Raw genomic sequence first — 191,043 nt, 5'->3', positions numbered from 1 at the left:
TTCGAGGGCGACGGGATCGACGCCGCGGGTGACGACGAGGTAGTCACGCATGACGATGCCGTGCCGGTTCTCCTCGGCGGTCCACCGGCCGACCCAGGTACCCCAGGCACCGTCCTGGGAGAAGTTCTCGGCGATCTCCCGGTGGTACGACGGCAGGTTGTCCTCGGTGAGCAGGTTGGTGATCATCGCGGCCTGTGCGACGTCGGAGAGCTTGGACTGCTCCGGGTCGTAGTCCTGGCCGCCGAGTGCGGCGAAGTTGCGACCTTCGTCCCACGGCACGTAGTCGTGAGGGTGCCACTCGCGAGCCATCGAGATGTGACGGTTCACATTGTCCTCGGCAGTGGGCACCAGCTCTTGCAGAAGCTCGAGCTGTGTCAGATCCCTCGCCATTAGATCGCCTCCATAGATTGCGTACGACCGGTCCAGCTTACGGCACCGTAGGTTCGGTGTGAACCTCGTCGCGGCTGTTCACTTGCTGTTCCGGCGGTCGTGATGTTCGGTGTCGATCGGCGCGAAGTCTCCCCGGAGCGTCGATCTTGCGACCGGCCTTCGCGAGTGCACGACCGCTGCAGTTCCCCCAACACGTCGTTCGGTCTCGGCCGATCGTTACGCCCGAGTGTACGTTCCGGACAGGTGTGAGCACTGTTACTCGGACGGTGTGTGGTGCCCCCAGTAGGACTCGAACCTACGACCTGCGGATTAAAAGGCCCACGATTCACACCCTCCGACCGAGCGTCCTGCATGAGCTGAGGCCGACCGGATGAGCGCACGACGACAGTCATGCCAAACCGCCGACTACCCTGTCCGTTTTGGTGTAGATGTGACAGATGAGCACTAACGCGACTATTGATGAGTGGGAAATTTTCCAGCACGGCCAGCGTCGATCGGAGCTGACGTCGAGTGAACGCATCCGAGTGCTGCGCCAATTCGAGCGGGAGGCGAAGCTGGACCCGGCATTCGCGCAGCCGATCGACATCCTGCGCTGGTACGCCTCGCACCCCGAATGGAAACGCAGCACCCACTACACCTACAACTCGTACATGGCCAGCTGGTTCAAATGGCTTCAGATGCAAGACATTCGAGTCGACAACCCGATGTTGAAAATAGGGACGATCCGGCAGCCGAAGCGCAAACCCCGACCCGTGGCCGACACACACCTGATGACACTGTTGAAGACGAACATGCACCACCGCACGCGCGTGATGATCCTGCTCGCCACGCTGGCAGGCCTCCGCTGCATCGAGATCGCAGAATTCCGCGGTGAAAGCATCGACCTCGAACGCGGCCGCATGCTCATCCTGGGCAAGGGCGGCGACGAGAAATGGGTACCGCTGCACCCGATCCTGGCCACCACTGCCGAGACCATGCCGCAACGGGGCTGGTGGTTCCCGTCGAACAAGACACGACCGGGGCAGCACGTGACCCGAAAGTCAGTGTCACAGTGCATCGGTGACGTGTTCCGGCGCGCCAACGTGCCAGGCTCCGCTCACCCCCTGCGGCACTGGTACGCGACGACGCTGCTGGAGGACGGGGCCGATGTGCGCGTCGTGCAAGAGCTGATGCGTCACGGCTCGATCACGTCGACGCAGGGCTACACCGGCGTCAGCGACATACGCATGCGGGCCGCAATCGACAAGCTGGACTTGTTCCGTGCTGTCGCCTGATATGTCCGGTGTGCTATGAATCACGCATGGTTCTCCTGTTGCTGGTGGCGCTCGTGATCGGCGGTATCTACCTGTTCCGGCGCGACCATCCCGTCGAACAGGGACCGGTCAACATCGCCCTCAAGCGCATGATCTGGGGTCTGTTGGCAATCGCCGTTGTGCTGACTCTCCTTACCGGAGACTAAGCCAACGTGAGGAACGTGCCGCTCGCGATGACGGTGCGGCCACCGGTGAGGCCGGCGACGTAACCCTCGACCGTGATCAGTCGATCAACGCCGGCAGCGGGGATGGTGATCGTCGCTGTCGGTGCCGTGCCGCCCGCTGGTGCCGTGCCCATCACCACGCCGGCCGCAAGCACTCGGCACGAGTTGACGGCATTGCTACCGCCGTAGGTCACCTGGACCACTGCCGTCGCTGTGACGCCGGCGGGCAGCACGAGCCCGTCGCTCACGACCACCGATCCGCTGCGAGCCGTCCACCCGGTGAGCTGAGTCCAGGTCGACGCCGGCAGGGTTGGGTTGCCGGACTTGTCCATGCCGGCACCCGCGTACGCCTGCCACACGAGATCACTACCAATGTGTATGCGGGACACGGGATCTGCGCCAATATAGACGGAGCTGACTGCGGCGTCCCCGATGTTGAGTGGCATCAGCCGACGATGAAGTAGGCGGTGGTGGCATCCTTCGACCCGAGCGCGGCGTACGCGGCGGCGGTCATCTTGCGGACGGTCGCGATGCCGGCACCGTTCTGCACACCACCAGCGGGGCCGGCGACACCCTGGTCACCCTTCGGGCCTTGGACACCCTGGTCACCCTTCGGGCCTTGGATACCCTGGTCACCCTTCGGGCCCTGCACGGTCGACGCAGCACCCTGGGGGCCTTGCGGACCCTGCGGACCTTGCAGGCCGCGCGGACCCACCTGATAGGGGCGGTCGTTCCACGCGGCAACGCCGTTGCCGACCTTGAGGAAGCCCGTGTCGGTCTCGCAGCCGAGTTCGCCGGCAGCGAGCACCGGGTTCTGTGCTGTCCACTCCGCTGCTGTGGCGCGGAGCTGCTGAATGCGTTTGCGGTCGGCCATCAGAGCGTTCCTCCATCGAGTAGGTGGGTAACAGTTTCGTTGGGGTGACCGCCGTCGACCAGACCTTTCGACGGGGCGAAGATCGTGCCGGCGTCGGTGTCACCGAGTGCGATGAGCGGCACCGGAGTATCGGGTAGCCAATAGACCTGCGAGCCGGTCACATCGAACCGGAGCTCCACCGTCCACGAGCCCGGTTTGATCGTGTGACTGATGCGCCGGATGCGCTGCATGTACGGGACACCGAGCCGGCGCACCACGATCGCATCGAGGACGTCGAGCTTCGACACGAGCGCCCGTTCGGCCGCTGTCACGATGGGCAGGGTGATCGACCGGGGGCCGGTCTTCTCGACGCTGTACTGATCGAGAATTGCCGCTGCCCATGCTGCGAAGTTCGAGCCATAGTTGCCGGCCTCAAGATCGGCCCAGGCACCGGAGCCACGCACCACGGGAAACGTGCGCGACGACAGGCCCAGGGCTTCGATCGACGCACCGCGACGGTACTCAGCGGTCTGAGTGCGGCCGGCGATGAAGTCGAGCTTGGCAGGCGGGTCGTCAGTGCCGACATACCGGTCTGTGAAGTCCTCCGAGTCGAGCAGGTTCTCCGTGACGCGGACAGCGTTCACGAGATCCTTTGTGTCCGAGCCGAACTCCGCATTGATCGAGTACGACATGTGACCTTCGCGGGGTTCATCGGACACGTCGAGCGCCACGGTGGCCGGCAGTGCGGACAGCACCTCGAGCCGATCCTCACGGGTGATCCGCAGGAACCCTTTGCGGGCGTTGCGGGCCATCACGAGCGAGGTGAGATACGTCAGCTTCTCGTCGGCGTACGACGGGTAGGCACCGCCCCACGGGGGCAGCGGTCGGGGAGGGCCGGACACGTCGACGCCATCGACGCTGACGGGGATGCCGAGCCGGTTGAGCGCCGGCACGTACTTCGCGAATGTGTCGAACGCTGCAGGGCAGGGCTCGCCGAGGCGGGCATGGCTGTCGTGCACGCCGATCTCGACCTGCGGCACCCGACCGATGCCGGGGACGATGCGGCGTGACCGGACGCGGCCGGCGGCGATGACCGTCAACCCGACGCCATCGGGGTCCAGTGCGATGATCCGGACCCGTTTGCCTACAGTGACTTTCGGGTCGACAGTGGCTGATGCGAACTTGATTCGCTGCACGCCGAGGTCGGCCTCGATCTTCTCCGTTTTCACCTCCACCACGTCATCGGTGATCGTCTCGTAGGTGTAGCGGTAGATCCGGTTCTGCTCCTGCGTGCGTGTCTGCCATGTTGCGGCCGGCGGTTGTGGCACCGGTGCCGCCGGGGTCACAACCAGCCTGAGAGGATTGGCTGTGGAGAACGTGAAGTAGTTCCACGTGTAGTCACCGAAATACAGAAAGCCCTTCTCCTTAACCCTGTATGGCACCGAGATCGGTTCATTGGTCGTGTTGGCGCGCAGCGAAACCGTCAGGTGGACTTCGCTCACGCCGGCGGGAACGGCCACAGGTGACACCACGGGCAAGGTGTGGACGGTCTGCTGCATTCCGGTGCCGAAGATTGAGACAGTCTGAAAAGTACTGGCGTACTGGAGAAGTGGCGTCGATACCTGATCGACGGTGCCGTATTCGTCCTCGGTGCGGCTGATACCGTACAGCGTGCACACGACCGATAGGTTCGTCTGATTGTCGTTCGAGTCGATCGGGTGCGTCAGGCCTGAGCGCCGGATCGCGAACTGGCCGGCGAAGTTCACGAGATCACCGGGGGAAACTGGTGTGGGCATCCGCGTTTGCACCACGACCGGGCCGATGTTGATCTCGGTCATCTTCGAGACAGTGGACTTCACGGTGCCAACGGAGACGTTCTTAACGGTGCGAGCAGATCCCGACCCGTCGTACTCCACCCTAAGATCGACCGATGTGTCGACCGACGCCTGCGAGATCGGAGCATCCTTGCGTGGGCTTGCGAATATGCCGGTCCCCACGATCGGACCAGTGACGGGCTTAAGCTCCGAATCCTCCTGACGTGCAAGGAGGTTCAGCATTGCTACACCACCGGGTACATAGTTCGCTGGTGTGATGCCGTCCTCGGTCCAGACCAGTTCGCGTGCCGTCTCGACCTGAACGGCCACCATCGTGGCATCGGTGAATTTAGACACTGATGGTCTCCGATCCACCGACTGCGGACGCGTACGCGCCGAGCACGTCGCGAACCTCGCGGCCGATCACCACCGGGTCTGCCATCAGGCCGGCCTCGACCGTGACGTACACCTGCTGCTGTACACCGACGCCGCCACTGAGCCCGATGTTCGGCACCAGATCCTCATCGAACCTCTTCGTCACCGCCTGCGCCAGCGACGATGCCTCGGTGATCAGCTCCCGGCGCTGACTGCCGAGCCCGTCGATGAAGCCACGGACCATCGCTTGCCCGTGCGGGATGAGCATGATGCGGTCGGCCGCAATTCCCTTGCGGCCCTTGTAGACACCCTTGTTCGCGGCAGCCACAGCGCCCAGTTCGGCCGCAGCGGCAGCGACCGCGCCGGCCTGCGATCGGAGGCCGGCCGCGAAGCTGGCGCCCGCAGCGGAGCCCTGAGCGGACAGGTTCACCGACACGCTGGATGCGGCTGCAGCCATCGACGCGGCAGCGGACGCGACAGCGCCGGCGGAGCCGGCGAGGCCCGACGCGAACGAGTTGCCGGCCGCTGCACCCTGCGCTGACAGATTGACCTTGGCGCTACCGGTATCCACCTGCACGCTTACCGGCACCGGGGCAGGCGGTGGGATGTTGATCACGGGCAGCGAGACGTTGAACGTGATCGGCACGGGCGGCGGTGGGGTCAGTTCGAGCGTCGGCTGTGTCACGTCGAACGTGATCGGCACCGGGGCCGGCGGGGGGACGGCGATTGCCGCGCCCTCGACTGCCTCGACCTCGACCTGCACGGGTGGAGGTGGTGTCACCTCGGGGGCGGGGATCGGCTCGGACGGGGTGACCTCGGGGGCCGGCACGATCGGGGCCTCGATCGTCGGCGGCGTGATGTTCTCCAGTGCACCACTGATGGCCGACGTGTCGGGCGGTGTCACCGGTGGTGCCGGTATCGCGCCGGGTGGTGCGATGTTCTCGAACGCGCCGGCGATGACCGACGTGTCCGGTGGTGTCACCTCGGGGGCCGGCACCTTCGGTATCGGCAGGTTCTCGAACGCGGTGGACAGTGGCGTGGTGTCGGGCGGCTCGACTGCCGGGGCTGGAATGCTGTCGGGCATCTTCTCTTCGAAGTCGCCCAACCAGGACGCGTGGTCGTTGAGCCACCTGTTCGGGTCCCAGCCGTCGCCGAAGATCTTCTCGCCCAGGTTGAGGCTTTCGGCTTTCTCCCCGATCCCAGTGAGAAAGTCGCCGACTCCACTGCCGAATTCGCCTATGGCCGTTGCTGCTTCGGTGAATTTGGTGATGTCGCCCGTGATGCCCTCGAGGAAGCCCGTGACCGATTCGCCGTCGATGCTGCCCACCAGGTCACCGAACGCGTTGGACATGTCGGCAATGCCGTCGATGGTGCCGGAGAAGTCGGCGCTGCCCATCTCATCGAAGAACGAGCCGATGCCGCTCGTGAATCCATCAAGTGCGCCGGAATCGAGGAACCCCATCACGTTCTCGAATCCATTGGCCATCGACACAATTGAGTCACCAGCGCCGTCGATGATGTCGGGGATAGCGCCGAAGACTCGCTGTGCGCCGGCGACGACGGCGGGGTCTCCGAGCTTCTCGGTGAAGTTGCCGAACGCCTGAATGTACGACGGAATGTTCGAGATCAGGTTCTCGATGTGCGGCTCTGCGGCACCGAACGCCTTCTCCATCGCGGGGCCGACTTCGTTCGCGATGGCGGGCATCTCACCGGACAACTCGTTGACGAGACGGGCAGCGCCGGCGGTCACAACATCGAGGCTCGGTCGGATCGAATGGAATGCTGCGCCAACGGAAGTCGCTAGATCGACAAGCGGCTGTTCGACCGGTTGCGAGATCTCCTTCATTGTGTTGACGACGTCGTCTTTCATGACGGTGAAGCTGTCTTGTACCTTCTCCGACGTTGCTGCTGCGACGATGGGAATCGCGGCGAAAGCGCCGCCGACGCCAACCGACAGCGCGCCGGCGGCAGCGGTGACCGCACCGAGGCCGGCAGCGGTCGCGAACACACCAGCGCCGGCGGCACCGGAGATCAGGGGCGCAATTGCGGTGGTGAGACCCGCAAGCAGTGGGGCCGCCGATGCCGCTGAGCCACCCATCCTCGCGATACCGGATGCGGCGCTACCGCCGGCGTTGGTGCCGAGCCGGATCGTGTCGTCGTTCAGCGCGAGCAAGGCGACACGGAACGCTGCGAGTTCTGCTGCGGCACCGGCGGTGTCGACGTCGAGATTGATCGTTACCGATCGGGGCACGGCTGCGAGGAATGCTGCGAGTTCGGCTGCGGCAGTGCCGGTGTCGAGATCGAGGTTGATTCGTGCGTTGGCGTTGCCGAGGGTGGACGCGGCGAGGGCGGCGCGGAACCCTGCGAGATCCGAGTCGATGTCGATATTGATCGAGCGGTCACGGAGGCCGGCCAGTTCGGCACGGAGGATGTTGAGCTCGGTACGGTCGACGTCGACCGTGACCTTTACGCGGGTGTTGCGGAGCGCGTCCATCTTGCCGCGCAGTGCTGCGAGCTTCGCGTCGTTGACGTTCACGTCGACCGTCACGTCGCCGTCGCGCAGTGCGGCGAGTTTGGCTTTCAGGACGTTGAGTGCACCGTCGTCCACGTCGACCGTGACGGTTGCTTTCGAGTCGCGCAGGGAGGCGATCGCAGCCTTGGTGCGCTCGATCGCCTGGAGCAGATCACGCTCGTGACCGTTGATGTAGATGTCGACGGAATTACTCATCGTCTTCGCCTCTCGGTGTCAGTCCCAGCACTGCCGGCGCGACGGGTGGTGTGCCGCCTCGGTCGAGTAGGCGTTCGATCAGCAGGACGATGTAGGCGCGAGCTGCCAGCTTCCATGCGTACAAGCTGGTGTTCTCGTCTTCGAGCGTCTTGTTGCGGGTGGTGAGGGTGACGACGTTGCCGCTCTCGACCTTGTTCCACAGGGAGGCGACGGTGCCGACGCCGCCTAGTCCTGCGCCGATCGCGGCGATGATGATCAGGGTGGCTTCGCTCACCTATGTCACCCCGAGAGCTGACCACAGCCTCGCTGCTGCGTAGTTGATCACGGCTATCCCAACGGCTATGACGCCCACAAGGATTGGGGACGGTGGTACGGAGCGGATCGGTGCCAGGATCAGGCACAGTCCGTAGAACGCCCATGCCGCGACGACGAGTGCGTGGGTGACGACGACGCCGCGTCGGATCACGGCCGCGTAGCCGAGCACGGCACCGGTGAAGGCGAACAGGAACGGCCACACCGGGAAGAAATGTTCGATGACAACCACGATCGATTCCTGCCCGGGCGGCAGTGGGCGGCGCACGAGCGCATCGGGTCCGGTGTAGAGCGCACCGACGATCACGGACAGGCCGGCGACGACGAGCGAGAGCATCCGAGCGGCCGCGACGACGGCCCGCTCGTTCATCAGCGGCCGATCTTGCGTGCGCCGAATGCGAGGACGGCCATGATGCCGGCCACCACTGCGCCGCTGCCGAGCCCTTTCCAGTCGGTGAGGTCGAACAGCTCGAAGTCGTCGCCGCCGATGGTCTCGGCCGCGTACGCCAGCACTGCCGACAGTGGCAGTGCGATGCCTGCCTGTATGGCTGTGCGGGCCGCTGCGGTCTTCGCGGGCACAGTCGCGGCCGGTGGAGGGATGCGCACCTCATCGAGCGGCACGTTGTGGTTGAGAGCCCTCGCGATGATCGGTGTCAGCTGGACGAACCGGGCTTCGATCTCGGGGCCCATAACGCGCATGATCTCGTTGCGAACCTGATCGAGCGGACCCTGTGGTGCGGTCATGACTTCTCTTCCATGAGCTGTGCCTCGGTGGGCAGTTCGGTACGGAGCAGGTAGCTCGCTGCTGCGGTGGTGCCGGCGACGACGCCGATCACCACCGCAGTGGCGAGGGTGTGGAGCGCCCTCACAGTCCGAGCCGCTTCCACGTAGCGGGGCCGACGATGCCGTCCACCTCGAGGCCGGCACGGCGCTGAAATTCGAGCACCACCTGGAGCGTGGCAGGCCCGAACTCGCCGTCGACCGTGAGCCTGGAGTACGCCGGGTAGTCGCGATTGAGACGAGCCTGGACCTTTCGGACTTCCTCGCCGACGGAGCCGAGCTGGATGAATGGGACGCCGCCGGACGATGGGATGGGCGGGGGCGGTGCACCGTTGGTGTCTTCTGTGATCGGCCCCGGTATGTGCCAGAAGTCGTGGAAGATCCGGTCGTTCCACGCGCGGGCGTAGTACTTCGTGCCACCGCGAATAACGCTGCCGTAGATGACACCACCCGGCATTCCGCGGCTCTCGAAGTTGACCAGTCGGCCACCGCCGTAGTTGATCGTGCACGCGACGTGACTGTTTGCGCCGCCACCGCCGTGCATGAATCCGAGACGGAGAACGGCGTCGTCGGGGCCTCGACCCCTGATTGTGCCGAGCGGGCCGGCCTGGCCACGGGGAGTCAGTCGCCACGTCTCCGTCGAGCCGTAGCGGCGTGCGGGCGATTGGCCTTGCAGGATGGCGGCTGCTGCGGCCACGGCCCACGAGCAATCGCCGGAAGGACCGCCGGCCGGCCCGTCACCGTCACCGCCGTATTCGTATGCAAGGCCGTTCTTGCGGACTCCGAATGCGTCGAGCTGGTTGAGCCGCGATCGTAGGATTGCCATCATTTCCTCTTCGCTCGTTTGTTGGCGATCTCGATGAATGCGTTTCGTTCGAGCAGGGTCAGCTCCTCGAACACTGTGGGCGACTGGCCCGTCAGCATGCAGAACTCGGCCAGCCGGCGGGCCTGGGTCTGAGCTAGCTTGCGGGCTTGCCTTTTGGGTCCGAGTCCTCCTCGTCCACACCGGCTTTCACGCGGGCATCGTGGTAGCTGGTGTCATCGAGGTAGTCGTTCCACCCGTCGACCTCGGCCTTGCCCCACTTCTTGAGCTGGTCCCGCGACAGGGTGTCGACGTAGCCCACAGCGAAGATGAGCTGAACGTTGTCGGCCTTGGCAATCTCGTTACCGGCGCACTGCTGCACGCGCTTGAGTGCCGTTCCGGTGAGGGAATGCAGCTTGTCTTGGAAACCGTTGGTATCCGTCTTGGCGCTCATAGTCCTGCGTCTCTCTTTCGTTGGATGACTTCGCGTTTCACTCGGAGAACTGCGAAGGGGGTGACCCGTTCTAGGGTGATGAACATGAAGGGATAGGGCGCTTGTGGATCCCAGCGGGTGCCGGCGTGGTTCATGGCGACGTAGATGCCACCGCCGTGCGACTTCCGGCTAGCGCCGCCGGCTTTCGCGTAGGCCCGCATGTTGGAGCCCTTGGCGCGGATCGACTTCTTTGTGCGTCCGGAGTAGACCGGGGCGAGGACGTTCGCGATGGTGAACGTCCTCGCTGCGATCTGGTCGAACGCCGGCTTGAGCTGTCGAACCGTCTTGTAGAAGACCGTGAGCTTTTCGAGCAGGGGGCGTTTGCCCTCGATCGACAGCTCGATCTTCATGGTGGCCACGAGCTATTCGACGATGCGCTCGGGAACGCCGTCGATCGGCCACTCGACCTCGAACTCGTGCTCCTCGTCGGCCTCGCCACCAAATCCGGGCTTGCTGGCAATGGTGCAGGTACCGGCAAAGTGAGGCTTCTCGGCGGTGGGCACTTCGTTGCCGTAGGGGCGTGCGATGAAATCGACCGTCTCGCCGGCGTTGAGCCAGATGTACGTCCAGAACGAGCTGGACTGGAAGTCCTGAAAGCCGGTGCCGCGAATGAACCACGCCTTGGTGTCGCCCTCCTTCATGCGGGCGAACGTCTTGAACGCGATGTCCTCCCCGTCGTCGGGCTCGCAGCGGAAGGCCTTGAGGTCGGTGTTGTACTCGGTGCCCTCGATCAGGATCGAGAGATCCTTACCCTTGGTGCCTTTGAACGGAGCCATTGCGGTCACTCTTCTTTCATGTCGATAGCGATCGACGCTGCGATTTCAGCGCCGAGATACTGCGGCTTGCCCTCTTCGGGATCGGTAATCTTCGGGGTCTCGACCTCGATACCGATCATGTAGGGCCGGAGGGCGATCAGTGCCCGAGCGGTCATGTCGTTCAATGCATCTCGTGTCACCGATGCGCTGCCCCTGCCGGCGACGATCTGGATCAGCCAGTTCGTCAGGAACGGCTTGCCGAGGCTGACACCGGGTACGTCGGTCTCGATCGACGGGAGAGCGGGGCAGACGACGACGACGGGCGGGGCCGGGTCTTTCACCTCCCAGCCGACAACCTTGGGGATGCCGGCAGCGATGAGGGTGTCGATGATCGTGGTCTGCGTCTGTGTGAGGTCCATCAGAACGCCGGCACGTATCTGCGGACCTGACGGATGATCACGTGCATCGGGTCGCGGGAGGATCGAGTCTGTCGTGCGTTGCCGAACGGGTCGATGCTGGTGCTCGGTCCGTTCGAGGCGTCGAACATCTCAGCGGCCACGAGCAGGTACCACCGTTTACGGGTGGCCGGCGGGATGGGTTTGACCGGCTTCGCGCAGAAGTCGTCGATCGTCTCGATGGCGATGTCGAGATCGTCTTTCAGCTTGCCGTCCTCGGACGCATCGGCTTTGACGAACTCGCGGAACTCTTCGACGGTGGGGTAGACCACCGTCGAAGAGTCCTGCTCGGGCGCTGTCACGACTACGGCTCCACCGGGAACGTGATAGCCGTCATGCCCTTCGGCTGCTCGGAGTAGATGCCCTGGTAGCCGTACACCGAGAAGTCCTTGGTCAGGTTGATGATGTTCTCGTCCTGGAGGGAGAACGGTGCGCCGGCGCTTTCCATCGACGTGATGGCTTCTCGCGAGGTGACTCGGAATGTGCCGGGCGGCAGGCGGTCTCCGACGACGCCGGGGAGGCCGGCCATCGTGAAGCCGATCTCGACGTCGTCGGTCTGGCTGACGTTGGCGCTGCCCCAGGTGTTCTGGCCGTCGCCGTTGACGTTGAAGATCGGTCGGCCGGTGGCGTCTTCGAGCAGTGCGATGTCCTTGTACACGTCGAAGCTGCACACGATGAGGTCGGCGCGCAGTCCCTTCGCGTTCTGGATGATCGAGTGCTTGGCGTCCAGGACGACGGAGATCCACTCGGCGGCGGTGGCCGGCTTCGCCTGCACGACGATGTTGTTGATGCCCTCGTTGCCGCCCTTGGGCAGCGCGAGCATGAACGCCTGAACGTAGTTCTCGTACGCCTCGGCGTACTGGATGCCCATCCACCGCAGGCCGGTGTCGAGGATCGGCACCTTGGCTCGCTCGATCGCCTGCCGGCTGAAACTGGTGTAGCCGCCGACCGTGCGGACGACGCCGCTGCCGGTGCCCAGCTTGATCTCGAGGTAGCCGAGATCGTCGCCTTCGACGGCCTGTACGCCGATTGCGCCGCTCTCGGAGATCACCTTGGCGTACTCGAAGCTGGTGCCGTCCGGTGGCAGCGATTCACGGGAGAACATCGTGGAGATCGGCCGGCTGCGGTTGGTGAGCCGGAGCTGCTTCTCCAGCCACGCCGGACGCTCGACGCCGTCTGCCATGACCTGGCCCTCGTAGGCTCGGGTCTCGATGCGCAGCGACTCCAGCTCGTCGTTGACGGCGCGGATCTCGGTGACGGCGTCCATGTCGCCGGCGAGCATCGCCTTGAGCAGTTCGCCGCCGGTGCGAACCTTGAACTCGCGCCGGCCGCGTGTCTGGGTGCCGCCACCATCTTCGAGTACTCCGAGCCGGCGTTCCATCGTGGTGTTGTCCGCGCGGAGCTGGATCACCTCGGGGTCGTCCTTGAGGGCAGCTTTGACGGCGCGTGCAAGCTCTTCGGGGTCCATACGTGATTCCTGTTCTGTGTCAGCGTTTCTCACGCTTTCGATGACCGCGCCCTTGTAGGCGGGCTTTTCTGTGATGGACACTTCGCCGAGTGTCGCTGCGGTGCGGACGAGCACGCCGTCGCGCGTCTCGTGGGTGCCGGGGAGGAAACCCACCGAGAAGTATTTGAGGACGCCGTCACGGGCGAGTTCGAGCACTTCGTCACCGCGTTCGGTGTTGGCGATGCGGCACTCGACGTAGTAGCCCTCGGGGCGGTTCTTGCCGGAGATGACGGTGCCGATCGGGAGGTCACCGCGTGTTTTCCAGCTGTGGTTGGCGTGCACCGAGACGGCCGGCGCGTCGTCCTCGAACACGCCCAGGGCGAATGATTCGCGGTAGCTTCCGTTCTTGGTGCGGATCTCGGCCGTCTGACCGTAGGGCACGGCGATACCGGAGATGATGCGCGTCTGTTCGTCCACGGAGTTGACCGGTGCGCTGCGGATCTCGATCTCGGTATCCGTGGCGGCTGTGCGGGTTTCGATGTTGTCGGTCATCGCATCCTCTTGTTCAGTCGGAACCAGCGTCGTATCTGGTCGGGTGTCCATTCGGGTCGCTCGTCGCTGACGGCTCGTTCGAGGCAGACGGCGAGGCCGGGGTCGATGATGTGGAACTGAGCGCCGGCGCGGCGGTAGTCGGCCAGCATCGACGGCCGTGGGTCGGTGTCGATGATCCACGCGTTTTCGACGCGGCCCATGAGGATCTGCGAGATGGCTGCGTGTCGAGCGGCTTGCACCACGCGGCGTAGCGGGCCGGGTGCGTCGTGGTGAGCGGTGGACCCGAATGCTTTTGCGAGCCGGTCGAAGTCGACTATGGCGTCGCCGTCTGCTGCGTTCGCTGCCACGAACGTGGACTTGCCACCACAGGGTGGTCCGGTGACGACGTGGATCATGCCTCGATCTCCTTCGGCTGATCGACCCGCTCGGACGGGATCACCTTCGGTGGTGCCGGCTTCTCGTCGCCGTGGGGGAGCGGGTCCAGTCCGTCTCGGGCGCGCAGCTCGTTAATGGTGCGGGTGCCGTTCTGAACGTTGGCGGTGTCGACCTCGGAGCGTGTCTTGCTGTCCATGCGCAGCAGGCCGGACTCGTCCAGCTCGACCTTGTTACCGCGGGGGATGACCTCGGTGAGCCCGCTCTCAACAGCGTTCATGTACTTCGCCAGGGTGGTGGTGAGGTACTGCAGAGTGGACTGTTCGAGGTTTTGGTAGGTCCGAGATTCGGTGCCACCAGGAACGAGCAGGTCGAAAGCCGGTGTGCCGCAGATGCGTACGATCTTGCGGTCGATGGCGTCCTGCACCTCGAGCATCTGCGCATCGGCGGGCTTGAGCTGAATCGACTCGTAACTCAGGCCGGCAGCCATGACGACGGCCTGCCCTCGGTGCGAGCGCAGAAAGTCGTTCCACCGGACCTGGAGTTCGTCCTGCTCGATGTTCGACAAGTGCTGGTCTGTGGTGAGGATGCCGGACGGGACCACAGCGGAGTCGAACCATTCGCGCTGAAACTCGGCCAGCGTGAGCGCGGCGCGCAGCTCGGTCCGTGCGAGCTGGCGCGGGCCGATACCTCGTGCCTCGCCGGTGATGGCGGTGTGCTTTTTGTGGACGATGCGGCCGCGTGGAACCTCACGGCCCAAGTGCCCATAGCGTGTTCGACCCCACGTACCATCGGGCAGCCGCTCGCGCACGATGGTCATCTCACGCGGCGAGATCGGAATCAGGTTGACTGTCTGCGGATCTCCGACGCGCTTCCAGATGTATTCGCCGTGCAGGAACAGATCGTTGACCGTCGACTGCACGAACTCTTCCCAGTCCATGTCGAGGTTCGGCTTGTTCACGATCGACGGGAATGCGCGATCGTCGAACGGGATCAGTCGCTTACGGGCATCGCGGACAGTGGCCGTCATCGAAGACATCATCGTGTTGGTCTGGTCCATCGACCGGGAGAACGCCGAGACCTTGAGGGCTTCCTCCCACGTGACGCCGAGATCCATACGGGGAGGGGGCATTACGGCCGGTAGCGGGGAGTCACCGCCAGCCGAGCCAACCGACCCGCTGCGTGTCTCCACGTCGTTGCCGAAGCCGAAGAACCTGCCGATTGCGTTCATTGCTGGGGAACGCTAATCCCATCCGTGTGATTCTCATGCGGTGGTTTTCGAAAAGATTCTCAGCTGCGACACGAACGGCTGCTGCTGCTCGGCCATGAAAACGCCCATGACCGTGGCATACATCGCATCGATATCGCCGAGAGATTTGTTCATGTCGATCAGCACACCTTGGCCCACGTTCACGGTCACGGTCTTCGTCAGCTGAGTCACGAGCGCTTTCTGGCCGGCGTGCTTGGCGCGGCCATCCTTGATCATCGAGTGCACCGCCGATGTGGCGTTCGCGATGTTCCCTCGGGTCATGTACTCGGCCGGCAGGTGGTGCGTCTTGTCGAGCGCCAGGATCGTCGGCTTCATCGTCTCGGCGTCGGTCACGAACTTCTCCACCCGCACCGTGCGACTCAGCTGCACAAGCTTTTTCAGCAACAACTCGTCGTTGCCGTACGTAATCGTGCCGATGAGCTGGGTGTACACAACGCCGTCGTATTTGGTCGAGGCGACGATCGAGACGTAGTTCCACGTGCGCCGTGATCGGGCGAACGAGATGATGAGCGGTTGCTTGCGGGCCGGTGCAGGCATGGGTCCGTACTCGGCGGCCAGCCATGCCGGGACGGGCATCCAAATGCTTTCGACGGAGACGAACTCGTTGCGGCGGTAGCGTCGGTACGACGACTCCAGCCGGTTCTTTCCCTGGCGCACTTCGTCTTCGAGATCGAGACGGCCCGATGCAATCGCCGGGTTCGCCTGCACGAGGGCCTGCGGATCGTAGAGTTCGAGGTTCGGATCTGCCTCCCACAGGAAGAATCCGAACCTCGGATCGTGGCCCTCCTCCTTCGCAGCAGCGGCGCGGCCGATACGGTAGAGCAACTTCAGCAGCTTCGAGTTGTCGTCGCCGGCTGTGGTGAAGCCGGCCACAAGGGCCTTCGGCTGGGCCGACGCGCCCAGGGTGAGCGCGTCCCACGCCTCGGGCTTGAGCAGGTGCAGCTCATCGAGCAGCATCAGACAGCCGGAGAAGCCCTGCAACCCGTCGCCGTCGCCGGCCGCTTTCACAACGTACGTCGCCGGTTTCTTCAGGTTCCGCGACTTGATACCGCTACGGTCGGTGGTCTTGAACCGACGTTTGAGCAGCGGCACGTTGTCGACGCAGTAGCGGACCTTCGCGTAGAGGTTCTTCGCCTGGTCCACGACGGCCGCGATCGAGATCACCTCGGGTGCACGGGGCACCATCAGGATGAGTCCGTAGAGCGCCATGACGGCACCGAGCACGGTCTTGCCGTTCTGCCGGCCCATCGAGACGACGACCTGCTTGTAGACCAGCTGGCCGCGCAGCTTCTCGACCGGATAATCCTCAGGGTACTTCTGCAGGATCTCGCGAATGAGCCACTTCTGCCACATGTCCAGGCGCAGCTCGTCGCCCGCTGCGAACCGAAAGACTTTCTCCGAGAGCCGAATCAGCTTGTCGGCCTCGGTGTAGTCTGGGTTCTCGATCGGCTGCGTGTAGACGCGAGGCAACCACGGAGGGGCTTCGTCCATCAGATATTGGCGATCTCATCATCGAAACCATCGTCGTCCGACAGCTCCTCGACCGGTTTACGCTTCAGCAGTTCAGAGAACAGCATCCGAAATTCCATCGTGAGGCCCGCCGGCAGCGCGGTATTGCCCTTCACTTTCACATCCAGGAGCCGTGCAATGTGGAACAACGACGCCAGGTACGGGGCCTCCGAATCGCTCACCCACTCGTTCACAGACAGGAACGTCTCAAGCGATCCCTCATACGATTCGTTCGTCACGAAACCCACAACGACCTCCATCCGGCCATGCATAAAATCCGACGAGCATGCATCCACCATCCATACCGCAATGCATAATCATGCATTGTTTTCGTCCCACTCCCTGGAACTAGACCTCTGGCAGCCCTGGGGGGTGTAAGAGCGGGAAGCCCCTCGGTGTCAACCGTCCCCGTTGCAAAAACCGGGGACCGGTTGCCACCACCGACCATGCATGACTGTGGATGATTATGCATGCATGAGTATGCACTGCGATGCATTGACTTGTCGACTACGTCAATGCATCCTTGACACGTGAAGCGACCAATGGACACAGCCGAATACATCGCCTTCGTACGCCGCATCGTGAGGGCAGCAGGGCGCAGAGCAGGCACCGACATAGAGTCACTGCCACACCTGATCGCACTGCGCTCAGAGCTGGACGGACAGATCACCGAAGCAGTGACAGCAGTACGCACTGATGGGTACAGCTGGGCCGACATAGCCAAGCGCACAGGCGGCACACGGCAAGCAGCACAGCAGCGTTGGGGATAGCTCATGCTGTGATCCCTGCACCGAAGAACTCGGGATCGAACCACGTCTTACGCCCATCGGCCTCCACCTTGCCGCCCTTACTGCGGTTGCACGGCAGACACAGCAGTTGCAGGTTGTCCAGCTCGTGCACCTTCACGATGTGCCACGGCACCACGTGGTCGATCTCGCAGCGGTCATCGCTACCGCACTTACGACACACATAGCCGTCACGCGCACGCACCGCCTTAGCCATGTCGTCCGGTATCGGAGGACGCCTATCGCTTGCCATACAGAGCCACCTCGATCAGAAGCTTCCGCGCTTCGTGAGTGTTCTTGTTGTCATGGTCAGGAGGGATGGGCACACCGGCCCACACCATGCCGAGAGCGTGATGCTGCAACGCACGCTGAGCGCAACGAGACAGGACAGGGCAACCAGCACACAACTGCTCAGCAGCCACCCGCTTCGTACGCCACTGCCCGCCAGCCACATTCGCATACTCGTACTCATCAGCACGCCCTCGGCACAGGCTCATTGCTCAGGCTCGACAGCGGCCGGCTCTTCGATGATCTCCGGCTCGGTGTAGCCCCACGACATCGAACCCATCACGTTGCCCTCGGCATCATCGACCTGGACCACGATCATCTTCCGCTCAGCGTCATAAGACACCGACGCAAACCGACCCGGCAGGCCATCGAGCGGCACCAACTGGCCCGCCATCAGAGCGCCGCCCATTCATTTGTGAAGTCGGTATGCGGCCCGCTGTGTTGGACACTGAGCCTGCACCGTGCCGGCATGTCCCAGTACGTATCGCCGTCCGGTATGAACTCCGACCCGCACCGCTCGAAGTCACTGTCAAAGAACTGGGTCGACACGTCCGACGTCGTAGGCTCACCATCCCCGTCGGACATGCGGGTGTCCATCAGCGCCTCGGCTGCCTCTTCGAGCGACTTACGCGCCGCCACAATCGAACCGAGCGCCGCCGTCACCGCCCACCGATGCGGGTCGGTCTCGGTCAGTCGAGACAGCAGGTGTTGGCCGGCACCCTCCAGCACAGTGACGGGGCCGACCAGATCGGCCACTTGATACGTCGCCGCCTGCAACAGCGCGGACATGTCGTTGTCCATCAGAACAGCACTCCTTCAGGTTGATTCGGTTCCGGGTACGACCGCCGAACATGGTCGGACCCGCACAAAGTGAGGCCACGGGCGTAACGCACCGCAGCGGCCAGATACAGCTCAGCCTCGGGAAGGTGGACCACCTCGCACGTGCTGAGCGGAGTGCAATACATGCCGGCCAGCAGCACCACGTCACGGTTGTGAGCGGCCGTCATCACCACATACGCAGCCGCCGCCGGCCGCTCGCCAAGGTCGATCGACAAGGCGAAGTCATATGCCTCACAAAACTTCTCCACCGCACGATGAATCGAGGGCGATCGACTGAACAGCTTCACTGGCAAGCGGGCCGGAGACGACATCAGCTCACGCCCTCGGAGGCCAGGACCACTCGCCGGCCGATGTGCCCTCGACAGCCGAGACGGTGTACTGCCCGCCGCGCGGAGGGAACACCGCCAGCTCCACCCATCCACTCTGAGGGTGGACGAACGTGACCAGTGCTGCGTGCTCCTCGAACTCGTTCAGGTGTGGCGGCAGGCCGGAGTAGCGAGCTTGCGTGGGGTGCGGGTGGTAGTGGACTACTCGTCCGATCGTGGGTTTCATTTCAATCTCCTTGTGGTTGTTCGGCTCTCAGCGTTGCGCTGAGAGCCGTTGTGACGCTTCGTAGAGGGAGCGGAGGGAGTTGGGAGGGCAGGGCGTACCCCGTACCGCAAAGGCACGGGATCACCCGATCTCGGTTCCTTCGCGTCGGTCGCGTCGGTCGTCGGTCGGTTGGTATGAACGCAAGCGCGGGAATTACTCGGCTTGCCGGGACTGGGATACTTCGAGTGCCTGATACACCAGCAACGGTGTTCCTGCCCGAGTCCGCCTTAACCAGGTCAGACACTCGAATCGGGATGGGTGCAGTGGCCCCTCTAACGGGCGACGACTACGCGGGCTAGGCGCATCACCCGTACGTGAAAGATCCACGGGCGCAGGGACAACGAGCAAGATTCAGTCAGGGCGGCACATCATCACCACCCTCATCGAACAGAGTCGGCGGCACAGCGTCACGCTCAGCGCGCGCCCGATCCTCCTGACACTCGGCACAGATCTTGTCGACCGGCACCCACGCATTCGGATGGAACGGGCGCGCACACTCAGCGCAGTGCTCACGCTGAGCGTGAGGGTCGATCGGCCGGCCGCGCCGCCACCGCACCTGCGAGGCATCGACACGGCCCGGTACCGGTTTCCACGGACCACGCACAAGATCGCCCATCACGAGCTCGACTTACCGAACTCGCGGGGCGATAGCTTGCGGATCTCATAGACGTTGATCTCGCTCTCACCGAGCACCCACGCCTCCGACTGCGCTTCCTCAGCAGCCTCACGGGTCTCGTAGACGACACCGATCCAATCGAGAGAAACCCGCCCGACCACATGCTCTTCCCCAAGCACGTAGCCGAGCGGGTGGTTCGCATCGCTCACAGGAACTCGTCCTCGTGAACGACGACAGCGTGATCGGCGTCATCGCGATTCGCCACCACTGTGATGGCCTCAAGCAATGAGCCGACAAGATGAAAGTCAGTGCCGAACTCGGGGAAGCCCATCAGCTTGTAGCCCCACCGATCCGGCGTCATCGGATACCACCGAAAGCGCGAGCAGAGTCGACCTTGCGCAGCGGCACCAGATGCGGGCCACGGATAGCGAGCACGACCGGCATGTCCTCACAGCCAAGCCACCAGTACTCAACGTCGATACCGCGATCCATCGCGATCGAGTACTCACACGTGCGCACGTCCTGACGGCTCGCAAGGCACTGCTTCGAGTGCAGGATGTACACGCGCTGCTCGTCGGACACAGCGCGCCCGATGTGATCACGATGAGCACGGGCAGCGCCGACGATCTTCTCGATGTCCTCGGCCGGCACGACCTCGCTCATCCCTGACCACCCGCCAGCACGTAGCAAGCCCCCAGCGCCAACAGGACGCACGCAAAGCCACACGACGGCACCAACCACCAGAAGAACAGCTTGCGGATCAACTCACGCAACTGCGCACCGGTAGGCCACTGCGGCCGGGCGGTCGGCGTCACGTACCGGCCGGCCATCACTTCGCCGCCGACTTCATGGATTCGACCTCGTCGCGGTCGAGAAGGTACGCACCGGTCTTGCCCGGGAGCTTCTGGTGAACCGAGAGTCGGCCGCTCTTGGCCCAACGTTGCACGGTTGACGGGGTGAACCCCAGCATTTCTGCTGCCTCAGTCACCGAGCACAATGCGGGAATTACAGCGTTGTCAGACTGCATGCGGAACAGAATGCGGTAAATACAGCTTTAAGTCAACACAGCGTGCCGACTTGTCTCCGTTGCGGTAACTACCGCATAGGCATTAGAGTGACGCCATGAGCGGTAAATCCAGCGGTGATCACCTGAATAACACCGGCCCCATAAGGGGCGGCGGCAAAGGCGGTACGTCACGCGCGAAGAAGCGGTGGAACGAGCGCAAGGGTGACCAGCAAATAGGTCGGGACGAGCTGTTCCGTCAGCAGACTGGTCGCATACCGAAGGCCAAGCGATACCGAGTTGAGGGGGAGAAGTGACTACAAGCATTCAGGGGTTGACGGCCGGCGTGGTGCCGGTGCTGTCGGACGCGCAGCGGCTGGCGATTGCGCGGGGCTTCGTATCGCTGACGCAGGGCGAGCTGGCCGACCGGCTCGGTGTGACAATCAGCACAGTTCAGCGTGCGGAGACAGGGCTGACGAAGGTGCGCCGCACGACATTGATGGCATGGTCCCTGGCCACGGGCGTAAACCTGCACTGGCTTGAGACCGGTCACGCACCTGAGCTCACGAGCGGTGGGTCATGTGCCGTTTGCGACGCTGAAGACGACGGTGGTGCCCCCAGTAGGACTCGAACCTACGACCTGCGGATTAAAAGTCCGTAGCTCTACCAACTGAGCTATAGGGGCGCGGCTCGAAAGTGTAATGGGCCGCGTAGCGCCAACGGGCAGTACCCCCGGCAGTGGGTTCCGACGGGTCAGCGCCCGAAGCTGCTGCATCCGCTCGGCACCGGAATGCCTGCCAGCCGGTCGTCGATCCAGGCGTACGCGCCGGGAATGCCGCTGAGGGCGACGATCAGGTGTTCGCCGAGATATTCCTCGAGTCTGACGTTCGCACCCTGGGCGCACCACTCGTCGTAGAGGGTCTCGGCTCCCTGTCGAGGAATCCAGAACTCCTGCTTGCCCTGATAGATCATGGTGGGGATGGTGGGCGCGAGGTCGCCGCCGAGACGTGTCGCGGCGATGATGCTCTCGGCGATCTCGGTGCGATCGACATTCGGAACGTTCGAGAGCGCCTGTGCCGGGATCGGAGCCACCACGCCACCGGGGGCGAGCAGACCGACGCACATGTCCTTGGCGATCGTGGCCAGACGCAGTCCGTCGGCGTTCATCAGCGAGAACATCTCGGGGTATTCCCGTGCCACCCCGAGCGCCGCCGACAGGAAGAGCGTCGATGCGGCCGTGCCGTTCATCGACGTCAGCAGAATCCGGTAATCGGTCGGTGGACCACCGAACGCCGCGCCCACCAGATTCACATCGGGCGCGTACGTGGGGGCCAATTGTGCCGCCCATCCTGTGGCGATCGCCCCACCCGAGTACCCCGTCATGGCGATGGGAGAAGACGCAGGCACGCCGAGCTCGGGCAGTCGAACCATGGCTCGGAGGGCGTCGAGCACCGCGTGTGCGGCCATGCGTCCGGCGGCGTAGGCCTGCCGTGGCCCCTCGTGATCGGTGACGACGACGGCGTAGTTCTTGGCCAGAAACGCCTGAACGGCCGGTATCTCTCGGGCGAGGCCGCGAGGAAGCAGCCACGACGGCGCACAGGTGTTGCCGAGTGAATTGATGGCCATGTTGTATGCCACGACGGGTCGGCTCCCGGCTCCGGTCCACGGTGCTACCGGCACGATCACGGTGGTGGCCGCAGCGACGGGACGGTCCTTGGAGTCGTTGGTGCGGAACAGGATCTGAGTCGAGGTGACCGGCGTGAACAACGGTCCGACGGTCACCTGTCTGGTTGCGAGTACGGTCCCGGGAGGTTGTTGTTCGTAGCCTGCAGGGGGATCGAACCAGGGCTCACCCAGTGGGGTGGGTAGATAGAGAGCCGGGTCGGCGACGGGGGCCACGAAGTTACCAAGGGGGTCTGCAGATGCCATGCCGGTCGTCGACAGAGCGAGTACGACCACCGCGAACGACGTTGTGATGGAACGAAATACGCGAATCGACACCTTCATGGCATGCACTCGTTTCCGATCGGCCGAACTACTCCATGTGGTGCATGTCACAGTAATTCAGTACAGGTGCGAGTTCGGTGCGAGTCCGGGAACGTGTCGAAAACGTTACCGACCGGTCTTTCTCATATCGATTACCGGGCAATGGATTTGACCGAGGGCGGACAGCGGTTTCGGCGTATTCGATTGCCGATCACTAGTTTTGAAATGCTAACGAGCAACGCGAATCAGTTCTGGTCCGAGATCCGTTACCGTGGAATGTAATTCGGTTTTCAACCGAAAGTGCGTGTGTGCTCCAAGCGACGTGAACGATGCGTCGATCGTTCGTTTCACGGAACTCGGCTGTACCTCGGTCGCTGCCGATGGCGAATCGGTCGAGTCGCGAGTCGGCACGCGGTCGGTGAGGGGGGTCGGTCCGAAGAAGGTCGCGTCGGCGACAGCGGTGGACCGAGTGGAAAGCGGCTCGAGTGCGCACCCCCTGCAGCGCACTCGAGCCGCGCAGATCATACCATCCGGCTTGTTTCGGACGCCTAACCGATTTTTCCGACGGATGTGTGTGGCGAAGCGAACCGTAGGTGAGTCGACTCACGTGTCGTTCGGGTGAAGTACTCTCTATATGTACTACCTGCGGATACGCAGGGCGCTTGGGGCTCGGAGGCACGGAATAAATGGCACAACAAGAGCGCGCACGGCGGACCCGGGCTGCCATCGTGGAGGCGGCGGCGGCGGAATTCGCCAAGCGTGGATACGCAGCGGCATCCGTCAACACCATCTTGGAGGGCTCCAACGCCACCAAGGGTGCGATGTATTTCCATTTCCAGTCGAAGGAAGATCTGGCCCGAGCCGTGCTCGCGGCCGGTCTGGATCGGTACGTCGCCATTACGGAGAAGTGGGCCGACACCACCGCACACCCGTTCTACGTCATCCGCGGGATCGTGGACGACATCGCGCAGAACTTCCAGAACGACGTGATCGTGCGCGCCGAGTTCCGGTTGATAGTCGAGCCGGAGTTCTACGCGGAGGTGCACTCCGGGGGCGGTCGCGTCTGGGGAGCTCAAGGCCACAAGCAAGCCGAGCGCGCTCTCGCGATGGGCGACCTCAAGCCGGAGTTCGACGCAGCCAAGTTCGTGCGGGTGCTTGCCGCGTCGATGGCCGGTCAGCGGTACATGTCGGATCTGGTTGCCGACAACGCAGATCTGCGCGAGCGGTTCGAGGAATCCGTCGAGGTCGTACTGCTCGCCATGGCGTCCGAGCGTTGGCTCGCCGAGTTCAAACTGCACGGGTGGGAGCACTACGGCGAAAACTGCGCGAAAACCACCTCTGACCTGCCGGTTTGAGATTTACAGCGAAAGTGTCCTAAGCTATCCCAGCTCCCAACGGAACGCCGTTGAGGGTAACGTCGAAGCAGTTCGGCGGGCCCCCTTCGTCTAGCGGCCTAGGACGCCGCCCTTTCAAGGCGGTAGCGCGGGTTCGAATCCCGTAGGGGGTACGTAGGAAGAGATCGGATTGACAATCCGGTCGGCAGTACAGCATTCTTCGTCTCGCTTCCCGCGTGATGCGGATTTGCAGTTCGGAGAGTTGGTGCGCTAGAAATAGCGCGGCAACAACAGCAAGGCCCTGTGGCGCAGTTGGTTAGCGCGCCGCCCTGTCACGGCGGAGGTCGCGGGTTCGAGTCCCGTCAGGGTCGCAACATCGGTACGAAGGTACCGACATTGCGATGGCATTGTTTCACCGGTGCCGCCCGGCCAGGTAGCTCAGTTGGTACGAGCGTCCGCCTGAAAAGCGGAAGGTCGCCGGTTCGATCCCGGCCCTGGCCACCACGGTGTTGGATCGACAAGCACGATGAAAGCCCCTTCCGGTCGTCCGGCAGGGGCTTTTTCGTTCCCAGGAGTTATTGTCGACGCGTGGACGTGATCGATCGAGCGCAGGAGGATCTGGCGCGCGGAGACAGTATCGCCGCTCGAGATCGGCTGCTCGGCGCACTGATCCGGAACCCGACGTCGCCCGGCATCCTCGAATTGCTCGCGTACACGTATCTGGTACTCGGCGATCGTGCGGCGGCCGGAGCCGTCTGGTTCCTCACCGACAAGTCCGACGACGATCCGACGGCGTCCGCAGCGTTCGCCGCCCTGGAGAAGCAGTACCGGTCGCCTCTGATGATGGCGCGGGCACTGCCCATCCACGCGCCCTCCGATTGGTATCCCACCCGCGCTCGGATACGGCTGGAGCGGCTGGGAGCTGCGATCGAAGCCAACGGTCAGCACTGGGTGCCGCCACGAGACGTCGTGTATTTCGACGAGGACGGGCTGAACTCGGACGACTTCTACGGCCGGGACGGCGATCAGGACGACTCGGAGTACGACCGCGCAGGGTCGAGTTACCGAACGGTGCGGCAGCGGGCGATCGCGGCGACCATCGTCATCGCGATCGCTGCCACCTCGGCATCGGTGGTGCTGGCACTCGTCTTCGGGTGACGCCGGTTCACGGACGAAGCGTGCGGCACCGCGCGTAGAGTCGCGAAAGAATTTCCGCCGACGATCGAGGGTGACGAGTTTCCATGGGCACAGCGAACGGTGCAGCGTCACCGGCTCCGCGAGACGACAACTATGCCGTCAACCTCGAGCAGGCGAGGGTGTTCGCGAGAGGGCTGGCCGAACATATCGAGACGTGCTCGGCGTCCATCGAACTGGCGCAGTCCAAGGCATTTCGAGCTCGCGCGGATCGCGCCGAATCACGGGCCCGAGCGTTCGAGTCCGAAGCGTCGACGCTCCGAACCGAGCTCTACGAGATGTACCGACACATCGACGCGATGACGGCACGCTTTCCGGAGCTGCGCAGCGACCCATCCGTTCGCGGCTAGCTCTCCGGAGCGCTCGTTCGATCAGAGGGCAGCGGAATCGGTGACCAGGCCGAAGTGCGTCGCTGCGCCTCGACGGCCGAGTGCCGATCCCCAGACCTCGTACACCGCGTCGGTGGCGGAGGATCGCTCGATGTCGCGGCCCTCCGCGACGGTGATGAGCGTGCGAGAGAGCTCGAACAGACTGACCCGGTGATGTCTCGCGGTCGTGAACAGCTCGTCGATGGCGTCGGCAACGGATCCACCGTGGATCCCGATGAGCACTCCGGTTGCGATGTCCACGTGAGTGCGGGACGCAGGCGATTCGGGCAGTCTGTCGGTCATCTTTTTCCTCGAGATGGTGTGTGGTCGGTGCGGATGACCCAAGTGGATCCTGGCGTCGAGCGGCTTCACTGTCTCACACGGACATGACATTTCATACCGTCGGTTTCGCCCGCACGTGCATCCGCTCGCCCTGGGGTCCGAACAGGCTCAAGAGCTCCACCGGTCGGTTTCCGACGGCACCGAACCAGTGTGGCACGCGAGTGTCGAATTCGGCTGCCTCGCCTGCCTTCATCGTCAGATCGTGCTCGCCGAGAATCAGCCGCAGGGTGCCGTCGAGGACGTACAACCACTCGTACCCCTCGTGTGTCCGCGGACGCGGCTCCGAGCCCTCCGGGCGGACCAGGAGCTTGTACGCCTGAAGACCGCCGGGACGCAGCGTCAGCGGCAGGATGGTCACGTGTTCGCGAACGGTCGCCGTGGTGCGCACCCGAGGGTCCGCCACGGGCGGCGCGGTCACCAGATCGTCGAGTTTCATCTGATGGGCACGAGCGATGGGCCACAGCAATTCGAGGCTGGGCTTGCGGTCACCGGACTCGAGTCGCGACAGTGTGCTGATCGAAATTCCCGTGGTGTCCGACAGCGATGCCAGGGTGGTGTTCTTCTCCATCCTGATGCGCTTGAGGCGGGGACCGAGGCCCGCGATGACCTCGTCCAGGCCGGTGTTCGAATCTTCCATGACACCATTGCAGGTTCGGCAACGAGGTTTGTCAACCCAGGAAACATCGAGGAGCGAAAACGGCCCGCGAAAACGGCCCGCGGGCGACGGCAGGCGGCACATACTCGATCGATGACCGGTCGTCCGGGGACCACGTACCGCAGTGGCATGATCCGCGATGCCTACGGAAGCAGTGCATCCGAGGCGTTCATGGTCGTCGCCATCGCGACCATTCTGATCACAAGGGCTTACCTGGAGTTGACCGACTATCCCCAGGTCGGGGGCAAATCGTTGCACATCGCTCACGCCCTGTACGGCGGCGCGGCGATGATGCTCGCGTTGCTGATCGGGTGGATGTTCATCGGGTTCGGCGTTCGAGTGTTCACGGTGGTGCTCGGCGGAATCGGATTCGGGCTCTTTCTCGACGAAGTCGGCAAATTCGTCACCAAGGACAACGACTACTTCTACGGTCCCTCGTCGGAGATCATGTACGTCCTGGTGGTGCTGCTGTTGGTGTTCAGCAGGATCGTTCGGGAGTTCCGCCGGCCCTCGGTCGACGAATCGCTTGCCAACGCGGCTGCGATCGCAGCCGACGGCGTCGCGCACGGCCTACCCGAGCATCGACGCGACTGGGCGCTACGCATGGTCGCGCGGGCCGAGGCCGAGGGTGCCGACGCGGACACCGTGGCCGGGATCCGACTGTTGCTCGGCCGCGCTCGACAGTCGACGTCGCGGACCCACTCGCTGAAAAATGTCGTTCCCCGGCTGATTCCCGCGTTCTTCACCAGCGCCCGGTGGATTCCCGTCGTCGGGTGGGGGTTGGTTCTGCTCTCCGGGGCGGGGGTGGTGTTCGGGATCGTCGAGCTCGTCATCGGGGACCTGCACATCGATCGACGCGACCTGACGATCGACGTCGACAGAATGGGAATCGCGAGCGGGATCCTGTTCGTCAGTGCCTGCCTCACCTTCGTCACGGCGCTGCCTGCGATGCTGTGCTTACGTGCTCGAGGACCGCTCTGGCCGCTGCGAACCCTCCGGGTGTCCGCGTTGATCTTCACTCTTCTCAACGCCCTCGTGGACTTCGCTCAGGAGGGTTTCGCCGCGCTGGGGAATGTGGCGGTGGGACTGTTCGCGCTCGCGGTCATCTCGCATCGAATCACCGTCCGTACCGCCGAGCTCACGTCGGAAGCTGCTGCGATTCAGGCGGATCGAGACTCCGATTGCTCTCGAACCGTCGAATCAGGCCGCTGAGCGGATCGACGAATTCGATCGAACGCGCCAGCAAGCGAAGCGGATCTGAGTAGTCGTCGTCGGCGACCTCACGGAACGAGGGATAGAAATTGTCGCCGACGATCGGAATGCCCAACGAGCACAGATGAACTCGAAGTTGGTGCGTCTTTCCGGTTCGCGGACGCAATCGGTACAGGCCGTGGGCTCCGAACGTGTCGACGAGCTCGACGAGTGTTTCCGCGTTGGGCTCGCCCGGTACCTCTCGGGCCTGAAGAACGCCGCGCTCCTTGATGATTCGGCTGCGTACCGTCAGCGGGAAGTCGATGTCCCGGGAGCGTGGGGCAATCGCCTCGTACTGCTTGGTGATGGTGCGTTGAGCGAACAACTCCTGGTACGGCCGGCGGGCCTGCTGTCGCACGGTGAACACCAGAACCCCTGCGGTGAGCCTGTCCAGACGGTGCGCCGGGCTGAGCTCGGGCAGGTCGAATCGGCGGCGGAGCAGAACGAGGGCCGAGCGAGCGATGTATGCGCCGCGCGGAGTGGTGGCCAGAAAATGCGGCTTGTCGACGACGAGCAAGTTCTCGTCGCGATGGAGGACGTCGAGTGAGAACGGAACCGTCGGCTCCACCGGCGGGTCGCGGTAGAGGTAGATGTCCGCCCGCGGTATCGCGACGGTCGTCGAATCGACGGGTACGCCCGCTGCGTCGACGATCTCGCCGCCCGCAACTTTCTCGGTCAGTCGGGCGGCGTCCTGCGGGAACCGGGCGCGCAGGTACTCGAGCACCGTCGCTCCGGTCGCGACCTCCGGCATCCGCACCCGAGTGGGATCGAGTCCGTCGCGCAACGGGAGGGGAGCGGCGGGCATGCACCGACTGTAATCGGTCCGGGCATGGAAACACCCCGGCCGGAAATTCCGGCCGGGGTGTGGTCTGCGGTGACACCGTTCGGGGTCGACCTAGATGGTGACAACCATCTTGCCGGTGTTCTCGCCCTTCATCAGGCCGATGAACGCCGAGGGGGCGTTGTTCAGACCGTCGACGACCGTCTCGTCGAATTCGACTGCGCCGCTGCCCAGCCACTCGGTCATATTCGAGCGGAACTCTTCGGTCACGTGCGCGTAGGAGCCGACGATGAAGCCCTTGAGCGTCAGTTCCTTGCCGATGGCGAGCGCAAGGTTGCGCGGTGCCGGGGTCGGTTCGGTCGAGTTGTATTGAGCGATGGCCCCGCACATGGCGATTCGGCCGAACTTGTTCATCGAACCGATGGCGGCTTCGAGGTGCTCGCCGCCGACGTTGTCGAAGTACACGTCGATGCCGTCCGGTGCTGCCTGTCGCAACTGCTCGGCAACCGGGCCGTCGTGGTAATCGAACGCCGCGTCGAAGCCGAGCTCGAGCAGGCGAGCCACCTTGGCGGGGGAGCCGGCACTGCCGATGACCCGAGATGCACCGAGCGCCTTGGCGATCTGTCCGACGAGCGATCCGACTGCGCCTGCAGCGCCGGAGACGAAGACGACGTCGCCCTCCGCGAACGAAGCGACTTCGGTGAGGCCTGCGTACGCCGTGGTGCCGGTCATTCCGAGCGCGCTGACGTATGCGGACGCCTTCGCGGCCGAGAGATCGACCTTGCTTGCGCCCTTGGCGGGGACGACGGCGACATCGCGCCAGCCCTTACCGTGCAGAACGGCGTCGCCTACAGCGAAACCCTCGGCCTTGGATTCGATGATCTCGCCGACGGCACCGCCGTCGAGTGGGGCGTCGAGCTGGAACGGCGGGACGTACGACTTCACATCGTTCATCCGGCCACGCATGTACGGATCGACCGACATCACGATGTTGCGGACGAGGATCTGCCCGTCGGCGAGTTCGGGAAGGTCGACGACCTCCGCGCGAAAGTTGTCTTCCGTCGGCCAGCCTTCTGGGCGGGACGCGAGGTGAATTTCGTGTGCCTTCAAGGGATTTCCTCTACTCGTCTTCGGTGACTGTGACGGTGACGTCGATGTTGCCGCGGGTGGCGTTGGAGTACGGGCACACCTGGTGGGCCTTGTCGGCCAGAGCCTGGGCGTTCTCGCGGCTCAAATTGGGCAGGGTCACCTCGAGGGTGACGGCGAGCTGGAAGCCGCCCGCGTCGTTGGGGCCGATGTCGACACGAGCGCCGACGGCCGAATCGGTGACGTCGGCCTTGTCCTGACGAGCGACCATCTGCAGTGCGGAGTGGAAGCATGCGGCGTAGCCGGCGGCGAAGAGCTGCTCGGGGTTGGTGCCGTTGCCGCTGCCGCCCATGGCCTCCGGGATGGCGAGGTCGAGATCGAGCCGTCCGTCGGAAGTGCGGGCGTGGCCGTTTCGGCCTTCACCGGTGGCCAGTGCCTCGGCGGTGTAGATCGTCTTCATGATGCTCCTTCTGTCGTGCCGGAATCGGTGTGATGCAGAGCGCTCGTCAATGCGTCGAGCGACTCCTTGAGTTTGACGAGATCGTCGACGTTCATACCGGTCTTCTCGGCCAGCTTTCGTGGAATGTCGAGTGCCTTTGCGCGCATGGCACTTCCGGTCTCGGTGAGGTGGATCTCGACCCGACGTTCGTCGGTGCTCAGGCGTCGGCGCTCGATGAAACCGAGGCCTTCGAGGCGCTTGAGCATCGGCGACAGCGTGCCGGTGTCGAGATCGAGTTCGGCGCAGATGTCCTTGACGCCGCGCCCGTCCCGTTCCCACAGCACCAGCAGTACGAGGTACTGCGGATACGTGACGCCGAGCTCGTCGAGCATCGGGCGATACACCGCGGTGGTAGCCCGCGATGCGGAGTACAGCGCGAAGCACACCTGACGGTCGAGTGCGAGTTCGTTGGTCACGTCAAGAACAGTAGTGCACGGTTAAGTTGTGCGCAACCTACCTGTTCGATGTGCATGGAACTTCGTAGTGGGCTACGAAGTTCCATGCACATGGGGGTCAGCTCTGCAGGGCGCTCTTCAGGCCGTCGAGCACGATCGTTGCCGCCGTCGGGCCGGCATTGAGGTACCACGGGTCGTCGTCGACGCGCACGATGTGGTTCTCGGTTGCCGCGCTCATTCCGGTCCAGAGCGGGTTGGTGGTGTACGACGCGGCGCTGGAATCGGCTCCGGCGTCCTGGCTCGATACGAACACCCAGTCCGCGTTCGCGAGCTGAATTTCCTCCTCGCTGAAGTCCTGCGAGGTCTTGTCGAACTGCTGGCTGTCCGGGCGCGCCAGACCGGCGTCCCAGGCGATGTAACCGGCGAACGACGGGATGCCGAACACTCGCGCTCGATCGGCGGTGAAGCGGACGAACGAGACCGTGGGCGCGCCGGTGTCGGCAAACGAATCGCCCAGTGCCGCAGCGTCGGAGGTGAAGGTGTCGATGAAGGTCTGCGCCTGCTCGGTTCGGCCCAACGCGTCGGCGAGAAGGAGGAAGTCCTGCTTCCAGTTCACTCCGGTGCCCTCCGTGAGCACGGTCGGCGCGATGGTCGACAGCGTCGGGTAGATGTCCTCGGATCCGGTCTTGTTCGCCAGGATGAGGTCGGGTTCGATGGCTGCGATGGCCTCGATGTCGACCTCCTGTCGGTTGCCGACGTCGACGAACTGCGACATGCGATCCGCGTACTGCGGGAACGAGAAGCTGATGTAGTCCGGGACCAGTGCGGCGCCGTCCCCGTAGGCGACTCCGGTGGGTACGACGCCCAGGGTGAGAGCTGCGTCGAGCTGGCCGGTGGCGATCACGACGATCTTCTTCGGTTCGGCGGGGATCTCGGTCGAGCCGCCGAAGTGGCCGACCGTGCGGGGGAACACGCCGTCCGCGGCACCGGAACCCATGCCGTCGGGGATGCCGGTCGGGCCGGGGGCGTCGGTGGCCGCATCGGCTGTGACCGACGTCGACGCGGTGGAGGGAGTGGCCGTCTGCTCGGCGGTGCCGCCGCAGGCGACAGTGGTCAGCGCGGTGACCGCGGCGATCGTGGTGGCCAGGAGTAGACGTTTCACTTCGTTCTCTTTCACAGATCGGGCGTAGGCAGGTAAGCCTAGCCTGTACCTGGCGAACGAGGTGAGCGGAACTTCGTAGCAGGGGTCGAAGTTCCGCTCACCTGGGTCAGCGCAGCGCGGCCGCCGCCTGCACCATGTTTCTCAGCGACCGCTCGACCTCCGCCACGCCGCGGGTCTTGAGTCCACAGTCGGGGTTGACCCAGAGTCGTTCGGCAGGAACTGCTTTCAATGCCGCCCGCAGCGATTCGGTGATCTCGTCGACGCTCGGCACCCGCGGTGAATGGATGTCGTACACGCCGGGGCCGACACCGAGGTCGAATCCGATCGAGTTCAGGTCGTCGAGTACTTCCATGTGCGAGCGGGCCGCCTCGATCGACGTCACGTCGGCGTCGAGGTCGGCGATCGCGTCGATAATCTCACCGAACTCCGAGTAGCACAGATGCGTGTGAATCTGCGTGTGGTCGGACACGCCGGATGTCGAGATCTTGAACGATCGCACGGCCCAGTCCAGGTACGCCGCTGTGTCTTTCGAGCGCAGGGGGAGGAGCTCACGAAGGGCAGGTTCGTCCACCTGGACGATTCGAATACCCGCTGCCTCCAGATCGATCGTCTCGTCGCGAATCGCCAGGGCGATCTGGGCTGCGGATTCGGCCAACGGTAGGTCGTCTCGGACGAACGACCACGCCAGAATCGTCACCGGGCCGGTCAACATGCCTTTGACCGGCTTGTCGGTGAGCGACTGCGCGTACTCGGACCAGTGCACGGTCATCGGTTTCGGGCGCGAGACGTCGCCGTACAGAATCGGCGGCCGAACGCACCGAGATCCGTACGACTGGACCCAGCCGTTCGACGTGGCCGCGAAGCCACTGAGCTGCTCGGCGAAGTACTGCACCATGTCGTTTCGCTCGGGCTCGCCGTGGACCAGCACATCGAGGCCGATCTTCTCCTGCAGTGCAACGACATCGGCGATCTCGGATTGCATCCGGGATACGTATTCGGCGTCGTCGATCTCACCGGTGCGCAGGGCTGCCCGAGCGAGTCGAATCTGCGTGGTCTGCGGATACGAACCGATGGTGGTCGTCGGCAACGACGGCAAGTCCAGTCGCGCAGCCTGAGCCCGGCAGCGTTCCTCGGCCGGGGTGCGGTCGACGGAGATTCCCGCGTCGAGACGTGCCCGAACGGCCGCGTCGTGCAGACGAGGGTCGGTGCGACGAGTCTCGAGCGCGGCTCGGGCCTGCTCGAGCTCGGACGACACCGATTCGGTGCCCTCTCGCAGCGCCCTCGCGAGGACGGCCACCTCGGCAACCTTCTCGGTACCGAAGGCCAGCCAGGATCGGAGCGGATCGACGATGTCGGTCTCTCCGTCGAGGGTGTACGGAACGTGCAGCAGCGAACACGAACTCGACACCGCGAGCGTGCCGGCACTACCCAACAGGCTCGCCAACGTTGCCAGCGCCTTGTCGAGATCCGTCCGCCAGATGTTGCGCCCGTCAACGACGCCCGCGACTATGTGCTTGCTCGCGAGCGCAGGTATCACGGCAACGTGCTCGACGGTGCCCGGCACCGTCAGATCGATCGACAATCCCTCGATACCGGTCGACGCGAGCACGGGCAGTACCGCACCGAGGTCACCGAAGTACGACGCCAGCAGTATGGCAGGCCTCGTCGACACTGCGCTCAGGTAGTCGTAAGCCTTCTTCGCACAGTCGATCTCGTGCTGCGTGCGGTCGGCCACGAGCGCAGGTTCGTCGAGCTGGACCCACTTCGCCCCGGCATCGGCGAGGTGTGTCAGCAGCTCCGCGTACAGCGGCAGAATCTCGTCGAGGCGGTCCAGTAGCGGGGCGCTGCTGCCGACTGCCTTCGACAGCAACAGGAACGTCACCGGTCCCAGGACGACCGGTCGAGCCGGGACATCGAGCGCGCGAGCTTCTTCGAGCTCGGCGAGCACCTTCTCGGGATGCAGTGAAAAGGTTGTCGCCGGGGAGATTTCGGGCACGAGGTAGTGGTAGTTGGTGTCGAACCACTTGGTCATCTCCAGTGGTGCGACGGTCTCGTTGCCTCGGGCGGCGGCGAAACAGCGGTCCAGCTCGCTGTCGATGCTCCGAACCCGCTCGGGTAGTGCGCCGAGCATGACCGCGGTGTCGAGCACGTGGTCGTAGTACGAAAAGGTGTTCACCGGAACGGAATCGAGTCCGGCAGCGACGAGTTCTCGCCAGGTGTTCTCGCGCAATGTTCGCGCGACGGATTCGAGTGCGGCTGCGTCGAGCGTTCCGGCCCAGTAGGATTCGACGGCTTTCTTCAGTTCTCGGTTCGGTCCGATACGGGCGGAACCGAGCACGGTGGCGGTGAATTCGATACTCACGGTAGTTCTCCAGGTGACTGCTGCATCGATGGCGCACCGCCTTCTCGGGCGCGCGAATCCCGGAGAGCCCCACGAGCAGCCGTACCAGGGTTACGCGCCCATTCCACGAGGCGGTGAACCGCTGCGCACGGCGTGCACAGCACAGACGGCAGGTATTCGGACTCGCGGGCACGTGGACGAACAGTCCACTCCTACTGGCCGTCGCTTCCCGAAGAGGCCTCTTCAGTGCTGTTGACGGCGGTCGTTCCTGCATACCGCTGCGGGACAGTCCCGGATTCTCACCGGGTTCCCTCTCACGACGCGCCGTACCGCACGCATCGCTTCGGCGCCGTGGTGAACTTCGGGGCTCCTCATGACCACCTGGCGAACCGACTGCAGGGACGAGCATAGATGCATCGACGAGGCGTCTGCTACGGTGCTCTCATGCAGCGCACGTATTTCTGGTTTAGCAGGCCGGCCCCGGGTGGGTCAGCCAGCGACGCCATGCGCTGAACTTCCACCCCACGAGCCGGATACAGACCGGCTCGAAGTGCGTGTGGAGCATGAGGAGCCGGCCTGGGAACAGGAACGCCCTCTCATGACACTCTCTCTCGACACCCCACCTCTCGACGATCAGCGGACCATCAGCATCAGTCCGTTGATCGCTCCGTCGGTGCTGCGCCGCGAGCATGCCGTCGACGACGCGATCTCGGCCACGGTCCGTACCGGCCGCGCCGGCGTGGTCGACGTGCAGGACGGCCGCGACGATCGGCTGATCGTCGTCGTCGGCCCGTGCTCGGTGCACGACACCGCCGCTGCTCTCGACTACGCCCGACGCCTCGCCGCCAAGGCATCCGAACTGGGCGATCGCCTGCACATCGTCATGCGCGTCTACTTCGAGAAGCCGCGAACGACGCTGGGCTGGAAGGGTTTGATCAACGATCCGCACCTCGACGGCAGCTTCGACATCAACGCCGGTCTGCGAGTAGGACGCCAACTGCTGCTCGACATTTCCGCGCTCGGTCTGCCGGTCGGGTGCGAGTTCCTCGACCCGATCACCCCGCAGTACATCGCAGACCTGGTCAGCTACGGCGCAATCGGTGCGCGAACGGCGGCCAGCCAGGTGCACCGGCAGCTGTGCAGCGCGTTGTCGATGCCGGTGGGGATCAAGAACTCCACCGAGGGGGACATCCAGGTTGCGGTCGACGGCACCCGCGCTGCCGCCGCGAGCCACGTCTTCCCCGGCACCGATCTCGACGGTCAGGCGGCTCTCATTCGCACCGTCGGGAACCCGGACTGCCACGTGATCCTGCGCGGCGGTGTCGACGGGCCGAACTACGACGCCGAATCGGTCGCCGATACCGTTGCGCGACTGCGTAAGTCGGGTCTGCCGGAGCGGGTGGTCATCGACGCCAGCCACGGCAACAGTCGTAAGGACCACAACAAGCAGGTCGACGTGGTCACCGACGTGGCCGCTCGGGTGGCGGCAGGCGAACACGGCATCGTCGGACTGATGCTGGAGAGCTTCCTGGTCGCGGGCCGTCAGGATCTCGAACTCGGCCACCGGGACGAGCTGGTGTACGGGCAGTCGATCACCGACGCCTGCCTCGATTGGGACACGACGGCAACGCAGTTGGACACGTTGGCCGCAGCGGTGGAGGAGCGTCGGAACTCGATCACCGCTCGCTGACGAACCCGGCCCGTCAGCGAACCCCGCGCGGTCGGAACTGCACGCTGATGCGTGGGCCGATCGCGCGGGTCGACTTGGGAATCGCATGCTCCCAGGTGCGTTGGCACGAGCCGCCCATCACCACCAGGTCCCCGTGGGCCAGCGTGAACTTCAGCGACGTTCCGCCGCCACGCGGTCGAAGCATGAGTTGCCTTGTGGCACCCAGCGATACGATCGCGACCATGGTGTCCTCGGTGGCGCTGCGGCCGATGTTGTCGCCGTGCCAGGCGACGCTGTCGGATCCGTCGCGGTAGTAGCACAGTCCGGCGGTGGCGAACGATTCACCGAGTTCGGTGCGGTAGTGATCGTCGAGCGCATCGCGTGCGTCGTACAGGGCTGCGTCGGGCCACCGTTCGCGCTCGGCGTAGAACCGAACCAGACGCGGCACGTCGACCACGCGGTCGTACATCTGCCTACGTTCGGCTCGCCAATCGACGGCGTCCACCAGCGAATCGAACAGGTGGGAACCGGCCAACCAGCCCGGTCGAACGTCCACCCACGCCCCGAGCGTGAGTTCGCGGCGGGTGACGGACTGCAGCGATCCGACGCCACCGTCGTCGTCACCGAACAGGGAGCCTTGCATCGCGAGCGACATGGATCGACTGTATCGAACAGGTGTTCCCATTGCCAGTGAGTGGCGGTATCGTGCCCGCATGGGATACGGACTTCAGGTTGTGGTCGACAGCTCGAACCCCCATGCGCTGGCGAAGTGGTGGGCGCAGACACTGGGCTGGCAGGTCGAACCCAGCAACGAGAGTTTCATCCGTGAGATGGTGGCCGCGGGCTACGCCCGCGAAGAGGACACGACCGTCTTCGAGGGCGTTCTGGTGTGGCGGGCGGGCGCCGGCATCTCGGATCCCGAGTCGCCCGGCAGTCCGCGGGTGTTGTTCCAATCGGTGCCCGAACCGAAAACGGTGAAGAATCGGTTGCACCTCGACATTCGCGTCGGCGACGAGCGCGAGACGGTGGTCACGCAACTGCGGGCCCGGGGTGCATCGGTACTGCATCGAGGACACCAAGGCCTCAGTGTCTGGATCACCATGACCGATCCGGAGGGCAACGAGTTCTGCGTCAGTTGAGCCGGTAGGCACCGGGAGTCTGGCCGGTCCATCGCTTGAAGGCCCGGCGGAAGGCACTGGGCTCGGAGAACCCCAGGCGGGTCGAGATGTCGTCGACGCTGTCGCCGCGACTGAGCCCGGAGATCGCCGCATCGCGTAGTACTTCTTCGCGCAGTTGGTTGATGGAGGTGCCCTCCTGCCGAAGAATTCGTCGCAGGTGCGGTGGGCTGATGTTGAGCATCGCCGCGATCTCCTCGGTTCCCGGTGCTCCACCTTTGAAACCGGTTTCCAGGGCGCGGCGGACCTGGCTCGACGCCGTGCTGTCGTAATCTCGAGACGAGAACAGTAGATTGGGCGACTCCGCGAGATAGTCCGCCAGCGTCGCCTCGGTCTGCACGATCGGTGCCCGCATCACTGCGCTGTCGAATTCCAGTGTGGCCAGATCGGTTCCGAACTCCACATGAGTGCCGAAGATGGCGTCGTACATCTTTCCCGCTTCGGGTCCCGGCAGCGGGTAGGGCAGTTGGACCGACAGAAGTTTGACCCGGTTGCCGATGAGCCACGCCGCGAATCGGTGCAGCAGAATCAACAGGAAGTCGGTCAGCAGTCGCTCGGCGAGTTCGTTTCCCTCCGGGCTCAGGTGGGTGGTGGGGGTGACGTGCACGGTCAACACCGTGGATTCCTCGGTTCGGTCCATCGTCATGGGACGCACCGGAATCAGCACCCGCATGGTCTCGGACATCCGAACCAGTGCAGCCCACAGGTTCTCGGTGTGTATCAGCGTCTGGCACACGACGCGAAAGCTGCCGCGTCGTACCGGAACTGCGGCGAGGCCGAACAGTTCGTCGCCGGTCATCGCCCAGACCGCCTGGGTGAACGCGGTGACCTGCCGGGTGGTCAGGCGCTCCGCAGGATTGTCGAGGATGGTGGAACCGATGCCGGCCATCGACAGCGGGTAGGTCAGGTCCACCCCGCTCTTCGTTGCGAGGTCGACGGCCTGCCTGACGAAGTACGCCGGGATCGTCGGTTGCGCAGTCACAACTTTCGTAGCCTCTCGGCTGCGTCGGCGAGAACCTCGTCCTGCTTGCAGAAAGCGAAGCGCACCAATGATTTCCACGGACCCGGCTCGTCGACGAACGCGGTCACCGGAACCGCCGCCACGCCGACCAGGTCCGGGAGGGCACGGCAGAATTCGTAGGCGTCCCCGCGCCCGATCGCCGCGATGTCGGCACAGACGAAATACGTTCCCGCGCTGTACTTCACATCCGCTCCTGCGGCGGTGAGCGCGGCCGAGAGAGTGTCCCGCTTGCGTTGCAGGCCGTCGCGCATCGTGGCTATCCAGGCCTGTTCGTGCTCGAGCGCGTAGGCCACGGCCGGTTGGAAGGGAGTACCGCCGACGAAGCTCATGAACTGTTTGGCGGCGCGGACGGCGTCGATCAGTTCGGCAGGCCCCAACGCCCAGCCTGTCTTCCACCCGGTGGCGTTGAAGGTCTTGGCGGCGCTCGACACGGTGACGGTTCGCTCGAACATCCCGGGCAGTGTCGCGATCGGCGTGTGTACGCGGCCGTCGAAGACGAGATGCTCGTAGACCTCGTCGGTGAGGACCAGCAGATCGTGTGCCACCGCGATCTCGGCGATGCGGATCATGGTGTCGCGGTCGAAGACCGTGCCGGTGGGATTGTGCGGGGAATTTACGATCAGCATGCGCGTGCGAGGCCCGATGGCGCGTTGGAGGGCGTCGGTGTCGACGGTCCACCCGTTGCCGTCGGCGACCAGCGACACGGCGGTCCGGGTGGCACCGGCGAGAGCGATGGCGGCGGCATAGGAGTCGTAGAACGGCTCGATCAGCAGGACGTCGTCGCCCGGCTCGATCAGACCGAGGAGGGACGCTGAGATCGCCTCGGTGGCACCGACGGTGACGAGTATCTGCGAATCGGGGTCGCAGCGCAGACCGAATCGCGCCGACCGGTCCTCGGCGATGGCAGCGCGCAGCACCGGCATGCCAGGGCCGGGGGAGTACTGGTTGAGGCCACTGGCGATGGCCTGGCGCGCGGCTTCGAGCATGGCGGGTGGGCCGTCGGTGTCGGGGAAGCCCTGCCCGAGGTTGACGGCATTCTTCCGGACGGCGAGCGCGGTCATCTCGGCGAAGATCGTCGATGCGAACGGGCGCAACCGTGCCACTGTGCGCGAGGGGAACGACTCGGACATTCCTGCAGCGTAGTTCACAGACGGCAGCCGGTCGTTCGCCCTGCGTCTGTACTGTGCCTGTCATGCGATTCGGATTGTTCGTGCCACAGGGGTGGCGTCTCGATCTCGTCGGTATCGACCCTGCCCGGCAGTGGAGTGCGATGCGCGACCACGCGCTCGCCGCCGAGGCCGGTCCGTGGGAATCTCTGTGGGTCTACGACCACTTCCATACCGTTCCCACCGCGACCGACGAGGCCACGCACGAGGCCTGGTCGCTGATGTCCGCGTTGGCCGCGTCCACCTCGCGGATCAGGCTCGGGCAGATGTGCACGGCGATGGCGTACCGCAACCCGGCCTACCTGGCCAAAGTTGCTGCCACCGTGGACATCGTGTCGGGCGGCCGCGTCGAGATGGGCATCGGCGGCGGCTGGCACGAGCACGAGTTCCGAGCCTACGGCTACGGATTTCCCTCTGCCGGAGAACGATTGGGCAGGCTCGACGAGGGCGTGCAGATCTTCAAGCAGGCATGGACGGCCGGCGAGGTGTTCCTCGACGGAAAGTACTACGAGATCGACGGTGCCGTGGTGCGACCCCTGCCGTTGCAGGAGGGCGGCATCCCGCTGTGGATCGCGGGTGGCGGCGAGAAGGTCACCCTGAAGATCGCCGCGAAGTACGCCAACTACACCAACTTCGACGGAACCCCCACCGGTTTCGCTGCCAAATCCGCTCTGTTGCGTGAACATTGTGCAACCGTGGGTACCGATTTCGAAGCGATCGTCCGCTCGGCGAACTACAACGTCGCCATCGGTGCAACCGAGGCCGAGGTGGAAGACCGACTGCGCGCGCTCGAAAGCCGCCTGACCGAGTACGTGGGTGCCGAGAAGGCGCACAGTGCCCTCGACGCGTACCGCGGGATGCCCGCAGTGGGAACTCCTGAGCAGATCGTCGAGAATCTGACAGCGCTGCAGGAACAAGGGATGACGTACGGCATCTTCTACTTCCCCGAAGCGGCGTACGACCGGTCCGGTATCGAACTCTTCGAGCGCGAGGTGATCCCCGCCCTGGCCTAGGCCGGGGATGCGGTTCGGGTCAGCGCAGGTCGTCGGGAAGATCCGCAGGATCGATGAGCAACTGTTGGTTCTTGGCGGTGCGGACCTTCTCCGACAGGCCGATGTTGGCGTGCAGCAACGCCCACTCGCCCTCGGTGATCTCCTCGACTGCGCGCGCGATGACCCCCGGATCGGTGGTTCCCCATGCGATGGGCATTGCCGTGGCCAACTGCCACGTTCGCCCACCGGTGTTGCGGCCACGGTCCGCGAGAACCGACACCGCAGGCACCTGAGCGCCCCGCTCGACGGCGTGGCCGGGAAGCGTGCGCACGACGCGGGTGATCAACACGTAGTGCGGCTCGTCCACCTCCGGCTTCGCGATGTCGATCAGAGCCAGCAGTATCGCTCCACTCGGTAGCTTCTCGGCCACCATCGCCGGCACCAGATCGCCTGCAGCATATTGCGATTCGATGGAACCCATCTTTCGGGGTGCCCACAGCATCACCCAGAGCGAGGTGGCCGCACCGATCAGGAACACTGCGCCGAGGATGTACGACCACGGAGCGGCGATCCAGATGAACCAGGCCCCGAGCGCGATGAGGAACACGGCGGTCAGCGCTGCGGAGGAACGCAGCCGACGAAGCTCGGTGAACGTCTCGTTGACCGACTTCGCGTGGGCTACGTCTACAGGGAACTCGAACTTGCGCACAGAGGTATTCCTAGCACGGCCCCGAGTGGACCCGACGTCTCAGATCGCCGGACCGAGCAGATCGTCCGCGTCGGTGATGCGGTAGGCGTAGCCCTGTTCGGCGAGGAAACGCTGACGGTGGGCTGCGTACTCGGCGTCGAGGGTGTCGCGGGAGACCACCGAGTAGAAATGCGCCTGACCGCCGTCGTGCTTCGGCCGGAGCAGCCGGCCGAGGCGCTGCGCCTCTTCCTGCCTGGAGCCGAACGTTCCCGAAACCTGAACTGCCACAGAGGCTTCCGGAAGGTCAATCGAGAAGTTCGCCACCTTGCTCACCACGAGCGTCTGGATCTCGCCCTTGCGGAACGCGTCGAACAGCACCTCACGCTCCTTGTTCTTGGTCGAGCCCTGAATGACCGGAGCGTTCAGCGCTTCACCGAGCTCGTTCAACTGATCGAGATACGCGCCGATGACCAACGTCGGAGCGTCCTGATGTTTGGCGAGGATCGACTTCACGACGGCGATCTTGGTGTGCGCCGTCGAGCACAGCTTGTAGCGCTCCTCGGGCTCGGCGACGGCATAGGACATGCGCTCGGCATCGGTGAGGGTGACGCGAACCTCGATGCACTCGGCAGGCGCGATCCAGCCCTGTGCCTCGATGTCCTTCCACGGAGCGTCGTACCGCTTGGGTCCGATCAGCGAGAAGACGTCGCCCTCGCGGCCGTCCTCGCGGACGAGGGTCGCGGTGAGGCCGAGGCGTCGACGGGACTGCAGATCGGCCGTCATGCGGAACACCGGCGCGGGGAGCAGGTGCACCTCGTCGTAGATCACCAATCCCCAGTCGCGGGAATCGAAGAGCTCCAGGTGCTTGTACTCACCCTTGGTGCGACGTGTGATCACCTGATACGTGGCGATTGTCACAGGGCGAATCTCCTTGCGCTCTCCCGAATACTCACCGATCTCGTCCTCGGTGAGCGAGGTGCGTGCGATGAGTTCGCGCTTCCACTGCCGACCGGCGACGGTGTTGGTGACCAGAATCAGCGTGGTCGCCTTCGCTCGGGCCATCGCAGCTGCGCCGACCATCGTCTTGCCGGCACCACAGGGCAGTACCACCACTCCCGAGCCACCGGCCCAGAACGAATCGGCCGCCATCTCCTGGTAGTCGCGCAGCGTCCAGTTGCCGCCCTCGGTGTCGAGCTCGATGGGGTGAGCTTCGCCGTCGACATAGCCGGCGAGGTCCTCGGCAGGCCAACCGATCTTGAGCAGCATCTGCTTGACGTGGCCGCGTTCGGACGGATGCACGATCACCGTGTCCTCGTCGACCATCGCGCCGAGCATGGGTGCAATCTTCTTGTGCCGCATCACCTCTGTGAGCACGGCGCGGTCCAGACTGATCAGGACCAGACCGTGTATCGGGCTCTTGACCAACTGCAACCGGCCGTAGCGCGCCATGGTGTCGACGATGTCGACCAGCAGCGGTTGCGGCACCGCGTAACGCGAGAAGTTCACCAGCGCATCGACCACCTGCTCGGCGTCGTGGCCCGCGGCACGGGCGTTCCACAGGGCCAGCGGGGTGATGCGATAGGTGTGCACGTGCTCGGGGGCACGTTCGAGCTCCGCGAACGGTGCGATGGCCGCCCGCGCTGCGCCCGCGAGTTCGTGATCGACCTCGAGCAACAGCGTTTTGTCGGACTGGACGATCAGCGGGCCGTCGGTCACGGTTCCTCCTAGAGACATCTGCTGCGCCCGAAAGAGCGCAACTTCTCCATTGTCCACAGGTAGGGGCGCGCGTGCACGTGAGCCCGGTCTACTCGACCAGTGCGACCGAGGTGATGCGATGCAGGGTGAAGCGTCGAACCCCACCGGTTGCGGGGTCGAACGCGTCGAGTTGGCCGCCGCCGATGCTGATCGGATCGACGATGCGATGGGTGGCCACGCCCTGGGCGTCGACGTAGCCGATGCTCACGCTCCGTTTGACCTTCGCCGCGGTCTGCAGCAGCGTCATCGTCGCGGTGCTGCTGGCCCGAGATCCGTCAGCGCGCACCACCGCGCCGCCGTTGCCTGCCGCCCTGTCGGCTGCGCGCATTCCACGCACCAACGAACCCAGCTGTTCCTCGGTCGGGACGGCCGGAGTGCGGAACGTCTGGCGCGGCCGCCTGGCCGATACCCTCGACCCGCGGGCACGCAGATCGACGATGGTGCCGGACGAGTCCTCGCCCGCAGGCGCGAATCCCGCTCCGGCCAGGACCGTGAGCACCTCGGCGAGCGGGGCCTGTGAGATCGCGACGGTCGGAGCCAGTGCCCTCAGGGCCAGGGATTCGGCTGCCGGCGACGCCATCACCTCGGCCAGCAGGGCCGGGTCCTCGCATCGAACGAACGACGCGGCGACGCCCGCTCGTAGGCGGCCGTGCCGACGAGCCACATCGTCGATCAGGTAGGTCAGGGCCTGGGGTACCGGCGTTCGCGAGTGGGTGGCGAACAACGAGTGCAGTTCGGAGGCGGTCAGTCCGACGTCGAGGGCGCGGCGCAGGCTGGTGTCGCTGATCCGGTACATCGTGGCTGCGCCCGCGGACTCCACGTCGGCGACCAGTTCGATTCGATCCTGTAGTTCGGGCTCGAGGGGTCCGGGTGCCACCAGGGTGAGGTCGGCCTGCACCAGGACGTAGTCGATGGGCTCGGGAAGCGTCGCACGCATGTCGGCCTCGGCGTTGCCGTCGTGCAGCAGGGAGCGTCCCGGGGTCGAGATCGCCCCGCGGGCGACGATGCCGAGAGCCGTTGCTTCGGCGAGAACATGTCCGACGGGGGTGACGCCGAAGCGTCCCGACCACCGGGGTCGACGCCACGCCAGGGTGCGGGCGAGATCGGCGGGCTGTGCTGCGTGTCCGCTGCCGAGTTCGGCGAGCAACTCGAGAATCATCCGTCGATCCCGGGGTGCGGCCGGGGATCGGACTTCGTCGGACAGGGCGGCGATGGGCTTGTCGTTGGGGTCACGCATCCCGATGACCCACGGTGCCCGTGGCACTTCGAGCCAGGCGGAGGCGAGGGTGTGCCAGCGGGCAGCGGGGGCCGCGGTGAGCCACGCGTCGACGGCGGGTGTGGGTGCCCAGTAGTCGTCGCCGTTGTCGGACGCAGGCACCGGGTCCGGTGTTCCGCTCGAGATGAGATGGGCGGCGGCCAGTAACTCGACGAGGATGCTCACTCGATCGTCGTCGAGGCCGGTGGCCTTGGTGATCTTGCGGAGCTCGCGCACTCCGAGGCCGCCGGCCTTGAGGGCGGGTGCAGGCGAGGCCGACAACGCCTCGATCACGGCCACGCAGTGTCGGTTCAGCTCCAGTGCCTCTCCCGCGGCGGCGGCGTCGACATCGGTGAGCGAATAGGTGCTGGTGGCGAGCTTGGGTTCGGCGAGCGAGCGTGGGTCGGACATCGGTTCGCCGCGCAGAATCTGCCCGACCTGGACGGGAAGCTCGACGGTTTGCTCGTCCAACCAGATCAGTAGGCCTGCGGCGAGCAGCTTCTGGACGGGTCGATCGGGCGGTGTGCCCGGTGCGGCGTCTCGGGTGCGGCCGGTCGGGGACGATCTGGCGAGGGTGTCGAGAAGGCTGCGTTCGCCGTCGCCGAGCTCGGCCAGAGCCGCGGTGATGTGTGATTCGGTGAGGTTGTCGACCGGGTCGAGTGCGCGGCCGATGCGCCACGGCACCGCGTCCGCCGCGGTGGCGCTGATTCGGAAGCCGGCTGCATCGCCCCACACCAGCAGGCGTTCGCGCAGCTGGGTCAGTGCCCTGTCCACGCTCTTGGCCGGTGCGCGTTTGGCGACCACTGCCAGCAGCGCGGCGCGAGTGACGGGTCGTTCGTACGCTTCCTCGATGGCGAGGATCTCGAGGATCGTCAGGGCCAGGGTGTCGAGGGTGTCCGCGGTGTGCAGGATCGATCGGCGCTGCTCGGCCCGTCCGGCCAGCACGGCCAGGGATGCGGGCGGCGGCGCGGTCAGATCCGGACGCAGCGACATGGCCTTGATCAGCTCGGCGTCGCTGCGAGCTGCGATCCATTGCGGCAGATCAGGAGGCGTGTCGGTGTGTCGGTGCGCAGTCGTGTCGGTCATCGTCTATCAGATTAGAGACCTGGGCTGGTGCTCGCCGCAGGGCAGGTGTCAAAATGGGCCCATGGTGAACAAGTCGAAGAAGCCCTATGTCGATCCAGGCTGGCCGGACACCGCTCGCGGTGACCACGCGGTGACCGAACTCTCGTCCGCTCGATCGGGTGGCCTGTCACCCTTCGGCGAGGACACCGAGTTCCCGCTGCCCGTCGAAGACCTGCCCTACGCCCACCCGGTGACCGTGGTCAATCGCTGATTGCGGACCTCGAACACGAAAAAGCCCCCGACGATCGTCGGGGGCTTTTCTCGTACGAGCTCGAACTGCCGTGCAGCCTACTGGGGCAGGAATGCCTTGTTGGCCTGGTAGAAGTTCACGATCTGCGGATCGAGCTGGATGCCCTGAGCCGCGTTCTGCACGAACGCTGCGATCTGCGGATCGTTGGTGATGTTCTGGACGGCGGTGACGATGCCTTCGACGACCTCGGCCGAGCTGTCCACGGCCGGGATGGACGTCAGGTCGGGGAGAGCGGGAACCTCCGGTGCCTTCGGGGTGACCGGAACGCTGCGCTCGGTGGGCGCGCTGTTCAGGCCGAGGCTCGAGGAGCAGGACGGCCATGCGCCCCAGCCCTGCGAGTCGAGGACCTTCTCCGCCACTGCGATCTGCTCTTCGCGGCTGGCCTGGTTGGCCGTGGCCGCGTACTGCTGGCCGCCGTGTGCGTTCCAGGTGCTGGGGGAGAACTGCAGCCCGCCCTGGAAGCCGTTGCCGGTGTTGATGCCCCAGTTGCCGCCGGCTTCACACTGTGCCAGGCGGTCCCAGTCGGAATCCGGTGCCGCGTTGGCGGTGCCGGTGAAGGCGATGCTCGCGGTGCCCATGATGGCTCCGGTGACTGCGACCTTCGCGACGGTCTTGCCAGTGGTGCTCGGCTTGCGATGACGTCCGCTCATACGAGTTGAAATCCTCTCCACACGCGCCTGCGAGGTCAGCTGTCGGGTTCGGGCTGAGAGGTAGCCCGGCCTTTTCGCTCACTCCTCGGAGTGAGCAATTGGGCTTAACCCCAAGGGAAGTCGGGGCGGCTTCGTGAGCCGCTACAACTTCCCGGTTGTCCGTGGAGGACGTGGGTCCCCCGTCCTCGTCCCCTGGGTGATCGTCGAGGGTGTTCCGGTTCCCGCGGGACGAGGTTTGGCGCTGCGGGTCGGAATTCGGCCGAACTTTCCGGCCGCTGCTGACCGTACTGAAATTCCCGCCTTACGTCACTATTTGGTAACTGTCGATTTCGGGGCGTCGTCGAGAGCGTATTTCGTACCTGTTTCGGGTCTCTCGAGTCGGCCCAGCTAGTGGACGTGCCGGGCATTGAACCCCTGTCCGTTGCCTGTCCGTTACCCGAGCGTGATGTGATGGAAGTCACATCGGCGTCGCCTCGTTCGAGAGGTCACCGAACGGCAACGATGTCCTTGCCGAGGGGCATGAGGGATACGGGAATCATCTTGAGGTTCGCGATCGCCAACGGGATGCCGATGATGGTGATCGCCATCGCGAGCGCAGTGAGTACGTGAGTCAGGGCCAGCCACCAACCGGCCAGAATCAGCCAGAGCACGTTCCCGATGAGCGCGCCCGATCCGGACCCCGGCTTGTCGACGATCGTCGACCCGAACGGCCACAGCGCGTAGACGCCGATGCGGAACGACGCGATCCCGAACGGAATCGTAACGATGAGGATGCACAGCAGCAGTCCGGCGAGGAAGTAGCCGAGCGCCAGCCACAGGCCGCCGAAGACCAGCCAGATGATGTTCAGAATCAATCGCATGGTCAGCGTGCCCGTCGTCCGGATGCCAGCGCGTACACCAGGGCCAGCAGGAAGCCGGTCGGCGCGGAGAACATGGCCGTCAGATACAGCCCCAGTGGGGGCTTGGCGTCGGAGAAGATCGGAAACATCAGGATCGCGACGATGGCGACGAGGCCGATCGCGAACAGGGTCAGCGCGATGCGCAGCAGGGCGGTGCTGCTCTTACGGGTCGTTGTGTCCACGTACCCCACGGTAGTGCGAAGCGGGGCGCTGTGAGGAGCACGGTGCGGGAACAACTCGAATGCTCTATCCGGGCTCACCGCGCTAGACTGAAGTATTCGCGTCCTACGTTCTCGTGGGGCGCGAAACTTGTGCGGGCCGACCATCGGTCCCACGACCAACGCAATTAACGACAGCAACAGATGAACGGGTGAGCTCAGTGCCGACCGGCAAGGTGAAGTGGTACGACGTCGACAAGGGATTCGGATTCCTCTCGCAGGAGGAAGGCGAGGACGTCTACGTGCGTTCCTCGGCGCTGCCCGAGGGCGTCGAAGGCCTCAAAGCCGGCCAGCGGGTCGAGTTCGGGATGGCCGCGGGCCGCCGCGGACCGCAGGCACTGAGCCTGAAGGTCCTCGAGCCCGCACCGTCGGTGCGTCAGAACACCGGCAGCACCCGCCGCGAACCCGTCGAGCGCAAGCACACTCCCGACGAACTGCACGGGATGGTCGAGGACATGATCACGCTGCTCGAAGCGACCGTGCAGCCCGAGCTCCGCAAGGGCAAGTACCCGGACCGCAAGATCGCGCAGCGCATCTCCGAGGTGGTCCGGGCCGTCGCCCGCGAGCTGGACAGCTGATCCCGGGGAGGAACTACGGGCGCGTGCCGATCGACCAAATGGCGTGGCTGACGAAGCCCTCCTGATTGGTGTCGGTGTCGATGATGCCGGTGGGCAGACGAATTTCGATACCCAGCAGGGTCCGGTCGCTGTCGTCCGTGGTGGGCACCGTGACGCTGAGCCTGGTTCCGGGTTCGTTGAACTCGCTGTCCTCGACGACGTTCCCGCTGTCGTCGCCGTAGACCCGGGCCAGCACCCACGGTGCCGAGTAGACGGCCTCGGGGAGTGAGAGCTGCACCGTTGGGGCCTTGCCGACCTCGATTTCGGTCGTCTCGCCGACATTGGTGCACAGCGGGTCGGTGACGGCGCAGTACAGGTACGGCTCCACCTCGACGGCCCGGCCGTTGGCGTAGGCGGAGACGGTCGGTTCCTTCTCCGGTGCGTTCCCGATCAACAGTGCGAGGACCGCGACGAACGCGGCGGCGACGACGAACAGACCAGCGACGGTCAGGGCGGCGATCTTCTTGGTACGGGGAGCGAGATTCACTTGGTCACGTTTTCGCCGAAGGAACCGTCGGACACTTCTTGTTCGACGTGGTCGGGGCGGTTGCCGCCGAAGCCGGGCAGAAGCGATCTGCCGCGGTAGGTGAGGAATGTCTGCACGAGTCCGATCGTAAGCAACACCGAGACCACCGTGAAACCGAGCCAGTACTCGGTGGGGAGCAGGACGCCGAGCGTGCCGCCGAGGACCCAGCACAGCTGCATGACGGTTTCCGAACGGCCGAATCCCGACGCGATCGATTCCGGCGGCAGGTCGGCCTGCAGCGATGCGTCGAGGGAGACCTTGGCGAGTGCGCTGGCGCTCGACGCGACGAGCGCGGCCACCGCCGCGGTCAGCAGGCTGTCGGTGATGGCAGCGACCACGGCCACCACGGTCACGGCGATGGTGCATCGCAGGACGACCAGGGACGGCCGACCGAGCTTGATCCTGGCACCGAGCGCGTTGCCCGAGAAGTTGCCGAGACCGGCGGCGGCCCCGACGAGTCCGAGCATCGCAGCCTGCTGAAGCGGCTCGTGTTCGGTACGGGACTTGGCGACGAACGCGATGTAGAGCGTGAGGAACCCGGTGAGAACCCGGATGGTGCCGTTGCCCCACAGACCGACGATGACCGCGCGGCCGAGGGGCTGTCTGCGGTTCTTGGTGCTGCTCGACGTCGGCGGGGCCGAGACCGTGCGGCGGAGGTTCTCGGTCGGGGCACCGCTTCCGGCGTAATCGCGGCCACCGTGCTGATCGGCGTGGTAGCTCAGGGTCGCGGGCACTTCGCCCTCGGTGATCTCGACCCAGGACGGGATGCGCATGCTCAGATACGCGCCGAGCACGGTGATCGCGGCGACGAACCACAGGGCTCCCGGTGAACCTGCGACGAACGCGATGCCGCCGGCGAGCGCGCCGGCAGCGATGGTGCCACCGAGCAGACCGAACACCGTCAGACGGGAGTTGACGCGAACGAGGTCGATCTCCGGCGGCAGTACTCGCGGCGTCACCGCGCTCTTGAGCACCGCAAAGGACTTGCTCAGGACGAGCATGCCGAGCGCGGCCGGATACAACACCCAGCTGTCGAAGTTGAACACCAGCACCACCGCCAACACGGTGCGCAATCCGAACGAGGTGGCCAGCGCGATGCGACGGCCGTGCTGCAATCGGTCGAGCAGTGGCCCGATGAGCGGCGCGATCAGCGCGAACGGTGCGATGGTGATGACGAGATACAGCGCGACCTTGGTCTTGTCCTCACCGGTGGCAGCCGAGAAGAAGAGCGTGTTGGCCAATGCGATGGCCAGGGCGGCGTCCGAAGCGAAGTTCGCCATGGTGGCGTAGGTGAGCGCGGTCAGACCGGACTTGTCGGCACCGTCCGCCTTCGCGGCTCGCTGGAAGGACGCGATGCCCTTGCCGGTCAGCTCGCGGCCGCGCATGGCGGCGACGCGGGTGACGGTCAGCTTCTTGGGCATCGGCGGCGGCTTGCGTGCGCCGGCCCTGCCACGCGCGGCAGTGATCTGCTCGGTCCGCGGCGGGTGCAACGGCGGCAACGGCTGACGCCGACTCGGTACATGGGTGGACGTCAGGGGAACAGCGGGTGGGTAGTTCGCCAGACCGGGGTGCTCGGTGGGGTCGGGAGCGGAGCCTGCGGAGTGACCGGTGGGGTCGGGAGCGGAGCCTGCGGAGTGACCGGTGGGGTCGGGAGCGCCGTTGCGCTCGGGGTCGTCCGCACCCGGTGGGGTGTGGGGGAGACGTGGATCGGTCACGGGTCAATTCTGTCCTACCGGCGCGGTATCGGTGAATCGCACCTCGAAGATCTTGGGCCAGTATTTGCCGGTCACGAGGAACCGGTCGGTGCCGGGGATCTGTGCGATGCCGTTGAACACGTCGGCACCGCCTCGTTCGGTGGCCGACATCGAATTCCACAGTGGGGTGCCGTCGATCACGGCGGTCACCGTGCCGGTCGCGGGATCGATGCGCATGATGTCGAATGTCTGCCACACGTTGGCGTACACCGATCCGTCGTCGGCGCATTCGAGTTCGTTCAGTCGCTCGACCGGATTGCCGTCGAGCGTGACGTTCACGGTGGACTCGACGTCGAACGACGTGGGATCGCGGAAGGTGAGGGTGGACGAGCCGTCGCTCATCACGAGGCGGTCGTCCGCTGTCTGCGTGCACAGCCCCCAGCCCTCGCCGTCGTAGTTCACCCGGCGTCGCTCGGCCAGAGTGTTCGGGTCTCGGGCGATCGCGACGCCGTCCTGCCAGGTGATCTGCCACAGGGTGTCGCCATCGACGGTGATGCCTTCGCCGAACAGGTCGGCCGGCAGGTCCACGCGATCGAGTTCGGTCATGGTCTCGAGCGAGGTCCGCCTGACGAACGAGGAGCCTTCCAGTCCGGTGCCCTCGTAGAGGACGTCGCCGTCGACCTCGAAGCCCTGGGTGAATGCGTCGTCGCCGCGGTCGTATTCGCGCACGATCTCTGTCGTCAGGGCCGGAACCGAGTCGGAGGTCACCGGGGCCGGCTGCGTCGACGACGAGCAGGCGGACACAGCCAGCAGCGAGGTGACTATGGCGGCGTAGGTGCGAGCGCTGGCGGTCATTGCACCCATGATGGCAGCCCGAACTGGGCGTCACCGAGTCGATGCGGCAAACTGAATGTGTGAGTTTCGTATCTTCTCCAGAGCTCGATTCCATCCGCCCCGTCTTGGCCGATGCCGTGGACCTCGCGCGGCAGGCTCTGCTCGACCTGGGAGAGGGCGGTGTCGGGGAGTACCTCGGGGTCACCGCCGAGGACGCCAGTGCGGCCACTCACCGGTTCGCCAGCGATCTCGAGGGGTACCGAGGATGGCAGTGGGCCGTCGTGGTCGCCGCCCCGGAGGACGCGGACCACGCCACGATCAGTGAGCTTGTTCTGCTTCCTGGCCCTGATGCTCTCGTGGCTCCGTCCTGGGTGCCGTGGGACGAGCGCATCCGTCCCGGCGACCTGGGACCGGGCGATCTGCTCTCTCCGCGTCAGAACGATCCGCGGCTCGTGCCGGGGTACATGGCATCCGGTGACCCTGCGATCGACGAGGTGGCAGGCGAGATCGGTCTGGGCCGAACACAGGTCACCAGCCTCGAGGGACGCCTCGACGCTGCCCAGCGGTGGCACGACGGTGATTACGGTCCCGATACCGAGATGGCCAAGGCCGCGCCGTCGACCTGCGGGCTCTGCGGCTTCTATCTCCCCATCGCCGGCTCTCTGTCGGCCGCATTCGGGGTGTGCGGCAACGAATTCGCCGCCGACGGACGCGTGGTGCACGCCGAGTACGGCTGCGGTGCGCACTCCGACACCGAACTTCCCACCGGGGCCGGATCGCCACAATTCGAGCCGTACGACGACGCAGCACTCGACGTCATCGCAACGCCGGTTCCCCCGGTGAAGCCGGCCGACAGCGTCGAGACAGCCGACAGCGTCGAGACCGCCGACAGCGTCGAGACAGCCGACAGCGTCGAGACAGCCGACACTGTCGAGACAACTGAATCGGCCGATACGGTCGAGACGACCGACACCGTCGAGACGACGGGAGTCACCGAGGCTGCCCCGGCAGAGTCCGCGGCTGCCGATCTCGTTGCGACCGACGAGGCCGACACAGTGGCCGATGATGCCGCGACCAACACCGATCACGCTGCGCAGGAAGAGGATTCGGCATCTCCGAGCTGATCGATCCGTTCGATACCGGGTCGTTGCGGGAGTCTGTTCTCGCGGCGTGGGGCTCGTCGCCCACCCGGCTTCGGGAGGATTCGGCGTCCGAGTCCGATCTGGTGCGCGGGGGCTACCGCGACCGGCTGTTGACCGAGCTCGCGCAGAACGCAGCGGATGCTGCCCGACGCGCTGGTGTCCCGGGTCGCATGGCGGTGTGGACCGATGACGCCGGTGCCGTCCATGTGGCCAACACCGGTGCTGCGCTGGATGTTTCGGGTGTGCACGCGTTGACCGCCTTGAGGGCGTCGGGCAAGACTGCTGCGGATTCGGGCGTCGGACAGTTCGGGGTCGGGTTCACCGCCGTGCGGTCGGTGTCCGACGAGATCGAGGTGCGATCCCGCAACGGCGGCGTGATGTTCAGCGCGCATCGCACGCTCGAGGCGCTGCGTGAGCGAGACATGCGTGCACCCGACACCGGCGTGCCGGTGCTACGGCTCGCGTGGCCGGTCGCAGTCCCGCCCACCGATGGGTTCGACACCGAGATCGTGCTGACGGTGCGAGCCGACGCGGCAGCGAATCTTTTCGCCGCGGGCTTCGCGGACGAGGCGGTCGACCTACTGCTCGAACTGGAGGCGCTGAACTCCATCGAGATCGATGGTGTCGTGATCGACTGCGTCAGAACGACACTCGATGACAGCAGCGCCGAGATCACGATCGGATCGCGAACCTGGCGGCAGTTCGTCACCCCGGCGGCGCGCTGGCTCGCTCCGGTCGTCGACGGTGTGCCCGTTCCCTCGCCGCCCGACGTCTTGCGTGCGCCGACTCGCTCGGACGAGCTGATGTCGTTGCCCGCGTTGGTCATTGCCGATGTGCCGATGCAGCCCGATCGGCGGCGCGTGTTGCCGGGTGTCTCGTTCGACGCGGTAGCGCACGGGTACCCGGACTTCGTGGCCTCGCTGCCTGCCGGGTCGAGGGCGTCGTTCGTACCCGAAGTCGGATTCGCGCGCAGTGAGGTCGACGGCGCACTGCGTGAACTGATCTTCCGTCGATTGTCCAGTGCGCCATGGCTTCCCGGTGCCGACGGACGTGACCTCGTGCCCGAGCAGGCGAACGTCATCGCGGACGCCACCGAGGAACTCGTCTCGGCGCTGGTCGACGTCGTACCGAATCCGGTCGACGCGTCGCTGTCGGGTGCGCGGCATGCATCGGCGCTGTCGGCGGTGGGTGTGCACCGGATCGGGTTGGCGAGGCTGGCGGAGATGGTCGGTGGGCTCGATCGCGAGCCGAGTTGGTGGCGGCGAGTGTACGACGCCTTGACCCCGCTCGTGGTCGACGGCGTGGCTGCGGAAGAGCTTGCCGCGCTGCCAGTTCCGCTCGCAGACGGTCGTACGGTGACCGGCCCGCGCACGACGGTGATCGGCTCCGATGCCTCTGCCGCGGTCACCTGGGTCCGGCTGGTGCATCCGGACGCGGCGAGTTCGCTGCTCACACGCCTGGGTGCTCGGGAGGCGACTGCGACCGAACTGCTCAGCGACCCGGCACTCGAAGCGGCTCTGGACGATCTCGACTGGGACGAGAGCGAGGAGGTCGACCGGCTGGTCGATGCCGTGCTCGCGCTGGCGGGAGAGGCGGGTGAGCTACCGAGTTGGCTGGGTGGCCTGCCCCTCGCGGACGACGAGGGCGAATTGCGCAGCGCCGACGAATTGTTGCTTCCCGGAGCGCCGTTGGCGGATCTGCTGGTTCAGGACTCGCCGTTCGGTGTTCTCGCGTCCGCGGTGGTGGACAAGTTCGGTGAGCGTGCGCTGCGTGCAGTGGGGGTCGGGTGGGGATTCTCGGTGGTGCGTGACGAGCTGCCGACCGGGCCTGATCACGATCTCGACGACGAGGCGGCGTGGTGGTCGAGTCTGTCCGATGAGCCGGAGACACTTCTCGCGGTCCGGGATCTCGACCTCGTTCGATCTGACGCATGGACCGAGGCCCTGACGGTGCTACTCGACGATCCCGGTACCTGTGCGGCACTGGTCGATCGTGAGGGCTACACCGCGTGGTGGCTCAGGCGTCATGCACGACTGCACGATTCGCGTCCGATCGAGTTCCGAGCGCCATCGGACGAGACGTTCGCCGGGTTGCTCGATCCGCTGGATCATCCGCGTGCCGACGAACTGCAGGCGGTGCTCAGTGCGTCGAACTGCGAGAACGCCGATACTGCCCGCGTGCTGCTGGCGGCGCTGTCGGATTCGCAGCGCAACCCGACTCCCGCGGTGATCGCGCGAACCCACACGCTCATCGCCACCGCTGTTGCAGAGCAACGCATCGAGGTCTCGGACATCGATCCACCGGATCGCGTCCGCACGCTCGGCGGCACAGTCGTGGACGCATCGGATGCGCTGGTGATCGACGCTCCGTGGCTGGCGAGCGTGGTACCGCCGGAGGTCGCCGTGCTCTCGGACATGGCAACCGCTGCGGCACTGGCCGATGTTCTGGACGTCGGGCAGGCGTCGGAGGCGATCGGCGGAGAAGTGATCGGCGTAGGACGCGTCAGCTCGTGGGATCGTGAACCGGGAGCCGTGTTGGCCTGTGCCGTAATGGGATTGCCGCTGCCGTCAGGAGGGGTGGTGGTCCATCACGAGCTGGTGGTTCGGCTGTCCGGTGACGTGAGCGGAGATCGAGAAGTCCCGTGGTGGGTGACTGCCGACGGAACGGTCCACTGCACGCAGAGTTGGGAGCGACCTCGTGGGGCTTGACGGTGTGATCCTGGACTGGATGGTCGAGCATCGAGTCGGTTGGGTCACGACGATGTTCTGGATCATCACCACGGTGGGCAACACGGTGTCGATGTTTCTGCTGTCCGCGGTGATCGTGGGTGCGTTGCTTCGCGTCGGACGCAGATCGGATGCCGTTGTCGTCGCGGGCTCGATGCTGACCGGGTGGGGTCTGATGAATGCGCTCAAATTCGCGTTCGCGCGGGAGCGTCCACCGATTCCGGAGCGGCTGGTGGACATTGCGAGCCATTCGTTTCCGTCGGGCCACGCGATGGTGTCGATGGTGCTTGCCACGGTGGCGATCGCGGTGATGCTGCGATCGCCTGCTCCGTGGCTGCATCGGCCGGCCCTGCTCGTACTACCTGTGGTCGCGTCCCTGCTGATCGGGTTCTCTCGGATCTACCTGGGTGCGCACTGGACCACGGACGTGCTGGCCGGCTGGGTGTTCGGTGCCCTGTGGGGGCTGGGGTCGATCTATGCCGTCAGGCTGATCAGCGCGAGAAATCGGAGCGCTGGGCGATGACGAGCAGCTCGTCGCGCATGGCCGGGCTGGAGACAGCGTTGGCGCGTGCGTAGAGGGCGCGGAGCGAGCGGACGTGGTTGCGGCGGTTGCGGTACTGAGAGACGAGCTTCATGGCCTGGCTTTCGTGGATCTAGTGGTTATCTGAACTGACATAACCCATGGTCCACGTTAACTTTGTGTTACTCAACCGGCTGACGGGTTAGTTTGCCCACGTCAGGGGCGGTGCGGTGACCGGGCTAACGTGATCCTGATCTCAATCGAGGCCTCGTTGGGCGGTTTTGCTTCCGCGACGTGACGCCGCTCTCTGCGCGAGGAAGATTCCGAACCCTACTGCACCCACGGCGATACCGGACCAACACGTCGCCAGTGCGTCGTCGGTGCGCTCTCCGGTGGCGGTGAACACCACCAGCGCGACGATCCAGCCGAGTATGCCGATCGTCAACACCGGCACCGGATCGGTGAGGCTGCGCGGAATCTGGGGGAGGTCGGCCACGAAATCACGCTACGCCACTGCGTTGGTCTCGGTTGCGTCGCTGCAGTTACCCAACTGCTTCGGTGTGCTTTATCGTTCGCTCATGCAATTGTCGTCGCGGCTACTCGACAACTACTTCAAGATCACCGAACGCGGCTCGACGGTCGGATCCGAGGTTCGAGGTGGCGTGGTCACGTTCGTGGCCATGGCGTACATCGTCGTCCTCAATCCGCTGATCCTGGGCAGCTTCTCCGCCGACGACGCAGCGGCCAAGACGGACGTACTCGGCAACATTCTGCCGGTCGCCCAGGTCGCCGCCGTCACGGCGCTCGTGGCCGGATTCATGAGCATCGCCTTCGGCATCATCGCCAATTACCCCTTCGGCATCGCAGCGGGCCTCGGCATCAACACCCTGCTCGCGGTGACCATCGCGCCGCAGGTGACGTGGCCCGAGGCGATGGGGCTCGTCGTCATCGACGGCATCATCATCGTGCTGCTGGCCGTCACCGGGTTCCGCACCGCGGTGTTCAACGCGATCCCGCCGGAGCTGAAGGCGGCGATCGCCGCCGGTATCGGCGCGTTCATCGCGTTCATCGGATTGGTCGACTCGGGCTTCGTGCGTCGCATCCCCGACGCCGCAGGCACGACGGTTCCCGTCGGGCTCGGTATCGACGGGTCCATCGCGTCGTGGCCGACGGTGATCTTCGTGTTCGGGCTGCTGCTGATGGGTGTGCTCGTGGTGCGCAAGGTACGCGGCGGACTGCTGATCGGCATCGTCGTCACGACGATCTTCGCGGCGATCGTCGAGGCCGTCACCGATGTGGGGCCCTCCAACGGCGTCGACCCCAAGGGGTGGAATCTGTCGGTGCCGCAGTTGCCGAGCCAGTTGGTGCAGTCTCCCGATCTGTCGCTGGTCGGCAACGTCGATCTCTTCGGAGCGTTCACGCGCATCGGCGTGCTCGCCGCGAGCCTGCTGGTCTTCACGCTGGTGCTCGCGAATTTCTTCGATGCGATGGGCACGATGACCGGCTTGGGCAAGGAAGCGAAGCTGGACAAGGACGGGACCCTGCCGAACATCGGAAAGGCACTGGTCGTCGAGGGAGCAGGAGCGATCGTGGGAGGCGGTGCTTCGGCGTCGTCGAACACGGTGTTCGTGGAATCGGCGTCCGGAATCGCCGAGGGGGCGCGTACCGGACTGGCCAACGTCGTCACCGGATTGCTCTTCCTGCTGGCCATGTTCTTCACCCCGCTCACGGCCGTGGTTCCGATCGAGGCGGCTGCGCCTGCGCTGGTCGTGGTGGGTGCACTGATGATCGGGCAGGTTCTCGACATCGACTTCCGCCGCTTCGATTACGCACTGCCCGCCTTCCTGACCATCGTGGTGATGCCCTTCACGTACTCCATCGCCAACGGGATCGGCGTCGGTTTCATCACCTGGGTCGTACTTGCGGTCGGTTCCGGTCGCGCGAAGTCGGTTCATCCCCTGTTGTGGATCGTCGCGTTGCTGTTCGTCGCATATTTCGCCGTCGGACCCATCACCGAGGCGGTTACATGACGCATGGTCGGTACCAGGGCGTATTCTCTGCGCTGTGACGTCGGGAAATGGTGTGAAGGACAATCGGAAATTGGCAAGCGACCTGTCGCTTGCGGTGGTGAGGCTGACTCGCCACCTTCGGGGTAGGCGAGTGGACTCGCAAGTCTCGCTCACTCAGCTGTCGGCTCTGGCCACGCTGAGTCGGGAGGGCGATATGACGCCGGGTGCACTGGCCGCGCGGGAGAAGGTCCAGCCGCCGTCGATGACACGGGTGATCGCATCGTTGGCCGAACTGGGCCTGGTGGCGCGCACCCCACATCCCACCGACGGGCGGCAGGTGATCGTCTCGCTCTCACCGGCCGGTCGAGAACTGATCGCCGACGAGGCCAGTGCCCGCGAAGCATGGATGACGGCGCAGCTCGCAGGCCTCGGTCCCGAGCAACTCGACACACTCCGTGACGCGGTAGCGATCATCGGGGCCCTCGTCAGCGACTCCGAGTAGTTACCTAGGTTTATTATTTGAACGGTGGCCCCTGCTTCCCGTACCCCCGGCTCGACGATGTTCGCTGCTCTGAAGACCCACAACTACCGATTGTGGGCGTCGGGGCAGATCGTCTCGTTGGTCGGCACGTGGATGCAGAGGGTCGCCCAGGACTGGCTCGTTCTGACGCTGTCCGGCGGAAACGGCTTCGCTGTCGGCATCGTCATGGCCCTGCAGTTCGGACCGACGCTGTTCCTCTCGGTCTGGGGTGGGGTCCTGGCAGACCGCTACGACAAGCGCAAGCTGCTGATGATCACCCAGGTCTTCGCCGCGGTCTGCGGTCTGGTGCTCGGCGTCCTCGACGTCGGGGGGATGGTCGAACTCTGGCACGTCTACGTCATCGCATTCGTCCTCGGCTGCTCGTCGGCGATCGATGCTCCGGTACGGCAATCGTTCACCATCGAGATGGTCGGCAAAGAGACCCTCGCCAATGCGATCGCGTTGAACTCGATGACCTTCAACATGGCGCGCATCGTCGGCCCTGCCGTGTCCGGAGTACTGATCACCCTCGTCGGCACCGGCTGGGTGTTTCTCATCAACGCCGTGTCGTTCGCGGCGGTCTTCGGCGCCCTCGTGGCGATGAACGTCGGTCAGCTCTTCCGCGTCGAACCCGCCCCACGCGCCAAAGGGCAGGTGCGAGAGGGCTTTCGATACGTCTGGGGACGCGGTGACCTACGAGTACTGCTGGCCACGGTCTTCATGGTCTCGACGTTCGGCCTCAACTTTCCGCTGAGTCTGTCGGTGTTGGCGCGCAACACGTTCGGTAGCGGGGCAGACGCCTACGGTCTGCTCTCGACAACCCTGGCCGTGGGCACATTGGCCGGCGCGACCCTGGCGGCGCGGCGGGCGAGCGCGCCGCGCCTGCGGCTGTTCATCGGTGCCGTCATCGCATTCGGAGCCTTCGAGCTGATCGTCGGATTGATGCCCAACTACCTGCTTGTCGCACTTCTGCTGGTACCCACCGGTGCCCTGACGTTGACGTTCACGACGTCGGCGATGAACATTCTGCAGATGTCGGTGCCGTCCGACATGCGCGGACGCGTGATGGGCATCTACATGCTGTGCTTCCTGGGTGGAACTCCGCTCGGCAGCCCGGTGCTCGGCTGGCTCGCCGACGTCCTCGATCCACGCGCACCACTGGTGTTCGGCGGCGTCATCTCACTGGCGACGGGGCTGTTCGCGGCCGTGTATCTACTGCGGCACAACAATTTGCGGATCACCGTGGTGCCGCCCGCAGACGGTCACCGGCTGCCCACCCTCGACACCGTGGCCGCCACCGCGAAGGTGTGAGGCGTTCAGATCCAGCCGTGGCGTCGGGCGAGAGCGCAGGCCTCGTGCCGGTTCGCTGCACCCAGTTTCGCAGCCGCGGCAGACAGGTAGTTGCGAGTGGTGCCGGGCGAAAGATGGGCGCGGCGTGCGATCTCCGCGATCGACGCGCCGTCGGCGGCGAACTCGAGCACATCGGCCTCGCGCGGTGTCAGCGGCGAGTCTCCGGCCCCGATGGCTTCCGCGGCCAGCGTCGGGTCGACGTAGCGCCCGCCGCCGTGCACGGTGCGCACCACCTCGGCCAGAGTGGCGGCCGAGGTGGTCTTGGGGAGGAACCCGCGCACGCCTGCTTCGAGCGCCTTCTTGAGGTAGCCCGGCCGGCCGTGGCTGGTGACGATGATCGACGCGCAGGCGGGCAACGTCTCGGCGATCTTCTGGGCCGTCTCGATGCCGTCGATTCCGCCCATCTGCAGGTCCAGCACGGCCACATCGGGGGAGAGCGAGGCTGCGGCGGTCAGCGCCTTCTCCCCGGAGTCGGCCTGCCCGACGATCTCGATGTCGTCCTCGAGATCGAGCATGGTCGCCAGTGCAGCACGGATGAGATTCTCGTCGTCGGCCAAGAGAACTCGGATCATGGTGTGGTCCTTGCGTTCTGGGGCGAGGTCGGCAACGCCGCAGTGAGGGTGAATTCGTCGGTGGTCTGCTCGGTGTGCAGGGTACCGTCGACGGCGACCAGCCGTTCTCGCAGTCCGCTCAGGCCCGTGCCGTCGTCGCGGCCGGTCGATGGCTGCGGATGATCGTTGATCAGTCGAATACTGTTGTCGGTCAGCTCGATCCGGCAATAGGTGGCTTCGGAGTGACGCAGAATGTTCGTCACACCCTCACGGACCACCCACGCGGCGGCCTCGGCCGCGCGCTCGTCGAGCATCGAGGTTTCACCGACGAGCTCGGTGGCGATGCCCGCGGCGGACAGCAGGGATCGAGCGCCGTCGAGTTCCGAGGCCACATCGATCGATCGATAGCCGCGAACCAGCTTTCGGGCGTCGGCCATGGATTCCTGGGCCAGAATGCGAACCTCGTCCATCTGGGCCGCAGCTCGATCGTCACCTCGACGCGCCAGTGCCGCGGCGAGTTCGCTCTTGACCGCGATGGCCGAGAGTGCGCGGCCGACGACGTCGTGCAGATCTCGCGAGAATCGCAGACGCTCCTCGGCAACGGAGAGCGCGGCAGCAGCGTCGCGGGTGGCATCGAGTTCGGTGACGATACGCAGCAGCCACGCCGACAGTTGGACGGTGAAGGCCATGAAGGCGATGAGGAGACCGAGCACCAGTGTTTCCACTGCCGGCGTGCCGAGAGCTGCTGCAAGTCCAGCAGCGGCCACGGCCGCCGCCAGGCACCACCGCAACGGGATCAGCGTTGCGACCGCAGTGGTGACGAGTACGACGGCCCACAATGCATTGTTCGTGGCCCCGCCGGCAACCAGCACCACGGCGGCGACTGCCATGATCGCCAAGGGAATTCGTGGGCTCGCCGTCGACGGGCCGCCGAGCGCGGGGGTGCGCTGAACGACCACGAAGGTCGCTGCGGCACAAACTGCCACGGCCGCCATCGACAGGTAGTCATCGAACTGCAGTGACGTCAGCATCGCAGCGGCGGCCACACCGACGGTGATCAGCAGAAACGACTGGCGGGTGTAGACGCGCACCTTGTCCACTGCACTGCTGTCGTTCCAGCCGTGCAGTGGATTGAGGTACTGGTGCAACTTCATGATCTCCAGCCTTGCAGACGGTGCGGCGAAAGGGGCGATCTAGGACCGCGGTTCCCAACGGAAGTGCGTGCGGGCGATCAGCAGGCTGCCGACGATCCAGGCGAGCATCACCAGCAGCGGCATTCCGGCTTCGGTGAAGGTGGCAGCGAAGCCGATGGGCGCGTCGCCAGGCGTGGTGGTGCCGAACCAGCCGAGGTTCAGCAGGTCCGAGACCGCAGCCATCGGGGTCAGCTCGATGACCCTGCTGAACGAATCCGGGAGGGCGTCGCGCAGCAGTGAGGAGCCGGCCATGGCCACCAGGATCACCGGCAAGCTGGTGATCTGCGCGGCCTCTGCATTGCGGGTGAACGCCGAGGTGATCAGTGCCAGGGCAGCGAACAGTGCAGCACCGCCGAACAGTGCGGCCACGACCAGCAGTGCATTGGCGGGGACGGGTCCGCCGAAGGCCAGTACCACTGCACCGACGATAAGGCCGAGGACGACGGTGAGGATCAGCGAGGGTATCGCCGGTCCGACCAGAATCTGAACGTCCGAGCTCTCTCCGGTGCGAAGTCGCTTGAGTACCAACTCGTCTCGACGCGTGGCGTAGACCGAGAGCATGTTGTAGTACACCATGAACACGAGCAGGAACAGTGCGAAGATCTCGAGTGCAGCTCCGACGCCTGCATCGGTCAATCCGTCATCGCCGCGGCTGCCGACGATCAGCAATGCGACCGGGAAGATCAACGGCATGACGATTGCGTTGAACAGCAGTACTCGGTTGCGTCCGAGCAGCGTGAACTCTGCTCGTGACAGGGCGGTCATCGTGCTCATGCGCTCATCACCTCGTTGTTCTGGATAGCGGAATTGTCGAATTCGTCTGCGATGGAGAGGAATACGGTTTCGAGAGACGCCGCTCGGGCGTCGAGACCGTGCAGGGTCACTCCGTTGTCTCGCGCCCACAGCAGCAGATCGGTCAAGGTCTCCTGTACCGAGGACGTCTGGATCGAGATGGTGTCACCCGAGACGTCGATCGACGTACCGGGCAAAGTCGGCAGTGCCGTACCGGGGGCCTGCAGTTCGATCTTCGCCGGATGGTCGGCGACCACCTCGTCCACCGTTCCGCTACGAACGACCTTGCCGCGGTGCATGATCGCGAGTCGATCGCACAGCGACTCGGCCTCGTCCAGGTAGTGCGTCGTCAACATGATCGTCACGCCGGAATTCTTCAGCTCCTGGATCAGACGCCACGTGTTGCGGCGAGATTCGGGATCGAGTCCAGTGGTCGGTTCGTCGAGGAACAGCACTCTCGGGCGGCTGATGATGGCGCACGCCAGATCCAACCTGCGCTGCTCGCCGCCCGAGAGAAACTTCACCCGGGTGTCGGCCCGGTCGGCCAGGTCGACGCGCCCCAGCACCTCTGCCGTCGGCAGTGGATTGCTGCACGTGCCTGCCCACATCCGCAGGCTTTCCGCGGTGGTCAGATCCTGGGGCAGGCCGCCCTTCTGCAGCATGATGCCGAGAGACGGTCGAACCTTGCGGCGATCGGATACCGGATCCATTCCCATGATCCGCACCGTGCCCTCGCTCGGCCGTGAAAGTCCCTGAATCACTTCGAGAGTGGAGGTCTTGCCGGCACCGTTGGTGCCCAGCAAGCCGAACAGCTCACCCTCCGCGATCTTCAGATCGAGCGCCTTCACGGCCTCGAAAGCGGTTTTGCCCGAACCGTAGCGGCGAGTCATGCCGCTGACTTCGATGATGGTCATGATTGCTTCTCCCAGTTGCGGAGTCCGATGACGAACCGCACGCCCATGAAGGCGACGATGACGCCGAGTGCGACGAATGCCGGAAGGGACGTGCCGACGATCGCGAACAACACGGCGACGATCGCGAGACTGATGACGATGACGACGATCTCACGCGCCATCGTCGGAGCCGGCCCGAGCTCCATGAGATCGGTGAACAGGTTTCCCTCGTCTGGTTGCTTCATGACTACGAGTCTGCTGCGCCCGAACCACCGAAAACAGTGCGGCGCATCATGACCTGAAGTGACACCGTCATGGTCCGGCCATGACAAAAGTCATGAGCGCGCTTGTGGGCGACGGCGGTTCTGTCGCTCGAACGGCGAGCGGTAGGGCCGCGGGCCGGGTACCTTCGGCTCGTGAATCGCACCGAGTCGGCGAGCCCCGGCCGTCGTACGCAGATCCGCGTCATTCTGGCCGGTTCGGTGCCGAACCTGGTGCAGTGGTTCAACCTGTACCTCTACGCGACGTTCGCACCGTACTTTCGGACCGAGTTCTTCGATCCGGCCTCGACGAATTCGCTCGTGTACGTCTACGGACTGTTCGCACTGACCTTCGTCGTACGCCCACTCGGCTCGTGGTTGTTCGGCAGGCTCGCGGACGTGCGGGGCCGGCAGTTCGCGCTCGTCGCGGCGGTCGCGCTGATGTCGGCCGGATCTGTTGCCCTTGCGGTCACTCCGACGGTCCACGACATCGGTGTCTGGGCGGCGGTGATCCTCGCGGTCGTGAGCATCGTGCAGGGCATCGCAACCGGTGGCGAGTACGCGGCGGCGACGGTGTTGCTCTCCGAATCGGGCACGCGCGGACACCGGGGATTCTTCGCCTCGTTCCAGGCCGCGACCATCGTCGGCGGTCTCGTGCTCGCGCAAGCCTGTCTGCTCGTGCTCCTCGCGGGTACGGATCGCGCGGCAATTTCCGAATGGGGCTTTCGTCTCGCGTTCGCCGCGGGCGGCGCGGCGGGCCTGGCGTCGCTGTGGTGGGCGCGTGGGCTCGATCGCGAGCCCCGTGCACCGGGAGCGCCGCGGGCGGACCGAGACGCCACGATGGGGGCGCTCTTTCGCGATCACCGGCGTCCGCTCGTCTGGGTGTTCTTGCTGACCGCGGGAGGGAGTGCGGCGTTCTACACCTACACGGTCACCGTTCCCTCGATCGTTCGCGAGACGTTCTTCGCCGCGGACGGTGCCAGGGGCGAGCTCACCGCGACCGGCCTCGTGCTCGCGGCCTTCGTGGTGTTGATGGTGCTGCAGCCGGTCGGCGGCGCACTGAGCGACCGCATCGGGAGAAAGCCTCTTCTCGTCACGTTCGGGGCACTGGGCATACCGGCCACCGGCGCACTGGTGCTGGCCACCGACCGGCTGACGTCTCCGCCTGCGGTGTTCGTCATCCTGGTGAGCGCATTCGCCGTTCTCACCTGTTATCTGTCGGTGAACGGCATCGCCAAGGCCGAAGTGTTCCCCGCTCACATTCGTGCCCTCGGCGTCGGCTTCGGGTATGCCGTGGCGAACTCCCTGTTCGGGGGGACGGCACCGTTGATCTACCACGCCACCAGCGGCCGTGGCAGCACCGACTTCGTCGTCTACACGACGGTGCTGCTCTCGGTGACGCTCTGCGCAGCCCTGTGGATGCGGGGTGGCTCGGCCACCGCGCTCGATGCGTCGACCGGTCCTAGAAACCCCAGCCCATGACGGCCGGGCGCGCAGTTCCGAACGTCAGGTCGAGTGCGTGCAGCGACGCGTCGTTGCGGGCGGTGAGGCGGTTGGCCGCGGCGAACAAGCGGGCCCGATGGGTGCCGAAGTAGATGCTGGCGAGCACGTCGATGTCGAGTTCGATGTCCGGTTCCGATTCCACCCGGGTGCAGGTGGCGCGGCCGTCGGTCACGGTCAGCGAGTAGGTGCCGCCCGCATCGAGGAAGGGATCTCGCACAGCAATGATCAGCGAGGTGTCGAGCGCGTAGGTGCGTGCCTCCAAAGCTGCCTCGACGTGCATGATGCGGCCCCACAGAGCGTCGTGGTGAGCCGTGAACTTCGGTAGCCGATTGTTGGTCAGCAGGAACGGCAGCGCTTCGTCCCGTGCCTGCCGTACCTCGATGGTGTCGACCAGGTCCACGCCGACGAGGATCTGCCACAGCGCGGCGTACGCGTCGTCGGTCACCGCGATGAATTCCTCCACCACCACTCGGCTCGGGTTGCGGCCGCGTCGGTAGGCGACGTATCCGTCGGGGTGAACGACGAAGAACAGTGCCGTCAGTCCGCCGCGCCGGTTCTCGCGGTCGGCGAAGAACCGCTCCCAGCGGATCGGCGGCTTGGGCTGCGCGCCAGCGGTCTGCTGCTGCCAGCGGTGGTAGATGTCGGGGAGCAGTTCGGTGGCCTCGGCCGATTCGATCAGCCGGACGCCGGTGGCCGGGGGAGCGTCCTTGCGGAACTGCGCGAATCGACGATCGATCGAGACGCTGATCTCCTCGGTCACCGGCCCGTAGCCGAAGCGTCCGTAGATCGTCGCCTCGCTGGCCGTGAGCAGCGAGAGCGGTGCGCCCGCGTCGTTCAGGGCGCGGTGCTGCTGGGTGAACATCGATCGCAGGATGCCGCGTCGACGATGCGTCGGCGCGACCGAGACCCAGGAGACTCCGGACGCCTCGACCTGCGCACCACCGGGAACGGTGACCGACATCGGGAAGTGCATGGCCACACCCACCGGGGTCTCGCCGTCCCAGGCCAGGTACACGTGCTCGGACTGGGTCAGGATCTGTGTCTCGGCCAGGTCCTCGGCGTTCTGGTGCTCGCCGAACGCGTGGGCGTCGAGCAGCGCGACGGCATCCCAGTCGTCGTCGGTGGCGGTGCGGATGGTGATCGATTCGTCGGTAGTCATCGGACTTTACTTTTCCATACAGGAGTGGAGCCCGCGGAACGACCCGAAAAATCTGCCGTACGGAAGCAGGCCTTCGCCGAGGGAGTCTCGAAATCGGCCGGGTGACAAGATGAGCACGTGGTGCATGTACTCGACATCGACGACCCCTCGGACCCGCGACTGGACGATTTTCGCGATCTCAACTCGTCGGATCGGCGACCCGACCTGCCCGAGGGCAAGGGTCTGGTGATCGCCGAGGGTGTGTTGGTGGCGCAGCGGCTGCTGACCTCGCGGTTTCCGATGATCAGCCTGCTGGGCGTGGATCGACGGCTCGACGCCTTGCGCGACGATCTCGTCGATTCGGACGTTCCGTTCTACCGGACGTCCGCGGAGGTGATGGCCGAGGTCGTCGGCTTCCACCTCAATCGTGGTGTGTTGGCCGCGGCGAACAGGCCGCCGGCACTCGATCTCGACGAGGTGTTGGACGGTGCCAGGACGGTGGCGATTCTCGAGGGCGTCAACGATCACGAGAATCTCGGGTCGATGTTCCGCAACGCGGCGGGCCTCGGGGTCGATGCCGTTCTGTTCGGGGCCGCATGTGCTGATCCGCTCTATCGTCGTTCGGTGCGAGTGTCGATGGGACATGTGCTGCGGGTGCCGTTCGCCAAGGTGCCCGAGTGGCCCCGTGGCCTCGATCGTGTTCGCGCGCACGGGTTTCAGCTGATCTCGTTGACGCCCAACCCGGCGGCGGTGTCGTTGGCGACGGCGATGACGGGGGAGAAGGTTGCCCTGCTGCTGGGTGCCGAGGGGCCGGGTCTGACCGAACATGCCATGCGAGCAACGGACATTCGCGCGCGGATTCCGATGGCCCCTGGCACCGATTCGCTGAACGTGGCGACGGCCGCGGCGATGGGGTTCTACGAACGCGTGCGCCTGACGTGAACGACCACGACCCGAGCGTCCGCTGGACCGGAGTCCCGATCGCCGTCATCTCGGCGGCGCTGGTGGGTGTGGCACTGACGACGTTCGGTCTGGAGCTGGCCAGAATTCATCCACTGCTCGCACTCGGTCTGAACATCATCGTCGTCGCGGGTGCAGCTCCGACGGTCATGCGGTGGCTCGCGATACCGGTGTGGCGCTGGGCGGTGTACGGAGCCGGTATCGGTTCCATCCTCAGCTTCGTGGCACTGGCGGCGCTGGCGTTCTGACGTTCGCGGGCACCCAGGACGGCCCTGCCGCATCTACTTGCGCGAGAACCAACGCTTCTTCGGACGCGGTGCCTGTTCGTCGGGGGCGTCGGGCATCGGTTCCTGTGCGCCACGGCCGTTCGCACTCCGGTTCGGTGGCGGCGGCTCCTGTCCGGGAACGTACATCGTGAAGCCGCAGACCGGCAGGGTGTCGGGATCGAATTCGTCCGCGTGCGGCGCGCCGGTGTAGCGGAATCCGAGCCACTCGGCGTTGGCCGCCTCGGCGAATTCCTGTGGGTGGAACGGCAGCGATTGTGGATCCGGCATCACTCCGGGCGGATAGATCAGCGGATGCTCACCGGCCCAGAACGAGCGCTCCCACACCAGTGGCAGGCCCGCGTCCTCGTAGATGTACACCGGGGTGGCGCTGAACGATCGGCGGAATTCACCGCGCTCCCAGTACGCGAACGCACCCCAGGCGTGCTGGGGATCCGAGGCGACGAGGTAGGTGTGTTCGGACGCCAGAGGGCGGGTGAAGGATTCGGGAAGCGTCGACGGTGTCGGCACCGACAGGTTCGATCCGCAGACCACGGTGACGCCGGGGTAGCAACCGATGAAGACGTGATCGTCGTCCACGCCTGCCGATGTCGATATCGGACCCTGTCCGAGGGGCACTGCCGTCAGGTGGGGGTACAGACGTCCGACGAGTGCGCTCGCAGCATTCCAGTCCGAGGTGGTGGCTTCTCGAAGTACCGAAATGGGATCCGGTGCGTCCACGTACCAGATCGTTGATGCTTTGGCCCCCACTACCGGCACCTCTCTCTCCGTAAGCTCCGTCGAAAGCCTACGGTGTGAGCGTCGGCAATCTGTCACCGAGCGGCAAATCGGCCATCGAAGAGATCAGTTGTGCCCGCTGCTGCGAACGCCGAGCAGCACGTCCTCCCACGACGGCATGGCCGGCTTGCCGCGCTTGTCCTTGCCGCCGGTGTGACCGGCGGCAGGCTTGGGTGCGGGCCTCGGCTCCCTGGCCACCGGTTCGCGTGGCTGCTCGGGCTCGGGAGTCGGCGCATCGTCCACCTCGACCTCGATGGTCTCGGCGTCGAGTTCGCTGTCGGCGGTGGTGCCGTAGTACTCGTCGAAGCTCTGCTGCGAGGCCTGATCGTCATCCTCGGCGGACGTCAGTGCGCGCACCGGTGCGAGGCCGCGCAGTTGGCGTCCGAAGTCGGGATCGATCAGTTCGTGGGCGGTGTCGTCGAGCGGCGCGATGGTGCCGCCGTGGCCGTCGGGCAGGAACTGCCAGTGCGCCTTGTTGGTGGTGCGGCCCGCCTGCCACTTCAGCTGTGCGACCCACTTGTTGTCCTCGTCGCGCCAGGCGTCCCACTCCGCGTCGTCGAGGTTGTGCCCGCGAGCACGGAAGGCGAGGGTGACGATCTCGAGCAGGGTCTGCACGGCCGGGCCGTCGTGGCGCAGCGGATGACCGGCCTGGGCCATCGACGCGGCCTGCGAACGTTCGAGCAGCACCGGGTGAGCGAACACCTCGACGCGACTGATGGCCATTCCGGAGTCGGCGGCAACCTGTTCGATGGTCGCTCCGCTGCGGATGCGGGCCTGAATTTCTTTCGGCCGAAGCAAGCTGTCCATTTCGATCTCAATCTGTCCTAGTCGAGCGATGTCACCGCGTGAGGCCGCGCGGAGCTTGTCGTCGGCTGGAAGCCGGAATCTGTCGCCGGTCTTGGGATCTGCGCACACGACGAACTTTCCGTCGGCCTCGAGACCCACCACACGTAAGTCTCGCACCTTGACCTCCTCATCGCGCCGGCTCGCGATACCGTCGAGTTCGAGCCTAGTTCACCTGCCGTATTCGGCGGGTGTTCGACACGCATCGCTTCTGCCGACGATCGTTTCCCTGTCAGAGGGTAGACAGCTGCGGGCTCGGCTGCACCCATTCGGTCGATCTTGCGTCGATTGCTTTGTGCGACAACGCCGATGCGTCCCTGCGCAGGTAGAGGGCACCCAAGCCGAAACCGATGGTCAGGGCAATCGCGTGCCCGACGGCGGTGAAGGACGGATCCGACACTCCACTGATCGTGACGACGCCGATCCACAGTGCGGCCCAGCCGACACGCCACGGCATCGGCAGGTACCGGATCATCGACCCTGCGACCGCTGCTGCCGCGTAGCTGACACCGACGTCGACGGCCATCGCCAGCGAGTCCGCGAGCCAGTCGTTGTGAATACCGATGAGCAGGCCGACTGCCACCAGAGCAGTGGCACCGACATGTCCGGCGCCGAAGGTGAGAAGGAAGCGTCGCCAGCCGGAGACCCATTCGGCGACGGCGAACAGCACGGCGACCGCGGCCAACCACAGCCAGTTCACCCGACCCTCGGTGAGAAAAACGCTCGTGACGATAGTGGCGAGGTGACCGTCGGTCAGATTGTGCAGGTTGGTACTCGCCGCATGCAGCACGTGCCAGCGATCGTGCGGCCCGATCTGGCCGAGCGCTACCGTGCCTGCCACCGTGAGGGTGCAGTAGACCAGTGTCACGCGGATCCGCAGCGCGACGGTGAGGAGCCTGAGCATACGAGCGCTCCCTCCGAGGTCGTTACGCTTGCTTACTTGATAGCAAGTGTAGGCCTCGAAGGGAGCGCCGGAGCTGTGAGCTTGCTGGGAATGGTCGTTCCGCAGGCTCCACTCCTGCCCTGGGAATGGTCGTTCCGCAGGCTCCACTCCTGCCCTGGGAATGGTCGTTCCGCAGGCTCCACTCCTGCCCTGGGAATGGTCGTTGCGCAGGCTCCACTCCTGCCCTGCCAACTAGCTCAGCGTGGACACGACCCAGTCGATGCTCTTGGTCAGTGCGGTGATGTCGTCCGGCTCGATGGCCGGGAACATACCGACACGCAACTGGTTGCGGCCGAGCTTGCGGTACGGCTCGGTGTCGACGACGCCGTTGGCGCGCAGGATCTTCGCAACCTGGGCTGCGTCGACCTTCTCGTCGAAGTCGATGGTGCCGACGACCTGGCTGCGGTGATCCGGGTTCGTGACGAACGGCGTTGCGAATTCGCTGTTCTCGGCCCAGTCGTACAGGCGTGAGGACGAATCGGCGGTGCGCTTGGTGGCCCAGTCGAGGCCGCCCTGCGAATTGAGCCATTCGATCTGATCGGCGAAGAGCAACAGTGTCGCCACGGCCGGGGTGTTGTACGTCTGGTTCTTGCTGCTGTTGTCGACGGCGATCGGCAGTGACAGGAAGTCCGGGACCCACCGATCCGTGGCGGCGATCTCGCTGACGCGCTCGAGCGCGGCGGGGCTCATCAGCGCGACCCACAGGCCACCGTCGGCGGCGAAGCACTTCTGCGGAGCGAAGTAGTAGACGTCCGAGTCGGCCACGTTGACCGGGAGACCGCCTGCGCCGGAGGTGGCGTCGATCGCGATGAGGGCGTTCTCGGAGCCGGCCGGACGGCTGACCGGAATGGCCACGCCCGTCGAGGTCTCGTTGTGCGCCCAGCCGATCAGGTCGACGGACGGGTCGGAGGTGGGCTCGGGCGCGCTGCCCGGCTCTGCTTTGACGACGATCGGATCACCGATGAACGGGTTGTTCTTGGCCACCGAGGCGAACTTCGAGCTGAACTCGCCGTTGGTCAGGTGCAGCGACTTCTCGCGAATCAGGCCGAATGCAGCAGCGTCCCAGAATGCGGTGGTGCCGCCGTTGCCGAGCACGACCTCGTAGCCCTCGGGGAGGGAGAACAGATCCTTCAAACCACTGCGCACACGTCCGACGACGTCCTTGACGGGCTTCTGGCGATGGCTGGTGCCGAACACGGAAGCGCCGACATCGACCAGGGATTGCAGCTGCTCGGGGCGAACCTTGGACGGGCCACAGCCGAAGCGTCCGTCGGCGGGCAGGAGATCGGCGGGAATGATCGGCAATTCGGCCATGGAGTAGCGCGTCCTAGCGTCGATGGAATATGGCCCTTACAGGGTAGTCGGGTGCCATACCAGCTTCGACTACCGGATCAGGTCCCAGCCTTCGACGGACTCGGGTGACCGCGGTTCGGGGCCGGTGTAGAGGGCAGCGGGTCGGACGAGCTTGCCCAGGCGCTTCTGCTCCAGGATGTGCGCGCACCAGCCCGCGGTACGTCCACAGGTGAACATGGCGGGCATCATGTGCGCCGGTACCTCGGCGAAGTCGAGGATCACCGCGGCCCAGAATTCGACGTTGGTTTCGATGGCTCGATCGGGGCGGCGTTCGCGCAGTTCGGTCAGCGCCGCCTGCTCGAGTGCTGCGGCGACCTCGTAGCGCGGTGCGTTCAGTCTCTTCGCCGTGGCGCGCAGTACACGGGCGCGTGGGTCCTCGGCGCGGTAGACGCGGTGCCCGAAGCCCATGAGCTTCTCTTTGCGGTCCAGGATTCCGGTGATCAGAGCGCGTGCGTCGCCGGTCTTCTCGACCTCTTCGATCATCGGCAGGACGCGGGCGGGTGCGCCGCCGTGCAGCGGTCCGGACATCGCACCGATGGCACCGGACAGGCAGGCGGCGACGTCTGCCCCGGTGGAGGCGATGACGCGTGCGGTGAACGTCGAGGCGTTCATGCCGTGCTCTGCAGCCGAGACCCAGTATGCGTCGATGGCGGCGACGTGAGCGGGATCCGGTTCGCCCTTCCACCGGACCATGAATCGCTCGGTGACGGTTGCGGCCTGATCGATGCGGGTCTGCGGAACTGCGGGCTGGTAGATACCGCGAGCGGACTGGGCGACGTAGGACAGGGCCATCACCGACGCGCGGGCGAGGTTGTCGCGAGCGGTGGAGTCGTCGATGTCGAGTATCGGCTGGTATCCCCAGATCGGAGCGAGCATCGCCAGACCCGCCTGGACGTCGACACGGACGTCGCCGGTGTGGATCGGCAGCGGGAAGGGTTCGGCCGGCGGGAGTCCTCGTCCGAACTCACCGTCGACGAGCAGGGCCCAGACATCACCGAACGTTACGTTCTGTGCGACGAGTTCCTCGATGTCGACGCCGCGGTAGCGCAATGCGCCGCCGTCCTTGTCGGGCTCGGCGATGTCGGAGGTGAACGCGACGACACCTTCGAGACCGGGGACGAAATCCTCGGGAACTCGTTGAACAGCCATGGCCTGTGGACTCCCTCGTCGCAACTGCACCCGGCTCTGCGCCGCATCCGGGCGTACTTCGTCAGAACCATAGCCGGGATCGACGCGGGAGTAGCGTCTGGGCTTGTGTCTGCAGATGAACAGCGCCTGGCGAACATGCGGGTGGACTACGGAGAGCCCGAGGACCTGGACGTCGATGCTCTGGCGGGCGGGTGGTGTTCGCTGGCGCAGCAGTGGTTGTCCGACGCAATAGCCGCGAATCTGCCCGAGCCCAACGCCATCGTGTTGGGGACGGTCGACGAGTCGGGTAGACCCGCCACCCGCACCGTGTTGTGCAAGGACTTCGACGCGTCCGGTGTGGTCTTCTACACCAACTACGACTCGGACAAGGGCCGTGCGCTCACCGCGACGCCGTATGCGTCGATCACGTTCCCGTGGATCGGAATTGCCCGCCAACTCACCGTCCGCGGCCCGGTGGTCAAGGTCGATGCCGAGACCACCGAGGCGTATTGGCGCACGCGGCCCCGGGGCTCCCAGCTGGGGGCATGGGCGTCCGAGCAGTCGCGACCGGTCGGCTCGCGGGAGGATCTGGCTGCGCGACTGTCCGAGGTCACCGCGACGTTCGACGGAATCGACGTGCCGGTTCCGCCGAACTGGGGCGGTTTTCGCGTCGAGCCGGAGACGGTCGAGTTCTGGCAGGGCCGAACGAGCCGCATGCACAACCGAATTCGCCTGACGGTGGCAAGCGGTGTGATCGAGCGTCTGCAGCCGTGAGCCGATTGCGCGGCATTCTTGCCGATACGACTCCGCTGAAGACTCCGTCCTACAAGCGGTTGTGGCTCGCGAACATCGTCACCGTCATCGGTGCCCAACTGTCCATTGTTGCTGTGCCGCAACAGGTTTTCCAGATCACACTGAGCTCGGCCTACGTGGGCCTCACCGGTGTGTTCGCGTTGGTGCCGCTCATCGTCTTCGGCCTGTGGGGTGGGGCGTTGGCCGACGTGATGGACCGCCGCACCCTCTTGATGATCACCACCTGCGGCCTGATCGGTACGTCGGCGCTCTTCTGGTTGCAAGCGTTTCTCGACCTGAACAACGTGTGGATCATCCTGGTGCTGTTGGCCGTTCAGCAGGCATTTTTCGCGGTGAACCAGCCGACGCGCAGCGCGATTCTCCCGCGGATCCTGCCTGCCGAGCAGTTGCCGGCCGCGAATTCGCTGAACATGACGGTGATGAACTTCGGTGCCATCGCCGGACCGCTCAGCGCAGGCATCCTCATCTACTACATCGGACTCGAGACCCTCTATCTGATCGACACCGTCGCACTGTTCGCCACCCTGTGGGCGGTGATCCGGCTGCCGGGGATTCCGCCGGCGAAGTCGGGGCAGCGCGCCGGATTGCGTTCGGTGTTCGACGGTTTCGCCTACCTCGCGACGCAGAAGGTGCTGCTGGCCTCGTTCGTCGTCGACATCATCGCGATGGTGTTCGGTATGCCCCGCGCGCTGTTCCCGCAGATCGCGCACGAGAGCTTCGGCGATCCCGCGTCGGGCGGTCCGGTGCTCGGCATGCTGTTCGCCGCGATGTCCGCGGGCGCGGTGGTGGGAGGCGTGTTCTCCGGCTGGTTGCCCCGAGTACGCAGGCAGGGGCTGGCGGTGCTCATCTGCATCGTCGTGTGGGGCGCGGCGATGATCGGCTTCGGTCTGGCCGTCGGCGCGGCCACCGACGGGGCCACCACTGTCGCCCTGTGGTTCGCGTTGGCGTTCCTGGCCCTCGGCGGTGGAGCCGACATGATCTCGGCGGCGTTCCGCAGCACGATGCTCCAACAGGTCGCGACCGACGAGATGCGCGGTCGACTGCAGGGTGTGTTCATCGTCGTCGTCGCGGGAGGTCCGCGCATCGGCGACGTACTGCACGGCGCAGCGGCCGCATCCGTCGGTACGGCGGCTGCTGCTGCAGGCGGCGGGGTTCTTGTCGTCATCGGCGTCTCGATCGCCGCGCTGGCTCTTCCTGCATTCATTCGGTATCGCGTGGGTGCGGTGGTGAAGAATGTCTCTCATGGCTGACGCGCAGACGTACTCGTTGACGAGCGGCAAGTATCGGGCAGACATCGCTGCCGTCGGAGCGGGCCTTCGGGCGCTCGAATACGACGGCGCAGCGCTCACCGAGACGTGGGAGGCGGGCTCGAAGCCGCCGTTGTCGGCGGGGCTGGTGTTGGCCCCGTGGCCCAATCGGACGGCCGATGGGACGTTCACCTTCGAAGGCGTCGAGCATCGGATGGAGATCTCCGAGCCGGCTCGCAACAACGCCAGTCACGGGTTCGTTCGACGCGTGGCGTGGACTCTCGTGGAGCACACCGACTCTCGCGTCGAGCAGAGCGTGGACATCGGAACGCATCAGGGTTGGCCGTTCTCGATCACGGTGACCGTGGTGCACGAGCTGTCGGCGGACGGTCTCACCGTCACCGCGTCGGCGAAGAACACCGGTGACTCGCCCGCGCCGTACGGGATGGGCTTTCACACCTTCGTCCGGGTGGGGGACGTGCCGCTCGACGAGTGCACCCTCGAGCTGTCCGCGGGAACCCGGCTGCCGCTCGATCCGGTACGCAATCTGCCCGTGGGCAACTCGGTGCCGACGGCCGATACCGAGTACGACTTCCGGCAGCCGAGAGCCCTGGAGGGCGTGCAGCTGGACACTCCGTTCAGCGCCTCGTTGCCCGAGGCCGACGGCCGAGCGAACCACGTACTGCGCGGCCCGGACGGCACTGCGACGGTGTTGTGGACCGACAGCAGCTTCGGATGGGTGCAGGTGTTCACTGCCGATCCCGCCAACGATCAGGCATATCCCGAGCGCGGCCGGGCGTTGGCGATCGAGCCGATGACGTGCCCGCCCGATGCGCTGAACTCCGAAATCGATCTGATCGTGCTCGATCCGGGACGAACCTGGTCCGGCACCTGGGGAATGAGGTACGAGAAGTGACCATTCTGGTGTGCGGCGAGGCGTTGGTCGATCTGGTCCCGGTGCACGAGGGGCCGCTGCTCTCGCCGAAACTCGGCGGCGGGCCGTTCAACGTCGCCGTCGCGATCGGTCGACTGGGTTCGCCCGTCGCGTATCTCTCGCGGATCTCCCGCGACCCGTTCGGCGAGCAGATCCTGGCGAGTCTGCGCGACGCGGGTGTGGACACCACGTGGGTGCAGCGCGGCGACGAGCCGACGACCTTGGCGATGACCACCCTCGCCGACGACGGCAGTGCCGAGTATTCGTTCTACGCCGACGGCACCGCCGATCGTCTCGTTGCCGATCCCGGCGATCTGCCCGACGAGATCAGCGTGCTCTCGTTCGGCACGTTGTCACTGCTCTACGAACCCGGGGCGTCGATGTACGCGGGCCTGCTGCACCGCGCCAGGGCGGCGGGCAAGCTCACGATGCTCGACCCCAACATCCGGCCTGCCGCGATCGACAGCACCAGCGGAGACATCACCGCCGACGGGTTCCGCGACCGTTTCCGTTCGTGGTTGCCCAGCATCGACATCCTCAAGGTCTCCGAGGACGACTCGCATTGGTTGGGGCTCGGAACCCAGGGCACGACGGTGGACGACTGGCTCGCGTCGGGTGTCACCGCAGTGGTCATGACCCGCGGCGGCAACGGAATCTCGGTCTTCACCGCAGCCGAGGAGACGTCGGGTACAGGAATTGTCACAGCCGAGGAGATCTCGGTACCGGGAGTTGCGGTCGACGTCGTCGACACCATCGGCGCAGGTGACACCGTGCACGGGGCTCTGCTCAGCTTTCTGGAGAAGGAGAGCATTATCACATCGAACGCGGTGAAAGAGATGAGCAAGCAAGATTGGCGGGAAGCGCTCGATTTCGCCGCGAAAGCAGCGGCAATCACGGTTTCTCGACCCGGTGCCGACCCTCCGTGGGCGTCCGAGGCGTCGAGAGACTAGTTTCACTATCGACGTTAGAACTGTCCGCTTCAAGTACGTGTCCGTTACACGAGTTCGAGAGGGACCATTCGTGCCCGCTGAGAATGATGCCAAAGCCACCCTCACCTATCCCGGTGGCGAATACTCCATGTCGATTGCCGAGGCCTCCGAAGGCAACAACGGCATCGAGCTGGGAAAGTTGCTGGCCACCACCGGCTACACGACGTTGGACGGCGGGTTCGTCAACACCGCGTCGACCAAGTCGGCCATCACCTACATCGACGGTGACGCAGGCATCCTGCGCTACCGCGGATACCCGATCGAACAGCTTGCGGGCAAGTCTTCGTTCATCGAGGTCAGCTACCTGCTGATCTACGGGGAGCTGCCGTCCGAGGCTCAGCTCGAGAAGTTCACCGACAAGATCCGTCGGCACACTCTGCTGCACGAGGACCTCAAGCGGTTCTTCGACGGGTTTCCGCGCAACGCTCACCCGATGCCGGTGCTGTCGAGTGCCGTCAACGCGCTGTCGGCGTACTACCAGGACTCGCTCGACCCCAACGACCCGGAGCAGGTCGAGCTGTCGACCATCCGTCTGCTGGCCAAGTTGCCGACCATCGCGGCGTACGCCTACAAGAAGTCCGTCGGTCAGCCGTTCCTGTACCCGGACAACTCGAAGAGCCTGGTCGAGAACTTCCTGCGTCTGACGTTCGGCTTCCCGGCCGAGCCGTACGAGGTGGATCCCGAGATCGTCAAGGCACTCGACATGCTGCTCATCCTGCATGCCGACCACGAGCAGAACTGCTCCACCTCGACGGTGCGTCTCGTCGGATCCTCGCAGGCCAACCTGTTCACCTCGATCTCCGGCGGCATCAACGCGCTCTGGGGCCCGCTGCACGGCGGAGCCAACCAGGCCGTGCTCGAGATGCTGGACAAGATCAAGGCCGAGGGCGGCGACGCCACCGACTTCCTGCGTCGGGTCAAGAACAAGGAAGACGGCGTCAAGCTCATGGGCTTCGGGCACCGCGTGTACAAGAACTTCGATCCGCGCGCGACGCTGGTCAAGGAAACTGCGCACACGATCCTCGGCAAGCTCGGCAACGGCGACGAACTGCTCGAGATCGCTCTCAAGCTCGAGGAGACCGCGCTGACCGACGACTACTTCGTCGAGCGCAAGCTCTACCCCAACGTCGACTTCTACACCGGCCTGATCTACCGCGCGATGGGCTTCCCGCCGCGCATGTTCACGGTGTTGTTCGCGATGGGCCGTCTCCCGGGCTGGATCGCGCACTGGCGCGAGCAGAACGAGGACACGACCGGCAAGATCGGCCGTCCGCGCCAGATCTACACCGGCTACACCGAGCGCGACTACCAGGACGTCGGCTCCCGCTAGCTCCCGCTGTACAACGACGCCGCCGGCTCCCCTCGGGAGCCGGCGGCGTCGTCGTTGGTCCTGCCGAGTTCGCGGTTCTGCAGCCAAAATGGCTAGTTCCTCGATATAACTGCGAACTCGAAGTTAGGGACGAGATTCGGCGGATTTTCATCCCTGACTTCGAGTTCGCGGGCCCGTCAGGCGTCGAAGTGCTTGCGGTTCTCCAACACCGGCAGAGTCTTGCGCACGGCGTCGACCAGTCCTGTGTCGATGTCGATGGTCAGCATGCCCGGTGTCGCGTCGAGCTGACCGAGAATCTCGCCGGTGGGGGAGCAGACGATGCTGTGTCCCACGCCCAACGGCGCATTACCCTCGGCGGCAGCGGGTTCGGCTTGGTCGCAGGCTGCGATGAAGGTGGTCGAGTCCAACGCGCGTGCGCGAGCGAGCAGGGTCCATTGCTCGACCTTGCCGTCACCCGATCCCCACGACGCGGGAACCACGACGACCTCTGCTCCGAGGTCGCCGAGTTTCTGGAACAGCGAGGGGAATCGGATGTCGTAGCAGGTCGCGAAGCCCACTCGAACTCCGGCGATGTCCACCACGAGCGGGTCCGAACCCGGTGCGACGGTGTCGGATTCGGCGAATCCGAATGCGTCGAACAGGTGGATCTTGTCGTAGCTCGCGTCGATGCCGGGCCCGGTGACGAGCAGGGTGTTCGTCACCCTGTCGTCCGGGGCTGGAGTGAACATTCCGGCCACGACGGTGATGCCGGCGTCGGAGGCGATGGAGCGCACGGCGTTCGCCCACTCGCCGTCGAGAGGCTCCGCGATTTTCCTGATGGGTCCGCCGAAGCATCGCATGGTCGCCTCCGGAAACACCACGAGGTCCGAACCGGCGTGTGCGGCGGCACGGGCGTGGGTGGCGACGAGTTCGAGGTTTTCGGTGGGGTGTTCGCCACTGGTGATCTGGGCCAGGCTGATGCGGATAGTCGAGCTCACGGTCTGACTCCTGGTTTCGTCGGGGGAAGACAGGTATACATATCGTATGCAACCACTGTCGGGGAGGGACAAGGCATATCTGTTCGTACGCGATCAGGTGTTGTCGTCACCGGCGGCCACCGGCACGTTTCTCAACGAACAGGAGCTCGCGACGCGTATCGGAGTGTCGCGGACGCCGGTGCGTGAGGCGCTGCTGATGTTGCAGTCCGAGGGACTGGTCGAGATGGTGCCCAAGCGCGGCGCGCATGTGCCGGCCATGTCCGGACGGCAGATCGCCGAACTGATGGATCTGCGCGGCGTTCTCGAACGGCATGCGGCCACTCGTGCGCTGCGCGCCGGGGACGCTCCGATCGCGGCGATGCAGCATGCGCTCGAACAGCAGGAATTGCTGATGAACTCCGACAGCGCCGATGCGCCGAAGGAGTTCATCGACTGGGACGGCACCTTCCATCAGAGTTTGATCGATTCGGCGGGCAGCGATCTCCTCTCCCGCACCTACGCGGGTCTGCGTGCTCGGCAGCTGCGGGTCGGTCTGAGCGCTCTGTTCACCGCGGCCAACCGGCAGCACCGCGTGTGCGCCGAGCACCAGGCCATCATCGACGCACTGAGTGTCGGCGACGAGGGCCTGGTGCACGGGAAGATCGACGCTCACCTCGAGGTCACACTTCAGACTCTGCTGCGCGCGTAGCCTTTTCGTGTTCCTGATTCAGTAGCACGTAGTGCTCGTCCTCGGTGGGGTCGGGGTTGCGTCCCAGTGCCAGGCCGACCAGTGTCACCGCGCCGACGATGACGATGTATCCGGCGATCGGTACCCAACTGTCGGTCTTGTCGAGCAGGTACACGAAGATCAGCGGTGCCATCGCTCCACCGAACACTCCGGCGATCGTGTACGCCAACGAGCTGCCGGTCGAGCGGAGTCGAACGCTGAATTGCTCGGTGACGAAGGCGGCCTGCGGTCCGTACATGAACGAGTGGAACGCCAGGCCGACGACGACGCCGAGGATCAGCAGCGGTAGGGATCCACCGCCGATGACGAGGAAGAAGATTGCGCTCCAGGCAACGCCGCCCACGGCCGCGACGCCGTAGACCAGGCGTCGGTTGATGCGGTCGGAGACCGCTCCGGCCAGCGGGATCAAGCCGAGTTGGCAGGCCGATCCGACCAGAATTGCCGTCAACACCTCGCTGCGCTCGAAGCCCAGTTTCTGAGTTCCGTAGGTGATCGAGAAGACCGTGAACAGTGCGTAGATGACGTCGGGTGCGACGCGGGACATGATGCCTGCCACCAGTGGTCGCAGTTCCGTCTTGAACACTTCGCTGATCGGGGCTTCCGAGCGATCGCCGCTCTCCTGAAGTGCTTTGAACACCGGGGTGTCCTCGAGCTTCAAGCGGATCCACAGACCGAAACCGACGAGAACGGCCGAGAACAGGAATGCAACACGCCAGCCCCAGGACTCGAACTGCTGGTCGGTGAGCGACAGAGTCAGGATTGCCAGTGCGCCGTTGGCGAGCAGGTTGCCCGCCGGTGGTCCGATCTGCGCTGCGGAGGACCAGAAGCCGCGCTTGCGGGGATCGCCGTATTCGCTGGAGAGCAGAACGGCTCCGCCCCACTCGCCGCCGACGGCAACGCCCTGGCAGAAGCGCATGGTGACGAGGATGATCGGGGCCGCGATGCCGATGGTGTCGTATCCGGGGATCAGACCGATGGCGAACGTCGTGACGCCGATCAGCAGCAGGGTGATGACGAGAAGTTGTTTTCGGCCGATGACGTCGCCGAGTCGACCGAAGACGAATCCACCTACTGGACGGGCGATGTATCCGACCGCGTAGGTCGAGAAGGCAAGCAATGTGCCGGTCAGCGGATCGCTGTCGGGGAAGAAGACCAGCGGGAACACCAGCGCTGCTGCGGCCGAGTAGACGGCGAAGTCGTACCACTCCAACGCCGTTCCGGTCAGGCTGGCGGCAAAGGCCTTGGCCAGGCCTTTTCTATCCACCGAAACTGGTTCGGTCATGACGACTCCTTTGTGTGCCTGGGATCACTCTATCCGTTGTACGTGCTCCATACTTGCTGTATACAAGACGTATGCGCAAGGCTTTGGGCGCATCGGAAACAATTAATTTACGAGGAGAGGGTCCTTACTGATGCTCACATTCACGTTGCCCGACGGCACGACCGAGTCGGTAGAAGTGACCGCGCTGCTCAATGCGGGCTATGCCGGTCGCAACCAGGAAGAGGTGGCGTCGCACATCGCAGAGTTGGCCGAACTGGGCGTGCCGGCTCCCACGGTTACCCCGGCGCTGTACCCCATATCGCCGTATCTGGCGCAGCAGACCGATTCCGTCGCCGTTCAACACGGACGCACCTCGGGCGAGGCCGAATGGGCTCTGGTGATCCTGGGCGAGACCATCGACGACGTGCTGCTCACGGTCGCATGCGACCACACCGACCGTGACCTGGAAGTGCACAGCGTTGCATGGAGCAAGAACGCCGCCCCCGACGTGCTCGGTACCGGTGCGTGGCGGTTGAGCGAGGTGGCCGACCGACTGGACGAGATCACCTTGACCGGTTGGGCCGACGGAGTTCTCATCCAGTCCGGAACTCTCGGTGATCTTCTCGCTCCGCAGTACTGGCTCGACGTACTCACCGAGCGCGGTCTGTTCGCGCGTGGAACGGTCTTGATCTCGGGCACCATCTCGATGCATCACGGGGTGAATCAGTTCTCCGACGCGTGGAAGGTCGAGATGGCCGACCCCGCAACCGGCAACACGCTGACCTGCGAATACCAGACGAATTTGATGCCAGCTCCGATCGGTTGACCATCACGACGTAAAGTCGAGGTTGAATATGCCCAGAGCTTCACAGCCGGCGTCGGCGGGCCGGCATCAACCGCAGGAGACTTCAGTGACGAAGCCAGTGATCGAATTTCAGGCCGGACCAGCACCATTGGACCTGGTGACGGTCGACCTCGTCGAGGGTGACGGCGCAGAGGCAGTCGCAGGCGGCACCGTGGAGGTGCATTACGTCGGAGTCGAGTTCGATTCGGGCGAAGAGTTCGACTCGTCCTGGAACCGCGGCGAATCCATCCAGTTCCCGTTGCGCGGACTCATTCAGGGTTGGCAGGACGGCATCCCCGGAATGAAGGTCGGCGGACGCCGTCAGCTCACCATTCCGCCGGAGCTCGCCTACGGCCCCGCCGGCGCAGGTCACCGCCTGTCCGGCAAGACGCTCGTGTTCGTCATCGACCTGCTCGACGTCAAATAACTGCACTCGAAGCACCCGCAGGTCAGGTGACGGCGCTGCGTACCCGCTCGGCCTCGCGGGTTGCCGAGGTGTTGGCCTTTCCCCCTCGGGAACCCGCGAGCTTGGCGGCAATGTGCTGGGCTACCGTCACCGGTTCGTACCGGGCCACGTCACCGGGCTCGATGCACGACGGCAACGGCGCGATCACCGCGTCGAGGTTGCCGTCGTGGAAGAAAGCGGCAGAGCGCCTGCGCTGAATCGTTCCGTCGGCAATCGGCGGACGCACGCGATGCAGCGTCGACACCCAGCGATCGTTGGTCAGTCGGGCCGTCAGATCACCCAGGTTCACCAGCATCGCTCCCTCGACGGGTTGCACATCGTGCCACCGTCGGTCGATGCCGAGAACCTGCAGACCGGGCACTCGATCGGCCCACAGCACCGTCACCAATCCGTAGTCGGTGTGCTCGCTCATCCCGGTGAGCTCGGTGTCCGGCACACGCAGGCCGGGGTCCAGCGCGTAGTTGTTCATCCGCAGGGTGTCGAGCGAGCGATCGGTGATGTCGGAGAACACGGTCGGGGCCACACCGAGTGCGTCGGCGAACACGGTGGTCAGCGTCCGAGCCACACGCGCTGCCTCGGCGAAGTACCGTTCGACGGCGCACTGGAACCCCGCGCACTCGGGCCAGATGTTCGCCTCGCCCGTCCCGACGTTGAAGGCCTCGAACCAGTCGTTCGTGCCCGACGCCGATTCGACTCCCAGGCTCAGGCTCAGTGATTCGCTCTTCGGAGCGGTGTACCCGCGGTTGCGTTCGGGTGGGCAGATGTAGGCCCGCTTCGCCGCCGGTTCGAGTCCGAAGAACGAATCCATCGCCGACGCCAGTCCGGTCACGGTGTCCTCGGGGATCCCGTGTCCGAGAATCTGCATGAAACCGACTGTGCTGCAAGCGTAATCGATGTCCGACGCGACGCTGCGCCGGGCGGTCCCGTCGGCCGCCGCGGTGGCACCGTCCAGAACGTACGGCGAGATGTCGATGGTGGGGACGAAGAAGTCCGACGACGTGTGCATGGGTACATGATCCTCGGATCGGATGGACCCGCAGGTTTCCCCCGCGTAAAGACTGCCGTACTTCAGCTGTCCTGCAGCTCCAGCACCAATCTCGCTCCGCCCAATGGACTGTCGGTGAACCAGGCCCGCCCGCCGTGCAATTGGGCTTGCTGAGCCACCAGCGCCAGGCCGAGTCCCGAGCCGCCCTTGGCCGCTCGGGTGCCGCGCTCGAATCGGCCGAAGACCGTCTCGCGTTCATCGAGGGGAACGCCGGATCCGTTGTCGTCGACCAGGACGCGTACCGTCGTGCCCTCGCGCTCGGCGGTGATGACGATCGACGTCGCGTCGCCGTGCCGAACGGCGTTTCCGATCACGTTGTCGACGGCCAGCCGAAGGCCGGTCGGCAGGGCGCGCATCGTGATCTCGCAGTCGGGGGCGGACTCGACCCGTATGTCGAGGCCCGGATGCAGTCGCTGCGCATCCTGGGCCGCAACGTCGCAGATGTCGATGATGTCGGTCTCGACTCTGTCGGCCTCGCTGGACAATTCACCCGACGCCAGTCGCTCCAAGGCTGTCAGCGTCGTCTCCACTCGTCCCTGTGTCCGTTCGAGGTCGCCCAGAATCTCCTGCTGCTGCGCGCGCTCGAGATCGAGGGTTCTGAGCACCTCGATGTCCGTGCGCATCGCGGTCAGCGGGGTGCGGAGCTCGTGCGCGGAGACGGCCGCGAAATCGCGGGCAGTGTCGAGCGCAGCGTTGGTGCGTTCCTGAGCCTCGTTCAGCCTGGTCAGCATGCCCCCGATGGCGACGGCGAGTTCGTCGGCTTCGGTGACGCCCGTGCGGGTTTCGGGAGCGGTCGGTGGCTGGGCACTGACCTGACGGGTCAACGTCACCAGCGGTCTCACGGCCCGTCCACCGAAGAGCCAACCCAGGCCCGTGGACACGGCGATCGCGGCCAGTCCCAACAGGAGTACCTGCTTCTGTTGCTCGTCGGTCACTTGTTGAGCTTCGATGGCGGGCACACCGATCGAGATGGAGATGGACGAGACAACGGTCGATACTGCCGTGTAGACCCGGAACCGTTGACCGTCCACGTCGACGGTCTGGGATCCGGCCGCCAGCGCAGGCAGCCGCGTCGGGGTCGATGCGACCACGATGTCGCCGCTGCGAATCGTGACGGCGAACGCTCCGGACAGCTGATCGATGAAGGCCTCCAACGTCGACGAGTTCGGGACCAGCACCTGCGAGGCCGTCGTCAGACGTTCGTCGAGCTGATTGACGTTGTTGCGGGAGATGGCGACCGAGGTGACCACCGCGAGGGCGGCCACCACCAGGGTGGCTCCGAGAGCGGTGGCCGCGGCCACTCGGGCGCGCAGCGAGAAGCTCATGCGGCGTCCCGGACGACGAAGCCGACCCCGCGGACCGTGTGCAGGATGCGCGGCGACCCGTCGGCCTCGAGTTTGCGTCGGAGATATCCGACGAACACGTCGACGACGTTGGTGTCGGCAACGAAGTCGTAGCCCCAGACCAGTTCGAGCAGTCGTTCACGTGTGAGAACGACGCCCTTGTTGCGAGCCAGGATCGCCAGCAACTCGAATTCGCGCTTGGTCAGGTCGATGTCGGCTCCGCCGCGGTGGACGCGATAACCGGGGATGTCGACCACCAGGGTGCCGATCGCGACGGCCGAGTTCGGTGCTCCCGAATCTGCCACCGGCACAACCGGACCGGTGCCGCGACGACGCAGCATGGCTCGGATCCGAGCGACGAGCTCGGCCAACACGAACGGTTTGGTGAGGTAGTCGTCGGCACCGGATTCGAGTCCGGCGATGCGATCGTCGACCGAGCTGCGGGCACTGAGTACGCAGATCGGGATGTCGTTTCCCATGGCGCGCAACGCGGTCACCACGCTGGCACCGTCGAGCACCGGCATGTTGATGTCGAGCACGATGGCGTGGGGCATCGATCGCGACACGACGCCGAGCGCCTCCGCGCCGTCCGACGCGGTGATGACGGTGAACCCGGACAGGCGCAGGCCGCGTTGCAGTGACGACAACACGTCTGCGTCGTCGTCGACGACGAGAACGGTGGCGGGGGTGCTCGGCGATTCGGTCACCGGACCAATGCTATGCAACCCAGCTGTCGACGGTGGTGCGGCGTTCCTCGGGCGTCTTGGCGAAGAAGTCTTCGAGGGCACTGCGGCGGCCGGTGTCGGCATCGAGCGACCAGGCCAGTGCGGGTGCCTTTGCGTAGAGCTGCTCGTAGTACTTCTCGAAGGTGCAGGTGCTGTCGATCAGGGAGAGTGCACCGGGGAAGGGGCGTGTGTTCGTCATGATGTTCTCCTTGTCTGTTCGGTATATCCCAAGCTAGAGGTCGTTGTTGCGGCCTTGGTGAGTCGTGGTTGGCGGTTCTCTGAGAATCGAAGGATCGAGCCGGGGATTGCTCGGGACCGCGGTGGGTAAGACTGAAAGCATGTCGATCGTCTGGTTTCGCCGTGATCTCCGTCTGGGGGATCTGCCCACCCTCACCGCCACTGCCGAGTCGGGAGACCCGGTGCTCGGGCTCTTCGTGCTCGACGATCGGCTGCTGAAGCCGTCCGGCGGACCGCGCAAGGATTTTCTGTTCCGGTCGCTCGAAGCACTCGACGAGCAACTCGACGGCCGGTTGATGGTCGTCCACGGTGACCCCGAGACGGTGGTCCCGAAGGTGGCGAAGGCGATCGGCACCGAGGACGTGCACATCAGCGCCGACTACGGTCCGTACGGGCGTGAGCGAGACAAGCGTGTGGGCGAGAAGGTGACTCTGGTCGAGACCGGGTCTCCGTACGCGGTCGCCCCCGGACGGATCGTCAAGAACGACGGGGAGCCGTACAAGGTGTTCACGCCGTACTCGCGCCAGTGGCTGGAACACGGGTGGCGCGGTCCGGCGGACACATCGGCCGACTCCGCCGACTGGATCGACCCGGACGAGGTGAAAGGCGTTCGGCGAGTGAAGATTCCCTCCGAGAAGGATGCGTCCGACGCGGCGGCGGGTGAGGCAGCTGCCTCGAAGCAGTGGAAGGAATTCCTCGACGAGGTCTCGGCCTACGACGACGAGCGCAACCGTCCCGATCTCGACTCGACGAGCCGGATGTCGGTGCATCTGAAGTACGGAACCATTCATCCACGGACGATGTTGGCCGACCTGGGAAAGCTCCGCAGCGAGGGTGCGGCGTCGTACCGCAGACAGATCTGCTGGCGAGACTTCTACGCCGACATCCTCTTTCAGCGACCCGACAGTGCCAGGGAGAACTACGTCAAGAAGTTCGACGCCATCGAACTGGACTCGGGCAAGCACGCCGACGAGTTGTTCGACGCCTGGTGCAAGGGCGAAACGGGCTTTCCGATCGTCGATGCCGGTATGCGGCAGCTGAACTCCGAGAAGTGGATGCACAATCGAGTGCGGATGATCGTGGCGTCGTTTCTCGTCAAGGATCTGCATCTGCCGTGGTGGCGGGGAGCGCGCTACTTCATGCAGCACCTCGTCGACGGCGATCTGGCCAACAATCAGCACGGGTGGCAATGGACCGCCGGCACCGGTACCGACGCCTCGCCGTACTTTCGTGTGTTCAACCCGATCACTCAGGGCGAGAAGTTCGACCCCACCGGGGACTACGTCCGACGCTGGGTGCCGGAGCTGCGCGGCGAAGAAGGAAAAGCCGTGCACACGTTGAAGTTCGGTCGACCTAAGGACTACGTGGATCCGATCGTCGACCACAAGCACGAGCGTGAGGTGGCGATCGCCCGCTTCAAGGCGATCTAGCGCGGGAGCGGAGCCTGCGAAGTGACCCCAATCTCCTGCGGGAGCGGAGCCTGCGAAGTGACCCCTATCTTCTGCGGGACAACCCGACGCCCACCAGGCAGATCACTCCACCGACCACGGCGAGGTAATGCGGCACCTCACCCAACAGGAGCCAGGCCAGCGTGATCGTGATCGGTGGCACGGCGTACGTGGTGATTCCGAGCTTGCCGGCGTTCATCCGCGTCAGCGCATAGGCCCAGGTGCTGAAGGCCAGTGCCGTCGGGACCAGGCCGAGGTAGATCAATCCGCCGGTGGCACCGGCCGAGGCAGCCCCGAGGTCGTCGAGCAGCGCCGGTGCGAAGGGCAGCGTGCACACCGCGCCGATGGTGCATGCCATCCACGTCACCTGAAGTCCGGGGATGGTGCGCAGCACCGGCTTCTGGCTGAGCACTCCGATGGCGTAGGTCACCGCGGACACCAGGCACAGAGCGATGCCGAGGAAATCGGCGTCGGTCTTGGTGGTCGACGTCGTGGTCACCGCCGTGACGACACCGACCATGACCGCGCCGGCGAACGCTATGCCCGCACCGATCACCAACCACTTCGGAAAGCCCTCGCCCAGAAGCAGACCCGCGAACAGGGCGACCAGAATCGGACCGATCTGAATGATCATCGACGTAGTACCGGCATCGACGCGTTGCTCGGCGGCATTGAGGGCGACGTTGTAGATGCCGAACCAGAACACGCCGATACTGACGATCTGCAGCCACTGTGTGCGGTTGGGCTTGACCCACTGCCTTCTGGCCACAACTATCGCGCCGAGCGCCACAGATCCGATCAGCAGCCGACCCAGCGCGAGCGGGCCCGCCCCGAAGGATTCGCCGACGCCGCGAATCGCGACGAAGGCCGAGGCCCACGAGATCACCGTGACGGTGACTGCACCGAGGGCGAGCCAATCGACGGCGGGACGGGTGTCGAGATCTGTCATGAGCACGACGCTATCTCGCGCGAACGACCCCTGGCGCGCGGGTTTCGGCCATCATTGCGTGAATTGATGCCGCCTATCTGCCGAGCAACTTCTCCAGCGCATCGAGCACGGCGGGATCCTCGATGGTCGAAGGCACGCCGTACTCCTCGCCGGCGACGATCTGCCGCATCGTCTTCCGCAGGATCTTGCCCGAGCGGGTCTTCGGTAGGGCACCGACGATCGTCACGTCCCGGAACGTCGCGAGTGCACCGATCTGATCGCGGACCATGGCCACCAGTTCGGTACGCAGCTGATCCTCGGTGATGGTCTCCCCGGCCTTGAGTACCACGTAGCCGCTGGGGCGCTGGCCTTTGAGGTCGTCGTGGATTCCGATGACGGCGCATTCGGCGACGGCGGTGTGACCGGCCAGCACGGCCTCCATCGAACCGGTGGACAGGCGGTGGCCGGCCACGTTGATGACGTCGTCACTGCGGCCCAGCACGTAGACGTACCCGTCGGCGTCGATGTACCCGGAATCGCCGGTGAGGTAGTAGCCCGGGAACGTGTCGAGATACGAACGCTGGAACCGTGATTCGTCGTTCCACAACCCCACCAGCGCGCCCGGTGGCAGTGGCAGCTGCACGACGATGTTGCCCTCGGTGCCTGCCTCCACCGGCGCACCGGCCGCGTCGAGGATACCGACCTGGAATCCCGGCACCGGTACCGTCGGTGATCCGGGTTTGATCGGAAGTGGTTCGAGGCCACGAAGATTGGCGCAGATCGCCCAGCCGGTTTCGGTCTGCCACCAGTGGTCGACGACTGGGCGGTCCAGGGTTCGCGAAATCCACTCGTAGGTATCGGGATCGAGGCGTTCACCGGCGACGAACAGTGTCTCGAGCGACGAGGTGTCGTACTTCTCGAGCTCGGCGGCGTGTGGGTCGACCTTCCGGATGGCACGCAATGCCGTCGGCGCGGTGAACAACGCGCGGACGCCGTGATCCTGGATCACCCGCCAGAACGCGCCTGCATCGGGAGTTCCTACGGGTTTGCCCTCGTAGAGAACCGTTGTGGCACCTGCGAACAGCGGTCCGTAGACGATGTAGGAGTGTCCGACGACCCAGCCGACATCGGACGCCGTCCACATCACCTGACCGGCACCGACGTCGTAGATGTTGTGCATCGACCACGTCAACGCAACCGCATGACCGCCGTTGTCGCGCACCACACCCTTGGGCTTACCGGTCGTGCCCGAGGTGTAGAGGATGTACAGCGGATCCGTCGCCTGCACCGAAACCGGTTGGGCGGCGGGGGCGTCGGCGATGAGGGTGTCCCAGTCCAGCCAGTCGTGGCTGCCTGCGATGCCGTCGCGGGCCTTGACGATCACCGCGGGGACGGTCGCCGTCGTGAGAGTCAGGGCGCGCTGCACCAAGGGGAGGTATTCGACGACTCGACCAGGCTCGAACCCGCCGGCAGCAGTGATCAGCAGGACCGGCTCGGCGTCGTCGATTCTCGCCGCCAGCTCCTTGGCCGCGAAGCCGCCGAACACCACCGAGTGCACCGCGCCGAGCCTGGCGCACGCGAGCATGGCGATCACTGCCTCGGGAATCATCGGCAGGTAGATCACCACGCGGTCGCCGGGGGAGACGCCGTTGCTGCTCAACACCCCGGCGAAACGAGCGACCCGATCGAGCAGTTCGGCGTAGGTGTAGCTGCGGGTCAGTCCGAGCATCGCCGAGTCGTAGATCAATGCGGTCCGGTCGCCGTGCCCGGCGTCGACATGCCGGTCGAGGGCATTGAAACAGGTGTTCAGGCGGGCACCGGGAAACCAGTGCGAGCCGTCGAACGCGGTGGTCGGTGGGGTGTCCCAGTCGACGTCTGCCGCCGCAGACAGCCAGAATTGCTCGCGGTTGTGGATACTGTCTCCGAATGCCTGCCGATACTCGCCACTCATGTCTGCGAGCGTAGTTCGAGGTGGGGGTGGTCCGGGCCGGGTTGCGCACTACCGGCGACGACCGGCGGAATGCCATCGACCGGCGGTCGCTTCCCAGCACTCGTCCTGACTCGAGGTCCGGCCGTCGATGTTGCGTCGTTACTACAGTTGGAAGCTTCTGTCCGACGCATCCGGCGGCAGGCGGGTTCGGCAGCGACTCCCGGCCATCGGGCCCTGGCGGCAGTTGATCTGTCCATCAACGTATCTCGCCTGCAGGGACGGCCCGCACGGTTCGCGCTCGCTGCATCCGTAGCCGGTTCGGTGCCCGCCGACTTGCTGAGTCGTCGTATGCGACCTACTTGACATCTCTACTCGGCTGTGACCACCATTACAACATCAAGTGATAGGAACTATCATTGTATGAGAGGAAATGATGAAGGTAGCTATCCTGGGGCTCGGCGAAGCGGGCACCCTCTACTCGTCGGGATTTGCGGCAATCGGTTGGGACGTTTCAGGATTCGATCCCGCGGACACGGCAACGCCGTCGGAGGTCATCCGGTTCGACGACGTGGCGGACGCAGTAAACGGTGCCGATCTGGTCTTGAGCCTGACCAGCTCGAAGGTGGCCGTGCAGGCCGCGACGGCCGCGGCTCCGCACCTGAGCTCGGGAACGGCGTACGCGGACATGAACTCCGCATCCGCTGTTGTGAAGAACGACGTGGCAGCGGCGGTATCGGTCGCCACCGGGGTCGCTTTCGCCGACGTCGCCGTGATCGGTTCCGTCCCGGCGCACGGTGCACGCACTGGCCTGGTCGTCAGCGGCTCCGGTTCGAGCTCGGCGGCAAGCCATTTCCGGGCGCTGGGGGCTCCGGTCGAAGACATCGGCGGTGCGCCCGGCGATGCTTCACGACGAAAGTTGCTGCGTAGCAGCTTCATGAAAGGTCTCGGCGCGCTCATCGTGGAATCCACCGACGCCGGTGCTGCGGCGGGTGCCGAGCAGTGGGTACGCGGTCAGATCGCCGCCGAGCTGTCGGATGGCTTCGAAGCCCTCGATCGACTGCGCGAGGGCACCCGGAAGCACGCGGCCCGGCGCGCGGTGGAAGCGGCGGCGTCGGTAGAACTGCTCGACGAGCTCGGTGTCCGTCCAGTTCTCGCCACGGCGACAGCCGAGTTGCATGCCGCGCTGGCCGATGCAAACGGGCGCGACGTCGGTGAACTCGCCGAGGCCTACGCAAAACTGCCGGTCGCGAACATCGGCGACGCTCGCGCACGTATGGGAATGGTCGACTCGGGCATTCGGGCAATGTGGAAAGGTGCTCGCACCGTTGGTCGGGCGCGTACGGTCTGGACCAGAGCAGGAGACAACAAAGCCCTGCAGGCGGCGGTGGCGAAGGTGCTCCCCGGTGAGGTGATCGTCATCAACGGACATGGCGACCCCAATCGTGCCTTGATGGGGGAACTGCTCGCCGAGCGCGCCCGCTCCCGTGGCTGTGTCGGCATGATCATCGACGGCGCAGCCCGAGACATCGACGTGCTCGAAGAGATCGGCTTCGGAGTGTGGGCCAGAGCGGTCAGCCCGGCGGGGCCGTACAAGGACGGCCCCGGCTACAACGACATCCCCGTCGCGATCGGCGGTGTCGTCTGTAACCCGGGTGATCTCGTCGTCGCCGATGACGACGGCGTCATCATCGTCCCCGCAGCCGAAGCCTTCGGCAGCCTGGCCGGTGGCCGTGCCGTCGAGGCCGACGAAGCGCAACGCCGCGCCGCGATCATCGCAGCCAGGACCGCGTCATGATTGCCATCTGGGCGCTGGTGTCGTTCATCGTCGCCATCATCTTCTGGAACGCGGTGCTCAAACGAAACATCGGCGAGGCGATGATCGTCGGGTTCCTTGTGGTCGGTGCGTTCGCCGGCCGGAGCGCGCCCGAATACATGTGGCACGGATTCCTCGACTCGATGCAGGAAGAGGTCACCTTCGCCGGACTGGCCTTCATCTTCATGAGCTTCGTGCTGGCCAAGACGCCGGTACTCGACCGCCTCATCGATATTCTGAACACCTTCTTCGGCCGCCTCCGCGGCGGACCGATCTACACCTCGACGGTGGCGGGTGGCATGTTCGGTGCCATCGCGCACGTCGGTGCGTCCGTCACTGCTGCCGTCGGATCCGTCACGGTGCCGTGGATGAAGCGATCCGGCGTCAGCGGCGAACTGTCCGCCACCGTCGTCGCAGGCTGCGCGGGAATGGGTGTGACTTTCCCCTTCAGTGCGACCATGTTCATCCTCGTCGGCTCCACCACCGTCACCGGTTTGATGGAACCCGATGAGATCATCCTTCCCCTTGCTCTGGCCGGATTGTGGTGCCTGGGTTACCGATTGGTGCTCAACTACTATCTGGTCCGCAAGAACGGCCTGCAGCCCATAGCCGAGGAAGACCGCATTCCCGCTCGCAAGAGCCTGCGCGCCGGATGGACGTCACTGCTGCTCTTCGTTCCGATCATCATTCCGTTGTTGCTCACCCGCGGTCCGATTGCGGCCCCGATCGCCGAGTACACCGACCTCGTGATGTCCAGCGCGCTCAGCCTGATCACCTGGATCCCGGTTCTGATGATTCTTCTTGTGTTCTTCCTCGGCCGCCGTCATCTGCCGAAGACCGGTAAAGGATGGTGGAAGATTCTCGGCGACACAGCACCTCAGTTCGGCGTCATCGGCGTCACCATCGTGGCAGCCTTCTCCGCCTCGAACGTCCTCGGCGATCTCGGGCTTCCCGAGCAGCTCACCACCATGCTGGCAAACCTCAGCGCACCCGCGTGGCTGATGGCCATTCTGGTCGGCGTCATCATCGTCGTCATCGCTATCCCGCTCACCGCGTCGGCCACGATGGCCGCCGTCGGCGGTGTCGCCGTTGCTGCACTGGTCGGTGTCGGTATTCCCGCACCGGTTGCGGCCGCAGCCGTGCTGGTCTTCGCATCCACCGAGGGCGCGTCGCCCCCGTCTGGAGCCCCGATCTACGTCGCCGCAGGTATTGCACGCGTCGACCCAGCGAAGATGTTCGTCCCGTTGTTGAAGTACTACTGCATCCCGATTCTCGGCGTTGGAGTTCTCATCGCACTCGGCCTCCTTCCGGTCAGCTGATGACCACCACGAAAGGAAAGTCCATGCTCGAAAAATGCATCTCGACGATCTTCAGGGTCAGCGTGGTGGCCTTCCTGCTCGGGGGACTGGCGATTGTCGTCCTTCAGGGTGGTGGACTCGTCGCCGGTGACGGCGAGTTCGTCACGCACATCGAGGAGCTGCTCGCCCCGTGGGCTTATGGGTCCGCCGGTATTGCCGGGCTGCTCGCATTCGCGTTGTCGTACTTTCATCGAACCGACGACGAATCTTCGGCGGTGGAGGACTCCGCGCGCACGGTGACCTCGGGACACGCATGACCGATCGACACGTGGCACCGGGTTTGCATACGGGGTCCCCGTACGCAGACCTGGTGACGCGCACCGACGGTGTACCGACTGGATCCAGCTGGGGTTTGTTCGACGATCCCGACCGAGGTACCGCCAATTTCGCCGGTCCTCGACACATCGTGGAGGCGGCCCGGATCGTCACTCGCGGAGAGTGTTTCAGTCTCGACTATGCGGTGGGTGCGTTCGATCCGCCGATGGCGCGTTCACGGTCCGCACCGACGCACACCATCGTCAGCGCCCACGAACAATCGCGAGACGACGTCCTGGACCACTTCTTTCTGCAGACGAGCAGCCACCTCGACGGTCTCCGTCACCGCAGGGTCTCCGGTCACGGCTTCTACGACGGGGTCGACGACGCCGCCATCGTGGTCGGCGCACCACGCCTGGGAGTGCAAGCGTGGGCGGATGCACCGATCGTCGGGCGCGGGCTGGTCCTCGATATCGAAGGAATGATGATCGAGAACGGCACCCCTCTCGACCACCTCGACGGTCCCGCACTGGACGCGAACCTGCTCGACGATGCCGTTCGTGCACAGCAGGTCGAAGTCCGACCGGGAGATCTGATACTCGTCCATACCGGCTGGGCACGCTGGTATCTCAATGCGACCGGTGAGGAGCAGAATTCCGTCCGAGATGGAAGACGCGCGACCGGATTCGCACAACACCCGGCGTTGCTCGAGTGGTTGTGGGACAACAAGATCGCGTTGTTCGCTACCGACACGTTCGCCGTGGAAGTATTGCCGGTTGTCGAGGACAGCCCGTTCCTGCACTCGGCACCCGAGGACCGAGGAATGATGCACCAGGAGTTGATCGCGAAACTCGGTGTTCCGCTCGGCGAGCTGTGGAACCTCACCGAACTGGTCGCAGACAGCCGCGCCAACGACGTATGGGAGGCCATGCTCACCGTCAAACCATTACCGATCGTCGGCGGCGTCGGATCGCCGTGCAACGCGACCGCACTGCGCTGACAAGTCGTTCTCGCACAGTGATAAGTTCTCTTGAGTAAATCTCGGAGAGGACAACAATGGCAGCGCCGGCAGGCAACATGCGGTCTCTCGACCGCGCTTTCGATGTCCTCACAGTGCTGCAATCAGCGAAGCAACCTCTCCGGCTCAGCGAACTCGCCCGTCTTGCCGATCTGCACGTCGCCACTGTGCAACGCATCCTCGGGGTGTTGTCGGAGCGAGGTTTCGCGGCGCGATCGGCAGACGGATACACCGCGGGTCCCGCCGCCCTCGCTGTCGCGCATGCGTTCATGGTGACCAACCCGCTCAGCGTGCTCGCTCAGCCGGTCCTGCAACAGCTTGCTGCCAACACCGGATTCACTGCATCGATCTACGTGCGTGTCGAGAACAGTCGAGTGCTCATCGCACGCGTGGAGAGCGATCATCCGCTCAGCTACGTCCTGCCCGTAGGAGAGCGGCTCCCTCTGCATCTCGGTGGGGCAGGAAAGACGATCCTCGCGGAGATGAACGATGCCGAGATAGACGATGCGGTGGCCGGCGTCGCCGAGATCGCGCACGCAGATGGCAGCGTTCTCAGCAAAGCCGACTTGAGTTCCCAACTCGAGCAGATACGACGTGACGGATACGCGTTCTCGATCAGCGAACGACTGTTCGGGATCGCCTCGGTCACGGCACCGGTCCGCGCCCAGGATGGCACTCTGACTGCCGTTCTCGGCGTGACGGGTCCTGCAGAATCGTTCGACGAGAATGTGCGAGGTCAGCTCGTCGCCGAAGTACGCAGAGCGGCGGCATCATTGGGGGTCCGCGTTCCAGCGGGCCGTTGACTCGGAATCGGGGTATCACCGAGCCTGGTTGGGCGCGTGCTGCCACTTCGGGTTATCGACAACGGGGCGGGTGCGTAGCCTCCGAAGTACTTCGCGGCCGCCGTAGAACGCCGCGCTGGCCGCGAACATCCCCGCGACCAGCAACAGCCATCGCATCGCGTACGGCTCCTGGGTCTGACCGGTGGCGGCCTCGTATGTCTCGCTTCCGTGCGCGAAGATCCCCGGTGCGAACAGCAACAGGCTCAGTCCCGCTCCGAGCGCAGGAATGCGTACCGCGTTGACGAACCTGCCCAGCCGAGCAACCAGAGTTCTGTCGAGTACCGCGTACAACGGGAACAGGATCGCATCATGCACCACGGCCGCGCCGACGAACCACAGTCCGATGGACTGCCACCACTTGTCGGTGTTCCACAGGGCCGGAAAGCCGATCGTCAGGACCACCGCTCCGGACAGGGCGAGACAGAAGGCCGTGACCGCGAGATGCACGGGGCCTGCGCCGTACCTCGCCCGAAACGTACTCATGCTCCCTCCCCGAAGAATTCGACTGATTCGATCCATTTGGTGGCATGCACTCCGGGTATCGCCGGCATCATGATCCGAGCGGGATAGCCGTGATCGAGGGACAGGTCGGCCCCGTTGACCTTCAGTGCGAGAAGCGAATCGGGATGCATCATCTGATGTCCCCCGAAGGTGACGCGGTTGAACGAACCGACGGGTTCGAGCGACCGCACCTCACCGGTATCGGCAGAATCGATGCCCACGAGCGCAGCCAGATCGCGCAGTGGAACACCGGTCCACGTCTGTACCGTCGACCAGCCTTCGACACAGGAGATCGGGAGTTCGACGGTATGCAGGTCCATCTGCTCGAGTTGAGCTCGAGTGAGTACTACGGCGGTACCGCCGGCCGATACGGTCAGCCGCCACGAATCTCCTGTCTGCGCATCGGTGACGCCCGCGGATTGCGCAGTGCGATTGATCTGGAAGTCGTTGGGGCCGTTGCCGTACGAACGCCCTCGGGGGAGCAGGAGCGCTGCCCCGCGCAGTGGCCCGCCGGTCGTCTGCCCGACACTCAGCACGGCGACGAACAATGCGCTGCCGCCCACGAGGGTGAGTGCTCCGCGGCGGCTGATCGTCGCCGGAGCGGGATCGGTTGCAGCAAGGCCTGATTCGTCGTCGGAGTCGGGCACCGTGTCCGCCACCCTGATGCGCATCAGCTCGAGGAACGGGCGCGTTCGCAGCGCGGTCACCATGGTCGGAAACTTCAACACCACATGGGCGACGAAGCCGGCGACGAACACCCAGGCTCCCCAGTAGTGCGCGGTGTAGAAGCTGAATCCGAAGATGTAGTCGTACTGAATGTTCAGCACACCGGTGATGATCTCGAAGAGTATGCCACCGACCAACGCCAGCAACGACACTCGTTCCAGCAGATGCGCCACGCTGCGAATCGGGGGCATCTCGATCAGCTTCGGAATCACCGACCACAGCTTGGCCAGCACGATCGGCACCATGACCAGACCGAGTCCCACGTGCAGGCCCTGGGTGAGCCGGTAGAGCCAGGCGGGTTCGGTCGGCCAGTCGAACGACGGTATCCGTAACCATCCGACGTCGCCGGGCATGGCCTGGCCGAACTGAGGACCGTACGCGGCCCAGGAAAAGAATCCGGTGATCGTCACGATCGGCAGGACGACGAGCAGGACGGATGCGAGGACCGACGTGAACCAGACGCCGCGGATCGGGCTTCGGAACGTGGGAATTCGTTGCATGCTGGTTCCCGTCTCCAAGATTGTACCCAGTAGTACAAATCAATGAGTCGAGGTTAGCGCACCGGGAGTCCTTTCGCCAGGGTGCGTCCAGGCGTCGCTTCTCAGGTCGCGCGTCGACGCAATGCGGAGACCGATGCGTTCAGCGTGTCGCGCAGTGGTTGCACATCGCCCGCGATGCGGGCGATCAGCATGCCCCCCTGCAGTGAGGCGATCAAGGTGGCGGCAGCGGCGGCCGGATCGGTCGCGACGTCGAGTTCGCCCCGGTCGATCATGCGACGAAGTCCCTGCTCGAGAGGTTGCTCCCAGCGCCGGAACGCGGCGTGCAGGGCGGGAACGAACGCCGCGTCGTTCTTCAGTTCTGCAGCGAGTGAACCGAGGGGGCACGAGAACGGACCACCTGGTTGTTCGTGATTTCGCACGATCTCGGCGGTCCAGGCGTCGATGTCGTCGAGGCTGTCGATGTGGGCCAGGCGTGGCTGAGCGGCGAGCACGCGCTCGAGTTGACGTGCGATGACGGCCTCGACCAGGTCCGACTTGTCGGAAAAGTAGTGGTAGAGCTGCGACTTCCCGGTCTCCGATGCGGCGAGAACGTCGTCGAGAGTGGTTCCCGCGACGCCGTGGTCGTACATCATCGATGCTGCGGCGTCGACGATCGCAGCTCTGGTGCGTCTGCCTTTGGCCGTTCTCGGCAGCTCCTTGCTCACGGGCCCTCGGCTCCTCGGTCGATGCGGTGAACAGCGAGTTCGATGAACACTCGGCCGTTCGATTCGATGGTTCGGCGGACCCGAAGCCCTGCAGCCACCGCCAGCGAGTACAGCGCACCCGCGCCGACACTGGCCCACGTGAACCACTCGCCCACCGAGTCGCCGGTCTCCCATCGAACCATTCGGTTCCGATCGTCCAGATCGGGGGTCGGCTCGACTTCGACGATGGCTGTTCCGCTCTCGTGCAGCAGTCTTCGTACGGTCGTCAACAGCGCGGCAGGATCGCCGCCGATACCGATGTTGCCGTCCGCGAGCAGTACGTGGGACCACTGCCCGGCCCTGGGGAGTGCTGAGAAGATGTCCTGTTCCACGGCGAACCCACCGCGGTGATTCGTCATCTCCACGGCGACCGAGGACGTGTCTACCCCCAGTGCGGGAACGCCGGCACGGGTCAGTGCCTCGGTCAACCGCCCTGGCCCACAGCCGAGATCGAGGGTGGGGCCGGTGCAGAACGCAATGGAGGCCTCGTCGGCCCGGATGTCGTCGACCGTCGAATGGGCTCCACCCATCCAGCGTGCGATCGGCAGTTCGGTGCGTCGACCGTCGTAGTCGGAGATCCACGAGGGTAGGCCTGCGCGGCCGCGGCGATAGACGTCGTCTGCAATCACCCGATCGAATGTACCAGTGAGTACAGTCAGCGGCATCGCGGGGCGAAGCGCGTCAAATTTCCCGTGGGTGCCGTCAAGATTGCGTCAACACCTCTGTTCGACGCCACCGCGCGGCGTGAGACTTCCTCTCATGACACTTCTCGACATGCTTCCGTCCCTCGGTGCCGCATATGTTTCGCGGTGCGATCCAGCGCTCTGGCCTGCAGATACGCATTGCGTCTGCGGCCGCATCACCGTCGACGGCGTTGCGCTGGAGGATCTTGCGGACGCGCAGGGCACTCCGGTGCAGTGGGGTTCGATTCTGGTGACTCGGGTGCGTTCGGTGATTGCCGGCGAGGTGGGCGTCGACGCCGAGTTCGCGGATCTGCGCCAGGCCGTGGTGGTCAACCGGCATTCGGTGGGTCCGGTGGTCAAGGTCGATGTGCACGGTCCGGGTCGACGCTGTGTCGGTCCGGTGGAGCTTCCCGCCGACCTGCGTGCGGGTGACGTATTGGCGCTCGTGACCTCGCAGGTGCACGGCGGAGCCTGCGGTCGTTCCGCAGGCTCCACTCCGGTCTCGTAGCAGGGGTCGAACTTCTGCTCACATGCGGCGGAGCCGCGTCAGCCCAGCGTGCGGTAGCGGGCGAGTCTGGATCGCGTGCGGGTGGCGGAGTCGACGGTGGACAACGTGCGCAGTTCTCGAACGATGGCATCGGCGACTCGGGCGGAAAAGGCGGCCGGTTCGTCGGCGGCGTCGGGGAGTTCGGGGACGATGGCGTCGACGATGCCGTCGCGCAGCAGATCGACGGATCGGATGCCCTGCGCCTCGGCCATGTCCGGGGCGTGAGCGGTGTCCCGGTGCACGATGGCGCTGGCACCCTCGGGCGGAAGCGGTGCGAGCCAGGCATTCTGGGCACACAGCACGCGATCGGCGGGCAGAAGTGCGAGCGCTCCGCCGCCGGTGCCCTGGCCGAGCAGCACCGACACCGTCGGGGTATCGACGGTCACCAGGTCGGAGATCGAGCGGGCTATCTCGGGTGCCAGGCCGCCTTCCTCGGCTTCCTTGGAGAGGGCAGCGCCGAACGTGTCGATCACCAGTACCAGCGGGATGCGTAGTTCCTCGGCCAGGCGCATTCCGCGTCGTGCCTCACGTAGTGCCGCAGGACCCATCGTGGCGGTGGCGGTGCTGCTGCTCCGGTCGTTGCCGAACAGCACGCACGAGACTCCACGGATGCGGCACAGCGACAACAGAATCGAGGTGTCGGCCTCGCCCTGTCCGGTGCCGCTGAGTGGAACGTGTTCGCTGGCAGTGTGTTCGATGAGTTGCCGAATGCCAGGCCGGTCGGTGCGGCGGGACGACTGCACCGAATGCCACGCCGAAGTCGCGGGGATGTCCACCGATTCCTCGCCGGCATCCTGGGGCCACACGGCGGCGTCGACGATCACTCGAAGTGCGCGGATCAACAAGTGGCGCAGGTGATCCACCGGCACCACACCGTCGATGACGCCGTGCTGGTAGAGGTTCTCGGCGGTTTGGACGCCGTCGGGAAATGGCTTGTCGTACAACGCCTGATAGACGCGGGGCCCGAGGAACCCGATGAGGGCGCCCGGCTCGGCCACGGTGACGTGAGCAAGCGACCCCCAGGATGCGAACACGCCTCCGGTCGTCGGATTCCGGAGGTACACCAGGTACGGCAGGTGCGCCGCCTTGTGTGCGGTGACGGCCGAGGCGATCTTGACCATCTGCACGAAGGCGAGTGTGCCCTCCTGCATACGCGTGCCGCCGGAGGTGGGGGAGGCGATGAGCGGCAGCCCCTCGGCCGTTGCGCGTTCGATAGCGGAGGTGATGCGCTCGGCCGCGGCAACGCCGATCGATCCGGCGAGAAATGCGAACTCGCACGCGATGATCGCCACGCGGCGGCCGTCGAGGGTGCCCTCGCCGGTCACAACCGATTCGTCGACGCCGCTCTTCTCCCGAGCTCTCGCCAGGTCCCGAAGATAGGACTCCCCAGGATGGACGTCCACTGGCGTGGAGTCCCAGGACACGAACGATCCGCCGTCGAGAACGGAGTCGAGAATCTCGGCGGCGGATGTCCGTTGGCTCATATCGGGGAGCCTACGCAGCGAACCCTAGCGAGCAAACGCTTCCTTCCACGAGACGGTCTTGCCGATCCGAAGAATGGAACGCTGGTAGATCTTCGCCGCGCCCATGGCCAGGATCGCGGTGGTGACCACCATCAGAACCGCCGAGCCGACGATCTGCATCGGCGAGGTCACGCCCGCTGCAATTCGCAGAGGCATCATGATCGCGGAGAACGGCGGGATCCAGCTCAGCGTGTTGGCCAGGGTGCTCTCCGGATCGCTGACGGAGTAGAAGGCCGCGAAGAACATCGCCATGATCAGGATCAACAGCGGCATGGTCGTCGAGTTGACGTCCTCCTGCCGCGAGACCATCGAGCCGCCCGCAGCGTAGAGCACCGCGAAGAATGCGAACCCGAGAACGAACCACGCGAGGGTTGCAGCGAAGACGCTCACCGCAGCACCCGTGACCGTGAGGACGCCCGTACCCAATCCTGCACCGACACCGGCTATTCCGTAGAGAGCAAGCTGCACGATGCCGACCGCGCCGATACCGAGGATCTTTCCCCACAGCAACTGCAGGGGGCGGACGGTGGAGAGCAGCAGTTCGACCACCCGAGAGGACTTCTCCTCGACGACGCCCATCGCGACGTACATGCCGAAGCCGATGATCTGGGCATAGAGCAGAAACACTGCCGACAGGGCAAGTGCGGTCCGCTGACCTGCCTCGGGATCCGGGGGATCGATGGCGTCGACGGTGACCGTTGCGGCGCTTGTCGCTGCTCCGAGTTCGTTCTGGTCGACACCCTGTTGCGCCAGTGCAGTATTGGTGGCTTGTGTTGCAACACTGCCTTCGACGACGGCGCGTAACGTTCCGGTCAGGTCGGACTCGGTGACGGCGGTGTACGCACCGTCGGTTCCGTCCGGAACCAACGCCACGTCGAGATCCCCGGATTCGACGCCGCTGCGTGCGGCCGCCGCGTCGGCGATCTCACGGACCTCGACCGGCGAACCGACGGCGTCGCCGGTTGCTTCGACTACGGCCGCGATGGACTGGTCTCCGGCGATGCCGACGACGTCGCGCTCCTCGTCACCGCTCCCGGAGAAGATCGAGAACGCGACGATACCGCCGACGATGACGGCCAGGATGATCGCATTGCTGATGACGAAGCTCTTCTTCATCACCTGAACGGTGAACTCGCGCTTGGCTATCAAGGACACAGCGCTGAAGGAGTTCAGTTGGGAGCTCATGCCACTACCGCCTCTCGGAACAGGTCGCTCAGGGAAGGTTTCTGGATGGAGAAGTCGTGTACCGGACCGGTCGCCAGTGCCGCCCGCAGGATCTGCTGGTCGTCGGCCCCGGGTGCCAAGCCCAGGACTGTGACGCCGTCGCTGTGGCCGAGGGTGCTCACTCCGGTGATGCCCGACGCCCATCCGGGTGCGGCGTTCGGTGCGTGGACGCGTAGCTGCGAATCTCCCGACCCGCGTAGCTCGTCGACGGTCCCGATTGCCTTCATCGAGCCGGCGGCGATGATGCCGACGCGATCGCACAGGCGTTGCACCAGATCGAGCTGGTGGCTCGAGAACACCACCGGCACTCCGGCAGCGGCCTTTTCGCGCAGTACCTCACTCATCACGTCGACAGCGATCGGGTCGAGGCCGGAGAACGGCTCGTCCAGGACCAGCACCGCGGGGTCGTGCACCAGCGCGGCCGCCAACTGCACGCGCTGCTGGTTGCCCAGGCTCAGCGCGTCGACGGTGTCGTTGACGCGCTGGTCGATGCCGAGTCGTTCGGTCCAGCGGATCACCGCGGCCTTGGCGTCCTTGGACGACAGGCCGTGCAGCTCGGCCATGTAGGCCAACTGCGGGCCCACCTTCATCTTGGGATAGAGGCCGCGCTCCTCGGGCATGTAGCCGATGGTGCGGCGGACGTCGAGGTCGACGGGCTTGCCGCCCAATAGAACCTGGCCGGAATCTGCCGACAACACGCCCAATGCGATGCGCATCGTGGTGGTCTTGCCTGCGCCGTTGCTGCCGACGAAGCCGAACAGTTCGCCCGGCCGGACGTCGAAGCTGAGGTTGTCGAGGGCGATCTTGTCGCCGTATCTCTTGGAGACGGAGTCGATCGTGAGGGTGCTCATGGTGCCCTTTCGGTCGTTACTGCTGGTCGAAATTCGGGATGTCGTCGAGTTCGGGGTCGGGGGTGATCCACGCGAGAATCATGGCGGGGGAGCAGATTCCGGTCATGAGTGCGGCCAGAGTCCAGCCGCCGCCCGCATAGGCGAGGCGGGGCATGTCCTCGAACGACACAGAGAGGAAGATGGAGGCGAATGCGGCTGCCATCACCAGCGTCTGCGTGACGGTGAGGCCGATGGAGCGAGCTTCGTTGCGCTGCTGCACTTCCCATTCGTCCAGTGCTCCGACGGGTGCGTCCCCGTGCCGGCCGGAGACAATCTGTAATGCCGTCCAGATCGGAATGAACAGCAGTGCGGCCGGTATCCATCCGAGTGCGAACCACTCGGAGAACAGGCTGCCGATGCTGACGACGAAGAAGGCGAAGAGGAGTACGGCCACAGCTACCACGAGGATCTGGCGTCGACGCTGTGTGCGCCACTTCGGAAGCCAATGGCGAGTCTTGGCGTCGTTCTCCAGGAATCGGCGGGTGCGATAGGCCTGATAGCGGGTGAGGATGTCGGGTCGTTCGCTCATGGTCAGCCGTCCTCGGGATCGGGGTCGGGGGTGATCCACGCGAGGATCACTGCCGGGGCGCATCCACCTGCAAGCAGAGCAGCGAGCGTCCACAATCCTCCGGCGTAAGCCAGATTTTCGTTGTCGTACGCTCCCGACAGCACGATCAAGACCAGAAGTGCCACCAATACCAGGGCCTGGGTTACGGTGAGGCCGATCGAACGTGCTTCGTTGCGCTGCTGCACTTCCCATTCGTCGAGTGCTCCCACCGGTGCATCGCTGTGGCGACGGGACACGGTTTGCAGCGTCGTCCAGGCGACGAGAAACATCACGGTGGCCGGGATCCATGCGATCGGTGCCCACCGGGAGAAGAGTGACCACACGGCTATCACCAACAGGGTGAGCAAGGACGCCATCAACATTACGGCGAGTATGCGTCGACGTTTCTGGGTGCGCCAGTTCTGAAGCCAGTGATGGGTTTTCGCGTCGTGCTCCAGGAATCGGCGGGTGCGATAGGCCTGATAGCGGGTGAGGATGTCGGAGCCGGGTGTGGTCATCGATCCTTCTCCCTTCGGAAGAGTTCGGCGGAGAGCGGTCCGAGTTCGGTGCGCGAGAACACTGCTTCGATCGGCAGATCGAAGACGTCGCAGATGCGCATCGCAAGGTCGAGGCTCGGGTAGTGGTCGCCTCGTTCGAGGGCACCCACTGTCTGGGGGTTCACTTCGACGAGTTCGGCCAGTTGCGCGCGGCTCATCTTTCGTTCTGCCCGCAGAACACCCACCCTGTTGAAGATCGGGAGCGCGGTACCGCGCTTGACGGGGCTCATGACAATGAAGTGTTGTATAAACCCAACGATGTGTCAACCAGTAATAACAGTTTTATCGATGCGCCTACTGGTTCTGCTGTTCGCGAGCGGCCACGACCACCGCGTGCATGGTCGTCAGAAAGTCGTCGATCGTTGCCCGCTGCTCGGGTGTGAAACGTGCCAGCTCGTCGACTGCTCGGCCGATGACGGGGCCGAAGAACGTGGTGCCGAGTTCCGACGCGTGAGCGGTCACGCGCAGCAGTACTCGACGGCGATCGGCTGGGTCTGCTTCGCGTGATACCAAGTTGCGCTTGCTCATTCGATCGACCAGGGCGGTGACGGATGCCGATTCGAGGCCCAGCTGTCCGCCGAGCCAGCCGGGTGTGGCACGCGTTCCGGCCCGGTCGGCATCGAGGAGGCAGATCAGCGCGCGGATGTCTGTCGGGTGAAGTGAGTGCTTCTGAGCGAAGTCTGCGCCGAGGAGATCGAGTTCGACGGTGAGCGCTCGCAACCGATGTACGGCGGCGACAGGTTCGGTCATGTGTCGATCCCTCGGGAGTTGCTGTACGAGTAGTCTCTCTATTGTCTACTATCTCGATCATCGAGAGAATAGAGGGTCGCAATGACGCTGGACGGATTCTTCACCGCCTACGACCGAGTGCTGCAGAAGTGGCCGGCTGATACCCAGGCCATCGACGCGAACACGGTGCACGGCACCACACGGATCAACGCCTGCGGACCCGTCGACGGCCCGCCCCTGGTGCTGCTCCCGGGGGCCGGTGCGACGTCGACCGTGTGGTTCGCCAACGTCGCGCCGCTCTCTCGGCACTATCGGGTGTACGCGGTGGACCTCATGGGCGACGTCGGGCGCAGCGTGCCCGGGGAACGCGCCATCGACTCTGTCGAGGAGCTACTGGGTTGGCTGACGGCCGTCCTGGATGAGCTGAACTTGCCAACCGTGGCACTCTGCGGCCATTCCTACGGCGCGATGATCGCCCTGGCGTACGCCCTGCGAAACCCGAGCCGCGTCGATGCGCTGACACTCCTGGATCCCAATGCTTGCTTCGGCTCCATGAGTCCGCGGTACCTGCTGCACGCGATTCCGATTCTGCTTTCTCCCAACGAAAAGCGACAGCGGCGCTTCGTGGCGTGGGAGACCGATGGCCTGGCTTTGGATTCCGACTGGCTCGACGTCCTCGCGCTCGGGGCCGCACATTTCCCGACGGCGAAGACCATCGTTCCGAAGCGGCCGAAGCCCGCTGCGTTCGAGGGATTCGCTGTCCGCACCACCGTGGTCCTGGCCGGGAAGGGGAGGGTGCACAACGCCGCTCGGATCGAATCGGCTGTGCATGCCGTTCTGCCGAGTGCGAGGACGGTGGTACTCGGGAACGCCACGCACCACGGTTTGCCGATGCATCCCGCCGCCGAGGTGAACGAGATTCTGATGGACTGACGTGAATCGGGTGCAGCCGACCGCGCTCACCGCGGTCGGCTGCACCCGATTTCACTGCGACCTACAGTTCCGACAGCTGCCCGTTGGCCATCGTCCAGTGCCTCGTGCTGCGGACCGTGTCGAGCATTCTGCGGTCGTGCGTCACCAACAGCAGCGTGCCCTCGAAGTTCTCCATCGCGCGTTCCAGTTGTTCGATGGCAGGCAGGTCGAGGTGGTTGGTCGGCTCGTCCAAGACCAGCAGATTGACTCCGCGGGCCTGTAGCAACGCGAGCGCTGCGCGGGTTCGCTCACCGGGCGAGAGCGACGACGCCGGCCGCAGTGCATCGTCGCCGCGTAAACCGAACTTCGCCAGCAGGGTGCGGACATCGGCGTCCGGCCACTCGGGAACTGCAGCGCTCAAGGCGTCGGACACCGTGCCCTCGCCGACGAAATATGCCCGCGCTTGGTCGATTTCACCGACGGCGACCCCGGATCCCAGCGAGGCAGTGCCCTCGTCCGGGCTGAGCCTGCCCAGTAGAACCGACAGCAACGTCGTCTTGCCGGATCCGTTGGGCCCGGTGATCAGAATGCGATCGCCCCAGTCGATCTGCGTCGTGACCGGTCCGAACGTGAACCCGGATCGCCGCACGAGTGCACCGCCCAACACCGACACGACGGTTCCGCTCCGGGGAGCTGCGGCGATCTCCATCCGCAGTTCCCACTCCTTGCGCGGTTCTTCCACGACCTCGAGGCGCTCGATTCGGCGCTGTGTCTGACGGGCTTTCGCGGCCTGCTTCTCGGTCGATTCGGCGCGTGTCTTGCGGGCGATCTTGTCGTTGTCGGTGGCCTTGCGGCGCGCATTGCGCACCCCGGACTCCATCCAGTTTCGCTGCATCTGCGCCCGAGACTCCAACGCGGACTTGGTGTCTGCGAACTCGTCGTACTTCTCCCTGGCATGCTGGCGGGCAATCTCGCGCTCAGCCAGATACGACTGGTAGCTGCCGTCGTACACATCGATGCGACGCTGAGCTCGATCGAGCTCCACGACGCCCGTCACTGTGCGTGCCAAAAATTCGCGATCGTGACTGACGACAACGATGGCCGCCCGCGTTGCGACGACGAACTGCTCGAGTTGCTCGAGGCCGGCCAGATCGAGGTCGTTCGTGGGCTCGTCGAGCAGCAGGATGTCGTAGCGCGCGAGCAGAATCGCGGCGAGCCCGGCGCGGGCGGCCTGCCCACCCGACAGGTCCGTCATGAATGCGCTGCCGTCGACCTCGAGGCCGAGGTCCGCCAGCACCTTTGCTGTTCGCTCCGCCAGATCTGCGCCGCCGAGCGCCAGCCACTTCTCCAGCGCCGGGGTGTACAGGTCCTCATCACTGGACCCCAACGCCTCGGCAGCCTCGTTCATGGCTGCCTCGGACGCCGTGACCCCGGTGCGCCGACCGAGGAAGTCCAGCACCGTCTCCCCGGCGATGCGCTCGGGCTCCTGAGCCAGGTAGCCGACCGTGGCGTCGGGCGGGCTGGTGTGGATCTCGCCCTCGTGATCGGCGGTTCCCACCCCGGCGAGCAGCGTCAACAAGGTCGATTTGCCCGCACCGTTGGCCCCGACGAGCCCGATCACGTCACCCTCGGCCACCGTCAGATCGAGGCCGGAGAACAGGGTGCGATCGCCGTGGAAAGCGGCGAGATCATCGATACGAAGCGTTGCGGTCACCGAACAAGTATCTCCGGCGCAATGGGAACAGATTCACCGTGCCGCCCGTTGCCATTCGTATGACGTATTCAGCCGAGACCAGTACTGTCCCGACCATCGTGCTCAACGACGGCACGTCCATTCCCCAGCTGGGGTTCGGTGTGTGGCAGGTGCCCGACGACGGTGCCCAGGCCGCAGTGACCGAGGCACTGAAGGTCGGCTACCGCAGTATCGACACCGCCAAGGTGTACGAGAACGAAACCGGCACCGGCCGGGCCATCGCAGAATCCGGCATCGCCCGTGACGAGCTGTTCGTGACCACCAAGCTGTGGAACGACGATCAGGGCTACGACTCGACGTTGAAGGCGTTCGACGCCAGCATGGATCGCCTCGGACTCGAGTACCTCGACCTGTACCTCATTCACTGGCAGCAGCTCGATCGCGACAAGTACATCGACACCTTCAAGGCTTTCCAGAAGCTGAAGGCAGACGGCCGCATCGGATCCATCGGTGTCTCCAACTTCACCATCCCCACCCTGGAAAAGCTGATCGACGCCGTCGGCGAGACCCCGTCGGTCAACCAGATCGAGCTGCATCCGCGGCTGATCCAGGAAGAGCTGCGTGCGTTCCACACCTCGAAGGGCATCGCCACCGAGGCCTGGAGTCCACTGGGATCGGGCACCATCCTCGACGAGCCGGTGTTCGCGACCATCGGTGAGGCACACGGCGTCACCCCGGCCCAGGTCATCCTGCGCTGGCACATCCAGCTCGGCAACGTGGTGATCCCCAAGTCGGTCACTCCGACGCGCATCGCCAGCAACTTCGACGTGTTCGGCTTCGAGCTCAGCAACGACGAGATTCAGCAGATCAACGCCTTGGACTCCGCAGACGGCCGCACCGGCCCGGACCCGGACAAGTTCAGCAGCTGATGTGAGCGGAACTTCGTAGTGGGCTACGAGGTCCGGAGTGGAGCCCGCGGAACGACCACGGGCACAGCGTGCACATAGGGGGCCTAGTCTGTACCCATGTCCGATTCGCTCGATGGCAGGACCGTTGCCCTCACCGCCGAGCGGCGTGCAGACGAATTGGCCACCATGCTCGAACGCCGCGGCGCGAACATCGTTCACGCCGCGGCGATTCACGTTCTGCCCCTGATCGACGACTCGGAGCTGAAGTCCGCCACCGTGGGCATCGTCGAACGACCGCCACAGATCGTGGTGATCAGTACCGGCATCGGTTTCCGGGGCTGGCTCGACGCGGCCGCGGATTGGGGTATCCGCGATGATCTCGTTGCTGCTCTTGCACATTCGCGAATCATTGCCCGAGGGCCCAAGGCGCGCGGTGCCATTCGCGGTGTCGGGCTGCGGGAGGAATGGTCCCCGGCCACCGAGGCCTCGCAGGAAGTGTCCGCTCATCTTGCCGCGGAAGGTGTTGCCGGCGTGGACATCGCGGTTCAGCTGCACGGGGTGATCACCGAGTGGGAACCGACGATCCATCTCGATGCCGCACTGAGCGAACTCGGGGCACATGTGCGGCCGGTTCCGGTGTACCGGTGGATCCGCCCTCTCGATCAGGCTCCGCTCCTCGATCTGTTGGGGCAGATCATCGACCGACGCGTGGATGCGGTCACGTTCACCAGCGCCCCGGCGGTGGCCTCGCTTCTCTCGACAGCGAAGGACAACGGCCTGCTCGACGCTTTCCTCGACGCACTTCGCGGCCCTGTCGCCGCGATCTGCGTGGGGCCGGTGACGTCGGCACCGTTGGATGCGTTGGGTGTTCCGACGTCCATGCCGAGCCGGGCGCGGTTGGGCGCGCTGGCGAAGTTCGTGACCGAGCAGCTCGGCTCGCCGTGAAAAGTCAGCCCAAGGTGTCGAGCAGCTCCGTCACCGCGGCTCGTCCCGCGCGATTGGCCCCGATCGTGCTGGCGGACGGCCCGTAGCCGAGCAGATGGACGCGATGGTTCGCGGCGACCCGGGTGGTGAGCTTGCCGTCCATGACGATTCCGCCGCCGTGCCCGCGCAGGCGCAGCGGAGCGAGGTGGTCGAGGGCGCTGCGAAAGCCGGTGGCCCACAGGATCACATCGGCGTGCTGACTCGACCCGTCCTCCCACACCACCGAATCTTCCGTGATGGACGAGAACATGGGCTTTCGATCGAGCGCGCCGCGGTTGCGAGCAGCGGCCAACGACGGCGTCAGCAGGAGCCCGGTCACCGAGACGACCGAGCCGGGTGGCAGGCCGGCCCGCACCCGCTCCTCGACCATGGCGACGGCCTTGCGTCCGGCATCGTGATCGAATTCGCCGTCCCGGAACACCGGTGGTCGACGTGTCACCCAGGTCGTCGTGGTGACCTGGGAGATTTCGTCGAGCAGTTGGACGGCCGAGATGCCGCCGCCCACCACGACGACGTGCTTGCCCGCGAACTCGTCGGCGGTCCGGTAGTCCTTGGTGTGCAGTTGCCTGCCCGTGAACGTCTCGGCACCGTCGTAGTGCGGAACGAACGGCTTCTCCCACGTCCCGGTCGCGTTGATCAGTCCCTCGGCCATGACGACGGTGTCGCCGGCTTCGACCCGGAATCGGGGTTCTCGGTCGCACACGACGGTCACCGTGACGGGGCGTCGAACATGCAGTTCGAAGCGTTCCTCGTACGCGCGGTAGTAGCGGGGGACGGCGTCGGCGGCGCGGATCGTCTCTGCAGGCTCGTCGCCGAGGGTGTCGGTGAAGGCCATACCGGGCAGGTCGTGTACCCCGTTGACGGTGCTCAACGTCAGCGAGGGCCAGCGGAACTGCCACGCGCCACCCGGTCCGGGGGAACGGTCGAGCATCACGAACCCCTCACCGGCGGTCAGTCCCGCGCGGTGGAGGTGATAGCCGGCCGAGAGTCCGGCTTGGCCGGCACCGATGACGGCGACCCGAGTGTCGATCATGCAGACCAGTAGATCAGGCCCCGCACTGTCGATTCCTGTACTGGTGGGTAACCTCTGCTGTCGTGATCGGACTTTCTCGTGACGGCGACGTCGTCACCATCGAACTGCAGCGGCCGGATCGACGGAACGCGTTGAACTCCGAGCTGTGCCTGGCGGTGCATCGCGGAGTCGAGCAAGCCGAGCATGACGGCGCGCGGGTCGTGGTCATCACCGGGCAGGGCACCAGCTTCTGCGCGGGCGCGGATCTGACCGGTGATGCGTTTCCCGAGCATTTCGGGCAGATCCTCGAGGAGATGCTGGTCGCCGTCGAGTCTGCGTCCATTCCGGTGGTCGCGGCCATCAACGGCCCGGCCGTGGGGGCAGGCACCCAGTTGGCCATCGCCTGCGATCTGCGGGTCGTCGCGCCGGGCAGCTTCTTCGAGATTCCGTCGACGCGGCTCGGTATCGCGGTGAGCAACTGGACCATCCGACGGTTGGCGGCGCTCGCGGGCGGGGGAGTGGCACGCACGATTCTGCTGGGCGGGGAGCGGGTGCACGCGGATCAGGCGTACACGTGCGGGTTGGCGAACAAACTCGGCGACGTCGATGTGGCGACGCAGTGGGCGCAGTCCATCACCGAGCTCGCTCCGTTGGCGCTCGAGCATCTCAAGCTGGTGTTCAACGACGATGGAGCACACGATCTTCCGACGCCGGAACAGGCCGCGGCGTTCGAGGCCGCGTGGAGCAGCGAGGACATGAGGGAAGCGCGACGGGCACGTACCGAGAAGCGCGCACCGAAGTTCGTGGGCAGGTGATCTTCGGCGCGCCCGACGCGGGCGATACTGCGTGGTTGCTGGCCAGTACTGCGCTGGTGCTGTTGATGACGCCCGGTCTGGCGTTCTTCTACGGCGGCATGGTGCGCTCGAAGAGCGTACTGAACATGATGATGATGAGTCTGTCGGCGATCGCGGTCGTGTGGTTGCTGTGGCTGGCGTTCGGATTCTCGATGGTGTTCGGCGACAACGTGATCGGCGGGTGGATCGGAAACCCGCTGCAGTACGCCGGTTTCGAGGGTCTGCTGGGCGGGGTGTACACCTCGGCCGGGGGAGCAGTGTCGATCCCGTTGGTGGGAACGGTTCCCGCGCTGGTGTTCGCTGCTTTCCAGGCGGGCTTCGCGATGGTGACGGTTGCGTTGATCTCGGGGGCCGTGGCAGACCGTATGCGCTTCGTCCCCTGGGTCCTGTTCGCGGCACTGTGGTCGACCCTGGTCTATTTCCCGGTGGCGCACTGGGTGTTCTCGCTCGACGGGCTGACGAGTGAGTTCGGTGGGTGGATCACCAACAGGCTCGGTGCCATCGACTTCGCCGGCGGCACAGCGGTGGAGATCAACGCCGGTGTGGCCGGGCTCGTGCTCGCCCTCGTGGTCGGTAAACGTCGGGGTTGGCCGCGAGATCCCATGCGCCCGCACAACCTTCCGGCCGTCATGCTCGGTGCCGGGTTGTTGTGGTTCGGTTGGTTCGGGTTCAACGCGGGATCGTCGCTCGCCGCGGACGGTGTCGCCGCAGTGGCTCTGGTGAACACCATGGGTGCCGGAGCGATGTCCATGGCGGCGTGGCTCGTGGTCGAGAAACTGCGGGACGGGCATGCGACCTCCTTCGGCGCTGCCTCGGGCGTCGTGGCCGGACTGGTCGCCATCACACCCTCGTGCGCGGCGGTCACTCCTGTCGGTACCGCGGCGATCGGGATCGTGTCGGGTGCGCTGTGTGCTCTGGCCATCGGCCTCAAATACCGCTTCGGCTACGACGATTCGCTCGACGTCGTGGGTGTGCACCTCGTCGGCGGCATCGTCGGAACGCTGATGATCGGACTCGTGGCCAGTGCGCAGATGCCGGCGGGCGTGGACGGTCTGTTCTACGGCGGCGGGCTGCATCAGCTGTGGGTGCAGGCGATCGCGGTGGTGGCGGTGTTCGCGTACTGCGCCGTCGTCACCACCGCAATCGCGTTCGCGATCAAGGCGGTCATGGGAGTGCGCGCCGACGCGCAACACGAAGCCGACGGACTCGACGAGCACGAGCACGCCGAGTCCGCCTACGACTTCGGAGTGAGTCACGGCGGCAGCAACAAACCGGGTCTTTTCGGTAAGTAGGGACAACCCGCGCGAGTCGTTTACCAACGGATTGTACTTCGAAAGTCGTTCTGTCCCTTTTGAGTCGATGCGTCGGATCGTTGTTCGGTTCGACCCCGTTCGTTCATCTTCGGTTCGCCTGGCCCGCGTGTTCCACCCATAGTTTTTCGCTGCTCGCATCGAGTGATGGACACGACGAAAGACTGAGGAACATGAAGCTGACTCGATTCGCGGCAACGTCCGCATTGGTCATTGCAGCGATGACGACCGCCATGGGCACCGCCTACGCCGATCCGGCACCGGCCGTTGCCGCTCCGGTCGGTTGGAACGTCACCCAGGCCGGTAGCCAGGTAATCGTCGACACGACGGCCGGCACCCTGAGCAACGAGGACAACCACCTCGTCGTCCGCGACGCCAATGGTGTTCTGGTGGACTCCGTGCCCCTGGCCATTGCCGCAGACGGGTTCTCGCACCCCGTCGCCGCCGTCATCGACGGAAACCACGCCACCCTGACCGCCGATGTCTCGCCCGCCGCGGCAACCCCGGTCTCTGCAGGCCTCCCCGGCCTGCAGCAGGTCGACCTGCCCGCCGCAGTCTCCGGCGTCAAGGACAACATCAGCCTCTCCGCATCGGTCGGCGGATTCCTCGGAGCCGCAACCGGTCTGGTCACCGGCTGCTTCCTCGGAGCCATCGCTGCGGGCACCGTCTCGGCTCCTGCACTGCTGCTCTTCGGTGCCGCACCGGTTGCCGGATGCGTCGGCGGCGCACTGCTTCTCGGCTCGGGTGCGTCCCTTGCCGGTACCGCCATCGGTGGCCTCGGTGCCATCGCAGGCAACGCAGGTCAGTTCATCCAGCTCCTCAACGCTCCCCCCGCCGCCAAGAAGTAGTTCTCGGTAGTGCTGTGGCCCGCAACGGACTTTCGTTGCGGGCCACAGTCGTCGGGACGTTGTCGGTGCTAGCGGGCCAGCGCCAGGTCTGCCACATGCGCGCGTCGAGCCGCCGTCACGAGTTCGACGACAGCCTCGGCCACCTCGTGTGCTCGTTCGAGAATCACCATGTGCCCGGCCTGCGCGACCCGCACGAGGCGGGCGTCGGGCAGGTGGGCGGCAAGGGTTTCCGAGTGCCGCATCGGGGTCATCAGGTCGTCCGAGCCGCACAGCACCAGCGTGGGAATCGAGGCGAGTGCGGCCAGGCCGGCCACCTCGTCGAGTGCGCAGAAGGCCCCGAGAAACCCCGCCATCGTCACGATGGACGTCTCACCGAGCATCGCCGTCGCCAGCGTCACCACCCGGGGACTCACCTTGCGGGATCCGCATCCGGCCGTCCGCACTATCGGCGCACACACCCCGCGGCTGAGCCTCTTGGCACCCGACATCAGTCGTGGGGCGCGTCGAACAGCGGCTCGAAATGCCGACACCGCGGGATGGGCGAGGCAACTGCCGAGTCCGTCGTCGGTGATCCCACCGGCCGACGTCGCGATCAGACCGACCCCGACCAGACGCGAGCCGATCGCCTCGGGGTTCTGACGCGCATAGGACAGCGCTGTCATTCCGCCCATCGAATGCCCGACGACGACGAACGGGCCGGACGGAATCACCGCGCGGATGACGTCCGCCAGATCCTCTCCGAGTCGGTCCATGGTGCAGCTGTCCGGTGCGGCCGCGGTCGACTCTCCGTGACCACGGTGGTCGTACATCACGATCCGTACGTCGTCTCCCCAGCTGCGCTCCACCTGTCGGCGCAGGTCGGTCCACGACTGCATGCGTAGACAGTGCCCGTGCACGAACACCACGGTCAGGGGCGCATCGGGATGGCCGAACTCGCGCACTGCCAGCGCCGTGCCGTCGCCGGCGGCGACAGTACTGCGGCGACCGACCTGATGGGTCTGCTCGCTGGTGATCATGGGCGCTCCGTGGGTCGGGTGGCACGTGCTGCGGGGACGGTGTTGTCCGGTACTTCGCTTCCACGACACGCCGTGTTACCTGAATCACATTTTCTTTCGATGTGGTAGCCGATCGGACCAAGCCGGGTGGGAATCTGCACCGAAGTACTGGTGAGCGTTCAGGAGAGGACGCGCGTTGCCAGTGAGGAGATCGGCCATGAGTTTCGGCATGGACAGGCTCGAGGATGTTGTGCCTCGCGCCGTTGCGGGAGATCGACTCGCTCTCGAACAGGTGCTGGTGCTGATCCAGCCACCGGTTCGGCGCTACTGCGCCGCCCGGATCGGGAATCTCGACGTGGCCGCCGACGATGTGGTGCAGGAGGTCTGCCTCGCACTGGTCACCGCCATTCCCAAGTACCGAGACATGGGCAAGCCGTTCATGGCCTTCGTGTACGGGATCGCCGCTCACAAGCTCGCCGACGCCGGCCGCAAATCGGCTCTGCGACAGTCGTTCTCGATCGACGAGATGCCCGAGGAGCAATCCACCGAAGCCGGGCCGGAGCAACTCGCGCTGGGCGACGAACTGCGTAGCCATACCCAGGCATTGATGGACACCCTGCCGACCAAGTACCGCAAGATCATTCTGATGCGAGTGGTGTGGGGCCTGACGGCACCGCAAACCGGTGAAGCACTGGGGATGACGGCCGGAGCTGTGCGGGTGGCCCAGCATCGGGCGATGAACATGCTGCGCGCCGAGCTGTCGAACTTCTCGCTGCTGGCAGCGCGCGCCGCCGCCGCCTGATTTCCCGGCGCAGCGCACGCATTCGGGTCGGATGTCCGAATCGCCGGATTGAGTAACAGTAGCTACATCAACGCAAGACACCCTGGCAACGTGGCGGTTCTACGTTTTGATCCATGACCGCCGTACAGCCAGCGCCGACAGACACCGCGCTCAAAGAGACGCTAGAGGACTACACGCTGCGCTTCGCGCCGCGTAGCTACCGTAAATGGGGAACCGGTGTTGTCGCGACGTCCGCGCTCGGCGGAATCGCGTATCTCGCGGACTTCGCCATCGGTGCCAACATCGGAATCTCCTACGGAACCGGCAACGCACTCTGGGGCATCCTGGTGTTCGCGGTCGTCATCTTCCTGACCGGGCTCCCGCTCGCCTACTACGCTGCTCGATACAACATCGACCTCGATCTGATCACCCGTGGAAGCGGATTCGGCTACTACGGATCGGTGGTCACCAACGTCATCTTCGCGACGTTCACCTTCATCTTCTTCGCGCTCGAGGGTTCGATCATGGCGCAGGGACTCGAACTCGGCTTGGGTGTCCCGTTGCCCATCGGGTACGCGGTGTCGACGATCATGGTTATTCCGTTGGTGATCTACGGCATGAAAGCCCTTGCCAAGCTTCAGGTCTGGACCACCCCGCTCTGGTTGGTGCTGATGGTGCTGCCGTTCGTCTACCTGGTGATCAGCAATCCCGATTCGGTCGGGGAGTTCTTCGCCTACGGCGGTCAGGACGGTGCCGACGGCAAGGGCGTCAACATCGGATCGGTGATGCTCGCGGCGGGCGTGTGTCTGTCGTTGATCGCTCAGATCGCCGAGCAGATCGACTACCTGCGATTCATGCCGCCCAAGACTCCCGAGAACTCCCGACGCTGGTGGACGGCAGTGCTTCTCGCGGGACCGGGCTGGGTCATCTTCGGCGCACTCAAGCAGGTCGTCGGCCTGTTCCTCGCCGTGTACCTCATCGCCAACGTGGTCGACGGTTCGAGCATCGCCAACGAGCCGGTGCACCAGTTCCTCGAGATCTACGAGAACTTCATGCCGGGCTGGCTGGCGATGACCCTCGCGGTGATCCTGGTCGTCATCAGCCAGATCAAGATCAACGTCACCAACGCCTACTCCGGGTCACTGGCGTGGACCAACTCCTACACCCGCCTCACCAAGACGTACCCGGGCCGCATGGTGTTCGTGTTGTTCAACCTCGCCATTGCACTGATCCTGATGGAAGCCAACATGTTCGACTTCCTCAACAGCATCCTCGGCTTCTACGCCAACTGCGGTATCGCGTGGATCGCCGTGGTGGCGTCGGACATCGTGTTCAACAAATACATCCTGGGGCTCTCGCCCAAGGTGCCCGAGTTCCGACGCGGCATGCTCTACAACATCAACCCGGTCGGCTTCGGATCGATGGCGGTATCGGCGATCCTGTCGATTCTGGTGTTCTTCGGCGCATTCGGATCTGCGATCAAGCCGTACTCGCCCATCGTGGCTCTCGTTCTCGCACTGGTTCTTCCGCCCATCCTGGCGGTGGCGACCAAGGGCAAGTACTACCTGCGTCGCACCGACGACGGCATCGATCTGCCGATGTTCGACGATCACGGCAACCCGTCCGACGCGCTCGTGATGTGCCACGTCAGCGGCATGGAATTCGAGCGACCCGACATGATCGCGTCCAACGTGCCGGGGCCGAACGGGGAGAAGCAGTACATCAGTTCGCTGTCGCTGAGCACCGACAAGACGGGGGAGCACATCCTGCCCCCGCAGTGAGTGCGGCTGCGCCGCAGTGGTGTGGTTGTGCGCCGCCCAGGGCACATGACCACACCACTGCCGCAGGCACTCAGATCGTGCGGGTCAACCGATCGGCGAGCAGCTTGGAGAATTTCGCCGGGTCCTTGAGCTCGGTGCCTTCGGCCAACAAGGCCGTCGCGTAGAGCAATTCGGCGGTCTCGGCGAGATGCGGATCGTCGCTGCGATCCTCGCGAGCCTTCTTCAAACCCGTCACCAGATCGTGGGTGGGGTTGAGTTCGAGGATGCGCTTGGAGGTCGGTACGAACTGGCCCGAGGCCTTGTACATCTTCTCGAGCTGCGGGGAGAAGCTGAACTCGTCGCCGACGACGCAGGCCGGTGACGTCGTCAGTCGTGTCGACAGACGTACCTCCTTCACGTCCTCGCCGAGGGTCTCGGTGAGCCAGGTCAGCAAGTCTGCGAATTCCTTGTCCTGCTCCTCGCGCTTGGCCTCGGACTCCTTCTTCTCCTCTTCGGTGTCGAGGTCCACCTCGCCCTTCGCGATGGACTGGAACGATTTTCCGTCGAAGTCGGTCACGTTGCCGACCCACACCTCGTCGACCGAATCGGTGAGCAGCAGCACCTCGAGGCCGCGAGCCTCGAAGGCCTCCATGTGCGGCGAGCTCTCGATCTGCTGACGGGATTCGCCGGTCATGTAGTAGATCTGCTGCTGGCCGTCCTTCATCCGGTCCACGTACTCGGCGAGGGTGGTCACGCCATCCTCGGAGTTCGTCGACGCGAACGAGGCTATGCCCAAAAGGGTTTCGCGATTGTCGGAGTCCGAGATCAGGCCCTCCTTGAGGACCGTGCCGAACTGCGACCACAGCGTCTTGTACTTGTCGGGCTGCTCGCTCTGCAGTTCCTTGACCGTGGAGAGCACCTTCTTGGTGAGGCGTCGACGGATCGCGCGGATCTGCCGGTCCTGCTGCAGGATTTCGCGAGAGACGTTGAGCGAGAGGTCCGCTGCGTCGACGACACCCTTGACGAAGCGCAGGTACTCGGGCAGCAGTTCCTGCGAGTCGTCCATGATGAACACGCGCTTGACGTACAGGTGCACGCCGGCCTTGCTCTCGCGCATGAACAGGTCGAACGGCGCCTGCGACGGAATGAACAGCAGCGCTTGGTATTCGAACGTGCCCTCGGCCTTGAACGGGATGACCTCGAGCGGCTCGTCCCAGGCGTGGCTGACGTGCTTGTAGAACTCCTTGTACTCCTCCTCGGACACCTCGTCCTTGGAGCGGGTCCACAGCGCCTTCTGCGAGTTGATCGTTTCGGTCTCGATCGTGACGGTGTCCTCGCCGCCTTCCTCTTCGCTCTTGACGCGCTTCTCGACGTCGATGCGAATGGGCCAGGCGATGAAGTCGGAGTACTTCTTGACCAGTTCCTTGATCTTGCGCTCGGACGCGTAATCGTGGAGGTGGTCCTCCTCGTCGGCCGGCTTGAGGGCCAGCGTCACCGAGGAACCCTGCGGGGCGTCGTCGACGTCGGTGATCTCGTAGGTGCCCTCGCCGGTGGACTCCCACTTGGTGGCGGCGGCTTCGCCGGCCTTGCGGGTGAGCAGCGTGACCTTCTCGGCCACCATGAACGTCGAGTAGAAGCCGATGCCGAACTGGCCGATGAGCTCCTCGGAGGCGGCCGCGTCCTTGGCTTCCTTGAGCTTCTTGCGTACCTCGGCGGTGCCCGACTTGGCCAGTGTGCCGATGAGGTCGATGACCTCGGAGCGGGACATGCCGATGCCGTTGTCCCGGATGGTGAGGGTACGAGCGGAGGAGTCGATGTCGATCTCGATGTGCAGATCCGAGACGTCGACGTCCAGGTCCTTGTTGCGGTACGACTCCAGGCGCAGCTTGTCCAGCGCGTCCGAGGAGTTGGAGATCAGTTCACGGAGAAAGCTGTCCTTGTTGGAGTAGATGGAGTGCACCATCAGATCCAGGAGCTGACGCGTCTCCGCCTGGAATTCGAGCTGTTCGGTACTCAATGTCTCCCCTTCTAGCAGCAAAACCGACGCGAATAATATACGGCAAGGCTACGGGTGAGCTGCGAAGACGTCGGCGCCGCCTACTCTGGGGACCGTGACGAAGACGAAGTTCGTACTGGGAGCCGCCGCAGCACTGAGCGGTGCATGGTTGGCACGCGCGACGTGGGGGCTGCCGTCGGCGATCGGTGCCAGGCGCGTGCACATCACCCCGTACGCCGCCGGCTCTCCGCGCTACCGCGATCGCCGGTTCCACAACTCCGACCCGAGCTCGAGCTACGTTCCCGGGCGCGGCGAGAAGGGGCAGCAGAACATGTTCGTCTCGCTCGTCACCGAACGTGGCAAGGGCAGGCCCCAGCGCCCGATTCCGCTGGCGCCGCCGATCGCGCCGGTGGACGCGGGCGAACTGGCGGTCACCTGGTACGGCCACTCGAGTGTGCTCATCGAGGTCGACGGTTACCGCGTTCTCGCCGATCCGGTGTGGAGCAACCGCGTGTCCCCGTCCTCGGTGGTGGGGCCGGCACGGCTGCATCCGACGCCGGTCGAGTTGGTCGATCTGCCGCGCGTCGACGCCATCGTGATCTCCCACGATCATTACGACCACCTCGACAAGGCGACGGTGCAGAAGCTGGCGAGCATTCAGTCGGCACCGTTCGTCGTGCCACTGGGAATCGGCGCGCATCTGCGCAAGTGGCGGGTGCCCGAGGCGCGCATCGTCGAACTGGACTGGGACGAGCAGACGAACATCGGCGGCCTCACCGTCACGTGCACGGAGGCTCGGCATTTCTCCGGCCGCGGTCTGACCCGGGACTCGACGCAGTGGGCGTCCTGGGCCTTCGCCGGCCCCGTTCGACGCGTCTTCTTCGGCGGCGACACCGGCTACACACCGAAGTTCGCCGAGATCGGCAGCAACTACGGCCCCTTCGATCTGACGCTGCTGCCCGTCGGGGCCTACGACGTGCGGTGGCCGGACATCCACATGAACCCGGAGGAAGCGGTCACGGCGCACATCGATCTGACGGCGTCGGGCATCTTCGTCCCGATTCACTGGGCCACGTTCAATCTGGCTTTTCATCCGTGGTCGGAGCCGATAGTGCGGCTGCACGCCGCCGCCGAGGACGTCGGAGTGCAGGTGGCGGTGCCGATGCCGGGGCAACGAATAGACGGCACGCGAACGCTGCACGACGATCGTTGGTGGTCTCGGCTGGGCTGACCGAACCCTACTAGGCTGCACCCATGTCTATCGACGCCGATGCGCAGCGGGACGCCGGGCTGACCGAGGCGGACGTCGCCAGGCTCAGGGCCGAGGGAAAGTCGAACGACGTTCCGGCCCGAGCTTCTCGGTCGGTCCGCGACATCGTCCGTGGCAACGTCTTCACTCGCATCAACGCGATTCTGGGTGTGCTGTTGATCATCGTGCTGTCCACCGGTTCGGTGATCGACGGCATGTTCGGGCTGTTGATCGTCGCCAACAGTGGCATCGGCATCGTGCAGGAGATCCGCGCCAAGCGCACCCTGGATCGGTTGGCCATCGTGGGGCAGAACAAGCCCCAGGTTCGACGCGAAGGCGTCTCGAAGCAGATCCCGCCCGACGAGGTCGTACTCGGCGACATCGTCGAACTGGGTCCCGGTGATCAGATCGTCGTCGACGGTGAGGTGATCGAGACCGCGAGCCTCGAGGTCGACGAGTCGTTGCTCACCGGCGAGGCCGACACGGTGCACAAACTCGAAGCGGCGCAGGTGCTTTCGGGCAGCTTCGTCGTGTCGGGCAGCGGTGCGTACCGCGCGACGAAGGTCGGGCGCGACGCCTACGCAGCCAAGCTCGCCGAGGAGGCCAGCAAGTTCACGCTGGTCAAGTCCGAGTTGCGCAGCGGCATCGACAAGATCCTGAAATTCATCACGTACCTGATGATTCCGGCCGGTGCGCTGATCATCTACAACCAATTGTTCTCCAGCGGGCAGGCTTTGGGTCCTGCGCTCAACGGCATGGTCGCCGCGCTCGTCCCGATGGTCCCCGAGGGCCTGGTGCTGATGACGTCGATCGCCTTCGCGGTCGGCGTCATCAGGCTCGGTCAACGGCAGTGCCTGGTGCAGGAGCTGCCCGCGATCGAGGGACTCGCCCGCGTCGACGTGGTGTGCGCCGACAAGACCGGAACCCTCACCGAGAACGGTATGCGGCTGTCGGAGTTGGTGCTGATCGACGACGACCACTCCGGCTCGGTGACAAGTGCATTGGCGTCGCTCGCCCACGACGACCCGCGGCCCAACGCCAGCGTGCAGGCCGTGGGCGAGGCGTATCCCGACGCGCCGGGGTGGACGCAGACGGCCGTTGCGCCGTTCTCCTCGGCCAAGAAGTGGAGTGGACTGTCGTACGGCGAGCACGGGCATTGGTTGCTCGGTGCCCCGGACGTGCTGCTCGACGCCTCCTCCGACATCGCCCGTCGTGCCGAGGAGACAGGCTCGCGTGGTCTACGGGTGTTGCTGCTCGCCAGCTCCGACCGCTCGGTCGACGACGGCGAAGCGCCCGGAGTCGTGACCCCGCGTGCACTGGTGATTCTCGAGCAGAAGGTGCGCGAGGATGCGCGAGACACGTTGGAGTACTTCGCCAGCCAGCACGTCCAGGTCAAGGTCATCTCCGGCGACAATGCCGTCTCGGTCGGTGCGGTCGCGGGATCGCTCGGCCTGCCCGGCGGCGACGCCCCGATCGACGCGCGCGATCTGCCCGAGGACTCCGAGAAACTGGCCGACACTCTCGCGAATTCCACCACCTTCGGCCGAGTCCGACCGGATCAGAAGCGGGCGATGGTGGGCGCGTTGCAATCTCGCGGCCACACGGTCGCGATGACCGGCGACGGTGTCAACGACGTGCTCGCGCTCAAGGACGCCGATATCGGTGTCTCGATGGGTTCGGGAAGCGCCGCCACCCGAGCCGTCGCGCAGATCGTGTTGTTGGACAACAAGTTCGCCACCCTGCCCTACGTGGTAGGGGAGGGGCGACGCGTCATCGGCAACATCGAACGCGTCTCCAATCTGTTCCTCACCAAGACGGTGTACTCGGTGCTGCTGGCGTTCCTCATCGGGCTCTCGGGCGTGCTGTCGCAGATCTTCCACTTCGAGCCGATCCCGTATCCCTTCCTACCGCGGCACGTGACGATCGCAGCGTGGTTCACCATCGGCATCCCGGCCTTCGTGCTCTCGCTCGCGCCCAACAACGAGCGGGCGCGCAGTGGATTCGTCTCGCGGGTGATGCGGCTGGCCGTCCCGTCCGGATTGATCGTCGGCTCGTGCACGTTCGTCTCCTACCTGCTGGTCTATGCCGGCCCGAACGCCACCGAGACCCAGGTGACGCAGGCCAGTACCACCGCGCTGATCACCCTGATCATGATCGCGCTGTGGGTGTTGGCCGTCGTCGCGCGGCCCTACAACTGGTGGAAGATCGTGCTGCTCGGCGGGTCGGTCGGTGGCTACCTGCTGCTGTTCGCGATCCCGTTCTGCCGCACCTTCTTCAAACTCGATCCGTCCAATGTGGGAGCCACCACCAGTGCATTGATCATCGGCGGTATCGGAATCGCGCTCGTCGAGGTTGCCCATCGATTCGGATCGGCGCTGCGCAATCGAACATCACTACGCAACACGCAGTACAAAACGTAAGCTTCCGGATGTTCGATCATTCCAGCGACAGGAGACAGTCATGGGCTTCGCAGACAATCTGAAGGGCATCGTCGACAAGGGCAAGGATCTTGCGGCCGAGAACTCGGACAAGATCGACGACGTCGTGGAGAAGGCGGGGGACTTCATCGACAACAAGACCGGTGGCAAGTACTCCGATCAGATCGACAAGGTCCAGGAAGCAGCCAAGAAGGCGATTCCGGACAAGTAGGACCTTTCGGTCTCCTCGTGCAGGTGATCGTGGCCGTCGGTCGTGCCCCAGGGTGCGGCTGACGGCACAATCGTCGGGGTGGACGGACCGATTCTTCTTCTCGTAGTCATCTTCGCGATCGCAGTCGCCGGTTTCGCCAGGCGCATCGATCTGCAGGTTCCGCTCGTCCTGGTCACCGTCGGATCCATCGCCTCGTTCGTTCCCGGGGTCCCGCACGTCAGCCTGTCGCCGCAGCTGATCCTCGGCGTCGTGCTTCCGCCGCTGCTGTACTCCGCCGCGCTGGATTTCTCGTTCGTCAGCTTCCGACGCAATCTCGGCCAGATTCTCCGACTCGGTCTCGTCATGGTGATCGTGACGACATTGGTTGTCGGCTGGTTCGCCAATCTGTTGATCCCGGAGCTCACCCTCGGCGCGGCCCTGGTGCTCGGTGCCGTCGTGGCCCCGCCCGACGCGGTCTCCGCGATCGCCGTCGGGCGCAAGCTCGGTCTGCCCGCGCGGATGATGGCCATCCTCACCGGCGAGTCTCTGGTGAACGACGCGGCCGCGTTGACTCTGTTCACCCTGGCCGTGGCCTCGGTGACGGGCAGTCGGATCGAACTGGGCTCACCGGTGTTGTTCTTCCTGTACGAGATCGTGGGCGGCGTGTTGGTGGGGTTGGTGCTGGCGCGCATCGTGCGGTTCGTCCGCAATCGGATCGCGGATTCGGCGCTGGAAACCGTGCTCGGTCTGGTCCTGCCGTTCACCGCGTATCTGGCGGCCGAGGAAATCCATGCGTCGGGAGTTCTCGCCGTCGTCACCGCCGGTTTCGTGCTGGGGCGCGTCACCGCCGACGTCTCGGTGTCCACCCGCGTTCAGGAACGGCAGGTGTGGCCGACGCTGGATCTCCTGCTCGAGGCATTCGTGTTCGCCTACATGGGTTTACAGCTGAAGTTCGTCATCTCGGAGGTGCAGCGCGAAGGGTTGCCCGTCCACCATGTGTTCGCCTATGCGCTGCTGGTGCTGGTGGTGGTCATGGCCGTCCGACCAGCTTGGATCTTCGCCAATTCCGGCCGAAATATGCTGCTTCGCAAGCTGTTCCGGCGATCACCGTCAGGCGAAGCAGGTCTGACGTGGCAGCAGAACCTGGTGCTGTCCTGGGCGGGCATGCGCGGGGTGGTGACGCTTGCGGCGGCGGCCGGTGTACCGCTGACCACGGTGCTCGGCGACGAATTCCCCGGGCGGGCCGTGATTCAGGCGGTGGCCTTCGTCGTCGCGGTCGGTACGTTGCTGCTGCAGGGCCTGACGCTTCCGTTGTTGATCCGCCGCCTCGACGTCGCAGATCCACTCGAGCAGCAGCGCAACGACAATCAGCGGCTGCTGTCGCAGGCCATTGCCCGGACGGCGGCGGAGGACTACCTCCAGCGCGCGGCGAAGGACGGAATCGACGGAGTGGACAGCGAGCGCGTCGACGAGGTCATCCAGCGCGTCCGACGCTCCGTGCGCGCTCGGTTGGATGCCGACGAGACCGAGGATCGCGAGAAGCGGATCGCGGCGGCCGGGGCGTTGTTCGACTCGCTGCGACACAATGTCCTGGTCGCGCAGCGGGCGGCGCTCATCGCGGCCCGCGACTCGGGGGAGCTGGAGGACGAAGCTCTGCGGGCAGTGTTGAATGGCTTGGACGTGGAAGAAATTGCGGCCGAGGCTCGCATCGCACGACGCACACCGTAGGAGCGCAGAGACAGTGAGGTCGACCCGGCTGGTCGCCGCCGCGGCACTGGTGTTCGCCGTTGCTGCGTGCAGCACTCCTGCCGAGGATCCGGCCACACCCGCCCCGGTGGCGATCGCGGCACCCGTGGGCTCGGAGCGAGGCGCGATCGTGTCGTCGATGCTGCTGGGGCAGGTCGACATCGGTGTCGCCTATCTCGGCGGGACTGCCACCAAGGTCGTGTACCGCACCACCGACGGGGTCACCGGGGGCGGGACCGAGGCATCGGGAACGGTGTTCGTGCCCAAAGGTTCTGCTCCGCCCGGCGGCTGGCCGATCGTCTCCGTCGGGCACGGCACCACCGGTGTCACCGACGAGTGCGCACCCTCGCTCTATCCGAACCTGTTGGGCACCATCGGATTGGTGACGCCGTTCCTCGAACGCGGCACCGTGGTCGTGGTGACGGATTATCAGGGTCTCGGAACTCCGGGAGATCCCGCCTACCTCGACCGGGACGCCGCAGCGTACGACGTGATCGACGCGGTGCGCGCGGCCCGCAACGTGGTTCCCGACGTCGGCACCAGGTGGGGCGCAGTGGGCACCTCCCAAGGCGGACAAGCGGTCTGGGCGGCAGCCGAGCGCAGTGGCGACTACGGCGACGGTCTGCAACTGGTCGGTGCCGCGGCGCTGTCGCCCGCGGCCGATCTGACGCGGTTCTTCGCGCCCGAGACCGAGCAGACCGTGCCGCGTCAGCTGCTGGTGCCGTACCTGTACGAGGGTCTGCATGCCGCAGATCCGAGTGCCGAACGTGCGGACTACATCCGCGGCACGTTCGCAGACAACGTGACCGCGCTGACCGCCTGCAGTGACCTGCTCGGCTTCTCCAAGGCCGACGCCGGAGCCGTTCTCGATCCGGCCGACGCCCTCCCGGACTCCGCGGATGCATCGGATCGGATGACGCGGTGGCTCGAATCGGTTGCGGTACCGACTTCTCGCACCGAGGTACCGCTGCTGGTCCTGGTCGGTGAACGCGACGACCTCATCGATCCCCGATGGACCCGGGACGCGGTAGCCGAGGCCTGCGCGCTGGGCGACGACGTCGAGCTTCGCTCCGAACCGGAGCAGGGCCATGCCGAACTGGCCGCAAACGGCATCGGAGTCGACTGGCTCGTCGAACGCTTCCTGAACGTGCCCACCTCGACCACGTGCGCGCGATGACCGCGGCACTGGCGTCGATGGCGGTGATCGTGGCCGTGATCGTCTCGGTCATCGCGGTGATCAGTCTGCGCGGTCGACGGGACCTCACCACACCGGCCGAGCGAGCCGTCCACGCCACCCTGCACACCGCGTCGCTGGCGGCCAAGCCGTTGCGTGACGGTCTCGACACTCGTTCGGCTGCCGCGGCCGCGCCGCACCTGCGGGTCCTGACCGGTGCGGACGCACTGGGAATCTGCGACCCCGACGGTTCGCTGCTGGCCTGGGACGGCCCGTGGGACGAGCTGACACCGGCCTTCGTCGAGGCGGCGAAGCGGGCGGTGGACGGGCAGCGGCGCGTCCTGGTGCGTCTGCCGCTCGGTTCGATCCACGAGGTCAGGGCGTTGGTGGTGCAGCCGTTGGTCGTCGACGAGTCTCCGGTGGTCGGGGTGTTGGGGGCAGCCGTGGTCGCCGAGCCGGGACCGGGCATGCTCGGGGCCATCGCCGAGGTTGCGCGTTACGCCTGCGGTCAGATCGAGCTCGCCGAACTCGACGCGTCCCGGGCGCGGTTGGACCGCGCCGAGGTACGGGCGCTGCGCGCACAGATCAGCCCGCACTTCATCTACAACGCACTCGGCACGATCGCCTCGTTCGTGCGCACCGACCCGGATCGAGCGCGGGAGCTGGTGCTCGAGTTCGCCGACTTCACCCGATACTCGTTCCGCAACGCAGGCGAGTTCACGGTGCTCGCGGACGAGCTACGCAACATCGATCGGTACCTGACGCTCGAACGGGCCCGCTTCGGTGATTCCCTCCAGGTCACCTTGCAGGTCGCGCCCGAGGTGTTGGGCGTCGCGCTGCCGTTTCTCGCGCTGCAGCCGCTCGTCGAGAACGCCGTCCGACACGGCCTGTCCGGCAAGGCCGACGGCGGCCGCGTGACGATCATCGCCGCCGACGAGGGCACCGACGCAGTGATCAGCATCGAGGACGACGGGGTGGGGATGGATCCGGACGTGCTGCGCTCGGGAAGCCTGCACACCGAGGACGCGGCCCATGTCGGATTGGCGAACGTGGACGATCGGCTGCGGGCAGCCTTCGGAAACGACTACGGTCTCGTAGTGGACACCGCACCGGGCGCAGGCACCAAAGTGAGTCTGCGGGTGCCGAAATTCAGGCCGGGTGTACGAGCATGACGCAGGCTGCCAACTCCGCCCCCGGCCGCGGGTTGATCGTTCTCGTCGTCGACGACGAGCGCCCGGCACTGGACGAACTCGCCTTTCTGCTGCGTCAGCAGGACACCGTCGCCGAGGTGTTCACCGCGCAGGACGCGACCACCGCGCTCCGCCAACTCAAGCAGACCTCGGGGCAGAACGTGGTGGACGCGGTGTTCCTCGACATCAATATGCCCGGACTCGACGGGCTCGAGCTCGCCGGCATCCTGTCGGCATTCGCGCGACCACCCGCCGTCGTGTTCGTCACCGCCCACGACGACCGGGCACTGGCTGCCTTCGATCTCGGTGCCGTCGACTACCTGCTCAAGCCCTTGCGCGAGGATCGGCTCACCGAGGCGCTGCGCCGGGTGCTGCTCGCGCGGCGTCGACCCGCGGAGTCCGCGGACACCTCGGCCGACGAGGTCATTCCCGTCGAGCTCGGCGGAACCACCACATTGGTGCACCGATCGTCGGTGGCGTGGGTCGAGGCCGACGGCGACTACGCGAGATTGCACACCTCCAACGGCTCGCATCTGGTGCGGATCCCGATCTCGGCCCTCGAAAGTCGCTGGGCCGATGCCGGATTCCTGCGCGTGCACCGCTCATACCTGGTCTCGCTGCGTCTGGTCACAGGGATCCGCAGCGTCGGTTCGGGACTGGTGGTGTGCCTGCGGGCCAGCGGAAACCTCGCGGCCTGCGAACTGCCGGTGAGCCGACGGCACGCGAGAGAGCTCAAGGACAGACTGGTCCGCGGTCCGCTGCAATCGTGGTCCACCCGGTGACGAGGATCGAGCGATGACCCAGCCACACCGACAGCGGGTGGTGCTCTCGCAACGTCGCGGCGCGCGGATGGTGCGCACCCGCGTCGAAGTGCAGGAGCAAACCGAAGTGGGCGACGCCCTGGTACGTAGCCTGGTTCGCGCGCAGCTTCTGCTGTCGGTGCGCCTGGCGGTGATGACGCTGTCGATTCTGTTCGCAATTCCGTTGCTGGGCATGCTCCTCGCACGCTTCACCGACGTCGCGCCGTCCGGCATCGGTCTGCCGTGGTTGGTGCTGGGGGTGGCGATCTATCCGTTGCTGTTCGGTGTCGGCTGGGCGTACGTGCGCCGAGCCGAGCGCAACGAGACCGAATTCGTCGGCCTGGTCGAGGACTAGGCGCACGTGAACGGATCCATTCCGATCGCCACCGTGATCGCGCTGATCCTGGCGGCCGTGGCCACGGTGGGCATCGGTATCTACGGAGTTCGGCTGGCTCGCACCACCTCCGACTTCCTGGTGGCCTCGCGCACCGTCGGGCCGCGGTGGAATGCTGCTGCCATCAGCGGCGAATACCTATCCGCTGCATCGTTTCTCGGGGTTGCAGGGCTCATCGCGAAGTACGGAGCCGATGCGCTGTGGTACCCGGTCGGCTTCACCGCGGGATACCTGGGACTGCTGCTGTTCGTCGCGGCTCCACTGCGCAGAAGTGGCGCGTACACGGTGCCCGATTTCGTCGAATTCCGGCTCGGCGCACCATGGTTGCGTACCGTGGCGATGCTGGTGGTGGTGGTCATCTGTGCGCTGTATCTGGTGCCGCAGTTCCAGGGCGCGGGACTGACACTGAACATTCTGCTCGGAGTGCCCGGCTGGGTCGGAGCCCTGGGGGTGGGGCTGATCGTGATCGCGAACGTCGTCGGCGGTGGCATGCGCTCGATCACCTTCGTCCAAGCGTTCCAGTACTGGCTCAAGCTCACCGCGATCGCGATCCCGGCACTGGTGCTGGCTGTGCACTTCTTCGCCGACGACCGCAGTGTCGGCAGTCCTGCCCCACCGACGGTGACCGAGCAGACCGTCGTCGACATCACCACCGATGTTCTCGTGCAAGTGGATTCGCCGATCGTCGTCGCCGTGACGGGAACCCTCGACGACGAAAGCGTCGACGGGCGAGTCCTGCTGGACGCGGGCGAACATCGGCTCGCCTCGGGCACGTCGTTGACGCTCGACGCCGGATCACCTGTTCCCGTCGTCGCGGGAGCGCCGACCACCGACCGGGCGTGGGCGATGCCGGGCGGGGGACTGGGCGGGGCCCACCCGCTGTATCAGGTGTACTCGCTGATCCTGGCCACGTTCCTCGGAACCCTCGGCCTGCCGCACGTGCTCGTGCGCTTCTACACCAACCCGGACGGTCGAGCGGCCAGACTGACCTCGCTCACCGTCCTGGCGTTGCTCGGCATGTTCTACCTGTTCCCGACGGTGCTCGGCGTCTTCGCCCGGCTGTACGTGCCGCAACTGCTCATCACCGGAGCATCCGACGCAGCGGTGCTGCTGCTGCCCGGCTCGGTGTTGTCCGGAATACCGGGACAACTACTGGCCGCACTCGTGGCCGCGGGCGCAATCGCGGCCTTCCTGTCGACCTCATCCGGACTACTGGTCAGCATCGCAGGAGTGCTCAGTACCGACGTCCTCTCGGGCAAGGTCCGAGACTTCCGCGTCGCCGCGATCCTCGCCGGAGCCGTGCCGTTGGCGCTGTCGATCGGCGTCGTCTCACTCGATCTCTCGCGCACCGTCGGACTCGTCTTCGCCGTCGCCGCGTCCACCCTGTGCCCACTGCTGGTGCTGGGAATCTGGTGGCGCGGACTCACCGCGGCCGGAGCGGCAACCGGACTGCTCCTCGGCGGCGGCATCTCACTCGTCGCCGCGTCGATCTCCGTCGTCACCCCCATCTCCGACGGCGTCCTCGGCGGCTGGGCGGCGGCGATCCTCGGCTACCCGGCCGCGGTCAGTGTCCCCGTCGCCTTCGCCTCGATGATCGCGGTCAGCCTCGCCACCCGACACACCGTCCCGTCGGACATCTCCCGCATCTTCGCGCGACTGCACCTGCCGGAAGGCCTCGACATGGGCAAAGACCGAGAGCGTGAACTCTGAGACACCTGGGTCATTCCGCAGGCTCCACTCCCGCCGCCACCGCTCGACTGCCATTCTCGACCGCTCGTCGCACACTCCCGCAGCCCATCGTGTGATCGACACCACCTCCTGATTTTGTGACCTGACTCTCATTACTGTTCCCATTCAGCCAGAGCTCACATCAACTTCAGGAGTCCAAGGTGACCGCACCGGAAACCAATTCGCCACCGGACGCGCAAGCGTTCGTCGACATGCAGGCCAGTCCCGAGTTCCAGGAACTCCGGCGACGCCTGCGTAGCTTCGTGTTCCCGATGGCCGGGTTCTTCCTGGTCTGGTACATCCTCTACGTGCTGCTGAGCACCTACGCCGTGGACTTCATGTCGACCAAGGTGTGGGGCAACATCAACATCGGCCTGCTACTCGGCCTCGGCCAGTTCGTCACGACGTTCGCCATCACCGGCATCTACGTGAAGTTCGCCAACCGTGAACTCGATCCTCGCGCCGCAGCCCTGCGCGCCGAGATGGAAGCCTCCCAGGGAGCGAAGTCGTGACCACATCGCTGATTCATTCCGCAGGCTCCACTCATCTCCTAGCCCAGGCCGCCGACACCACCGTCGGTGAACCCCTCGTCAACATCGCGATCTTCGGCGCGTTCGTCATCATCACCATGGCCGTCGTCATTCGCGCCTCGAAGAAGAACGCGACCTCCGCGGAGTTCTTCACCGCAGGTGGTGGATTCTCCGGACCGCAGAACGGTGTCGCCATCGCCGGTGACTACCTCTCGGCGGCAAGCTTTCTCGGTATCGCCGGTGCCATCGCCGTCTACGGCTACGACGGCTTCCTGTACTCCATCGGCTTCCTCGTCGCCTGGCTCGTCGCCCTGCTCCTGGTCGCCGAACTGCTCAGGAACACCGGCAAATTCACCATGGCCGACGTGCTGAGCTTCCGGCTCAAGCAGGGCCCGGTTCGTACCGCAGCTGCGCTGTCGACGCTGACCGTCTCGCTGTTCTACCTACTCGCGCAGATGGCAGGCGCAGGCGGACTCGTTGCACTGCTCCTCGACATCTCCGACCGCACCGGGCAGTCCATCGTCATCGCCATCGTCGGTGTGCTGATGATCGCGTACGTGCTCATCGGCGGCATGAAGGGCACCACCTGGGTGCAGATCATCAAGGCCGTTCTGCTCATCGCCGGTGCGGCGTTCATGACCGTTCTGGTTCTCGCCAAGTTCGGCCTCAACTTCTCCGAGCTGCTCGGCAGCGCGCAGACCATGGTGGCCGGATCGGCAAGCGACGCCGTCGCAGCGCGCGACGTCATCGAGCCCGGCGCCCAGTACGGCGGCAGCGCCACCTCCAAGATCAACTTCCTCTCGCTCGGCATCGCGCTGGTCCTCGGCACCGCGGGTCTGCCGCACGTGCTGATGCGCTTCTACACGGTGCCCACCGCCAAGGAAGCTCGTCGCAGCGTCGTGTGGGCCATCGCGCTCATCGGTGCGTTCTACCTGTTCACCCTGGTGCTCGGCTACGGTGCCGCAGCGATCGTCGGACCCGACCGCATCCTGGCCTCGGCCGGCGGTCAGAACTCCGCTGCTCCGCTGTTGGCCTTCGAGCTCGGCGGCGTGATCCTGCTCGGCGTCATCTCGGCGGTCGCCTTCGCGACCATCCTCGCCGTGGTCGCCGGCTTGACGATCACCGCGTCGGCGTCGTTCGCTCACGACATCTACGCGAGCGTCATCAAGAAGGGTAAGGTCGACGACAAGAAGCAGGTCAAGGTCTCCCGCATCACCGCCGTCGTCATCGGCATCCTGGCCATCGGCCTCGGCATCCTCGCCAACGGGCAGAACATCGCGTTCCTGGTCGCACTCGCGTTCGCAGTCGCTGCGGCCGCGAACCTGCCGACCATCCTGTACTCGCTGTTCTGGCGTCGCTTCACCACCACCGGCGCACTGTTCAGCATGTACGGCGGTCTGATCTCGACGATCGTGCTGATCGTCTTCTCCCCGGCCGTCTCCGGATCGCCGACGTCGATGATTCCCGGCTCGGACTTCGCCTGGTTCCCGCTGTCCAACCCCGGCATCGTCTCGATCCCGTTGGCATTCATCCTCGGCATCGTCGGAACCCTGATCTCGAAGGACACCGAGAGCACCGACAAGCAGGCCGAGATGGAGGTTCGCTCCCTCACCGGTATCGGTGCGGAGAAGGCCAGCGCTCACTGACCGATCCAGGCTCCATCGAAAGTGCCCGTGTGAGCAAGGCCTCACACGGGCATTTTTCGTTCAACGGTTACCATCCCTGCTGTGGCCAAGCTGAAGGTTTCCCTCGACGTCCCGCTGACCCCCGAGCAGACGTGGGCGCACGCGTCCGATCTGTCCGGCTACGAGCAGTGGCTCTCCATCCACGAAGCGTGGCGCGGTGAGCTGCCCGAGCAGCTGGCCGTCGGCACCACCCTGGACTCCGTCGCCAGCGTGAAGGGCATGCGCAACCGCGTGTCCTGGAAGATCGAGTCCTACGACCCGCCCAAGAAGCTCGAGCTCAAGGGCAACGGCAAGGGCGGGGTCAAGATCGGTCTGAACATGTCCGTGAAATCCAAGGGTGACGGTTCCGAGATCACCATCGACATCAACCTCGGCGGTGCGCCGCTGTTCGGTCCGATCGGCTCCGGCGTCGCGCGCGCTCTCAAGGGCGACATCGAGAACTCGTTGAAGACGTTCGTCAAGATCTACGCCTGACAGGTCGCGCCATGCCCGGTAGACACAGTGCCCCGTCGTCCACCTCGCGCAGTAGGGGCATGGCCAAGTACGGCATCGTGGCCGTTGTTCTGTTGCTGGTTCTCGGCGGCGGAGTGTTCGTCGGTCTGAAGGCCTTCGGTTCCGAGTGCGGTGACCCCGAGGCCTACTCGCTGGCCGCGGATCCGGCGATAGCACCAGTGTTGCAGCAAATCGTCGACAACACCTCGTCGGAGGAGTTGGGTTGCGCCGCCGTCGAGGTCACCGCCACCGAGTCGGGTCAGGTCTCGGCCGCGGTGGCCAAGGGCGACGACGTGCCCTCGCTCTGGGTTCCCGATTCGTCACTGTGGATCGGCAAGACGGTGCGGTCCACTGCGTCGTTGATCGACTTGGCGAGTCAATCGGTGGCGGCTACCCCCGCCATGCTCGCGGCACGCAAGGACGAGGTGCCGTTCTTCGACACCTGGCTCACTGCCTTGAAGCTCGAAGGTCTGCGCATCGGTAATCCGTTGGCCAACACCACGTCCGACGCGGCCATCTTGGGCGCGGTGGCCGAGGCCGGATCGGACGAGACCGCGCTCGACTCGGTCTCGGCGGCGCTCGTCCCCATCGCTCAGGCTCAGGCCGCCACTCGCGGCGAGGCCGATCCGACGGTGCGCCTCGACGATCTGGTCGCCGACGGGGGAGTCGCGGTGGTGTCCGAGCAGGCCTACCTGGACTACCAGCAGGACAAGAACGTCGAACTCGGCGCGACGGCTCCGCCGACCGGTGCCTTCTTCCTGAACTTTCCGCTGGCGGTGACCGAACCCGCGGGCGATCGACACGAGACCGCGAAGTCCGTCGGGACGGCACTGGCCACGGCCATTCAATCCGAACAGGGGCAGCAGGCTCTGTCCGACGCCGGGTTCCGCTCCGCAGACATGGCCCCGCTCGATTCCGATCGCGGGATCGGGGACGTCACGCCCCTGACGATTGCCGATCAACAGGCCGCCGAATCGACGTTGCGTCAGTACCAGATCCTGGCGCTCCCGTCGCGGGCGTTGGTGATGGAGGATGTCTCCGGATCGATGAACTACAGCGCCGGGGCGAATTCACGTATCGCCATGACGGTGCAGGCCAGTGAGACCGGAAATCGGCTGTTCCCCGACAACGCGTCGATGGGGTTGTGGGCGTTCTCGATCGGACTCGGCGGTGGCGATCAGGACTACCGTGAGCTGGCACCGATCCGGCGAATGGACGAGCAGGTCGGCAACACCACTCAGCGTGAGGTGCTGTTGCAGCAGACCCGAACGCTGCCGTCCCTGGTCGGAGGTGGTACCGGGTTGTACGACACCACGTTGGCCGCGTTCCGCACCGTGCAGCAGGGCTACGACCCCGATGCGGTGAACAGCGTCATCATCCTCACCGACGGCACCAACGAGGACCCCGCCAGCATCTCGCTCGACGAGCTGCTGTCCACCCTGCGAGCCGAGCAGGACCCGTCCAAGCCGGTCGTCATCGTCACCATCGGAATCACCGACGATGCGGATGCCGGTGTACTGCAACAAATTTCGGCAGCCACGGGCGGTACGAGCTTCGTCGCACGAAATCCTGCGGAGATCCCCAACGTGTTCGTCAATGCGCTCAGAAGTCGCTCCGGTCGCTGAGGAGGCTACTATGCTGTGCGTCGCGTCACTTCTGAGTGTGCGTGCGGTTGCATTCGTGAGTGCAGCTGGGGGCCGAGCAGGGGGTTGCATCGATGTCGGGACGTCACAGCGGTAGTCCGCGCCGGTTCGGTTCGGCCGCGACCTGGTCGGTGCTCGCGCTGGTGGCAGTCGTCGTCGTGGTCGGCAGTTGGTTCGGAGTGCAGGCCGTACGCGCATCCGGTGCGGACACCTGCTATTCCCTCGACACGGTCTCGCTGGCGGTGGACATGTCGATCGCCGAACCGGTGCAGCAGATCGTCTCGCAGGCAGGCGAGGTCGAGCGCGGCTGCGTGAACTTCGAGGTCCGCCCCGAACGCCCCACCGATACGGCCACCGAAATCGCCGGAACCGATGACGAGCGTCCGGATCTGTGGATCCCGGATTCGACGCTGTGGCTGCTCAAAACCCTGCGCTCGACCGGGGCACTTCCCGAGCTGGCCAAGGCCTCCGTCGCGAACACGCTGCCGGTCCTGGTCTCGAAATCCGATGCCGTGCCGGTGACCGATACCTGGCTCAGCGTGCTCCAACTTCCCGGTCAACGCATCGGTGACCCCCTGACCAGCAGCGCCTCGAATGCCGCGATCCTCGGTGCGCTGGCCGAATCCGAGGTGGCCATCTCGGACGCCAAGGCCGTGTCGGCGGCACTGGTGCCCATGGCGCAGGACTTCGGACGGATCGCGGACGCCCCACACGACACCCCGGATCTGGTGGCCCAGGTGGCCACGGACGGCGGCACCAGCGTGGCCACCGAGCAGGCGCTGCTGGCGTACGAGGCCGACAATCCGGGATCGGGGTTGACCGAGTCGGTTCCGCCGACCGGGAGCTACTTCCTCAACTACCCACTGGCCGTCACGGCACCGGCCGGACCCGAGTACGACCGCGTGAAGAAGGCAGGAGCGGCGTTGGCCTCGGTGCTCGCCACTACGTCGGCCACCGACACCTTGGTCGCAGCCGGGTTCCGAACGTCGAGTGGCACACCACTACCCGACGGCCGAGGCGTCGGATCGGTGGCGTCGCTCGAGATCAAGAACCCGCTCTCCATCGAAACGACATTGCGAGACTGGGCCGTCCTGGCGCTGCCGCTGCGCACGCTCGTGGTCGAGGACGTCTCGGGTTCGATGGCGGCGAAGTCGGGCGACTCGACACGTATCGCACTCACCGTCGACGCGTCCGTCGGTGCCAACTCGCTGTTCAGCGACCAGACGGAAATGGGCCTCTGGGCATTCTCGATCGGCCTCGGTGGCGGAAAACAGGACTACCGCGAGCTGGTGCCGATGGGCAAGGCCGACGGTACCTTCAACGGAAAGTCGCAGCGCGACGCCATTCTCGATTCGATCCGAGGTCTTCCAGCTCTCGTCGGAGGCGGAACAGGGCTCTACGACACCACCTTGGCTGCGTTCCGGCGGGTCAAGGAGGGATACGACCCCGATTACGTCAACAGCGTCATCATCCTGACCGACGGAGCCAACGAAGACGAGGGCAGTATCTCCCTCGATCAGCTGCTGGCAACGCTGCAGAAGGAACAGGATCCGGTGCGGCCCATCGTGATCATCACCGTCGGCGTCACCGGTGATGCGGATCCGGTTGCACTGCAACAGATCTCGGCTGCGACCGGCGGAACGAGTTATGTAGCGGAGGATCCGCGAGACATCCCGGACGTGTTCGTCAAGGCCTTGAACTCGCGCACCGAACGTCTCGCGGGCGGGTAGCTCAGCTCCACAGGACACTGATCGCGATGGCTGTGGCGCACGCCAGAGTCACCACGGTCAGCGTCACCGCGTCGGAGGCCTTGAACCGTGCCTCGGTGGCGGTGATCATTCCGGTGCCTCCGCGGGCGGTGATGGCCCCACCCATTTCGTCGGCCCGTCTGATGGCAACCGACATCACCGTCGTGACGATGTCGACCAGGGAATTATCCGAGGCGCTGTTGACGACCGGCTTGGGGCGCAGGCGTCGAGCCGCGTTCAGGGTGCGCATCTCTTCGATCAGCAGCGGAAGCGACCGCAGGCTCAGAGCCACGGCGACGGCCCACTCGTCGACCGGCAACTTCAGCTTCTTCAGCGGCGTGCCCAGTTTGGAGACCGCAGGCGCGATGTCGCTCATCGAGGTGGTCCAGCCGATCATCATCGATGCGCCGAGCAGGACGAAGATGAAGAGCGTCGCGCGCAGATACACCAGTACTGCTGCGCCTCCGATCGGCAGGTTGATCAGTGCGCCCACTCCGAACAGTGCCCAGATCCACCACGGTGGACGCGGCACTGCGGTGATCGGGACGTGCGCGACGATCGCGGCGACGACCAACAGTGCGAACGCGATCCCGAGGGCGGGCCACGTCGGTGCCACGACGAGAGTGATGCTCAGCAGCAGTACCGCGACGAGTTTGGTGCCGGCCCACAGGCGGTGGATCGGTGAGAATCGTGGGACCTGACGCAGTACGACGGTGGTCACGAGTGCACGCTCCCCAGGATCGAATCGGAGACGATGTGGCCGTCGGCCATCGTGATGGTGCGGCTGCAGACGGTGTCCATTCCGTCCACGTCGTGCGAGATCACGACGATGGCGACTCCGCGATCGCGCAGTCCGGCGAGAACACCGATGATGTCGTCGCGTCCGGGAGGGTCGAGCCCGGCCAGTGGCTCGTCGAGAACCAGCATTCGAGGTCGACGCGCAATGAGCCCCGCCAACACGACGCGTCGCATCTGACCACCACTGAGCGAATCGATGTCGCGAGCGGCCAACGATCTGTCGAGGCCGACGGCATCCATCGCGGCCGACACTGTGGCAGAGCCTGTTTCGGGGCCGGCGGCGGCCGCGATGTCCTCGGAGACGGTGCGCCGCTGCAACTGCAGGCGGGAGTGCTGAAACGCGAGCCCGACATCGCCGACGCGTGAGGTCATCGCCTTGCCGCCGAGCTGGGCGGTGCCGCCGGTCGGGCCGGTGAGGCCGGCCATGATCCAGGCGAGTGTGGATTTGCCCGAACCGTTGCCACCGAGAACCAGCACACCCTCACCACGTTTGACGGTGATGTCGACGCCGTTCAGGGCTACCTGCGCCCATGGGGTGCGGCGGTTGTACGTGTGCTCGACCCCGCTCAGTTCGAGGAGTCGTTCACTCGAATTATCGTGCAGCGCAGTCGGATTGTCCGTTCGAGCGTGCATCCAGGCGGTGTCGTACTGCACCTGGTAGCCCTCGTGCAGATGTACGACTCGGTCCGCAGCAACGGTCTCCGAGACGTGATGGGTGACGAGCACGACCGACATCTCGTGCCTGCGGGGTAGTTCGGCGAGGAGCGATACCAGATGTTCGCGCCCGGAGGCGTCGATCATGGCGGTTGCCTCGTCCGCGATGAGAAGTGCCGGACGGCGAGCGAGTGCGGCGGCGACGGCCAGTCGCTGCATTTCGCCGCCGGACAGGGAGGCAGTGTCGCGCGCCCCCATGCCGCCGAGGCCGACCTCGTCGAGCAGGGCCTCCACGTCGGGGCGTGAGTCGCCGGGAGGCAGTCCCCACACCACGTCGTCGGCGACGCGGGTGCCGAGGATCTGGCTTTCGGGGCGTTGCAGCACCACCGCGGTGCCGCCGTACCGTCCGAGACCGGTCGAGCCGGGCCTGTCCACGGTTCCCTCCGACGGTTCGAGGCCGGCGAGGATCCGAGTCAGCGTCGATTTGCCGGAACCGTTGTGGCCGACGATCGCCACGAATTCGCCGGTCTCGATGCGGAGGTCGACGCCGGTCAGCGCGGACGTCGTGCTTCCCGGGTAGCGGAATCCCACCGCGGTGAGCGTGACCGGCAGCGGCCCGATCTCGTCGTCGGTGCTGGGGGCCAGCGGCTCGGGGGTGGGAATGGTGGAGAGCCGGTCGAGGATCGCGGTGAGAATGAGCCATGCGAACAGCGTTCCGGTGACGATGCCGAAGGCGATCGATCCGCCTGCCCACCACCACCAGTTGTCGAGCACGGTCGTGGAGCCGGTGCGGATCACGTCGGCAACACCTTGCAGTGCCGATGTGCGCTCGAGCAGTCGTGAAATGCCCTCGAACGTGTTGCGGAGAGTCTCGAGGAACAGCTCTCGCAGCGGAACGAGGACGAGGAGCATCAGCACGGTCAACGCTCCGAGTGCCGGCCCGACGACCATCGAGGTGACGAGAACGCCGAACAGTCCTTGCTTCTTGCGCTTGGCCCGCCCGACCAGGCCGCCCAGTAGGGCGGCGCTGGCGACGGTGATGGCCGTCTGGGTGCCGGCCGCGACGAATCCGACGAGGGTGCCGGCGACCGCGGAGGTGACCAGTGCGCGCGTTCGATACCGGAGCGCGACCACCGACATGGGAATCGCCGCGACGACCTGAAGGATCGCCGCCATCGGCACCAACACACCGATCACCGTCAGGGCGACGGTGAAGCTGCTCATGACGGCAGCGGTCGCCATCTCCTGCGGACCGAGGGGCCCTGACTTGGTCGTGTGGGAAGAGCTGACGGTCACCGCTCCAGTGTGCCAGCCGACAAGGCGCACAATGTCACCGTGACTTCCGAGATCAGGACGCGCAGGCGGATTCACCCGGCCTGGATCGTTGCCGCCGTGGCATTCCTCGCTCTGGTCGGCGCAGCGGGCTTCCGGGCGGCACCGAGCGTGCTGATGGTGCCGCTGCAGGACGAGTTCGGCTGGCCGCGGTCGATGCTGTCGCTGGCGGTGGGCGTCAACCTCGTGCTGTTCGGATTGACTGCGCCGTTCGCTGCGGCCCTGATGGAACGCTTCGGAATCCGGGCGGTGACATCGACGGCGTTGATCGTCGTGGCGGCGGGCAGCGCCCTGAGTGTGTTCGTGACCCAGGCATGGCAGTTGGTACTGACCTGGGGCGTCATGATCGGCCTGGGTACCGGATCGATGGCCCTCGTCTTCGCAGCGGTGGTGACCAATCGGTGGTTCGTGCAGCGGCGTGGGCTCGTGTCGGGAATCCTGACGGCAGGCAGTGCGACGGGGCAGCTGATCTTTCTGCCCCTGATCGCTCAGCTCGTCGACAGGTCCGGCTGGCGCGCCGCCTCGTTCCTCATCGCAGGCGGGTCGCTGATCGTGGTGCCCTTCGTCCTGCGGTGGCTGCGCAACATGCCGGCGGACATCGGCGTGACCCCCTACGGAGCGCCGGAGGATTACACAGCGGTCGTCGTGGAGTCGACGGTGAACCCCGCCAGGGCCGCGATACAGGCGTTGCGCGACGCGAGCCGGGTCCGAACCTTCTGGGCTCTGGTGGTGGGCTTCGCGATCTGTGGCGCAACGACCAACGGCCTCATCGGAACGCACTTCATCCCATCGGCGCACGACCACGGAATGCACGAGACCACCGCAGCGGGCCTGCTGGCGGTGGTCGGAATCTTCGACATCGTCGGAACGATCGCATCGGGGTGGTTGACCGATCGCGTCGACCCTCGCTACCTGTTGGCGGCGTACTACGGTTTTCGCGGCGTGTCGTTGCTGTTCCTGCCGTGGTTGCTGTCCGCGACCATCCAGCCGTCGATCGTCATCTTTGTGGTGATCTACGGATTGGATTGGGTGGCAACGGTTCCGCCCACTATTGCGCTGTGTCGCGAGGTGTTCGGCGACCGAGGCTCGCTGGTGTTCGGCTGGGTGTTCGCCTCACATCAGATCGGTGCCGGCATCGCGTCGGTCGTCGCAGGCGTCGTGCGGGACGCGACCGGTGAGTACACGATGGCGTGGTTCGGCGCAGCTGGTCTCTGCGCGGTTGCGGCCGTGGTGAGTGTGAGAACAGCGAAGCGCGGAAAGCCCTCGTAGGGAAGGCTTTCCGCGCTCAGGCCGAAATCAGCGGCTGCGCTGGCTCGTGGCCGGTCCTGCTGCGCGACGGCTATGGCCGCCACCACCGCTGCGCGGCTGTCCACCACTGCGGGGCTGACCACCACTGCGGGCCGGTCCGCCGCGTCGCGCGTTGTTGCTGTTGCGAGGATTCGCGGTGCGAGCCGGTGCCTGCTCGGCCTTCGGTGCGGGCTGGACGTAACGAGCCTGCTCGCCGACGAGGTTCGCCACGGCGGGCGAGTCGGCGGTGACGCGAATGGGCGTGACCTTGATGTCGGCCTTGCGCAGCAGTACTGCGGTGTCCTTGCGCTGCTCGGGCAGGACGACGGTCACGACGTCTCCGGCGCTTCCCGCGCGTGCGGTGCGGCCGGAGCGGTGCAGGTACGCCTTGTGCTCGGCCGGGGGATCGACGTGGACGACGAGCTGGACGTCGTCGACGTGAACGCCGCGAGCTGCGACGTCGGTGGCGACGAGGACGCGAGCCTGGCCGGAGGAGAACGCGGCGAGGTTGCGGTCGCGTGCGGCCTGAGAGAGGTTGCCGTGTAGGTCGACGGACGGGATTCCGGCGTCGGTGAGCTGCTTGGCGAGCTTGCGGGCCTGGTGCTTGGTGCGCATGAACAGGATGCGGCGTCCGGTGCCGGAGGCGAGCTGGTGGACCAGCTTCTTCTTGGCTTCGACGCCGTCGACCTCGAACACGCTGTGCGTCATGGCCTCGACGTGCGAGGTGGCCTCGTCGACGGAGTGCGTGATCTGGTTGTGCAGGAAGCGCTTGACCAGCTTGTCGACGCCGTTGTCCAGGGTCGCGGAGAACAGCATGCGCTGGCCCTTGTCCGGGGTGGCAGCGAGGATGCGGGTGACGACGGGCAGGAACCCGAGGTCGGCCATGTGGTCTGCCTCGTCGAGGACGGTGATCTGAACGCCGTCGAGGGTGAGGTGACGCTGCTTCATCAAATCTTCGAGCCGGCCGGGGCAGGCGACGACGATGTCGACTCCACCCTTGAGCGCGGAGACCTGACGGACCTGCGAGACACCACCGAAGATCGTGGTGACCTTCAGCGAGTACGCGGAGGCGAGGGGTTCGATCGCGACGGCGATCTGGGTGGCGAGCTCACGCGTCGGCGCGAGGATCAGGCCACGGGGGCGGCCGGGCTTCCGGTTACCGGGGAGCTGGCCGGCGAGTCGAGCGACCATCGGGATGGAGAAGGCGAGTGTTTTGCCGCTACCGGTCTTTCCGCGTCCGAGCACGTCGCGTCCCTGCAATGTGTCGGGAAGGGTGTCGGCCTGGATGGGGAATGCCTCGGTCTTGCCCTGGCTCGCGAGTACATCCGCGATGGCCTGGGGTACGCCGAGTGCAGCAAAAGTCTGTGGGGTCGTCATAGTGATGAAAAGTGCCTTTCGGGCAGGGTGTTGCACCTGCGGGCCTTCGGGCCGAGATGCAAGGTGGCGAGACTGCCGGTGGGCAGTTTCGATCGCCGTAAGAGAAGCCTGTGCTGGGTGCACATGGAGGTTCGGGAGCATTCCACGACGTCTGGCGTGCAGCTGGGCGCGCCGTTGACGAGTGTAACCGAGTCGGTGCTCGGTATGTTCCCGCCGCGACCTGTCATGCGGCGTCGTCGTCGAACAGACCGGTGATGATCACGTTCTCGATTCTCGAGTTGTAGACCTCGACCACGGGCATCGGCGGCGCGCTCGAGTCATAGGTGTGCCCGGTGGGTGAGATGAGCCGGTAGCGATGTCGAGCGCCTCGTTTGTCTCGTAGGGCCTCGGCCGTCCAGCCCTCGCCCTCTTTCGCGTAATTGCATGCGGCACAAAGGCCTGCGCCGTTCTCGGCGCTCGTTCTGCCGCCGGTGGAGTGGGGTCTGATGTGGTCGTGGTGACGGATCGGCGCGTCGCACCACGGAGTGCGGCAGGTGCGATCTCGCAGATCGATGAGGCGTCCCAGCGCGGTCGGAAATGCGCGTGATGTGGACTCCACCGCCGTCAATGCGCCGGACGTCGGATGCGCGTAGAGGCGACGCAATGCGACGTGCGTCTCACTGTCGAGTGTGTGTCGGATGAGTTGCCGGGCGACTTCGGACGGAATGTCGCCATAGCCGTGCACGTACGCGGACGTGGAACCGCCGGCCAAGAGGGCGGCGTCGGCGATGACGATGTCGACGGTCACCGGCGGGCCCTGTGCGGCGGCTGCGCCGGTGACACGCTCGAACACGAGGTCGGCCATGATCTGGTCGCGGGTCCGTGTCTCACCGCCTGAGTTGACGATGGTGTCGGCGTCTCGTCGCAGGGTCGCCCACATGCAGACCATCTTCTCCATCGAGGTGAGGACCGTGAAGAAGCCCATCGATTCGGGGGCTGGCCGGGTGCTCGTGCGGCGGGCGGCGTAGGCCTTGGCGCGTCGTTTCACCCGGGAGGCGGCGTCGAGTTCGTTGGCCAGGGCGCGGGCGCGGCCCTCGATGGTGCGGTCACCGGCACCGGCCAGTATGGCGGGGTCCGCGCACAGTCGTTCGTCGAGGGTGCGGCGGTCGTCGACGGTGAGGCATGCGGTTTCGCGGGCGAGGATCATGGCGCGCCACTCGTTGAGTTCTCCGGCTTTCAGGCGAGCCAGGGTGTGCGGCATTTCGTGCACCAGGGCGCGAGCGAGGCCCAGATGAGTGCCGCCGCGGTTCGGTGATTCGCGTCGGGCCAGGCCAATCTGTGACGCAATACCGATGCGCCACTGGGCTTTCGGCTTGCCCCGCTCTTTACGTTCGTTGCTGATGGTCGTCGCCACGGCGTCGGTCACCACGGCTTGAACGGCCACGCTGGCGCACTTGATCGTCTCGAGGGCGGAGATCAGATCGATGCCCGCTGCTGCGTCGGCATCGAACTCCGATGACTGAAGACGCGCAACGAAGCGCAGCACTTCATCGGACGTCAGTGGTGAATCATGTACGGCTGCGACCACGAGTTCCTCCCCAGTACTCGAATGCATGTTCGATAGTACGGCGAGTTTCGGGAGTCCGCAAGGGGTCAACTTCTGTCAACGGATGTGCAAGTGGCTGGGTGGGGCGTAAGGCGAAACGGACCGTTAACGCCTTAACTACCAAGGGAGACAACATGACCGAGTTCACCGGAGGGCGCATCCCACGTGGCCATGAGATATGGACGGCGTTCGTCGGGAAGCCGGGCGAAGGATGTAGCGAGGAGGCCTGAGCACGGGTAAGCACTCCATGCAGGTGAGCAAGTGGCTCGGGCACGCGTCTTAGGTAACCACCCTGACCGTGTACGCGGACAACATCGCGGAGAACAAAGACGGTAAGCAGGCCCCGCTCAGCCGCCCTCTCGCGGAAACAAGACCTGCCCCGGAGCAATCGGCCCTCCTAATGGCTTCGAACGTTGTGCAGTTCCGCCGACGCTTGGGCTAGCTGCATATTTGTTCACGCGTACCGAACCCGTCATGCGTCAATGCTGGGCTGCAGGCGCTCCGGGTAGTTGTGCGTGCGTGCGCTCGCGGGGTCGGTTGTCTGAGCTTCATACAGGGCAACGGCACATTCCACGCTGATGATGGCTGACATGAGTGCGTCGGCCATCATCGCAAACATTGCAGAGGGGCCGTCTGCCAGATTAATGGCCCAAGAATGTCCGTGTGTAAAACTGGAACAAACCCGATATTGTTCATCCATGATAGTGGGAAAGTGCTTGCCTGCCAGTTCCGCCGTATGCGCAGGGTTATTGTCTTGTATCCAATTAGCCGCCTTGCGTACGAGCACGGTGTAGCGACGGCCGCTCTCCCGGGGCAGTGCTGCCAGCGTGTCAAGCTCGCTCTGGTGGAAATTTAGGCGGTGCTGAGACTGCCCGTATGTTTCGTCTGGCACGAGTAGTAGTTTATTGTCGTGTGCCTTAATTGTGTCCTTGTGATGTTCCTTTGCGTGCTCAACGCCAATCATTGCAAGCCCAGCTGCACGGGCACGACGCACGTCCCGATCTTCAGGGCTCATCACCCAGATGGCTTGGGCCGAGGACTCGAAAGCCGTTCTACATGAAGCCAGGACAGAAGGGGCGTGGTACCTGAATGGAACGGATCTCTTACCAGCCTGTAGAACCACATTTAGGGTCGCAAGCGCATCGGTGGCGTTCATGATCGGGTACATCACGGTACCGGTTACGCCCTCAGGAATTTTCTCGTCAAAGCCGTCGTCGTCGTCTTTCGCCATCGAGGTGTTGGTATCCGCTCGGTGTGGATTCAGGCCCCAGGCTTCAAGCGTCTGTCCGCGTTGCCCACGTTCAATTACTCGTTGGAGCGGCGGGTTTAACATCATGCTCAGGGAGTGTAGAGCTTGCGCTGCGATCTGCATGCGGCGAACCATACCGATAAGCACCGACAAATTGGCCCGGCCGTACGTGCTCCGATGTAGAAACGCCGTTGACGAACGGACTCATCGCTGCTCGTCCTCCTACCACGCAAACATCAGGCCCTCCATCTTTCCGGCGACGGGCAGGAAGGCAAGGCACTTGGTGCGTTCAGAAGTCATCGGGTCGGTCAGTGTGCAGACGTCCCTCCAGTACTCCAAATTGGCAATCAGTTCATGCGTCTTGGCCCGAGTGGTCGGAAAACCAGACGACAGGCCCGCCTGAAATTCGTCCAGCGCGACGACGGTCGACGAGATCGCCGCTGCGCAGGTTGTGCTGAGTGAGTTGCTCACGTCGAGGCACGGCGCGATGCGTTCGGAAACTGCATCTTGATACTGCTGTGCCCGCTGCGCCGTGGTGACGGGTACTGGGCTTGTCGTTGTAGCGGCCACGGTCACCGTCGATGCACTGGGAGTCGTTGTGGTGGGTGTGGAGTCCCCGTCACCACCGCATGCGGTGAGCGCAGCGAGGCCTAGGCCCACCGCGATAGCAAACCGAGTTCGTTTGAGACTGAGTGGTTTCATCCGCGAAGTGAAAAGACAAATCGGACCATGTTCGAGAAGCGGAGCGGTACCGTCCGCCGCCCACTGACCGGGGTGGAACCGGGCTGGCCACCAAGACTGTATCGGCCAAGTTTCAAATACCCGATCTGACCTGCTGATATGTGGTGCCCTCGGCAGGATTCGAACCTGCGACCTACCCTTTAGGAGAGGGTTGCTCTATCCCCTGAGCTACGAAGGCTGGTGACCGTTCTCTGATCCGAAGCCCTTGTCCAGCAACGGCTTTCGATCCATCGAACAATCGGTTGCGGATGGGTTCGCTGCCTCCGGTGCTCAGCTGGCCCACATCGCGCTCGCTAGTCTAGCGGCCCACCGTGTCGATCGTGAAGCAGGTTGCCGCTGCTCGTCACCGTCCCGGTCAGCGAGGCGATCAGGTTCAGGGCAGTGCGGTGCTGGTGAGCGGTGTAATCGGCGATCGATCCGATGCCGACGAAGCACTCGATGCCACGGGCGAAAGCGTCGAACCACGCCGGTCATCCTCGTACAAACGCGCGCGCATTTGCCAGACGCGCGCACAATCGCCGGCCACAGGCTGTCGATTCCGCTCGCACCTGACGAACGCGCGCGCGTTTGCGGATCCCGAGGCCCGGCCAGCACCTAATCCGCCGCGATGGCGTCCACGATGTTCAGTCGCGATGCGTGCACAGCAGGTGGAGCCGAACCGAGCAGTGACAACCCGAGGGCGACGAGGCCGTACAGCAGCACCGACCAGCTCGCGGTGTAGGCGACCGGAATCCCGATGCTGGCTCCGAGGATCAGGGTGCTCAGGTATTGCAGCCCTGCGCCGATGATCAGGCCGAGGACACCACCGACGATGCCGACCGACAGCGCCTCGGCGAGCACCATTCGCGCCAGGGTCCCTCGGCCGCCGCCCATGGCGCGCAGCACTCCCAGTTCGCGGCGACGTTCGAGTACCGACAATGTCAAGGTGTTGAGCAAGGCGACGGCAGCGACGAGCGCGACGATCCACTGCAGCGCGATCGCCAATGCGCCGGACTGTCGGATGGCCGCACTGGTGCCCTCCAGAGCCGCAGCGCCGGTGTAGACGAAGGCTTCGGGTGGCAGTGTCGAACGCAACGAATCCTGTACGGCGGCAACGTCTCCGTCGACGCCGATCTCGAGGTAGGTCGCCCCGGGTCGGTCGTACCACCGTTGCATCGAATCCAGCGAGATCGCCATCGTGCCGCCGGCGGCGTTGATGTAGTCGACCAGATCCAACACCCGCACGGTCTGGACGCCGGTCGGCGTCGGCAAGTCGATGGAGTCGCCCACCGAGACACCCAACGTTCTGCCGAATCCCCGGGACAGCACCACCCCGTCACCGGCGAGCACCTGGGAACGCACGTCCTCGGTGAGCGAGGTGAGAGTCACCGCGTTGCTACCGTCGGCGACGCCCTGGATGGATACCGTCTCGCCGTCGATCGTGGCGTATGCCCACTGCCCCTCGACGATGCGAGACACACCGGGCGTCGACGCTACGGCGTCCTCCACCTCGGCGGGAACGATCGGGCCCGACGGAATGGCGTCGGGCGAGGTCATCGACACGTACAGGTCGGTATCGGCCAACGACGACAACGACTCGGCCGCCGAGTCGGTCATGTTGGTCAGTGAACCCGACACTCCCACACTGACTCCAACCGCGATCACGATCGTCATCACGGTTGCCCAGATACGCCGCGGGGCGCGTTCGATGGTGGCGGTCGCGAGGCGACCGGCACCACCCCAGCGGCGGGGGACCGCTGCGGTGATCGACACGATCGGCCCCGTCGCGCCGACGCACAGCGCGACGACGCCGAACATGAACAGCGCACCGGCCCCGAGGGTCAACTGTCCGTCGACGTTGACGGCGAACAGGAAGGATCCGGCGATGGCGAGCAGGCCGAAGACGGTTGCGGCCACGGTGAATCGCAGACCGGGGCCTCCCGAGGTCTCTCCGCCGCCGACCGCGAGCGCCTCGATCGGGGAGATGCGATAGACCTGAACCGCCGCGACGGCCGAGGCGCCCGCGCAGGCCAGTACACAGGCCACGATCGCCACCGGAATCGCGAAGCCGGGCAACACGTATTCGATCCGCGCATCGAAAGCCTGCGAGAGGAACGGCGGCAGACTCTCGATCGCGATGCGGCCCATCACGATTCCCAACGGAACGCCGACGGCACCGCCGACGAGCCCGACCAGAACGGACTCGAACAACAGGTCGCGGACGATATCGCCGCGGCGGCCACCGACTGCCCGGAGCAGAGAGATGGTGGGTCGACGCTTCGCGATGGCCATGTTCATGACGTTGAAGACCAGGAACGCCGCGACGACGAACGCGATGAGCGAGACCATCAGTGTGGCATTGCGAGTCAGGCTCATCGCCTGGTTCGCGCGGTCGGCCCTGAAGTCGGGATTCATCACCGACACGCGGCCCGCCAGTGCGGCGTCGAGGTCGGTACGCACAGTGTCGCCGCTGCCGAGGACGAAGATCGAATCGAGTTGATCGGGGCGGTCGGTGAGCGTCTGAGCCGTCGGGATGAGCGCGACGGCGAACATGCCTCCGCCGATACGCTGCGTCCCCGGGCCGTCGACCACGCCGACCACCGTCGTCGGAACATCGTCGATGGTGACGGTGTCGCCCTGCGCCAGACCTGTTGCGGCTCCGACCAATACTCCGGCCGGGTCGGTGAGCAACCCGGCCGCGTTTCCGACTGCGCCTTCGAGATCGGATTGCAGTGCCGTGATGGACGAGTCGACACCGAGAATCGTCAGGTCTCCGACGTCGGACCGAACGGTGCTGCGCAGCAGTGGGACTGCGGTCTCGACACCGGGGACGGCGCGAACTGCGTCGAGTTCGCTCTGATCGAAGCCCGAGTCGGTGACACCGACGACCTCGTAGTCGGCGTTACCCGCGATCGACACCGCGAGACGCTCGACGGATCCGGTCAAGGACCCGTACGTGCCGAGGACGGCGATGAGCAACCCGGCCGCGACGGCGACGACGCCGGCCGAGACCAACGAACGCACCCAGTGCATGCGGAGGTCGCGCAGGCTGATGACTCGAAATCTGCTGAGCGCGGTGCCTATCACCGATCGAGGCCGGCCGTGGGAGTGTCGGTCTCGACGCGACCGTCGATCATGCTGACGATGCGATCGGTGGACCGTGCCGCCTCGAGGTCGTGGGTCGCCATCACCACCGCTCGACGCCCGTCACTGGCGTGCGCCACCTCGGCAAGAATCTCCAGGACGTTGTGGGAGGTCTTCGAATCGAGATTGCCGGTCGGTTCATCGGCGATCAGCAGTGCCGGATCCATCATCAACGCCCGTGCGATCGCGATGCGCTGGATCTGACCGCCCGACAACTGCGCCGGACGGTGCTCGGATCGGTTGGAGAGTCCGACCATGTCGAGCAGACGCATCGCGTCGGACTTGGCCTTCTTGATCGGGGTGCCGTCGAGCAGCTTGGGAACGGCGACGTTCTCCCATGCGGACATCGTCGGCAGCAGGTTGAAGAATTGGAAGACGAACCCCACCTGGTGGCGTCGAAAATCGGATTGGGCATTGTCGTCGAGGGTGGTGACCTCGACGTCGTCGAACCGGATGGAACCCGACGTGGGCGTGTCGAGTGCGCCGAGCATGTGCAGCAGCGTCGACTTGCCGGCACCGGACGGCGCGACGAGCGAGACGAACTGGCCACCCTCGATCGTGAGATCGATACCGTCCAACGCGCGTACCGGTTGCTCGCCGGTGGGGTACTCCTTGACCACACCGGACAGCTCGAGCTTCAACTTCGTCATCCAACAATCCCCTGCTCCTCGAATACTTCCGACGCTACCTGCCGTCGGGTCGAGAAACCGGTCGGAGTTCTCAGATCACGCTGCGCCGCGCGAGGATTCGAGGCGTCGGGCCACCAGGGCGGCCTGCAGGTGTCGGATACCCGAGGGACGGGTCGGGTCGAACCCGGTGAGCTGGGCGATCCGCTTGAGGCGGTAATCGACGGTGTTGGTGTGCAGGTGGAGCTGGCGTGCGGACCGCTGACGGTTCAGATCGTGGGATATGTGGATCTCGAGGGTCTCGAGCAGCTCCGGCGACGAGTCGAGTGGCTCGAGGATCTGGGTCAGGTGGCGACGGCCGGGTCCCGGTCGCGTGAGCTGGTATTCGAGCACCAGGTCGTCCATGCGGTACAGCCCGGACGGACGGTGCAGCTGGTGCGCCAACGACAGCAGTTCGTGGACCTGATCGGCTGCGGTGGGGATGTCGGCGGTAGCGGCCTGCTCGGCGGTGACGGTGACGGGAACCTCGGCGGCGGTACCGATGCGGTGCACCAGGGCCTCGACCCACTCTTCGTCGTGAACACCCGGGATCAGCACGGTGCCGCCTTCGGTGCTCAGCAGAGACAGGGGAGTGCGACCGCAGATCGTGGCCAATTCGGCCTGAACGCGGCGCAGCTTTCGACGGGCGGCAACGGTCTTCTGGATGTTGGGGTCGTTCTCGTCGGGGTGCGGCGGCACCGAGATGGCGAGCACGAGGTAACTGTCGGCGAGCTCGATGCCGGACTGACGGGCCATCGACACCGCATTGTGGCCGCTGAGCAGCGAGGTCACCAGGGTGTGCGCCGCCGTGTGATGCTCACTGGCCACCGATTGGAGCTCCTCGACGTAGCTCTTGCTGGCCGCGATGGACACCTTCTCCGACAGCAGCACGAACATCCGCGCGGCCTCGATCAGTTGGGCGGCGTCGCCTTCACCTGCCCGCTTGGACACGAGATTCCAGCCGATCTGGATGCCCTCGTGGTAGACGCTGAGCACGGACTCGAGTGGCACACCCTCGCGCGCCCACTGACTGGCCTTGGCGCGGAGTTCGGCCAGGTCGGACTCCGCCGGAGCACGTCTTTCGTCGAGCATCTGCACGGCGATACTGATGCACTTGACGGTGAATTCGGTGACGTCGCCGTGGAGCTGTTCGCCCGGCAACGACCCGCAGGGGGTATTGGCTGCGAAGTGCCCCACGAGGAGCCGAGCCACCGCGCGGAAGTCGCGAAGAGGAGCCGACGCAGGCTGACCCGCGACCATGATTCCGAGGCTAGTCGAGTTGTGAACGGTCACAGATCAACCCTTCGTGTTGGATTCTTCAGGTCTCGAGAAAGCAAACTCACTCACGCGTATCGACGCGCTTCCACGGCTCAATGTATGCAATCCCCGACGAAACCGCGGCGTTTTCGTACTTCAAGTTTGTTTCCGGGCCTCTAACAGGATCGATCATAGGTTGTTATCAACGCGTGATCCACCATTTCGGCAAAACTCGTTGTGACCTATCTCGAGCGCGTGCCGTGGGCGCTTGCGACTTGCCCTAAACAATCGCCAAGCCGTCCCGACGGACGGGCCGCGCATCTACGTTGATCTCCGTCGGAGTGGGTGTGCGGGCGGCGAAGGGGTGGGTATGCGCAGTGACATCGGACAGTTCGCGGTTCTGCGAGAACTGCTGCCGAGCATCGAGGCGAATCTCGTTCGTCATCGCGCCGAAGCCGTGCAGTGGGAACCGGCCGACTTCGTTCGGGCCGAGATGTACTGGGGTTCGCGTCCCTCCAGCCTGACCGAGGCCGCCAAGGCGGCGTTGGTGACCACTCTGCTTGTCGAGCAGAACATTCCGCTGTACCGGCGCGACACCGCCGCCTCCGAGATCGGGGCCTGGCCGTCGTGGCTCACCGTGTGGAGCGAAGAACGAACCAGGCATGCAGTGGCGGTCACCGACTACCTGGTCGCCACCCGCAGCGTCGATCCGATCGCCCTCGGTCGCGCCCGAGCGCAGTGCATGACGGTGGGTTTCGACGCCCCGATGAACGGAGCGCACCTGCTTCGGTCGCTTGCTCAGGTCGCCCTGGACGAGTCGGTCGCGAGCATGTGCCACCGCAACACCGTCGCGCAGTGCCACGATCCGGTGGCCGATCGCCTGCTCGGACGCATCGTCGCCGACCAGGACCTGCACGTCCGCTTCTTTTCCGACCTGGTCTCCGCAGCGCTCGAGGTTGCGCCGTCGCTCACCGTCACCGCGATCACCGAGGTCGTCATGAACTTCCAACTGCCGGGCAGCAACCTGCCGGGGTTCGCGCGCAGTGCGATGCTCATCTCGCGCGACGGAATCTACGATCTACGCCGCCACCTCGACGAGGTCCTGCGTCCTCTGCTGGCACAGTGGCGCATCTTCGAGCGCACCGACCTCGGTGCCGGAGCCCGCAGTCGCGACCAACTGGCCGACCATCTCGATCATCTCGACGCGCAGGACACCGCTGTCGAGCTCAGCCGCACGCGAAGCCGAGAGTACGCAAACGCATTGCGCGCCAGCTGACACCACATACCCCGGGGGGTCCGTGGGACCGGCGCCTCTTCGATTCGATTCGAATCGAAGAGGCGCTTCGGCGGGGTCCATCGACTAGCCTGAACTCCTATTCGTCATACGCCCGAGGCCCCGGTTCTCGCGCAACGACCGGAGGCCCGAAACGTGACAGGCTCTCGACCGATCATCGTCGGCATCGACGGATCCGCTGCAGCGGACAAGGCCGTGATCTGGGCGGCGCTCTGTGCTCACCGACGCGATCGGCGATTGCACATCGTGACGGCCGTGGACATGCCGGGTGTGGTCGACCTGAGCGAATTCGCCGGAGAAGCAACCGAATTCGTGGCCACGGCCAAATCCAGATTGGTGGCGGCGGAAACTCTGGCGGCACTGGTGGTCGACGATCCGGCGTTCGAGGTGACCTCCAGTGCCGTCGAGGGCGGTGTGATGGACGTTCTCATCGGGGTCTCTGCTCAGGCCGAGCTCCTGGTGATCGGGGCGAGCGAAACCGGTGCTGTCACACTCTCGTTGGCTGCTCACAGCGTCTCTCCTGTCGCGGTGGTGCGAGGCCGTGACATCGACGGTCGGCCGGTCGCCGAGGGGCCGGTCGTCGTCGGTATCGACGGCTCGGAGGTCAACCAGGCTGCGGTCGAGTGGGCGTTCGTCGAAGCATCGGCCCGCGGAGCCGTGCTGATCGCGGTGCACGTGTGGTCGGATGTCGATCTGACCCAGTCGTTCGGCCGTGCACCCAAGGACTGGCAGGCCATCGCCGACGGTGAGGAGGCTCTGCTGGCGGAGAGCCTCGCCGGCTGGCAGGAGAGGTTCCCGGACGTCGAGGTGCAGCGCATCGTCTCTCAGGACCGTCCGGTGAGGATTCTGAGCGGACTGTCCGAAACCGGAGCGTTGATCGTGGTGGGCAATCGGGGGCGCGGTGGATTCGGCGGAATGCTGTTGGGCTCCACGAGTTTCGCGCTCGTCAACACCGCGGACTGCCCGGTGCTGGTCGTGCGGAAGTCCCCTACATAGCGACGGTCAGCAGAAAGCTCACGTCTTCGAGGGCCTCGACGCTGTGGCGGGCGTCGGGGATGACGAGAAGGTCGCCGGTCGAACCCTTCCAGGAGCGTTCGCCGGAGATCAGTTCCAGCTTGCCGCTGAGCACCAGGACGGTCGACTCGCCGGAGAGGTCGTGTTCGGCCAGTTTGTTACCGGCGGCCAGCGCCACGACCGTCTGCCGTAGGTGGCGTCGGTGACCGCCGTAGACCGTCTGCGAACTGCGGCCACTCGACGCGCCGACTGCAAGCTTGAGCTGTTGGCGGGCAAGGGCGGTGAGTGACTTCTTGTCCATGATCGTCAGTATGACGCACCACTCGCAGTCGCGACGGGGGAATCCTGAACGCGCTCAGGAAGGTTGGGTAGGCTTTCCGTACTCGACCCAGCGGAATCGGGTGCCGTCGACCCGGCTGCTCTGCCAGTCGCCCGCCCTGGCGACCCAGCCGTCGGGAATCTCCGGAGCACTCGTATCGCCCACGACGTCGAGATCGACCTCGGTCACCTCCAGGTGGGTCGCGATATCCATTGCACTGCGATAGATTTCGCCGCCCCCGATGACCCACACCGGGTCGGAATCGGCGAGCGCGATCGCGTCGGCGACGCTGTGTGCCACCTCCGCGCCCTCGGCCGACCACGATGCGTTGCGCGTGACGACGATGTTCCGACGCCCGGGCAGCGGCCGGAACTTCGCGGGAAGTGAATCCCAGGTCTTGCGGCCCATGACGACGGCATGACCGCCCGTCACGGCGCGAAAGTGTGCCAGGTCCTCGGGAATGTGCCAGGGGATACCGCCCCCGTCCCCGATGGTTCCCGTGGTGCTCTGCGCCCAGATCGAGCCGACGAACGAAGCACTCACACCGCTACCGGGGCCTTGATCGCCGGGTGGTGCCGGTAGCCCACGATCTCGATGTCCTCGTAGGTGTAGTCGAAGATCGAATCCCGTTGCGCCAGTCTCAGAGTGGGGTAGGGGTACGCCTCGCGCGAGAGCTGCTCGGTGACCTGATCGCGGTGGTTGTCGTAGATGTGGCAATCGCCGCCGGTCCAGACGAACTCGCCGACCTCGAGACCGGTCTGCGCCGCCACCATGTGCGTGAGCAGCGCATAGCTCGCGATGTTGAACGGCACTCCGAGGAACATGTCCGCACTGCGCTGATACAGCTGGCACGAGAGCTTGCCGTCGGCCACGTAGAACTGGAAGAACGCGTGGCACGGCGGCAGCGCCATTCGCGGGATCTCGCCGACGTTCCAGGCCGAGACGATCATCCGCCGCGAATCCGGGTCGGTCTTCAAGGTCTCGATGACCTGGCTGATCTGGTCGATGTGCTCGCCCGACGGGGTAGGCCACGATCGCCACTGCACTCCGTAGACGGGGCCGAGCTCGCCGTCGGGGGCAGCCCACTCGTCCCAGATGCTCACGCCGTGTTCCTGCAGCCACGTGGCGTTCGAATCCCCACGCAGGAACCACAGCAATTCGTAGACGATGGATTTGAGATGGACCTTCTTGGTGGTGATCAGCGGGAAGCCCGCGGCCAGGTCGAAGCGCATCTGATGCCCGAACACGCTGGTGGTGCCGGTTCCGGTTCGGTCGGATTTCGCCGTCCCGGTATCGAGGATGTGGCGCAGCAGATCTTCGTACGGAGTCGGAACCATCACGACGGTCATCGTAGCTGCATACTGGGTACATGCCGGAATTACCCGAGGTGGAAGCCCTTGCCGGCTTTCTGCGCGAGCATGCCGTCGGTGCGGTGATCGGTCGCATCGACATCGCTGCACTGAGCGTTCTCAAGACGTTCGATCCGCCGATCACCGAGCTGCAGGGCAAGGACGTCACCGATGCCGCCCGCTTCGGGAAGCATTTGGCACTTCGCGCCGGTGACCTCTGGCTGATCACCCATCTCTCTCGCGGGGGATGGGTGCGGTGGGTGGACAATCCCAGCGTCGCACCGCCTAAGCCGGGCAAAGGACCCTTGGCGCTGCGGATCCATTTCTTCACCCCCGAGGGAGCGACGCCCGCCATCGACCTCACCGAGGCGGGTACCAAGAAGCGGCTGGCGGTGTGGGTGGTGCGCGACCCGCTACAGGTTGCGAGCATCGCCCGGCTCGGTCCGGACGCGCTGACGGTCACCGAGCTCGAATTCGCCGAGATCCTCGCAGGCACCACCGCGCGACTGAAGACCTCGTTGGTGGATCAGTCGCTGTTGGCAGGCATCGGCAATGCCTACTCGGACGAGATACTGCACGTGGCGAAGCTCTCGCCCTTCGCGTCGTCGAGCAAGCTCGATCCCGAATCCGTCGCGACGCTCTACGCGGCGATGCGATCGGTTCTGTCCGACGCGGTGACCCGCTCGGCCGGGCAGGATGCGGCGCGTCTGAAGGGGGAGAAGCGATCGGGGATGCGCGTACACGCCAGAACCGGGCTTCCGTGCCCGGTGTGCGGCGACCCGGTACGTGAAGTCGCCTACGTCGATCGTTCTTTTCAGTACTGCGCGACGTGCCAGACGGCCGGCAAGATTCTCGCCGACCGTCGCATGTCGCGACTGCTCAAGTGACGGGTTCGAGCTTCTGGCTGTCGTAGCCCCGGTAGCCTTCCCATGCCTTGCGCCGGTCGCTCCGTGGGTCCTTCTGTACCCGGGTGCGGGTGTCGAAGATCAGTGTCCGACGCGAGTCCTCGTCGTACGCCGGCCACGTGTCCAATGGTTTTCCGTTGGTGGCGAACGCAATCCAGTTCGACTGCACCTGCTCGGTGACCTCGGCGAAGGCCTTTCGTCCACCCGTGAGTGTGAGCGCCTTGCCGAAGAGGGTCTCGTTGATGCCGAACACGGCGAACAACTCGAATCCGTGGGTGGCGTCGAGGCCGAGCACCTTCATCGATCGCGGAGCGAAATCGAAGCGGTAGAAGTACGTGGGTGCGTGACGCGAATGTCCCTCGGCCACTTCGAGAGACGGCTTCCAGAAGGTGAAGTCGCCGCCGAAGTCGATGGCCGACCGCTCACTGGGGTAGTTGCGATAGCCTGCGGTGACCACGGCCTCGGCGTCGGGATCGGTGAGCGAGAACAGCTTGCCGATGCGTTCGGGGTTGGTGGGCAGTGCGTCGAGGAACTTCGGAAACAGTGTTCCCTCACGGGCATTGGTGCCGATGATCAACGGGACGCGGTGCGCGGTGCCCTTCGCGTAGGCCTCCACCGGGCTGACCGGCAGGAAGTCGCCGTCGATCACGGGTCCGAACGGAAGCAGTCCGGGAGTGCGGTGCAGGGTGGTCAGGCCAAGCTTGGTGCCGGCCCGCCCGAGCCGTAGTACCTCGGCGTTCTCCAGGGTCTCGGCCGCGTTCTCCGCGGTGCCGCCCAGGTAGCCCACGTACTCGCGTGCCCATTGATCGGCACGCTCCTTGGTGGCCGTCATGCCGGGAGCAGAGCTCTCGGAAATGGCCTGTGCGAAAAGGCCTTTCGCGGCGGGAACCGTCATGAGCGTGGTGACCGCATTGCCGCCCGCGGATTCGCCGAAGATGGTGACGTTGTTCGGATCGCCGCCGAAGTTCGCGATGTTGCGCTGCACCCATTCCAGCGCCGCGACCTGATCCCGCAGGCCCAGGTTGGAGTCGAACGGCCGCTCGGGAGTGGAGAACTGGGACATGTCCAGGTAACCCAGTGCGCCGAGTCGGTAGTTGACCGAGACGTAGATGATGCCGTCGCCGTCCTTCAGCGAGCGGCGCACCAGCGAGCCGCCGCCGTACAGCGGGGTCGCCGAGGTGCCGAGCGTGTAGGCACCACCGTGGATGAACACCATGACCGGGCGCGGGTTCTTGCTCGGTGCGCTCGGGGCCAACACGTTGAGCGTAAGGCAGTCCTCGCTCGACGGCTGGTACTTGCCGACGGCGAGCATCGTGCCGCGCTTGTGCTGAATGGAGGCGTTGCCCCATTCGGTGGCGTCGCGCACGCCCGACCACGGTTGGGTCGGTTGCGGCGCTCGGAAACGAAGCGGTCCGACGGGCGGGGCGGCGTACGGGATGCCGCGCCAGGTGGTCAGGTCGCCCACCGGCTTGCCCTCGATGATGCCGTCGGAGGTGGTCACGCGTGTCGTCACAGCCATGTCGCGAGTGTACTGATCCGTTCTTACCCGCGGGTAAGAACGGATGGAGATCGGTACCGGGCAGACTCGAGGGCATGCTTTTCGAGTATCGCGCCGAGATCGTGCAGTTACTGCGCTCGCCCACGCACGCCTACTTCGGTAGATCCAAGGACGGCCCGGCCGAGTCGGCGACGGACCTGCCGACCAGCGTCGAGATCGTGGCGCACAAAGGCATTCGTGGAGATCGGTTCTTCGGCGTGAAGGCACACACCGAGGCGGCGGTGAGCTTTCTGGCCGTCGAGGCATGGGAGGCCGTCGGCGATGTACTTGGGGTCGATGTGCCCGATCCGTCCGTGGCCAGGCGAAACGTCGTCGTACGCGGGCTGGAGCTCGACCCGTTGCGAGGGTTGGAATTCGAGCTCGATTCCGGTGACGGCTGGATTCGGTTCCGTGGTGGCCGGCCGGCCCATCCGTGCGCGTGGATGGACCGGATGGTGGTGGACGGTGCACGTAAAGCGCTGATCGGTCGCGGCGGACTGCGTGTCGAGCCGCTGTCCGACGGCATCCTGCGGGTCGGGGAACTACTGGTCCGCTCGCCCGTCGAACTCGATCCCTCTCGGGCCGAGCTCTCGATAAGGCGCGCTCAGCCGATCTGACCTGGCTCTCGGCGGACCTTCGTGGTTCCGTGCTGCCCAGGCTCTTGCTCACGAAGTAAATCTGTGCCCATAATGTGGGTATTGGTGTGATGGATCACATCGAGCCGCATGCGATGGCAGCGGTCACTCTCATTCAGCGGGAAGAATTGCCGATGTCCGATATGTGGATTGTGATCAACACCGTCGTCGCCGTCCTGGCGGTGGTGGTCTTCATCGTTCGTTTTCACTTCAACCCGGTGATCTCGCTGGTGCTCGGGGCCGCGTACCTGGGACTGGCGACGAAGCTCGGAGTCGGCACCACCGTCGACACCATCACCGGCGGCTTCGGCGAGATCATGGCCGAGGTGGGCCTGCTCATCGCCTTCGGTGTGCTGATGGGTTCGGTACTGCAGGAGATGAACGCCATCCAGCGACTCGTCGGCACGTTGCTGCGAACCTTCGGACCCAAGCGGCTGCCGTACGCACTCTCGCTGACCATCGCGACCCTGCTGCAGTCCATCTTCCTCGACGTGCTGCTCGTGATCTCCGCTCCGCTCGCCCGCAACCTCGCTCCGAAGATCGGCAAGTACGGCACAGCGCGAATGGCCACGGCGCTGGCGATCGCGCTCGAATGCGGCATCGTGTTCATGGTCCCCGGTGTCGCGACGCTCGCACTGGCCGGACTGCTCGGCGTGCCGCTGGGCAAGATGATGATCTACGGACTCATCCTGATCGTTCCGGTCGTCGTGCTGTCGGTGGCCGTCATGTCGTTCGTCTTTCGGCACGGATGGTGGAACGAGGAGAAGGACGAGCAGCAGATCGTCGTGGTCCCAGAGCCTGTGGTCCCGGAGCCTGCCGATTCCGGCGACGAGCCTCTCGAAACCGGAGGTGGCGTAGCCCAGAAGGTGCGCACCGAGAAGCAGACGTCGCTGCTGGTGTTGCTCTCGCCGCTGCTGCTCGCGCTCGTCCTCATTGCCATCGGAGCCGTACTCGAAGTCGCCGAGATCTCGATTCCCGTCGTCGAGTTCATTGCCAGCCCGGTCATCGCGCTGCTCATCGGCTTGGTGGGAACGTGCCTCATCGGTCGCTACCACGTCGGACAGGCTCGGGTGGAGAAGGCTCTCGCCCGTGGCTTCGCGGAGAGCGGTCAGATACTGATCCTCACCGGCGTCGGTGGATCGCTCGCGGCCGTCATCAACGAGGCGGGTCTCGGCGACATCCTCGGCCAATACTTCACGGCGAGCACCGCAGCGCCGCTCCTGATGGTGTGGGTCATCGCGGCCGCATTGCACATCGCCGTGGGATCGGTGACGATCTCCGCCATCACCTCGGCCGGCATTCTCGCCCCGGTCGCTCCGCTGATCGGTCTCGACCCGGTGTTCATCGCACTCGCCGCCGGTGCCGGATCGTTGTTCGCCGTCCACGTCACCAGCAACACCTTCTGGCTCCTGCAGTCCTTGATGGGCCAGTCGACCCGAGGCACACTCAAGACGTGCTCGGTGGGCGTCTCGGTGGCATCGGTCATCGCCATCGCGTTGATCGTGCCGATGAGCTGGATCCTGTGAGCCCAGATTCCATGAATCCTGATTCCGGGAGTATCGAAAGGAACACGATGGCACTGCCGCTCAGCGGAGTTCGAGTTCTCGAACTCGGCAACTACATAGCCGCCCCTACTGCGGCGCGCATGCTCGCCGATTTCGGTGCCGAGGTCATCAAGGTCGAACGGCCGGGAACCGGCGACGAACTACGCAACTGGCGGCTCTACTCCGGCACCACGTCGATGCTCTATCGCACGATCAACCGCAACAAGAAATCGATCGTGCTGGACCTGCGTACCGAACAGGGCCGCAAGGACGTCGTCGACCTCGCAGCGAAATGCGACATCGTGCTCGAGAACTTCCGGCCCGGCACGCTGGAGAAATGGGGTATCTCGCCGGAAGTGCTCAGCGCAGCCAACCCCGAATTGATCATCACGCGCATCTCGGCCTTCGGCCAGACGGGCCCCATGTCGCAGCGACCCGGATTCGCCGCTGTCGCAGAGGCGTACGGCGGCTTTCGCAATCTCGTGGGTGACCCGGATCGGCCACCCGTCCGGGTCGGGGTCTCGATCGGGGACTCCATCGCCGGGCTGTACGCGGCGTTCGGATGCGTCATGGCCCTGTTCCAACGGCAGACCCAGCGTGCGGCGCAGGCCTCGGACGGGCAGTCTCCGCTGTCGCTGGCACAGCGTTCCATCGATGTGGCGCTGAACGAATCGATTCTGTCGATGATGGAATCGCTGATTCCGGACTACCTCGCCTACGGTGTCGAACGCGAGCGAACGGGCGGCCGAATGGAAGGCATCGCACCCTCGAACGCGTACCCGTGCAACGACGGTCACTCGATCATCATCGCCGGCAACGGCGATGCGATCTTCCAGCGCTACATGGAGACCATCGATCGTCCCGATCTGGGAGCCGACCCGGACCTGGCGTCCAACGCCGGTCGGTGGCGTCGACGCGACGAGTTGGACGCCGCGATCTCGGCGTGGACCGGGTTGCACTCGCGCGAGCAGGCGTTGAAGATTCTCGACGCCGCCGGGGTGCCGTCGGGTCCGATCTACACCGCGGCGGACATCGTCGCCGACGAACAGTATGCCGCCCGCAACATGATTCAGCACTTCTCGGTCGACACCGGAGGTGACGAGCCCACCGACGTCGGATTCGTCGGCGTCGTCCCGGTGATCGGTGACGCGTCGCTGCCGATTCGTTCGGTCGGACCGGATCTGGGCGAACACACCAGGGAAGTACTGTCGACTCTGCTCGGCCGCACCGACGAAGAGATGAGCCTCTAGATGTACCGATTCGCTCCCGCCGCAGAGCTTCGCGACGTCACGATGCGCGACGGTCTGCAGCTCACCGGCAAGATGCTCGCCACCGAACGAAAGCTCGAGATCATCAGAGCGCTCATCGAACTCGGCGTGCCTTCGCTCGAGATCGGCTCGATGGCTCGGGGTGACAAGGTGCCGCCGATGGCCAACACGCTCGAGGTGATCGGTGAGCTCACCGCCGCCGAACTCGCTCGATGCTGGGTGTGGGTCGCCACTCCACGTCACATCGAGAAGGCCGCTGCCGCCGGAGCCCGCAACTTCCAGTACTGCTTCTCCGCCTCGGACTCGCACAATCAGGCCAACATCGGCCGTACCACCGAGGTGTCCCTGGCTGCGATGCCCGACGCCGTCGACATCACTCGATCGGTCGGCGGTGAGATAGAGCTCTGCATCGCGACCTCCTTCACCTGCCCCTTCGAGGGACAGGTGCCACCGGACCGGGTCATCGAGATCGCCAACGACGAACGAGCAACCGGTGCAACGGATATCGTCATCTGTGACACCCTCGGGCAGGCGGTACCGGTACAGGTACAGTCGCTGATCTCGCGGGTCCGCGAGGAAACCCCCGACCGCAGAGTGGTGTTCCACGGACACGACACCTGGGGCCTGGGCGTCGCGAACACCCTCGCGGCGATCTCGGCCGGTGCCACGATGGTCGACGGTTCACTGGGCGGACTGGGCGGATGCCCCTTCGCTCCTGGTGCCAGCGGCAACACCTCGTCGGAGGACATTCTCTTCGCGACACGGCCGGACTGGTTCGAGCCGGTGACGCTGGCGTCCATGGCGTCCCTCTCGGAAGGGCTGCTCGCCGAGCTGGACGAGCCCATGCGATCGAAGGCCGTTCAGGGTGTCCGGTCCGAGGCGCGCGCCTTCGAGTGGGTCGCATGAGCCGCATCCTCGTCACCACCGAGATCCCGGCACCGGGGATGGACATTCTGCGGGCGGCGGGGGACGTGGACCTGAGGGCGGTCGATCACGAGCAACTCGTCGTCGCCTGCTCCTCCGGTGAGTACTCGGTCGTCGTGTCCCAGTTACGTGACCGGTTCGATGCGGAGTTGCTGGAGACGGCGTCGATCGTCGGGATCTCCAACTACGCCGTCGGATTCGACAACATCGACATCGCCGCCGCGACGCAGCGCGGGATCACCGTCGCCAACACCCCAGGGGTTCTGACGAACTCGACCGCCGACATCGCGATGCTGTTGATACTGTCCACTGCTCGCCGCGCCGTGGAGGCCGATGCATTCGTCCGTTCCGGCTCGTTCACCGGGTGGGAGCCGGAACTGCTTCTCGGCAGCGATGTCTCGGATCGAGTACTGGGACTGGCAGGCTTCGGCCGCATTGCGCGCGCCACCGCTCGCCGGGCATTGGGGTTCGGCATGACGGTGAAGTTCTGTCCGCGCCCGCCCGGTGATCGAGAGGTCTCCGACGACGAGCTCGGCGAGTTCGCGGGTCGCGTCGAGCATGCTTCGTGGGACGAGATCGTCACGACCAGCGATTTTCTGTCCCTGCACGTTCCGCTGTCGGACTCCACCCACCATCTGGTGGACGCCGCAGTACTCGGGGCGATGAAGCCGTCGGCGATCGTGATCAACACCGCGCGAGGACCGGTGATCGACGAGGCCGCTCTGGTGACCGCGCTCCGCGAGGGGACCGTTGCCGCAGCAGGATTGGACGTCTACGAGCGCGAGCCGGCCCTCGAACCCGGCCTGGCCGATCTGCCCAACACGGTATTGCTCCCACATGTGGGGAGCGCGACGGTGTCGGTGCGTTCGGAGATGGCCCGGCTGTGCGCCACCAACGCAGCTGCGATGGTCGGCGGTTCGATGCCTGCGCATCCGGTGAATCCCGACGCCTGGTCTCACGCAGGGTAGCGGCCGCCGAGGGTCCTCGTGATCTGCTCGGCGTGGGAGATCAGCAGATCCACCCAGTCCTCGCACTGCGACTGCGGCATGCGCAGTGTCGGTCCGCTGATGGTGACGGCACCGACGATGTCCGCGGCCGAATCGAACACCGGTGCGGACAGTCCCGACGCGCCGGTCTCGCGCTCGCCGGTGGTGATCGCATAACCGTCGGCTCTGGTCTGCGCCAACAGGGTTCGCATCGTCTCGGCTTCGGTCACCGTCTGCTCGGTCATCGATTCGAGTTCACGGGACAGGACACGCTCGGCCAGGTCGTCGTCCCAGGCCAGCAGGACGCGGCTGGCCGATCCTGCGCTGAGCGGGATCACCTTGCCGACGTACATGTCCCGGCGCAAGGCGTGGCGGGTCTCGGCGATGGCGACGCACACGCGGTAGTTCTGTTCCGGCCGAAAGAAACACGCGGTCTCGGTCGTCAGATCGCGCATGTCCTTGAGCACGGGGTTGACGACCGACAGCACGTCGAGGTCCTTGGTCGCCGTCGCTGCCCAGTAGGCCATCCGCACTCCGATACGGATCCGATCGCCGCCCCGGTCCAGAAATCCTTGCTGCACAAGGTTGGTGACGAGACGCTGCACCGTCGAGGTGGGCAGGCCGGTGGTCTGTTGGATCTCTCCGAGCGTCATCGAGGGGCGGTCGAACGAGAAGGCGTCGAGAATCTCGGTGATCTTGCCCAGCACGAGAAGCGGTTGCTGCTTCGACGCGCTCTCGGTACTCACCCGACCAATCTACTCGTCAGACACGGCCGAGGAGGCGGTTGATCGGCGCTGTCAGGAACAGGAGGAGTAGCGACCACAGGCCCAGCGGTGTGAACGCCAGTCCCAGAGCGGCCAGGATGAGAACCGAGGTGATCGCGCCGTTGCGTACGCCGCCGTGACGCGGTGCGTCGTCGGCGACGATGTTCGGATGCCGGGAGACGATCACGTCGGCCGCGAACATCGAGACGACCGACACCGCGATGGTCGCGACGTACAACGGTGCCGCACTGGCGTCGTACCCGCTCTTCTCGGCGATCAACTTGGTGGGGAACGGCAGGAACACGATCGAGAGCAACCAGACGAAGTTCACCCACATCAAACCTTTGGTGTAGCCGACCAGGGCACGGAACACGCGATGATGGCTCAGCCACTGCGAGAAGATGACCAGAAAGCTGAGCACGAATGCGAACAGCTCGACACCGTGGTCACGCAGAATATCGACGAATTGTGCGCTTTCGTCCGGTTCGGCCAGTTCCACCAACGGCAGAATGAGCAGTGTCGCGGCAATCGCGACCACGGCGTCGCTGAAGTTGACGAGTCTGTCGAATCCACGTTGGTATTCCATGTCAGCATTGTGCACTTCGGACGAGTAGCGTCCGAACGATGTCCGATCGACGTACTCTCACCACCGGCCGAGTGGTATTTCTCGTGGTTGCTGCGGCGGCCCCGATGGCGGCCATGATCGGCAACGTGCCGCTGGCCCTCATACGCGGCAACGGTGCCGGTCTGCCTGCGGCCTACGCGATCAGTGCCGTTGTGCTGCTGTGCTTCTCGGTGGGTTTCGCGGCGATCAGTCAGCAGGTGTACAGCACCGGAGCCTTCTATACCTACATCGGTCTCGCACTGGGGAAGCCGCCGGGAGTTGCTGCCGCGTATGTCGCAGTTGTCGCGTATACCTCGCTCGCATGTGGACTTTCGGGTGCGTTCGGCTATTTCACTCACCTGGTGTTCGTCGACTCCGGTATCGACATTCCGTGGTACGTCTTCACGGCGGTCGCTGTCGTGATTGTCGCTTTCCTGGGTTTCAGGAATGCCGATCTTTCCGCAAAAGTGTTGGGAACGCTGATGGTTCTCGAATTCGCTTTTCTGACGGTGTTCAACGTCCTGGTGGTGGGTGAGAAGGGAACCGCGGCGATACCACTGGAATCGTTCACTCCCACGCAGGTGTTCTCCGGATCGCTGGGGATAGCGATGATGTTCGCCTTCTCGAGTTTCATCGGTTTCGAGTCGGCCGCCCTCTACGGAGAGGAAACCAAGGACCCCAGACGCAGCATCCCACGCGCGACGTTCATCGCGGTGTCGCTCATCGCGGTCTTCTATGTGCTGACGAGTTGGATCATCGTCGGGGCCGCGGGCGGAGTCGATGCGCCGGTGCTGGCGCAGAGCGAACTGGGCAATCTTCTGTTCACGCTGGCGCAGCAGTACGGAGGAACGGTGCTGTACGACGGTACGGCAGTATTGTTGTGCACCAGCGTGCTCGCGTCGTATCTCGCCGTACACAACGCAGCGAGCCGATATCTGTTCGCCCTCGGGCGTGAGCACGTACTTCCGGCGCGGTTGGGCCGAATTCACCCGCATCACTCGAGCCCGCACATCGGCAGCATCACCGCCTCACTGGTGGCTGCCGTGGCGCTGGCGGTGTTCGCGGTGACCGGTGCCGACCCGTACCTCATCTACGCCGCCGGGGCCATCGGACTCGGAACTCTGGGGGTGATCGCCCTGCAGGCCGCCGCAGCGCTGTCGGTGGTGGTGTTCTTCATCGGCCACCCCGACCGTTCCGTGTGGCGCACCGCTGTCGCCCCCGGCATCGGCTTCGTCGGTTTCATGACCGGATTGATCCTCGCCGGAACGCATTACAGCGTCCTCACCGGTTCCGATTCTGCGGTCGTCAACGCGATACCCGTGGTGTTGATACTCGCCGCGATCCTCGGTGTCCTGGTGGCGCTGCGCATCAGGAAAGCGGACCCGAAGACCTACGAGGGAATCGCCGCGGCCTACATGCGTCAGTGATCGGCTGTTCTGCGAGCTTCGAGGAGTCTGAGCCAGATTTCGCTGACCGTCGGATACGACGGCACCGCATGCCACAGGTCGTCGATCGAAACCTTGCCGACCACAGCCACAGTGGCCGCGTGGACCAGCTCGGCGACTCCCGGACCGACGAATGTTGCGCCCACTATCGTGTCGGCGGCGCGGTCGATGACCAGCTGCGCCCGTCCCGAGTAATCGTCCTGCTGCAGAGACGAACCCGCGACGGCGATGTCCTGCGCGACGATCTCGACGTCGATGCCCGCCTCCCTGGCCTTGGCCTCGGTCAGCCCGACGGAGGCCACCTCGAGTGGAGTGAACACCACCTGGGGAATTCGACCGTGATCTGCGGTCGCACGGAATCTCTTGCTGTCCAGGGGCTTTCCCTCGGCCCTGGCGGCGATGACGTCGCCGGCCACCCGGCCCTGGTACTTCCCCATGTGCGTCAGCGGGGCTCGTCCGTTGACGTCGCCCACCGCGTAGAGCCACTCGTGGCCGGGAACGTTCAGGTGATCGTCGACATCGATGTAGCGCCCCTCCTCGAGTCCGAGGCTCGACAACCCGAGGTCCGCACTCGCCGGAGTACGTCCCGCGGCAACGAGAATCTCGTCGACCGTGATCTCGCTGCCGTCGACGACGAGACCGACCGGGCCACCGTGAATCCGACCGATGCCGGTGTCGGCGGGGTTCTCTCGTGACACGGACTCGAGGGTGGCGTCGAGCATGATGGTGGCACCTCGCGCCGTCAGCGCGTTCGCGACGAGTTCGCCTGCGAACGGTTCGGAAGCGGCGAGCAGCGACGAGCCGCGCACGATCATCGTGACCTTCGCCCCGAGCGAGAGCAACCAGGTGGCCGCTTCGGTCGCGACGACGCCACCGCCGATGACGGCGACGTGGCCGGGGGTCTCGTGAATGTTGGTGGCATCGCGGGAGATCCACGGCCGGGCATCGCGCAGGCCCGGTGTGTTCGGTACCGAGGCAGTGGTTCCGGTGGCGAGGACGACGGCATGCCGGGCGGTGAGCGTGCGCCCGTCGACCTCGACGGTTCTGTCCCCGGTCAGGCGTCCGTGACCGCGCACGACGGAGATCCCTGCTTTCTCCGCCCACGTCATCTGCGACGAATCGTCGAGGCCGTGGGTGAAGGATTCGCGTCGGGCCAGGACGGCGTCGGCATCGAGGGGCTGGTCGCCGACCAGTTCCTTGACCCCCGGCATGTTTCGTGCGGTGTCGAGAACCTCGCTGGGGCGCAGCAGTGCCTTGCTCGGCATGCACGCCCAGTACGAGCATTCGCCGCCGAGCAGTTCGTGCTCGACGATCACGACGGTGCGGTCGCTGCCCTGTATCGCATACTGAGCGGCGTTCTCGCCGACCGGGCCACCGCCGATGACGATGACATCGAATTCCGAGCTTTCTGAGGCCATTGCTCCACAGTGACATAGGCTCGCCGCTTATGGCGACCACTCGGAACAAGATTCTGATCACCGGAGCGAGCTCGGGGCTCGGCGAGGAAATGGCGCGACGGTTCGCAGGCATGGGCCGGGATCTGGCGCTCTGCGCCCGGCGGGTCGAGCGGCTGGACGACCTTCGTGCGGAGCTGATGCACCACAACCCGAACATCACCGTGGTGGTCCGAGCACTCGACGTCACCGATCACGACGCGGTGGGTGAGGTGTTCGGAAAACTGAGAGACGAATTGGGCGGCCTCGATCGAGTGATCGTCAACGCAGGTCTCGGCAAGGGCGCGAAGATCGGAACCGGCCGCGCCGACGCCAACCTGCAGACCGCGCACACGAACTTCATCGGAGCGCTGTCGCAGGCCGAGGCCGCACTGTCGATCTTCCGTGAGCAGAAACGCGGGCACCTGGTGTTCGTCTCGTCCATCAGCGCCGACCGGGGACTACCGGGGGCCAAGGCGACCTACTCGGCCAGCAAAGCGGCAGTGGCGTCGTTGGGTGAATCGTTGGCCACGGAACTGTCGCGAACCGACATCACCGTCACCACCCTGCTACCCGGGTTCATCGCCACCGACATGTCCGCCAATGCGGGCGACAGTGCCGCTCTCACAGCCACTCTGGACGAGGGGGTGTCGGCGATGGTCGACGCCATCGAGAGCGAGACCCGCCGCGCCGCACTACCCGGACTCAAGTGGCGGGGCATCGACGCGGCGCTGAGGTTCCTGCCGAATGTGCTGACGGATCGATTGGTGTAGCTCCAGGGCCGGGGGTTACTGCAGGTACCCCTCGACCTGGTCGATGCTGTTGGCGGTTGCGGTGTCGGGGTTCTGGCCTGCGTCGATGCGCGCCCGGCGCTGGCGGAGCAGGTCCCAGCACTGGTCGAGGGCGTGCTCGAGGGATGCCAGTTGAGCCTTCTCGGTGTCCGGGTCGATATCGCCCGACTGGGTCTCGGTGCGAAGTTTGTGCTCGGTGGCGATGAGCTGCTGGATCTTGGTGTGGATATCGTGCTCGTTCATGGCGACAACGCTAGACCTACCAGGGTTCGGCGGCCAGGTTCCGTGTCGCCAGGGCTCGATGTACGGCCGCGGTGAGCTCGGCGGTCGATCCCGCCAGGGCGTTGTCGGTGCACACGAGCGAGAGTGTGTAGTTGCCGTCCAGTCGGGAGAGGTAGGTCGACATCCTGATCGTCGACAGCGCGCCCGACGGGTTCGGATGGATCGCGCGGGTCGCGAGTCCGCACGATCGGTGCGAGCCGAGTGCGGTGATGCCGTCGGGAATGTCGCCGATGTTGGAGCACAACACTTCTCCGCGGCCCGGGGTCGACGTCAGCTTCGCGGCGAGACGGTGGGGGAGCAGCTGGACGATCTCGGGTGGATAGCCTGCCGGGGCCCCGACAGGTTTGCCGAACGCCGCCTTGCACGCTGCTCGGATGGCCGCGGGCGAGTCGTCTCCACGGACGGCGACGGTGGCCATGCCGATGGCGTTGGCATCACCGGACCCGGTGCGAAAAGGAATGTCGACGGTCACCGCGGGTGACCCGAGTTCGCTCATCGTGGCGGCGACGATGGAGACGAACAGCGAATTGGCCGATCCACCGACGCGTCGCGCAGTCGAATCCCATTCCGCAGCATCGATATCCACGATGACCGACTGCATCCCGTGCGCGTGGTGTGGCGCGATACCGCCGGCGTCGGCGGTGGTGAACGCCCGCAGTTCGGCGCGGGCCTTCCTGCTGACCCACAATCTGGCCGTCGCCGCGATGGATCGCAGGGCAACGGTGACGATTATCGAGATCGCGTCCTTCACATCCGAGCCCGGATGCAGCGCAGGCGCGGGTGCCGATCCGGAGAAGGCGCGAGCGGCAGAGTCGATCAGTTCCCTGGCATCGGCCAGCGCGTGCGAACACACCAGGGACAGCACGGTGCCGCCGTGTGCAACGGGCGCGGCCGTCAACCGCCAGCCGGGCCCGTACTGCGGGTCGAGTCGAACGTCTGCCTGCGTATCGGCCCATCCGATGATGTCGTCGACCGGGTCGGTGGCGTAGACGAGCGGAAGCGTCGCGGACGAGATGTCCCATCGAAGCCGTGCTCCGGGTATGCGGGGCTTGCCGACTCGACGGCCGAGCTGCCCGACGGCCAGCTCGTCGTGGATCCTGTCGAGTTCTGCTCGGCTCACCGTCTCGGTGGTGCGCCAGATGCCTTGGAGTGCAATGGGAATTCCGTAGCCGCGGTGGGTCCGGAGAAAGATCTCGTCGATCACCGACAGGCGGGTCGATTTCACGGGCTCGCGGTGCCGTGTCGTCCCGCCCCCGAAGCGAACCTGCTCGCGCCGCTGAGCGCGTCGGCGTTGATCGAGATGGCACCGTGTCGGAATTCGTTCCTCAAGGCGGTCTCCTCGTCGAGACCGTCCTGTTCGAGCAGGGACAGTCGATCCTCTCGCATGCACGTCTGCGGCAGCAGGGCGAGTTGAGCAGCCAACGCCTCCGCTTCCGACCGGGCTCGACCCACCGGAACCCTTCTGGTGATCAGACCGATGTTCAACGCTTCCTCGGAGTCGACAGCGCGACCGGTGAGGATCATGTCCATCGCTCGGCCCGTGCCCACGATGCGCGGCAATCGCACTGTGCCGCCGTCGATCAACGGAACTCCCCAGCGTCGGCAGAAGACGCCGAACGTGGCGTCGTCCTCGGCGATGCGGAGGTCGCACCACAGCGCGAGTTCCAGTCCGCCCGCGACGGCGTATCCCGACACGGCGGCGATGACGGGCTTGGACAACCGCATTCGCGTCGGGCCCATCGGGCCGTCCCCGTGTTCGGTCGCGTGATTCGAGCGTGGAGTGCCCAGTGCTTTCAGGTCGGCTCCCGAGCAGAACGTGCCGCCCTCGCCCCACAGCACTGCCACCGAGGCTGATTCGTCGGCGTCGAACTCCTCGAACGCCTGGATCAACTCCTGGGCGGTGGGGCCGTCGACGGCATTGCGCGCCTCGGGGCGCGACAGGACGATGGTGGTGACGGGGCCTGAGCGCTCGATCCGTACCGACATGTCAGTGAACGTTACTCGAGTTCTCTTGCGTGAAGCAATGAATCAGTGCTTCAATCCTTGCGTGCCGTATCGACGAACCCCAGCAGTGCAGGCCAGGCTCGACGCCGGTCGCGACAAGCTGTTCGCCGCCGCCATCGAGATCCTCTCGACGCGGGGATATGCAGGCCTGTCGGTGGCCTCGGTCGCCGCGGCAGCAGGAGTGTCCTCGGGCAGCGTCTACACCCATTTCGAGGGGAAAGCAGATCTGGTGGTCGCGATCTTTCGCGAGGTCTGCAGTCGGGAGGTCGCCGCGGTGGTCACCGCGTGCGAGCACGGCAGCGCCGTCGAGCGAGTGACCGCAGTGGTGCAGACCTTCGCCGGACGCGCCCTGAAGAACCGGACTATGGCGTACGCCCTGCTGGCCGAACCGGTCGACCCTGCCGTGGACGCCGAGCGTCTGGTGTTCCGGCAGAAGTTCACCGACGCCTTCGCCGACGCGATCGTGGCGGGCATCGACGCCGGAGAGATCCCCGAGCAGGACGCGGCCATCTCGGCAGCAGCGCTGGTCGGTGCCGTCGGCGAAGTGATGGTCGGCCCGTTGTCCTCGCACGAGTCGGTGGATCCAGTACCCAGTCTCGTCGCATTGTCATTGCGCGCGTTAGGAGTTCGAGATGGACACGCATGAGGTATTCAACCAGGCCATCGACCTGACGCCCTACGACACCTCCGCGGACCCGTCGTTGCTCGACGGCGTGACGAGGGCAGGCGCAGGCTGGGCACTCGACGAGGTCGGCCGGCTCGGGGCGCTAGCCGGTGGTGTGCAAGCCCAGGAGTGGGGCAGGCTCGCCAACGAGAACCCGCCGGTGCTGAGAACCCACGATCGCTACGGGCACCGAATCGACGAGGTCGAATTCCACCCGCACTGGCACGATCTGATGACCGTTGCCGTCGAGCACGGACTGCACGCCACCCCATGGACCGACGACCGCGTCGGTGCACACGTCGCCCGTGCCGCCAAGTTCTACGTCTGGGGCCAGGCCGAGGCCGGGCACATGTGCCCCATTTCGATGACCTACGCCGTCGTTCCGGCGTTGCGGCACAACCCCTCTCTGGCTGCACAGTACGAACCTCTGCTGGCGTCGCGGGAATACGACTTCGGGCTGCGCGAACCGTCTGACAAACGCGGATTGATCGCCGGCATGTCGATGACGGAGAAGCAGGGCGGATCCGACGTTCGCGCGAACACCACCACGGCCACCCCGTCGTCGGACGGAACGTACTCGATCGTCGGTCACAAGTGGTTCACCTCCGCGCCGATGTCGGACATGTTCCTCACCCTCGCGCAGGCACCCGGCGGACTCTCGTGCTTCATGCTGCCGCGCGTGCTGCCCGACGGCACCCGCAACCGAATGATGCTGCAGCGCTTGAAGGACAAGCTGGGCAACAAGTCGAACGCATCCGGGGAGCTCGAATACCACGGGGCCACCGGCTGGCTCGTCGGCGAAGAGGGGCGCGGCGTCCGCACCATCATCGAGATGGTCAACATGACCAGGTTGGACTGCGTCATCGGGTCGGCGGCCGGAATTCGCAACGCCACCGTGCGCGCAGTTCATCACGCGCGTCATCGGTCTGCGTTCGGGGCTGCACTGGTCGATCAGCCGCTGATGCGAAACGTGCTGGCGGACTTGACCATCGAATCCGAGGCCGCCACCGCCGCCATGATCCGCCTGGCTCAGGCCACCGACGGCTCGGCCCGCGGCGACGAGCAGGAGAGCGCATTGCGCCGAATCGCGTTGGCCGTCACCAAGTACTGGGTGTGCAAACGAGCTCCCGCCCACGCCGCCGAGGCCCTCGAATGTCTCGGTGGCAACGGCTACGTCGAGGAATCGGGAATGCCTCGGCTGTTCCGCGAATCGCCGCTGATGTCGATCTGGGAAGGATCGGGCAACGTCGCCGCACTCGATTCCCTGCGGGCACTGGCCCGCCAACCCGACAGCGTCGAGGCGTTCTTCGGTGAGATCGGCCAGGCGGCGGGCGTGGATTCTCGCCTGGACGACGCCATCGCCCGCGTCGGCAAGGAACTCTCCGACACCTCCGGCATGGAATACCGGGCCCGCCGAGTCGTCGAACTGATGGCACTGACCTTTCAGGGCGCGCAACTGGTGATGCACGGGGATTCCGCTGTCGCCGACGCCTTCTGCGCCAGTCGACTCGACCGAGACTGGGGCATCGCCTTCGGCACCCTCCCGACGGGAGTCGATACGGCGGCGGTGTTGGCTCGGGTGTGATGCTGGAGATTCACGCCCCTCGTGGGAATTCGCACCGCCTGTAGGGTGCGCATATTCCAACGAGCGCCGTAGCCGCGGGGAGGGGGAGTTCGGCGTACCGTCCACTCGGCGGGCCGAGGAGCAACGCACGCCGATAGGCAGCATGGAGCCTGTCGATGATGACATGCGGAGTCGACAAGTCCCGCCAGTCGAATCTGAAGACGGTCCTGCCCTGCTCGGCGAGCCGGTTGTGGCGATTCTTCTCTGCGATGATTGCTTGCCGTGGCTGCGGACCGTACTTGTTTTCCCCGTCGAACTCGGCGATCACCTCGGCCAGGTCGGGAAACAGGAAGTCGGTACGGGCGATGCGTCGACCGCCGTCGTCGAAGATCGTCTGATTGGACAGCGGAGTCGACACTGTCTGCAGGATCAGTCGCGATCGACTCTCGCCGACACTGTCGCTGCGTGCACTCATCGCGCCGACAGCACGTCGAGCGCGTCCAGCACCGCTTCGGTGTTGCGCCGCATCGCACGATTTCTCGAGTTCGTCGATCGTGGTGAGGCCGTGCCGCAATGCCCGATCACCGAGACACACCGCAACGTCGAGTGGATGAGTCCTGGCGACGTCGACGACTGTGCGCGCTGGGCGGGTGACCCGCATACCGTCGAGATGAAGCCACTCGTCGTCGAGTAGATCGGTGCCGTGAAGGAACCGGCGTCGACTTCGCTTGCCCGAGTGGCCGCGACGCGTGGTCATCGTCACCGTGTCCAGCGGTAGGTTCCACACGTCGAGTCCGAGAACCACCGCCGCGGATGCATGACTGAGTACGACGTCGTCGCCGCAATCGACATAGGTCGCCTGAGCCAGGAGCGCATGTTGCTGCGCAGAGTCCAGTGTCGCGAGAACATCCTCTCGAACGAACCAGCCTCTGCGGATTGCAACGATGGACTTGTGTGCGCGTGCCCGTCGAAGGTCGTCATCGGTGAAGCCCGACGCGAGTGCATCGGCACGGGTGAAGAGCCCACGTTGGTCGAAGTCCATGCTCGATTGGACGCACGGCTGACCTGTTTGGATCCGCTGAGCGCGATCTACGGCCCGTCCAGGAATCCGCACCGCCTGCAGGGTGCGTGGATTCCTACTGGGGCCGTAGATCCGCCTACGGCCCTCAGGCCGAACGACCCCGCTGTGATCGGTACCAGCGCACCAGTGCATCGGTGGATGAATCCGATTGTGCGGCAGGCGCTTCGGCGTCGGTGAGGACCGGCGTCAGTTCGAGGGCCTGGGTCTTGCCGAGTTCGACGCCCCACTGGTCGTAGGAGTCGACTCCCCAGACGACGCCTTCGACGAAGACCTGGTGTTCGTACAGGGCGATCAACTGGCCGACCACCGACGGCGTGAGCTTGGGGGCGAGGATCGAGGTGGACGGGCGGTTGCCGGGCATCACCTTGTGCGGCACCACATCTGCCGGGGTGTCCTCGGCGGCGATCTCCTCGGCGGTCTTGCCGAAGGCGAGCACCTTGGTTTGGGCGAAGAAGTTGCTCATCAGCAGATCGTGCATCGATCCGGTGCCGTCGCGGGTGGGCAGATCGTCGGTGGGTTCGGCGAATCCGATGAAGTCCGCGGGCACCAAACGTGTTCCCTGATGCAGCAATTGGTAGAAGGCATGCTGGCCGTTGGTACCGGGCTCGCCCCAGAAGATCTCGCCGGTCGGCGTGGTGACGGGGGAGCCGTCGGCCTTGACGGACTTGCCGTTGGACTCCATGGTCAGCTGCTGCAGGTATGCCGCGAAACGGGAGAGATCATTCGAATACGGCAGCACTGCACGGGTTTCCGCGCCGAAGAAGGAGCTGTACCACAGGCCGACGAGGCCGAGCAGCACCGGCGCGTTCTCGGCCAGCGGCGTGGTGCGGAAGTGTTCGTCGATGCGGTGGAAGCCGTCGAGGAACTCGCCGAACGCCTCCTTGCCCACAACGGCCATGACCGACAACCCGATTGCCGAATCGACGGAGTAGCGTCCGCCGACCCAATCCCAGAAACCGAACATGTTGGCGGTGTCGATGCCGAAGTCCGCAACCCGCTCGGCGTTGGTTGACACGGCGACGAAATGCTTGGCGACGGCATCTTCACCGAGAGCGTCGACGAGCCAGCGCCGGGCCGCGGTGGCGTTGGTCAGCGTCTCGAGGGTGGAGAACGTCTTGGACGCGATGATGAACAGCGTCGACGCGGGGTCGAGTCCGTCGAGCGCACCGACGAGATCCGCGGGGTCGACGTTGGAGACGAACTTCGCGGAAATGCCCGCGTCGGCGTAGTGCCGGAGCGCGTTGTAGACCATGACCGGTCCGAGGTCGGATCCGCCGATGCCGATGTTGACGACGGTGGAGATCTTCTCGCCGGTGGCACCGACCCATTCGCCCGAACGTACTCGATCGGTGAATTCGCCCATGGCGGTGAGGACTTCGTGTACATCGGCGACGACATCCTGACCGTCGACGGTCAACGACGCGTCGGCCGGCAGACGCAGCGCAGTGTGCAGCACGGCACGGTCCTCGGAAGTATTGATGTGCTCGCCCGCGAACATGGCGTCGCGTTTGCCTTCGACACCGGCGGTGCGGGCCAGTTCGACGAGCAACTCGACGGTCTCGCGAGTGATGCGGTGCTTGCTGTAGTCGATGTGCAGATCCGCGGCCTCGAGGGTGAACGTACGGCCTCGGTCGGCGTCATCGGCGAACAGTTGCCGAAGATGAGTTTCGGCGATCGCGGAATGGTGTTCGGTCAGCTTCTGCCAGGCATCCGTGCCGGTGATATCGACGCTCATACGAACCAACAGTAATCCCGTGCCCAGTCGCGCGCGCGTCGTTCTCGTTTGCGCCGGGCGCTGCGGAGGCATCATGGACGGTATGGACCAACGTGCATTGATCGAATCGATTCCGGCAAAACTGTGGATCGGCGGCAAGGCCGTCGACGCCGAAGGAGGTAAGACGTTCCCGGTGAACGATCCGGCCACCGGGCGGCCCCTGACGGAGGTGGCCGACGCCTCGCCCGCCGACGCGATGAAAGCGCTCGACGCAGCTGCGGCGGCGCAGAAGAGCTGGGCGGCAACACCTGCCCGCGAGCGCAGTGAAATTCTGCGAGCGGCGTTCGAGAAGGTCACCGAACGTGCCGACGACATCGCGCTGCTGATGACCCTGGAGATGGGTAAGGCCCTCGCCGAATCCAGGGCCGAGGTGAAGTACGGTGCCGAGTTCTTCCGCTGGTTCGCCGAGGAAGCAGTCCGCATCGGCGGTCGCTACACCCCGGCCCCGGCGGGTAATGGGCGCATCCTCGTCACCAAGGCTCCGGTGGGGCCGGTTCTGGCGATCACTCCGTGGAACTTCCCGTTGGCGATGGGCACCAGAAAGATCGGGCCCGCTCTGGCCGCCGGCTGCACCATCGTCGTCAAGCCCGCTCGTGAGACCCCGCTGACGATGCTGCTGCTCGCTCAGATCTTCGACGAGGTCGGCCTGCCCGAAGGTGTGCTCTCGGTGCTGACGACGTCGAAGTCCGGCGACGTCACCGGACCCCTCATCGAGGATCCGCGGATGCGCAAACTCACCTTCACCGGTTCGACGGGCGTCGGCAAGTCTCTCGTCCAGAAGTCCGCGACTCGGCTGCTGCGCACCTCGATGGAGCTCGGTGGCAACGCACCGTTCGTGGTGTTCGACGACGCGAACATCGACGACGCGGTGGACGGCGCAATGCTCGCCAAGATGCGCAACGGCGGCGAGGCCTGCACCGCGGCGAACCGTCTGCACGTGCACAACAGCGTGCGCGAGGAGTTCACCACCAAGCTCGTGGCGAAGATGGCCGAGATGAAGCTCGGCCCCGGCGTCGACCCCGATACGAAACTCGGACCGCTCATCAATGCCGACCAACTCGAAACCGTGCAGGAACTCGTCGACGACGCGGTGGCCAAGGGTGCGACGGTGGAACTCGGGGGCACCGCGCCGGGCGGCGACGGCTACTTCTACCCGGCGACCGTTCTCACCGACGTGCCTGCCGAGGCGAGAATCCTGAAGGAAGAGGTGTTCGGGCCGGTGGCTCCGATCGTCGGCTTCGACACCGAGCAGGAAGGCATCGACGCTGCGAACAACACCGAGTACGGCCTGGCGTCGTACATCTACACCGAGAATCTCGATCGTGCGCTACGGGTGGCCGACGCCATCGACAGTGGCATGGTGGGCGTCAACCGCGGAGTGATCTCGGACGCGGCTGCGCCGTTCGGTGGGGTGAAGGAATCGGGATTCGGCCGTGAAGGCGGATCGGAGGGAATCGAGGAGTACCTCGAGACCAAGTACATCGCTCTGAAGTGAACGAACGCAGGTCGGGTGCGCACGCGGCGCGCCCGACCTGGGGGAATCAGTGGCCGAGACGACCGCGGCCGAGGCGGAGCAGGAGCATGGCCAGCGTGTGGCCTTCCTGGCCCAGGCTGCTGAAACGCTCGAGAACCTTCATCTCACGGCTGTGCACCAGGCGCGGTCCGCCGGAGGCCATGCGGGTGCGTCCGATGATCTGCGAGACCTCGGAGCGACGTCGAACCGCGGCGAGAATCTCGGCATCGAGGCGGTCGATTTCCTGGCGCAGGTCGTTGATCTCGGCTTCGCTGGTGGGCAATGCGGTCTCTGAGTCGATCTTCGTCGTCATGGCCATCGTCTCTCCTCGGGTCACATCTTGGATCGTTGCGTCGTCCGTCACCGTTACGCCTTTCGTATTCGGAACTGCATCGCCGATCGTTCGGTTCCCGTCCGGAACCGGGGGCGTTGCGTCTATCGACAGGCTCCTGCACGCGTGGCCGAACAGCGGCCGACCCGATGCAAGCGATGACGTACGGTTTTTTCGATCACCGATCCAGTGTGCCACGGGTCAACCCTCCTGAAAAGTCGTCGGTTCGGGCGACGACCACGGGATGTGGGTTTGTCGGTACGCGCCGGTAACCTGACCAGACGATGAACACATTCCTCCAGGGCCTCCAATCCCGACAGAACACCTCGTCCGACACACTGCTGGAAGGGCTCAATCCTCAGCAGCGTGAGGCCGTTGTGCACACCGGATCTCCGCTGCTCATCGTGGCCGGAGCCGGGTCGGGCAAGACGGCGGTACTGACGCGTCGCATCGCGTATCTGCTCGCCGAGCGAGGAGTGTCACCCGGCCAGGTTCTGGCCATCACGTTCACCAACAAGGCCGCTGCCGAGATGCGTGAGCGAGTCGCCGGACTCGTGGGGCCGCGAGCGAACGCCATGTGGGTATCGACGTTCCACTCGAGTTGTGTGCGGATTCTGCGCGCGCAGGCTGCGTTGCTGCCCGGTCTGAACTCGAACTTCTCCATCTACGACGCGGACGACTCTCGGCGGCTGCTGACGATGATCTCCAAGGATCTGCAGATCGACACCAAGAAGTTCTCGGCGCGGCTGCTCTCGACGGCGATCTCGAATCTGAAGAACGAGTTGATCGGCCCCGACAAGGCGGCGGAGGACGCCGACGGCGATCCCGCCGAGCTGCCGCGGCTGGTGGCCAAGGTCTACGGCATCTACCAGCAGCGGCTGCGGGCGGCCAACGCCATGGACTTCGACGACCTCATCGGCGAAACGGTGGGCATTCTGCAGGCCTTCCCCCAGGTGGCGCAGTACTACCGACGCAGGTTCCGACACGTTCTGGTCGACGAGTACCAGGACACCAACCACGCCCAGTACATGTTGGTTCGTGAACTGGTCGGCACCCCCGACGCCGACGGCGCACTCGAGGGCACCGTTGCACCGGGCGAGCTGTGTGTTGTGGGTGACGCGGATCAGTCCATCTATGCATTCCGTGGTGCCACGATCCGCAACATCGAGGAATTCGAGCGCGACTATCCCGACGCTCGCACCATCCTGCTCGAGCAGAACTACCGGTCGACGCAGAACATCCTCTCGGCCGCCAACGCGGTGATCTCGCGCAACATCGGCCGACGCGAGAAGAAGCTGTGGACCGACACCGGCGAGGGCGAGCTGATCGTCGGCTACGTCGCCGACAACGAGCACGACGAGGCGTCGTTCGTTGCCTCGGAGATCGACCGACTCGTCGACGGCGGAGACGTGCGCTTCGACGAGGTGGCGGTCTTCTACCGAACCAACAACTCCTCGCGTGCGCTCGAAGAGATCTTCATCCGACTCGGTCTGCCGTACAAGGTCGTCGGTGGTGTTCGGTTCTACGAGCGCAAGGAAGTCCGTGACCTCGTCGCGTACCTGCGCGTGCTCTCCAACGAGGACGACACCGTCAGCATGCGGCGCATCCTCAACACGCCGCGCCGGGGGATCGGCGATCGCGCCGAGGCCTGTGTCGCCGTGCACGCCGAGCAGCGCGACATCAGCTTCTCGCGCGCTCTGCACGACGCGGCCGCAGGCAAGGTGGCTCTGCTCAACTCGCGTCAGCAGAAGTTGATCGCGCAGTTCATGGAGTTGCTCGACGAACTCCGTGCAGTGCTCACCGCGACCGACGGGGACGGCAACGACATCGCAGACATCGGCGATGTCGTCGAAGCCGTTCTCGACCGCACCGGCTACCGTGCCGAGCTCGAAGCCAGCAGTGACCCGCAGGACGGTGCGCGCCTCGACAACCTCAACGAACTGGTCAGCGTTGCAAGAGAATTCACTTCCGAGGCCCGCAATCAGGCCGCGGTGGCGGCGGAGGCGCTCGAAACCGGGGACGACGAGAGCGGCGACGAGGACGGTGGCGTCGACGGGTTGGCCGAGCCGGGGTCGCTCGCGGCGTTCCTCGAACGGGTCTCACTGGTGGCCGACACCGATCAGATCCCCGATTCGGGCACCGGCGTCGTGACGCTGATGACGCTGCACACCGCGAAGGGTCTGGAGTTTCCGGTCGTCTTCGTGACCGGTTGGGAGGACGGCCAGTTCCCGCACATGCGGGCGCTCGGCGATCCCAACGAACTGTCCGAGGAACGACGCCTGGCGTACGTGGGCATCACCCGTGCGCGACAGCGGCTCTACCTCACGCGCGCGATCATGCGCTCGGCATGGGGCCAGCCCATCGCCAACCCGGAATCGCGCTTCCTGCAAGAAGTTCCGCAGCACCTGATCGACTGGCGACGAGAGGATCCGGGCACCGGGGGAGGCCGAGCCATCGGCGGCGGCAGATCCGGAGGTTACGGCTCGGGTGGCGGATACGGATCGAACAGTTACGGCTCGGGCGGGTACGGCGGATCGTCGAATCGCGGGCAGAGTTCGACTCCCAGTTTCGGTGCCGCCAAGGGCCGCAACTCCAATCTCGTTCTCGCTGTGGGCGATCGAGTCAGCCACGACAAGTACGGCCTGGGCACGGTGCTGGAATCGACCGGTGCCGGAGTCAAGGCGATGGTGTTGATCGACTTCGGTTCCGCCGGCCGCGTGAAGATGATGCTCATCGGCGGCGTCCCGATGACCAAGCTCTGAGTCTTTTCAGCACACGAAAAAGCCGGGCCCTGCGAAAGCGGGGTCCGGCTTGTTGTGCGACGAGCGAGAATTCAGTCCATCTCGGGGCCGAGGGAGATTCCTCGGGAAGCGAGCCACGGAAGCGGGTCGATCTTGACCTCGCCCGGAAGGTGTACCTCGAAGTGCAGGTGCGGTCCGGTGGAGAAGCCGCGGTTGCCCATGGTCGCGATCTGATCGCCTGCCATGACGTCCTGGCCGACAGTGACGGTCGAGGTGTCGATGTGGCCGTAGACGGTGATCGTGCCGTCGGCGTGCTGAATGCGAACCCACATGCCGAAGCCTGCGGCCGGACCGGAGTCGATCACCTTGCCGTCGGCGACGGCGTAGATCGGAGTTCCGATGGCATTGGCGACGTCGACGCCGGCGTGGAGTACGCCCCAGCGGGTGCCGAAGTTGGAGGTGTAGGTGCCCTGCGCGGGAAGTGCGAACAGGGGCCTGCGGGCAGCGGCTTCGCGTGCGGCACGCTCTTCGCTGAAGCGCTGGCCCTTGGCGAGCAGGTCGTTGAACTGGCTCAGATCCACCGGTGCAGCGATGCTGAGAATCTGCGGTGCTTCCGACGGCGTCGCGCTGGACGAGTCGGCTTCGATCTCGGTGGTCTGCGGCGTGGTGGTGGCCGCGACTGCTGCGGCGGCGGGTGCTTCACCTGCGGCAAGGGCGTACTCGGAGGTGGCGACTGCGGCGGGTGAGTCGTCGTTGACGACGGCTTGGCCTGCTGCGACTACCGCACCTGCGGCGACTGCGAGAACGGCAGCTCGGCCCTTGAGTGCGGTGGGAGGAAGGGGGATACGGTGTGCGCCTCCGCGACGGGCCACGGGGGTGGCGTCTGCGGTGGTGGCGTACGAGGTGACGACGGTCGGAGACTCGTCGGGTGCGATGTACGGGGTCTCGACGAACTCGGCCTCGGCGTACCGGTACGCGGGGTAGGAGTACGCGTCGTACGCGCTGTTGTCCTCGGCGGGTTCGGAGATGGGCTCGTAGCTGTAGACCGTGGTCGCGTCGTCGGCCGTGGGTCGAGAGAACCGGCTGGAAGTGAAGGACGCACGGTGTTGCTGCAAGACCTACAACCTCCGTTATCCGTGACCTGGCCGTTACTGAAAGACTCGGCAGACGGTAACGAAATGATTGCGGGGCGCGCAAGTTAACAGCCGAAACCGGCGGGATATGTGAGATGGCTCACAAGTCGACCAGCGGTTATGTCGTGACGGGCCACATTCGTAATCGGACACGAGAACCCGTGGACGGCACACGGCGACAGTAACGGTTCTCGCACCGATCGAGCCGATACCGTGATCCGAGTGCCGACTCCCACCTTCGACGACTCGTCCGCCCGCGGCTCCGAGCGAGCGGAACCGCAACGGATCCGACCTCAGGACGGAGAGTTCGGCCGAGCGGACGATCCGTCGCCCACCCCGCGCGGCGCGCTTGCCGTCGTACTCGCTCTGATCGCTGCGATTGCCACGGTCGCGGCCCAACTGATCGGCGTCGTCCGCAGCGCCGACGGGTCGCCGGTGGGTGACGGGGCAGTAGTGGCCGCGATCCTGGCCGGTGCCGTCCCCGTTCTCGTGGTGATCGGAGCCGCGGTGGGCCTTGCGAACAAACGCGTCGAGCTTGCGGCGGCCCTGCTGGCCGGATACGGCGCGGTGGCGCTCGGATTCACACTGCTCGACGTTGCTCTGTTGTCCGATCCCATCGACGCGAATCGGCTCGAGCTCTTCCGCCCGCTGAGCGCCGCGATGCTCGACGCCACCCCGGGCGCCTATGTTCTGCTCGTCGGTCACGCTGTGTCGGTTCTGGCGGGTGTTGCGGGGTGGTCCGCAGTGCATCGCGCCGGGCTCGGTGACGGGTACGGCCACTCGGTGTATTCCGAACACGTGGGACGGGCGGCGGCGGGGCGCGTCGGGCCGATGCTCGCCGGGCTGCTCGGCGCGTTCGGTGTGCTTGCGGCCGTTGCAGCGTTCGCCTCGCTGTACCGCTCGTCCGATCCGGTCGTGATCGTGACGGCAGTGGTGGAGTCGCCGGTGTTCGTCGCGGTGGGCTCCGCAGTTGTCGGTATCGCGGCGCTCGTGGTGGCCGCATCGGCGTTGGCCGCACTGTCGCCGCAGGTGGCGTCGGGCGCATCCGTCGGAGCCGGGCTCGGGGTGCTCGGATTCGCCGGGGTCGGCCTGCTCGCGGGCCTCGGTACCGGCGACCGGGTGGATGCCGGACTCGGTGCATATCTGGGGACGGTCGCAGGGCTCGGACTGCTGATCTGTGGCGCACTGCTCGCGCCCGTCGCCGCGGCGCGTGACCGTCGAGCACTGGAGAGAGCGCAGCAGCGCGAGACGGGTTCGCGCGGTGTCCGCGGTGTCGCCGGTCCCGGAACGACGCGGTGGCACGCCGCAGCCGGGACCGCAGGAGTGCTCTCCGGTGTGCTGTTCGTTCTCGGATCGTTGCTGCCGATTCTGGAGACCGACTCGGGAATCGCCGCGCCACAGATATTGGCCACTCGCGTGGTGTTGGTCGCCGGGTTCGTGATGATTCTGGGTTCGGTGCCGCTGCTGTTCTCCGAGTTCGCCTCGACCGCGCGACCGTTCGTGTCGATGTTCTGGCTCGGCGCGGTTGCCGCTGCGGCGGCGGTACTCCAGTCGGTGGTGCTCGCCGAGGACGTGGAGGGTGTGAGCACCGGCGTCGGCGCGCTGGGGATCATCGCAGGCGTCGTTGCCGCGGCTGCCGCCGGAGTGCTGGCTCTGTTCGCCGGATCTGCCGAGCGCGACGATGTCGACACGTCCCAGGACTCCGCGACCGATGGTGTTGTGCTCGGTACCGGATCGATCGGAGCCGTACTTCTGGCGGTGGGACTGGCGCTGCCCCTGTATCGCGGCAGCGACCTGACGGCCGCGACCGTCACCGAATTTCCGTGGGGCTGGGATACCTGGGGGCAGATGCTGCTCGCCGTCGGAGTGATCGTCGCTGCCGTCGTGGCTGCGCGTGCCAGGTCCGCGCGCGGTGCCGTCCTGCTCGCTGCCGCAGCCGTCGCGGGCATCGTGCATCTGTCGTCGTGGCCGCTGACATCCGCGCGCGCCACCGATCCCGAGATGGGACCCGGCGTGCTGCCGTCGGTGGCGGGAATCCTCGTTCTCGCTGTCGCGGCGGCACTTTCGGCCCGCCGCGCAGATCGGTGACGCCCGTTTCAACGAGCCGGCAGCGGTGAGATAGGCCACATAGCATGCATGCGCCCGATACGCCGTCGAGGCACCTGGATAAAGTCCATGCTCAGACCCGCTCACACCCGACGGAGCGGGCGTCAACGTAGACGAGACGGTGAGCTGATGGATCTCTTCGAATACCAGGCGAAGGAATTGTTCGCCAAGCATGGCGTACCCACCTCCGCAGGCCGTGTTACCGACACGGTCGCCGGAGCAACAGAGATTGCCGAAGAAATCGGCAAGCCAGTAATGGTCAAGGCACAGGTCAAGGTCGGCGGCCGCGGCAAGGCCGGCGGCGTCAAGTACTCCAAGGACGTCGCAGCAGCCACCGAGAACGCAGAAGCGATTCTCGGACTCGACATCAAGGGCCATGTCGTCAAGAAGCTTCTCGTTGCAGAAGCTTCCGACATCGCCGAGGAGTACTACATCTCCTTCCTGCTCGATCGCACCAACCGCACCTACCTCGCAATGTGTTCGGTCGAGGGTGGCGTCGAAATCGAGGTGACGGCGGAGGAGAACCCCGACGCACTCGCACGTATCCCGGTCGATGCCGTCAAGGGCGTCGACCTTGCTTTTGCTCGTGAAATCGCCGAAAAGGGCAAGCTTCCCGCCGAGGTGCTCGACGCCGCTGCGGTGACCATCCAGAAGCTGTGGGAGGTCTTCATCAACGAAGATGCTCTCCTGGTCGAGGTCAACCCGCTGGTTCGCACCCCGGACGATCAGATCCTCGCCCTCGACGGCAAGGTGACGCTCGACGCCAACGCAGACTTCCGTCAGGCCGGCCACGCCGAGTTCGAGGACAAGGACGCAGCCGATCCCCTCGAGGCCAAGGCCAAGGAGAACGACCTCAACTACGTCAAGCTCGACGGACAGGTCGGCATCATCGGAAACGGTGCCGGACTGGTCATGTCGACCCTCGACGTCGTCGCATACGCGGGCGAGGCACACGGCGGCGTCAAGCCCGCCAACTTCCTCGACATCGGCGGCGGCGCATCGGCCGAGGTCATGGCCGCAGGCCTCGACGTCATCCTTGGTGACGAGCAGGTCAAGAGCGTGTTCGTCAACGTCTTCGGCGGCATCACCGCGTGCGACGCAGTGGCCAACGGCATCGTCGGCGCGCTGAAGAAGCTGGGCGACGACGCCAACAAGCCGCTGGTCGTCCGTCTCGACGGCAACAAGGTCGAAGAGGGCCGCAAGATTCTCGCCGACGCCGCGCACCCTCTGGTGACGCTCGCCGGAACCATGGACGAGGGCGCCGACAAGGCCGCCGAGCTGGCAGCGAAGTAGAGGAAACAATGTCTATCTTTCTGAACAAGGACAACAAGGTCATCGTCCAGGGCATCACCGGCGGCGAAGGCACCAAGCACACCGCCCTGATGCTCAAGGCAGGCACCCAGGTCGTCGGCGGCGTCAACGCACGCAAGGCCGGAACCACGGTCAAGCACGTCGACGCACAGGGCAACGACATCGAATTGCCCGTCTTCGCTTCGGTTTCCGAGGCCATGGAGAAGACCGGAGCCGACGTGTCCATCGCGTTCGTGCCGCCGGCATTCTCCAAGGACGCCATCGTCGAGGCGATCGACGCGGAGATCCCGCTGCTCGTCGTCATCACCGAGGGCATCCCCGTGCAGGACTCCGCGTACGCGTGGGCCTACAACGTGGAGAAGGGCAAGAAGACCCGCATCATCGGCCCGAACTGCCCCGGAATCATCACTCCCGGTGAGGCTCTCGTCGGCATCACGCCCGCGAACATCTCGGGAACCGGCCCCATCGGCCTGGTCTCCAAGAGCGGCACGCTGACCTACCAGATGATGTTCGAGCTCCGCGACTTCGGATTCTCGACGGCCATCGGCATCGGCGGCGACCCGGTCATCGGAACCACCCACATCGACGCCATCGAGGCGTTCGAGGCGGACCCCGACACCAAGGTCATCGTCATGATCGGCGAGATCGGCGGCGACGCCGAAGAGCGTGCAGCCGACTACATCAAGGCCAACGTGACCAAGCCGGTCGTCGGCTACGTCGCAGGCTTCACCGCTCCCGAGGGCAAGACCATGGGCCACGCAGGTGCCATCGTCTCCGGCTCGCTGGGAACGGCGCAGGCGAAGAAGGACGCACTCGAGGCCGCGGGCGTCAAGGTCGGCAAGACGCCGTCCGAGACCGCTGCACTCGCACGCGAAATCCTGGAATCGCTGTCCGTCAAGTAGGACTCGCATCTGAAAAAGCCCGCCACCGATTTCGGTGGCGGGTTTTTTCGTGTGCCCCTGCTCCGCGTCAATGGACCACTGCATGCGTCTGGGCGGTGCAATGTCACATTGATGCGGATGGGTCTAGATTGATCCGCGTGCACAGGATCTTCACCACAGCGTTCAGCTCGGTCTATCCGCACTACGTGAACAAAGCCGAACGCAAAGGTCGGACGAAAGCCGAGGTCGACGAGATCATCCGGTGGCTCACCGGGTTCGATCAGCCGACCCTCGATAGACATCTCGAGGCCGAGACGACGTTCGACGACTTCTTCGCGGCCGCGGACCTCAACTCGAACTCGACGCTGATCACCGGAGTCGTCTGCGGCATCCGCGTCGAGAATGTCGAGGACCCCCTGATGCAGAAGATCCGCTACCTGGACAAGCTGATCGACGAGCTGGCCAAGGGTAAGAAAATGGACAAGATCCTGCGCGAATGACCGTTGCTCAGTAAATCGAATGGGTGAGCGTTGCGCTGTATTCGTCGGCAACGACTCCCGTACTGGGGATGGCCACCGATATCGTCGACATCCAATCCGTCACACAGAGTGCACCGCCGGTCTTGGCTAGGGTGGGCGTGGGAGTCAGGCTGACGTTGACAGCACCGGAGTTGCCTGCGAGTCCCGCGGTGCACCGCGATGACGGCGCGCTGTAGGTCGCCGAGGTAGGGACCAGCGTTCGGCCCGTTTTCGCTCCCCGAAAATTGGACAGGCTGACGTCGGACTTCCATCCAGCGGTGCCGACCCCGAGCACGACCATGTTCATCGTCGCTGTCCAGGTCGATCCCGGCGTGACGCTCGATGGTGCCGCGATCGAAACCGGTGCCGCGATATTGAGCAGATTGTCTGCGGCCACGGCAGGTGCCGCAGCCCTGATAGCCGGTTTTCGAGGGTCAGTGATCGTCGTAGGCAATGAGGTTGTCGGTGCAGGCACCGTGGTTGTCGGGAGGCTAACAGTGGGCACCGACGAGGTGGTGTCGGCAGGTGGGGCCGGGGTCGAGACCGCCGGACCGACCTCTTCGCTTGTCGGCGGTGTCGATGCGGTTATCGAGGACTCGGTCGACTCTTCCGTCCTGCTCACCTGTGTCGACGGGGTGTCGCTACTGGCAGTTGCCCCAGGAACGAGAGTTGCACACGTCGGGGGCGGCGCGGCCGAGGTGGTCGGCGGAACGGTGATCGTTGGCGTAGGTACTACGGTTGCTTCAACCGCGCAGACCTGTTCGGTTACAGACGAATCGGGAATCGGCTGAGCGGAGACAGTCGGGTTGGTGGTGGCCGCAAGAGCCACCGCCAACCCGACGGCTACCGCCAGGCGTCGCATCTCAACCGACCTGTCGCCGCCGCGTCATCACGACGACCGCAACGCCGATCGCGACGACAACCAGCGCCGCGAGTCCCCAGATCCATACCGGTGTGCCGGAATCCGACGATGTTTCCTCCGCCGCCACCGAGCCCTGATCCGGGAACGTCAACTCGACGCCGGATGTCTTGCTCACCAAACCACTCGTGATGGTGACCGCTGCCTGCCATGGACCGGCAGGGAGCGCAGGGTCCAGCGTGAAGGTGACGCTTCCCGTTTGCCCTGGCGCAATTGATCCGCCCGAACCCTTCACCGGGGCAGTCGAAATCCCGCCGGGACCTCCCGACAGCTCCACGGTTCCACTTGGGTCGAGGGCTCGCCCGCCGGTGTTCGAGATGGCGGCAACGATCTCCGGCGCGCCCGAGTCGTTGCGTGACGCGGTGACATCGCCGATCTCCAGGTCGGCAGCCGGGCCGTTGCCGGGTCCCACCGACAGATACGTACGAATACCCACGCGGCTGACGTTCTGGATGCCCGTTCCGGTTGGGGCACCGGCAGTTTGCGCCCACACGACGGCGTACTGCTCACCTTCGGCGGCGTCGGGTGGAACCGCGATGGTGACGACCGCTTCGGCCGCGGATTTCGGAGCCAGCGCGAGGTCTGTCGGCGTCACCGACATCCACGTCGTGAGCTCGTTGACAGCGCGGTCGTCACCCACCTCGAAGCCGGAGTCGTCAGCTCCTATCGATGCGGCAGCGGGGTACAGGGTGATCGGCTGCTCTTGATCGCTGCTGTTGCTGACCTCGATTCGTCTGGTGATCGTGGTTCCAGGAGGCAGGTTGTCGATGATGTACGCCAGCGCACGCGGATCGTCCTGCAAGGACACCGGCGCTTCGAGCAAGCGAATACCCACGCTGCCCACCGGTGTCGGTTCGGCCGGTTGCTGAGCGGCCGCCGGAGCCTGCGTGACGAACGCCGAGGCGAACATCAGCACGGTGAGGACTCCGGCAGCCAATCCCCGATGAAGTGACATGTACAGATCAGGCGACCGAATGCGTGACAACACCCGTGTACGTACCGGCCACGACATCGCTGGGCAAAGCGACGGAGACGGTGCCGGTCCAGGTAGCGGTGTTCGCTCCGACGACTGCCGTCGCGGTGACCACAGGCTTGTTGGAGTCGATGGTCTGAGGAACCAGTATTCCGGCCACCGTCGAGACGCCTGTACGCGCAGGCAGGAGCGGTGCGGAATAGGTGACTGCGGTCGCAGGGATGGACGCGGGGTCCGGCGCGGGCTTGTCGAACGCGGTGCTGATCGCCGACGCCGTCCAGCCATTGATTCCGAGTCGCTGGTCGGACACGACGACAGGGGTGATGCCTCCGCTCGCTGTGTTACCGGTGACGGTCAGCGCCTGGGATGTCGGGGCTGTGATCGTGAGTGCACCTCCCGTGACGGTGAACGTCACATTGGTGGGTACGGCATTCGAGACAGCGGGGGAGATGACGGCAGCAACGAGGGCACCGGCGGCGGCGGTGGCGAAGAGTGACTTGCGCATAGGGGACGTCCTTGGGGAGGGCGAGCGCTCGGACCCGCCGGTTTGTGATGTGCACAACATTAATCGCTGGATGTCGTGAGTCGTTACAAATCAGAACTATCTGTCCGCGAGCATGTTTTCGAGGTGCGAATCGGACCGTTTGTGCAGCTTTAAAATCCCGCTGAATCGAAGTGTGTTCATTGCTTCGGCGCAGGACTTCACTGTGCGTCATGACAACCACAGAAAATCGTGCTCTCACCAAGAACTGGCCCGACGCACCCACCACCGCTGCCGGATGGATTTCCCGCGCGGGAGAGGTAGCTCAACTCCTCGCCGTCGATGCCGTCGCTCGCGACAAGGGGCGTGAGGTCCCGACGGCCGAGGTGCAGCTGCTCAAGGATGCAGGCCTCGTCACGCTGCTCGGCCCCGTCGAACACGGCGGCGCAGGCCAGGACTGGCCGACGGCATATCAGGTGATTCGCACAGTTGCGAAGGCCGACGGTTCCATCGGCCAGTTGCTGGGCTATCACCTGTTGTGGTTCTGGGCCGCGCGCCTGGTCGGTACTCCCGAGCAGATCGAGGCCGTGGAGGCCGACGCCACGAAGAACAGGTGGTTCTTCGGCGGAGCAGTCAACCCCCGCGACAACGACGTCGCTGTCACCGACGAGGGTGACACCATCGTCTTCGACGGTTCCAAGACCTTCTCCACCGGCAGCCGCGTCTCCGACGTCACCGTGCTCGAAGGAGCACTCGAGGGCAGTACCGATCACGTGTTCGCGATCGTTCCGTCGAACATCGAGGGCTTGTCCTTCCACGACGACTGGGACAACATCGGCCAGCGTCAGACCGAGAGCGGCAGCGTCACCATCGACAAGGTTCGCGTCGACTGGGCCAGTGCAGCCGGCTTCGTGGACAAAGCCTTTCAGCCTCGGGTCTACAACACCCTCAACGTCCCGACAATTCAACTGGTGTTCGTCAACTTCTACCTCGGGATCGCGAGGGGTGCTCTCGAAGAGGCGGCGTCGTACACCAAGGACAAGACCCGCGCGTGGCTGCACAGCACCGTGGACAAGGCCGTGGACGAGCCGTACATCATCGACATCTACGGCGATCTGACCTCCAAGCTCTGGGCCGTCGAAGCCCTCGCCGACGCAGTTGCGCTGGAAGGACAGAAGATTCACGACAACGCCTGGAACGTCACCGCCGAGGAGCGCGGTGAGCACGAGGTTCGGGTGGCCGCAGTCAAGGCTCGCGCCACCGAGGTCTCGCTCGAGATCACCTCGACGGTGTTCGAGGCGCTCGGCGCGCGTGCGACCGCCAGCAAGTACGGATTCGACCGCTTCTGGCGCAACGTGCGAACCCACACCCTGCACGACCCGGTCGCGTACAAGCGACGCGAGGTGGGCCGCTGGGTTCTCACCGGTGAGCTGCCCGAGCCCACCTGGTACTCGTAATCCTCACCTTTCTGGCCCCGATCCGACCCCCGATTTCCGGATGAATGTGCCATTCACGCCGGCTGAGCGCGTGGATGGCACATTGATCCGCCGAAGGATGACGCACACATGAGCACCGAAAAAATCACCGACGCAATCAAGTTCGCGTACTGGGTACCCAATGTCTCGGGTGGTCTGGTCACCAGCACCATCGAGCAGCGCACCAGTTGGGATTACGAATACAACAAGAAGCTGGCGCAGACGGCCGAGAACAACGGCTTCGAGTACGCCCTGAGTCAGGTTCGCTACGAAGCCAGCTACGGGGCCGAGTTCCAGCACGAATCCACCAGCTTCTCGCTTGCGCTGCTGCTGGCGACGGAGCGGCTGAAAGTCATTGCCGCAGTGCACCCCGGACTCTGGCAGCCGGCGGTCCTCGCCAAGCTCGGTGCCACTGCCGATCACCTCTCGAACGGCCGATTCGCCGTCAACGTCGTCAGTGGCTGGTTCAAGGACGAGTTCACCCACCTCGGTGAGCCATGGCTCGAGCACGACGAAAGATACCGTCGCAGTGCAGAATTCCTGCAGGTGCTGCGCAAGATCTGGACCGAGGACGACGTCGACTTCCGCGGTGACTTCTACCGGATCCACGACTTCACCCTCAAGCCCAAACCGCTGAACACTCCCGATCGGCCGAACCCCGAACTGTTTCAGGGCGGCAATTCGTCTGCAGCGCAGGAGAATGCCGGACGGTACTCGGACTGGTACTTCAGCAACGGCAAGGATTTCGACGGCGTCACCGAGCAACTCGACAACCTCCGACGCGTGGCCCGTGATCATCGGCGCGAGGTCAAGTTCGGGCTCAACGGCTTCATCATCGCGCGAGACAGCGAGAAGGAAGCCCGAGACACGTTGCGCGAGATCATCGAGAAGGCGAACAAGCCCGCTGTCGAAGGTTTCAAGGGCGCGGTGCAGCAGGCGGGCAATGCGACGGGCGACAAGAAGGGAATGTGGGCGGACTCGACGTTCGAGGACCTCGTTCAGTACAACGACGGCTTCAAGACGCAGTTGATCGGCACGCCGGAGCAGGTGGCCGAGCGAATCGTCGCCTACCGTCGCCGCGGCGTCGACCTGATTCTCGGGGGCTTCCTGCACTTCCAGGAGGAGATCGAGTACTTCGGGGCGAAGGTGCTGCCGCTGGTTCGGGCGCTCGAGGCCGCCGAATCGAACGACACCGAGCTGGTTGCTTCGCGCTGACCTGGAGTTCCGTGATCGGTCGGGTCCGTGCAGTAGCGTGAGTTCTCGGACCCGACCGACCTGGGGTACGGACAATCTCAGATGAGGAGACGCGATGACCTACTCGCCCGGCAGCCCTGAAGCAGGGGGCTCCAACTCTGGTGGCTACGGCGGAGGTGGACCGTCCTACGGCCCGTCGTCCTCGCCGAATCAGCCGTCGTCCAACCCACAAGGTCATCCAGGCCAGAATCAGCCCTTCCATCAGCCGTCGGTGTCCAATCCCTTCGGCCCTCCGGTCCCCGGCACCTCGGCACCGGGCCCGGCTTTCGCCGCACCGCAATCGAAGTCATCCGGATCAGCGCTGTCGAACCTGCCGAAGGTTCTCACGTTCGTGATCCTCGGGCTCGGCATCGTCACCTTCCTGCTCGGACTGCTCGACCTCGTCACCGCCGAGGTCACCTCGTCTCAGGAACTGCCGAGCAGCATTCAGACGTCGTTCAGCACCACGTTCTTCGCGTCCGGTGGTAGTGCGGTGTCGATTGCGCTACTGCTGGCTGCGGGCCTGATCGCCGGTGCCTCGCTACTGCAGAAGGACGCGAGGAACCAGGCCGTGGTGGCCGCCCTGGCGATCGCCGGTTGGCTGGTGCTGGTCTTCCAGTCGTTCAGCCTGCCCAGCGCAGAGGGCAACGAGTTCGCCAGCACCACCAGTTCGCTCGGTATCGGTGCAATCCTGGTGCTCGTCCTGGGCTTCGTCCAAGCCGCCGCCGCGGTGGGGGCACTGCTGCTCGATGCGGGCATCGTCAAGGCTCCGGCTCCCAAGCCCGCGGGCTACGGCAATCAGAACCAGCAGCCCGGATACGGCCAGCAGAACCCGTACAACGCACCGACGACCTCGTTCGGTGGACCGTCGCAGCCCCAGAACTACGGCAATCCGCCGTCGTACGGTCAGCCCCAGGGAACCTCGTCCAACTTCGGTCAAGGCCTCAGCGGTCAAGCACCGAGCGGGCAGGCGTCGGGACAGCATTCCTACAACCCGGGTGCCCAGCCGCCGTACGGACAGTCCGCCCCCAACACCCCGTCGCCCCAGGGCGGCTACACACCACCTCCCTACACCGGTCCCAGCGGCCCGGCCGCGGGGCAGGCCTACCCGCCGAATCAGTACCAGTACGGCCAGCCGTCCGGATACGGTCAGCCCCCGGCCAAGTCGGACGAGCCCGAATCGGGCGAACAGTCGACGCCGTACGGTGCGCCCACGCAATCGTTCGGTGCCACTCCCGCTGTGGAAGACGACAACAAGCGCGACTGATTCAGGCATCACAATCGACTTCGCGGCGCGCCTGACCGGCGCGGCGCGAAGATGATGCGACTCTCGTTGCGATGAGCGATCTATTGAACCGAGAGACGCGACGCGCGGCCGCCCGGGCTCCCCGCGCAGGCACCGGACCGACGCCCGATCAGTCGCGCATGCTCGCCGCAGTGGCCTTCAAGACCTCCGGGCTGGTCGTGGTGATCGCGACGACCCTGGCTCTGATCACCCTCGTCTCCGTCAACAGCGACCTGACCGGAACCCTCGGGGCGATCGCCGGGTCGTGGTTCGCCGTACACCTGGTACCCCTGAGCATCGGCGGGACGTCCCTCGGCGTCGCACCGCTTCTGCCGACACTGATCATCGGCTGGTCCGTCGCCCGAACCGTCCACCATGCCGTCGACTCCGACACCGACAGTCGCATGCTTCGATGGGTGTTCGCGGCGTCGATGGCCGGCCCGCTCGCCGTCACCGCCATCGCCCTGGCCGTCGCCAAGGACGCGTCCACCGTCATCGGACTGTCCAGCCCCAACGCACTCGTCGCGTTCTCCTGGGTCGCAGGCGTGCACGCGGCCGCGTCCGGCACCGGTCTGCTGCTCGCGCGCTGGGACTCACTGGTGGTCCGCCGCGGACTCCCGGACTGGGTGCGCGCGCTGGTTGCTCCGTTCGTGCGGGCGATATCGCTTCTTGCCGCAGGCGGCGCCGCCGTCGTACTGCTCGCCCTGCTCGCCTCCTGGGAAAGCGCGGGAGCACTGGTCGAGAGCGGTCGCGATGTCGTCGGCATGCTCGGGCTGACCGTGGTGTCGGTGCTCTACCTCCCCAACGTCGTCATCGGTGCCCTCGCGGTGGCCACCGGCTCCACTGCCGGTTTCGGCGATGCGTCGGTCAGCCTGTTCTCCACGACGGGAGGACCGCTCCCGCCGCTGCCGATCCTCGCCGTTCTCCCCGAAGGACCGGCGCAGACGATCTGGGTCGTGATGCTCGTCGTCCCGATCGGTGCCGGCCTGTTGCTCGGCCGCGACTGTGCCATCCGAAGCGCCGACATCCAGGTCGCCGTGTCGTCCGTGTGGGTCGTCGCGGCGGCAACCGGCGTGCTGGCAGCGTTGTTCGGCTACGCCGCAGGCGGAAACCTCGGCACCTTCGGCACCGTCGAAGTCACCGTGTGGAGCTTCGGGCTGCTGACATTCGCGTGGTTGGCCGTCGTCGGGTCCGCCTCCGCGGCCCTCGTCGTGTGGCGTCGAGCAGAACCCGAGCCGGTCCAGGACGAGCCCGATCCGACTCCAGTACCCCCGGCGGCCGAATTGGCGATCGAGGCCGCCCCACCCGAGACCGAAGACGACGAACAGGCCGAGGAGGTCGTCGAAGCGGAGGTCGTGGACGAGGTCGGGGACGACGTCCCTGCCGAGATGCCCCCGGCCGAAGAACCGGACGCACCCGTCGAGGCCGCTACCGACGAACCGTTGGATGCCGAGGTCGTCGCTCCGCCCGGAGACCAGGACGGACCTGCCCGGTAGGGCTCGGAGGCGCAGCGACTAGGCTTTCCGCTGGCTCGAACGATCCGCCTCGATACTTCAGGAGTAGTGCGCTGACTGCCTTGCGTGAGACACCCGCGCGGGTCGTCGTCCTCGCGTCGGGGACCGGCTCGCTCCTGCAGTCGCTCATAGCCGCGACTGCCACCGAGAACTATCCCGCTCGCATCGTCGCCGTCGGAGTCGATCGCGACTGCGATGCAGTCCGCCGTGCCGACGATGCCGCGATCCCGAACTTCCGGGTCGCCCTGCGAGACTTCGCCGATCGAGCGGCCTGGGATCACGCACTCACCGATGCCGCCT

At 65.2% G+C, this 191,043-nt stretch carries 197 protein-coding genes, 5 tRNA genes, 3 pseudogenes and 2 riboswitches (1 of these 207 cut by a window edge); of the genes and pseudogenes, 88 read left to right on the top strand and 117 right to left on the bottom strand.

Annotated features, from left to right (window positions below):
- Nucleotides 1-390, bottom strand: a 390-nt coding sequence (locus CH273_RS13225) for an acyl-ACP desaturase (protein WP_179275468.1), incomplete at its 3' end; no start/stop codon positions are given.
- A gap of 437 nt (nt 391-827) precedes the next feature.
- Between CH273_RS13225 and CH273_RS13220 the strand changes: the two genes are divergently transcribed.
- A complete protein-coding gene (locus tag CH273_RS13220; RefSeq protein ID WP_032395891.1) occupies nt 828-1,664 on the top strand; it encodes a tyrosine-type recombinase/integrase in 837 nt (278 codons plus the stop codon).
- A 26-nt stretch (nt 1,665-1,690) separates the two neighbouring features.
- Entirely contained in the window at nt 1,691-1,849 is a 159-nt protein-coding gene (locus tag CH273_RS27700) for a hypothetical protein (protein WP_155290806.1), read from the top strand.
- Here CH273_RS27700 and CH273_RS13215 read toward each other — a convergent pair.
- The 19 genes from CH273_RS13215 to CH273_RS13130 all read right to left on the bottom strand — a co-directional run bounded on the left by CH273_RS13215 (nt 1,846) and on the right by CH273_RS13130 (nt 16,632).
- A complete protein-coding gene (locus tag CH273_RS13215; RefSeq protein ID WP_032395890.1) occupies nt 1,846-2,313 on the bottom strand; it encodes a hypothetical protein in 468 nt (155 codons plus the stop codon). The genes CH273_RS27700 and CH273_RS13215 overlap by 4 nt on opposite strands.
- Complete coding sequence (locus CH273_RS28365; protein WP_052049643.1) at nt 2,313-2,741, bottom strand: hyaluronate lyase N-terminal domain-containing protein; 429 nt, start codon at nt 2,739-2,741, stop codon at nt 2,313-2,315. The genes CH273_RS13215 and CH273_RS28365 overlap by 1 nt, the downstream gene beginning before the upstream one ends.
- Nucleotides 2,741-4,891 (bottom strand): hypothetical protein, encoded by a 2,151-nt coding sequence (locus CH273_RS13205; protein WP_143546223.1) that lies wholly within the window; start codon nt 4,889-4,891, stop codon nt 2,741-2,743. The genes CH273_RS28365 and CH273_RS13205 overlap by 1 nt, the downstream gene beginning before the upstream one ends.
- Nucleotides 4,884-7,637, bottom strand: a complete 2,754-nt coding sequence (locus CH273_RS13200; protein WP_032395888.1) for a hypothetical protein — start codon at nt 7,635-7,637, stop codon at nt 4,884-4,886. The genes CH273_RS13205 and CH273_RS13200 overlap by 8 nt, the downstream gene beginning before the upstream one ends.
- The gene (locus CH273_RS13195) at nt 7,630-7,911 is read right to left on the bottom strand and encodes a hypothetical protein (protein WP_032363974.1); all 282 of its coding nucleotides are present in this window, start codon (nt 7,909-7,911) and stop codon (nt 7,630-7,632) included. The genes CH273_RS13200 and CH273_RS13195 overlap by 8 nt, the downstream gene beginning before the upstream one ends.
- Complete coding sequence (locus CH273_RS13190; protein WP_032395887.1) at nt 7,912-8,319, bottom strand: hypothetical protein; 408 nt, start codon at nt 8,317-8,319, stop codon at nt 7,912-7,914. It abuts the gene before it with no gap.
- Nucleotides 8,319-8,693, bottom strand: coding sequence for a hypothetical protein (locus CH273_RS13185; protein ID WP_032395886.1), 375 nt, complete (start codon nt 8,691-8,693; stop codon nt 8,319-8,321). The genes CH273_RS13190 and CH273_RS13185 overlap by 1 nt, the downstream gene beginning before the upstream one ends.
- Nucleotides 8,690-8,818, bottom strand: a complete 129-nt coding sequence (locus CH273_RS28180) for a hypothetical protein (RefSeq protein ID WP_256991306.1) — start codon at nt 8,816-8,818, stop codon at nt 8,690-8,692. Before CH273_RS28180 ends, CH273_RS13185 begins: the two co-directional genes overlap by 4 nt.
- Entirely contained in the window at nt 8,815-9,555 is a 741-nt protein-coding gene (locus tag CH273_RS27945; protein WP_032396293.1) for a peptidoglycan-binding domain-containing protein, read from the bottom strand. Before CH273_RS27945 ends, CH273_RS28180 begins: the two co-directional genes overlap by 4 nt.
- A 133-nt stretch (nt 9,556-9,688) precedes the next feature.
- Entirely contained in the window at nt 9,689-9,985 is a 297-nt protein-coding gene (locus tag CH273_RS13175; RefSeq protein ID WP_032395885.1) for a hypothetical protein, read from the bottom strand.
- Complete coding sequence (locus CH273_RS13170) at nt 9,982-10,383, bottom strand: hypothetical protein (protein ID WP_032395884.1); 402 nt, start codon at nt 10,381-10,383, stop codon at nt 9,982-9,984. The genes CH273_RS13175 and CH273_RS13170 overlap by 4 nt, the downstream gene beginning before the upstream one ends.
- 3 nt (nt 10,384-10,386) lie before the next feature.
- Nucleotides 10,387-10,800 (bottom strand): hypothetical protein, encoded by a 414-nt coding sequence (locus tag CH273_RS13165; protein ID WP_052049641.1) that lies wholly within the window; start codon nt 10,798-10,800, stop codon nt 10,387-10,389.
- A gap of 5 nt (nt 10,801-10,805) precedes the next feature.
- Complete coding sequence (locus tag CH273_RS13160) at nt 10,806-11,198, bottom strand: hypothetical protein (RefSeq protein WP_032395883.1); 393 nt, start codon at nt 11,196-11,198, stop codon at nt 10,806-10,808.
- Entirely contained in the window at nt 11,198-11,536 is a 339-nt protein-coding gene (locus CH273_RS13155) for a hypothetical protein (protein WP_143546221.1), read from the bottom strand. Before CH273_RS13155 ends, CH273_RS13160 begins: the two co-directional genes overlap by 1 nt.
- Before the next feature lie 2 nt (nt 11,537-11,538).
- On the bottom strand, nt 11,539-13,233 hold the full coding sequence (locus tag CH273_RS13150) for an HK97 family phage prohead protease (RefSeq protein WP_032395881.1): 1,695 nt from the start codon (nt 13,231-13,233) through the stop codon (nt 11,539-11,541).
- Nucleotides 13,230-13,628, bottom strand: a complete 399-nt coding sequence (locus CH273_RS13145; RefSeq protein ID WP_052049639.1) for a hypothetical protein — start codon at nt 13,626-13,628, stop codon at nt 13,230-13,232. Before CH273_RS13145 ends, CH273_RS13150 begins: the two co-directional genes overlap by 4 nt.
- Nucleotides 13,625-14,836 (bottom strand): phage portal protein, encoded by a 1,212-nt coding sequence (locus CH273_RS13140; RefSeq protein ID WP_082322512.1) that lies wholly within the window; start codon nt 14,834-14,836, stop codon nt 13,625-13,627. Before CH273_RS13140 ends, CH273_RS13145 begins: the two co-directional genes overlap by 4 nt.
- Nucleotides 14,837-14,869: 33 nt before the next feature.
- Entirely contained in the window at nt 14,870-16,366 is a 1,497-nt protein-coding gene (locus CH273_RS13135) for a terminase large subunit domain-containing protein (protein ID WP_032363983.1), read from the bottom strand.
- Complete coding sequence (locus tag CH273_RS13130; RefSeq protein ID WP_143546220.1) at nt 16,366-16,632, bottom strand: hypothetical protein; 267 nt, start codon at nt 16,630-16,632, stop codon at nt 16,366-16,368. The genes CH273_RS13135 and CH273_RS13130 overlap by 1 nt, the downstream gene beginning before the upstream one ends.
- Nucleotides 16,633-16,914: 282 nt before the next feature.
- On the opposite strand from CH273_RS13130, the gene CH273_RS13125 reads away from it, so the two are divergent.
- The gene (locus CH273_RS13125) at nt 16,915-17,154 is read left to right on the top strand and encodes a hypothetical protein (protein ID WP_218829574.1); all 240 of its coding nucleotides are present in this window, start codon (nt 16,915-16,917) and stop codon (nt 17,152-17,154) included.
- Nucleotide 17,155: 1 nt separating this feature from the next.
- Here CH273_RS13125 and CH273_RS13120 read toward each other — a convergent pair whose 3' ends face one another.
- From CH273_RS13120 to CH273_RS13075, 11 genes are all read right to left on the bottom strand, one after another.
- Complete coding sequence (locus tag CH273_RS13120) at nt 17,156-17,422, bottom strand: HNH endonuclease (RefSeq protein WP_082322511.1); 267 nt, start codon at nt 17,420-17,422, stop codon at nt 17,156-17,158.
- Entirely contained in the window at nt 17,409-17,666 is a 258-nt protein-coding gene (locus CH273_RS28455) for a WhiB family transcriptional regulator (RefSeq protein ID WP_032363986.1), read from the bottom strand. The genes CH273_RS13120 and CH273_RS28455 overlap by 14 nt, the downstream gene beginning before the upstream one ends.
- Nucleotides 17,663-17,851 carry a hypothetical protein gene (locus tag CH273_RS13110; RefSeq protein WP_155293625.1) on the bottom strand — a complete coding sequence of 63 codons (189 nt, stop codon included), beginning with the start codon at nt 17,849-17,851 and terminating at the stop codon, nt 17,663-17,665. Before CH273_RS13110 ends, CH273_RS28455 begins: the two co-directional genes overlap by 4 nt.
- The gene (locus CH273_RS13105; RefSeq protein ID WP_032395878.1) at nt 17,851-18,258 is read right to left on the bottom strand and encodes a hypothetical protein; all 408 of its coding nucleotides are present in this window, start codon (nt 18,256-18,258) and stop codon (nt 17,851-17,853) included. Before CH273_RS13105 ends, CH273_RS13110 begins: the two co-directional genes overlap by 1 nt.
- A complete protein-coding gene (locus CH273_RS13100) occupies nt 18,258-18,608 on the bottom strand; it encodes a hypothetical protein (RefSeq protein WP_143546219.1) in 351 nt (116 codons plus the stop codon). Before CH273_RS13100 ends, CH273_RS13105 begins: the two co-directional genes overlap by 1 nt.
- A gap of 4 nt (nt 18,609-18,612) precedes the next feature.
- Entirely contained in the window at nt 18,613-18,849 is a 237-nt protein-coding gene (locus CH273_RS13095; RefSeq protein WP_032395876.1) for a hypothetical protein, read from the bottom strand.
- A 654-nt stretch (nt 18,850-19,503) separates the two neighbouring features.
- Complete coding sequence (locus CH273_RS13085) at nt 19,504-19,713, bottom strand: hypothetical protein (RefSeq protein WP_032395875.1); 210 nt, start codon at nt 19,711-19,713, stop codon at nt 19,504-19,506.
- Entirely contained in the window at nt 19,710-19,865 is a 156-nt protein-coding gene (locus CH273_RS27690) for a hypothetical protein (protein ID WP_155290804.1), read from the bottom strand. Before CH273_RS27690 ends, CH273_RS13085 begins: the two co-directional genes overlap by 4 nt.
- Entirely contained in the window at nt 19,862-20,167 is a 306-nt protein-coding gene (locus CH273_RS13080; protein ID WP_032395874.1) for a hypothetical protein, read from the bottom strand. The genes CH273_RS27690 and CH273_RS13080 overlap by 4 nt, the downstream gene beginning before the upstream one ends.
- A complete protein-coding gene (locus CH273_RS27685) occupies nt 20,164-20,334 on the bottom strand; it encodes a hypothetical protein (protein WP_155290803.1) in 171 nt (56 codons plus the stop codon). Before CH273_RS27685 ends, CH273_RS13080 begins: the two co-directional genes overlap by 4 nt.
- The gene (locus CH273_RS13075) at nt 20,334-20,492 is read right to left on the bottom strand and encodes a helix-turn-helix domain-containing protein (protein ID WP_179275466.1); all 159 of its coding nucleotides are present in this window, start codon (nt 20,490-20,492) and stop codon (nt 20,334-20,336) included. Before CH273_RS13075 ends, CH273_RS27685 begins: the two co-directional genes overlap by 1 nt.
- Before the next feature lie 134 nt (nt 20,493-20,626).
- On the opposite strand from CH273_RS13075, the gene CH273_RS27940 reads away from it, so the two are divergent.
- The gene (locus CH273_RS27940; RefSeq protein ID WP_143546218.1) at nt 20,627-20,824 is read left to right on the top strand and encodes a hypothetical protein; all 198 of its coding nucleotides are present in this window, start codon (nt 20,627-20,629) and stop codon (nt 20,822-20,824) included.
- A pseudogene (locus CH273_RS28450) lies at nt 20,821-21,036 on the top strand (helix-turn-helix domain-containing protein); the annotation flags it as partial. The gene CH273_RS27940 and the pseudogene CH273_RS28450, both read left to right, overlap by 4 nt.
- 80 nt (nt 21,037-21,116) lie before the next feature.
- Here CH273_RS28450 and CH273_RS13065 read toward each other — a convergent pair.
- Together CH273_RS13065 and CH273_RS13060 are read right to left on the bottom strand one after the other, a co-directional pair.
- Nucleotides 21,117-21,192: transfer RNA gene (locus CH273_RS13065), tRNA-Lys, on the bottom strand.
- A gap of 68 nt (nt 21,193-21,260) precedes the next feature.
- Nucleotides 21,261-22,514, bottom strand: coding sequence for a lipase family protein (locus tag CH273_RS13060; RefSeq protein WP_032395872.1), 1,254 nt, complete (start codon nt 22,512-22,514; stop codon nt 21,261-21,263).
- A 665-nt stretch (nt 22,515-23,179) separates the two neighbouring features.
- On the opposite strand from CH273_RS13060, the gene CH273_RS13050 reads away from it, so the two are divergent.
- The 6 genes from CH273_RS13050 (at nt 23,180) to CH273_RS13025 (ending at nt 25,371) form a co-directional block, all read left to right on the top strand.
- Nucleotides 23,180-23,848: a TetR/AcrR family transcriptional regulator gene (locus CH273_RS13050; RefSeq protein WP_032377441.1), complete on the top strand. Its 669-nt coding sequence runs from the start codon at nt 23,180-23,182 to the stop codon at nt 23,846-23,848.
- Between the two features lie 79 nt (nt 23,849-23,927).
- A tRNA-Glu gene (locus CH273_RS13045) sits at nt 23,928-24,000 on the top strand.
- A 124-nt stretch (nt 24,001-24,124) separates the two neighbouring features.
- Nucleotides 24,125-24,198 (top strand) — tRNA-Asp (locus CH273_RS13040).
- A 56-nt stretch (nt 24,199-24,254) separates the two neighbouring features.
- Nucleotides 24,255-24,331, top strand: a tRNA-Phe gene (locus CH273_RS13035).
- A gap of 84 nt (nt 24,332-24,415) precedes the next feature.
- Nucleotides 24,416-24,985: a DUF6584 family protein gene (locus tag CH273_RS13030; RefSeq protein WP_032395871.1), complete on the top strand. Its 570-nt coding sequence runs from the start codon at nt 24,416-24,418 to the stop codon at nt 24,983-24,985.
- Nucleotides 24,986-25,068: 83 nt separating this feature from the next.
- Nucleotides 25,069-25,371, top strand: coding sequence for a hypothetical protein (locus CH273_RS13025; protein WP_032395870.1), 303 nt, complete (start codon nt 25,069-25,071; stop codon nt 25,369-25,371).
- Nucleotides 25,372-25,392: 21 nt separating this feature from the next.
- On the opposite strand, the gene CH273_RS13020 is transcribed toward CH273_RS13025, so the two are convergent.
- Nucleotides 25,393-25,692 carry an ANTAR domain-containing protein gene (locus CH273_RS13020; protein WP_032395869.1) on the bottom strand — a complete coding sequence of 100 codons (300 nt, stop codon included), beginning with the start codon at nt 25,690-25,692 and terminating at the stop codon, nt 25,393-25,395.
- A gap of 91 nt (nt 25,693-25,783) precedes the next feature.
- Nucleotides 25,784-26,368 carry a helix-turn-helix domain-containing protein gene (locus CH273_RS13015; protein ID WP_032395868.1) on the bottom strand — a complete coding sequence of 195 codons (585 nt, stop codon included), beginning with the start codon at nt 26,366-26,368 and terminating at the stop codon, nt 25,784-25,786.
- Between the two features lie 111 nt (nt 26,369-26,479).
- On the opposite strand from CH273_RS13015, the gene CH273_RS13010 reads away from it, so the two are divergent.
- Nucleotides 26,480-27,598 (top strand): hypothetical protein, encoded by a 1,119-nt coding sequence (locus CH273_RS13010; RefSeq protein WP_052049634.1) that lies wholly within the window; start codon nt 26,480-26,482, stop codon nt 27,596-27,598.
- Here CH273_RS13010 and CH273_RS13005 read toward each other — a convergent pair.
- The 6 genes from CH273_RS13005 to metE all read right to left on the bottom strand — a co-directional run bounded on the left by CH273_RS13005 (nt 27,525) and on the right by metE (nt 33,922).
- A complete protein-coding gene (locus CH273_RS13005) occupies nt 27,525-28,442 on the bottom strand; it encodes a pseudouridine synthase (RefSeq protein ID WP_032395867.1) in 918 nt (305 codons plus the stop codon). The genes CH273_RS13010 and CH273_RS13005 overlap by 74 nt on opposite strands.
- 90 nt (nt 28,443-28,532) lie before the next feature.
- The gene (locus CH273_RS13000; RefSeq protein WP_032395866.1) at nt 28,533-29,528 is read right to left on the bottom strand and encodes an NADP-dependent oxidoreductase; all 996 of its coding nucleotides are present in this window, start codon (nt 29,526-29,528) and stop codon (nt 28,533-28,535) included.
- A gap of 10 nt (nt 29,529-29,538) precedes the next feature.
- Nucleotides 29,539-29,964 (bottom strand): organic hydroperoxide resistance protein, encoded by a 426-nt coding sequence (locus CH273_RS12995; RefSeq protein WP_027495882.1) that lies wholly within the window; start codon nt 29,962-29,964, stop codon nt 29,539-29,541.
- A complete protein-coding gene (locus CH273_RS12990; RefSeq protein WP_032395865.1) occupies nt 29,961-30,419 on the bottom strand; it encodes a MarR family winged helix-turn-helix transcriptional regulator in 459 nt (152 codons plus the stop codon). Before CH273_RS12990 ends, CH273_RS12995 begins: the two co-directional genes overlap by 4 nt.
- Nucleotides 30,420-30,516: 97 nt before the next feature.
- The gene (locus tag CH273_RS12985) at nt 30,517-31,560 is read right to left on the bottom strand and encodes an ABC transporter substrate-binding protein (RefSeq protein ID WP_032396288.1); all 1,044 of its coding nucleotides are present in this window, start codon (nt 31,558-31,560) and stop codon (nt 30,517-30,519) included.
- 106 nt (nt 31,561-31,666) lie between these two features.
- Nucleotides 31,667-33,922: a 5-methyltetrahydropteroyltriglutamate--homocysteine S-methyltransferase gene (gene metE, locus CH273_RS12980; RefSeq protein WP_032395864.1), complete on the bottom strand. Its 2,256-nt coding sequence runs from the start codon at nt 33,920-33,922 to the stop codon at nt 31,667-31,669.
- A gap of 130 nt (nt 33,923-34,052) precedes the next feature.
- A riboswitch (cobalamin riboswitch) is annotated at nt 34,053-34,250 on the bottom strand.
- A gap of 249 nt (nt 34,251-34,499) precedes the next feature.
- Between metE and CH273_RS12975 the strand changes: the two genes are divergently transcribed.
- Nucleotides 34,500-35,591 carry a 3-deoxy-7-phosphoheptulonate synthase gene (locus CH273_RS12975; RefSeq protein ID WP_032396287.1) on the top strand — a complete coding sequence of 364 codons (1,092 nt, stop codon included), beginning with the start codon at nt 34,500-34,502 and terminating at the stop codon, nt 35,589-35,591.
- A 13-nt stretch (nt 35,592-35,604) separates the two neighbouring features.
- Here CH273_RS12975 and CH273_RS12970 read toward each other — a convergent pair whose 3' ends face one another.
- Nucleotides 35,605-36,225, bottom strand: coding sequence for an alpha-ketoglutarate-dependent dioxygenase AlkB (locus tag CH273_RS12970; RefSeq protein ID WP_032395863.1), 621 nt, complete (start codon nt 36,223-36,225; stop codon nt 35,605-35,607).
- 58 nt (nt 36,226-36,283) lie between these two features.
- Here CH273_RS12970 and CH273_RS12965 point away from each other — a divergent pair, with 58 nt between their 5' ends.
- Complete coding sequence (locus CH273_RS12965) at nt 36,284-36,709, top strand: VOC family protein (protein WP_032396286.1); 426 nt, start codon at nt 36,284-36,286, stop codon at nt 36,707-36,709.
- Here the strand turns inward: CH273_RS12965 and CH273_RS12960 are convergent.
- Together CH273_RS12960 and CH273_RS12955 are read right to left on the bottom strand one after the other, a co-directional pair.
- Nucleotides 36,702-37,727, bottom strand: coding sequence for an AraC family transcriptional regulator (locus CH273_RS12960; protein ID WP_032395862.1), 1,026 nt, complete (start codon nt 37,725-37,727; stop codon nt 36,702-36,704). The two genes, CH273_RS12965 and CH273_RS12960, sit on opposite strands and share 8 nt — an antisense overlap.
- Nucleotides 37,724-38,896: a pyridoxal phosphate-dependent aminotransferase gene (locus tag CH273_RS12955; RefSeq protein ID WP_032395861.1), complete on the bottom strand. Its 1,173-nt coding sequence runs from the start codon at nt 38,894-38,896 to the stop codon at nt 37,724-37,726. Before CH273_RS12955 ends, CH273_RS12960 begins: the two co-directional genes overlap by 4 nt.
- Nucleotides 38,897-38,958: 62 nt before the next feature.
- On the opposite strand from CH273_RS12955, the gene CH273_RS12950 reads away from it, so the two are divergent.
- The gene (locus tag CH273_RS12950) at nt 38,959-39,945 is read left to right on the top strand and encodes an LLM class F420-dependent oxidoreductase (protein ID WP_032395860.1); all 987 of its coding nucleotides are present in this window, start codon (nt 38,959-38,961) and stop codon (nt 39,943-39,945) included.
- Nucleotides 39,946-39,964: 19 nt separating this feature from the next.
- On the opposite strand, the gene CH273_RS12945 is transcribed toward CH273_RS12950, so the two are convergent.
- The 3 genes from CH273_RS12945 to CH273_RS12935 form a co-directional block, all read right to left on the bottom strand.
- Entirely contained in the window at nt 39,965-40,633 is a 669-nt protein-coding gene (locus CH273_RS12945) for a DUF3239 domain-containing protein (RefSeq protein ID WP_032395859.1), read from the bottom strand.
- Between the two features lie 39 nt (nt 40,634-40,672).
- Nucleotides 40,673-42,328 carry a DNA repair helicase XPB gene (locus CH273_RS12940; RefSeq protein WP_032396285.1) on the bottom strand — a complete coding sequence of 552 codons (1,656 nt, stop codon included), beginning with the start codon at nt 42,326-42,328 and terminating at the stop codon, nt 40,673-40,675.
- An 88-nt stretch (nt 42,329-42,416) separates the two neighbouring features.
- Entirely contained in the window at nt 42,417-44,708 is a 2,292-nt protein-coding gene (locus CH273_RS12935) for a helicase-associated domain-containing protein (RefSeq protein WP_032395858.1), read from the bottom strand.
- 61 nt (nt 44,709-44,769) lie between these two features.
- Between CH273_RS12935 and CH273_RS12930 the strand changes: the two genes are divergently transcribed.
- On the top strand, nt 44,770-44,958 hold the full coding sequence (locus CH273_RS12930) for a hypothetical protein (protein WP_032395857.1): 189 nt from the start codon (nt 44,770-44,772) through the stop codon (nt 44,956-44,958).
- A 77-nt stretch (nt 44,959-45,035) separates the two neighbouring features.
- Here CH273_RS12930 and CH273_RS12925 read toward each other — a convergent pair whose 3' ends face one another.
- From CH273_RS12925 to CH273_RS12915, 3 genes are all read right to left on the bottom strand, one after another.
- Complete coding sequence (locus tag CH273_RS12925) at nt 45,036-45,647, bottom strand: resuscitation-promoting factor Rpf1 domain-containing protein (protein WP_032395856.1); 612 nt, start codon at nt 45,645-45,647, stop codon at nt 45,036-45,038.
- A gap of 8 nt (nt 45,648-45,655) precedes the next feature.
- Nucleotides 45,656-45,856, bottom strand: a riboswitch (cyclic di-AMP (ydaO/yuaA leader).
- A gap of 276 nt (nt 45,857-46,132) precedes the next feature.
- A complete protein-coding gene (locus CH273_RS12920; RefSeq protein ID WP_032395855.1) occupies nt 46,133-46,507 on the bottom strand; it encodes a YccF domain-containing protein in 375 nt (124 codons plus the stop codon).
- 2 nt (nt 46,508-46,509) lie between these two features.
- Nucleotides 46,510-46,728, bottom strand: coding sequence for a hypothetical protein (locus tag CH273_RS12915; RefSeq protein WP_032395854.1), 219 nt, complete (start codon nt 46,726-46,728; stop codon nt 46,510-46,512).
- Between the two features lie 197 nt (nt 46,729-46,925).
- Between CH273_RS12915 and CH273_RS12910 the strand changes: the two genes are divergently transcribed.
- Nucleotides 46,926-47,342 carry a cold-shock protein gene (locus CH273_RS12910; RefSeq protein WP_008719325.1) on the top strand — a complete coding sequence of 139 codons (417 nt, stop codon included), beginning with the start codon at nt 46,926-46,928 and terminating at the stop codon, nt 47,340-47,342.
- A gap of 13 nt (nt 47,343-47,355) precedes the next feature.
- Here the strand turns inward: CH273_RS12910 and CH273_RS12905 are convergent, their stop codons facing one another.
- Genes CH273_RS12905 through CH273_RS12895 form a run of 3 tightly spaced genes read right to left on the bottom strand, consistent with a single transcriptional unit; the run spans nt 47,356 to nt 50,465 of the window.
- The gene (locus CH273_RS12905) at nt 47,356-47,868 is read right to left on the bottom strand and encodes a DUF2771 domain-containing protein (protein ID WP_032395853.1); all 513 of its coding nucleotides are present in this window, start codon (nt 47,866-47,868) and stop codon (nt 47,356-47,358) included.
- Nucleotides 47,865-49,622: an MFS transporter gene (locus CH273_RS12900; protein ID WP_179273260.1), complete on the bottom strand. Its 1,758-nt coding sequence runs from the start codon at nt 49,620-49,622 to the stop codon at nt 47,865-47,867. The genes CH273_RS12905 and CH273_RS12900 overlap by 4 nt, the downstream gene beginning before the upstream one ends.
- Nucleotides 49,623-49,625: 3 nt before the next feature.
- Entirely contained in the window at nt 49,626-50,465 is an 840-nt protein-coding gene (locus CH273_RS12895; RefSeq protein WP_082322510.1) for a glutaminyl-peptide cyclotransferase, read from the bottom strand.
- A 32-nt stretch (nt 50,466-50,497) separates the two neighbouring features.
- Here CH273_RS12895 and CH273_RS12890 point away from each other — a divergent pair, with 32 nt between their 5' ends.
- From CH273_RS12890 to CH273_RS12880, 3 genes are read left to right on the top strand one after another with little or no spacing between them, the layout of a single operon-like run.
- On the top strand, nt 50,498-51,559 hold the full coding sequence (locus tag CH273_RS12890; RefSeq protein WP_082322509.1) for a DUF3027 domain-containing protein: 1,062 nt from the start codon (nt 50,498-50,500) through the stop codon (nt 51,557-51,559).
- A 23-nt stretch (nt 51,560-51,582) separates the two neighbouring features.
- Nucleotides 51,583-54,285, top strand: a complete 2,703-nt coding sequence (locus CH273_RS12885) for a sacsin N-terminal ATP-binding-like domain-containing protein (RefSeq protein ID WP_230596822.1) — start codon at nt 51,583-51,585, stop codon at nt 54,283-54,285.
- Complete coding sequence (locus CH273_RS12880) at nt 54,275-54,826, top strand: phosphatase PAP2 family protein (RefSeq protein WP_179275465.1); 552 nt, start codon at nt 54,275-54,277, stop codon at nt 54,824-54,826. The genes CH273_RS12885 and CH273_RS12880 overlap by 11 nt, the downstream gene beginning before the upstream one ends.
- On the opposite strand, the gene CH273_RS27680 is transcribed toward CH273_RS12880, so the two are convergent.
- Together CH273_RS27680 and CH273_RS12875 are read right to left on the bottom strand one after the other, a co-directional pair.
- Entirely contained in the window at nt 54,795-54,938 is a 144-nt protein-coding gene (locus CH273_RS27680; protein ID WP_155289340.1) for a hypothetical protein, read from the bottom strand. The two genes, CH273_RS12880 and CH273_RS27680, sit on opposite strands and share 32 nt — an antisense overlap.
- Before the next feature lie 141 nt (nt 54,939-55,079).
- Complete coding sequence (locus CH273_RS12875) at nt 55,080-55,319, bottom strand: DUF2530 domain-containing protein (protein WP_032395851.1); 240 nt, start codon at nt 55,317-55,319, stop codon at nt 55,080-55,082.
- An 82-nt stretch (nt 55,320-55,401) separates the two neighbouring features.
- On the opposite strand from CH273_RS12875, the gene CH273_RS12870 reads away from it, so the two are divergent.
- Genes CH273_RS12870 through CH273_RS12860 form a run of 3 tightly spaced genes read left to right on the top strand, consistent with a single transcriptional unit; the run spans nt 55,402 to nt 58,663 of the window.
- Complete coding sequence (locus tag CH273_RS12870) at nt 55,402-56,853, top strand: NCS2 family permease (protein WP_032395850.1); 1,452 nt, start codon at nt 55,402-55,404, stop codon at nt 56,851-56,853.
- Between the two features lie 52 nt (nt 56,854-56,905).
- Complete coding sequence (locus tag CH273_RS12865) at nt 56,906-57,334, top strand: Rv0880 family HTH-type transcriptional regulator (RefSeq protein WP_032396280.1); 429 nt, start codon at nt 56,906-56,908, stop codon at nt 57,332-57,334.
- A 57-nt stretch (nt 57,335-57,391) separates the two neighbouring features.
- Complete coding sequence (locus CH273_RS12860) at nt 57,392-58,663, top strand: MFS transporter (protein ID WP_032395849.1); 1,272 nt, start codon at nt 57,392-57,394, stop codon at nt 58,661-58,663.
- A gap of 5 nt (nt 58,664-58,668) precedes the next feature.
- Here the strand turns inward: CH273_RS12860 and CH273_RS12855 are convergent, their stop codons facing one another.
- Genes CH273_RS12855 through CH273_RS12835 form a run of 5 tightly spaced genes read right to left on the bottom strand, consistent with a single transcriptional unit; the run spans nt 58,669 to nt 62,376 of the window.
- Nucleotides 58,669-59,274: a response regulator transcription factor gene (locus CH273_RS12855; RefSeq protein WP_032395848.1), complete on the bottom strand. Its 606-nt coding sequence runs from the start codon at nt 59,272-59,274 to the stop codon at nt 58,669-58,671.
- Nucleotides 59,271-60,407: a sensor histidine kinase gene (locus tag CH273_RS12850; protein WP_052049632.1), complete on the bottom strand. Its 1,137-nt coding sequence runs from the start codon at nt 60,405-60,407 to the stop codon at nt 59,271-59,273. Before CH273_RS12850 ends, CH273_RS12855 begins: the two co-directional genes overlap by 4 nt.
- Nucleotides 60,408-60,446: 39 nt before the next feature.
- Nucleotides 60,447-61,220 (bottom strand): ABC transporter permease, encoded by a 774-nt coding sequence (locus CH273_RS12845; protein ID WP_032395847.1) that lies wholly within the window; start codon nt 61,218-61,220, stop codon nt 60,447-60,449.
- Nucleotides 61,217-62,152, bottom strand: coding sequence for an ABC transporter ATP-binding protein (locus CH273_RS12840; RefSeq protein WP_032395846.1), 936 nt, complete (start codon nt 62,150-62,152; stop codon nt 61,217-61,219). Before CH273_RS12840 ends, CH273_RS12845 begins: the two co-directional genes overlap by 4 nt.
- On the bottom strand, nt 62,149-62,376 hold the full coding sequence (locus tag CH273_RS12835; RefSeq protein WP_082073783.1) for a hypothetical protein: 228 nt from the start codon (nt 62,374-62,376) through the stop codon (nt 62,149-62,151). The genes CH273_RS12840 and CH273_RS12835 overlap by 4 nt, the downstream gene beginning before the upstream one ends.
- Before the next feature lie 171 nt (nt 62,377-62,547).
- Here CH273_RS12835 and CH273_RS12830 point away from each other — a divergent pair, with 171 nt between their 5' ends.
- Nucleotides 62,548-63,873 carry an MFS transporter gene (locus CH273_RS12830; protein WP_032395845.1) on the top strand — a complete coding sequence of 442 codons (1,326 nt, stop codon included), beginning with the start codon at nt 62,548-62,550 and terminating at the stop codon, nt 63,871-63,873.
- On the opposite strand, the gene CH273_RS12825 is transcribed toward CH273_RS12830, so the two are convergent.
- A complete protein-coding gene (locus CH273_RS12825; RefSeq protein ID WP_032395844.1) occupies nt 63,854-65,053 on the bottom strand; it encodes a GNAT family N-acetyltransferase in 1,200 nt (399 codons plus the stop codon). The genes CH273_RS12830 and CH273_RS12825 overlap by 20 nt on opposite strands.
- A gap of 117 nt (nt 65,054-65,170) precedes the next feature.
- On the opposite strand from CH273_RS12825, the gene CH273_RS12820 reads away from it, so the two are divergent.
- Together CH273_RS12820 and CH273_RS12815 are read left to right on the top strand one after the other, a co-directional pair.
- Nucleotides 65,171-65,974, top strand: a complete 804-nt coding sequence (locus tag CH273_RS12820) for a TrmH family RNA methyltransferase (RefSeq protein ID WP_032395843.1) — start codon at nt 65,171-65,173, stop codon at nt 65,972-65,974.
- Nucleotides 65,971-66,240 carry a DUF2537 domain-containing protein gene (locus CH273_RS12815; RefSeq protein WP_032395842.1) on the top strand — a complete coding sequence of 90 codons (270 nt, stop codon included), beginning with the start codon at nt 65,971-65,973 and terminating at the stop codon, nt 66,238-66,240. Before CH273_RS12820 ends, CH273_RS12815 begins: the two co-directional genes overlap by 4 nt.
- A gap of 33 nt (nt 66,241-66,273) precedes the next feature.
- Here CH273_RS12815 and CH273_RS12810 read toward each other — a convergent pair whose 3' ends face one another.
- The 5 genes from CH273_RS12810 to CH273_RS12790 form a co-directional block, all read right to left on the bottom strand.
- On the bottom strand, nt 66,274-67,026 hold the full coding sequence (locus CH273_RS12810) for a DUF6928 family protein (RefSeq protein WP_045196604.1): 753 nt from the start codon (nt 67,024-67,026) through the stop codon (nt 66,274-66,276).
- A gap of 93 nt (nt 67,027-67,119) precedes the next feature.
- The gene (gene sepH / locus CH273_RS12805; RefSeq protein WP_032395841.1) at nt 67,120-68,016 is read right to left on the bottom strand and encodes a septation protein SepH; all 897 of its coding nucleotides are present in this window, start codon (nt 68,014-68,016) and stop codon (nt 67,120-67,122) included.
- 112 nt (nt 68,017-68,128) lie between these two features.
- A complete protein-coding gene (locus CH273_RS12800) occupies nt 68,129-68,800 on the bottom strand; it encodes a rhomboid-like protein (protein WP_032395840.1) in 672 nt (223 codons plus the stop codon).
- Nucleotides 68,801-69,031: 231 nt separating this feature from the next.
- On the bottom strand, nt 69,032-70,153 hold the full coding sequence (gene serC / locus CH273_RS12795) for a phosphoserine transaminase (protein ID WP_032395839.1): 1,122 nt from the start codon (nt 70,151-70,153) through the stop codon (nt 69,032-69,034).
- Nucleotides 70,154-70,222: 69 nt separating this feature from the next.
- The gene (locus CH273_RS12790) at nt 70,223-71,341 is read right to left on the bottom strand and encodes a citrate synthase 2 (protein ID WP_032395838.1); all 1,119 of its coding nucleotides are present in this window, start codon (nt 71,339-71,341) and stop codon (nt 70,223-70,225) included.
- A 135-nt stretch (nt 71,342-71,476) separates the two neighbouring features.
- Between CH273_RS12790 and pdxH the strand changes: the two genes are divergently transcribed.
- From pdxH to CH273_RS12765, 5 genes are all read left to right on the top strand, one after another.
- Complete coding sequence (gene pdxH, locus CH273_RS12785) at nt 71,477-72,094, top strand: pyridoxamine 5'-phosphate oxidase (protein WP_032396276.1); 618 nt, start codon at nt 71,477-71,479, stop codon at nt 72,092-72,094.
- Nucleotides 72,091-73,383 carry an MFS transporter gene (locus tag CH273_RS12780; protein ID WP_032395837.1) on the top strand — a complete coding sequence of 431 codons (1,293 nt, stop codon included), beginning with the start codon at nt 72,091-72,093 and terminating at the stop codon, nt 73,381-73,383. Before pdxH ends, CH273_RS12780 begins: the two co-directional genes overlap by 4 nt.
- Nucleotides 73,367-74,296 carry an aldose 1-epimerase family protein gene (locus CH273_RS12775; RefSeq protein WP_032395836.1) on the top strand — a complete coding sequence of 310 codons (930 nt, stop codon included), beginning with the start codon at nt 73,367-73,369 and terminating at the stop codon, nt 74,294-74,296. The genes CH273_RS12780 and CH273_RS12775 overlap by 17 nt, the downstream gene beginning before the upstream one ends.
- Nucleotides 74,293-75,264 carry a carbohydrate kinase family protein gene (locus CH273_RS12770; RefSeq protein ID WP_032395835.1) on the top strand — a complete coding sequence of 324 codons (972 nt, stop codon included), beginning with the start codon at nt 74,293-74,295 and terminating at the stop codon, nt 75,262-75,264. Before CH273_RS12775 ends, CH273_RS12770 begins: the two co-directional genes overlap by 4 nt.
- 70 nt (nt 75,265-75,334) lie before the next feature.
- A complete protein-coding gene (locus CH273_RS12765; RefSeq protein WP_032395834.1) occupies nt 75,335-76,633 on the top strand; it encodes a citrate synthase in 1,299 nt (432 codons plus the stop codon).
- Nucleotides 76,634-76,809: 176 nt separating this feature from the next.
- On the opposite strand, the gene CH273_RS12760 is transcribed toward CH273_RS12765, so the two are convergent.
- The gene (locus CH273_RS12760) at nt 76,810-77,610 is read right to left on the bottom strand and encodes a carbon-nitrogen hydrolase family protein (RefSeq protein WP_230596820.1); all 801 of its coding nucleotides are present in this window, start codon (nt 77,608-77,610) and stop codon (nt 76,810-76,812) included.
- 46 nt (nt 77,611-77,656) lie between these two features.
- Here CH273_RS12760 and CH273_RS12755 point away from each other — a divergent pair, with 46 nt between their 5' ends.
- Nucleotides 77,657-78,298, top strand: coding sequence for a GntR family transcriptional regulator (locus CH273_RS12755; RefSeq protein WP_032395833.1), 642 nt, complete (start codon nt 77,657-77,659; stop codon nt 78,296-78,298).
- Here the strand turns inward: CH273_RS12755 and CH273_RS12750 are convergent.
- Nucleotides 78,270-79,619, bottom strand: coding sequence for an MFS transporter (locus tag CH273_RS12750; RefSeq protein WP_032395832.1), 1,350 nt, complete (start codon nt 79,617-79,619; stop codon nt 78,270-78,272). The genes CH273_RS12755 and CH273_RS12750 overlap by 29 nt on opposite strands.
- 130 nt (nt 79,620-79,749) lie before the next feature.
- Between CH273_RS12750 and CH273_RS12745 the strand changes: the two genes are divergently transcribed.
- Both CH273_RS12745 and CH273_RS12740 read left to right on the top strand, forming a co-directional pair.
- Nucleotides 79,750-80,424, top strand: a complete 675-nt coding sequence (locus tag CH273_RS12745) for a DUF2848 domain-containing protein (RefSeq protein ID WP_032395831.1) — start codon at nt 79,750-79,752, stop codon at nt 80,422-80,424.
- 85 nt (nt 80,425-80,509) lie between these two features.
- Complete coding sequence (locus CH273_RS12740) at nt 80,510-80,869, top strand: FKBP-type peptidyl-prolyl cis-trans isomerase (protein ID WP_032377394.1); 360 nt, start codon at nt 80,510-80,512, stop codon at nt 80,867-80,869.
- A gap of 22 nt (nt 80,870-80,891) precedes the next feature.
- On the opposite strand, the gene CH273_RS12735 is transcribed toward CH273_RS12740, so the two are convergent.
- The 4 genes from CH273_RS12735 to CH273_RS12720 all read right to left on the bottom strand — a co-directional run bounded on the left by CH273_RS12735 (nt 80,892) and on the right by CH273_RS12720 (nt 84,220).
- Nucleotides 80,892-81,914 carry an isopenicillin N synthase family dioxygenase gene (locus CH273_RS12735; protein ID WP_032395830.1) on the bottom strand — a complete coding sequence of 341 codons (1,023 nt, stop codon included), beginning with the start codon at nt 81,912-81,914 and terminating at the stop codon, nt 80,892-80,894.
- A gap of 62 nt (nt 81,915-81,976) precedes the next feature.
- Complete coding sequence (locus tag CH273_RS12730) at nt 81,977-83,278, bottom strand: sensor histidine kinase (RefSeq protein ID WP_179272723.1); 1,302 nt, start codon at nt 83,276-83,278, stop codon at nt 81,977-81,979.
- Complete coding sequence (locus tag CH273_RS12725; protein ID WP_032395829.1) at nt 83,275-84,003, bottom strand: response regulator transcription factor; 729 nt, start codon at nt 84,001-84,003, stop codon at nt 83,275-83,277. Before CH273_RS12725 ends, CH273_RS12730 begins: the two co-directional genes overlap by 4 nt.
- A gap of 10 nt (nt 84,004-84,013) precedes the next feature.
- Complete coding sequence (locus tag CH273_RS12720; protein ID WP_032395828.1) at nt 84,014-84,220, bottom strand: hypothetical protein; 207 nt, start codon at nt 84,218-84,220, stop codon at nt 84,014-84,016.
- Between the two features lie 139 nt (nt 84,221-84,359).
- Between CH273_RS12720 and CH273_RS12715 the strand changes: the two genes are divergently transcribed.
- Nucleotides 84,360-85,688 carry a cryptochrome/photolyase family protein gene (locus CH273_RS12715; RefSeq protein ID WP_032396273.1) on the top strand — a complete coding sequence of 443 codons (1,329 nt, stop codon included), beginning with the start codon at nt 84,360-84,362 and terminating at the stop codon, nt 85,686-85,688.
- A gap of 64 nt (nt 85,689-85,752) precedes the next feature.
- Here the strand turns inward: CH273_RS12715 and CH273_RS12710 are convergent, their stop codons facing one another.
- Both CH273_RS12710 and CH273_RS12705 read right to left on the bottom strand, forming a co-directional pair.
- Entirely contained in the window at nt 85,753-86,655 is a 903-nt protein-coding gene (locus CH273_RS12710) for a DMT family transporter (RefSeq protein ID WP_032396272.1), read from the bottom strand.
- Between the two features lie 73 nt (nt 86,656-86,728).
- Complete coding sequence (locus CH273_RS12705; RefSeq protein WP_032395827.1) at nt 86,729-88,585, bottom strand: propionyl-CoA synthetase; 1,857 nt, start codon at nt 88,583-88,585, stop codon at nt 86,729-86,731.
- A gap of 409 nt (nt 88,586-88,994) precedes the next feature.
- Here CH273_RS12705 and CH273_RS12700 point away from each other — a divergent pair, with 409 nt between their 5' ends.
- From CH273_RS12700 to CH273_RS12680, 5 genes are read left to right on the top strand one after another with little or no spacing between them, the layout of a single operon-like run.
- Nucleotides 88,995-90,359: an RraA family protein gene (locus tag CH273_RS12700; protein WP_032395826.1), complete on the top strand. Its 1,365-nt coding sequence runs from the start codon at nt 88,995-88,997 to the stop codon at nt 90,357-90,359.
- Nucleotides 90,356-91,696 carry a TRAP transporter large permease subunit gene (locus CH273_RS12695; protein ID WP_032395825.1) on the top strand — a complete coding sequence of 447 codons (1,341 nt, stop codon included), beginning with the start codon at nt 90,356-90,358 and terminating at the stop codon, nt 91,694-91,696. Before CH273_RS12700 ends, CH273_RS12695 begins: the two co-directional genes overlap by 4 nt.
- Entirely contained in the window at nt 91,696-91,992 is a 297-nt protein-coding gene (locus CH273_RS12690) for a hypothetical protein (protein WP_230596818.1), read from the top strand. The genes CH273_RS12695 and CH273_RS12690 overlap by 1 nt, the downstream gene beginning before the upstream one ends.
- Nucleotides 91,989-92,990: a cyclase family protein gene (locus tag CH273_RS12685; protein WP_082073780.1), complete on the top strand. Its 1,002-nt coding sequence runs from the start codon at nt 91,989-91,991 to the stop codon at nt 92,988-92,990. The genes CH273_RS12690 and CH273_RS12685 overlap by 4 nt, the downstream gene beginning before the upstream one ends.
- 56 nt (nt 92,991-93,046) lie before the next feature.
- Nucleotides 93,047-93,811, top strand: a complete 765-nt coding sequence (locus tag CH273_RS12680; protein WP_032395824.1) for an IclR family transcriptional regulator — start codon at nt 93,047-93,049, stop codon at nt 93,809-93,811.
- A gap of 15 nt (nt 93,812-93,826) precedes the next feature.
- On the opposite strand, the gene CH273_RS12675 is transcribed toward CH273_RS12680, so the two are convergent.
- The 4 genes from CH273_RS12675 to CH273_RS12660 form a co-directional block, all read right to left on the bottom strand.
- A complete protein-coding gene (locus CH273_RS12675) occupies nt 93,827-94,333 on the bottom strand; it encodes a hypothetical protein (protein WP_045196579.1) in 507 nt (168 codons plus the stop codon).
- On the bottom strand, nt 94,330-95,577 hold the full coding sequence (locus tag CH273_RS12670; protein ID WP_032396268.1) for a molybdopterin-dependent oxidoreductase: 1,248 nt from the start codon (nt 95,575-95,577) through the stop codon (nt 94,330-94,332). Before CH273_RS12670 ends, CH273_RS12675 begins: the two co-directional genes overlap by 4 nt.
- A 101-nt stretch (nt 95,578-95,678) precedes the next feature.
- Complete coding sequence (locus CH273_RS12665; protein WP_032395823.1) at nt 95,679-96,281, bottom strand: TetR/AcrR family transcriptional regulator; 603 nt, start codon at nt 96,279-96,281, stop codon at nt 95,679-95,681.
- Nucleotides 96,278-96,949: a methyltransferase domain-containing protein gene (locus tag CH273_RS12660; protein WP_032395822.1), complete on the bottom strand. Its 672-nt coding sequence runs from the start codon at nt 96,947-96,949 to the stop codon at nt 96,278-96,280. Before CH273_RS12660 ends, CH273_RS12665 begins: the two co-directional genes overlap by 4 nt.
- Nucleotides 96,950-97,079: 130 nt before the next feature.
- On the opposite strand from CH273_RS12660, the gene CH273_RS28360 reads away from it, so the two are divergent.
- Entirely contained in the window at nt 97,080-97,511 is a 432-nt protein-coding gene (locus tag CH273_RS28360; protein WP_032395821.1) for a hypothetical protein, read from the top strand.
- A gap of 38 nt (nt 97,512-97,549) precedes the next feature.
- Here CH273_RS28360 and CH273_RS12650 read toward each other — a convergent pair whose 3' ends face one another.
- The 7 genes from CH273_RS12650 to CH273_RS12620 form a co-directional block, all read right to left on the bottom strand.
- Nucleotides 97,550-99,034 (bottom strand): carboxyl transferase domain-containing protein, encoded by a 1,485-nt coding sequence (locus CH273_RS12650; protein WP_032395820.1) that lies wholly within the window; start codon nt 99,032-99,034, stop codon nt 97,550-97,552.
- A 24-nt stretch (nt 99,035-99,058) separates the two neighbouring features.
- Entirely contained in the window at nt 99,059-100,258 is a 1,200-nt protein-coding gene (locus CH273_RS12645) for an ABC transporter permease (RefSeq protein ID WP_032395819.1), read from the bottom strand.
- A complete protein-coding gene (locus tag CH273_RS12640; RefSeq protein WP_032395818.1) occupies nt 100,255-101,148 on the bottom strand; it encodes an ABC transporter ATP-binding protein in 894 nt (297 codons plus the stop codon). The genes CH273_RS12645 and CH273_RS12640 overlap by 4 nt, the downstream gene beginning before the upstream one ends.
- A gap of 16 nt (nt 101,149-101,164) precedes the next feature.
- Nucleotides 101,165-101,716 carry a hypothetical protein gene (locus CH273_RS12635; protein ID WP_032395817.1) on the bottom strand — a complete coding sequence of 184 codons (552 nt, stop codon included), beginning with the start codon at nt 101,714-101,716 and terminating at the stop codon, nt 101,165-101,167.
- A gap of 2 nt (nt 101,717-101,718) precedes the next feature.
- Nucleotides 101,719-102,252: a membrane protein gene (locus CH273_RS12630; RefSeq protein ID WP_032395816.1), complete on the bottom strand. Its 534-nt coding sequence runs from the start codon at nt 102,250-102,252 to the stop codon at nt 101,719-101,721.
- On the bottom strand, nt 102,249-102,521 hold the full coding sequence (locus CH273_RS12625; protein WP_032372936.1) for a helix-turn-helix transcriptional regulator: 273 nt from the start codon (nt 102,519-102,521) through the stop codon (nt 102,249-102,251). The genes CH273_RS12630 and CH273_RS12625 overlap by 4 nt, the downstream gene beginning before the upstream one ends.
- A gap of 64 nt (nt 102,522-102,585) precedes the next feature.
- Nucleotides 102,586-103,041 (bottom strand): MarR family winged helix-turn-helix transcriptional regulator, encoded by a 456-nt coding sequence (locus CH273_RS12620; RefSeq protein ID WP_032395815.1) that lies wholly within the window; start codon nt 103,039-103,041, stop codon nt 102,586-102,588.
- Nucleotides 103,042-103,122: 81 nt separating this feature from the next.
- Here CH273_RS12620 and CH273_RS12615 point away from each other — a divergent pair, with 81 nt between their 5' ends.
- Nucleotides 103,123-103,953 carry an alpha/beta fold hydrolase gene (locus CH273_RS12615; RefSeq protein ID WP_032395814.1) on the top strand — a complete coding sequence of 277 codons (831 nt, stop codon included), beginning with the start codon at nt 103,123-103,125 and terminating at the stop codon, nt 103,951-103,953.
- Nucleotides 103,954-104,014: 61 nt separating this feature from the next.
- Here CH273_RS12615 and CH273_RS12610 read toward each other — a convergent pair whose 3' ends face one another.
- Complete coding sequence (locus tag CH273_RS12610; RefSeq protein WP_032395813.1) at nt 104,015-105,646, bottom strand: ABC-F family ATP-binding cassette domain-containing protein; 1,632 nt, start codon at nt 105,644-105,646, stop codon at nt 104,015-104,017.
- Between the two features lie 59 nt (nt 105,647-105,705).
- On the opposite strand from CH273_RS12610, the gene CH273_RS12605 reads away from it, so the two are divergent.
- Both CH273_RS12605 and CH273_RS12600 read left to right on the top strand, forming a co-directional pair.
- Nucleotides 105,706-106,554 carry an aldo/keto reductase gene (locus CH273_RS12605; protein WP_032396267.1) on the top strand — a complete coding sequence of 283 codons (849 nt, stop codon included), beginning with the start codon at nt 105,706-105,708 and terminating at the stop codon, nt 106,552-106,554.
- A 96-nt stretch (nt 106,555-106,650) separates the two neighbouring features.
- Complete coding sequence (locus CH273_RS12600) at nt 106,651-107,478, top strand: uroporphyrinogen-III synthase (RefSeq protein ID WP_032395812.1); 828 nt, start codon at nt 106,651-106,653, stop codon at nt 107,476-107,478.
- Between the two features lie 4 nt (nt 107,479-107,482).
- Here CH273_RS12600 and CH273_RS12595 read toward each other — a convergent pair whose 3' ends face one another.
- A complete protein-coding gene (locus CH273_RS12595) occupies nt 107,483-108,550 on the bottom strand; it encodes an NAD(P)-binding domain-containing protein (protein WP_032395811.1) in 1,068 nt (355 codons plus the stop codon).
- Nucleotides 108,551-108,612: 62 nt separating this feature from the next.
- On the opposite strand from CH273_RS12595, the gene CH273_RS12590 reads away from it, so the two are divergent.
- From CH273_RS12590 to CH273_RS12580, 3 genes are all read left to right on the top strand, one after another.
- Nucleotides 108,613-109,344, top strand: coding sequence for an enoyl-CoA hydratase (locus tag CH273_RS12590; protein ID WP_032395810.1), 732 nt, complete (start codon nt 108,613-108,615; stop codon nt 109,342-109,344).
- On the top strand, nt 109,341-110,675 hold the full coding sequence (locus CH273_RS12585) for an ammonium transporter (protein WP_094638001.1): 1,335 nt from the start codon (nt 109,341-109,343) through the stop codon (nt 110,673-110,675). The genes CH273_RS12590 and CH273_RS12585 overlap by 4 nt, the downstream gene beginning before the upstream one ends.
- Before the next feature lie 191 nt (nt 110,676-110,866).
- Nucleotides 110,867-111,541, top strand: a complete 675-nt coding sequence (locus tag CH273_RS12580) for a hypothetical protein (RefSeq protein WP_032395809.1) — start codon at nt 110,867-110,869, stop codon at nt 111,539-111,541.
- Between the two features lie 68 nt (nt 111,542-111,609).
- On the opposite strand, the gene CH273_RS12575 is transcribed toward CH273_RS12580, so the two are convergent.
- Nucleotides 111,610-112,557 (bottom strand): alpha/beta fold hydrolase, encoded by a 948-nt coding sequence (locus tag CH273_RS12575; protein WP_032395808.1) that lies wholly within the window; start codon nt 112,555-112,557, stop codon nt 111,610-111,612.
- A 196-nt stretch (nt 112,558-112,753) separates the two neighbouring features.
- On the opposite strand from CH273_RS12575, the gene shbA reads away from it, so the two are divergent.
- Together shbA and CH273_RS12565 are read left to right on the top strand one after the other, a co-directional pair.
- On the top strand, nt 112,754-113,338 hold the full coding sequence (gene shbA, locus CH273_RS12570; protein WP_032395807.1) for an RNA polymerase sigma factor ShbA: 585 nt from the start codon (nt 112,754-112,756) through the stop codon (nt 113,336-113,338).
- Between the two features lie 113 nt (nt 113,339-113,451).
- On the top strand, nt 113,452-115,098 hold the full coding sequence (locus CH273_RS12565; protein WP_032395806.1) for a purine-cytosine permease family protein: 1,647 nt from the start codon (nt 113,452-113,454) through the stop codon (nt 115,096-115,098).
- Nucleotides 115,099-115,168: 70 nt separating this feature from the next.
- On the opposite strand, the gene htpG is transcribed toward CH273_RS12565, so the two are convergent.
- Nucleotides 115,169-117,094 (bottom strand): molecular chaperone HtpG, encoded by a 1,926-nt coding sequence (gene htpG / locus CH273_RS12560; RefSeq protein ID WP_032395805.1) that lies wholly within the window; start codon nt 117,092-117,094, stop codon nt 115,169-115,171.
- 85 nt (nt 117,095-117,179) lie between these two features.
- On the opposite strand from htpG, the gene CH273_RS12555 reads away from it, so the two are divergent.
- The 14 genes from CH273_RS12555 to CH273_RS12490 all read left to right on the top strand — a co-directional run bounded on the left by CH273_RS12555 (nt 117,180) and on the right by CH273_RS12490 (nt 134,062).
- Nucleotides 117,180-118,304, top strand: a complete 1,125-nt coding sequence (locus CH273_RS12555) for an MBL fold metallo-hydrolase (protein ID WP_371828372.1) — start codon at nt 117,180-117,182, stop codon at nt 118,302-118,304.
- Between the two features lie 23 nt (nt 118,305-118,327).
- On the top strand, nt 118,328-120,742 hold the full coding sequence (locus CH273_RS12550) for an HAD-IC family P-type ATPase (RefSeq protein ID WP_032395804.1): 2,415 nt from the start codon (nt 118,328-118,330) through the stop codon (nt 120,740-120,742).
- A gap of 40 nt (nt 120,743-120,782) precedes the next feature.
- Entirely contained in the window at nt 120,783-120,971 is a 189-nt protein-coding gene (locus tag CH273_RS12545; RefSeq protein ID WP_032395803.1) for an antitoxin, read from the top strand.
- Nucleotides 120,972-121,049: 78 nt separating this feature from the next.
- Nucleotides 121,050-122,678 (top strand): Na+/H+ antiporter, encoded by a 1,629-nt coding sequence (locus CH273_RS12540; protein WP_032396264.1) that lies wholly within the window; start codon nt 121,050-121,052, stop codon nt 122,676-122,678.
- A gap of 13 nt (nt 122,679-122,691) precedes the next feature.
- On the top strand, nt 122,692-123,873 hold the full coding sequence (locus tag CH273_RS12535) for an alpha/beta hydrolase (RefSeq protein ID WP_052049626.1): 1,182 nt from the start codon (nt 122,692-122,694) through the stop codon (nt 123,871-123,873).
- Nucleotides 123,870-125,042, top strand: a complete 1,173-nt coding sequence (locus CH273_RS12530; RefSeq protein ID WP_032396262.1) for a sensor histidine kinase — start codon at nt 123,870-123,872, stop codon at nt 125,040-125,042. Before CH273_RS12535 ends, CH273_RS12530 begins: the two co-directional genes overlap by 4 nt.
- The gene (locus CH273_RS12525) at nt 125,039-125,842 is read left to right on the top strand and encodes a LytR/AlgR family response regulator transcription factor (protein WP_094638000.1); all 804 of its coding nucleotides are present in this window, start codon (nt 125,039-125,041) and stop codon (nt 125,840-125,842) included. The genes CH273_RS12530 and CH273_RS12525 overlap by 4 nt, the downstream gene beginning before the upstream one ends.
- A 13-nt stretch (nt 125,843-125,855) precedes the next feature.
- On the top strand, nt 125,856-126,215 hold the full coding sequence (locus CH273_RS12520; RefSeq protein WP_032395801.1) for a DUF485 domain-containing protein: 360 nt from the start codon (nt 125,856-125,858) through the stop codon (nt 126,213-126,215).
- A 6-nt stretch (nt 126,216-126,221) separates the two neighbouring features.
- Complete coding sequence (locus CH273_RS12515; RefSeq protein WP_032395800.1) at nt 126,222-127,964, top strand: sodium/solute symporter; 1,743 nt, start codon at nt 126,222-126,224, stop codon at nt 127,962-127,964.
- Between the two features lie 230 nt (nt 127,965-128,194).
- A complete protein-coding gene (locus tag CH273_RS12510) occupies nt 128,195-128,494 on the top strand; it encodes a DUF485 domain-containing protein (protein ID WP_032396261.1) in 300 nt (99 codons plus the stop codon).
- Entirely contained in the window at nt 128,491-130,158 is a 1,668-nt protein-coding gene (locus tag CH273_RS12505) for a solute symporter family protein (protein WP_230596816.1), read from the top strand. The genes CH273_RS12510 and CH273_RS12505 overlap by 4 nt, the downstream gene beginning before the upstream one ends.
- An 81-nt stretch (nt 130,159-130,239) precedes the next feature.
- Nucleotides 130,240-130,671, top strand: a complete 432-nt coding sequence (locus tag CH273_RS12500) for a type II toxin-antitoxin system Rv0910 family toxin (RefSeq protein ID WP_032395799.1) — start codon at nt 130,240-130,242, stop codon at nt 130,669-130,671.
- 11 nt (nt 130,672-130,682) lie between these two features.
- Nucleotides 130,683-132,314 carry a substrate-binding domain-containing protein gene (locus CH273_RS12495; protein WP_032395798.1) on the top strand — a complete coding sequence of 544 codons (1,632 nt, stop codon included), beginning with the start codon at nt 130,683-130,685 and terminating at the stop codon, nt 132,312-132,314.
- A 92-nt stretch (nt 132,315-132,406) separates the two neighbouring features.
- Nucleotides 132,407-134,062 (top strand): VWA domain-containing protein, encoded by a 1,656-nt coding sequence (locus CH273_RS12490; protein ID WP_032396259.1) that lies wholly within the window; start codon nt 132,407-132,409, stop codon nt 134,060-134,062.
- Nucleotide 134,063: 1 nt separating this feature from the next.
- Here CH273_RS12490 and CH273_RS12485 read toward each other — a convergent pair whose 3' ends face one another.
- The 3 genes and pseudogenes from CH273_RS12485 to CH273_RS28440 all read right to left on the bottom strand — a co-directional run.
- Nucleotides 134,064-134,801 carry an energy-coupling factor transporter transmembrane component T family protein gene (locus CH273_RS12485; RefSeq protein WP_032395797.1) on the bottom strand — a complete coding sequence of 246 codons (738 nt, stop codon included), beginning with the start codon at nt 134,799-134,801 and terminating at the stop codon, nt 134,064-134,066.
- Nucleotides 134,798-135,334 (bottom strand): annotated as a pseudogene (locus CH273_RS28445) (ABC transporter ATP-binding protein); the annotation flags it as partial. The pseudogene CH273_RS28445 and the gene CH273_RS12485, both read right to left, overlap by 4 nt.
- Nucleotides 135,335-135,619: 285 nt before the next feature.
- Nucleotides 135,620-136,123 (bottom strand): annotated as a pseudogene (locus CH273_RS28440) (ABC transporter ATP-binding protein); the annotation flags it as partial.
- A 744-nt stretch (nt 136,124-136,867) separates the two neighbouring features.
- Between CH273_RS28440 and CH273_RS12475 the strand changes: the two are divergent.
- Nucleotides 136,868-138,133: an MFS transporter gene (locus CH273_RS12475; protein WP_032396257.1), complete on the top strand. Its 1,266-nt coding sequence runs from the start codon at nt 136,868-136,870 to the stop codon at nt 138,131-138,133.
- Between the two features lie 27 nt (nt 138,134-138,160).
- Here the strand turns inward: CH273_RS12475 and CH273_RS12470 are convergent, their stop codons facing one another.
- The 8 genes from CH273_RS12470 to CH273_RS12435 all read right to left on the bottom strand — a co-directional run bounded on the left by CH273_RS12470 (nt 138,161) and on the right by CH273_RS12435 (nt 148,184).
- Nucleotides 138,161-139,528, bottom strand: a complete 1,368-nt coding sequence (locus tag CH273_RS12470) for a DEAD/DEAH box helicase (RefSeq protein ID WP_052049622.1) — start codon at nt 139,526-139,528, stop codon at nt 138,161-138,163.
- 223 nt (nt 139,529-139,751) lie between these two features.
- Nucleotides 139,752-141,122, bottom strand: coding sequence for an HNH endonuclease (locus CH273_RS12465; RefSeq protein WP_179275463.1), 1,371 nt, complete (start codon nt 141,120-141,122; stop codon nt 139,752-139,754).
- 463 nt (nt 141,123-141,585) lie between these two features.
- Entirely contained in the window at nt 141,586-142,485 is a 900-nt protein-coding gene (locus CH273_RS12460; RefSeq protein WP_094637999.1) for a hypothetical protein, read from the bottom strand.
- A 99-nt stretch (nt 142,486-142,584) separates the two neighbouring features.
- A complete protein-coding gene (locus CH273_RS12455; protein ID WP_032395795.1) occupies nt 142,585-142,938 on the bottom strand; it encodes a hypothetical protein in 354 nt (117 codons plus the stop codon).
- A 267-nt stretch (nt 142,939-143,205) separates the two neighbouring features.
- A tRNA-Arg gene (locus CH273_RS12450) sits at nt 143,206-143,281 on the bottom strand.
- A gap of 416 nt (nt 143,282-143,697) precedes the next feature.
- Complete coding sequence (locus CH273_RS12445; protein WP_032395794.1) at nt 143,698-146,169, bottom strand: ABC transporter permease; 2,472 nt, start codon at nt 146,167-146,169, stop codon at nt 143,698-143,700.
- The gene (locus CH273_RS12440) at nt 146,166-146,867 is read right to left on the bottom strand and encodes an ABC transporter ATP-binding protein (RefSeq protein WP_032396254.1); all 702 of its coding nucleotides are present in this window, start codon (nt 146,865-146,867) and stop codon (nt 146,166-146,168) included. Before CH273_RS12440 ends, CH273_RS12445 begins: the two co-directional genes overlap by 4 nt.
- An 84-nt stretch (nt 146,868-146,951) precedes the next feature.
- On the bottom strand, nt 146,952-148,184 hold the full coding sequence (locus CH273_RS12435; protein WP_032395793.1) for a PucR family transcriptional regulator: 1,233 nt from the start codon (nt 148,182-148,184) through the stop codon (nt 146,952-146,954).
- A gap of 334 nt (nt 148,185-148,518) precedes the next feature.
- Between CH273_RS12435 and CH273_RS12430 the strand changes: the two genes are divergently transcribed.
- On the top strand, nt 148,519-149,424 hold the full coding sequence (locus CH273_RS12430) for an acyl-ACP desaturase (RefSeq protein WP_032395792.1): 906 nt from the start codon (nt 148,519-148,521) through the stop codon (nt 149,422-149,424).
- Nucleotides 149,425-149,577: 153 nt separating this feature from the next.
- On the top strand, nt 149,578-150,438 hold the full coding sequence (locus tag CH273_RS12425; RefSeq protein ID WP_032395791.1) for a universal stress protein: 861 nt from the start codon (nt 149,578-149,580) through the stop codon (nt 150,436-150,438).
- On the opposite strand, the gene CH273_RS12420 is transcribed toward CH273_RS12425, so the two are convergent.
- From CH273_RS12420 to CH273_RS12410, 3 genes are read right to left on the bottom strand one after another with little or no spacing between them, the layout of a single operon-like run.
- Nucleotides 150,431-150,757, bottom strand: a complete 327-nt coding sequence (locus tag CH273_RS12420; RefSeq protein WP_032395790.1) for a cupin domain-containing protein — start codon at nt 150,755-150,757, stop codon at nt 150,431-150,433. The two genes, CH273_RS12425 and CH273_RS12420, sit on opposite strands and share 8 nt — an antisense overlap.
- Before the next feature lie 54 nt (nt 150,758-150,811).
- A complete protein-coding gene (locus tag CH273_RS12415) occupies nt 150,812-151,318 on the bottom strand; it encodes a dihydrofolate reductase (protein ID WP_032395789.1) in 507 nt (168 codons plus the stop codon).
- The gene (locus CH273_RS12410) at nt 151,315-152,115 is read right to left on the bottom strand and encodes a thymidylate synthase (RefSeq protein ID WP_032396253.1); all 801 of its coding nucleotides are present in this window, start codon (nt 152,113-152,115) and stop codon (nt 151,315-151,317) included. The genes CH273_RS12415 and CH273_RS12410 overlap by 4 nt, the downstream gene beginning before the upstream one ends.
- A 29-nt stretch (nt 152,116-152,144) precedes the next feature.
- On the opposite strand from CH273_RS12410, the gene CH273_RS12405 reads away from it, so the two are divergent.
- Complete coding sequence (locus tag CH273_RS12405) at nt 152,145-153,011, top strand: DNA-formamidopyrimidine glycosylase family protein (RefSeq protein ID WP_032395788.1); 867 nt, start codon at nt 152,145-152,147, stop codon at nt 153,009-153,011.
- On the opposite strand, the gene CH273_RS12400 is transcribed toward CH273_RS12405, so the two are convergent.
- Nucleotides 153,004-154,548, bottom strand: coding sequence for a carboxylesterase/lipase family protein (locus tag CH273_RS12400; protein WP_032395787.1), 1,545 nt, complete (start codon nt 154,546-154,548; stop codon nt 153,004-153,006). The two genes, CH273_RS12405 and CH273_RS12400, sit on opposite strands and share 8 nt — an antisense overlap.
- Nucleotides 154,549-154,622: 74 nt before the next feature.
- Here CH273_RS12400 and CH273_RS12395 point away from each other — a divergent pair, with 74 nt between their 5' ends.
- From CH273_RS12395 to CH273_RS12375, 5 genes are all read left to right on the top strand, one after another.
- On the top strand, nt 154,623-155,183 hold the full coding sequence (locus tag CH273_RS12395; protein ID WP_032395786.1) for a molybdenum cofactor biosysynthesis protein: 561 nt from the start codon (nt 154,623-154,625) through the stop codon (nt 155,181-155,183).
- A gap of 152 nt (nt 155,184-155,335) precedes the next feature.
- Nucleotides 155,336-156,727 (top strand): GntP family permease, encoded by a 1,392-nt coding sequence (locus CH273_RS12390; RefSeq protein ID WP_032396252.1) that lies wholly within the window; start codon nt 155,336-155,338, stop codon nt 156,725-156,727.
- Nucleotides 156,728-156,774: 47 nt separating this feature from the next.
- Entirely contained in the window at nt 156,775-157,995 is a 1,221-nt protein-coding gene (locus CH273_RS12385) for a CaiB/BaiF CoA transferase family protein (RefSeq protein WP_032395785.1), read from the top strand.
- Nucleotides 157,996-158,919: a beta/alpha barrel domain-containing protein gene (locus tag CH273_RS12380; protein WP_032395784.1), complete on the top strand. Its 924-nt coding sequence runs from the start codon at nt 157,996-157,998 to the stop codon at nt 158,917-158,919.
- Entirely contained in the window at nt 158,916-159,905 is a 990-nt protein-coding gene (locus CH273_RS12375; RefSeq protein WP_032395783.1) for a 2-hydroxyacid dehydrogenase, read from the top strand. Before CH273_RS12380 ends, CH273_RS12375 begins: the two co-directional genes overlap by 4 nt.
- Here the strand turns inward: CH273_RS12375 and CH273_RS12370 are convergent.
- Nucleotides 159,893-160,669, bottom strand: coding sequence for an IclR family transcriptional regulator (locus tag CH273_RS12370; RefSeq protein WP_032395782.1), 777 nt, complete (start codon nt 160,667-160,669; stop codon nt 159,893-159,895). The genes CH273_RS12375 and CH273_RS12370 overlap by 13 nt on opposite strands.
- A 16-nt stretch (nt 160,670-160,685) precedes the next feature.
- Nucleotides 160,686-161,273 carry a TMEM175 family protein gene (locus CH273_RS12365; RefSeq protein WP_032395781.1) on the bottom strand — a complete coding sequence of 196 codons (588 nt, stop codon included), beginning with the start codon at nt 161,271-161,273 and terminating at the stop codon, nt 160,686-160,688.
- Between the two features lie 38 nt (nt 161,274-161,311).
- On the opposite strand from CH273_RS12365, the gene CH273_RS12360 reads away from it, so the two are divergent.
- A complete protein-coding gene (locus CH273_RS12360; RefSeq protein WP_032395780.1) occupies nt 161,312-162,718 on the top strand; it encodes an APC family permease in 1,407 nt (468 codons plus the stop codon).
- Here the strand turns inward: CH273_RS12360 and CH273_RS12355 are convergent.
- Nucleotides 162,712-164,154: a dihydrolipoyl dehydrogenase family protein gene (locus tag CH273_RS12355; RefSeq protein ID WP_032395779.1), complete on the bottom strand. Its 1,443-nt coding sequence runs from the start codon at nt 164,152-164,154 to the stop codon at nt 162,712-162,714. The two genes, CH273_RS12360 and CH273_RS12355, sit on opposite strands and share 7 nt — an antisense overlap.
- Before the next feature lie 29 nt (nt 164,155-164,183).
- On the opposite strand from CH273_RS12355, the gene CH273_RS12350 reads away from it, so the two are divergent.
- The gene (locus tag CH273_RS12350) at nt 164,184-164,942 is read left to right on the top strand and encodes an SDR family oxidoreductase (protein ID WP_032395778.1); all 759 of its coding nucleotides are present in this window, start codon (nt 164,184-164,186) and stop codon (nt 164,940-164,942) included.
- A gap of 15 nt (nt 164,943-164,957) precedes the next feature.
- Here the strand turns inward: CH273_RS12350 and CH273_RS12345 are convergent, their stop codons facing one another.
- The 3 genes from CH273_RS12345 to CH273_RS12335 are packed head-to-tail and all read right to left on the bottom strand — an operon-like array spanning nt 164,958 to nt 167,228.
- A complete protein-coding gene (locus tag CH273_RS12345) occupies nt 164,958-165,203 on the bottom strand; it encodes a DUF2630 family protein (protein ID WP_032395777.1) in 246 nt (81 codons plus the stop codon).
- 16 nt (nt 165,204-165,219) lie between these two features.
- Nucleotides 165,220-166,467 (bottom strand): hypothetical protein, encoded by a 1,248-nt coding sequence (locus CH273_RS12340; protein ID WP_032395776.1) that lies wholly within the window; start codon nt 166,465-166,467, stop codon nt 165,220-165,222.
- Nucleotides 166,464-167,228, bottom strand: coding sequence for a crotonase/enoyl-CoA hydratase family protein (locus CH273_RS12335; protein WP_032395775.1), 765 nt, complete (start codon nt 167,226-167,228; stop codon nt 166,464-166,466). The genes CH273_RS12340 and CH273_RS12335 overlap by 4 nt, the downstream gene beginning before the upstream one ends.
- A gap of 61 nt (nt 167,229-167,289) precedes the next feature.
- Here CH273_RS12335 and CH273_RS12330 point away from each other — a divergent pair, with 61 nt between their 5' ends.
- The gene (locus CH273_RS12330) at nt 167,290-167,892 is read left to right on the top strand and encodes a TetR/AcrR family transcriptional regulator (RefSeq protein WP_032396251.1); all 603 of its coding nucleotides are present in this window, start codon (nt 167,290-167,292) and stop codon (nt 167,890-167,892) included.
- A complete protein-coding gene (locus CH273_RS12325) occupies nt 167,879-169,495 on the top strand; it encodes an acyl-CoA dehydrogenase family protein (RefSeq protein WP_032395774.1) in 1,617 nt (538 codons plus the stop codon). Before CH273_RS12330 ends, CH273_RS12325 begins: the two co-directional genes overlap by 14 nt.
- 10 nt (nt 169,496-169,505) lie before the next feature.
- Here the strand turns inward: CH273_RS12325 and CH273_RS12320 are convergent, their stop codons facing one another.
- Complete coding sequence (locus CH273_RS12320) at nt 169,506-170,516, bottom strand: type IV toxin-antitoxin system AbiEi family antitoxin domain-containing protein (RefSeq protein WP_052049618.1); 1,011 nt, start codon at nt 170,514-170,516, stop codon at nt 169,506-169,508.
- A 124-nt stretch (nt 170,517-170,640) separates the two neighbouring features.
- A complete protein-coding gene (gene pgi, locus CH273_RS12315; protein WP_032396249.1) occupies nt 170,641-172,290 on the bottom strand; it encodes a glucose-6-phosphate isomerase in 1,650 nt (549 codons plus the stop codon).
- 82 nt (nt 172,291-172,372) lie between these two features.
- Here pgi and CH273_RS12310 point away from each other — a divergent pair, with 82 nt between their 5' ends.
- A complete protein-coding gene (locus tag CH273_RS12310) occupies nt 172,373-173,824 on the top strand; it encodes an NAD-dependent succinate-semialdehyde dehydrogenase (protein WP_032396248.1) in 1,452 nt (483 codons plus the stop codon).
- 46 nt (nt 173,825-173,870) lie between these two features.
- On the opposite strand, the gene CH273_RS12305 is transcribed toward CH273_RS12310, so the two are convergent.
- The gene (locus tag CH273_RS12305) at nt 173,871-174,161 is read right to left on the bottom strand and encodes a chorismate mutase (RefSeq protein ID WP_032396247.1); all 291 of its coding nucleotides are present in this window, start codon (nt 174,159-174,161) and stop codon (nt 173,871-173,873) included.
- A 296-nt stretch (nt 174,162-174,457) separates the two neighbouring features.
- Here CH273_RS12305 and CH273_RS12300 point away from each other — a divergent pair, with 296 nt between their 5' ends.
- Nucleotides 174,458-176,935 carry a UvrD-helicase domain-containing protein gene (locus CH273_RS12300; protein WP_032395773.1) on the top strand — a complete coding sequence of 826 codons (2,478 nt, stop codon included), beginning with the start codon at nt 174,458-174,460 and terminating at the stop codon, nt 176,933-176,935.
- Nucleotides 176,936-177,006: 71 nt separating this feature from the next.
- On the opposite strand, the gene CH273_RS12295 is transcribed toward CH273_RS12300, so the two are convergent.
- Complete coding sequence (locus CH273_RS12295; RefSeq protein ID WP_032395772.1) at nt 177,007-178,029, bottom strand: M23 family metallopeptidase; 1,023 nt, start codon at nt 178,027-178,029, stop codon at nt 177,007-177,009.
- A 240-nt stretch (nt 178,030-178,269) separates the two neighbouring features.
- Here CH273_RS12295 and CH273_RS12290 point away from each other — a divergent pair, with 240 nt between their 5' ends.
- The 4 genes from CH273_RS12290 to CH273_RS12275 all read left to right on the top strand — a co-directional run bounded on the left by CH273_RS12290 (nt 178,270) and on the right by CH273_RS12275 (nt 182,845).
- A complete protein-coding gene (locus tag CH273_RS12290) occupies nt 178,270-180,135 on the top strand; it encodes a hypothetical protein (RefSeq protein ID WP_032396246.1) in 1,866 nt (621 codons plus the stop codon).
- Between the two features lie 147 nt (nt 180,136-180,282).
- Nucleotides 180,283-181,446 carry an ADP-forming succinate--CoA ligase subunit beta gene (gene sucC / locus CH273_RS12285; protein ID WP_032395771.1) on the top strand — a complete coding sequence of 388 codons (1,164 nt, stop codon included), beginning with the start codon at nt 180,283-180,285 and terminating at the stop codon, nt 181,444-181,446.
- An 8-nt stretch (nt 181,447-181,454) separates the two neighbouring features.
- Nucleotides 181,455-182,366 (top strand): succinate--CoA ligase subunit alpha, encoded by a 912-nt coding sequence (sucD, locus tag CH273_RS12280; protein WP_032381720.1) that lies wholly within the window; start codon nt 181,455-181,457, stop codon nt 182,364-182,366.
- 137 nt (nt 182,367-182,503) lie between these two features.
- Nucleotides 182,504-182,845: a DUF2200 domain-containing protein gene (locus tag CH273_RS12275; RefSeq protein WP_032395770.1), complete on the top strand. Its 342-nt coding sequence runs from the start codon at nt 182,504-182,506 to the stop codon at nt 182,843-182,845.
- 7 nt (nt 182,846-182,852) lie between these two features.
- Here CH273_RS12275 and CH273_RS12270 read toward each other — a convergent pair whose 3' ends face one another.
- Nucleotides 182,853-183,170, bottom strand: a complete 318-nt coding sequence (locus CH273_RS12270; protein ID WP_143546216.1) for a hypothetical protein — start codon at nt 183,168-183,170, stop codon at nt 182,853-182,855.
- Here CH273_RS12270 and CH273_RS12265 point away from each other — a divergent pair.
- Nucleotides 183,163-183,654: a hypothetical protein gene (locus CH273_RS12265; protein WP_143546215.1), complete on the top strand. Its 492-nt coding sequence runs from the start codon at nt 183,163-183,165 to the stop codon at nt 183,652-183,654. The two genes, CH273_RS12270 and CH273_RS12265, sit on opposite strands and share 8 nt — an antisense overlap.
- 72 nt (nt 183,655-183,726) lie before the next feature.
- On the opposite strand, the gene CH273_RS12260 is transcribed toward CH273_RS12265, so the two are convergent.
- On the bottom strand, nt 183,727-184,737 hold the full coding sequence (locus CH273_RS12260) for a COG1361 family protein (protein WP_032395767.1): 1,011 nt from the start codon (nt 184,735-184,737) through the stop codon (nt 183,727-183,729).
- Between the two features lie 7 nt (nt 184,738-184,744).
- Nucleotides 184,745-185,260: a hypothetical protein gene (locus CH273_RS12255; RefSeq protein WP_032395766.1), complete on the bottom strand. Its 516-nt coding sequence runs from the start codon at nt 185,258-185,260 to the stop codon at nt 184,745-184,747.
- A gap of 209 nt (nt 185,261-185,469) precedes the next feature.
- Between CH273_RS12255 and CH273_RS12250 the strand changes: the two genes are divergently transcribed.
- The 5 genes from CH273_RS12250 to purN form a co-directional block, all read left to right on the top strand.
- The gene (locus CH273_RS12250; RefSeq protein WP_032395765.1) at nt 185,470-186,693 is read left to right on the top strand and encodes an acyl-CoA dehydrogenase family protein; all 1,224 of its coding nucleotides are present in this window, start codon (nt 185,470-185,472) and stop codon (nt 186,691-186,693) included.
- A 108-nt stretch (nt 186,694-186,801) separates the two neighbouring features.
- A complete protein-coding gene (sfnG, locus tag CH273_RS12245) occupies nt 186,802-187,926 on the top strand; it encodes a dimethylsulfone monooxygenase SfnG (RefSeq protein WP_032395764.1) in 1,125 nt (374 codons plus the stop codon).
- Nucleotides 187,927-188,020: 94 nt separating this feature from the next.
- Nucleotides 188,021-189,211 (top strand): DUF5336 domain-containing protein, encoded by a 1,191-nt coding sequence (locus CH273_RS12240; RefSeq protein ID WP_143546214.1) that lies wholly within the window; start codon nt 188,021-188,023, stop codon nt 189,209-189,211.
- A gap of 71 nt (nt 189,212-189,282) precedes the next feature.
- Nucleotides 189,283-190,725 carry a cell division protein PerM gene (locus CH273_RS12235; protein ID WP_032395763.1) on the top strand — a complete coding sequence of 481 codons (1,443 nt, stop codon included), beginning with the start codon at nt 189,283-189,285 and terminating at the stop codon, nt 190,723-190,725.
- Between the two features lie 80 nt (nt 190,726-190,805).
- Nucleotides 190,806-191,043, top strand: the start of a protein-coding gene (gene purN / locus CH273_RS12230; protein WP_032395762.1) for a phosphoribosylglycinamide formyltransferase. Its footprint extends 377 nt past the window's final position; the window shows 238 of its 615 coding nt (coding positions 1-238); the start codon lies at nt 190,806-190,808; its stop codon lies beyond the right edge, outside the window.

The sequence above is a fragment of the Rhodococcus sp. 05-339-2 genome (assembly GCF_002258965.1).
GTDB lineage: Bacteria > Actinomycetota > Actinomycetes > Mycobacteriales > Mycobacteriaceae > Rhodococcoides.
Note: the sequence above shows the minus strand (reverse complement) of the source record. Positions and strands in the feature narration are given on the sequence as shown.

Coding starts and splice junctions, on each gene's coding strand:
- CH273_RS13220 (WP_032395891.1), top strand. CDS start 828: ATGAGCACTAACGCGACTATTGATGAGTGGGAAATTTTCCAGCACGGC.
- CH273_RS27700 (WP_155290806.1), top strand. CDS start 1,691: ATGGTTCTCCTGTTGCTGGTGGCGCTCGTGATCGGCGGTATCTACCTG.
- CH273_RS13215 (WP_032395890.1), bottom strand. CDS start 2,313: ATGCCACTCAACATCGGGGACGCCGCAGTCAGCTCCGTCTATATTGGC.
- CH273_RS28365 (WP_052049643.1), bottom strand. CDS start 2,741: ATGGCCGACCGCAAACGCATTCAGCAGCTCCGCGCCACAGCAGCGGAG.
- CH273_RS13200 (WP_032395888.1), bottom strand. CDS start 7,637: ATGAGTAATTCCGTCGACATCTACATCAACGGTCACGAGCGTGATCTG.
- CH273_RS13190 (WP_032395887.1), bottom strand. CDS start 8,319: ATGAACGAGCGGGCCGTCGTCGCGGCCGCTCGGATGCTCTCGCTCGTC.
- CH273_RS13185 (WP_032395886.1), bottom strand. CDS start 8,693: ATGACCGCACCACAGGGTCCGCTCGATCAGGTTCGCAACGAGATCATG.
- CH273_RS27945 (WP_032396293.1), bottom strand. CDS start 9,555: ATGGCAATCCTACGATCGCGGCTCAACCAGCTCGACGCATTCGGAGTC.
- CH273_RS13175 (WP_032395885.1), bottom strand. CDS start 9,985: ATGAGCGCCAAGACGGATACCAACGGTTTCCAAGACAAGCTGCATTCC.
- CH273_RS13165 (WP_052049641.1), bottom strand. CDS start 10,800: ATGGCTCCGTTCAAAGGCACCAAGGGTAAGGATCTCTCGATCCTGATC.
- CH273_RS13160 (WP_032395883.1), bottom strand. CDS start 11,198: ATGGACCTCACACAGACGCAGACCACGATCATCGACACCCTCATCGCT.
- CH273_RS13150 (WP_032395881.1), bottom strand. CDS start 13,233: ATGACCGACAACATCGAAACCCGCACAGCCGCCACGGATACCGAGATC.
- CH273_RS13145 (WP_052049639.1), bottom strand. CDS start 13,628: ATGATCCACGTCGTCACCGGACCACCCTGTGGTGGCAAGTCCACGTTC.
- CH273_RS13140 (WP_082322512.1), bottom strand. CDS start 14,836: ATGAACGCAATCGGCAGGTTCTTCGGCTTCGGCAACGACGTGGAGACA.
- CH273_RS13135 (WP_032363983.1), bottom strand. CDS start 16,366: ATGGACGAAGCCCCTCCGTGGTTGCCTCGCGTCTACACGCAGCCGATC.
- CH273_RS13120 (WP_082322511.1), bottom strand. CDS start 17,422: ATGGCAAGCGATAGGCGTCCTCCGATACCGGACGACATGGCTAAGGCG.
- CH273_RS28455 (WP_032363986.1), bottom strand. CDS start 17,666: ATGAGCCTGTGCCGAGGGCGTGCTGATGAGTACGAGTATGCGAATGTG.
- CH273_RS13110 (WP_155293625.1), bottom strand. CDS start 17,851: ATGGCGGGCCAGTTGGTGCCGCTCGATGGCCTGCCGGGTCGGTTTGCG.
- CH273_RS13105 (WP_032395878.1), bottom strand. CDS start 18,258: ATGGACAACGACATGTCCGCGCTGTTGCAGGCGGCGACGTATCAAGTG.
- CH273_RS13100 (WP_143546219.1), bottom strand. CDS start 18,608: ATGTCGTCTCCGGCCCGCTTGCCAGTGAAGCTGTTCAGTCGATCGCCC.
- CH273_RS13095 (WP_032395876.1), bottom strand. CDS start 18,849: ATGAAACCCACGATCGGACGAGTAGTCCACTACCACCCGCACCCCACG.
- CH273_RS27690 (WP_155290804.1), bottom strand. CDS start 19,865: ATGACGCCGGATCGGTGGGGCTACAAGCTGATGGGCTTCCCCGAGTTC.
- CH273_RS13080 (WP_032395874.1), bottom strand. CDS start 20,167: ATGAGCGAGGTCGTGCCGGCCGAGGACATCGAGAAGATCGTCGGCGCT.
- CH273_RS27685 (WP_155290803.1), bottom strand. CDS start 20,334: ATGGCCGGCCGGTACGTGACGCCGACCGCCCGGCCGCAGTGGCCTACC.
- CH273_RS27940 (WP_143546218.1), top strand. CDS start 20,627: ATGAGCGGTAAATCCAGCGGTGATCACCTGAATAACACCGGCCCCATA.
- CH273_RS13060 (WP_032395872.1), bottom strand. CDS start 22,514: ATGAAGGTGTCGATTCGCGTATTTCGTTCCATCACAACGTCGTTCGCG.
- CH273_RS13050 (WP_032377441.1), top strand. CDS start 23,180: ATGGCACAACAAGAGCGCGCACGGCGGACCCGGGCTGCCATCGTGGAG.
- CH273_RS13025 (WP_032395870.1), top strand. CDS start 25,069: ATGGGCACAGCGAACGGTGCAGCGTCACCGGCTCCGCGAGACGACAAC.
- CH273_RS13020 (WP_032395869.1), bottom strand. CDS start 25,692: ATGACCGACAGACTGCCCGAATCGCCTGCGTCCCGCACTCACGTGGAC.
- CH273_RS13015 (WP_032395868.1), bottom strand. CDS start 26,368: ATGGAAGATTCGAACACCGGCCTGGACGAGGTCATCGCGGGCCTCGGT.
- CH273_RS13010 (WP_052049634.1), top strand. CDS start 26,480: ATGACCGGTCGTCCGGGGACCACGTACCGCAGTGGCATGATCCGCGAT.
- CH273_RS13005 (WP_032395867.1), bottom strand. CDS start 28,442: ATGCCCGCCGCTCCCCTCCCGTTGCGCGACGGACTCGATCCCACTCGG.
- CH273_RS12995 (WP_027495882.1), bottom strand. CDS start 29,964: ATGAAGACGATCTACACCGCCGAGGCACTGGCCACCGGTGAAGGCCGA.
- CH273_RS12975 (WP_032396287.1), top strand. CDS start 34,500: ATGACACTCTCTCTCGACACCCCACCTCTCGACGATCAGCGGACCATC.
- CH273_RS12970 (WP_032395863.1), bottom strand. CDS start 36,225: ATGTCGCTCGCGATGCAAGGCTCCCTGTTCGGTGACGACGACGGTGGC.
- CH273_RS12965 (WP_032396286.1), top strand. CDS start 36,284: ATGGGATACGGACTTCAGGTTGTGGTCGACAGCTCGAACCCCCATGCG.
- CH273_RS12955 (WP_032395861.1), bottom strand. CDS start 38,896: ATGTCCGAGTCGTTCCCCTCGCGCACAGTGGCACGGTTGCGCCCGTTC.
- CH273_RS12950 (WP_032395860.1), top strand. CDS start 38,959: ATGCGATTCGGATTGTTCGTGCCACAGGGGTGGCGTCTCGATCTCGTC.
- CH273_RS12935 (WP_032395858.1), bottom strand. CDS start 44,708: ATGACCGACACGACTGCGCACCGACACACCGACACGCCTCCTGATCTG.
- CH273_RS12930 (WP_032395857.1), top strand. CDS start 44,770: ATGGTGAACAAGTCGAAGAAGCCCTATGTCGATCCAGGCTGGCCGGAC.
- CH273_RS12925 (WP_032395856.1), bottom strand. CDS start 45,647: ATGAGCGGACGTCATCGCAAGCCGAGCACCACTGGCAAGACCGTCGCG.
- CH273_RS12920 (WP_032395855.1), bottom strand. CDS start 46,507: ATGCGATTGATTCTGAACATCATCTGGCTGGTCTTCGGCGGCCTGTGG.
- CH273_RS12895 (WP_082322510.1), bottom strand. CDS start 50,465: ATGGGTGCAATGACCGCCAGCGCTCGCACCTACGCCGCCATAGTCACC.
- CH273_RS12890 (WP_082322509.1), top strand. CDS start 50,498: ATGCGGCAAACTGAATGTGTGAGTTTCGTATCTTCTCCAGAGCTCGAT.
- CH273_RS27680 (WP_155289340.1), bottom strand. CDS start 54,938: ATGAAGCTCGTCTCTCAGTACCGCAACCGCCGCAACCACGTCCGCTCG.
- CH273_RS12870 (WP_032395850.1), top strand. CDS start 55,402: ATGCAATTGTCGTCGCGGCTACTCGACAACTACTTCAAGATCACCGAA.
- CH273_RS12860 (WP_032395849.1), top strand. CDS start 57,392: ATGTTCGCTGCTCTGAAGACCCACAACTACCGATTGTGGGCGTCGGGG.
- CH273_RS12855 (WP_032395848.1), bottom strand. CDS start 59,274: ATGATCCGAGTTCTCTTGGCCGACGACGAGAATCTCATCCGTGCTGCA.
- CH273_RS12850 (WP_052049632.1), bottom strand. CDS start 60,407: ATGAAGTTGCACCAGTACCTCAATCCACTGCACGGCTGGAACGACAGC.
- CH273_RS12845 (WP_032395847.1), bottom strand. CDS start 61,220: ATGAGCACGATGACCGCCCTGTCACGAGCAGAGTTCACGCTGCTCGGA.
- CH273_RS12840 (WP_032395846.1), bottom strand. CDS start 62,152: ATGACCATCATCGAAGTCAGCGGCATGACTCGCCGCTACGGTTCGGGC.
- CH273_RS12835 (WP_082073783.1), bottom strand. CDS start 62,376: ATGAAGCAACCAGACGAGGGAAACCTGTTCACCGATCTCATGGAGCTC.
- CH273_RS12825 (WP_032395844.1), bottom strand. CDS start 65,053: ATGACTACCGACGAATCGATCACCATCCGCACCGCCACCGACGACGAC.
- CH273_RS12800 (WP_032395840.1), bottom strand. CDS start 68,800: ATGCTCAGGCTCCTCACCGTCGCGCTGCGGATCCGCGTGACACTGGTC.
- serC (WP_032395839.1), bottom strand. CDS start 70,153: ATGGCCGAATTGCCGATCATTCCCGCCGATCTCCTGCCCGCCGACGGA.
- CH273_RS12790 (WP_032395838.1), bottom strand. CDS start 71,341: ATGGCTGTTCAACGAGTTCCCGAGGATTTCGTCCCCGGTCTCGAAGGT.
- pdxH (WP_032396276.1), top strand. CDS start 71,477: ATGCGGGTGGACTACGGAGAGCCCGAGGACCTGGACGTCGATGCTCTG.
- CH273_RS12775 (WP_032395836.1), top strand. CDS start 73,367: ATGTCTCTCATGGCTGACGCGCAGACGTACTCGTTGACGAGCGGCAAG.
- CH273_RS12755 (WP_032395833.1), top strand. CDS start 77,657: ATGCAACCACTGTCGGGGAGGGACAAGGCATATCTGTTCGTACGCGAT.
- CH273_RS12750 (WP_032395832.1), bottom strand. CDS start 79,619: ATGACCGAACCAGTTTCGGTGGATAGAAAAGGCCTGGCCAAGGCCTTT.
- CH273_RS12745 (WP_032395831.1), top strand. CDS start 79,750: ATGCTCACATTCACGTTGCCCGACGGCACGACCGAGTCGGTAGAAGTG.
- CH273_RS12735 (WP_032395830.1), bottom strand. CDS start 81,914: ATGCACACGTCGTCGGACTTCTTCGTCCCCACCATCGACATCTCGCCG.
- CH273_RS12730 (WP_179272723.1), bottom strand. CDS start 83,278: ATGAGCTTCTCGCTGCGCGCCCGAGTGGCCGCGGCCACCGCTCTCGGA.
- CH273_RS12720 (WP_032395828.1), bottom strand. CDS start 84,220: ATGACGAACACACGCCCCTTCCCCGGTGCACTCTCCCTGATCGACAGC.
- CH273_RS12715 (WP_032396273.1), top strand. CDS start 84,360: ATGTCGATCGTCTGGTTTCGCCGTGATCTCCGTCTGGGGGATCTGCCC.
- CH273_RS12710 (WP_032396272.1), bottom strand. CDS start 86,655: ATGACAGATCTCGACACCCGTCCCGCCGTCGATTGGCTCGCCCTCGGT.
- CH273_RS12705 (WP_032395827.1), bottom strand. CDS start 88,585: ATGAGTGGCGAGTATCGGCAGGCATTCGGAGACAGTATCCACAACCGC.
- CH273_RS12700 (WP_032395826.1), top strand. CDS start 88,995: ATGATGAAGGTAGCTATCCTGGGGCTCGGCGAAGCGGGCACCCTCTAC.
- CH273_RS12695 (WP_032395825.1), top strand. CDS start 90,356: ATGATTGCCATCTGGGCGCTGGTGTCGTTCATCGTCGCCATCATCTTC.
- CH273_RS12690 (WP_230596818.1), top strand. CDS start 91,696: ATGACCACCACGAAAGGAAAGTCCATGCTCGAAAAATGCATCTCGACG.
- CH273_RS12685 (WP_082073780.1), top strand. CDS start 91,989: ATGACCGATCGACACGTGGCACCGGGTTTGCATACGGGGTCCCCGTAC.
- CH273_RS12680 (WP_032395824.1), top strand. CDS start 93,047: ATGGCAGCGCCGGCAGGCAACATGCGGTCTCTCGACCGCGCTTTCGAT.
- CH273_RS12675 (WP_045196579.1), bottom strand. CDS start 94,333: ATGAGTACGTTTCGGGCGAGGTACGGCGCAGGCCCCGTGCATCTCGCG.
- CH273_RS12670 (WP_032396268.1), bottom strand. CDS start 95,577: ATGCAACGAATTCCCACGTTCCGAAGCCCGATCCGCGGCGTCTGGTTC.
- CH273_RS28360 (WP_032395821.1), top strand. CDS start 97,080: ATGACACTTCTCGACATGCTTCCGTCCCTCGGTGCCGCATATGTTTCG.
- CH273_RS12650 (WP_032395820.1), bottom strand. CDS start 99,034: ATGAGCCAACGGACATCCGCCGCCGAGATTCTCGACTCCGTTCTCGAC.
- CH273_RS12645 (WP_032395819.1), bottom strand. CDS start 100,258: ATGAGCTCCCAACTGAACTCCTTCAGCGCTGTGTCCTTGATAGCCAAG.
- CH273_RS12640 (WP_032395818.1), bottom strand. CDS start 101,148: ATGAGCACCCTCACGATCGACTCCGTCTCCAAGAGATACGGCGACAAG.
- CH273_RS12635 (WP_032395817.1), bottom strand. CDS start 101,716: ATGAGCGAACGACCCGACATCCTCACCCGCTATCAGGCCTATCGCACC.
- CH273_RS12630 (WP_032395816.1), bottom strand. CDS start 102,252: ATGACCACACCCGGCTCCGACATCCTCACCCGCTATCAGGCCTATCGC.
- CH273_RS12625 (WP_032372936.1), bottom strand. CDS start 102,521: ATGAGCCCCGTCAAGCGCGGTACCGCGCTCCCGATCTTCAACAGGGTG.
- CH273_RS12620 (WP_032395815.1), bottom strand. CDS start 103,041: ATGACCGAACCTGTCGCCGCCGTACATCGGTTGCGAGCGCTCACCGTC.
- CH273_RS12615 (WP_032395814.1), top strand. CDS start 103,123: ATGACGCTGGACGGATTCTTCACCGCCTACGACCGAGTGCTGCAGAAG.
- CH273_RS12605 (WP_032396267.1), top strand. CDS start 105,706: ATGACGTATTCAGCCGAGACCAGTACTGTCCCGACCATCGTGCTCAAC.
- CH273_RS12600 (WP_032395812.1), top strand. CDS start 106,651: ATGTCCGATTCGCTCGATGGCAGGACCGTTGCCCTCACCGCCGAGCGG.
- CH273_RS12595 (WP_032395811.1), bottom strand. CDS start 108,550: ATGATCGACACTCGGGTCGCCGTCATCGGTGCCGGCCAAGCCGGACTC.
- CH273_RS12580 (WP_032395809.1), top strand. CDS start 110,867: ATGAAGCTGACTCGATTCGCGGCAACGTCCGCATTGGTCATTGCAGCG.
- CH273_RS12575 (WP_032395808.1), bottom strand. CDS start 112,557: ATGATCACCAGCGAGCAGACCCATCAGGTCGGTCGCCGCAGTACTGTC.
- shbA (WP_032395807.1), top strand. CDS start 112,754: ATGAGTTTCGGCATGGACAGGCTCGAGGATGTTGTGCCTCGCGCCGTT.
- CH273_RS12565 (WP_032395806.1), top strand. CDS start 113,452: ATGACCGCCGTACAGCCAGCGCCGACAGACACCGCGCTCAAAGAGACG.
- CH273_RS12550 (WP_032395804.1), top strand. CDS start 118,328: ATGTCTATCGACGCCGATGCGCAGCGGGACGCCGGGCTGACCGAGGCG.
- CH273_RS12545 (WP_032395803.1), top strand. CDS start 120,783: ATGGGCTTCGCAGACAATCTGAAGGGCATCGTCGACAAGGGCAAGGAT.
- CH273_RS12530 (WP_032396262.1), top strand. CDS start 123,870: ATGACCGCGGCACTGGCGTCGATGGCGGTGATCGTGGCCGTGATCGTC.
- CH273_RS12525 (WP_094638000.1), top strand. CDS start 125,039: ATGACGCAGGCTGCCAACTCCGCCCCCGGCCGCGGGTTGATCGTTCTC.
- CH273_RS12520 (WP_032395801.1), top strand. CDS start 125,856: ATGACCCAGCCACACCGACAGCGGGTGGTGCTCTCGCAACGTCGCGGC.
- CH273_RS12510 (WP_032396261.1), top strand. CDS start 128,195: ATGCAGGCCAGTCCCGAGTTCCAGGAACTCCGGCGACGCCTGCGTAGC.
- CH273_RS12495 (WP_032395798.1), top strand. CDS start 130,683: ATGCCCGGTAGACACAGTGCCCCGTCGTCCACCTCGCGCAGTAGGGGC.
- CH273_RS12490 (WP_032396259.1), top strand. CDS start 132,407: ATGTCGGGACGTCACAGCGGTAGTCCGCGCCGGTTCGGTTCGGCCGCG.
- CH273_RS12470 (WP_052049622.1), bottom strand. CDS start 139,528: ATGACGACCCCACAGACTTTTGCTGCACTCGGCGTACCCCAGGCCATC.
- CH273_RS12465 (WP_179275463.1), bottom strand. CDS start 141,122: ATGCATTCGAGTACTGGGGAGGAACTCGTGGTCGCAGCCGTACATGAT.
- CH273_RS12460 (WP_094637999.1), bottom strand. CDS start 142,485: ATGCAGATCGCAGCGCAAGCTCTACACTCCCTGAGCATGATGTTAAAC.
- CH273_RS12430 (WP_032395792.1), top strand. CDS start 148,519: ATGCGCAGTGACATCGGACAGTTCGCGGTTCTGCGAGAACTGCTGCCG.
- CH273_RS12420 (WP_032395790.1), bottom strand. CDS start 150,757: ATGGACAAGAAGTCACTCACCGCCCTTGCCCGCCAACAGCTCAAGCTT.
- CH273_RS12405 (WP_032395788.1), top strand. CDS start 152,145: ATGCCGGAATTACCCGAGGTGGAAGCCCTTGCCGGCTTTCTGCGCGAG.
- CH273_RS12400 (WP_032395787.1), bottom strand. CDS start 154,548: ATGGCTGTGACGACACGCGTGACCACCTCCGACGGCATCATCGAGGGC.
- CH273_RS12395 (WP_032395786.1), top strand. CDS start 154,623: ATGCTTTTCGAGTATCGCGCCGAGATCGTGCAGTTACTGCGCTCGCCC.
- CH273_RS12390 (WP_032396252.1), top strand. CDS start 155,336: ATGTCCGATATGTGGATTGTGATCAACACCGTCGTCGCCGTCCTGGCG.
- CH273_RS12385 (WP_032395785.1), top strand. CDS start 156,775: ATGGCACTGCCGCTCAGCGGAGTTCGAGTTCTCGAACTCGGCAACTAC.
- CH273_RS12380 (WP_032395784.1), top strand. CDS start 157,996: ATGTACCGATTCGCTCCCGCCGCAGAGCTTCGCGACGTCACGATGCGC.
- CH273_RS12375 (WP_032395783.1), top strand. CDS start 158,916: ATGAGCCGCATCCTCGTCACCACCGAGATCCCGGCACCGGGGATGGAC.
- CH273_RS12365 (WP_032395781.1), bottom strand. CDS start 161,273: ATGGAATACCAACGTGGATTCGACAGACTCGTCAACTTCAGCGACGCC.
- CH273_RS12360 (WP_032395780.1), top strand. CDS start 161,312: ATGTCCGATCGACGTACTCTCACCACCGGCCGAGTGGTATTTCTCGTG.
- CH273_RS12355 (WP_032395779.1), bottom strand. CDS start 164,154: ATGGCCTCAGAAAGCTCGGAATTCGATGTCATCGTCATCGGCGGTGGC.
- CH273_RS12350 (WP_032395778.1), top strand. CDS start 164,184: ATGGCGACCACTCGGAACAAGATTCTGATCACCGGAGCGAGCTCGGGG.
- CH273_RS12345 (WP_032395777.1), bottom strand. CDS start 165,203: ATGAACGAGCACGATATCCACACCAAGATCCAGCAGCTCATCGCCACC.
- CH273_RS12335 (WP_032395775.1), bottom strand. CDS start 167,228: ATGTCGGTACGGATCGAGCGCTCAGGCCCCGTCACCACCATCGTCCTG.
- CH273_RS12325 (WP_032395774.1), top strand. CDS start 167,879: ATGGACACGCATGAGGTATTCAACCAGGCCATCGACCTGACGCCCTAC.
- CH273_RS12320 (WP_052049618.1), bottom strand. CDS start 170,516: ATGGACTTCGACCAACGTGGGCTCTTCACCCGTGCCGATGCACTCGCG.
- pgi (WP_032396249.1), bottom strand. CDS start 172,290: ATGAGCGTCGATATCACCGGCACGGATGCCTGGCAGAAGCTGACCGAA.
- CH273_RS12310 (WP_032396248.1), top strand. CDS start 172,373: ATGGACCAACGTGCATTGATCGAATCGATTCCGGCAAAACTGTGGATC.
- CH273_RS12305 (WP_032396247.1), bottom strand. CDS start 174,161: ATGGCCATGACGACGAAGATCGACTCAGAGACCGCATTGCCCACCAGC.
- CH273_RS12300 (WP_032395773.1), top strand. CDS start 174,458: ATGAACACATTCCTCCAGGGCCTCCAATCCCGACAGAACACCTCGTCC.
- sucC (WP_032395771.1), top strand. CDS start 180,283: ATGGATCTCTTCGAATACCAGGCGAAGGAATTGTTCGCCAAGCATGGC.
- sucD (WP_032381720.1), top strand. CDS start 181,455: ATGTCTATCTTTCTGAACAAGGACAACAAGGTCATCGTCCAGGGCATC.
- CH273_RS12265 (WP_143546215.1), top strand. CDS start 183,163: ATGTTCATCGTCGCTGTCCAGGTCGATCCCGGCGTGACGCTCGATGGT.
- CH273_RS12270 (WP_143546216.1), bottom strand. CDS start 183,170: ATGAACATGGTCGTGCTCGGGGTCGGCACCGCTGGATGGAAGTCCGAC.
- CH273_RS12260 (WP_032395767.1), bottom strand. CDS start 184,737: ATGTCACTTCATCGGGGATTGGCTGCCGGAGTCCTCACCGTGCTGATG.
- CH273_RS12255 (WP_032395766.1), bottom strand. CDS start 185,260: ATGCGCAAGTCACTCTTCGCCACCGCCGCCGCCGGTGCCCTCGTTGCT.
- CH273_RS12250 (WP_032395765.1), top strand. CDS start 185,470: ATGACAACCACAGAAAATCGTGCTCTCACCAAGAACTGGCCCGACGCA.
- sfnG (WP_032395764.1), top strand. CDS start 186,802: ATGAGCACCGAAAAAATCACCGACGCAATCAAGTTCGCGTACTGGGTA.
- CH273_RS12240 (WP_143546214.1), top strand. CDS start 188,021: ATGACCTACTCGCCCGGCAGCCCTGAAGCAGGGGGCTCCAACTCTGGT.
- CH273_RS12235 (WP_032395763.1), top strand. CDS start 189,283: ATGAGCGATCTATTGAACCGAGAGACGCGACGCGCGGCCGCCCGGGCT.